Source organism: Paraburkholderia phenazinium (assembly GCF_900142845.1).
GTDB lineage: Bacteria > Pseudomonadota > Gammaproteobacteria > Burkholderiales > Burkholderiaceae > Paraburkholderia > Paraburkholderia phenazinium_A.
In genome coordinates, this window is sequence record NZ_FSRU01000001.1 from 2,693,113 (window position 1) to 2,923,798 (window position 230,686).

The following is a 230,686-nucleotide window of genomic DNA, read 5'->3' on the forward strand; positions in this document are numbered from 1 at the left end:
ACCACCACACCCGACAGTACGAACGGCGCAAAGAACAACGACTTGACGATGCGGATACCCGCCACCGCCTGGTTCAGATACAGGGCGACGGCGAGACCCATGGGCGGCGCCAGCAGAAACAGCAGCAGCCAGATCAGGTTGTTCTTCAGCGCGGTATAGAACGTCGACGTATGGAACAGCTCCACATAGTTCGCCAGACCGACGAAGCTGGGATCGGTCATGCCGTCCCAGTTGAAAAAGCTGATGCGGATCGTCGACAGGATCGGCCAGACCACATAGATCGCCACCATCACGCAGGCGGGCGCGAGAAACAGGAAGGCGGCACGCCGTTGCCGGCGCGCCGTGGGCGACGGGCCGCGGCGGCGCGGCGCGGTACCCGGCACACGCGGCGCGCCGGATTGCGCGGCGCCGCCCGGCATACCCGGCCCGGTATCGCCGCTAATGGACTGACGGCTGACGGAGTGAACCACGGCGAGTCTCCTGATCGATCCCGATCGAGCGCAGGCGGCACACCGCCACCCACGCCCGCTTTGCTTACGAACTACGCTTACTTCTTGTAGATGCGCTGACGCGTCTGCTCGAGCTGCGCGAGCACCTCATCGATCTTCGAAGGATCCGCCACGAACTGCTGCATCCCCTTCATGCCCTCGTCGGCCATCTCCTTGGTCATGTCACGATCGTAGAACTGCGCAATGCCGCCCTTCGTGTTGGCCAGAATCTGGAAGCCGATCTTCGAAATCGGATCCTCCGGTTCCGGCGACTTGCTGTTCGCCGACAGCGAGCCAAGCCCGGTCGCCAGTTGAGCGCCGATCTCCGGCGTCTCGACAAACGCCAGGAACGCGTGAGCGTCGGCCTTGTTCTTGGCCTTCGACGGAATATGCAGCGATTCGACTGGACCATCTTCGGCCGTAGGCACCTTCGGGTCGATAATCGGGAACTGGAAGTAGCCCATTTCCGGCTTCACGCTCGCCGGGAAACCGCCGGTGATGAAAGTGCCCATCAGCATCATCGCCGCCTTGCCCTGGAACAGGAACGGCTGCGCCGAATCCAGATCGTAGGAGAGCGAATTGTCGATGAAGTAGCCGGCGTCGATCAGTTGCTTCCACGTCGTGTACACCTTCTTCACGCGCGGATCGGTGTACGGCACCTCGCCCGCCATCAGCTTCTGATGAAATGCGTTGCCGTTCAGGCGCAGATCCAGATAGTCGAACCAGCCGGCCAGCGTCCATGCATCGCGGCCCGCCACGGCAATCGGCGTAATCCCGGCCGCCTTCAGCTTCTTGCAGGCGTCGAGAAACTGATCCCACGTTTTCGGCTCGTCCGCGATCCCCACCTTCTGGAACAGATCCTTGCGATAGAACATGCCCCACGAGTAGTAAACGGTCGGCGCCGCGTACTGCTTGCCCTTATACGACGAGGCTTCCTTGGTCGAGGCATAGGTGCTGTTCCAGCCGTTCTTGCTCCAGTCGCCGCTCAGGTCGTCGAACAGGCCACGCTGTGCGTAATACGCCATCCGTTCGCCGTCATGCCAGTTCACGATGTCAGGCGCGACGGTGGACAGCCAGCCCGGCAGTTGCACCTTGTAGGCCTCCTCATCGATAAACGACACGTTGACGTCGGTGCCGGGATGGGCCTTCTTGAACTCGTCGATCACCTGCTGCCAGACCGCCCGCTGACTGGCGCCCTTGAACGCGATATTCATTGTCAGCGTACCCGCCTGCGCGCTACCGGCCATTGATGCCGCCGCGGTGGCCGCAGTCAGCGCGACGGCAACCAGAACCTTGCGAAGTTTGAATGTCATGCCTGTCTCCTTGGTTTTTACGTCGTTTTAGATCATCAGCGATACACCGCAACACCTTGGGGTTGAATCTCGCGCGAGCCGACCACGAAGGCAGCGTCCGGAACATCGGCCAGCGTATGAACCTGCTCGCCATAGTTCAGCACATACGTCAGCCCGCCGCGCCGGCTGACGCGCACGCCGTCGCCGAGCGCCGTCACCGAAAGACCGGCTTCGCGAGCGATGCCGGCAAAGAGCCGCGTGGTCAGCGCGTCGTCGAACAGACTCGCAAAGTAATGAATCGCACCGCTGCGAACGTACGCCGGATGGCCGTCGGCGAAGCGTGCGCAGATCTCCAGCGCGTCCTGGTCCGACGCACCGGTTTCGATGAAATCGCGCCAATGCCGTCCGACACCGTCATCGAGGCTGGCGCTGCCGGCGAGCCTGACGGGTTCGGTCACGTTGGGCCGCAGCGACTCGACGCGCCACACGCGAGCCGGCAACACCGAAGCGAGCAGCCCCGGCGGCAAGCTGGCGGGAATCTGCAAGTCTGCGGTCTTCGAGCCGGTGCGCGGCCCGAGCACCACCTGGGCACCCGAGCGCGTGAGGCGCTCCGCGAAGTCTGCGGGCACCACCGGCAACGGCGGCACCACGATCAATCGATAGCCGTCGAGCGGCGCATCCACCGGCACCACATCGACATCGAGACCGAGTCCACGCAGCGCCGAGTAGTACTCGAACGCAAAACGCGGATAGTGGAAGTCCGCACCCTGCGGATGAATTTCAAACAGCCACTTCGCCTCGTAGTCGTACACGAGCGCGACCTTCGAGCGGATGCTGGCGTTCGCGTCCTCGGCCGCCGCCAGCACCGCGCGGATATCCTCCGCCACCTGCGCCGCCTCGCTGCCGCCGATATCCAGCCGGTTATCCGGCGTGTTCAGCCCCGCATGCATCTGCTCCTGGGCAAACGGCGCCTGGCGCCAGCGGAAGTACGACACGCAGCCTGCGCCGTGCGCGAACGCCTCCCAGCTCCACAAGCGCACCATGCCCGGCAGCGGCGCCGGATTCCAGTGCGCCCAGTTGACCGGCCCCGGCTGTTGCTCCATCACCCAGAACGGCAGCTTCGACATGCCGCGATAGACGTCGTGATTGAACGACGCGAAATCCGGATGACCGGTGCGCAGCCACTTCGCCTTCAGCTCGGGCGCGAACCATTGCTCTTCGAGCGCGCCGAGCGGATAACTGTCCCACGTCGCCACGTCGAGATCGGCGGCGACCTTGTAGTGATCGAACTCGGTAAACAACTGCATGAAGTTGTGCGCGACCGGCCGGCCCGGCGAATGCGCGCGGATGATCTCGACCTGCATGCGGTTGTAGCGCGCCACTTCATCCGAAGCGAAGCGCCGGTAGTCGAGCCGGTGCGAGGGATGCGCCTCGGTGACGGTCGCCACCGGCGCATCGATCTCATCGAAACTGCGGTACTCCATGCTCCAGAACACCGTGCCCCACGCGCGATTCAGCGCGTCGATCGTCTTGTAACGCGCCTTCAGCCACTCGCGAAAGCGCCCCACCGCCGCCGGCGAGTAGCTGACCACGGTGTTGTGGCAACCGAACTCGTTATCGGTCTGCCAGTACGCGACCGCCGGATGCTTGCCGTAGCGCTCGGCCACCGCGCTGCAGATCCGCTCCGAAGCGACGTAGTACGACGGCGACGAGAAATCGTAGTGACGGCGCGAGCCGAAGGTCCTCGGCCGCCCGTCGGCGCCCACCGGCAAGATGTCAGGATGACGGTCGATCAGCCACTTCGGCGGCGTCGCCGTCGGCGTGCACATCACCACCTGCAGGCCGGCCGCGCCGAGCACGTCGACGGCGCGGTCGAGCCAGCCCCAGTCGTATTCGCCGGGCGACGGCTCCATCCGGCTCCAGGCAAACTCAGCAATCCGCACCTGCTCGATACCGAGCGCTTTCATGCGGCGGGCGTCGTCTTCCCACATCGATTCCGGCCAGTGTTCCGGGTAATAGCAGACTCCAAGGCGCATCCGAGTGTCCTTTATGCGTAGTGTTCGACGGATTCGAGCGAAGCAACGGCAAAGCCGTCTTCGGTAAACAAATGGCAGATAGAGGCAGGCGCGCGAAAGCTGGCGCGATCGCCTTGCTTCAGGCGCGTGTCGCCGGGCGCCTTGGCGATCAGCACGGCGCCGTCGGCCTCGTCCAGATGGACGTAGCTGTGTTCGCCGAGCTGTTCGACGAGCGAAACGGTGCGCGCCAGCACGGCGGCGTCTTGAAGGGTGGCTGGCGCAGACGCGGAGACAGACGCGGCAGCGGGGTCGGGCACGCCGGCGGCAACCGCTGCATCCACCAGTTCCATATGTTCAGGCCGCACGCCGAAGGTCACCGCCTGCCCCACGCTCAAAGCCGAGCCATCGACGGCGACGCGCACGCTTTCGCCGCTGTGATCGAGCTTGACGCTCACGCCGCGTGCGTCGATCGCGGCCACCTTACCGGGCAGAAAATTCATCCGCGGCGAGCCGATGAAACCCGCCACGAAACGGCTGTTCGGCCGGTGATACAGCTCGAGCGGCGCGCCGATCTGGGCGATACTGCCGTAGCGCTCGGTGTCCTTGCCGGCGTGCAGCAGCACGATCTTGTCGGCCAGCGTCATCGCCTCGATCTGATCATGCGTCACGTAGACGACGCTCGCCTTCGCAAACTGCTTGTGCAGACGCGCGATCTCGACGCGGGTCTGGCCGCGCAAGGTGGCATCGAGATTGGACAGCGGCTCGTCGAACAGAAACACGCCCGGCTCGCGGACAATGGCACGGCCGATCGCCACGCGCTGCCGCTGCCCGCCCGACAACGCCTTGGGCCGCCGCTCGAGCAACGCTTCGAGTTGCAGGATGCGCGCAGCCTCCCGCACCTTGCGGTCGATTTCGTCTTTGGGGGTTTTCGCGAGCTTCAGGCCGAAGGCCATGTTCTCGAACACGGTCATATGCGGGAACAGCGCGTAGCTCTGGAACACCATCGCCACGCCGCGCTGCGCTGAAGGGACGTCGTTGACGATGCGCCCGCCGATCGACAGATCGCCGTCGCTCACATCTTCGAGACCCGCGATCATGCGCAACAGGGTGGACTTGCCGCATCCGGACGGCCCGAGAAACACACAAAACTCGTTCTCGCCGATCTCCAGATCGACGTTGCGAATCACTGGTGCGCCCTCGCCGTACGATTTTTGGACGCCTCTCAACGAAATGCTCGCCATCGCCTCGTCTCCGTGATTTAATCGGCTCGAAATCGGAGATTAAGCGCTTAATCTGCAGAGGCGAAAAAAATTGACCGCGTGCGATCAATGGCCTGCTGCGGCGTCTCCGATATCGTTCTGTCTATGCGGCAAATGGTGCCGCGCCTTTGGGCAGGACGCAAATTTTGAGAAACCGTCCCAAATAATGAATCCAATATGCCTACACTCAGCGAAGTCGCCCGCCGCGCCGGCTGCACACCTGCCACGGTGTCGAACGTGCTGCGCAATCGCGGGCGGGTCGGCGCGCTGACCCGGCAGCGGGTGCTAGAGGCCGTCGAAGCGCTCGGCTATCAGCCGCATCTGGCGGCGCGAGCACTGGCCGAGGGCCGCGCGCCGACGATCGCGCTGATGGTCTCGAGCATCGCCAACCCGTTCTATCCCGAGTTTGCGCTGGCCGTCGAGCGGGCGGCGCGCAGCAGCGGCCACTTTCTGATCATCTGCAATACGAACGAAGATCCGTTGGCGGGACGCGCCTATCTGGAGCAGATTGCCGGCACCTTGTCCGAGGGCGTGCTGGTGATGAACGCCAATCTCGACTTCGCCGACCTGCACAAGACCGAGGCGCGCGGCGCACCGGTCGTGCTGTGCATGTGGGAACGTCCGCATGAGCCGCCCGGCCTGCCCTGCGTGGCCGTGGACTTCCGCCTTGCCGGCCAGCTGGCTGCCCAGCATCTGCTCGAACTGGGACACCGCCGGATCGGCGCGATTGTGGCCAGCAAGGCTGCGGGCATCCACGCGGCGCGTTACGACGGCTTCGTCGATGCGCTGCGCGCGGCCGGTCTCGACGCCGCGCAAGCGCCGGTGCGCCATGCAAGGGACACCACCCAGGGCGGCTATCGCGCCACCCGCGAACTGCTGGAGACGCACCCGCAGTTGACGGCCATCTTCGCCACCAACGACCTGCCCGCGCTCGGCGCCCTGCATGCGGCCGCCGATCTGGGTTTGCAGGTGCCGCACGATCTCTCGGTAGTTGGCATTACTGATATTCAGCTTGCCCAGGAGTCGCGCCCGGCGCTGACCACCGTCGCCGTGCCGACCGTCGAAGCGGCGGAGCTCGCGGTCTCCCTGCTGCGCGAACTGATCGAGGCGTCGCCGCGCGGCATCCGGGCGGCCGCCAAAGCGCCGCGCGTGTGCATCACGTCGGCGCCGAAACTGGTCGTACGTGGCTCGACCCAGGCACCGCGTGCGGAGCGAAGCTGAGTGCCGGGCTTATTCGCTGGCCGGCCAGGGCAAATGCGGCGCGGACCAGTCGAGCTCCGTCCCGACCACCGAGCGCATTTCCGGCGACTGGATCGCCACCGTCACCGCAATACAGGGCCGGCCGCTCGCCAGCGACAGATAAGGACTACTGGCCACCGGCACGCCCGGCAGCAAGACCGCGTTTCTGAAGTACGGACGATGATCCCAGCGGGCATCGCGCGGATCCGCGACCGGCTCCAGCGACTCGCCTAGCTTGCCGCCGGCGACGCCCGGCACTTCCGGCCCGATCTGCCGCCCCCGGTCATCGAGGATGAAACAGCTGATGCACAGTTCGTGCTGCGCCAGGTCGGCAAAGGCGTCGTCCATGCCGATGCCGCTCAGCAGCGCGTCGGCGGCGCTGCGCAGGGCGAAGCGGTACGGCTCTACCTTGCTTTCGAACAGCGCATGCAGATGCGCCCGGCCCTGCGCGATCACATCGAACGAACGGTCGATCAACCGGTTGACCGAGTCCGGCGGCGCGATCTGCGCAGCCGGTCGGCCCAGCAGGAAGCCTTGTGCGAAATCGACGTTCGACTCCACGGCGAGAATCAGCTCCTCGGTCGTCTCGACGCCTTCGACGACCACCAGCATGCCCGCCTGGTGCAGCAGGGAAACGAGCTTGGGCAGGATCGATTGCTGGGTGCCCGGTATGGTGGCGCGAATCAGTTCGCCGTCGAGCTTGACGAAGTCAGGACGAATGCGGAACAGCCGGTCCAGATTCGATTGGCCCGCGCCGAAATCGTCCACGGCAATCAGAAAGCCGTGCTCGCGATAGCGCGCCGCCGCCCGTGACATCTCATCCACGCTGCCGCCATGCGACTCGAGAATCTCAAGGACGATCTTGTCCGGCTCGAGCCCGGCGAGGCGCACGATGCCGGCCAACTGATCGGCATACCCCTTCGCCACGAAGGTCGCGGGCAGGATGTTGAGGAAGATCCACGCCTCACCGGGAATCAGCCGCTGCGCGTTGGCGAGATGGACCGCGTGACTCGCCCGGTCGAGCGCGCCTTCGTCGCTCAACGGCCGCGGCGCGAACAGCACGGCGGGCGGCACGAGCGTGCCGTCGCTCTGTTCGCCGCGCAGCAGCGCCTCGAAGCCCACCTGCTTCTGATGCGACAAGCTGTAGAGCGGCTGAAAGTGCGAGGTCAGATAGTAGCCGTCCCACTGCGGCCGGACGCTTGCCGCCGGATCGTTCGGGTCGCCCGGGTTGCCGTTGCCCAATAGTTGCAGCGGGTCGAGCGGGATGGCGCGCTCGGCGCACACCCGGTTGCGGCCGGACTGCTTGGCACGCAACAGCGCCTCGTCGGCACGGTCGAGCAAAGCCATGATGCTCTCGCCGACGCGATGCTCGGCCACCCCGAAGCTCGCCGTCACGTAGCCGTCCGGACGCGCAATGCAGGCGACGGCGCCGCGCAGGCGTTCGGCCAGTTCCAACGCGGACGCGAGCCCGCCACGCCGCAACACCGCGAACTCTTCGCCGCCGATCCGGCTCACGCTGTCTTGCGCGTTCGTCTGGTCCATCAACACCTGGGCGACTTCAGAGAGCGTCTGGTCGCCAGCTGCATGGCCGAACTGATCGTTCAACGATTTGAACGAGTCGATGTCGACAAAGATCGCGCACACCTTGGTCGATTCACCGAGCGCGGCCAGACGCCGCTCGGCCTGTTCCATGAAGGCGCGGCGATTCTGCAGGCCGGTCAGCGGATCGGTGGCGGCCAGTTGCGCGAGGCGGTTCTCGAGCAGGAAATGGTCGCGCCGAAACCAGTAGAAGCCGAAGTGAAAGACTGCCGAGGTGGGCGCGCCGATCAGCACCCACAGCCACGCCACGACATTCACGTCGTGGATCTGCGGCTGGCGGAACAACAGCGGCAGACCGCTGACATAGAAGATCGCGGTACCGGCGAAGAAGTGCGTCGGCGTGAGCCAGAGCGGCGCCGAGCAGATCGGGATCACCAGCAAGGCGGGCAGCGCCCACAGCATCGGCTGCTCGAGACCGGAGATGTTCAGGGCAATCACGACAACCAGCACCAGCGTGTAAGCGACCCCGAGGCTGCCGAACACGGCCGTGCTGCGAGCCTTGCTGACCCCCGTCACCAGCAGGCCCAGAAACAGCACGCAGGCGATCCGGTAGGAGAGTGCAATGGCGGGGCCCGCTACCAGGTTGCGCGCCAGCACAAACAACAACGTGGCGAAGACCGTGAAAGCCATGGTGACCGTCGACAGCGGACGCTGCTGTTCCAGCGAACGTCGATGAAAGCGGTGACGCAAATGGGCATCGGTCATGTGTTGCGTTGAGGTGGAAAGCATATTGATAGAAATCAGGCCGGTTCCGTCACTCTGCCGATGTATAACGGCATCCCTCAGACAAATATTAATGCCTGCGATCAAACAAATTTAGATGGCCGGCATGATGGAAGTCCGCTCGCTCGCAGTGCGGGCGATGCAGCAACAACCCGAGGTGAAACCCAGGAAGCGTGATCGAGCCGAAAACAGCAGGCACGCCGATGATGCAAGCGCACAACAGTGTTACGAGGTTTTACGGGAGCAAGGGTGTCGGCAACGCGACATAACTGCAGCCTTTTATCGTTTGCGCGCCTTGATGGGTAACGTATCGGCAAAAAATGCGTGCCGCTCTTGCATCCATTCGTCCGAAGTGTGCGTAAGCCCCTATAACTTGAATCAGGACGGTGGTAGCGAAATGTTAATCTCTTCAGTAGACTGCGTATAAAGAGGCGGCGGTTACCGCATATCAGGTGGCACAGGTAAAAGTAACCGCCGGGCGCGTGCAACGCGCGCCTTACCCGCAACACTTTCAGATGTCCGTATCCCGACGCTCCGTTTAACCACGGCTTAACGACAAACGGTCATCCTTTTCGGAAATCATGGTCCCTACCGTCGACTACCTGCTGCAACGCCAGATTTCCCCTCAATGGCGCGGCTTGCTCACTGCGCTGGCGGAAGAGTTCGAAGCGCAGATCGGGCAAGGCGAATTGCGTCAGTTGATGTATCGCGTGGGTTGCCGTTTTGCGGCGGCGCATCCGCTTCCGCCCTGCGGCTCCACTGCCGACCTTGCCGAGGCGCTGAACGCACGCTGGCAGGAAGCGGATTGGGGTTACGTCGAGCTGGCGGACCAGGCGGATTACCTGCGTATCGTTCACGCCTGCGCACCGCTGCAGGCATTCGGCTCTGCCGCGCTCAACTGGACACCGGCCTTTCTCGAAGGCGTCTATCAGACGTGGCTCAGCGCGCTGGGTGCGGAAGGTCTGTCGGTAGTCCAGACAAGCGAGTTCGATGAATACGCAACGATCGAATTTCAGCTCGGCCGCCATCCAGCGTAAGCCCTGCGTGGTGGTTTTTTTACCGGCGGCGGTGGCGGGTCAACACGCCCAACGCAAGACACGATAGACATGAACACGACGGCGGCGACATGAGTCCTTCGAGCGATATTGAAACCCTCTTCGGGCATTTTGGCGGCAACGCGGGCGACTACCAGGAAATCGGCCGCGAGAACGAAGCGAGTTCGGCACGCACGCGCTGGCCGTTGCTCGTCACGCTCGATCTGACGCAGCCGTCCATCCCGGCCATTCCGACGCGCCGCGATCCTCTGGCGAAGGCCGACGAAGCCGCGCAAGCGCAGTCGCCGGCCGGCGACGCGCTCGCGGCAAACGGTCCCGCTGAAGCAGGACGCACCGGCACGCAGCAGGTCCGCAGCAAGACGCCGCTGTTTACGCGACCGCATCGGCGCACGATTCCGCCGGTCGGCAACGCCGTCAAGTCCGAGGCGCCGCGTGGCGCCGAGCGCTTTTCCGCCCTGCCGCTAGCCGTCAATGCCGAACTCGCCGCCGGCGAAGTGCAGCCGGCAGTCGCGCCTGTCATCGTCACGCCGCCGGCGGTTGCACCGCAAGCGCCGGTTCCGCCTGTCGTGGCCGCGAGCGTTCCGCCGGTTAGCCGTGTGCCGCCAGCAATCGCTGCGGCAATCGCGCCCGTCGCCGTGTCGCCGGTCGTTGCGCGCGCAACTTCCGCCGCGCCTGCCTTGCGTACCCCGGCGCCGATCGCACCCGCCACGCCAGTCGCGCAAACCTTCGCCGCAGCCGCCACGTCTGCGGTTGCCGCAAGGACTGGCGTCGCACCCACGCCCGCCCGCGCCCAGCCTGCACCGCCCGCTTTCACGTTCATGCCGCGCACCACGGCACCCGCTGCATCACCCTCACCTGCTGCCCAGCCGACGTCCATTCTCGGCAAGCTGTTCGAACCGGCAGCACCCAGCACGGCACCCGCGGCCCAAACACCTGCGACCGCAGCCGCACCGGCGGCGCTCGGTTCGTTGTTCGACCGTTTGCGTGGTGAGACCTCCACCCCGGCAACGCCGGCTCCTCATTCGTGGCTGACCAACGGCCCGCGTCGCTCATGAAAGTTATTGCGGTCGTTTCCGCGAAAGGTGGGGTCGGCAAGACCACGCTTGCGGCCAACCTCGCTTCCGTTCTCGCTACCAGTGGCCGACGCGTGATCGCGCTCGACCTCGATCCGCAAAACGCCTTGCGCCTGCACTTCGGCGTGCCGCTCGACAGCATCGACGGTTTGTCGCGCGCCACCCTGAGCGGCGATCCCTGGCAAAGCATCATGTTCGACGGTGTCGACGGCGTAACCGTGCTGCCTTACGGTGCGGTCGTCGAAGACGACCGGCGCCGCTTCGAAGCCTATATCGATCACGAGCCGCAGTGGCTCTTGCAGTCGCTTGAATCGCTGCGGCTCGACGCTTCCGACATCGTGGTGATCGATACGCCGCCAGGTTCGTCGGTCTATACGCGCACCGCGCTGTGCGCGGCGACCTTCGCGCTGAACGTGGTGCTCGCGGACGCCGCCTCTTACGCAGCGATTCCGCAAATGGAGCGGATGATCGACGCGTATGCCGCGCCGCGTCCCGACTTCGGCGGCGTGGGTTACGTGGTCAACCAGGTGGACCAGTCGCGCCAGTTGACCAAGGACGTCCTCAAGGTGCTGCGCCATCTGCTCGGCGAGAAGCTGTTCCCTGGGGTGATTCACCAGGACGAAGGGGTCAGCGAGTCGCTTGCCTGCGATACCACGCTGATCCACTACGATCCGCTCAGCCAGGCTGCCGCCGATTTCCGCGCGTGCAGCCAATGGCTGATGTCGCGGGTCGACTCGATTGCTGTTTCGCCGGGGAGTGTCGCATGAGCACACCGCAAGCACGGAGTACGGAACCTGCTGTCGAGCCCTCCCGGCTCGAGCGCTTCGTCGACGCCCGCTTCTGGAGCAGCACGCCGGTCGTGGTGTGCCTCACGCTGTTTGCGCTGGTGATCCTGTACTTCGTATTTACGGTGCCGCTGGCGTTTTACGAGCAACTGACCTTCGCCACCTGCTGCTTCATCTGCGCCCTGCTGTTTCGCCGTCTGCAGGGCCGCTATGCGACGCTCGTGATGATCATGCTGTCGGTGGTCGCTTCGGGCCGCTATATGTTCTGGCGTCTGACCGCCACGACTTACTGGGAGCATCCGCTCGACGCCGTATGGGGTTTGCTGCTGGTCTCGGCCGAGGTCTATTCGACGGTCGTGCTGATGCTCGGCTACTTCCAGACCGCCTGGCCGCTCAAGCGCGAGCCGATGCCGCTGCCGGCCGATCGCAGCGCCTGGCCGACCGTCGACGTGTTCATCCCGACGTATAACGAGCCGCTCTCGGTGGTCAAGCCGACCATCTACGCAGCGCTCGCACTCGACTACCCGGCGGACAAGCTATCCATCCACGTGCTGGACGACGGCCGCCGTCCGGAGTTCAAGGCGTTCTGCGAGGAGGTGGGCGTCCACTGGACCATCCGCACGCACAACCGCCACGCCAAGGCCGGCAACATCAATGAAGCGCTGAAGATCACCAGCGGCGAATTCCTCGCGATCTTCGACTGCGATCACATTCCGACCCGCTCGTTCCTGCAGATCGGCCTCGGCTGGTTCCTGCGCGACAAGCTGCTGTCGATGCTGCAAACGCCGCACCATTTCTTTTCGGCCGATCCGTTCGAGCGCAATCTCGGCACCTTCCGTAAAGTCCCGAACGAAGGCGAGCTGTTTTACGGCCTCGTGCAGGACGGCAACGACCTGTGGAACGCCACCTTCTTCTGCGGCTCGTGCGCGCTGCTGCGCCGCTCGATGGTCGAGGAAATCGGCGGCATCGCCGTCGAGACAGTCACCGAAGACGCGCACACCGCGTTGAAGCTGCACCGGCTCGGCTACACCACCGCCTATCTCGCGATTGCCCAGGCGGCAGGCCTCGCCACTGAAAGTCTGTCAGGTCACATCGGCCAGCGGATTCGCTGGGCGCGCGGCATGACGCAGATCTTCCGGATCGACAATCCGCTAACCGGCAAGGGCCTCAAGCTCGGCCAGCGGCTGTGCTACCTGAACGCGATGATGCACTTCTTCTACGGCGTGCCGCGTCTCGTGTTCCTGACCGCGCCGCTGTCGTTCCTGTTCTTCGGCGCGCACGTGATCGAAGCGGCGGCCAGCACGATCGCCATCTACGCGATGCCGCACATGATGCATGCGAGCATCACCAACTCGCGCATGCAGCGCCTGTTCCGCCATTCGTTCTGGGCCGAGGTCTACGAATCGGTGCTGGCCTCGTACATCACCGCCCCGACCCTGCTCGCGCTGATCAACCCGAAGCTCGGCAAATTCAACGTGACGGCCAAGGGCGGCCAGATCGAGAAGAACTATTTCGACTGGGCCATCTCGCGCCCCTACCTGTTCCTGCTGCTGCTGAACCTGGTCGGCTTCGTCACCGGTCTCGTGCATATCTATCTGAACTTTGGCGTGCGCAGCGAAGTGCAGACCACCCTCCTCAATCTGGCGTGGACCGGCTACAACATGCTGATCCTCGGCGCGAGCGTGGCCGCGGCAAGCGAGCGCCGGCAGATTCGCGCCGTGCATCGCGTGGCGATGAAAATGCCGGTGATGCTGAAATTCTCGACGGGCCGCACGCTGGCCTGCCAGACCATCGACTACTCGGAAGGCGGTGTCGGCGTGGAATTGCCCAACAGCATCCAGGTGCCGATGCACGAGCGCGTGACTGTCTCCCTGTTTCGCGGCGACGAAGAATATGCGTTCGCCGCCACGGTCGGCTTCACGGCGCCCGGGCGGGTCGGCTTGCGCTTCGACCAGATGTCGCGCGAGCAGGAGTACGAGTTCGTCAAGTCCACCTTCGCGCGTGCCGACGCCTGGATGGGCTGGGCCGAAGGACGCCAGCAGGATACGCCGCTGCGCGGACTGTCACACGTGTTGCTGGTCGGCGTGCGCGGGATTGCCGGCCTCTTCGAACATCTTTACGAAGACCTGCGCGGCTCGATGCGAAGCCGCCCAATCGACGTCAAAAAGCTGAAAACGAAAAAAGACTGACTTATGGGTAAAGGGATTGCGCGGACAACGACTCAACACTTGCAAAGCGGGCGCGGCATGACAGGATGGGCAACGCGCTTGCGTTCGCGCCGCCTCGTTCGCGGACTCGCCTGCTGGCTGGCATTGCAGACCGCCTTCGCGGCGCCGCTGGCATCGGCGGCCGGGCTCGTCGCCAGTTCGGCGCGCGTCGCCGCGCCGCCGGGTACGCCGGACGCCACCGGCGTGGGCAACGTGCCGGCGCCGAGCGCCGCCGTACCGTTCGATCCCAACGCGATCGTCCAACCTGTGCTCGCGACGCCGACCCCGGCGCTCGCCGCCTCGTCGGTGAAAGCGCTCGGCATCAAGACGCCGACCACCGCCGAACCCGGCACCCTGGTGCCGGGCGGCCGCCGCCAGACGCTGACTTTCGCCGATTTCGGCGCGCTCGATCCGCTGCAGTTGCGCGGCACCGACGGCCAGAACGGCATCGCCTTCTCGGTACGCAACGACGAAGTGGTGACCGGTGCGGTCCTGCATCTGATCTATAGCTACTCGCCCGCCCTGCTGCCGGCCATCTCGCAGCTGAAGGTGCTGGTCAACGGCGAAGTCGCGGCCACGCTACCGGTGCCGCACGAACAGGCCGGCATGCTGGTGGCGCGCGATGTCTCGATCGATCCGCGCTTCATCACCGAATTCAATCACCTGAACGTGCAGTTGATCGGCCACTACACGCAGCAATGCGAAGACCCGGCCAATTCGTCGTTATGGGCCACCGTCAGCAATGCGAGCTCGCTCGATCTGACCTACGCGTCGCTGACCAGCAAGCCGGATCTGGCCGCACTGCCGCAGCCGTTCTTCGATCGCCGCGACGTGCGGCGCCTCGAACTACCGTTCGTACTCCCATCCAAACCGGGTTCGGAAACGCTGGAAGCGGCCGGCATTGTGGCGTCGTGGTTCGGCGCGCTGGCCGGCTATCGCGGCGCGCTGTTCCCCGCCCAGCTCGACGAAGCGCCGCTGTCGGGCAATGCCGTGGTGTTTGCCACCGCGGATCAGCGGCCGGCCGGCGTGGCGATTCCCGCCATCTCCGGACCGACCATTGCGGTGGTGGACCGGCAAGCGCCGGCGCGCGGCAAACTGCTGCTGGTGCTCGGGCGTAACGAAGCCGAACTGAAGACTGCGGCGAAAGCACTCGGCGTCGGCCAGAGCGTGCTCTCCGGCGAAAGCGCGACGATCACGCAACTGAACGAGCTGGCCCCGCGCGCGCCGTACGACGCGCCGAACTGGCTGCCCACTAACCGCCCCGTGCGCTTTGGCGAACTGGCCGAGGCGCGCGATCTCACCGTCTCCGGCTACGATGCCGACGCCGTGCGCGTCAATCTGCGCGTGCCGCCCGACCTGTTCATGTGGCACACCAGCGGTGCGCCGATCGACCTGCGCTATCGCTACACCGTGCGACCGAAGCCGGACCGCTCGTCGCTGAACATCAGCATCAACGACGGCTTCGTCCAGTCGCTGCCGATTCCGGCCAAGCCCGCCTCGATGTTCGACCTCGGCCGTTATTTCAGCACCATCCTGCCGGATAAAACCGCCGATGCCCGCCGCACCGTCCACATCCCGCCGCTGCTGCTGACGCCGCGGGCGCAGTTGCGCCTGCACTTCTATTACGACATTCCGGACACCGGCGAATGCCACGGCCGCCTGCTCGAGAACGTGGTCGGCTCGATCGATCCGAATTCGACCATCGATCTGTCGTCGTTCCCGCACTACATGGCCTTGCCCGATCTGGCGGCGTTCGCCAATAGCGGCTTCCCGTTCACGCGGATGGCGGACCTCTCCGAGACCGCCGTGGTCCTGCCGAACGACGCGGATTCGAGCGACTACAGCCTGTACCTGCTCGAGATGGGCCGCATGGGCGCCTCGACCGGTTATCCCGCCACCGGCGTGACCGTGACCACCGCCGACCAGGTCGACCAGCTCGCCAACAAGGACCTGATGATTTTCGGCGCCCCCGGCCGTCAGCCGCTGTTGCAGCGCTGGGCCAAATCGATGCCGTTCTCGAGCGACGGCGACTCGCGCACGTTCGAACTGTCGGACATCGTCTTCAAGCTGGAAGACTGGTGGCACGGCGAACGCGGCGTCGAACGCGCACCGGCGCGCGCCGACCTGTCGCTCGTCAGTTCGAACGGCGCGGCGCTGTTGACCGGCTTCGAATCGCCGCTGCAGAAAGAGCGCAGCGCCGTGGCGTTCGTCAGCGCCGCCGGCCAGTCGGATGCCGACCTGAGCTCGGCCCTGCTCGACGCCGACGTGCTGCCGCAGATCCAAGGTGCGATGGCCGTGATCCATGGCCGCAGCGTCACGATTACCTCGAACGGCACCGCGTACTACATCGGCCATCTGTCGCCGCAGGAGTACCTGCGCTGGGCCCTGTCGTCGCATCCGCTCCTGCTGCTGCTGGGCGGCATCTTCGCCGCGCTGATCATCGCAGCGCTGTTTTACCGTGCGCTGCGTTCGATCGCCGCGCGCCGCCTGAGGGATTGAGATGCCGGCCAAACTAACCACGGCACCCGTTGCGCTTGCCTTGGGCCTGCTTACGTCTGTGACCTGCGTCGTGCCGGATGCCGCTGCGGCCGCTACAGCCTCCACCGCTGCGGCTGCGAGCGCGGCTCAATGCGACTGGCCCGCTTACCGGACCTTCGTGCAACGTTTCGTGCAGGCCGACGGGCGCGTGATCGACTATTCGACGCCCACCCAGCAGACCACCTCCGAAGGCCAGTCGTACGGCATGTTCTTCGCGCTGGTCGCGAACGATCGCGCCACGTTCGACCGCCTGCTCGACTGGACCCGCACCAACCTCGCCGGCAACCAGTTCGATGCGAACGATGTGCGTCTGCCTTCGTGGCAATGGGGCAAAAAACCGGATGGCTCGTATGGCGTGCTCGATCCGAATTCCGCATCGGACTCCGACCTGTGGATCGCCTACGATCTACTGCAGGCAGGACACCTCTGGAACGACAGCCATTACACGACGCTCGGCGAAGCGCTCGCCAAACAGATCGCCAGCAAGGAAGTGGTCAGCCTGTCGGGTCTCGGACCGATGCTGCTGCCCGGTCCACAGGGCTTTCAGACCGGCGACGTGACGCGCCTGAATCCCAGCTATCTGCCGCTGCCGGTGCTGCGCGCGCTGGCCAAGGCGCAGCCCGGCGGCCCGTGGAGCAAACTGGCCGACAACGCCTATCAGCTCGTCAAAACCACCGCGCCGCGCGGCTTCGTGCCCGACTGGGCCGCGTGGCGGGCCGGCCAGTTCGTGGTCGATCCGAAAACCGGCGACACCGGCAGCTACGACGCCATCCGCGCGTACCTGTGGGCCGGCATGGCCGCGCCTGGCGATCCGTTGGCCAAACCCTGGCTCGCGGCGCTCGGCGGCATGCGCCTCCAGGTGACCGAGGCGGGCTTTCCGCCCGAGAAGGTCGCGGCGACCACCGGCGTCGTGAGCGGCGAAGGGCCGCTCAGCTACTGGGGCGCGCTCGCGCCTTACTTCAAGACGCTCGGCGACGAGCGCGACCTGGGGCTTGCGCGTACGCATCTGGCGTCGCTCGACAACCCCGTCGCGGGCCACGAGCCTGTCTATTACGATCGTGTGCTGGGCTTGTTCGGCACCGGATTCATCGACGGCCGCTATCGCTTCGACGATGCCGGGCGGCTTGTGCCGAGCTGGAGAAACACATGCGATTGAGCGCCCTCGCGCTGGCGCTGAGCCTCGTTAGCGTCTCGATCGCGACGCTGCCCACCGCCGTCTTTGCCCAGGCGTCGTCCGATCCGCTCAACGTGCTGATCGACCAGGGCAAGTACTGGCAAACCCATCACCGTGGCGACCTCGCCGAGCAGGCCTGGCAGAAGGTGTTGCGCATCGATCCGAAGCAGCCCGATGCATTGTTCGGCATGGGTATGGTGCTCGCCGACCGCAAGGACGGCAGCGGCGCGCAACAGTATCTGGCGCGCCTGCGGGAAGTCGCGCCGAGCTATCCGAACATCGACGAACTCGGGCGGCGCCTCGGCGAAAGCAGCCTGCGCGACCAGACCGTCAACGACGCGCGGCGCCTGCAGCAAAGCGGCCAGAGCGCGAGCGCGGTGCAGCAGTATCAGCGTGCGCTCGAAGGCAAGCCCGCCACGCCCGAACTGCAACTTGAGTACTACCAGGCACTCGCCGCTACACCGCAGGGTTGGGACCAGGCACGGCGCGGTCTGCAGCAACTCGCGCAGCAGAATCCGGACGACCCGCGCTATGCACTCGCTTACGCCCAGCACCTGACCTATCGCGACGTGACGCGCCGCGAGGGCATTGCCCAGCTCGCGAAGCTCTCGGGCGACAGCGCAGTGGGCGCCGCCGCGCGCAAGAGCTGGCGGCAGGCGCTGCTGTGGCTCGATGCCCGAGCCTCCGACGCCCCGCTCTATCAGAGCTACCTGCAGCTCGTGCCTGACGATGCGGCGGTCAAGGCGCGCTCCGATTCGATGGTGCAGCAGGACGCCGCCGCCCGCGAACGGGCCCAGCAAAATGCTGCCGTCGATGCACGCGGCCGCACGATCGCCGACGGCTTTGCGGCGCTCGACCGCGGCGATCTCGCCACGGCACGCGCGAAGTTCTCCTCGGTACTGACCTCGAGCCCGAACGACGGCGACGCGCTTGGCGGCATGGGCATCGCCGCGCTCAAGCAGGAGCATTTCTCCGAAGCCCGCGACTACCTGGAGCGTGCCTCGCGCGGCGCCAATCCGGCGCGCTGGAAAGACGCGCTGTTGAGCGCGACTTACTGGACCTATACGAGCGACGCCATCGGCGCGCGCAGCAACGGCGAATTCGCCAAGGCCAAGTCGCTGTTCGAGCGCGCGATTGCCATCAATCCGTCCGACGTCACCGCGCAGGTGCTGCTCGGCGAGATGCTGCTGAACAACGGCGACCCGGTTGGCGCGGAACAGGCCTACCGGATGGCGCTACGCCGCCAGGCCGACAATCCCGACGCGATTCGCGGCCTGGTCGGCGCGCTGGCTGCCCAGGGACGCGGCGACGAAGCGCTGCAGTTTGCCAATCAGCTCAACGCCGAACAGCAGTCGAAAGCGGGCGGCATCGACCGCCTGCGCGGCGAAGCGCAGGCCGCCCAGGCGCGCGCCGCGGAGGCGCGCGGCGATCTGGGTGCGGCGCGCAGCCTGTTCGAAGATGCACTGCTCAGCAATCCTGACGATCCGTGGCTGCGCCTCGACCTTGCGCGCATCTATGTGCGCCAGGGCGCTGTCGGCAACGCGCGCAGCATGATGGACGGCTTGCTGGCGGCCCACCCCGATATGACCGATGCGCTCTATGCGAGCGCGTTGTTGTCGGCGGAAACCCAGGACTGGTCGGCCGGGCTCGCGCAACTGGACCGCATTCCGGCCGCCCAGCGCACCGACGCGATGGCCACCTTGCAGCACCGCCTATGGGTACATCAGCAGGCTAGCCTCGCTATCCAGATGGCGAAAAGCGGGCAGACCCAGCAGGCGTTCGCCACGCTCTCGGCCACGGAGCCGGTGGCAGCCGGCAACCCGGAACTGATCGGCGTGGTGGCGTCGGCTTACCAGCAGGCGGGCGACCCGGGCCGCGCGCTGTGGCTCGTGCGCAGCGCAATGAACGCCGCGCCCGGCAATACGGATCTGCTGCTGCAATATGCCGGCATCCTGCTCGCCAGTCATCAGGATGCCGAACTGGGCACGGTGATGCGGCAGCTTGCCGCGACGCAACTGACTCCGGAGCAGCGTACCGATTTCGGCAATCTGAATCTGGCCATCGTGGTGCGGCAGTGCGACGCCGTGCGCCAGCGCGGCGACCTCGCGAGCGCCTACGATGTGATCGCGCCGTGGCTCGCCGCGATGCCCGACAATGCCGATCTGCAGGCCGCGCTTGGGCGCCTCTATTCGTCCGCAGGCGACGACCGCAACGCGCTCGCCAGTTACCGCGTGGCGCTCACGCGCCGTCCCGACGACCTGAGCCTGATGCTCGCGGCCATCCCTGCTGCGACCGGGGCGAAGGACTTCCGTTATGCCGAATCGCTTGCCACTCAGGCGCTCAATACAGCGCCGGACGATCCCGCCGTGCTCGCCGCCGTGGGCCGCATGTACCGCGCCGAAGGCAAGCTCACGCTCGCGTCGGAGTATCTGCAGCGCTCGCTGATCGCCGCCAATACGCCGGTGACGAGCGGCGGCCCGCGCGCCGGTTCGGCCAGCAATGTGCCGCGCGGCTGGGAAGTGGCGATGCGCAGGATCGGCGCGACGCCGCTGCCCGGCACCAATCCGTTCGAGGGAAAAACCGCTATCGATGTACCAGCCGACGCCACCGGCGCTGGCGTCGCGCCCCGCATCAACGGCGGGTTCAGCGCCACCGTAACGATGCCCTCTGCCGCGCCCGCAGCGTCCCCGTACTCGCAGTCATCCTTTCCGACGCAGACCGTGCCGACCTATCCGCCGCCCCAACAGCCGTCGCCGTATGTGGCGCCCTATACGGCGCCGTACGTGCAGCCCTCTGTCGCGCCAGCCAATCCTTCCGGCATGCCGAGTTCCAGCAACGGCGCGGGCGGCTATGGTCCGGACAACTATGGATCGAGCCAGACCGGTGTCCCTGCTGCCGCGCCGTTGCAGCCGTATCCCGGCCAGGGGCAGGCGCCGGTTCAGCCGCAGCCTTATCAGCAAGCTTATCCGCAGCCTTACAACGCGCCCTATCCGCAAGCAGGGGCGCCCTACGGGGCACCAGCGCCGTATGTGTCGACGCCGTGGCCAATGTCGCCGGCTGCGCGTGAGGCGCAAGCCAATGCGTATGCGCAAGCGGCGCCGCAGCAGGGTAGCTATCCAGCACTGCCAGGTAATCAGCGCAAGACCGGCAAGAAGCAGACGACGGCCCGCAACCAGACTGCCACGCGCACGGCGAACGGCGCGGGGCAGGCGTACGCGCAGGCACCGTATGGGCAGCAACAAGGCTATGCGCAGCAGCCGTACTATGGTCAGCAACCGTATCCGCAACAGCAGGGGTACGGGCAGCAGCCTTACCCGCAGCAGCAGGCCTATGCGCCGCAGCCGTATCCTCCGCAGCAGCAGGCGTACGGGCAACCGGCATACGGTCAGCAAGCGTATGCCCAGCAGAACTACGGCAATCAAGGCTACTACCCGCCGCAACAACCGTACATTCCGCAACCGCCGGCAGGCTACGCGCAGCCCTACTACCCGCCCGTGCCCGCGACGCAAACCGCACCGGCCGGCAACAGCAACGGCAGCTATGCACCCGCGCCGGCCAACGTCGCCAACGCGCAGACGCTCGGTGTCGCGGAAGAACTGGCGCAGGTCAATCGCGAGCAGACAAGTACCGTGTCCGGCGGCATTGTGTTCCGCAATCGCGCAGGCGAAGACGGTCTGTCGCAGTTGACCGATATCGAAGCGCCGGTCCAGGGACGCATCCAGGCCGGCAACGGCCACGTCGTCGTCACGGCCACACCGGTGACGCTCGATGCGGGCACCGCGAGCAGCCAGCTCTCGACCCTCGCGCGCTTCGGCTCGGGGCTCGCGCCGTATACGCCGGGCGACACCACCGCTTCGACGCCCGTGACCAGCGCGACGAACAGGTTCGGCTCGCAAACCGCCAGTGGCGTCGGTTTGTCAGTCGGCTATGAAACCCGCAGCTTCAAGGCCGACGTAGGCACCACGCCGATCGGCTTTCCGGTCGAGAACATCGTCGGCGGCCTGGAGTATGACGGCGGCATCACCGACAAGGTGTCCTACACACTCGCCGTGGCACGGCGTGCGGTCACCGATAGCCTGCTCTCCTACGCCGGCGCCAAGGATTCGGGCCAGAATCTTCAGTGGGGCGGTGTCACGTCGAGCGGGGCGCTGGGCAGTCTCTCCTGGGACGATGGCACGAGCGGCCTGTACGTGAACGGATCGTTCCAGTATCTCGAAGGCAGCAACGTCGAGAGCAACTACGCGGGTAAAGGCGGCGGCGGCGTCTACACGCGCGTCTATAAGGACGCTGACCAGACCTTGACGATCGGCGTCAACACGACGCTGATGCGCTACGACAAAAACCTGTCCTACTTCACGTATGGCCAGGGCGGCTACTTCAGTCCGCAGCAGTATGTGATCCTGAACCTGCCTGTTGAATACATGGGCCGCAACGGAGAGTTCACCTACGATCTCAAGGGGTCGATCGGCGTGCAGCATTACCGGCTGAACTCCTCGCCGTATTTTCCGACGAGCACGAGCGCCCAGACGGCAGCGGCTGACAACATGAACAGCATCACCACGACCACGCTCGACAGCAACGCGATCTACCCAAGCCAGAGCAAGACCGGCATTGCGTACTCGTTTAGCGCGGTGGGTGAGTATCAACTGGCGCCGCAACTCGCAGTGGGCGCGACCGCTTCGCTCGGCAACGCATATCAGTATCGGGAATGGCTGGCTGCCGTTTATGTGCGGTATAGCTTTACCAAGCAGAGCGGGCTGCAGCCGTTCCCGCCGGCGCCGTTGACGTCGCCGTATGTGTCGTTGTCGAATTAGGGGGAGAGGCGGTAGAGCGTTTTGGATCGCACACGTGTGTTTTGGGCATGCGTGTGCGGAGGTGGCGGTTGAGCTTCGGCTCCTGTTTGCCGCGTCGAGCATCGGCAACGCGTTGCTCAGGCCACGAAGTTACCGCTGGTTTTTGGTCCGCTAGTCCCCGCCAGAAACGCCGTCGCATACCCCGTGGTTCGTGGCTAACTGCCTATGCAGCCACACCAGCAACCACAGGCTTGACCTTCTTCGGAGCATGCTTGCGTGCGTGCCACAGGTCATGCGCTGTCTGCAGCGCCAGCCAGAAATCCGCGTTGTTACCGTTCTCGACACCCAGCCACGCCTCCAGCCGCAAGGCCATCTCGGGCGATACGCCAATCCGCTCGTTCAGCAGACGGGAAAAAGTGGTGCGGGCGACGCCAAGCTGCGCCGCCGCCTCCGTGACACTGAGATGCAGCGAAGGCAGAATATCTTCGCGCAGGAGCGCACCAGGGTGCGCTGGATTAAACATCTTGGACATAACTCTATTATCAGATAAATGCATCAAGCGAATGGTTTCCCAACACGATCGAAGTTGGGCTTCATCAGTGGTAGTCCTGGTAGTCAACCAGGATCACGTCAATACCTTCAAACTCGAACGTCAGTCTCCAGTTTCCGCTGACCCATATCGACCAGCGACCCGTCTGGGTACCCGCCAGGGGATGGAGGTTCCATCCGAACCTCTTGATGTCGTCCGGGGTCTTCGCAATATCGAGCACCGTCAGCTGACGGTTGAGCTTCGCTGCGTGAGCTGCCTGGATACCTGCTTTTGACCCGGTCTCGTAAAACCTCTGTACACCCTTGTGCCTGAACGACTTGATCATGCCTACTTCTACCACCACGCTAAAAATTGTAGCATGTAGCACGACGTGCTACAAGATTTCCAGATCTGATGTCAGCCTATGGGACGACGGGTGTACAACAGGACTTGGGGGAAATTTTTAAGTTAGGCGGACGCAAACCGAGTGCTATCCGCCAACGGCAAACAGGGTCGGCCCACTGCTTTTCAGGTCAACCATGGCGAGGTCGCAGCCTCTGTTCCTGCCTGTCCATGTTCATGGATCGACAGGTAATTTGATCACATACTTGTTAGTAGTGCCATCTATAAATCGGACAGCAACAATACTTTACATCACACCTCCTCTAGCACCGATTCGCGCGCTGTCCGTTGAGTCAGGCATGGCAGCCTCCGCACAAACGGTACTCGTGATTTCAAGATGCATGCCGGAAAACGACTCCATACTCGCCCGTTTTAGAAACCGGAAAGCGTTATGGGGCCATTCAGCCAGGCCGACGAACATTTCGTCAAAGACGTTGTTGAGGCGCTCCTCGAACGACGAAGGATTAACTGCAACCGAAGTATTGGCAGGTCACCCGTCATTCCCCGCTGGGAAGATGACGTAAGCCCGACGCTCTTTCTCTCCTCCGCCGGGATCAAGCAGGCAACGGGACGCACCCCGTTGCGTGGGTCGGTTTATGGAAGTCTGGAAAAGAAACTCGCTGAGTTGTTAGAGTTCAACAAGCCGGATATGGCGGCTTGCCCCGAACCTGGACGCGACGAGTAGCAGATAGTCCTAAGCCCTTGTGCTCGAGCGCCGGAATGGTCATGCCCCTGATGTGATCGCCCGTCACGCGCTCCATGCCCGGATGACAGTCTCAACAACCAACCGGAGGCCGCGTGCCAACTGTTGCGCTGTTGAATTCGAACGGGACAGATTTTGCGGAACTGGCGCCTGACAAAACTAACTTGTCCACAGAAACTGTTCACAACGCTGTGGACAACCTAGCTGTACGCCTCCCAAGTCCCTGACGTAGAACGAAAATCATCGTGCGTCCCCACGCCGTGCAGCTTGCCCGACCAAAACTAACCCACAGCCGGAAAGAACCCAAGATATTCAAACGCCGCCTCACCCCCACCATCGACGCAATCGCCAAGCGCCCCCACCGACACGAGTGCATCCACCGTCGCCCGGCGGTTTGAAACAAAACGCCAGACAGGTGCCGCAGCAGACGGCGACCTCTCCTCAGCCAGTACATCGCCGGAACCCACCGCACTCACCTCCCGCAGCGCCGCCAGCAACGCCTCGCGCGACGGCGAATGCACAACGAATCCTTCATTCGCCAACGCAGCCACATCAATACCAAGCAACGCACACAGCCGCTGCTTGACTGGCACATCCGCCGCATCGGCGGCACGCGACCGCGCGATCAGATCCACGGTCGTCGCATCCACCAGTTGCCCGGCCCGCATCAGCGGCGCGAGCCCAGGGGTCCATGCCTCCGGCGGACAGCCCTTATTGGCAGGCTCCAGCTGGATAAACGGATTGATTTCGGCCGGATAGATACGGCAGACGAAAGGCCGCTCCTCGTAGATACGACAGCGCATGTCCGCTTGCAGATTCGGACACGCTCCGGCAAACGCCCCCGTCAGGATCACCACGATCCGAGTGGGCAAACTGCCGCTCATCGCCGCAAACGAACGGCGGCGTTTATGTGCCGCCTGCAGATTGTCCGCAGCGGGTTCCTCAGGCCAGGGCAAGGCCTCGCAGAGAATCTGCACCTCGTTACCACGACCAAGCCAGGCGAGTGCTTCTGCAACCGTCAACGGCAAACGCAGATCGTGGCAGCAATTGCCGCACATCGTGCAGCCAAAATCGATATCCATACTCATACTCAAGTCAGCCTTGCACCGCGCGACGCAGTGGATTGTCCAGCACCCAGCTTCGTGCCTGGCACCCCCGTCGGACACGCCCAACAGTTGTGCCGCGCACAAGCAGTCGGGATTAGTCGGTTCAAAGCGCCTGTTCTTACAGCTATGAGAACTTTTTTTACGGAGGTCGACCCACGGTCTCCTGCCGGCGGCAGGCCGGCCGCACTCTATCACGCGCCGGCATCGAGCGAGTAACGCCGGCAATGTTCGAGGTAGCCCGCCTCATGGCCGCTCACCAGCTCGACGATACTCTTCCAGAGCCACGGCGGCGCGTCGATCGTCTTGCTGCGGCTGCGCCGCAGCTCGCCGAGCCAGGCCTTGCGCTCGATATCGTCCATCTGGCGCGCATGCGCTTTGCCCACCACGAGCGCCAGGAAACGCGCCGCCTTCATCGCTTCGTCGCGCGTCAGTTGCTCGATGGTCAGCTTCATGTCTTGCGGCAGCAGTTCGCGAATCACCACCGACCGTTCGGCAAGCCGCGCCGCACGCATCCGGTCGCCGAGAAACGGCGCGAGATGACGCGCGCCCTCCACCACCCGCTGCGCGTTGTCGCGCGGCATGCGCACGCCCGCGTAGCGCGGCGCGGCCGCCTGCGCCGCTTCCTTGATGTCGATCAGGCACAGGTCGTCGCCGTCCAGCGCCGCACCGTCGACGTCGAGCAGCACTGCGTAGCGCAAGCGTCCCAGCGAGCTGCAGCCCTTCACCCAATACGCTGCATCGAGCACGGCGACCTTGGCCGCTTCGTCCTCCGAACGCAACTCGGTCGCGAGACGCGCCACCGTGCGCTTCTCGAACAGCGCGTCGATTTCCCTGCGTTCGCTTTTCGACAACGGCCAGAAGCGCTTGCCAAGCGGAATGTGCGGCTCGATATCCTCGATGCGTTCTTCGGCCAGGTGCTGCCAGGAGCGCCGCAAAGCCTCCTTCATGACGACGCGCACCGCTTCGGGCTTCTCGGCCTGAATGTCGGTGTGATCCGAGGTGTCGTCGAAGGCCCGTTCGTAGCCGTCCGCCAACGCCTCCATCATGCGAACCGTGGTGACGCCCGGCAGATCCGAGCCGCGCGCGGCGGTGGCAAGCGAAAGGCCCAACCGGATCAGATCGTGCGCTGGATTGCCGATCACCGTCTGATCCAGATCGCGAATCTGGATTTCCACGCGGCCTTGCGCATTCGCCATCGGCCCGATGTTGCCGGCATGGCAGTCGCCGCAGATCCATACCGCGGGCCCTTCCGGCAGCGTGTGACTCTCCATGCCGTCGAGCCATTCGTAAAACTTGGCGGTGTTGCCGCGCACATAAGCATGCGCCGAGCGCGCCATCCTGGCGTTGCGGCGCGCGGTCAGCAGATCCAGCCGCTCGCCCGGTTTGGGAAGTCCAGTACGACTGGCGTTTTTCTTCGGCATGGTGGAGAGGTCCAGAAGACTATCGTCTGATCGTTAGCCGACCACCATGCCACAGCCTGAAGCCACAAACAACCTGCCGCGCTCGCGCAGCTGCGCGTGTGCCTGTGGATTGGCCGTCCGGGAACGCAGATTGCTACCGGCAGGCTGTCATCGCCTCATGACCGTCCCGCTGGAGTGACCACCCTGTGCCACAAGACTCGCCTCTTCATCCGTGCAAACCCCCACCGCAACGCCTGGCGCGTTACCAGGCGGTGGTTGTGACCTACAATCATTTGCCGTCCCCGAGCGTTTGCCGTGGCTTGCCACGCACCTACCCCGCGCGTGTCTCTGCCCTGCCCGGCTTGTGCGTGACGCAAGACCGGCTGGCCCGAACGCGCTCATCGAAGTGACAACGGCGGAGCAAAACCATGCCATTCACGGCAGAAGACCATGGGTGCCCCGGCTGGAAAGGGGAAATGGCCGAACGCATCCGGGCGTTCGACTGGAGCGCGACCGAACTGGGCCCCATCGACAGATGGCAGCAAAGTCTGATTGCCGCCGTGCAATTCGTACTCGGTTCGCCCCTGCCTCTCGTGATGCTGTGGGGCAGCCAGGGGTACATGGTCTACAACGACGCCTATGCGGTGTTCGCCGGCGGCCGGCATCCCTACCTGCTGGGTAGTCCTGTCGAAATGGGCTGGCCGGAGGTTGCCTCGTTCAACCGGAACGTCATGGACACCTGTCTGGCCGGCGGCACGCTGTCGTACCGCGACAAGGAGCTCGTGCTGCTGCGCAACGGCCAGCCCGAAGACGTGTGGATGGATCTGCACTACAGCCCCGTGGCCGACGACAGCGGCGCACCGGCCGGCGTGATCGCCGTCGTCGTGGAAACGACCGGGCGCGTCCTCACGGAACGCTCGCGGCAACGCGCCGAGACCGCGCTGCGCGAAACCGACGAACGTCTGCAACTGGCGCTCAACACGGGCACCGTACTCGGCACCTGGGTGCTGGACGTCAGAGCCGACACGCTCACCGGCGACGAGCGCTTCGCCCGCACCTTCGGCGTTGCCGCCGGGCAGGCCGTGCGAGGCATCCCACGCAGCGCGACCGGCGCGGCGATTCATCCCGACGATCTCGGCGAGGCGCGTCGTCTCACGCGCGAGGCCACGCAGACCGGCAAGCCGTACCGGGCCGAATATCGCATCCGCCGTCCGGACGGCGAATACATCTGGGTGCAGGCAAACGGCCAATGCGAATTCGACGACCGCGGCGCGCCCTATCGCTTTCCGGGCGTGCTGATCGACATTCACGAACGCAAGATCGCCGAGCAGGCGCTGCGCCAACTCACGGAAACCCTCGAGCAACGCGTCACCGACGCTGTAGCGGCACGCGCGCTCGCCGAAGAGCAACTGCGCCAGGCGCAGAAGATGGAAGCGATCGGCAGCCTGACCGGCGGCGTCGCGCACGACTTCAACAACGTGCTGCAGGTGATCAACGGCAACCTGCAGATGCTCGCCGCCGATGCCGACGACCACCCCGCCACGCAGCGCAGAATCGCCGCGGCCAGCCAGGCCGTCAAACGCGGCGCACAACTCGCCGCCCACCTGCTCGCCTTCGCGCGGCGCCAGCCGCTCTCGCCCGCCGTGTTGAATCCGCGGCGGCTGCTCAGCGGCATGAGCGAGATGCTGCATCACGCACTGGGCGAAACCATCCGCGTCGAAACGGTGCTGGGCGCCGATCTCTGGAACGTCCTCGCCGATCGCAACCAGCTCGAAAACGCGTTGCTGAATCTGGCGATCAACGGCCGCGATGCCATGCGCGGCGAAGGCACGCTCACGGTTTGCGCCGAGAACCTCGTCGTCACCCGCCACGCCGATATCCCTGCTGGGGAGTACCTGGTATTTTCGATCGCCGATACCGGTGTCGGCATGCCGGCCGAAGTGCTGGAGCGAGCCGTCGAGCCGTTTTTCACCACCAAGCCCAACGGTCACGGCACGGGCCTCGGCCTGAGCATGGTGTTCGGCTTTGTCAAACAGAGCGGCGGTCATACGCTGATCGACAGTGTGGTTGGCGAGGGCACGATAGTGCGGCTTTATTTCCCGCGCAGCCACGAAGCGGAGACCAGCGAGTTCGCCGATCAGAGCGAGACGACGGTCGGCGGACGCGAGACGGTCCTCGTGGTCGAAGACGACGCGGAGGTTCGGCTGACCGCCGTCGAAATGCTGGCGCAGCTCGGCTACAAGGTGTTGACCGCAGCGGATGGCGACGCGGCGCTCGAGTTCATCGACAGCGACGTCCCCCTCGATCTGGTGTTCACCGACGTCGTCATGCCCGGCAGCGTCAAGAGCGTCGAGCTGGCGCGGCGTGCGGCATTGCGTTTGCCTGCGGTTCCGGTGCTCTTCACTTCCGGCTATACGCGCGATGAGATCTTCCATCACGGCAAGCTCGATCCCGGTGTCACGCTGCTGAGCAAGCCCTATCGTCGCGACGATCTCGCGCGCAAGGTACGTGGCGTGCTGAACGCGCATCGCGCTGCGCTGGCGGCGGCGCCGGCCAAGGTGCCCGCACGCGTGTTGCTGGTAGAGGACGACTCGCCGTCGCGCGAAGCCATGGGCGAACTGCTCGCGGCGTTCGGACTGCAATGCACTGCGGTGGCAAGCGCGGAGGAAGCGCTCGAACTGGCGCCCGCGCATCGTTACGATATCCTGCTGAGCGACGTCACCTTGCCGGGCCTGTCCGGCGACGCACTCGCGCGCGCACTGCGGCATGCGCAGCCGGATCTGCGTATTCTGCTGATGTCGGGCTATGGCGAGCAGGCGAATATCGGCGAGGCCATACCGGGCGTCCGACTGCTGCCCAAGCCGTTCGACATCGCGGCGCTGCGCCGCGAACTCGCGGACTGGGGCGGGCATATCGAACCCACCTAGCCGGCCCGGGGGCGCACTTGCGCTGCAAGATCAGAAGCGAACGACGGAGGCGACGATGAACATTCAGTGCGGCACCGCCGGATGGACCGACAAAACGCTGATCGCCTGCAAGCGTTTCTATCCGCGCGGCTGCAGCACCGCGGAAGCGCGACTGCGTTTCTATGCATCGCAGTTCCCGCTCGTCGAGGTCGACTCCGCCTACTACGCAATGCCGTCGGAGTCGAATGCCCAGCTATGGGCCGAGCGCACCCCCGACGGCTTTACGTTCAATTTCAAGTCGTTCCGGCTGTTCACGGGGCACCAGACTTCGCCTGATGTGTTGCCGAAGGACATCGTGATGGCATTGGGCAGTTCCCCTTCCACCACGCGCAAGAAAAACCTCTACTACCGCGATCTCCCCGTGGAAATCCGCGACGAGTTATGGCGGCGCTACCTCGAAGCGCTCGAGCCTTTGCGGCGCACGCAGCACCTCGGCGCCGTGCTGTTCCAGTTCGCACCGTGGATCACCCGCGCACCGGAGGATCTCGCCCATGTCGACGAATGCGCGGCGCGCATGACGGGCTATACGGTGGCCGTCGAGTTTCGCAATCAGTCCTGGCTCGACGAGCATCACGCGCCGTCGACCCTCGCGTTTCTGCGCGAGCGGCAACTGGTGCATGTGATCGTCGATGCACCGCCCGACGTGACGAACCGCGTTCATACCGTGTGGGAGGCGACGAATCCGCAACTCGCGATGGTGCGCCTGCATGGCCGCAACACCGCGTCATGGAACCCGGGCGCCGGCGCCTCGGCAGCGGACCGCTTCAACTACGACTACAGCGACGCCGAACTCGGCGAACTCGCGGGTTCGATTCGCGGCATCGCGACGCGCGCCGCGAAGACGCATGTGATCTTCAATAACTGCTTCGAGGATCAAGGACAGCGCAATGCGTTGAGCATGATGGGCATGCTGGGGGCGAGCCCCCACGCACCCGGCGACGCCCGGCCATGAGCTGCCGTTCGACGTGAACTCGTAGATCCCCGGCAATCGACTGACGCAGTAAGCGTGCGTTACATTTCTCGCAAACGTCGAAGTCAACGGGACGGGCGCGCCCCACGTTCCTGATATGCAGGCGTACATATCACTGGCGCTATCGAGAATTCACAGCCTGCCGACAACGCTCCAAAGGATATCCCACGTGTCCCGGTTTCACCGTATCGCATGCTCTCTACCGGTCTTGCTAGTTGCGGCATCGGCGTCAATTGCCTCGGCCGGGAATCTCAAGTCTGTTTCGCCCGTTTCGGGCATCAAGGTCATGACCGAACGCGAGCTCGTGAACACCCCTGTACCGATCGTGCAAAAAGGACGGCTGGTCATTTCCACCCGGTCAGGCGACTTTGAAATGCCCATTGCGGTATCGCGAGACTGGTCTCAGCCACAAGACGATGTTACCCGTGCGGTTGTCGTCATCCCTGGCTGGCCGCGCCGGGATCTTCGCTCGGGGGAACACGCTGCGGAAGTGGCGGGAGCAGCAGCGCGCGGAACGGTCATCGTCACGCCTCAATTCTTGACGGCGCGAGATGTCGCCGCGCACAACCTGACGGACAACATGCTCAGATGGGGTGAAGATGACTGGAAGGAAGGCAAGCCATCTCAGGACGCGGCAGCAATCAGCTCGTTTCAGATCGTCGATGAGATTTTCCGCCGGTTGGCGAATCGCACGATATTTCCAAACCTCACGACTATCGTGCTTGCCGGACATTCAGCCGGGGGACAATTTGTTCAGGACTACGCGGTTCTTGGCCGAGGAGAAGCGGGTCTTGGAGACGCCCCGATCCATGTCAGGTATGTTGTCGCCAATCCTGCGACATACCTTTATTTGACCGACGAGCGACCCGATTCCAACGGAGACTTCGCGCCTTTCAACGCAGCCTCGTGCCGCGCATTCAATCAATGGAATTACGGTCTGGAAGCTGGCATCCCAGCCTATCCACCGCGCCCGGATTCGATCAATGAATTGAAAGCGCGTTACCTGCGACGGGACATCATCTATCTCCTTGGGACCGCAGACAACGCCCCGGACGGAGACGGCCAGGACCGGTCATGCGCGGCCGAAGCGCAAGGTGCGACACGTTATGCCCGTGGCCGGGCCTTCGATGCCTACGTGCACATACTCGACCCGCACACGAACCAGCGCGTTTTCGATGCCCGTGGGATTGGGCATTCCAGCTACCGGATGTACTCGTCGGTCTGCGGGCTGGCCGCGTTGTTCGATAAGCCGGGTTGCGATTCGGCATCGGAATGACTGCTTGTGCAGACGGGCGTGTTGACTTTGGGTCGTTCCGGGACGGCGGCGTCAGGCAGCCGATGTTCGGCTGCGAGGTGTGAAGCGGTTCGGCGGCGATCTGCCACTGCCCACACCAAACCAGAAAACCCCAGATGGCGTTATTTAAGGGTTTTCTATAAAATAAGCCACTTCGAGGATTTCCAGTCAGCTACTTCGCCATGCGTCGAATTGGATTTTTCGTTTGTCACGGCCACGATGCGCTTGATCTTGCCGGGCCACTTTCGGCTTTTAATCAGGTGACCACAGCCGCTGGCCATACTCCATATGATCTTCATGTCATCTCGCAGCCCGGAGGGCCGGTTCCCGGCAATGCGGGCCTGCCGATCGAGACAAAGCCGATCGGCAGGCGCACGTTTGACACCGTCATATTCGTGGGCGGCGATATCGAACCGATGCAGACACCGGAGAACATCGCCGCTGCCAGGAAATTGATCTCCAGAGCCTCACGGGTGGCAAGCGTGTGTACAGGGGCGTTTTTGCTTGCGGAAACCGGCTTGCTGGACGGCCTGAGAGCAACGACGCACTGGCGGTACGCTGCGCAATTGCAGTCGCGCTTCCCTCGCACCAGGGTCGAGGGCGATAGTATCTACATAGCGGACGGTCGTATCTGGACGTCGGCTGGCATCGCCGCCGGAATAGACCTGGCGCTCGCCATGATCGAAAGAGATATGGGCGTGGACATTGCGCGCGCTGTCGCCAGGTATCTGGTCGTTCCGTATCGCCGGCCTGGAGGTCAGTCCCAATTCTCCGCTATGTCGCAAATGGAACCGGAGTCGGATCGTATTCGCATCGCTCTGAATTTTGCCAGAGAACATCTGGCTGAAGCGCTACCTGTCGAGCGACTCGCCGATGCCGCGAGACTCAGTCTGCGACAATTCGGGCGAGCGTTTCGCCGGGAAACGGGTGAAACGCCGGCTAAGGCGGTCGAGCGCTTACGGGTTGAAGCTGCGCGTCTGCGCCTGCAGGATGGCAGCGAACCGATCGAACAGATTGCTCTGGCTGTGGGATTCACCGATCCGGAGCGGATGCGGAGGGCTTTCGTCAAACTGCACGGACATCCGCCCCAATCGATCCGGCGCGAAAGCCGGCTAAGCAGTGGGCGCTGATCGATCGACGGCCGCTTGGCCCACCGCCTGGCCGGCGTCCGTCTGACCGCTCATTGACCCATAGGCGCTTCGGTACATGACGATCTATTTCGCCGGACGCTCAACCGCCGTCAGATTTTAAGGGCGCGTAATCATTCCAGATATCGCGATGCAACTTCCAGGCGCCGCCCTGCTTCAGGAAGATGAGGATCTGCTTACCGCGATATTTGAGCTTTCCACCATGATCGCGGATATCGGCATCCGAGACTTCAGTCACGATCCGATCGTTACCGTAGAACTCGTAATTGCTAAAGGATACGGTGTCAGGCTGCGATCCGGAATAACCTTTGGTGAAGTATTGGGCGATCGCGCCAGGTCCGGTAACCCGGTCGCCACCGGGCGGTAAAAGCGCACCATCTTCCGTATAGAGGCGACCTATCGCGTCATAATCACCTCGCGCGAAGGCTTCCGCCCATCGTGCGTTTTCGGCTTTGATTGCCGCTTCGGGCGGACGCTGAACGCCACTTGCAGTTGCAGGTGCCGCAAAAGCGAAAAGAGTAAGGCTGGCTGCAAGGGCAGCAGCACAAAGACGAGTCTGTCGCATTGAATGATTTCCGATCGTGGTTTGAACTGGAGCGTGCCGCACCGAATTCGGCGGGCGGGGCAGACAATGTCGGTGCGGCCTTCATCGAGGCCAACGGAGTGGCCTCGCGCACATTGCCTGCAAGCGTTTCAGCGAACGCCTGGCACTCGTGCGAGACCCTTGGATGCGCCCGGCAGTTCCTTGTCGACCATCGCAATGACTTCTGGCCGCGCATCTCTGGGATGACCGGAATGGTACGGCGGGGCAGGATCATATTCGATCACGAGTTGTGCGAATTCGGCGGCCTGTTGACCGCGCAGCTTCCCGGCAACGCGAAGCGCGAAGTCGATGCCCGCCGTAATGCCGCCGCCGCTCATGAACCGGCCGTTGTCGTCTTCTACGAAGCGATCCGGAACAGGAATGGCACCATATTCGGACAACTTATTGATGAAGGCCCAATGGCAGGCGCTTCGCTTACCCTTGAGAACGCCTGTCGCCGCGAGTACGAGTGATCCGTTGCAAACCGACGTCACATATTTGGCGCTGTCAGCCAGACGCCGGATCTGCGCCTGATACTCCGGCTGCATCGGCGCCGTCAAATCAGACCCGCCCGGAACCAGGATCAGGCCGGCCTTGTCGATATCGGCCAGTCGTTCCGTCTTGCCATACTCGACGCCATATTCGAGGGTCACGAAACCACCATTGAGGCTCGCATAGCGAATGTTCGTATTCGGTAGCTGGTGAAAGACCTCACTGGGGCCGGCAAAATCGAGAAGTGTTCCGCCGGGATATACCGCGATAACGATGTCGAGCGGATTGGCCGGGGAAAGCGTCCCCGCACTGGACGCCTGCGCGAGAGCGGGAGTGGCGCGGCCAAGCAGGGCTCCGCCTCCCAGGAGGGTGCCGAGCGTGGCGAGGCCTCCGAGCTTAAGCGCCTCGCGGCGGGAATAGCCCCCGCTGATCGGTCGCTCGCCGGAGCGATTATTTTCGCTATCGTTGGTCAAGATAAGTTCTCCTTGTGATTCGGCCCTCTCTGCACGCGCAGCCAGGTCGGGCCAGACTGAAGAACCACCACGTCGAAAAGCGTGGCGGCGGTGTGATTGGGATGTGGCTGAACCGGGACAATGTCGAGGCTTCCCGAACAGGAAGCCGAAGCCTCAAAGTTGCGAGGCACCGCCGTCGACGACAAGTTCGGTGCCAACGACGTAGGAGGATTCGTCGCTGGCGAGATACAGCGCCGCGTAAGCAATGTCCTCGGCCTGGCCCATGTAGCCCACCGGAATCGCTTGGGCGAACTCGGCCTTCCGGTCGCGAACCCACTCATCGGACATCCCCCACTTGGTGATCAGGGGCGTGTCCATCGCACCGGGCGCGATTGCGTTGAAGCGGATTTTTCGGTCGAGAAACTCGTAGGACCAACTGCGGGCCAGCGATCGTACGGCGGCCTTCGCCGCCGCTGTCAACGAGATGCCATGCTTGCCGGTCTGCGCGACGAACGATGTATTGAGAATGACAGAAGAGCCCTCGCGCAAGTCAGGCAGCACGGCCTGAAGCGTGACCACCACGCCCTTGACGTTGATGTCCATAATCTCGTGATAGAGATCTTCGTCGATGTCGTTAAGTGCGGACGGGAAAGCTCGACCCGCGTTGGCAAACACGACATCCAGACCGCCGAACTGCTCTTTCACCTCAGCGGCGATCCTCTGCATGTCCGCGGTCGAACGTACATCGCCCTTGAGAACCAGCGCGTTCTCCCCGAGCTCGGCCTTCACTCGCTCAAATGCGGCAACATCGCGACCCGTCACCGCTACCCGGGCGCCTTCTGCAATGAAGAGCCTGGCAGTCGCGAGACCGATGCCACTGGTGCCGCCCGTGATCAAAGCTGACTTGTTCTTAAGCCTCATCTTCTGTTCCTTTCTCTGCTTCGTGATTGATCAAGCCGAAAGTTCAACGCGCAGTCATGTTTGCGCGCGTGTCCCGGCCTGATTTCCTGGGCAAATTATGGAACCTGAAGCAAATGGCGCAAAGGTCTTATAACCCTCAAAAAACGTCACCCTATCTCAGGCTAATGGCCGAATTCAATTGCCTCGCAATCCGTCCGCGCCTAGAACGCGCTGGACCGTTGGCCTATCCCTGACACGTTCGTACCACGCTTGCAGGTGACGGTGCGAACTGAAGTCAATGTTCGCGTTGTATACGGACTTCATCCATGCGGCCCTACCCCAGCCCGTTAGTGCGAACAGATAGGCGTCGGCGATCGTGAACGTGTCGCCGAGGAGAAACCGCTTGCCGGCTAGCTGTTGATCAATCCACGCGTACCTGCTTTCAAGCTTTGGCCCGGCGGTATCGACCCACTTGCCCGCTGCCACGGCATAGAGCAGCGGGATAAAGCCTTTATGCACTTCAGAAGTCAGAAAATTGAGCCATTCGAGCAACCTGTAGCGTTCCATCGTGCCGTAAGCGGGTACCAATCCCAATTCAGGACGTTGATCGGCAAGATACTGCGCAATGACCGGTCCTTCATGCAGAAGCGTACCGTCGTCCAGTTGCAGGAGCGGTACGTAGCCCAGTTCGGAAAGGTCGTAATAACTGGTCTTGTCCTCCAGCAAATGCTTGCGGGCATCGACCTTGACGATTTCCACATTCAATCCGGTCTCCTGCAAGACGATGCAAATCGCTTGTGAACAACTACCGGGTGCGTGATATAGCTTCATGCATTTTTCCTTATGATCGAAAACGTATGCCGCCATTTTTATGGCGCAGAAACGAATATCTCCCAGCAAGGATAAAAAGAGAAGAAGGCAGAATTTTGTGATATAGGTACAAAAAATATACCCATGCGGAAAAGCCATGAAAAGAAGTGCGACAGGATGTTCCGTCGAAGAGGCAATGCGCTTGCTGGGTGGTCGCTGGCGTCTGCTGCTGGTGTCGTATCTGCTGGACGGGCCGAAGCGGTTTAACGATCTGCGCAGGGATGTTCCGGGAATATCGCAGCGCATGTTGACGCTTGACTTGCGAGCACTCGAACAGGTTGGTCTGGTCCAACGGACTGTGTTCGCTGAAGTGCCGGTAAGAGTCGAGTACCAGCTCACCGAGGATGGTCAGCGGCTAAGGCCTGTCGTCGAGGTGATGCGTGATTTTGGACTTTGGCTTAAGTCCCGCCCTGAGCTGGAACCTGAAAGCTCAGAGCTCGACGCTGTCGAGGACGCATAGGAATCAAGAACAGAGAAGAACGGCTTGTTCTTCACGGAAACGCTTCAACGGAGAGATGAGCGATGGCCTCGAAAAACATCCGCAGAGCAACGGCAGAGGACGTACCGGTTCTTACACAGATCCGCAACGATGCGCATGCGAAGAAAGTGGTTCATGGCGATTATGCGTGGGGCAAGGAAGGCGACGGATTTTCCGAGCGATGGGTGCGAAACAATGTCGCCGAAAAAGAAGTGTATGTCGTTGAACTGGATGGCACGCCGGTCGGAACATTTTCACTCGATCTCGACGACGAAAAGCACTGGGGACCTCAGGAACCGATCGCCGGTTATGTGCATGGGCTGTGCGTGCGGGAAGGCTTTAACGGACGTGGACTCGGCCGCTTCATGCTTGACTGGTGCGCTAACAGGGTAAGCGGCTTGAACCGGCGTTTTGTTCGACTCGACTGTGCCGTCCAGAACGCGAAGCTATGCGCCTACTACGAGTCGCTTGGCTTTATCCGCGTAGGGCTGAAGTCCGACGGCTATGTCTGGTCACTCTACGAGAAATCGGCTGACTAACCTGCTTTGGCCTCTTGCCGCGGCCATTCGTTCGACCGGGTTACCCGGCATCGCTTTAGAATTCAGAAGAATTGTCCCCTAAGCGCTTCACCCCTGACGAGGCGAGGAGAAGAGATGTCATGAACAGACGAAGCCTTCTAAAAGGAGTTGCCGCGCTGCCCGTCCTTGCCACCACCTCGACCTTCGCCGATACGCCTTCCGCCGTGTCTAAAGCGGGCCGCGTGCGGCCCAGCGATCCCGCCTGGCCGAAAGCGAATGAATGGGAGTCGCTGAGTCGAGCGGTGGGCGGAAATCTGTTGCAACCCACGACGATCTGGCAGGCCTGCGCGGAAGCGCCCCGCTCGCCCACCTGCCTCGCCCGCCTCAAGGAAGCGCGCAACCCGATCGCTCTCGGCGACGATCCCGGCGGCACCCAGGTTTCCGGCTGGCTCGACGCATGGACGCCCAACGCGAGCGCCTACGCAGTGGCGGCCCGTTCTACCGCAGACGTGGTTGCGGGCGTCAATTTCGTCCGTCAACACAATTTGCGCATGGTCGTGAAAGGCGGCGGCCACAGTTACCTTGGCGGTTCGAACGCGGTGGATTCTCTTCTGATCTGGACCCGTGCGATGAACCGTATCGAGCTGCATGACGCTTTCGTTCCATCAGGCTGCACGACACCCCCGACGCCGGCTGTGACCGTAGAAGCAGGTTGCATGTGGATCGATGTCTACACCGCCGTCACCACCCAGGTGGGACGATACGTCCAGGGCGGCGGCTGTACGAGCGTGGGCGTAGCCGGCCTCGTCCAGGGCGGCGGTTTCGGATCGTTCTCGAAGCGCTACGGACTGGCGGCCGCGAGCCTGCTCCAGGCCGAGATCGTCACCGCCGACGGCGTGGTCCGCACGGTCAACGCATCGCAGGAGCCCGATCTTTTCTGGGCGCTGAAAGGCGGAGGTGGCGGCACGTTTGGCGTGGTGACCAGGATCACCTTGCAGACCCACGACCTGCCCGAGAACTTCGGCTGGGCGCTGTTCGAGGTCAAGGCGTCATCACGCGACGCTTACCGGCGACTGGTCGAACAGCTCGTCGATTACTATGCCGAACACCTTTTCAGCCCCCAATGGGGCGAGAAGCTTGTTTTTCAAAGCGACGGAATTCGCGTGGCGATGGCGTGTCAGGGGCTGAGCAACGAACAGGCTAAATCGGCCTGGGCACCCTTCATCGCCTGGGTGCGCGCCGTGCCGGCGGACTTCACCTTCAGCGAAGCACCTCACATCGGCGCCAGCCCGGCACGCCGCTGGTGGGATATCGAGGCCAACCCGGGACTGGTGCCCGACCCGCGCCCTGAAGCCCCCAGCAACCATGGCTGGTGGCGCGGCGATGGCGATGAGGTCTCGCTATTTCTGCACGGCTACGAGTCGCAATGGCTGCCCGCCACGCTGCTCGCACCTGCCCAACGCGGTCGGCTTGCCGAGGCGCTCATGGAGGCCGCTCAATTTCAGGCCGTGGAGTTGCATCTCAACAAAGGACTCGCAGGCGCACCACCGGAGGTGAACGAACAAGCGCGTCAGTGCGCCATGAATCCGAGCGTCGCCGACGCCTTCGCCCTGATGATTACGGCTGCAGGCGGCCCGCCGCCGTTTGCGGGTCTGCCGATCGCTCCACCTGACATGGCACAGGCACATCGCAATGCCGAGGGTGTCGCCAAGGCTGCGGCTGTTCTCAAAGCGTTGTCGCCACAAAGCGGCGCCTATATTTCGGAGACCGACTTTTTTCGCGGAGATTGGCGCGAGGCGTTCTGGGGGCCTCATTATGCGCGGCTGAAAGCGATCAAAGACCGCTACGACCCGGCGGGCTTCTTTTTCGTCCATCATGGCGTCGGCAGCGAGGACTGGAGTCCCGACGGCTTCACGCCCGTGCGGTCGTAATCGTTTCCGTGTTACGCAATTGGGCTGCGAAGAATCGGACGCAGTTCGTTTCGCGCGTAGACTAGTGCCGCAGGTGCCCTTTGTCACATTGGCGCCGGATGATGGTGGCGCCTTTCGCTCAACATCTTCGAGGAGGGAATGACCATGCCGTATGTCACGACGAAAGACAGTGTCGATATTTTCTACAAAGACTGGGGCCCGAAAGATGCCCAGCCTATCGTGTTCCACCACGGCTGGCCGTTGTCTGCCGATGACTGGGATGCACAGATGCTCTTCTTCGTTCAGAAGGGTTATCGGGTCATCGCGCACGACCGGCGCGGCCATGGTCGTTCGTCGCAGGTCTCCGACGGGCACGACATGGATCACTACGCCGCGGACGCCTTCGCGGTCGTTGAAGCGCTCGATCTGCGCAATGCCGTGCATATCGGCCATTCAACAGGCGGCGGCGAGGTGGCGCGTTACGTGGCGAAGCATGGGCAACCGGCAGGACGGGTCGCCAAGGCGGTGCTGGTGAGCGCCGTGCCTCCGCTGATGCTCAAGACCGAAGCGAATCCCGAAGGTCTTCCGCTCGAGGTGTTCGATGGCTTCCGCAATGCGCTTGCCGCCAACCGCGCCCAGTTTTTCGTCGACGTGCCGAGCGGTCCTTTCTACGGTTTTAACCGTCCCGGTGCGGCCGTCCATCAGGGCGTGATCGATAACTGGTGGCGACAGGGCATGATGGGTAGCGCGCTGGCGCACTACGAAGGCATCAAGGCCTTCTCCGAGACCGACCAGACCGGCGACCTCAAGTCGATTACCGTCCCGACGCTGGTATTACACGGCGAAGACGACCAGATCGTGCCGATCGCCGATGCGGCGTTGAAGTCAATCAAACTGCTTCAGAACGGCACGCTGAAGACCTACCCTGGCTACGCGCACGGCATGTTGACGATCAATGCGGAGATCCTCAACGCGGATCTTCTCGCTTTCGTGCAGGCATAAGCACTACAACATGAGACCGGGCAGACAAAGCCCGGTCAATTTCGCTTTCAAGCCTGCATCCCAACGGCAACCCTGTTCGTCTGTCATCCGGGGGCGTTTCACCATGTCCGACCACAGCGATAGTCAGTCTGTCACGATGTCTGACCGACCCGGTAGTCAATCTGCATTGCGTCAAGTTGCAGCTTCGAGGCTTTTTCTCGGCGCAACGATGGCGATGTTTCTGTCGGGTCTCGGCGCGTCGGCGGCTGCACCACAGATCGTTCTGTTTTTGGTGAAGGAGCTCGGCGCCTCGCTGCCGTTGGCGGGGTTGTACTACTTGACCAGCCTTGCCGCGCCAGTCGCGGGGTATTGCGTCGGCCGCTATTCCGATCGCACAGGGAATCGCCTCGGTCTTTTTCGCATGTGTGCTGTGGCGGGCTTTGTAGGCTGGGCGGGGCTGGCCCTCGCTACTTCGGTCTGGATGCCCTTCATCATCGCCATTGCTTTGCTGGCCGTTTCCGGTGCTAGCGCCTCGCAAATTTTTGCGGCTGTCCACGACGAACTCATCGACAAGCCCGGCGACGCAAATGAAAGTGTCGTCGCCATCATCCGGATGGCGCTGACCGGCGGATGGATCGTCGGGCCGGTCCTGGGTGCGTGGGTGGCGGCTGCCTATGGCCTGCGCCCCATGCTTTGGATGACCTCCATCTGCATGCTTCTGCAGATCGCACCGCTCGGAACGCTGAACCCCACCGTCAAGCTCAAGCCGGCATCGGCGAGCGAGCCCGCGCATCACGCCAGCCTGCGTGCCATGCTTCCACTGCTGACGTTCACAGGACTCTTCGTGCTGGTCTACACAGGGGAGCCGGTAAAGTACGGATTCCTGCTGATCTACATGGAAGAACACCTCAAGCTAAGTCCTGCCGTACGGGGAGCGGTCATCGGGATACAGCCATTCATCGAGCTGCTCATCATGCCCTTCAGCATCGGACTGGGCCGCAAGCTTGGCAACGTATGGCTGATGTGTCTCGCGGCCGCCATGGGGGTCTTTGCCAATCTTTGCTTTGCGCTCTGGCCGTCCGCAGCGGGCATGTTCGCCGGACAGATCCTCATGGGGGGCGTTTGGGGCGTATTTATGGTGCTGGGCATCCTCGTCGCTCAACGCCTGCTTCCCAATGCGGTGGGGACGGCGTCGGCCATCTTCATGAGCTCGACGGCTCTCGCCTCGGCGTTAGGCGGCATCGCGGGAGGTTTCGGGGTTGCATTCCTGGGCCTTCCCAATGTCTTCCTGCTGCCGGCGCTCTGTGCGGGTATCGCCGTTATCGGACTGGCATGGATGGCACGCACCGAAAGCTTCAAGGTGTCTTGAGCCCGCCCTGCGAGTCATGCCTCGGCACGCTGCGGCTGGCGCGTAAGTGGGCGGCGCCGGCCTCGCTGACCCTCACTTCGGCGACGCCGCCGGGTGAATGGGTTCGCGTCAGATAGCCGCGCGCGCTGGCCTCCTCCCAGACCGGCAGGCGCGGGCAAGAGGTGCGCCAGGCTTCGATGACCTCGCTGTACGGCTGGGCGCCCGCCCCGATCCATTCTCGGCGTGACGCTGATCGAGCGCACGACACGCTCAATCGCCCTCACGGAAATCGGGCGGGACTTTCTCCCGCAGGCACGGCGGCTGCTCGGCGAACTGGCCGATGCGTTGGTGGAGATCCGCGAGACCGGCATGGCCCGGCTAGCTGTTATAACCGGTAGGCGCTTCTTCTCCACGCTCCCCTTCACCCACTTCTTCAGCCATGACTATCGCCTTCGAATCCCCCGATCAACCTGACGTGATCGCCCTCATTGCTCAGCTGGACGCTTACCAGGACACCCTGTACCCGCCAGAGAGCAGGCACGTCCTTGAGCTGGCGTCGTTGAGGCAACCCAATGTCCTGTTTGCCGTTGCGAGGGATAGCACGGGTGAGGCCATCGGCTGTGGGGCGATAGTCCTCGGTCCTGAATTTGGCGAACTCAAACGCATGTACGTCAGTCCTCGCGGCCGAGGGCAAGGCGTGGCCAGGAAACTCCTGGCTCTGCTCGAGTCTGGGGCCGTAAGCTCTGGCTGCAAGTTGCTCAAGCTCGAAACCGGACCGTACCAACATGAGGCGCTGGCTTTCTATGCGTCGGCCGGTTACGAGCGCCAGGGACCGTTCGGCGATTACACGAACGACCCGCTGAGTGTGTTCATGCAGAAACACATCGCAGCCTGAGTCCGGGTTTCGTGCGGACACACGATAACCGTCGCGCTTTGCTGGGGTGGTTGACATGGGTGGGGTTAGGCGAGGAAAGGACGTTCGACTCTGCCACCCGAATCGTTGACAATGCGCCTTGGGGATTCGTCCATCGCAGGAGTTAACGAAATGCTTGTTTATATTTTTCGTGGACCCGGTCGTGTGTTCGGCGTGACGGCAGACGCCACGGGGGCGAATCTGCCTGCAAGGTTCGCGCCCTGGGTTTCATTCAAGTCAGTGGAACTGAGCCGGGATAAACCGAACCCCGGCGTTGACCCGGGAGAGTGTCTGGACGACATCGCGAAGTACGGGTTCCACATCACCGATGCTCACGTTCGGATTACAGACCAGGTCGTTTGATGCCGTGTTGTGCATACGGACTCTCTGGATAGGGTACGCGGCAGACCGAAAGCGCTCGTCCACTCTGGTCAATATTGGTGGGTTTCAAGGGCCGGGCCGGGCCGGGCCGGTTGTTATTGGGCTCAGTTCGGCCAGTTTCGGCCGTTCGACGTCGTGGCCTGAATCGTTGACACCGTCAAGACCAAGTTGACCGGATGCGCCGTCCGCTACCTTTTCAATAGGGCCGCGTAGTAGTCGGCGATGTTGTCCTCCGTCCCCTTTGTGATCCGATTGAATACTCGTCCCCATGGCCAGAAGCTGGAACCTGAGGTGGTTCGCAGACCCGGGAATCGGCTTCCGCCAAGGGTGACCATACCCCATTCGCCACCATGATTGCGGCGATACACCTCTCCGACGTAACTTCCGTAGGCTTTCGCAAATGACATGACTTGTTCGTCCGTTGGCTTGGGACTCGTGCTGACGTAGGATGAACTCATTTGCGCCAAGGCCTTTTCGACATTTGCAATACTCGCGTCCGACCAGTCGAGTTTTATTCCAAACTGTTTCGCGGAGAAGTCGACGGCGTCTAGCGAGTAGGCTTCCGCAATTTTCTGGATTTTTGGATCAGGAGAAAAGGACTGGTCAGATGGGGTTTCTGCCAGCGCAACTCCACCACGAACGCAAGCCATCAGGGCGATCAGCACTAACAGGAAGCGCTTTACGATTGTTTTCAAGAGGATTCCCACTCCAAGACAACTCTGAGTCGCTGCAGCGAGTCAGAGTGTTGAATTTTCGCCTCGACCGATCTTATACGTCGGAGCAGCCTATAAGCTATGTGAACGGCAGCTTTCGGCAAATCTGAAGTCCCCTGTGGGTCGACCTGAGCCGCTCGCCGTCGGGCAGCGATCGGTCATCGTGAGACGTTCGACACGAGTGTGTGGATTGAACAATCAGGAAATGTCGCTCCAAAGAAGTCCGACTCATTCAAAGTGGCTTCATCAATACCCGCTATTAGTTTTGATCGATATTGATGAAGTCAGTGCTATTCACCAAGCATTGCGTGAGAAACGATGCCCCAGTTCGCGCAACCACGTCAGAAAGGTATTGATGGCGGGATCCCCAAGGCGTGCACTGTGGACGTAGCTGCAGTAGCGCCATGCCGGCAGGGCCGGCCCGTCGAACGGAAACACGAGACGCCCCTCCTCGACGTCTAGCGCTACAAGCGCGGTCGGGCCCATCGCAATACCCAAGCCATCAATGGCGGCCTGCAAGGTCAAATAAAAGTGGTCCAGTTGCTGGGAATTGCGTGCGGCAAGCCGAGGATTGCCGCACGCCGCAAGCCATTCGGCCCAAAGGCCGGGATAGGTCGCCGTGTGCAGCAGGGTGTGATGCGCCAGGTCCGAAACATGGTGTATCGGATGAGACTCCAACACCTTGGGCGAGCACACCGGCAGTCGGACTTCCGACAGAAATTCGTTGACCACGTAGCCTGCCGGCTTCTGCTCGCTGCCACGAATCGCCACATCGCATTCGTCGCGTAGCCTTTCGATCGGTTCATCCGAAGTAGTCAGTCGCACTTCCACCGCCGGATTGGTCAGCTGAAAGCTGGAAAGCTGCGGCAATAGCCATCGCAACGCGAAAGTGGTCGGCGCATTGACCCGGATGATCTGCTGTCGCGTGACCCGAAGCTGTTCATTGGTCGCCAACGCGATGCGGTCGAGCGCCGCCGATATCTCCGACAAGTAAGCGCGCCCCGGCGCGGTCAGTACGACCCTTCGGCCGCGGCGTTCAAACAGATCGTGTCCAAGCCAGGCTTCCAGTTGTCCCACCTGCCGGCTCACGGCCCCGTGCGTGACGCAAAGCTCATCGGCTGCGGCTGAAAAGCTCTCGACCCTGGCGGCAGCTTCAAACACACGCAGCGCGTTCAACGGTGGCAGACGACGTGGCATACGGTGAATCTCTATGTGAGTTTTCCTGACAATTATGATGAGTTTATATCGATTTTCGTGACTGCGGTGGCCCACTATATTGGGCCACTTGTCCGCAGATCTGCTTCTCGATCTGTTTGATTAAGTCACCAGGAAGACTACCGTATGTCGAATGTTGTTGTGGTTGGCGCGCAGTGGGGCGATGAGGGAAAAGGCCGGATTGTGGATTGGCTTGCCGAGAAAGCGGACATCGTTGTCCGCTACAACGGTGGCCACAACGCCGGCCATACGCTTGTCGTGAATGGTCAGACCTACAAACTGGCGCTGCTTCCCAGCGGGATCGTGCGCGGAAAGCTTGGTCTGATCGGCAACGGCGTCGCCCTTGACCCCGAAGCGCTGCTTGCAGAGATTGACCGCATGGCCGCGCTGGGCATCCGCGTAACGCCAGAGGTGCTGCAGATCGCCGAGACGGCCACGCTTGTTCTGCCGATCCATCGCGCGATCGATGCCGAGCAGGAACGCCTGCGCGCCAAGCCGATCGGCACTACGCTACGCGGTATCGGTCCGGCATACGAAGACAAGGTTGGGCGCCGAGGATTACGCGTCAGCGACCTTGCTGAACCGGAACTGCTCGCTCAAAAGCTCGATGGACTGCTTGAGCACCATAACGCGTGGTTTCGCGGCCTCGGTCTGGAACCTTTCCAGCGAGACCGGATGTTGAGCGACCTGCTTGCCATGGCACCAAGAATCCTGCCGTTCATGGGACGCGTCTGGGAACAGCTCGACAACGCCCATTCATCGGGCAAGCGCACGGTATTCGAAGGCTCGCAAGCCGTGATGCTTGACGTGGATTGGGGTAGCTATCCCTATGTGACGTCGTCGACCACCGTCGCCGCTGGCGCTGCCAGTGGCACCGGCATCGCCCCTTCGCGCATTGGGCAGGTACTTGGCGTCAGCAAGGTCTATGCAACGCGTGTTGGCGAAGGCCCTTTCACGTCCGAAGTGGATGGAAAACTCGGTGACGTGCTCAGGCAGCGCGGTGGCGAGTATGGAGTCAATACCGGCCGTCCGCGTCGCTGCGGTTGGCTGGACACGGTGCAACTGCGGCAGAGCAGCAAGGTCGCCGGTATCAACCTCCTGGCGCTGACGAAGCTGGATGTTCTCGACGGTTTCGATTCGGTCTACCTGTGCGTAGGCTATGAGCTTGATGGGAAGCGCATCGACTACATGCCGTCCACCAACACCGCGCAGCAACGCCTGCAGCCGGTTCTCAAGCGCTTTGATGGTTGGGACGGTTCGACCCGGGGCATCCGGTCTTATGACGACCTGCCCCGCCAGGCCGCAGCGCTGATCGAAGCGATTCAGCAGGAAGTCGGCATTCCGGTGTCAATGGTTACCACTGGCGCTGAACGTGATGACGCGATTGTCGTGCGATCTCCATTCGAGGAAACTGACGGCATAGCAGTTTGATTGACCCATGCCGGCGCCTCCGCAGCGAGCAGCCGGTGGCGCTACCGGACCGAGCGATAGGTTTCCGCGCGGTCAGCATGGGTCAGCACCAGTTGCCAGAGTTGTCCTTGCCGTGACCGGAAAAATCCCGCGCAGCAAAGCAGATAGTATTTCCACATCAGGTAAAAGCGCTTGTCGTAGCGTGACTGGAGGCGCGGCCATGCCGCGTCGAAGCGGTCCCACCATGCCATCAAGGTGCGGTCATAGTCCTGCCCAAAGTTGTGCCAGTCTTCGATGATAAAGCGGCCTTCAACCGCGTCGGAAATCTGTTTTGCAGAGGGAAGCTTCCCATTCGGAAAGATATATTTGTCGAGCCAGGGGTCAGTTCCCTGGCTGGTCGAGGCTATTCCGATGGAGTGCAGCAGGAACAGACCTTCGGGGGCCAGCAGGCGCTTCGCGGTATCGAAGTAGGTTGCATAGTTCTTCGGTCCTACATGCTCGAACATGCCGACGGAGACGATCTTGTCAAAACGCCCTCGCAGTTCGCGATAATCCTGAAGGATCAATGTGATCGGTAGTCCTTTGCAACGTTCTTTGGCCAGCGCCAGTTGCTCTTTCGAAACAGTGACGCCCGTCACTACGACACCGTATCGCTCAGCGGCGAATCTGGCGAGCCCGCCCCAGCCACAGCCTATGTCGAGTAGCGTTTCTCCAGCGCGGAGCTTCAGCTTTCGACAGATCATGTCCAGTTTGTCGAACTGTGCCTGCTCCAGATCTTTCGCGTTTTCCCAGTAGCCGCATGAATAGATCATGCGGCTGTCCAGCATGGCCTCGAATACATCATTGCCCGCATCGTAGTGACGTTCGCCCACCTGGAACGCGCGGTCTTTCGATTGCAGGTTCAAAAAGCGATGACGGAGATGCTCGAAGACAAGTCGAAGCTTCGAGATACCCACCGCGGCCGATTCGATATCGGTGCGGAGCAACCTCGTGAACAGTTCGTCGAGTTGTTGGCACTCCCACTGGCCATCCATGTAAGCCTCGCCGAAGCCAAGGGACCAACTGGAAAATACCCGCCTGTAGACTTCCTGATCGACAACCCGAATATCCCAGCTACGGTCGCCGTTGATCTCCACGTCGGCCTTCTCGAGCAGCGAGGCCAGAATGTCAGGTGCGTCGCTAGCCTGGTCCGGAAGATCGCATTGGGACTGGCGCAGAGACTGCTGTTCTTGATTCATACCGATTCCAGTTACACGAGTATTGTTTGCCGCGGACCTACCGCCATCTGGTTTTGGGGCAGCACGATAGCTGGGGCTACCGAGGTTGTGAAATTTAAAATACGCATTGACCCGATAGGTTCAGGCTGCATCGCGGATCGTGCCGTTTGCGGCATCAATGCCGACTGAAGTCGGCGTTATCTGCACGAGCCCAAAGCCGCTCGCGCCCCGAGTGCCGATACGGAGGTTTCGCAGTACGGACATTTCCCCGATCCTTTCTGTCGTTTTGTTGGAACGGATGTTCACATACTCTCTATGCCGCCGTGAAATGCTTATCGCTGATCGGCGCGATTGACAGGGGTTATCGGAGGGAGGGCATGCGCCTTACGGACGGCCTCAAGCATAAGCGAGCCTTTGAGCTTTTTGGTTAGCTCGTCAGGTCGTACCCGCGAATCAGGCGGTCTGCTTTATTCGGGTCGTCCTGCTGAGGCCGATATGTCCATAGATGCCCCGCATCCATTAGCGCGTGCACAAGGATGGGAAGAATCAGATTGCCGGTGAGGATCGCCAGGATTCCAAGAAGCGCGCCGACCACTGCGGTCTTTGCGATTGCGCGTACACCCTGGTAGAAGTGCGCCAATCCGAACGCCACCGAGCTGAGTAGCCAGGCGGCGGTCAGTCCAAGAGACAGCGAGCCTTCGAATTTTCCTGAGAAAAACTGGAGCAGATAGCCGCGATAAAGCACCTCCTCGCAGATGCCAGCAGTCAGGCTGACAGCCAGCCACCAGCATCTTTCCTCCGTCGTTACCGGAAGAAAAAAGCGGAAGCTACCGGCGACCTTCGCGTATTGCGCCCTGCGATCAGTCGTTGACCCGAGGAACACCATCTGAACGAAGAACGCGAAGATAAGGATTCCTATCAGGATGGACAGTCCCAGACGCACCGGGGTCACGCCGAGCAACCAGAACATGTCATCGACGCGTCGCTCCGTCAGCAGGATATTTCCAGGCAGGATCAGCACGACGGCAACCGCGGATGTGGTCCATGTCCAGAGAACGATCGAACGGTACGCCGATAGTCTGCCCGCAGTACTGGTAAACCGTTGCAGACTTCGCGTCCGGCGTAAGCCGTGGAAGGGCTGCAAGGCGACTAGTGCCACGGCGAAGATTTGTCGTAGGTGCGGAACGACATCAACGATGCTGATAGACATGGAATCTCGCTCCAGGGCATGCCGCCCTCTGCCAAGCCGCATGTTTATAGAAGTGCAGTGACTTTTACATACTCTTCCAGAAATTGTCTATTTTCGCCGTGCGCGGCCTGATATGTGAGCGTTTTTTGTCCGCTTGGGAATATGCGCGGTGATTCAATGGCTGCTTTGGGGCGGTTTGACCATTTCTTCGGGGTCGGCTTATGTCGTTCGCATGTTTGCTGGCCGCTGCCATTGATCATAGTCTGCGTCGGAAGGGGTGGACCGCCCCGGATTCCCGGGGCGGTTCAGCCGCCCATCTGGTGGCAAGACCATAACAAGGTCAAGCACCACCGCGACAAACACTTTCCAAAAGCAAACTTAAAGAACTGCGTCAACTCGATAGCCGCGCTCTTTGTTGCAGTGTTACACCTCTACGAAGAGCCGGGACGCAACGGCGAGCTTCTTCAACTGCCCCGGCTGCTCAACGTCGGAGACCAGCACTTTAGGGGGACCCAGATGGGGCGCTATGGAAACAGCTACAGGTACGAAGTACGGTGACGGCCAAACGGTCAATCGACACGGATGGCCGGTAGCAATGGGGCTGTCTGATACGATGCGTCAGGCGGTACTCGGTCACTTTCCGTCGGTCATGTTGGACCGCTAGATCATCGACGACCGCTGCTTTGGCAACTGTCAATTCACGAGTTCTTTCGCTCGTTCCTGTAAAAGGTCCAGACGTGTGCAGAAAGGTCTACCCGGATTTCGTGCAGTATCGCAGTCAGGCGGCACAAGTATCTGACGCTTACTTTTACGAGTCTTATGGTGACCGGATGAAGGCCTTTGAGATGCGCGCGGACAACGGCGCTGTCGTGTTTCACCAGGGCTCCCGTGGCCAGCAAGCGTTGACTTCGCTGGTCGAAATCTCTTTTAGCACTATGAGTTCAACCTCCAATTACGCTGATCGAATGTCTGGTTTTTAGAGCCTAGGAGGACCGCTCAGGGTCGTCTTATGCCTATCGGATGAATGAGGCGTCTAACTCACGCGGCTCCGCTGCGTCGCTTCAAAGATCGTTGCCGATTTGGGGTGTGGATCGTCGGCGTTTCACTAAAGATCGCCTAGAGCGCGCCGTTAAATGATGCATTCGGGTTGGCATCCTAGATGCGTCAATGGTGAACGGCCAAAATAGCAGCCGACCTTTCCAGCGTATCGATCCGATTCACTCGACCTACAAGAAAAGTCAGGGGGTAACGTGCCAGAGTGCTGCAATTGCGGAAAGATGTTCTTTATCGGTGGCCAGTCGATTGACGGCTATCGCTATTGTGGAGCGAGGTGCTCACAACGGCATTCGGTCATCGTGGCTGCTGAACGCCTGCCTGCGGCCGCGGTTCATCAATTCGTCGAGAGATGGCGGCATGGGCCATGCCCGATATGTAAACGCCAGGACGGTCCGATCGACGTACACGCTGCACACCGCGTTGTCTCACTGCTCATCGTGACGCAATGGGCCACACAGCGGCACGTTTCCTGTCGACGATGCGGTCGAAACAAGCAATTGCTTGCAATTCTCCAATCCGCTGTCTGGGGATGGTGGGGGATCCCGTGGGGTCTCGTCATCACCCCGATTCAGATTGTACGCAACGTCGTGGGCGTTGCCAGACGTGAGACGGCCACGGCTACGATGCACTTCGAGCAAGTCGTCCGTAGAGAGTTAGCGGCACAGCAGCTACAAAGCGCGCGGAGGGACGTTCAGGCCTGATGACAACCAAAACCGTCGTTGCCCACTCGTTCGAGGTATGTAGTAGTCCGCGAGGATGGCACATCTCGATACGCACAAGTGCAGCCATAAACGTTGTATGAATGGCTGGTTTTGGCAAATCCAAAGGTCTGTTGCAGGTCGACATGTGCTTGACGCGTCGGGTACCCGTCGGCACTGCTTCTACAATAGCGTCCCAGTGTCCGTTCAATTTTCATGGATGGACACGATACTTTCAAGCCCGTTGCCGCAATTCGAGACCTCCTGTCCACGCGCTTGAGACGCATTCGAGGTCCGGCGACGAAATTTCTCAGCTCGGCCAGTTTCGACCGTTCAACTTGGGTATCCAGATCGTTGTCAATCAATTGTCGCTAGATTTCCGAAGCTGATTTCCTTCTACATCCAACACAATGACTACCTCTCCCAATACCGCTTCTCAGGTGGTTCAAGAATTTTGGCGCCTCATGGCCACAAACGATTTTCACGCCGTCGAGGCGGTTCTGGCGCAGGACTTCATCCTTGAGTGGCCTCAATCGAAAGAGCGTATCCGGGGCGCCACCAATTTTGCGTTACTCAACACCGAATATCCGGCGCATGGGCCATGGGTCTTCACGATCAATCGTATCTTCGGGAGTGAAAATGAGGCTGTGTCGGATGTGTTTGTCACAGACGGCGTCCAACACGCGAGAGCAATATCGCTCTTCACGATTGCACACGGCAAGGTCACGCACATGGTCGAATTTTGGCCAGAGCCATACGAAGCTCCGTTTGATCGCGCGCGATTTGTCGAGCGAATTGAGTGAACGACGCGTGAAGCAGCAACGTCACCGCAGATTTACCACCTGAACGGCAGCTTTCGGGAAAATTGTCGGGTACGTTACGGTCCGCCGCACGATGCGGGGCCGGCGAGTTCACGCGTGCTGGACATTGGGCGGGGTTCGCAGCCAGGAGGCGACGCATGCTCGACGGCGACATATGGCGGAACTTGAACGGGTTTCGGTCATTCGGCGTGTCTGATGACACGTCGCACTCGCCACGGCAAAGCCGCTAGAATGTGAGTGCACCATACACGGGGATATAGACGATGTTCGAGTTTCTAGCGAAGCTTTTCAGCATGATTATGGGACTTTGGAACAAGCTCCCAGAGTCTGCCAAGGAAGCAATTATCAAGGCAGTGGTAGATACCTTCGAAGCAATGTTCCGCGCTTTCTTCAAAGCAAACAAGGACGGAAAAGCCAATGCTTAACTTCAAGCCGAATCTGCCTATCACTGAAAAACTCGCTATCGAAGACGGCGAGAAGAAGAGCTTCAAAGAGTTTTTAAAGTCTCAACAGGGAGCGACTGCGCTTCAGATTACGGCACTTGCACTGAAAAGCAACCTGACCACCACCATTGCGGGAATCAGCAGCGCCGCTGCGATTTTTGGGGGAAAGGAAACCGAGCAAAGCTTTGCTCAGGGCGTGAAAGAAATCGTGCAAAGTGAAGGCTTTACGGACGAACTGAGCCAGTCTATCGGAATCCCATTGCGCGACGAAACAGAAGACCAGTTCGTTGTTCGAGCCAAGGCGAAGATGACCGACTTGCTCCGAAAGAAGCTCTCGAAGTAACGAGAAAAGCCTTCAAACGAGGCCCGCTCAAGGCGGGCTTGCAGTGCTTCGTGGGAATGTCTCATATCGGTGCGCAGCGGACCGTCGCCCCTGCTATCTGAGTGACTCAAACGGGTCGACAAGGGAAGTTCGTACCGAGCTCGGGCAGGTAACTGACGGGCGCTGGCCGAACTTCCGGGCTCGGCCGTTCGGCAGAGCTATGCAGATCGCGGACAATGAAGGTAGCATCAGACCAAACAAACACCGGTGAAAAACGAAGAATTTGACGCGTTCTTGGAACGCTCTCTTGCTGAACTCCGCGACAAGCAGACGGTTCTATCTAGTTCGTTCGGCATCGGGAGCCGTGAGCGTTTCGTTGTCGATTTTTCGTCTACTCTTTTAACATTTTTCGACGGTGAAGCCCCAGCCGTCGAGGCTTCAATATTGCCGGTAGGAACGCATTCCCTCGACAAACAGCGTTTTCGTTGGTCTTGGTCGGATGAAGGTCTTCCGATGGACGTGCAGGATGCGTCCAGAAAAACGCAGTCTTTATATAACTTGACGGGCTTTGAGGTTTTCAGGCAAGCGACAATCCCATGCGATGAGACGATGGCATGGGAAATCGCAGCGATGTCATGTTCTGCCCTCGCGGCCGATGGGATTTACCGAATCCCCAATGGATCAAACCAGTATTACGTTCTGCTCCTTTCCGTCCGGCGATGTCTATTCTGAAAGGCTGCTTTCGGCAAAGCTGAAAGGTTCTTTGGATATGACCTGTGTCCACCGCATCGGGCAACAGCCAGCTTGGAGGAGACGTTCGACAGAGCCTCATAGATCGTCAACAATGCAATCTCTATCTGGACGCAACCTGTTGCTGCACGGTTCGAAGTAACCGATGGCGTCGTCGATTTGCTTGGGTGTCAATATCAGGATCAACGTATGCCCCGCTCCGAACGTCTCCTCGATCTCTTGCAAGTTTTACGGCGTTATCGACGTCCCGTGAGTGGTCACGCTTTGGCCGAGGAGCTCGGCGTGAGCATCCGCACGCTATACCGGGACATCGCCAGTCTGCAAGCGCAAGGAGCAATGATCGAGGGGGAGCCGGGCGTTGGTTATGTTATGAAGCCGGGTTTTATGCTGCCGCCAATGATGTTCCGCTCGGAGGAACTCGACGCCCTGGTTCTTGGCATGCGCTGGGTGGCTGATCGCGGCGACAAGACGCTATCGGACGGCGCGCTGAGCACGCTGGCGAAGGTGGCCGCCGTACTGCCCACTGAACTGCGTCGAGAACTGGAGGAATCGTCGCTGCTAGTCGGCGCGCCGTTGAAGAGACCTGCCCACAAGGTCTCGCCAGACCTTCTACGTGCAGCAGTTCGAGCGGAGCGAAAGCTTAATATTACTTATGAGGACGGCAATGGTACTAACTCGCAGCGTGTAGTTTGGCCGTTTGCCTTGGTGTATTTCGACCAGGCCCGGGTGCTGATGTGTTGGTGCGAGCTTCGAGCAGACTTTCGGAATTTCCGCTCGGACCGGATCTCGAACGTCGAGCAAATGCAGGAGCGCTACCCCAAAAAACGGTCAACGCTGCTTCGTGAGTGGCGCAAGGTCCATCATGTAGCTAGCCGCATGATACTGCCAGAATCTGACAGTATGGACCATTAAACTGAGCTTCCTCTCTTAATCAGGAACTCAAAATGAAGTTCGCATCTGTTCGTGTTGTTACCCAGAATCTCGAAGATCTGATTGAGTTTTACCAAGAACTTTCCGGTATCGAGGCTGCACGTCCGGCTGATGGATTTGCCGAAATGCAGTTCGAAGGGGCGGTGCTTGCGATTTCGTCTGAGCACCTGATTAAGCTTTTTAATGTCGGTGCTGCCACAGCGGCTGCGAATCAGTCGGCGATCCTGGAGTTTGAAGTGGAGGACGTTGACGCAGTGTTCGAGCGAATGAATGCATCGGGGACAGACATCGTTATGCCGACGACGTCGATGCCGTGGGGCAATCGCTCGCTGTTGCTGCGTGACCCGGATGGGAACCTCGTTAACATATTTTCTCGACCAAAGCGTTGAGGAAACCCGCCGGAACACGGTAACTTTCCTTGACTTCGGTTGCTCATCACGGCCGCCCGTAGCTTCGCTGGCCGTTCATTTGCGAACGGCCGTTTTAGGGAGACACGAACGTCCCTTCAGTCGAACTGAGCCGATCGCCAGTGAATCTGAACATTCTCGACGGCTACATTCGCTACCGTCAAACGAGTACTAGCCCGAGTGATCAAGAGTCTGCACGTTACCATCACGGCGATTTACTGCGTGCGCTGTTGGCGTCTGGCCGACCGCTGTGTACCGCCACGCTCTGCAGATGGAGAGCAGTTACGGGATCACCTGGCAGGCCGCTGAGCCCGACTATCCAGAGCGGCACACGTTGATTCGCTGCCTTACGGAACCGTAAATTGGGCTGGCAATCATTTCGGCGTGGTCAGGTCAATCGCGCAAGCCGATGCAGTTACCCCACGGATCGCGCACCTGGCACATGAGCTTTCCCTCTTCGATCTTCCCCGGCCCCCGATACAGGGTCGCGCCAGCCGCAACGAAGTGCGCGAGTGCGGCATCGAAATCATCCACAGTCCAATACACGACGCTGCCGGCCGCGCCTGACGACACCTTCTCGTCGCTGGGGACGATCTCAATGCCGACACCTTTGAACTCGAGATAAGTGAAGTCGAAATCGCTCACGTGACGCAACTCCGATCCGACGAAAGCGGACTGATACCACTGCAATCCGGCCGGCACGTCAGGGACGTGAATAAGCACTGCGCATATCGGTTGAGTCGTGTGCGGAGTCCTGTTTATTTCGGACTCGCGATGATACTCTCTGCGAACTCAAACTTGGAGCATTCGATGCGAATTCGAACCGCATATTTCAAAGTCGCCGACATGACACGCGCTGTAACGTTCTGGAAGAACCTGTTAGGACAGCCGCCCAGTCGCACGTCGGAGAAGTGGACGGAGTTCTTCGTGGGCGAGGTTCGCCTCGGTTTGCTGTTGAACGATTTCGGCGACGAACTCGTCGGCAGCGCATGCGTGCCTGTGTTCGAATTCGATGCGGCGGCGTTGCAGGATTTCCTCGCCCGTGCGAAGGCGCTTGGCGCGACGGTCGTACTGGATGGCATCAGCGACAAAACCACGAACACCATCGTAATGGCGAGCCCCGATGGTCACGAGTTCGAGTTGTGTACCTGTCACGAGTAGGTTCCGCGGCTGACGCCAAGGCGCGCGGTATCGAGCGGGGGCTAAACCGCCCCCTCCCCGAAACAACCCTTACCTTTAACCAAAAAACATAAAGTTTCGCCCCCAGCCGCCGATATTGACAGTAACACCGGACTGTCTGGTCCGGACGTCAACTCTGCCGGAGCTTTCGCCCCAACATGTTCTCCCGACTCTCGATCAAGATCCGCATCTGGGCGACGGTGGGATGCCTTGTCACGCTTCTGCTCGCCATTGGCGTGCTGGGCCAGGTCAGCACCGACTCCGGCAGGACCGCCCTGCGTGAAACCTACTCCGTGCAACTTGCCTCGGCGGTCGCGATGGGCGACAGCAAGTACAACCTTGCGATTGCCCGCGTGACGATGGACCGCGCGCTGCTGCATCCCGAATCGCCCGACCTGCCGACCCTGATCTCCAAGGTACACGGCTACCTCGGCACCTCGAAGCAGGCACTCGCCCGCTACCTCGCGCAACCCCACGACGCCGAAGAGCAACGCCTCGCCGACGTCGTGTCCGCGAACTTCGACAAGCTGCTCAACGAAGGCATCGAACCGGCCTTGCAAGCGCTGCAGCATGGCGACCCCAAGACGGCCGATACGATCACGATGACGACCATGCCGGCCCTCTCGCTCGCCTTGACCAAAAGCACCGACCAGTTGAACGCGTACCTGCTCAAACGCGGTTCCGACAACTACGACGGCTTCCAGCAGACGCTCAAAACCATGAGCATGGTGTCGGCCGCCGTGATGTTGCTCGGCGTCGCCATTGCCGCGCTGTGCGCGCTCGGCTTGCAAAAGGCGATCTCCGTGCCGCTGACCAACGCAGTGCGCGCCTGCTCGGCGATTTCGAAGGGCGATCTCACGCATCCGATCGCCGCGGACGGCCACGACGAAATGGGCCATCTGATGCGCGCGCTCTCGGCCATGCGCGACGGCCTGCTAGGCACCGTGTCGTCGGTGCGTGACGGCAGCGCCAGCATGGTGACGGCCACCCAGGAAATCGCCGCCGGCAATGCAGACCTGTCGCGCCGCACCGAATCGCAAGCGGCCGCCCTCGAGCAGACCGCCGCCAGCATGGAGCAACTGACGGCGACCGTAAAGCAGAACAACGCCAACGCGAGCCACGCCAGCCAGCTCGCCAAAGAGGCCTCGGAGATCGCCGCGAGCGGCGGTGGCGTGATGGATCGGGTGGTGGGCACGATGGCCGACATCCACGATCAGTCGGAAAAGATGTCGGCCATCATCGGCGCCATCGAAGGCATCGCCTTCCAGACCAACATCCTGGCGCTGAATGCCGCGGTCGAAGCCGCGCGCGCCGGCGAACAGGGCCGCGGTTTCGCGGTGGTCGCAAGCGAAGTACGCACGCTCGCGCAACGCTCGGCCGCAGAGGCGAAAGAGATCAAGGGCTTGATCCAGGCGGCGGCTACGCGCGTCGGCGACGGCACGGGTCTCGTCGAAACCGCCGGCACCACGATGCAGCAAATCGTGCAGTCGATCCGGCGCGTCAGCGACATCATGACCGAGGTCGCCGCCGCATCCGGCGAGCAGAGCGACGGCATCGAACAGGTCAACCGGGCAGTCGCGCAGATGGACGAGGTGACCCAGCAAAACGCGGCGCTGGTCGAGCAGACGACGGCAGCGGCGCTGTCGCTGGACGAACAGGCCAAGGCATTGCAGCTCGCGGTGTCGCGCTTCAGGCTTTGATGTCCGGGGCTTGCACGGACCGTCAGGTGCAGTCCGATACCCTGCCGCAGACCTCTTTGAGCGACGCCGCTTTCCTCGCGGCGTCCCGCCACCCCGCCTTCCCCGGCCGCGGCCTCGCCAAGGCCATGTAGAATCGCCTGAAGGACCCATCGTTTCGAGCGCGGCGGCACACTGCCCGCTCCAGGCCAGCATCAAGGTCCGCGGCCGCGTTCTCCGCCTCCCATGCAGCAACAGGGCTCTGGTTTGCCCTGCCTGGCCGCGTCCCCACACAATCCAATACCCATCCTTATCGATGCCGAATCAGACCCTGCTCCAGCTTCTCAATGCGCGCGTCCAGGCTGCCCTCGCGGCAGCCGGCTGTGCGGACGCCTCCGCCAATGTTCAGCCCGCCAGCCGTCCGGAACACGGCGACTATCAGGCCAACGGCATCATGGCCGCAGCCAAGTCGCGCAAGCTCAATCCGCGCGCGCTCGCGCAAACGGTGGTAGAGCATCTGCAGCTCGACGGCATTGCCAGCCACATCGAGATTGCCGGACCAGGCTTTATCAACATGACGGTCGCGCCGGACTACCTGGCCGGCTGGGTCAAAACCGCGCTCGACGACGAGGGCGGCCTCGCCGTCCCGCGCGTAAGCGGAGACGCCGTGCAATGCGTCGCGATCGATTACTCGTCGCCGAATCTCGCCAAGGAAATGCACGTTGGGCATCTGCGCTCAACCGTGATCGGCGATGCGTTGGCGAGAGTCCTGCGTTTCGTCGGCCACAAGGTCGTCGCGCAAAATCACGTGGGCGACTGGGGCACGCAATTCGGCATGCTGACGGCGTGCATGGACGAAGCCGGTCCCGACGACGCATCGAACCTCGCCCTCGCCGATCTCGAAGTGTTCTACCGGCATGCGAAAAAACGCTTCGACGAAGATGCGGCCTTCGCGAATCGGGCGCGGGACTACGTCGTCAGACTGCAAGGTGGCGATCCGCGCGTACTCGAGCTCTGGAGACGTTTTCTCGAGGTCTCCATGAGCCATTGCGAGGAGATCTATCGCCGGCTCAACGTGGGTCTGACGCCTGCGGACGTCTACGGCGAAAGCGCCTATAACGACGACCTGCCCGTGGTGGTGGCGGATCTGCAGGCCAAAGGGCTCGCCGTGACGAGCGACGGCGCACAGGTAGTCTTTCTCGACGAGTTCAGCAGCAAGGACGGCGTGCCGGCCGCGTACATCGTGCAGAAGCAGGATGGCGGCTACCTCTATGCCACCACCGACCTCGCCGCAATACGCTACCGCGCCACCACGCTGAAGGCCAACCGGATGCTCTACGTGGTCGACGCCCGGCAGAAGCTGCATTTCCAGCAGGCATTCTCCGTGGCGCGTCAGGCGGGTTACGTCCCGGCGGGTGTGCAACTGGAGCATGTCGGCTTCGGCGTGGTGCTCGGCGACGACGGCAAGCCGTTCAAGACCCGCAGCGGCGATACCGTCAAGCTCGCCGAACTCCTCGCGGAAGCCACCCAACGCGCCTTCAATCTCGTCACCGAGAAAAGTCCGGAGTTGCCGGAAGCGGAGCGGCAAGCGGTGGCCCAGGTCGTCGGCATCGGCGCGATCAAATACTTCGACCTCGCCAAGAACCGCAGTACCGATTACGTATTCGACTGGGCCAGCATGCTGTCCTTCGAAGGCAATACCGCGCCATACCTTCAGTATGCTTACACGCGTATCAAGAGCGTGTTGCGCCGCGCCGGCGAATGGGACGTCAATGCCAAGGTGACTCTCGTGGAACCCGCCGAGCGCCAACTCGCGCTGCAGTTGGCGCGCTTTGCCGACGCCGTGCTCGCAGTCGCGCAGGATGCCTTACCGAACACCCTATGCGCCTATCTGTACGAACTCGCGGCGGCCCTCATGCGCTTTTACGAAGCGTGTCCGGTACTTAACGCAACGGGCGAGACGCGCACGAGCCGGCTGCAGCTATGCCGGCTGACCGCCGATACGTTGCGCACCGGACTCGGACTGCTAGGTATCGAAGTTCTGGAAGCGATGTGACGGCTCAGCGCCGGATGGCAGGCGACAGGCAGAAAAAAGAAGACCGGCTCGCGCCGGCCTAAAGATTCTAGCGTTTCCGAGGGCGTGCTAGAACCTGAGAGAGTCGCCATTGTGCCTTGCCGCGATGCGTGTGTTTGATCAATAAGGGCCCGAATCTCGTCGCTTATTCACGTTTTAACAAGCGGCCTGTTCTGCACACGCTACAACAACGAGCAAAGCGGCTTGGCCGCGCAACGCGATATCCCAATCTGTGACACCGACGGCTAACGAACCGCCTCGCGCACGCGTCATCGTGCGCGGCCGTTAATGGTTTCGTAAGGACGTCCCAGGCTCACACACTGATTAGACGCAGCACTCTACGCACTCGCATCGAGCGCGACGCTTTGCGCAGCGCACACGCCTAGCGAAGACCAGGCGGCCACCTCGTCACTCGCCGCTACGCGCCGCCTGTCGGCCATGCGAGCACCCTTCTCTCCGGTCACCGCGGACAAAACCAGCGGCTTTCCTGGCACCCTCCCGCCACGCCACGTCATTCGATTTCCCTGCCGGAAAACAACAAGTTTTATTTCTATCAAACAAATTTTGACTCGGGCATTGTGGCTTGGTAGTGTTTCGCAACTAATCGTAAGGCATATCTCAAGAGGTCTGGCATGCCGCTCAAGGTAGCGGCTGCAATGACGATCCGATACCCCGCAGTACCCGTCGGTCAGTGAGTCGAAGTGGCATAGCAGTAAAGCATTTCGTAAGGAATGCATAATGTTTCTGTGTGCTTGATAAGCAGACGCGGTCGCCAGCCATCTGAAGCGAGTGAGACTGGATCTCCGACACGCGTCTAGCAAGATAAAAAACGCTGCGCAATCCGATAATAAATGTTTAGTACTCCGATACTAAACACCAGCTTCCCCATGCGGTCAGCCGTGCCTTGTGCGTGGCAAGACCCACTGCGCGATGACCGGCGTGGGAGAAGCTGCTGACGGAATCCGGCGGATTCACGCCGAGCATGGAGTGGGGAGGTCCAAAAGACCTCTCTTCGCACAACAGCGTATGGCCTTACTGACAAGTGTGAGGGGAATGATGAAACAAAGGGCATTAGCAATCGCCATTCGAAGAATAATCTGGGCTGAACTGGCACTCTCAGCCGCGATCGCCGTTCCGGCGTTCGCGCAAAGCCAGCCGGCTGCAACGGAGGCAACACCAGCAACGCCTGCCACGGCTCCAGGCGGTACCACCAGCGGCACCACGCCTCCAACGCCCGGCACCTCGGGCGTCACCGGCACCGGTACCCGCGCGGTGAAGCAGCTGCAAACCTTCCAGGTGACAGGCTCGCTGATCCGCAGTTCGGACAAGGTCGGCTTCAACCAGGTGCAGACGGTCACCCAGAAGGACATCCAGGACAGCGGCGCGACCAGCGTGGCCGACTTCCTGCGCACCACCACCGCCAACTCCGCGAATAGCTGGAGCGAAGGCCAGACCGGCAACTTCGCCGCAGGCGCCGCAGGTATCGCCTTGCGTGGTCTGAGTGAGAAATACACACTGGTCCTGATCGACGGGCAACGGGTCGCGCCGTTCGCGTTCTTCTCGAACAGCGTGGACAACTTTTTCGACCTGAACACGCTGCCGCTCAACACGATCGACCGCATCGAAATCGTCAAAACCGGTGCCGTGTCGCAGTACGGCTCGGACGCGATTGCGGGCGTGGTCAACATCATTACCAAGCACGACTTTCAAGGTCTGCAACTCGACGGCAGCTACGGCAGCTCAGTGAGCGACGGAGCCGGCAACGGCACGACGAAGTTCAGTGTGCTCGGCGGTTTCGGCGATCTGAACTCGGACCGCTTCAACGTCACCGCATCGGCCAGTTACTACGACAACGCCGGCTCCACGCTGGCGGATCGCGATACAACGGCCAATCAGGATTTCACCAACATGCCGGGCGGGCTGTCGTTGCTCGCGCCGTCGTACTGGAACACGGCGAACGGTGCGCAGGCGCTCGCGGGTTGCCCCAACGGCGGCTCGGTGCGTCCGGCCGGCACCAATTACCTTGGCGCGCTTGCAGGCGGCGGGACAGTGTGTGCCGCCAATACGGCCAACGACACCTCCATCGTGCCGGAGACGCAACGTCTGAGCGCGAAGGTTCACGCCGACTTCAAGATTAACGACACCACCACGGCGTACGCCGATCTGTGGGAGAGCCACAACCAGACCACGACCAACGACGGTCTGTGGAACAACATTGTCGGCAACCCGGAAACGCCGACACTGATCTATTCGCCGGGAACCGGTCTCAGCCCGTTCAACAATACGGTTCCGCTCACCAACCCGTACAACACGACTGGTGCGGCTACCCCGTTGACGTATGCGTTCCCGGCGGCGGTGGCCGAAAAGACGGATTCCAATTTCTGGCGCGCATCCACCGGCGTCAAGGGAACGTTCGCGTTACCGAACGGAGATTGGGATTGGGCGACCTCGATCAGCCACTCGCAAAGCACGGTCGACAATACGTACACGAACCAGCTCAATGCGAATGCGCTGACCAATATCTTCCAGAACGGCACGTTCAACTTCGCGAACCCGGCCTCGACGCCGAACGGCTTGAATGGTCTGTATCAGAGCGCCACGAACGAAGGGATTTCGAAGCTCGATACGGTCGACGCCACCTTGGCGACGCCGACCCTGTTCCACCTGCCTGCGGGCGATGTGGGTATCGGTTTCGGCGCGCAGTTCCTGCACGAGAGCGAGTTCATCAGCCCGGGCGCCGAGTATCTGACCGGCCAGGTTGCGAACGTGGATCTGGAAACTGTGAACGGCCAGCGTAACGTCGCCGCGGTCTACTACCAGATCGATGTGCCGATCATCCAGAACCTGACGTTCAGCCAGTCCGGCCGTTACGACCACTACAGCGATTTCGGCGGCGCGTTCTCGCCGCGTTTCGCCCTGCGCTATCAGCCGGTGCAGGCCATGACGATGTACGCGTCGTATAACCGCGGCTTCCGTGCACCGACCTTCGTCGAAGACAGCAAGTCGCAAACGCTGGGCATTCAGGATCTTCCGTCGGGGACCGTCACTACGATCACCTCGGGCAATCCGGATCTGCAGCCTGAACGCACGAAGAACTACAACATCGGCTTCGAACTCTCGCCGACCCGTACCACCGACGTGGGCCTCGACTGGTACAAGATCCGCATCACCAACGTGATCGGCGAAGCGCTCGCCCCGTCGCAGATCGTCACGAACCCGGCCAACGGTCAGACCCTCTACGAAGTGTTCCCGTACGAGAATCTGGGCTACCTCGATACGAACGGCTTCGAAGGCACCTTCCGCCAGTCGTTGCCGACGAAGGTCGGTACGTTCGTGTTGTCGGCCGACTGGGCTTACGTCGATGCGTTCAACCTCGGCACACCGACGGGCAAGGTCAACGGCGCAGGCAACAACTTCACGCTGACCCAACCGTTCGGCGGCAGCTTCCCGCGCTGGAAGGGCAATACGACGCTGTCATGGGCGTATCACCAGTTCAACACCGCGCTGACCTGGCAGTTCACCGGACCGTATGCCCAGACGCTCGCAACTCAGGCCGCGACCGCACCGTCGGACAAGGTCGGTTCGTACAGCCAGTTCAACCTGATGGTGACGTACACGGGCTTCAAGCACTGGACCATCTACGGTGGCATGAACAACATCTTCAATCGTGCGCCTCCGTTCGATCCGCTCTGGGCCGACAACTCGCTTGATCAGTCCGGTTACGACCAGTCGCTGTACACCTACGTTGGCCGCTTCGCCCAGATCGGCGCGACGTACAAGTTCTGAAGACGCAGCAAGGCAAGTAGCACTCCTGTTCCTCTCGAACCGCTCCGGGTCCCCTTTTCAGTCACCGGAGCGGTTTTTTTTCATGAGAGATCAGCAGGCGGAAATCAGATTTCATCCGCGAATTCGTCGAGAAAGCGCTGCAAGCGCTCATGACGCACGCGCGCCAGCCGGGCCCCTGTGTCGGTCCGGAAGCCCGATACCAGCTTGAGCAGCTTCGCGCGAAAATGATCGAGTGCATAGCGACGGTCGTCGAGCGGCCGCTCCGATGCGTGCGGATCGAGCGGGTCGTATAAGGCACTCCCCATCCGGCCCGCCACATAGAAACATCGCGCCACCCCCAGCATGCCGATCGCGTCGAGCCGATCCGCATCCTGCAACGTTTTCGCCTCCAGCGTCAGCGGCTCGATGCCGGCCGAAAAACTGTGCGCGGCCACCGCGTGCGCCACGGCGTCTATCTGCGCCTGCGGCCAATCGAGCGCGCTCAGCACACGGGCGGCTTTGTCAGCGGACAGACGCGAGGCCTGAGCACGCAACGGCGAATTTTTCTCGGTGGGAACGCAGTCGTGCAGGATCGTGGCGGCGAACAGGACCTGCGCGTCGCCGCCGTCCTCGGCCTGAATGGCCGCTGCGTTCTTCCAGACACGCTGCAAATGCGACGTGTCGTGCGAACCGTCGCCGCTCGCGTCGCCCGCGTGCGGCAACAAGGTTCGAGCCAGATCCTGAAACGGGAAAAATGCGGGTTGTGTCATAGGCGTTGCCGGTTCAATGGGCCGACGATTATCGCCTGGGCGCGCCTTCCCGCCGCGCCGAATTCAATGCGCGCCGATCAACCCGCGCAGCGCGGCATCGCGAACGTCCATCACGTCGAAGATCCCGAGCGCCCGCAGCGCCGGCAACGCGTCGACAATATCGCGCTCGGCCTCGCCACGACTTTGCTCGGAGGCGTCGCGGTCGCACCAGATCCTCGCGTTGACGAGAAACGCGCCCACGGTGCCCTTGCGCACGGTGACGCCGTCGAGGTCCCATTGATTCACATGGTCGGGTAAGAGCTCGTGTGCTTTCATGACTGTCCGTCCTGGTTGAGTGGCCGCGCGAGCGGCCGGTTGCAGAGATTCCACTCTAGATGGACGGATGCAGCGCGTCTCCGGTATAAAGGCCATTCGATCCGTCGTTTCGGCCATGACCCAACCGCTGATTTCCCCGCAACAGGCGCAGTCCGCTCACGGACCCTTCCTGATCGCTGTCGAACAGACCGGCGACGACGTGCGCGTCACGCCTTCGCACGGTCACGCGCGCGGCCAGTTGCTGGGTGCGCTGCGCGGGCTGTTGTCGGTCGGCGTCGACAACCAGCAATGGGTCGTGCCCGCCATCCACGCGGTCTGGATTCCGCCGCATCGTACGCATGCGCTTCGCTCGCACGGCGCCTATGCGGGCTGGAGCGTCTATATCGAGGAAGCGGCCTGCGCGCCGCTGCCCGCCGAACCTTGCACGGTACGGACGTCCGCCTTGCTGCGCGAGGCCGTGCGGCGTGCCGCCAGTTGGCGCAGTGCGGTCCTGGACGCGCCGCAACTGCGGGTGGCGGGGGTGATCGTCGACGAAATCCTGAGCCTGCCGCGCGAGCGTCTGGGCTTGCCGATGCCGCGCGACGCCCGCTTGCAACGCATCGCGCAGGCGCTCACCGACGATCTGGCGGACAACCGGCGCCTCGAACAATGGGCGCAATGGGCCGCGCTCTCACCGCGCACCTTGAGTCGCCGCTTCGTCGACGAGACGGGCTTCAGTTTCGCCGAGTGGCGGCAGCAGGCGCGCCTGTTGCGTGCGCTCGAAATGCTCGCTGCGGATCTGCCGGTCACGACCGTCGCGCTCGAACTCGGTTACGACAACGTGAGTGCCTTTATTGCGATGTTCAAGCGCGCGCTGGGCAGCACACCAAGCCGGTATTTTCATTCGTCGGCTGCAGACCCCGCGCCGCCGTCCGCCACCACGACGGCGACGGACGCTGACGCATAGCGTGCGCCGCTGTTGCATTCGTCGATCTGGCCGGCCACGTTATTGAACGCATGCAGATAGACGCTGGATGACTTGCCGTCGCGGCGCGCGAGTTCGGCGAGGTCGAGCACGGCGGCGTACTTCAACGCACAACGCGGCGGATGCGATAACCGCGGTAAATGCGGTAAATGCGGTGAATGCGGCGCCAGGATGGACGTGGGAAACGGCCCGTCATCCACGCCCGGGACCGGCACAGCAAACGCGTTCGTTTCGCCTGCCGTTCCGGCCGTAACGGCGACCACTGCGGCAAGCGCGACGATCAGCGTCGCGAACTTCATCCGTCTGAAGAAAGAGCGGGTACGGGTCACGTTTTCACGCGAACGGGCCGGGGTCATGCTGCCCTGCCCGCCCCTCGCTTGCGGCTCGCCTTGCATGCGGACTCCTGATGATTGGACGCCGCGGTTCATGACCAGTGAGCCGGAATCCAGATACCGCCATACCAGTGACCCGGCACCCACACCACAGGACGCGGTGCGACGTAGACCGGACGCGGCGCGACGTAGACCACACGGGGTGCGACATACACGGCGGGCGGCGGAGGCGGCGGCACATAGACCACCGGGGGCGGCGGTACATAAGCGACAGGCGGCGCCACGACGACCGCCGGCGCACGCACCACCACCGCGGTGCCGCCCGTCGTGACGGTACCGCCGGCGACCACCACACCGCCCGTTGTAACCGTACCGCCGGCGACCACCGTGCCGCTGCTCGTGACGGTGTTGCCGTGCACCCCCGTCACGCTGCTCGACGTCGTCACCACACCCGGCGCTACGCGCGTGGCGCTGCCGGAATGATCGACGGTACCGCCGTCCGGACCGGTCACCGTCCCCGAGCGATAACAGGAATTGCCCGCGCAATTAGTCGAAGCCGCATGGTTGTACGTGTTGCCGCTCGACCCGGTGACCGAGCCGGTGGACGAATACTGCCCAGGCGCATCGCGCGTCACGCTGCCGGAGGTGCTGGCGGTCTTGCCGTCGGGACCGGTCAGCGTGCCCGTGTGCGAACAGGTCCCACCGGCGCAACTGGTATCGCCGGCATGCTGGACCGAATTGCCATAGCGTCCGGTCGCGGTGCCCGAGTTCGAAAACTGCCCCGGCGCCGTACGCGTCACAGTGCCGGTATTGGTAGCCACACCGCCCCAGGGGCCGGCGACGCCGCCCGCGTGCGAGCAGCTTCCGCCGCCGCAAGAGCCGGCGTGCGCGCCGTTATACGTGCCGCGCGAAGTGTAGGCCGTGCCGCGCGAGGTCCAGGCCGAGGCCGGCGCGCAGCCGAGCACCGACACTGCCGCGCACGCCGCAAGGGCGAGCTTCTTGATGGTGAGGCGAACACGCACGGCGCTAGCGGTGGAAGCCAGCCAGGCGCTGGCGGTGGAAAGCTGAAACGAGGCGTTTTTCACGGTATGTCCTTCGCAGTTCGGGCCACATTGAGCACTCTGGCGTGGCGACGAACGGACTATAGAAGGACGGCTGCGCTGACACTATTGCAAAGATATGTCGCGCGGTTTCACCGCAAGCGGCAGCGCGCGGAGGCCCGCCACGCGGGCGTCTGAGCGCCTCACTCAGGCACCGTGACATCTCGCGACATAAAGTGCGCGAGTCGTGAAGACCAGGTACGGCGCGCCGAAACCACCCGCGCCTCCCACCTCAATGTATTTGCACGCTGCCCTCAGGCAGCGTAAAGACCGCGATGGCCGCTTCGAGCTGGGCGGTCTGTTCTTTCAGGACCTCTGCGGATGCGCTCGCCTGTTCCACCAGCGCCGCATTTTGCTGGGTCGTGCGGTCCATGCTCGCGACCGCGATGTTCACCTGCTCGATACCCGAACTTTGTTCCACCGAGGCCGCGCTGATTTCGCCCATGATGTCCGTCACGCGCCGCACCGCCTGCACGACTTCCTGCATGGTCTCGCCCGCTCGCTCGACGAACTGCGAGCCGCCTGCGATCTGCGCGGCCGACTCCTCGATCAAGGCCTTGATTTCCTTTGCCGCGGCCGCGCTGCGTTGCGCCAGATTGCGCACCTCGCCCGCCACCACCGCAAACCCGCGCCCTTCCTCGCCGGCGCGCGCCGCCTCGACCGCCGCATTGAGGGCGAGGATGTTGGTCTGAAACGCGATCCCTTCGATCACGCCAATGATGTCGCCGATCCGGAGCGACGACTGCGAGATGCCGTGCATCGTCTCGACCACCTTGCCCACCACGTCGCCGCCGCGCACCGCCGTCTCCGATGCGTTGTGCGCCAGTTGGCTGGCCTGCCTGGCGTTGTCCGCGTTCTGCTTCACGGTCGCCGTGATCTGCTCCATGCTGGCGGCCGTTTCGCCGAGCGCGGTGGCCTGCTCTTCCGTACGGCGCGACAGGTCCGCATTGCCGGAAGCAATTTCGCCGGAGACCGTGGAAAGTAACGTGGCGCCGCCGCGGATTTGCGCAATCGCCTGGGCGAGGCGCAACTGCATTCGCTGCATGGCCGCGAGCAGGCTGGTGTCGTCGCCGTTGCGGGTCGCGACCACGACGTCGAGCTCGCCGTCGGCGATGCGGGTTGCGATCTGCGCGGCATAGGCCGGCTCGCCGCCGAGCTGGCGCAGAATGCTGCGGGCGATCAGCCCGATCACAATCGACACCGCCACGCACAGAAACAGCGCCGCCACGACGTACTGCACGAGCGTCAGATAAAACGCGGCGTCGATGTCGTCGGTAAACACCCCGGTGATGATGGTCCAGTCCCATGGCTTGAAGAGCCGGACATAGTTCACCTTCGGCGCCATTTTATTGGTAACCGGTTTCATGAACTGCAGATTCATGAAGCCTTCGCCGTTACGTTCAGCCAGATCCGAGCCTTCCTGGAACACGTGATGACCCGTGGGATCCGTGAACTGGCTCATGTCCTTGCCGTCGAGCTCGCTGCGCACGCCGTGCATCAACACTTTCGCGTGGGCGTCCGTGATCACCAGATAGCCGCCCGAGCCGTCGTAGTGCATCGCCTTCAGATCGGCGAGTGCGTTGCGCTGCGCGTCGGCGAGCGGCAGGGTACCCGCCGCGGCAAGCTCGTTATAGCGATTCACCACGCCATACGCCACGCTCACCACGCTTTTCAGTTCGGCCTCGCGGCCTGCGATCATCGTCTCGCGGGCCTTGAAGGCGCCCCACAGGCCGATCGCCAGAATTCCCATGCACATGACCGCCACCGCCAGCCAGAGCCGTACCTTGAGCCGAAAGCGTTCCATCTCCGCACCTTTTCTATGTTGGTGAGCGCCTGCACGATACGTGCGTGCAGGCTTGTTATGTCCGTCAAGCGGGTTAACGGCGGGAGACGGCGGAAACTTCAGTGGGCGCCGACGGCCGCCGCGGCAGGCCGCGCGCCGCCAGGCGACTGGGGCCGGACAGCCGCAGCCGGCGCACTCGCGGGCAGCAGCTTGCCTTGCCACAATTGACGCAGCGTCATGACGACGAGCACGGCGATTGCGAGGTTCGCGAGCACGAACAGGCCGGCCGCCAACCATGCTTCCTGACCGCTCGCACCGCGTTCGACCATGCGCATGGCCATCGTCGGCAAGGCGGCGACGCCGAAGCTGAAGGCCCAGTACGACGGTGCAAAGGCCTGCTGGCGAATCCACGGCAACAGGCGCAGCAGCAACAGAGCCTGATAGATGCCGTAGCCGAGCAGCAGGTAGGCGAACAGGTCGGGCGCGCCGCTCGTCAGGCTCAGGTAGGCCACACCGCCCACGACGGGCGGGGCCAGTTGAATTCCCAAGGTGGGGCGCAGCGCCTCGGGCAAGGCTTCGTGGACGGCGGCGCGATGCAGGATCAGCGATTCGATGGCGAGCCACGACAGCACGCCGGCGCCGAAGAACAGCATGCCCAACTGGTGCCAGCCGAACGCGGCGGAAGCCGTCGCGGCCACGAAGTTGGTGGCGACGGCGGGCAGATAGACCGCCGGCGTGACCAGTTCCGGCGCGCGTCCGCCCTGCCAGAGGCGGCCTTGCAGGAACACACCCAGCGCCAGTCCGCTCGCGGCAGCAAGCCAGAACAACGCCACCGCCGCGACGTGCGAATAGTTCAGCAACGCCCCGGCGGCCAGCAAGGCGGAAACCGGTACAAGCGCGACAAACGACGATTGCACCGGGTGCTGCAGTTCGGCGCGTGCCTCGGCGCGGTGCGCGATCCACTTATGCGCGTAGGCTGCCCCAAGCACCAGCCACACGGCGAACGCGCCAAGCGTCAACAGTTGCGCGACGCTCGCCGGTACCGGCCAGATCCGGCTCGCCACGCGCCACGCATTGGCCAATGCAAACAACCCGACTGCGATGCCGAAGAAAGCGACCGGCATGGGTCCACGATGCGTATTCATCTGCTTTACTCCTGAAGATTCGAGCCAGGTGTCCGGCGGCGCCGCACAGGCCTGTCGTTCAGACGTACTTTAGGAGCGGGCGACTCGCGCGGGAATGCCGCGCCATCGCAACAAGATGCTCATTCGTCTCAGGGTGCGCTTCGATGCAGCAAAGCCGCCTGAAAGGTATGATGGAAAGCCGCCCCTTCCGGGACCTTCCGGAGCGGAGCGCGCCGCGCAGTCGCGACCAGCAGTGGCCGGCGTTGCGACAGGCGGGATGAAGGACGTGCCAGAAACCGAATCTAACCACGGAGTGAACGATATGGCTTTGCACAAGGCAGTATGGGTAGCAGTGGCACTTGCAGCATCGATCAACGCGCATGCACAGGTCGCCGGCACACAGCCTCTGAGCGTCACCGTCGAGCAGTCCCAGGCACTTCTGCAGGGCTGGAGCGTCAAGAAAAGCGTGCTGGGCAAAGCGGTCTATAACGACCAGAACGAAAAGATCGGCTCGGTGCGCGATCTGATCGTCGCCCCGGACGGCTCCGTCTCGGCGGCGATCCTGTCGGCGGGCGGTTTCCTCGGCGTCGCCACGCACGACGTCGCCGTCCCCATCGCCGCGCTCGACGTCCGCGGCGGCAATCTGTATCTGCCCGGCGCCACCAAGGACGCGCTGAAGGCGACGCCGGAGTTCCAGTACGCCAAGGTGCAAACGCCGCCCAAGCCCAAGAAGGTTCAGGCACAGTAACGCGCCGTTCGCCGTCATGAGTTGAAGGGGTTGCGGCTGACAAGCTCAGCCGCAACCGCTGCTCGCCGTAGTCATCGCGCTTCACCCTCTGGCGGTTCACCCGCCCCCACATCCCTCCTCTGCCCCATAAACCGGCGCCTATGACCGGGATGCCGCCTCGCCCATGATCCCGTCCCGGCAAGGCGCTACGGATGACTACGGTAAATACCCCCAATTGACGCTCGCTATATCCGCTCATATATTTCGAGCGCGGCGTAGGGGGACGAGCCTTGAATACGCGGCTGAACAACAGAGGTCCCGTATTTGATGTCCAAGGAAATCATCGACTCTCATCTCATCAAGGTCCTGCACACGCTGCTCACCGAATCCAGCGTATCGCGCACCGCAACCTTACTGGGACAGTCGCAACCGACGGTGAGCGTCGCCCTGCGCAAGCTGCGCGAAATGACCGGCGACCCGCTGCTGGTGCGCAGCGGCAGCCGGATGGTGCCGACCAGCCATGCGCTCACGCTGATCGACCCGGCCGCGCAGGCGCTGAGCAGCATCGCCGCCATCCTGCACCCGACCACGACCTTCGATCCGGCCACCACGAACCGGACCTTCCGCATCGGCTCGCCGGATTATCTCGACGTATTTTTTGTGCCGGCGATTGTCGACGCCTTTCATAGCGAGGCCCCGGGTGCGAAGATCGAATTCAAGCATCTGATGATGGTCGACGGCGGCTACGAGCATGGCCTCGAAAGCGGTTTCCTCGATCTGGTGATCGGCAACTGGCGCACGCCGCCGGAGCATCTGCACCTGCAGCCGCTGTGCAAGGACGAACTGGTTTGCCTGATGCGCGCCGCTCATCCGATCAAGCCTGGCCGGCTCACTCAAGCCGTCTATCAGGAGGCCGAACATCTGGCCGTCACCACCTACAACACGACCGCGTGGGGCACCATCGACGTCGAACTGGCGCGCAACGGTTTGTCGCGCACGGTAACCACCACGCTGCCCTACTTCGGCATGGCCCCCTACGTGCTGGTACGCTCGAACCTGCTGTTCACCACCACGCGTGCGCTCGCCACGCACTACACCGGTCTGTTGCCGCTGCGCATCGAGCCCGTCCCCGGCGGCGCACAACCGTTGACGTATTACCAGCTCTGGCACGACCGGACCCATCGCAGCGCCGCCGCCATGTGGCTGCGTAGACTGGTGGCGAACGTGGCAAAGAATCTGCTGGAAACCTGATCAGCCATAAAAAAACGCCGCAAGCGAAGCCTGCGGCGCAATGCGAAGCATCAGTGGCGCTGAGAGGTGACAGGCCCGTTACGCCACCGATCCGGCGCGAAGTGAGGTCGGTCAGATGGAAGATTTGTTATCGTTGGAACCTCGCGACAGACGAGCCTACGCCGGCGCCGAAGCGGCGCTCGCCGCCAGCACCTTGAGCAGTTCGGCCTTGCCTTCGGTCGCCGCCCCGACCAGCGCGAAGCCAATCGGCTGGCCATGCTCGACGTGGTGACAGACGGCGCGCGCGGCGTGAGGCGCATCTTCGGCGGTCGGCTCGATGCGCCACTCACCCTCCATATGCGGCACCACCACGACGGCAGGCGCCGCCGGCGTCTTGACGATCACCGGCATCACCGGGAACGCGACGCGCGTCGCTTCGCCGTTGAGCGTGCGCGCCAATGCACGCGCTGCGTGCATGATCGGCAGAACGTAGGGTTGCAGTTTGCCGTCGAGCGCCGCGCAATCGCCGAGCGCGTAAACATCCGGCACGCTGGTGCGGCACCAGGCATCGGTATGGATGCCCTGCGCGACTGCGATGCCGGCAGCCGACGCCAGCGCCGTGCGCGGGACCAGACCGATCGCCGAGACCACCAGGTCGGCATCGACGGCCTCGCCATCGTCCAGCGTCAGCCGATAGCCGGCCTGCAAGCGCTCGATGCTCGCAACACCGCGCCCAAGATAGAAGCGGATGCCGCGCTCGCTCAACGCGTTGGCGAACACCTCACCGGTGCGCTCGGGCAGCAAACGCGCCAGCGGCGTGCTGGCCGGGTCGATCAACGCGACGGTGTGGCCAGCCGACAGCAGGTCGTTGGCAAACTCGCAGCCGATCAACCCTGCCCCAAGAATCGCCACCGAGCCGCATCCGTTTAACGCTTCCCTGAAACGGGCGTAGTCCGCGAGATCGTTGATCGAGAGAATCTCGTCGGCACCACTGCCGTCGATCCGCAACCGCCGCGGGTCGGCACCTGTCGCAAGCACCAGCTTGCCGTAGCGCAGCGGCTCGCCTTCCACCACGATCGTATGTGCATCCGGCACGATGCGCTCGACCCGCTGATGCGTGCGGATCTCAGCGTTGAGTTGCTTCGCCATCGCCGCCGCGTCGAAGTTCGCCAACGCGTGCGCTTCCTTCTTCATTGCCAGCGCAGTGGACAGCATCGGCTTCGAATAGAAGCTGCCGTCGTCCTGACTGATCAGGACGAGCGGGACCGCCGCGTCGAGCTTGCGCAATTCGCGTGCGACCGTATAGCCGGCGAGTCCCGTGCCGACGATGACAACCGGCGCTTGCGCCTGATTGGATGCGTGTTCGCTCATACCGTTATCCGTTGCATTTCGAAGTCATGTTTGCCGGTCGCGCAATCGGGACATATCCAGTCGTCGGGGACGTCTTCCCAGCGCGTACCGGGCGCGAGGCCCGCTTCGGGCAGACCCAGCGCCTCATCATAGCGAAACCCGCAGATTACACATTCCCAGATGTTCATCGCCATTCTCCCGATCGCGGATTAACGCACATACCCCTGGCCCAGGCCAATCTCGCCCAGCGCACGCCGGTACGCTCCCGACGAGCGGTCGGCCAGAATCGGCGCCTCCGCCGTGCGGTCGATAGGCAGGTCCTCGGGACACTGCTGCTCGACAATCGCGCGATCTTCCTCGAAGACCTGGCGGTTGAATTCATAGACGTCGTCGAGCGGCAAATCCTTGTCGAAGTTTCGCACGATCGGCACGAACAGCCGGGTCAGGCGCGCCGAGACCGGACTCGCCGCGTTCAGAATCGACAGGCGTCCGCCCTCCGGGAAGTGCACTGTGAGGCGGGCAAAAAACGGCACGTCGACTTCGAAGATGCGTCGCCACAGAAAACCGTCCGGCGCGCGATGCTGCATCGACTTCGGAAAATTGCTGACCGTGCTGATGTATTCCGCATGCAGGCCACGCTCGCGCCGCTCCACCGAATACTGCGGCACAACAGGATTCTCGCGATCGGCAAAGCTGTCGTGGTGAATCCACGCAAAATGCGCGACGTCGATAAAACCCTCGGTTTGCCGGCCGGCAGAAGCGCGAATATCGATCGAGGGCGGCAGGATCTGCTGAAACGACGGATCGTCCCAGTTGGGAAACTCGGGCAACGCTTCGGTGCCGCCACCCAGCGACACCCAGATCAGCCCATAGGCCTCCTGAGTGGCGTAAGTGGTCAGATGCAGGCGCTCGGGAATCGGACCGTCGCCTTGCGACGGGATGTGTTTGCACTTGCCGTCCCCGCCGTACGCGAGGCCATGGTACGGACACACCAGATTGCCGTTCTCGACCCAGCCCTGGCTCAACGGCGCGCCGCGATGCGGACAGACGTCGCGCGCCGTCACGAGCTGGCCGTCCGGTCCGCTACCCGTGCGAAACACGACCAGCCGTTCGTCCAGCAGCGTCACACTCAGGGGCTTGTCTTGCACGTCGGCGGCGAACGCCACCGGATGCCAATAGCGGCTGAGTATCTCCCAGTCGTGGCTATCGAAAGTGCAGTTGCGCGGCTGCGTGGCCGAGCGTTGAAACGTCAATGGGGCTACTTGGGGGGAAGTCATGTTGTGTCGTCTCCAGGACCTGACGTGGATTCGTCGCAGCAGCCGTGTTATCGGGCTGCGTGGACACAACAATAGCGGGATGCGGCAGGCGAACCCATCCCCCGTCGAGCATCTAGTCTATGTGCGGATACGCATAGGATGGAGCCGGTGGCACGAAGCGCGGCCGTGGCGCGCGCTCATGCAAGCCCGTACAGATCATGCAGATCAGGCAAGCAGGTCTTCGTAGAACGCGCCGAACGGCCGGGTGGGATGGGCGATCTGGATTTCCAGAATCCACAGGCTGGCATCAGGCCGCTCGTCGAAGTCGCCGAGATTGCCGGCCTTGTAGATTGCATGCGGGAAGTCGCTCACGCGATGCCCCTTGATATCCACGTTCAGACGCCAGCCGAGCGCCTCGGCCCGTTGCGCGGCGTACCCGTACAGGTCCTTGCCGCCCGCGCCAGTACTGCGCCAATGATGCTCGACCTCGTCGAAGATCGTCTTGACCGCTGCCGCACAGGCCTTCATTTCCGCATCGTCGCCCACCACGTAGGTGGCGCCGGCATCGCCTTCATGGTGATCCCACACCACACCGAGATCCACGAAGAAAATATCGTTCTCGGCCAGTTGCGGATCGACTTCCGCACGTTCCTTGAACGTCTTCAGCGTGTTCTCGCCGAAGCGGATCAGGATGGGATGCCAGATCCGCTCCATGCCCAGTTCTTGCAGCACGGCCTTGCAGATGACATTCGCTTCCGATTCGCGCATGCCCGGGCGGATTCTCTTCGCGACTTCATCGACCACCTTCCAGGTCATCGCGCGTGCGTGCTGCATCGATGCGACGGAAAAGTCCTTGCCGACCGCCTGTTTCGCATTGCTATTCAAAGCTCACCTCTGTGCTGTTTGTCTGTTGGCCGCGTGGCCTCTTGCTCACGCGTCACGAAAGGCGCCACATGCGGCGTTATTTCGCCGCGGTACGCGACCAAGCGAGTTCGACAAACACCCGGCACAACGCCTCCATGCCTTTGGCATCGTCAGCGTCGAAGCGCGCGACGAGCGGACTGTCGACGTCCCAGACACCGATCAGCGTGCCGTCGGCAGCAACCAGCGGCACCACGATCTCCGACTGCGAGGCCGAATCGCAAGCGATATGCCCAGGAAACTCATGGACGTCGCGCACCACCTGGGTGACGCGCGTCTGCGCCGCCGTCCCGCACACGCCGCGGCCCAATGCGATGCGCACACATGCCGGCTTGCCCTGGAACGGTCCGACCACCAGTTCGGCGCCGTCGAAGAAATAGAAGCCGGCCCAGTTCAAGCCATCCAGCGAATTGAACACCAGCGACGAGAAGTTCGCCGCATTGGCGATCCGGTCGGTTTCATCGGCGAGCAGCGAACGCGCCTGAGCGACCAGTTCCTCGTATTGAGCCGGTTTGGAAAGTTGCGATGAGGCAGTGGAGACCTGAAACATGATGCAGTCCGTAGCGGATACCAGGGGAACGGAGCGGCCCTCGGCGTGGCGCCGATCAGACCGTCCGTCATGCGAACGCGTATCTTACGCCGGACAGGCCGCCGGCGTGACGGTGACACCGCTGCGGACTCAGGTATGGCTATCGCAATGGCATGAGCCGGCTGGGTCACCCGGCGCTGCCGGCGAGGTGCCGTACTCGAGCTTCGGATACCAGTTCGTGCCGCGGCCGCCCGGCGTCATGTCGAGCACCTGCCAGACCGGCATGATGTCGGGGGCGCCGCGCGGATCCTGACCGGGATCGGCCGTCTGCGGACCCATCTCGCCGCCCCAGAAATGCCGCAGCACGCCGCCCGAGCGGGTGAAGACATTGAACTCCGCGGTGTCCTCGCCATCGGGGTCCTCGTTCGCGTAGTCGCGGTTGAAACTGTTGCCGCCCGACGAATACACGCGCAGGTGGCGCCAGCCGCGCTCTTTCTTGAAGGCCAGGAGACGTTCGATCGGCGAGCGGGCGATCACAGCAAACGCCACGCGTTGCAGAATATCGGCCATCTCGCCGTCGAGGGAGCTCAGCGTCGCGGCGCACATCGGACAAGACCGTGCCGTCCGAGGGCCGAACATCCAGTTGTAGGTCACCAGCGTATCGTGGGCACCGAACATCTCCGTTAGCGTCACCGGCCCATGCTCGCCTTCGAAGCGGTAGTCCTGCGGCACCGCCCCACCCGGCGGCAACGCACGCCGCTGGGCCGCCACCCGCTCGATGTGGCGGCGCAATTCGATTTCCTCGGCCAGCAGCGCATTGCGCGCCTCGCGGTACTGGGTGCTTTCGCCGGGAAAGCGCCGCGGCGACTGGGCCAATAACGTGGCCGGCTGCAATGCCTGCGGTTGCTGCGCGATTCGATCCGTATCGGTCATCCGTGATCTCCTGACAGGTTGAACGAAAATAAGGGCCCAACGTGGCGCCCTGCGGCCTCTTACGGCTTCACGATCTAGCCGCCCCTATTCACACGACGAACGGCATGTCGAAGAATCGACACGGTCGCACGGTCAATCCAGCCTGTTTCCAGAAAATGCCCGCACGGCTGCGCCGATCGTTCCAGTAAAAGATCAAACGCCTGTTCGATCAAGAGGGGATTGTCTGCATAAAGGGAAAGATGCGACACTGCCTGAAACGCTGCGGCGCTGTACCTGAAACGCCGCCCTTCGCGGAATCGGCCTCGCCGGATCAAACGGCAGTTCGCGTCGCGCATGAGGCTCATTATCACGCTGCTCGATCTAGGGGATTACCAGCGGTCGAAACGGCATTCAGGTCATGGCGTTCAAGTTCTCGCCCGGTCTGCCGTAGATCAGATTATGTGGATTGCCGGCATAAACGAGTCAGGAACGCCTTGAATCGGCACACGCCGTTCTGACGATTTTCGCTCGCCTTCCTCACCTCCGGGGTCAAACCGTGCGCCGCTCGCTCAAGCTCACCCATCTCGTGCTATTGGCCGTCTCGTTCGTATCGCTGCACGTGATAGGTCTGCTGGTGTTCTCTTCCCCGACGGCATCCACGTTCGCCAGCTATCCGTTCCTGCTGCTGGCGCCCGCGCTGGCCTGCGCAAGTTGCTGCTGGCGGGCCGCAACCGAGGCGCGCGAATCGCGCTCGTCGTGGATTCTGCTGAGCGCCGGGATGGGACTGTGGACCTGCGGCATTGCGCTCAGCGCGTGGGAGGACATCTTCCAGCACATCCCTGAGAGCGCCGCCTGGTTCTCCGACTTCTCGTTCTTCCTCTACGGCGTGCCGGTGCTGCTCGCGATCTCGTCCGTTTCGGCGAAACAGCGGGTTCCGTTCTTCATCTGGATGGACGCGGCCCAGGCGCTGCTGACCGGCTTCCTCGCCTATGTCATCATTTTTTCCGTGGTGCCGTTTTCGGACACCCCGCTCGCGCCGATTCCGGCGACGACCCTGGTGCTGACCTACAACGCCGAGAACTTCATCCTTGCGGTGGCCGCGACCTTGCGTCTGCTGGCTCAGCCGCGCGGCGAGGAACGCCGCTTCTATGCGCGCCTCTTCGCCTTCCTGTGGATCTACGCGGTTGCGGCCTTCGTGTACAACAACTGGGCCGCCACATCGGATGGGCATGCCGCCATGGACGCCCTCGTCGATATCCCCTTCCTGTTCCTCGTTGTGGTAACCGTCGCGCCGCGCTCACGGCGCCCCAAGGTGGAACACATCGCGCACAAGCAGACGCTCGCCCTGTTCATCGAAAACGTCACGCCCATTTTCTACACGGTCGCGCTGCTGGCGCTGAGCATCTGGGTGATGCGCCAGCATTTTTATGCGGGCACGGTGGGAATCTTTACCGCCCTCGTCGTCTACGCCACCCGCTCGACCACGCTGCAGGGCCGCTACATCCGCGTACAACGCGAGCTGCACGAAGCGCGCGACCGCCTCGAGCAGATGGCGCTCACCGACGCGCTGACCAACACGGCGAACCGCCGGCGCTTCGACGAGGCGCTCGCGCTCGAATGGAATCGCGCTATCCGCAACCGGCATCCGCTGGCGCTGCTGCTGGTCGATATCGATTACTTCAAGCTGCTCAACGATCGCTACGGGCACCCGGCCGGCGACCGCTGCCTGGTCTCGATCGCCCTTGCGCTGCAATCCGCGCTGCCGCGCAGCGGCGACCTGCTGGCGCGCTATGGCGGCGAAGAATTTGCGGCGATCCTGCCCGCCACGGACGAAGCCGGCGCCTGCCTCGTGGCCGCCACCATGCAGGCAGCGGTGCAGTCGCTGAAGATCCGCAACGAAAGCTCGACCGGCCTCTATGTCACCGTCAGCGTCGGGGTGGCCGTGTTCGAGTCTCCGCAGGCCGACGCGGCGGAAATCATCGAGGCGGCCGATCAGGCGCTCTATCGCGCCAAACAGCGCGGCCGCAACCGTATCGAAGCGACCGCCCAGCGCGATTTTCTGCGCAACGGCACGCGCTAAGGCGAACGCTCGCGCATCAGGTCGATTCCACCCGGATCTCCACGTCTTCAAAGCGCTTCCACCGATAGATCGCGGCCGACAGCAGCCAACTGACAATAAACACGCCGACGATCGCGTAGCCGATCATCCCGAAGTTATCGTTCAGGCTGCCGATCGCATTCCAGAACACGCCCGACAGATGCAACTGATCGCCGATCAGCCCGAGTCCTTCGATGCCTCCCACCAGCAACGCCACCAGCACCGAGATCGTCGTGATGGTGATGTTGTAGTAGAGCTTGCGGACCGGCTTGACGAAGGCCCAGCCATAGGCGCCCAGCATCAGAATGCTGTCGGTGGAGTCGATCAGCGTCATGCCCGCCGTGAACAGCACGGGGAACACCAGGATCGACCAGATCGGCAGACCCTGCGCCGCGCTCGCGGCGGAAATCCCCAGCAGGCCGACCTCGGTCGCGGTGTCGAAGCCGAGACCGAACAGGAAGCCCAGAAAGTACATATGCCAGCTTTTCGTGATCAGGCTGAAGAGCGGCCGGAAGATGCGGGCGAGAAAACCGCGGCTCGCGAGCAGCATGTCGAAATCTTCCTCCGCGTAGGGCTCGCCGTTGCGCACGCGACGAAACGCGCGCAGCACCGAGCGCAGGATCACGAGGTTCAGCAGCGCAATCGCAAACAGGAACAGCGTGGAGACGATCGTGCCGACCACCGCGCCGATTTCCTTCAGCCCATCCATGCGGCTTTGCAGCGCTAGCGCGGTGGCCGCGATGCCCACCGAAGCCAGCACGACGATGGTGGAATGCCCGAGCGAAAACATCAGGCCGACGCTGACCGGGCGCTGGCCGGCCTGCATCAGCTTGCGGGTGACGTTGTCGATGGCCGCGATGTGATCCGCGTCCACCGCATGCCGCAGGCCGAACGAGTACGCGAGCAGGCTCGTCCCCATCAGCAGCGGGTAGTGGTGAAATGCAATGAAAGCCCAGACCCAGGCGGCCACGTTGAACGCCAGCAGAAACGCGTAAAGTCCGACGATTCTCTGCCGCAAGGGTCCGCTGCCGTCGCCGAACAGCGCTTTCATCATCTGTGTCATGGGTGCCTGCCTATCCGCCGTGGAGTTCATTCACCGCAATAATACTTTTTTCAAAAAAGATCATATCGATTGGGTTGGCCCATTCGTTCGCCCATTCTCACGTTGACCTGGTCATATGGGATGCCTCGGGTTCAGTTACGATGGGATAACGACACGACCCGCAGCGAGGACACACCATGCAACGAATCACCATCACCATCGACGACGACCTCCTCGCCGTAGTCGATACGCTGGTGGCGCAGCGCGGTTATACGAGCCGCTCGGAGGCGTTCCGCGACATCGTCCGCGAAAGCCGGGCACAGGCGCAGCAAGAGGCGGCGGACGGCCAGTGCGTAGCCACCCTGACCTATGTGTACGACCATGCCACCCGCGACCTGGCGCGCCGCATTACCCAGGCTCACCACGACCGGCACGACCTCGCGGTCGCCAGCATGCGGGTCCATCTCGATCACGAGAGCCTGCTGGAGTCGTCGGTCTTGAGGGGGCGCGCGCACGATGTCGCCGCCTTCGCAGACAGCCTCACAAGCCAGCGCGGCGTGCGCTACGCGCATCTGCATACGATTCCGGTCACCATCGAACACACCGAGCACCATCACGGCGACGACACGCCCCGGCACGAACATCTGCACGTCTGACAGGCTCGGCATGCAGATGGGGGCGCCCTGCGCGCCCCAGGTGCGATAATCGAGGGCTACCACCGCGCACCCAGGAGAGTATTTTGAGCGGCATCGACAATCCTTTACATGACCAGGAAGTCGGCGTTGCCGACGCCACCCAGGACACGACCCGTATCGACGACGTACGGATCGGCGCGGTACGCCCGCTCATTTCGCCGGCCCTGCTGCAGGACGAACTACCCGTGCCGCCGCGCGTGCAGACGCTCGTCGAGCAAAGCCGCGTCGCCATCGCCGACATCCTGCACGGCCGCGACGACCGGCTGGTGGTCGTCGTAGGCCCGTGTTCGATTCACGACCACGACCAGGCGCTCGATTACGCCCGCCGGCTCAAGCACGCCGCCGACGCGTTGCAGGAAGACCTGCTGATCGTCATGCGCGTGTACTTCGAAAAGCCGCGCACCACGGTGGGCTGGAAGGGCTATATCAACGATCCGCGGCTCGACGGCAGCTTCCGCATCAACGAGGGGCTGCGCCGGGCGCGGCAACTGCTGCTGGAAATCAGCGCCCTCGGCCTGCCCACCGCCACCGAATTCCTCGACCTGCTGAGCCCGCAATACATCGCGGATCTGGTGGCATGGGGCGCCATCGGCGCCCGGACCACGGAGAGCCCGAGCCATCGGCAGCTCGCCTCGGGCCTGAGCTGCCCGATCGGCTTCAAGAACGGCACGGACGGCGGCGTGCAGATCGCCTCGGACGCCATCGTGGCGGCGCGCGCGAGCCACGCGTTCATGGGCATGACCAAAATGGGCATGGCGGCGATCTTCGAAACGCGCGGCAACGACGATGCCCACGTGATTCTGCGCGGTGGCAAAAAAGGGCCGAACTACGACAGCGCCTCGGTCGAGGAAAGCTGTGCGGTCCTGCGCGCGGCCGGCTTGCGCGAGCAGGTGATGGTCGACTGCTCGCACGCCAATTCGGGCAAATCGCACCTGCGTCAGATCGACGTGGCCGAGGACCTGGCGCGCCAGCTCGCCGCGGGCGAAGACCGCATCATCGGCGTGATGATCGAGAGTAATCTGGAGGAAGGCCGTCAGGACCTGAAGCCGGGCGTGCCGCTGCGCTGCGGCGTGTCGATTACCGACGCGTGCTTGAGCTGGGTGCAAACCGAGCCCGTGCTGGATACGCTGGCGAGAGCCGCACGCGAACGTCGCGCGCGCTGAGCGGTCCTGGGAGTGAGCGTATGAACAAGAAGGTGACGTATCTGGTCAGCATCTTCATTGGCGCACCCACCGAGCGGCATGCAAAGATCAAGGACATCGCGTCGCAAATCTCCGCGGGCGATTACGAGTTCCTGCATCTGCATCAGATGGGCGCGTTTCTGGTGCTCAACACTGACCGCGGCGCCAAGGAACTTGCCAACGCGTTTTCAGCGGCAACCGCGCCGGACGATCGCCTGTTCATCTCCGAGATCGGCCAGGACTGGCACACGCTCGGCCTGAACAAGGCCTCGTTCTGGTTGCAGAATCATCTCGCCACGAAGACCCAAACGCCGGCTGCCAAAAAGGGCAACCCGTTCGGGGACGCCTGAAGTCCATCTGCCATTGCTGCATTCACGCCGGCGCCGGTGTGAATGCAGCGAGTCCACCCTCTCCCTCTTCGCGCTGCAACGCTACCGAGTTGCGGCGCGCCCGCGGCATACGTTTGGACGTTGCAACGTGCGCGTCACCCCGACCGTAAAAAACACTTGAGTGAAGCGATCGCTTCATGTACCGTTCGCTTCATGGAACGAAAAGACGAACTGATCGCGAAGGCCCTCGACTACTTCCTCGAGCATGGGGTGGCCGACCTGTCGCTGCGCCCCCTAGCCGCGCAGATCGGCAGCAGCTCGCGCTTGCTGATCTATCACTTCGGCACCAAAGACGAACTGATCACCACGGTGATGGATGAAGCCCGCCTGCGCATCCAGCAATCGTTCGCGGCCATGATGAGCGAAGGCGGCAAGGTCAACGGCATGAAGACCTTCTGGGAATGGGCGGTAGCGCCGCAAAACAGCCCCTATATGCGGCTGTTCTTCGAAGTGCAAATGCTGGCCATGCAAAACCCCGCCGCCTATGCGCGCTATGTGGAGCGCAATGCTTCGAGCTGGCAAAGCATGATTGAAAACGCCCTGCCGCCTACGCCGGATCGCCGCGCGGTCGCCACGTTGTGCGGCGCCGTGATGGATGGCCTGACGCTGGAATTCCTGAACAGCGGCGACCTTGGACGAACCACGGAAGCGCTGGATATTTTTGGCTCAATGTTGAAACAACACCTGGGCCGCACGGCCTGACGCGAACCGCACGCTCACACACCCGCTTATTCGAAAAAGGATCGCCAGTATGGAAAACCTTGCCAGCGCAGGACCGCGCGCTTCCGCCCGATTTCGTTTCGCCGGCATCTGGATGGGTCGCGATGGTCTGCGGGCCGGATGGGCGATCCTGTTGTACTTCGTGATCCTGGCGGCCGTGGCTTTTCTGATCGGGCATCTCGCCTATGTTCTGCATCATCCGTTTCGTCTGCATGGCGAACTGACTCCGGGCAACAGCATGCTGATTGAAGCCACCCTGTCGTGCGCGGCGCTGGTGGCGACCGTGGCGATGAGCAGGATCGAGCGGAAGTCTCTGCGGGATTACGGCTGGCGCGCCGGCCAACGGGCGGCCCACTTCGGACAAGGCGTCTTGTGCGGCGTGGCCGCGGTGTCGACGATGATGGGTCTGCTGGCGCTCACGCATGGCGTGCAGATCGAATTCTCCGGCGCCGCCAACCCGTCGTTGCTCGAATCGGGCTTGCTGTGGGCCGGCATATTCACGCTGGTCGCGCTCGCCGAGGAGCTGACGTTTCGCGGTTACGTGTTCTTCAGGCTCGCTCGCAGTACCCGCCCGCTTGCCGCCGCGATTGTCATGTCACTGGCGTTCGGCGCAGCGCATCTGACGAATCAAGGCGAGAGCCTCATCGGCATCGCTCAGGTGGTCGGGTTCGGCATGCTCGCCTGTCTCGCCATCTGGCGCACCGGTACGCTATGCTGGGTCATCGGTTTGCACGCGGCGTGGGACTGGAGCCAGTCGTTCCTGTTCGGCACCGCGGACAGCGGCCTCGCGGTCAACGGACATTGGTTGACCAGCCATGCGATCGGCCCGGTTTGGCTAAGCGGTGGATCGGTTGGACCGGAAGCCAGTGTGCTGGTTTTTCCGGTGCTGGGCTTGCTGGCGCTGCTCGTCGTGAAGACGTTGCGGCGGGTTGAGGAACCGCGATTGAATACATTTAATTCAAGCAGCCCTTCCGACATTTCCTTTCGCAATTAAAGGAAAACTGCCGCGTTACCAGCGCTGCGCTCATCCAGTTCGAGTGTGCTCAAACAAGAGCAGCAGCGCGTCGCCTACTTCGCAACCGCCCTGCGCTTTCTCGGCGAGGACACGACCTTTGCGTCTTCAACCGTTGGGTGACTGGTCGGAGGCAAACCGATGTCGGGATCAACGCCGGTAAATCCCATTTCGTGTGCGATTTGCCGCAGCCTGGCTACCGTAATCGGGAAAGCTTGTAGCGCAAAGAAATGGACAACTTCGGCGCAATCCTCATCTCGAACCCACCCACTCTTTGCCGACACGAAAACAAACTCACCGATCATGGTTACGGAAAACGACCGGTCTTCGTCTTCACGCCCGTCCCCCTGGAATCCCTCAAGCTTAACCGTCAGATCGATCTCAGCCGTCTCGCCAGGCGAACTTTTGGTGGGCATGATCGACTCGGCGGATGTCCAGGTACGGGTGGCGCCACCGTCCCCGTCGTGGGCGACAGCATCGATAAAGCGCTCCGCCGTCAATTTCTTCACGCGGAAGTCGATTAGACGAAAATCCGTTGGACTCAGTGCTCTAGCGGCTTTTCGGCTTCGTGTTTCCATTTAGAAATTTCTTTGTAGGTAGACGTTGTGACTGCGAACTCCGCACTCTCGACATGGCTATGTGTATGCGTGTGTTCGTGGTTATGAATCGTTACGCTGCGCGCACCATTCACCTCGTTCTCAATGGAAATCCGAACGAACTCATTGAGAGTCAAACCACGCCGGGCCGCTTCCATCTGAGCTTGCTTATGGAGATCCCTGGGCACGCGCACGTTGAAAACCCCGCTGCAGGGTTTGTCCGGCGCGACACCTTCTTCGGCACAGGTCGCCAGATAAAATTCGACGGCCTCTACGAAAGCTGAATTCAACGCATCAAGCGTTTCGCCTTCGTAGTTGACAAGATCATCGATGAACAAGATCTTTCCGTGAAGTATCTTGTCCTCCAGACTGAAATCAATGGATCCTGCATAACCTTTGTGCTCAAAAACTTTATCTTTCATCCTATTCTCCGGCATCCATTAAACCGAATTCGCGGAGCTTCTCCACGACGTTCCGTACGGAATAAACTTTGACGATCGACCCCGGATGCGGTTTATGGAGAAAAATCTTTCTGCCACTACCATCAAAAAATGTTCTGTACGAGCCGCCCTTCTTCGTCTTTTCCGCGAACCCGAAATCCTCCATGAGCACGACCCTCTCGTCCCATGAAAAGTCTGCCGGAAACTCGGCGACACGTTGGCGTAACTTCTCTAGCTTCGACACGAACTATAGGTGATGAGTTGGGTGGATTGCAACTAAAAGTTAGTTACAGGTGCGTTGCACACTCTAACACTGCACTTAGAGTGGCACCAGTGGGTTCACAACTTTGGCAACCTTTGGAAACCGTGGCAACGCGCGCCCCAGCTCGCATGACACCATCACGCCAACCCACCCTCCGATTCACCCCATGTCTGCAGCCAGCGCTCGCGCGATAGCGAGCAGATGTGCAAGTCGTCCGGCGCGCTGCCGGCGCCGTTCGACGGCGGGGTGTTTTCGACGGGCTGCAGCCCGAGCTTGTCGAGCGTCCTGATGCTGCGCTGGTTCCAGTGCGCCGCGCCGGCCCATACTTCGCCGACCGCCATCGCCGTGAAGCCGTAGCGGATCACCGCTTGCGCCGCTTCGACGGCGAAGCCCGCGCCCCAGCAGGAAGGGTGCAGCCAGTAGGACAGATTCCAGCTTGCCGGCACGTCGCGCTGCATGAGCGACACCTGGCCCACGCAACGCGTGCTGCCCGCGAGGTCGATTGAGAATACGCGCGCCCGGCCTTCCAGAGACAGCGCCAGCATCGACTCGAACCATGCTTGCAGCTTGCCGCGCCGCTTCAGATCGGCCAGCGGAAGCTCATAGGGAAATTGCGGTGAACCGATGGCTGCATCCAGCGCGGCGTAATCGGAGGCGCTCGCGGCTCTCAGCCAACAGCGATCGGTTGAAATGAGGATGGGGGTGTCTGCCATTGGTCCTCGGGCCGAAGCCTGGGTCAGGTTGCGGTGACGATGCGCGCTGTGCCGACACTATCGCGCAGCCCCGTTGCGCCCGCAACCATCTCCCCCTCACATCGTCATACGCCCTGCCGGAGCCGGCTCGGCGGTGACCTTGTGAGCGCCATTGATGCAACCGGCACTGCCGACACCACTGACGTTACGCTCGACCGTCACCGCCGTCTCGCGCACGCCTTGCAGGTCTATACGCGAAGCGTCGACCGAGAACGCAAACGTATTCACACCGTCGGCACTTTCGACCGACACCGTGCCGCGATGCATCTCGGCAATCGCCTTGACGATCGCCAGCCCCAGGCCGTGATTCTCGCGGCTATTGGTACGCGACTCTTCCGCGCGATAGAAGCGGTCGAACAGATGATCCAGCGTGGAAGGATCGATTGGCGGCCCCGGATTGCCGACCGCGATGCGAACCTGGTCCTCCTCGCGCGCAATCGTCACCCGGACCGTATCGTGCGGCGCACAGTGCTGGATCGCGTTCATCAACAGATTGGTGCAGGCGCGGCCGAACAGCGAGCGGTTCACCAGCGCCACCGCATCGCCGCGTGAAACCGCGCGCACGTGAGCCTCTTCGAACGGGATCTCGAGGAACTCCAGCGTGCGGGCCACTTCGGCTGCCAGCGACACTTCGACCAACCCCGTGGCGCGCTCGCCCTGGTCGGCACGCGCGAGGAACAGCATGTCGTTGATGATCGCGCGCATGCGTTCGAACTCTTCCAGATTCGATTGCAACGTATGGCGCAGATCGTCGACCGAGCGGTTGCGGGTCAGCGCCACTTCGGTCTGGCCGATCAGGATGGTCACCGGCGTGCGCAGTTCGTGGGCGACGTCGGCATTGAACGACTCGAGCCGGCCATAGGCGCCATCGAGCCGTTCCAGCGCGCCGTTGAAGGAATTGGCAAGGTCATTCAGTTCGAGCGGCAGCGAAGCCGTATTGAGGCGCTGCGAGCGATTGTTCGGGCTGACCTCGGAGGCATCTTTGGTCAGACGCCTGAGCGGCGCGAGTCCGATCCGCGTGACCGAATAGCTCAGCAGCAGCACCGCCAGGCTGCCCAACGCCGAGAGCGCGGCGAGCGCCGCGCCGAATGCCCGCATGGTGCGCACGTTAGGCTGACAGCTCGCCGCCACCTGCAGTTGCACGGCGGGCCGCACACCGCTCGCCGGGATCGACACCGTGTTGGTAAGCATGGCTTGTCCGACGTCCGGTTGCACCCGCGTATAGCCACCCGGCCAGCTATCCGTTACGCGCCCCTGGACCGGCTGGCCATAATGGAACGCCGGGTCGGTGCTGGACACCGAGTAGATCGTGGTGCCGTCGCGCGGCGACATGTCCGTCAGCTTCTCGCGCGCCATGCGCCACTTCTCGGACGTGATCGAGTGAGACACGATGATCTTCGCAATCTCCATGCGGTCGTCGAGCGACTCGCGCAAGTGGTGGTCCAGTTGCGCCCGCATCACGAGAAACAACCCCGAGCCGACCAGCGTAAAGACCGACAAGGCGACGAGTGCGAACATCATCGCCAGCCGGCGGGCAATCGAGCGGTTCATGACAATTCCGCCTCCTCACGTACTTCGAGTACATAGCCCATGCCGCGCACCGTGTGCAGCAGCTTGGTGCGGAACGGGCCGTCGAGCTTGGCGCGCAACCGCTTGATCGCGGTCTCGACCACGTTCGTGTGGCTGTCGAAGTTGACGTCCCAGACCAGCTCGGTAATCGCCGTCTTCGACAGGATGTCGCCCTGGCGGCGCGCCAGCACGCTCAGCAACTGGAATTCCTTGGCGGTCAGATCGAGGCGCACGCCGTCGCGCGTGGCACGGCGGCCGATCAGATCCACGAACAGATCGCCAACCGAGATCAGCGTGGATTCCTGCGAACGGGTGCGGCGCGCCAGGGCGTGCAGCCGCTCCACCAGTTCGAGGAATGAGAAGGGCTTGGTCAGATAATCGTCCGCGCCTTCGCGCAGACCGCGCACGCGGTCGTTGATGTGATCGCGTGCGGTCAGCATGATCACCGGCGTGGATTTGCGCATGCGCAGCGCCTTGAGCACGCTGAAGCCGTCGCGCTTGGGCAGCATCACGTCGAGGACGATCACGTCGTAGTCGAACTCCGTGGCCAGATGCATGCCTTCCTCGCCGTCGAGTGCGATGTCGACCACCCAGCCCTGCTCCGTCAAGCCCGAGCGCAGATAGTCCACCACTTTGTGTTCATCTTCAACGATGAGCAGTTTCATGTATGCCCCTTGAGTCCTTACATTATACGAAACGCCTCGTTTTTCCGTCTGCTGGCTGCACACTTCCTCTCAAGGTGAATAGGTGATATTCAGTTCGACTGATTCATGGCCTGCTGTTTGACGTCGGCCGGCGCGCTGACATCCCAGCCGCCACCCAGCGCCTTCACCAGCGAAACCGACAGGGTCATCTGCTGGCCGTGAATCTGCACGTCCTGGCGCTCGCTCGTGAGGAGCGACTGCTGTGCGGTAATCACATCCAGATAGGCAACGAGGCCGCCGGAATAACGATCGTTGGCAAGCGACAGCAAGCTCTGCGCATCGGCCACCGCCTGATGCGACTGCTTCGCCGCGCCATCCAGCACCGACAATCCGGTCACGCCGTCCTGCACCTGCTGGAACGCGGTAAGCACCGTCTGGCGATAATTCGCCTCGGCCGCCTGGTAGCCTTCGCTCGCGAACCTGACGTTCGCCGAGCGGCGCCCGCCGTCGAACACCACCTGCGAGAACGCCGCGCCGAGCGTCCACATCAGGCTAGGCGCGCTCAACAGGTCGGCGAAATTGGTGCTCTGCCAGCCGATGCTCGGCGTGAGCGTCAGGCTCGGAAAGAACGCCGCCTTGGCAACGCCGATCTGGGCGTTCGCCGCGGCCATCGCGCGTTCCGCGGAGGCCACATCGGGACGCCGCTGCAGCACATCGCTTGGCACACCCAACGGAATCGCCGGCACTTGCGTGTTGACGACCTTCGGCTCAATCGTGAATTGCGGCGCGGGTACGCCGACCAGCGCGGCGATCGCATGCTCGAACTGCGCACGCTGCACGAGCAGCAGTTGCGCCTGCACCCTGGTCGCATCCAGTTCCGACTTCTGCTGCAGCACGTCGAGTCCCGACACCGAGCCCAGGTCGTGTTCCGAGGTCACATAGTCGAGCGCTTTCTGCTGCAGCACCACCGACTGGTTCAGCACGTCGATCTCGGCATCGAGCTCGCGCAGCGAGAAGTAGTCGGTCGCCAGATCGGTGCTCAGCACGAGGCGGGCGTTGGCGAGATCGTCGGCCGACTGCTCGGCCGAGGCCTTTGCCCCTTCCACTTCGCGGCGAATCCGGCCGAACAGGTCCGTGTCGTAGTTGATCGACGGGCCGACGGTCAGGCCGTTTTGCACGGTGGTCTGATTCGGCGTGCCGTAGGCAGTGAGCGGCCGGTCCTTCGAGATCTTGAAACGCTCGCCCGTCCCGCCGAGATCGACCTCGGGTATCTGTTGCGCCGACGTATTCGCGAGCGTCGCCTTGGCCTGCTCGTAATGCGCGACCGCGGCGGCGAGCGTCTGGTTCTGCGCGAGCGCCTGGCCTTCGAGCGTGTCGAGCGTCGCGTCGCTAAAGCTCGTCCACCAGCTTGGCGTGAGCGGCGCATGCGACGGCTGCGCCACGCGCCAGTATGAATCGGTGCGCCACTCGGGCGGCGCATCGGCATGCGGCTGCTTGTAATCGGGGCCCACGGTGCAGGCCGTCAGGAGCGCGGCACCGAGGGTCGCCGCCACGATGCGGGCGCGCGGCACGGCGATGGGGCACACACGCTTCACGACGCCCCCTTGCTGTTGTCCGACGGCTGCTCGATCTGCACGCGATCGCCATCCGCAATCGAATCGCTCGGATTGATGATGACCTTGTCGTTCGCGTCGATGCCGCTTTCGATCTCGAGCGTCTGCCCCAGATCCTGCGCAATCACGACCTTGTGCAGATGCACGACGCCGTTGCTGTCGACGACCGCGATGCGCGGACCTTCCGCGCGGAACAGCAGCGCATTGCCCGGCACGATGATGTCGGAATGCGCGACAGCCGGCACGGCGACCTGAACGTAGGCGCCCGGCCGCAACGCGCCGTCCGGATTCGGCAGCCGCACTTCGATCTGCAGCGAACGGGTCGGCACGTCGATCGCACCGGAAATATGGCTGATGCTGCCGTGAAACTGCTTACCCGGCAGTTCCGCCTGGGTCACGATCACATCCTTGCCCACCGACACGTTTTGCGCGTAGGCCTGCGGCAATTGCACATACACGCGCAGCGGATCGGACTGGGCCAGCGCGAACAGCGAACGGCTCGTGCCGCTGCCCGCATCGATCAGGTCGCCGACGTCGACGTTGCGTTGCGTCACCACGCCGTCGAACGGCGCGACGATCCGCTTGAACGATTCGAGCTGGTTCAGGCGCCTCACGTTGGCTTCAGCCGCAGCGAGATTCGCCACGTCCTGCGTGTAGGTGCTCTGCCGCTCGTCCAGTTCCTGTTGCGAGACCGCATCGCGCTGACGCAGTTGCTGCCAACGTTCATACGAACTCTTCGCCAGCCCCAGGCTCGAGTTGATCTGGTCGCGCTGGGCGACGGCCTGCGCCAGTTCCTGATCGATTTCCGGCGTGTCGAGATCGGCCAGCAACTGGCCCTGCTTCACCCGTGCGCCGATATCGACATACCAGTGCAGCAGATAACCCGTGGCGCGCGCATAGATCGGCGACTCCACATAGCCGCGCAGCGTGCCCGGCAGCAGCGTGTTGCCGGTGCCGTCGCTCTGCTTGGGTGTGACGACATTCACGTACTCCCTGGCATTTTGCTGGGTCGTGTCCGCCACCGAACGGTTTTGCAGAATATCCGCCACCACGGTGCGCAACGCGCCTATGGCAAGCAGCACCAGCACGATCAGGATGGCGATCTTGGCGCGTTTCCATTCGCGGTTGCGGGGTGGCAGCGCGTGCCCGTCCTCGGTGTCCCGTGCGGGAATCGCTAGCGAAGCATGAGTTTTTTCAGTCATCTCAGTCAGCCGTCATTTAACTTTACGCGTGCTTGCCATCGCCGGCGCTAGCGCCGTCGTCGGGGCCCTGCTCGTCATGCGCGCCACCGTTGCGGCGAGCGAGACGTGTGTGGATCGCCGCAAAAACCAGCGGGACGAAAAAGAGCGTCGATATCGTTGCAAACAGCAGGCCGCCGATCACCGCCCGACCGAGCGGCGCGTTCTGCTCGGCACCCTCGCCGAGACCCAGCGCCATCGGAATCATGCCGATGATCATGGCGAAGGCGGTCATCAGCACCGGCCGGATCCGGCTGGCCCCCGCCTCGAGCGCCGCGGTGAGCGGCGGCGCACCGGTGGCGAGCCGCTGCCGCGCGAACGACACCATCAGAATACTGTTCGCGGTCGCCACCCCCATGGTCATGATCGCGCCCGTCAACGCCGGCACGCTCAGGTGCGTGCCGGTGAGGAACAGCATCCACACGATCCCCGCCAGGGCCGCCGGCAACGCGCTAACGATGATGAGCGGGTCGACCCACGACTGGAAGTTCACGACGATCAGCAGGTACACCAGCACGATCGCCATCGCAACGCCCACGCCCAGGCCGAAGAACGAGGTACGCATGGTCTGCACCTGGCCCCGCACTACGATCTGGCTGCCGCGCGGCAAGCTCGCGCGAGCCTGGTCGACCAGCTTGTTCACCTGGGTCGCCACGCTGCCCAGGTCGCGGCCCTCCACGCTTACATACAGGTCGATCACCGGCCGGATGTTGTAGTGCGTGACAACGGCGAACTGGTTCTGCGGCGACACCTGCACCAGGTTGCCGAGCAGTTGCGTCGGCCCGTTGGCCACGGCCGAAACCGGCGTGCGCAACAACTGGTCGATCGACGACACGTCATACTGCGGCGTCTGCACGGCCACGCTGTATTCCACGCCGTTCTTGTTGTTGAACCAGAAGCTCGGCGCCGTTTGCGAACTGCCCGACAGCGAGATCAGCACGTTCTGCGCCACGTTGTTGGCGTTCAGGTTCAGTTGCTGCAAACGGGTACGATCCATCTGCAGATTGATCACCGGCTCGTCGAGCTTCTGCTGGATGTGCGTGTCCACCGTGCCGGGAATCAGCCGCACCTGCTTGTACAGCTTGCGCGCCACGTCGAAGTTGCCTTGCTGGTCGTTGCCGACGATCTGCACGTCGATGGCCGCGGGCAGCCCGAAGTTCAGAATCTGCGTCACGATGTCAGCCGGCTGGAAGAAAAACTCCACGCCCGGAAAACGCTGCGGCAGGATAGCCCGCAGCTTGTCGATATAGCGCTGGGTCGGCTTGTGATCTTCGTTAAGCGCCACCTGAATTTCGCCGTCAAGTGTGCCGATCGTGCCCGAGTTGCTATACGAGAGATTAATACCGCTATACGGCAAGCCCAGGTTGTCGAGAATGGTCTCGAGCTCCTTGGCCGGCACCACCTGACGCACGACCTTTTCCACCTCGTCGGCAAGCCGCGCGGTTTCTTCGATCCGCGTGCCGGTCGGCGCGCGCATGTGCAAGCGGATATCGCCGGCGTCGACGGTCGGGAAAAAGTCTTCGCCGAGCACGAACACGAGGCCCATCGAGACCACGCAAAAACCGAGGAAGATGGCGCCGAACCTGCCGCGACGCACCAGCACGCTGCTCAGGATCACGATGTAGGCGGCACGCATGCGCTCGAAGCCGGCGTCGAAGCGGTGATAGATACGCATGAACGGATTCGGCTTGCCGCCCGTTTTCGGCTTGTGCGCATGACCCATCAGCAGCATGGCCAAGGTCGGCACCAGCGTACGCGAGAGCACGTACGAGGCGAGCATGGCGAACACCACCGCTTCGGCGAGCGGCACGAACAGGTATTTCGCCACGCCGGTCAGGAAGAACATCGGCACGAACACGATACAGATACACAGCGTCGAAACCAGCGCCGGCACCGCGATTTCACCGGCGCCTTCGAGAATCGCGTCGTGCAGATTCGTGCCCATGTGCAAATGGCGCTCGATGTTTTCGATCGTCACCGTTGCGTCGTCCACCAGAATCCCGACCGCTAGCGCGAGCCCGCCCAGCGTCATGATGTTGATGGTCTGGCCTAAGGCATGCAAAACGATCAGCGAGGTGAGAATCGACAGAGGAATCGACACCGCAATAATGCAGGTGCTGCGCCAGTTGCCGAGGAACAGCAGAATCATGGCCGCGGTCAGCGCCGCCGCGATCAACGCTTCGCGAATCACGCCCTGCACCGCCGCCTTGACGAACACCGACTGGTCGAACAGCGCAGTAATCTTCAGATCAGGCGGCAACGCGGAGCGAGCGGTCGGCAGCAGCGCCTTCAGCGCATCGACGATCGCCAGCGTGGATGAACTGCCCGTCTTGAGCACCGACATCAGCACGCCACGGTGACCGTCCTGGCGCACCACGTTGGTCTGAGGAGAGAAGCCGTCGCGAACGTGCGCCACCTCCCGCAGATACGTGGTCGCACCATTGAGCGTGCGCACCGGAATGTCGTTCAGGCCCGCCACGGTAGGCGGCGAACCGTTCATGTTGACGGTGTATTCCGTTGGACCGATCTTTGCCGTGCCGGTCGGCAGAATCAGGTTCTGCGCATTGAAGGCGTTGACCACGTCGGCCGGCGTCAGCCCCTTCGCGAGCAAGGCCCGCGTGTCGAGGTCGACCGACACCAGACGCGACTTGCCGCCGTACGGATACGGCACCGCCGCCCCTGGGATCGTCACCAGTTGCGGGCGCAGGAAGTTGAGCGCGGTGTCGTTGAGATCCTGCTCCGAGAGTTTTGGACTGGACAGCCCGAGCTGGATCACCGGAATACTGGAAGCCGAATAGCTGATCACCAGCGGCGGCGTGGCGCCCGGCGGCATCTGCTTCAACTGCGCCTGTTCGACCGCAACTGTCTGGGCGATGGCGGTCTGAATGTTCGCGTTCGGCTGCAGGAACAGCTTGATGATCGTGATACCGGCGAGCGACTGCGACTCGATATGCTCGATGTCGTTGACGGTCGTGGTCAGACTGCGCTCATTGACCGAAGTGATCCGGTTGGCCATGTCTTCTGCGGACAGACCCGTGTAGCTCCAGATGATACTGACGACCGGAATGTTGATTTCCGGCAGCACGTCGACTGGCGTCGTCAGCAGGACAAATGGCGTCGCCAGCAGGATCAGAATAGCCATCACGATGAACGTGTATGGCCGCTTTAGCGCAACGTTGACAATCCACATTGAAACGCGCCCGAAAGAATGCTGGAAAGGATGAGAAGTCGCCGAGGCCGAACGTACGCGTGACGTTCGCGCCAGATCAACGTTGACGAAGACGCACGACAACCGTTGGCTAACTCACGCAACGGATGCACAGCGCGCTGCGCAGCGCTAATGAACGCAATGCCAAACCGGGCAGCTCGCAAATGCGATCCCCGCGCCACGGTAAAGCTGCGCCTATGCTAATTGCCTGGCACCAACGTCTGCATGGCGCCAAAATGGCAAAACTGTCAGAAAGGAAAACGTAAGCTGACGTGGCCCGAAGGATGGTTCGGGCGGTCTGCCCGGCGCCCAGATTGCCGCCCGTACCGGCAAGTCGACACCGTCGTCGAGCATAGCCCGTTTGAAGCGCGCCGCGAATCGGGGGTGCTCCCACCACGCCGTCACGTGTTATTACGGCAGATTGCAGCGTGGTCGTAGAACTCCGGTCAATCGGTTGAAAACGCACCTTGTATTATTGAACGTTCAGTCATAATATTGGGGCCAACATCGGGATGTATCTGCTTCAGATGTAGTGGCTTACAGCGGCTCACCCGGGCCGATGCAATAGTGGACAGTTTGATAACTTAGCTTTAAATATAGTGGTATCTGAATGGGCAACGTGTTCGTCCCGGGATGGTGACGAAGAGTGCGTTCGCCCCCGCTTCTCATCTATTTTTTGAACGATCATTCATGAATATACCCACCAAGCCGACGGCTTCTCTCACCGTCGAACGCGGCATGCCGGCCGCACCGGCCCCGCTGGTCAGCGCATATGGCAGCTACGCGAAAGGCCTGCTGTGCTGCCTGCTCGCAACGGTCTCGTTCGGTCTGATGTTCCCCGTGATGACGAGCGCCCTGACGCACATCGATCCGTTCACGTTCACCTCGTTGCGTTACGTCGTTGCTAGCGCTGCGTTTCTGGTGCTGCTGCAGCACAAGGAGGGCACGGCGGCGCTCAGGTTGAAGGGCGAGCCGGTTCTGCTCGCGTGGGCGCTGGGTTCGATCGGCTTTGCAGGTTTTGGCGCGTTCGTCTTTCTCGGCCAGCAAATGGCGGGACGCGACGGTGCGCTGACCGCCTCGATCATGATGGCCACCCAGCCGATGCTCGGCCTGCTGGTCAATTCGGCTGCGCGGCGCGTGTTGCCGCCGCTCTATTCTTTTCTGTTCATCCTGCTGTCGTTTTGCGGAGTCACGCTCGTGGTCACCAAGGGCGACATTGCCGGCTTGCTGCACGAACCGCAGGACTATGCGGCCAATGCGCTGATCGTATTGGGCGCGTTGTGCTGGGTGATCTACACCTTCGGCGCAAGCTTCTTCAAGCAGTGGTCGCCGCTCCGGTATACGACGATGACGATCTGGCTCGGACTGACTACGATCATTGCGCTCAACGTGGTGCTCTTCGCGGTGCATGCGGTGGCCGTGCCGACGCTTGCGGAGGTGGGCGCGATCGCACCGCATCTGCTTTATATGGGTCTGGGCGCGGGCTTCATCGGCATCCTCAGCTGGAATCTCGGCAACCGGATCCTGACGCCGCTCAACGGCGTGCTCTTCATGGACGTGGTGCCGCTCACGACCTTCATCGTGTCCGCGCTGGCGGGTGTGATCGCCACGCCCATACAGATTGCAGGCGGCGGCATGACGTGTGCCGCGCTGGTTCTCAACAATCTGTATTTGCGGCGTCGGGGACGGCGGGTTGCAAGAGGGTAAGAGCGAAATAGAAAGTCCCCGGAAACGCCAACGGGTTCCCGAAGCGTGTGGTGGGGCTGCTGTGGGGCTATTCGTTGGCCCGCATGCGGCGGGTGCAGGCGCTCCTGAAGACGGCGATGGATCTCGCGACGAACGATCCGGAGCACAATAACGTTTGTGTCTGAAGACAGCGTGAACTGCTTGCTGCGGGCCTGGAACATGCGATAGTTTGCGCGTGTGGTGCACCGCCCCCTTCCCTCTATCGAGCCCAAGCCATGACCGACAAGCCCGCCTTCCCGCCGCCCGACGACACCCCCGCCGGTTTGCGCAAAGGCTTGACCCACTACGGCGACAGCGGCTTCTCGCTGTTCCTGCGCAAGGCGTTCATCAAAGGCGCGGGCTACACCGACGACGCGCTCGAACGCCCGGTAATCGGCATCGTGGACACCGGCAGCGCCTACAACCCTTGCCACGGCAACGCGCCGCAACTGATCGAAGCGGTCAAGCGCGGCGTCATGCTGGCGGGCGGCTTGCCGATGGACTTCCCCACCATCTCGATCCACGAGTCGTTCTCGCAGCCCACCAGCATGTACTTGCGCAATCTCATGTCCATCGACACCGAGGAGATGATTCGCGCGCAGCCCATGGACGCCGTCGTGCTGATCGGCGGTTGCGACAAGACCGTACCCGCGCAACTGATGGGCGCGGCCTCGGCCGGCATTCCCGCCATCCAGTTGATCACCGGCTCGATGCTGACCGGCTCGCATCGCTCGGAGCGAGTCGGCGCCTGCACCGATTGCCGCCGCTACTGGGGCCGCTTTCGCGCCGAGGAGATCGACGAGCATGAAGTCGCGGCGGTCAACAATCAACTCGTCGCCAGCGTGGGTACCTGCTCGGTGATGGGCACTGCAAGCACCATGGCCTGTCTTGCCGAAGCGCTCGGCATGACCGTGCCGGGCGGCGCATCGCCGCCGGCGGTCACCGCGGACCGCATGCGCATCGCCGAACTGACCGGCACGCATGCCGTGCGGATGGCGCATGCGCGCCTCACGGTCGATCAGGTACTCACGGCAAAGGCGTTCGAGAACGCGATGCGCGTGCTGCTGGCGATCGGCGGCTCGACCAACGGCATCGTGCATCTGAGCGCCATCGCAGGAAGGCTCGGTTTTGAAGTGGATCTGCAGGCGCTCGACCGTATGGGCCGCGAAACGCCCGTGCTGCTCGACCTGAAACCGTCCGGCCAGCATTACATGGAGGACTTCCACAAGGCGGGCGGCATGGCGACCTTGCTGCGTGAGCTGAAGCCCTTGCTGCATCTCGATGCCTTGACCGTCACCGGCCGCACGCTGGGCGAGGAAATCGAAGCGGCCGGGCCCGGCTTTACCCAGGACGTCGTGCGTCCGCTCGACCGGCCGATCTATCCGCAGGGCGGTATCGCCGTGCTGCGCGGCAACCTCGCGCCAGGCGGCGCAATCATCAAGCAATCCGCCGCCGACGCGAAACTGATGGAACACACCGGCCGCGCGGTGGTATTCGAAAACGCCGAAGAGCTCGCGCGCCGCATCGACGCCGACGATCTCGACGTGACCGCCGACGACATTCTCGTGCTGAAGAACATCGGCCCCAAAGGCGCGCCGGGGATGCCCGAGGCAGGCTACATCCCGATTCCGAAGAAGCTCGCACGAGCCGGCGTCAAGGATATGGTGCGCATCTCCGATGGCCGCATGAGCGGCACGGCGTTCGGCACGATCGTGCTGCACGTCACGCCTGAATCTGCCATTGGCGGCCCGCTCGCGCACGTGCGCAACGGCGACGCGATTCGCCTGAGCGTCGCGCAACGCGAGATCAGCCTGCTGGTGTCGGACGAAGAGTTGGCCCGGCGCGCAACCGAGCAGCCCGTCAACGTGCCGAGCGCGGAACGCGGCTATCTGAAGCTGTTTCTGCAAACCGTCACCCAGGCGGACCAAGGCGTCGATTTCGATTTTTTGCGTGCGGCCAGCCATCGCGGCACGATACCCAAGGCTTGAGTCACGCAGGGCAAACCCAAAATAATTAAGGTTTGAAGCAACCGCGGCGCCCTTCTTCATGGTTTGCGCTCACGCCGCAGCGCAGATTGTCCTGCTCCGTTCGAAACCAACTGTCTCTGTGAGAACGGCCACGCCATCGTGCAGAATGGGCGGGCATGCCCGCCGGCTGCGTGACGACGGTTGAACACGTCGTCCTGCCACCGCCCTTAACTGTCCCCGGAAACCCCGTTCCATGACTGCCAGCGCCTTCCTGTCGGCCAACGTGCTGCTCGCCTACACCGCCTACTTCATCGGCACGGCGAGCCCCGGCCCGAGCAATCTCGCCATCATGTCCCTCGCCATGGGATCGGGCCGAAAAGCCGCGTTTGCCTTCGCGCTCGGCGTGATGTCGGGTTCGTTCTCGTGGGCGCTGCTCGCCTCGCTCGGCCTGTCGGCGGTGCTCGCCACCTATTCGCAGTTGCTGGTGGCCGTCCGCGTGGTGGGTGGCCTTTACCTGCTCTGGCTGGCGTGGAAATCGGCCCGCTCGGCGCTCACGCCGCAAATGCCGCTCGCCAGCACGACACGCACGCCCGAGTCCTCGCAGCGGCTCTACGTGCGCGGCCTGCTGCTGCATCTCACCAACCCCAAGGCGATTCTGGTCTGGCTGTCGATCGTCTCGCTGGCCGTTCCGGCGAGCGGTGGCGCTTCGCACACCGCACCGGTCGTACTCGGCTGCATGGGGATCGGCGTGTTCGTGTTCAGCAGCTACGCCGTGCTGTTCTCGACCGACACCGCACGCCGCGTCTACGGCTCGATCCGGCGCTGGCTGGACGGCTCGCTGGCCGTGGTGTTCAGCGTGGCCGGCGTCAAGCTGCTGACGTCGCGCAATTAGCCAGCAACGCGCGGATTACCCGCGCGGTCTCGCCTTGCGCTACTGTGACGGGTATCGCACACGCGCAAGGCAAGCGGAAACAGCATGAGCAGTGAGGACCAGCAGGACACGCCGCCACCGTACTCGCCAGGACAGATTCGCCTCTATCTGGCGAGCGTCGCGATTCTTGTCGCGGGCCTGATCGGCGCCGCCGTCATCTACGCCACGGCGCCAGCCGAGGACCGTGCGGAACAGATCTACGGCGTCGCCAACAATCAGAGTTACATCCTCGAGCTGCAACGCATCGGCGGTACGGCCGAAGTCGTGATGGCCGAGTTTCATCAATGGTTCGACAGTCTCTGGCACGGCAAGCCGCTGGCCTATACGGTGGCGGCTTTATGCGCTGCGGCGGCAGCCGCGTGTTTTTTGGCGGCGCATACTCGGATCTTCGAGCCGGTGCACGAGCAGACTGACGATCAGGACCGTTAGCGCGGCGCACCGCGCCGTCCATGCCGATGCCACCGTGTTAGCCCTACACCTTGCAAGGCAAGCATGGCGACGACTCTCGCGCAAGTCTCCGATATCCACGTGTGCCCCGAAGGGACGCTCTATCAAGGCGTCGCGGATTCCAACGCGATGTTCGCGCAGGCAATCCAGACGCTCAATCACCTGCAGCCCGCGCCGGATCTGGTTCTGATCACCGGCGATCTGACCGAAGACGGCACCCCCGCCGAATACCGCATGCTGCGCCAGTTGCTTGCGGCGCTCGAGTTGCCGTATCGGGTGATGCCAGGCAATCACGACAATCGGCGCCATCTGCGCGAGGCGTTTCCTGAGCACACCTATCTGCCTGCCGAAGGCGCTCTGCACTTTGCCATGGACATCGGTGAGGTGCGTTTGCTGGCGCTGGATTCGACCGTGCCGGAACTGCACCATGGCGAACTGGATCGCGCGGCGCTCATATGGCTGGATCGGGAATTGACGGCTTGCCGCGGTCGTCGAGCGGTGGTCGCGATGCATCATCCGCCGTTTGCGACGGGGATTCCTTATCTGGACATCTATGGCCTGCGCAATGCGCAAGCCTTCGAGCAGGTACTGAGCGCGCACGATCACGTCGACCGCGTGATCGCCGGGCATGTGCACCGTTTGATGCACACACAGTTCGGCGGCGTGCCGGTCATCACCTGCCCTAGCACGGTCACGCAAATCGCCCTGCGCACCGCCGGCGACGCCGAACCCGCGTCGTTTCTCGAACCGCCGGCGCTGCTGCAGCACGTCTGGGCGGGCGGCCGTTGCGCCGTTTCGCACCTGACTTATATCGGGCAGTACGCGGGACCGTTTCCGTTCGCGTAGCGGCGCCGCCTCGCGCCACCCTCCCCGCTACATCACACCCTGGGTGCGCGGATCCGCCGGCACGCCGACCGCAGCCAGCGCCTCATGCAAGGTGCTGAAGATGCACGAAGCCTTGATGACCTCGGTGATGCCATGCCGGTCCATGTCCGAACGCAGATAGCGATTCACCCGCGCAAACACGACCGTGACGTTGCGCTGCGTCAGCGCCTCAAGCAGATCGGTCAGCGATCGCGCCGCCGAATAATCCAGATCCGTGATCGCGCTCGCATCGACGACGAACGTGCCCACCTTGCTCGGCGCCCGGTCGATCAACTGGCGCACGTCCTCGACGAAAAAGTGGTCGTTGGCATAGAACAGGTCGGCGCCGAACCGGTAGACGATCAAACCCGGCGCAGTCTGCGTGCCCGGCTTCGCGGGCACCGGCTGCCAGCGTCCGTCCGGCCCCGGCGACAGCATCATCGTATGCGGCCGGTAGCTGTGGCGCACGTGACGCAGCAGCGACAGCGCCACGGCAATCAGGATCCCATGCTCGACGCCCAGCACCACCACTGCAATCGCCGTGAATATGGCCAGCGTGAATTCCCCTGGGCTCTCGCGCCGGATCGCCAGCAGGCTTTGCACATTGATCAGCCCGATCGCAATCGTGAAGACGATGCCCGCCAGCACGCAGTGCGGCAGATACTGCAGATACTTGCTGAAGAACAGCAGCACCACGACCACCACGCCCGCAAACGCCACCTGGGCGATCTGACTGCGCGAACCGGCGCGGTCCGCCATCGCGGTCTGGGTCGGGCTGCCGTTGACGACGAATGCGCCGGAGAACGACGCCACCGTATTGGCGGCGGCCAGGCCGAGAATGTCGGCGTTCAGGTCGACCTCCTCGTGGTAACGCTGCGCGAACACACGCCCGGCGGCCGCGCTTTGCGCAACGATCATCACGAAGCAGGAGGCGGCCACCGGCAGCAGATCGAGGATCTGGCGCCAGCTCGCGTGCGGCAGTCGCAAGGGCGGCAGCCCTCCGGCGACAGGGCCGAGAATCGCGATGCCGTGCGTGGAAAACTGGTAGAGATCGCTAGCGGCGATGCCTCCCACCACGGCCAGCAACGGCACCGGCAGACGCGGCACAAAACGCTTGGCGCCGAGAATGCTCACCACGACAAGCAATGAAATGGCGAAGGTCGGCAGGTTGACCTGCCCGAGATGGCTCACGACCTGCTCCACCTGGCCCGTGCTGTGCGGCGAAGACACGGCAATGCCCAGCATGTCGCCCAGCATGGCGATGCCCACCTGCACCCCGACGCCGGCCAGAAAGCCGACCAGCACGGTGCGCGACAGGAAGTCGGCGAGGAATCCGAGTTTGAACACGCGGGCCACGAGCAGCAGCAGCGCGGTCAGCAAGGCGACCATGCCGGCAAGCGCGACGTATTCGCCGCTCGCGATCGGCGCCATGGTGGAGAGCTTGCTGGCGAAAATGGTTGCGGTCGCGGAGTCGGCGGCGACCACGAGATGACGCGAGGCGCCGAAGAACGCAAACGCCAGCAACGGCAGAAACACCGTGTACAGGCCGGTCACGGCCGGCATGCCGGCGATGCGTGCGTAGCCCAGTACTTGCGGAATATCCATCGACGCCAGCGTGATGCCGGCAAACACATCGCGCAGTGCGGCGGCGCGATTCAGCGGGAGGATGCCCTTCAATAGTCCAAAACGGGTGGCTAGTTTTTCTGGAGAGTCTTGCATGCAGGAATGCCGTCGCAATCAGGTGGGAATGCCGCATCCTGCCGCGAGTGGGCACTCCAATGCAAGACTCGATTGCCAACCGCACGGCAGGAACTGCAAAACCTGGGGCGTAAGGAGAGGCTGAACGGGCTCGATTGCCCTATAGCCGCACACCGCGCCGTTGGCCCGCAAGAACTAGCGTTTGAGTTGTCCGGTGAGGGGATCGACGATCCTCGCAAAGCCAAACAGAGCGGCAATCGCAAGCGGACAGGCAACCAGGAAAGTGACTAACATCTTTCACCCCGTAACAAATTATGCCCGGCAGTGTAAAGGATCGACCGTGCTTTTAAATCAGGTAAACCCCGCAAAACGCCGTCACACACGACGATAGCCGCACGGCTCCGCTCCCTGACCGACCTTACGCATCGCGAGGCTCGGCCTCCTTGAACGATAGGAGGCCTACAAAGCTTACCGGACCGAAAGCCGCCCCCTACGACGCGAGGGCGTAGGCACTACGCATGCTGCCGGCGACTCGCCCGGCGAGCCATCGACCCCATGCTCGCCCGCTCATAGAGGCGGACCGCCGAACCGCTCAAGCACCCAGGAATTCTGCCGATCGCCCCGTACACCTTATAATCGGGCATGACTCTATTCCCGCTCCAGGCCGCCCGCACTCAGGCAGCCACGCTCACGCGACCCGCCGTGCCCCGCTCCACCCCGCTTGCGTCCCCGTCCCCCTTTCAGGCGGTGGCCGCATGAAAACACCCAAACGTCTCGTTCCGCTCGTCGAAGAAGGCCTGATCGACGAAGTCATCAGCCAGTTGATGAGCGGCAAGGAAGCCACCGTCTACGTGGTGCGCAGCGGCGACTCGACCCGTTGCGCGAAGGTCTACAAGGACGCCAAACAACGCAGCTTCCGCCAGGCGGCCTCGTACCGCGAAGGGCGCAAGGTCAAGAACAGCCGTGAAGCACGCGCCCTCGAAAAAGGCAGCCGCTATGGCCGCGAAGTGCAGGAACAGCTCTGGCAAAACGCCGAGGTCGATGCGCTGTTTCGTCTGGCCAATGCCGGCGTGCGCGTGCCGCAGCCGTATATCTGCACCGACGGCGTCCTGTTGATGGAGCTCGTGACCGACGAGGACGGCAACGTCGCGCCGCGTCTGAACGATGTGGAGATGAGCGAGGCCCGCGCGGTCGAACTGCACGCCCTGCTGCTCAACCAGGTGGTGCGCATGCTGTGCGCCGGCGTGATTCACGGCGACCTGTCCGAGTACAACATCCTGCTGGCTGCCGACGGCCCGGTGATCATCGACCTGCCGCAGGCCGTGGACGCCGCCGGCAATCTCGAAGCCCCGGCGATGCTGGAACGCGACGTGGACAATCTCGCGACCTACTTCGGCCGCTTTGCGCCGCATCTGCTCAGCGCGAGCTACGGCAAGGAGATCTGGGCGCTGTTCGAAGGCGGCGAGCTCAATGTCGACGTGCAACTGACCGGACGTGTCGAACTCGACACCACGCCGGTCGATCTCGAGGCAGTGCTGCAGGAACTGGAGGACACGCGTCTCGACGAAGAAGCGCGCGTACGCCACGAACAGTCGCTGCGCGACGGCGCCTGACGCACGCGGGTTTCATCACGCTTTGGTGCGGCGGTTCGAGGCACCGCCTGCGGTCGCATGGCTTGCGTGGCCTACGCGGTACGTGCTCGCCTGAATAGCCGCGGCCGTTGCGGCGGCGCCGCCACCGAGGCCCGCATCGTCACCGTGACCGGAAACTCGCGAAAGATCTCCCACGCGGTGCCATAGCATTGATTCACCAGCCAGCGCACGGCGTTTTGCGTCAGGTCCGCGGTCGGAATATGCACCGAGGTCAGCGCGGGCGCCGCATAGGCCGCGGAATAATCGTCGTCGTAGCCGATCACCGAGACGTCGCCCGGCACCGCAACCCCCGCTTGCTGAAAGCGCGCGAGCGTACTCACCGCCATCGTATCGTTCGCGCAGAACACCGCGGTAAAGGGCCGTTCCGATTCGAGCAACGTCTGCGCCGCCGCATAGCCCCCTTCCGGCGAGAAGTCCGATTCGACCAGCGTCACGTCCTCCCGGTCGATGCCATGACGCGCCAGCTCCGCAAAAAAGCCGTCGATACGCGCCCGATTGTCCGAGGCGGTAAACGGCCCGGCAATCACCGCGATATCGCGATGCCCATGCTCGAGCAGGGTACGCGCGGCCAGTTCGCCGCCGCGCGCGTGATCCGCGCAAAACGAGGCCTCCGGCAGTTGCCCGAACATACGATTGAGGAACACCATCCGCGGATGCATCTTGTGCAGCCGGATCAGGTCCTCGTCATGCAGATCGTGACTGATCACGATCACGCCGTCGCAATCGCGGCCAATCAGAAACTCCACCGCTTCCAGGGCCTGCTCGCGCGGCGACGACTCGCCGCAACCGGTCGCCACCACCACATGACGGTGCACGGCGCGCAATTCGGTATCGGTCTGCTTGAGGATCGTGCCGTAGTACGAGCCGAAAAAAGTCGGCACGAACAGGCCGATCAGGCCGAGCGATTGCGCCGCCATCGCGCGGCCGATCGACGAAGGGCGGAAGTTCAGCGCCTCGATGGCGGCTTGCACGCGGCGCATGGCATCGGCCGATACCGGTCCTTTGCCGGAAATCGCCCGCGACGCCGTCGACATGCCGACACCCGCCAGTTCCGCCACGTCTTTCAGGGTTGCCACACAGACTCCATCAAACCAGGCCGTTCAGAGACGGGCGCCACTGGCCTCGTCGAACAACGAAATATGGGCGCTCTCGAGCGAAAAGGCACACGCGTCCCCTAACGCAACAGGCGACTTGTCCTGATCGATCGACGCGATCTGGGCGCCATGATAATCGAGCCAAATAACCCGGTGGTTGCCCATCGGCTCGACCAGCGAGACATTGCCGCGCTGCGCGAGATCCGCCCCGACCCGCACGTCCTCGGGACGCACACCGAGCACGCACGGCAGCGTGGTATCGGGCAGCGTCTTGAACGGATAGCGCGACACGTCGAGATCGAGATGCTCGCTGCGAAAGCGCATGCCCTCCTCGCGCCGCTCGAGGCGGCCCGGCAGCATATTCATCGCCGGCGAGCCGAGAAAGGTCGCGACGAACAGGTTGTCCGGCCGCGCGTAGACTTCGGCAGGCGTGCCGATCTGCTGGATCACGCCGCCGCGCATCACGGCCATGCGGGTGGCGAGCGTCATCGCCTCCACCTGGTCGTGCGTCACGTAGATCATCGTCGCGCCTAACCGTTGATGAAGCTGCTTCAGTTCGCGGCGCAACTCGGTGCGCAGTTTCGCGTCGAGGTTCGAGAGCGGCTCGTCGAACAGGAACACGTCCGCCTCGCGCACGATGGCGCGGCCGATCGCCACGCGCTGGCGCTGGCCGCCGGACAGTTGCGCCGGCTTGCGCTTGAGCAGCGGCCCAAGTTGCAGCATCTCGGAGGCACGCGTCACGCGGCGCTCGATCTCCGCCTTGGGCGTGCCGTTGATACGCAGTGCAAACGACAGGTTGCGCTCCACGCTCATGGTCGGATAGAGCGCATACGACTGGAACACCAGCGAGATGCGGCGGTCTTTCGGATCGGCCCAGGTCATATCCTGGCCGCCTATTTCGATGCTGCCGTCGGCAACGTCGATCAGCCCCGCAATGCTATGCAGCAAGGTGGATTTGCCGCAGCCGGACGGTCCGAGCAGCACCACGAATTCGCCCGCGTCGACATCGAGATCGAGCGCCTCGATGACCGTGTTCGCGCCCAGATCGATCCGCAGGTTACGAATCGACACGTTCGATACATTGGTCATGCTCTATCCCTTGACTGCGCCGGAAGCAATGCCGCGCACAAACCAGCGGCCCGAAATGAAGTAGATGGCAAGCGGCACCAGCGAGGTCAGGATGGTGGCCGCCATGTTCACGTTGTAGAGACGCTCGCCGGTGGTGGTGTTGATGATGTTGTTCAGTTGCACCGTCATCGGCAGGTTCTTGGTGCCCGCGAACACCAGGCCGAGAATGAAGTCGTTCCAGATGCCGGTGACCTGCATGATCACCGCGACCACGATGATCGGCGTGGACATGGGCAGCATCAATTGCAGGAAAATGCGCCAGAAACCGCCGCCGTCGATGCGTGCCGCCTTGAACAGCTCCAGCGGAATCGACGCGTAGTAGTTGCGAAACAGCAGCGTCATGATGGGCATGCCGAAGATCGTATGAATCACCACGATGCCCGGCAGCGAGCTGAACAGATGCACGCTCGCCAGCACACGCACCAGCGGGTAGACCATCACCTGCACCGGAATGAACGCGCCCATCAACAGGATCGCAAACAGCACCCCTGCCCCACGCGGCCGCCAGAACGACAGGGCGTAGCCGTTCACCGCGCCGATCGCGATGGACAGAATCGTGCTCGGCACCACAATGCGCACCGAGTTCCAGAAGCCGACCTGAATGCCGTTGCAGTCGAGCCCGGTGCACGCCGAGGCCCATGCATCGCGCCATGGTGCGAGCGTGAAATGCATGGGCAAGGCCAGCAGGTTGCCCATGCGTATCTCGGTCATCGGCTTGACCGAGGTCACCAGCATTACGTAAAGCGGCAGCAGGAAAAACAACGCTGCAGTGATCAGGAACGCGTACACGCCAAAACGCGCGGGGCTGAAGTGCGAGCGGCGTTTGCGGCCGGATCCGGCCGCGCGTCGCGCCACCGGGGCATCAACGGGCTTGGCAACTGAAGGGACCGTATTCATCAAACGTCCTTGCGCAAGGCGGCTCGGCTGCGCAGATAGAAGAACGGCGCGAGAATCGCCAGCACGGTGGTCAGCAAAACAATCGAGGCGGCCGAGGCAAGACCGATGTTGGCGCGGCCAAACAGATAGTCCATGATGAACTTGGCCGGCACTTCGCTCGCCGTGCCGGGGCCGCCCTGCGTCATCGCCACCACGGCGTCGTAGAGCTTGACCACCATCACGAACAGCAGCACGAATGCCGTGGACATCGAAGTCTTGAGCATCGGCACCACGATGCTCGCGTAGACCCGCCAGCGCGGAATGCCGTCGATGCGCGCGGCCTTCCAGATCTCGTCGTCGATGCCGCGCAGGCCGGCCAGCAACAAGGCCATCACGAGCCCGGACGCCTGCCAGACGGTGGCGATCACCAGCGTATAGACGACCCAGTCCTGATCGACGATCCAGTCGAAGCGCGCGTGCACAAAGCCGAGTCGATGCAACACCTCCTGCACGCCCAGCTCCGGATTGAGAATCCACTGCCAGACCAGACCGGTGGCGACGAACGACATCGCATACGGATACAGGAACACCGTGCGCAACGCGCCCTCGGCCACCACCCGCTGATCGATGAAGATCGCCAGCAGCAGGCCGATCACCATGCACGCGACGATAAAGCACGCCCCGTAGATCACGATGTTCTGCAGCGACACCATCCAGCGGTCGTTGTGGAACAGCCGTACGTATTGCGTCACGCCGGCGAAGTGGTCAGACGGAAAAGTGCGCGACCGCGTCAGCGAGACCCGTGCGGTCCACAGCATGGTGCCGAGGTACGCGAAGACCACCGTCGCCACCATCGGCAGTAACGCGATCCAGGCGGCCAGCGGCCAACGCCGTCCAAGCGGCTTCGACCGCCTGGACGGTCTTGACGAGGTGGAGGTCAGGCCGAGTGCGCGCATCGCGTGCCTAGCCCTTCAGTGCGCTGGCGAAGGCCTTTTGCGCATCGTCGGCCGACTCGTTCTTGTTCCAGAAGTTGGTGATGACGTCGGTCAACGCGCCCTGCAGGTCCGGCGAAATCAACATTTCCGGATTCGGCAACTGGCGCGACTTGTCCTTCATGATCGCAATGCCCTCCTTCGCGCAGATGTCGAGGCTGCTGGTGTCCACGTCGGGGCGGATCGGAATCGAGCCTTTCTTCGAGCTAAACGCCACCTGAGCCTCAGGCGAGGTCATGACGGTAGCGAGCAGGTTCTGCGCCTTGATGGCGTTGGCGTTATCGGTCTTCGGGAACACGAAGACATCGCCTGCCACCATGTACGGCGAGTGCGGACCGAAGCCCGGGAAGCAGCCGAAGTCCTTGCCGGCCACCTGATTGGCCGCCGAGAACTCGCCCTTCGCCCAGTCGCCCATCACCTGCATGCCGGCCTTGCCCGAAATCACCAGTGCGGTCGCGTCATTCCAGTTGCGGCCGGGCGAGCCCGCATCGACGTAGTTGTGCAGGCGCTTGAAGGTCGTCAGCACGTTCTTGAAGGCGGCCGAGTTGACCGCGTTCTGATCGTGGTCGCGATACACCTTCAGATAGAGGTCCGTGCCGCCCACATCGGCAAACACCGCGTCGAAGGTGATCTTCTCTTGCCATGCCTGGCCGCCGAGCGCGAGCGGAATGAGGCCGGCCGCTTTCAGCTTGTCGAGATCGGTGAACAGTTCATCGAAGGTCTGCGGTTCGCCTGCAATGCCGGCTTTCTTGAACGCGGCCTTCGAATAGAAGAACCAGTCCTGCATGTGGATATCGACGGGCGCGGCGTAAAAGTGCCCGTTGACCTTGATGGAGTCGAGAATCGACTGCGGGAAAATCGCGTTCCAGTTTTCCTTGGCGGCTACCGTGTCGACGTTGTTGAGCATGCCCTGATCGATCAGGTCATGAAACTGCTTCGAGGTGTTGAACTGCGCTGCAGTGGGTGGATCGCCGCCGACAATCCGGTTGATCGCCGTGGCGCGCGCCTGATCGGCGCCGGCCACCGCATTGTCGACCCACAGGCCGCCGGCCTTGTTATAGGCATCCGCGAACTGGCGGATCGCCGCGGATTCGCCGCCCGAGGTCCACCAGTGAATCACGTTGGCCTTCAACGGGTCGGCATGGGCAACCACACCATTGAGCGCGAGTGCCAGGGCAATAGCGCTCACGAGTTTCCTTCTGCTGTGCATTCCGTCTCCTCCAGGCTTTACGCCTTTGTTTCGGGTCGACATACCAACCAGCTCTGCCTGTTCACGCACGGGCACCCGTTGCGATGCCCCGGTTGCGTGACTCAGTTACGCAACCTCCGCTCCGCGAGAAACTTTGCGATCAATTCTGCACTGCGTTTGACGGTGCGTTTCTGTGTTTCGTAGTCGACGTGCACCACGCCGAAGCGCCGTTCATAACCGAACGCCCATTCGAAGTTGTCCATCAGCGACCAGACGAAATAGCCGCGAATATCGACACCCGCCTTGATCGCGCTATCCACCGCGGCAAGATGGCGCTTGAGAAAGGAAATGCGCTGCGGATCGTCGACGTGGCCTTCGACCACCTTGTCGTCCGACGCCATGCCGTTCTCGGTGATATAGATGGGCGGCAGGTTCGAGTACGTCTTGTCAAAGCCGATCAGCAGGTCGCGCAAGCCGTCCGGATGCACTTCCCAGCCCATCTGCGTGCGCTCCACGCCTTCCAGCGGGACTTCGGTAAAGCCATGTCCGCCGTCGCTTTCGACGTTGGTACGGAAATAGTAGTTGATGCCGAGGAAATCGAGCGGCGCCGCGATCGTCTTCAGGTCGCCGTCCAGCACCAGCGGTTCGGTGCCCGGCCAGAGTTCGAACAGATCTTCCGGATACGCGCCTTTGAGCAGCGGGTCGAGAATCCACGCATTGTGCTGCACCTCGAACAGATGCGCCGCGCGTTGATCTTCAGCGCTGGCGGAATTCGCCGTGCCGCGGCCGACGTTGGCGACGATGCCCTTCTGCGAAGCCGGATCGTTCGCGCGCAGCACCGGAATCGCCGAGCCGTGCGCGAGCAGCAGATGATGCATGGCCTGCGTCGCGAAGCGGCCGTTCGCGAGGCCCGGCGCGTGATGGCCGTTGCCGTAGCCCAGATAGGCCGAGCACCACGGCTCGTTGAGCGTCATCCATGCATCGACCTGGCCCGCGAGTTCGCGGCTCATCAGATCCGCATAATCGGCAAAGCGGTACACGGTGTCGCGATTGAGCCAGCCGCCGCGATCCTCGAGATGCTGCGGCAAGTCCCAGTGGTACAGCGTGACGAAGGTCTTGAGGCCCTTCTCCTTGAGGCGGGCGAGCAGCCGCTTGTAGAAGTCGAGTCCTTTCTGGTTCGGCCGGCCGGCTTCGTCCATGACGCGCGGCCAGGCAATCGAGAGACGGTACGCTTCGAAGTTGAGCGCCGTCAGCAGGTCGAAGTCGCCTTCCCAGCGATGGTAGTGATCGCAGGCCACCGCGCCGGTGTCGCCGGCGAGCACTTTGCCCGGAATCGCAGAGAAGGTGTCCCAGATCGACGGCAGACGGCCGTCCTCATGCACGGCGCCCTCGATCTGATAGGACGCGGTGGCCGCGCCGAGCAGAAACTGCTTGCGCCAGAGCGCGGAATCGGCCGCCGGCGAGAACGGGCCGCTGTTCAGGTCCTGGGATGGAGCGAATGTGTCGTATGCCACGGTTTCTCCTTTGTCGACCGGAGCGGGCGCTCTAGCGCTGACTCCGGTCCCATGCAAAGTGGTTACTGCGCGAGGTCGTTGAACCGGTCGAACCGGTTGGGCGGAAGCGGAGTGGAAGCGCTTCCACAAGACCTGCGAACGATAGCAGCGGCGAATTCCTTGCAGCAATCAGGGTTTGTCTGGATAGGGTGCGCAGGGGCGGCTGACGGGTCGGGACACGCTTGCCGCTATTCGTCTGCTGATGCAGCAGAACCGCCGGGCTTTGTGACATCACTCGACATAATTGAAGCGTGGAGTTCAAAACCTCATTCCCCCATACTCGCCTCTGCTGCCGGTGCACCTGCAAAACGCGCCTGGGACCAGCAGGTGTATCGCGCATGAATGAGATCGACGATGAATCAGCATCCTACGGTTTCGCAATCATCGGACGATACGTTTAAGCGAGTGACGACACAACCGTGTCAGGGACAGGATGAGCATGTTGAATTCAATTCGATTCGTAGCCCTTAAGAGTGCGCGTGGCGCCTCGGCAGCCGTGATAATTCTGTGCGCGTTGCTGGCCGGCTGTGCCGGCGGCGTCAGCAACGCCACCGCCTATTCGGCCCCGCCGCAAGTTCACCCGGATACCATTTACGTCTATTCGTTCGACAGCACGCCGGACCAGGTGAAGCTCGACACCGGCGGCGTGATCCAGAAAGTGACGTCGCAGTTCGACGGCGCGTCGGCCGCGCAAAAGCAGGCTCAGGAAGCGGCCGAAGTGCGCGAGCAGGTCGCCAACGGGATCGTGCAGCAGTTGCAATCCATGGGTTTGCACGCCATCCGCTCGGACGTCCCTGCCCCGGCGGATCAGAACGTTCTGCTCATACAGGGCAAGTTCGACACCATTGATTCGGGCAACCGCCGCCGTCGCATGCTGATCGGTCTCGGCGCAGGCAAGAGCGAACTCAGCACCTCGGTGCAGCTTCTGTACAAGCCTGCCGGCGGCGCGCCGCGGCTCGTGCAAAGTTTCGACGCCAGCGCGGACAGCGGCAAAATGCCCGGCATCGCGGAAACGGCTGGGGTGGGCGCAGCGGCCGGCCATCTGGCGACATCGGCGGCGGCAGGCGCCGGGTTGCATGGCGTATCGGAGACGACCCACGGCGGCGCAGCGGGCAATGCGAAGAAGCTGGCCGAGTCCATCGCAAAGCAGATCGCGCAGATCGGCAAAGCGCAGGGCTGGATGCCCGCCGAACGCACCAAGGGCTAGTCACACGGGTCGATGCGCCGGGTTCGGCAAGCGCATCGACCCTCCCACCACCACCGCATTTTTCCGCAAGGAACGCGGATTTTTGCGCGATGTTTACACCGAGGGGTCTACTCTAGTCACTGTGTTGAACAACCACAGCAACGACTACCCTCTCATGGCTCTCCCCCTGTCACTTCAAGTCTTCGACGCTGAACCGCAACGCCAGCAACCCGTCTCACGCCACAACGTCATCCCCTTCCCTTCGCCGCGCGTGCAGTTGCCGGTGACCCTCCTCGGCCTCTCTGAGGACGATGCGCGCACCCAACTCAAGACGCTGCTGCATTCGCCGCTGGGCGTCTATGTCGTCAGCACCGAGGTCGTGCGCGATCACGTGCACCTGAATCTGGACATCGCTCCCGATGACCTCGACTTCACGATGCACGCACTGATTACGACGCTTCCCTACGCCATGATCGGGCCGCTCAAGCGCCGCAACACCGGCAAGGAGACGCGTTAATCATGTATTCAGGCATCTGGTTGCCGCTCGTCACGCCCATGCGCAACGGTGAGGTGGATATCGACGCGCTCCAGCATCTGGCGGACTACTACTCGCGCACCGAGATCAGCGGCTTCGTCGCCCTGGGCACCACCGGCGAAGCCGCTTTGCTGTCGGAAACCGAGCGGGTCACCGTGTTGCAAGCCATCACCGACGTGGTCGGCGGCCGCTTGCCGGTACTGGTCGGAGTGGGCGGATCGGACACGCGTGAAGTCGTCCGCGAGCTTCGCCGCTACGAGCATTGGGATTGCGCCGGCTATCTGGTCTCGCCGCCGTCCTACATTTGCCCGGACCAGGCCGGCGTGCAATGGCACTTCGAACAGGTTGCGCTCGCAACCGACCGCTCGATCGTGCTGTACAACGTACCGCATCGCACCGGCGTAGCCATCGCGCCGGACACCGTCGCGCGCCTCACCGAGTATGACAACGTCGTGGCGATCAAGGAATGCGTGAAGGATCACTTCGACAAGCTGCGCAGCGTGCCGATCAGCCTGCTGTGCGGCACGGACGACGCGTTCGTCGACTGCATCAGCCAGGGCGGCGCCGGCGGCATTCTGGCCAGCGCCCATGTCTGCGCGGACCTGTTGATCGAAGTGCAGGCACTCGCGGAAAACCGGCTCGTCGAGCAGGCCCAGACGCTCTTCTCGAGCCTGCAACCGGTGCTGCGTCTATTGTTCTCCGCGCCCAATCCGTCTGCCATCAAGGCCATGCTGGCGTTCGATCATCCCATGACGGACGAAACGCGGATGCCGATTACGCGTGCTTCCGCTGAACTCGTGGCGCGTTTGAGCCAGGCTCGCGAGGCCCTGCAGGATTTACGTGCGGAGTTTGCCGGGGCCGGCCACTAATAACCACAAAAAAACCACAAAAAACGGGGCCCATCGCTTCAAGGTGATGGGCCCCGTTGGTTTTAGCGATGCAGAGCGACCCAGATTCGCTCCGCTTCAAACCGATCAAGCCGCAACGTACTCCACAAAAAGCTGGCACACCGCGTGCGCATCGTCGCAGGCATGCAGTTGCTCGCGGAACTGATGATCGCAGAAGCGTTCCGCCACATCCGCCAGCAGGCGCAAATGGGTCGTATTGGCCCACTTCGGTACGAGCAACGCGACGATATCGCTGACGGGCTTGCCATCCGGTGCGTCGAACGCAATCGGCGTAGCGGGCCGCACGTACAGCACCATGGCCTGGCGCAGCCCTTTGATCTGACCGTGCGGAACGGCGACACCCTGCCCGAGCCCCGTCGAGCCGAGCGCTTCGCGCGCCGCGAGTCCCGCGGTCACGGCCGCTGCCGGCAGCGCATAGCGTTGTTCGAAGAAACGACCCAGTTCGACGAACAGGGCCTCGCGGTCCGCCACCGCCAAACCGAGCAGCACGTGGTCGCGCGACATCAGTTGAGCGATCGCGCCGCCGGCGGTCTCGGCGTCGGCCTCCGCAACGGCTGTCTCATCCGCGGGGTCGGGCACGTTGACGCGCGGCGCGGACTTCGCATGCATCAAGCCGCGCCACACATCGGTGGGGGCGTCCGGCACTTCGAAGAGTTGACCGAGCTCTGCTGTGGGCGCAAGGTGCGCGACCCGCTGGATCGCGCCATTGACCGCCGTCTTCGGCATATAGAGCGACAGGCGCACGCGACCCGTTCCGGGCAGCGGCGCGACGCGGATGGTCCACGGCTGGTCGCCGCAGTCGCGTATGAGCGCCTGGCGTAACGGTGTGGCGTGTTGTGCGTCGAGCGTCACGTGCATCATCACGTTACGGCCCGCCGTGGCATGCGACCGGGGCCGAGCCGCGCTCTTGCCCGATCCGAGAAAAGCCCGCAGGCTCGTCATTGGGTGCGTCATGTCGCCCCTCGTTGCGTTAGCTTGATGTCAGGCTACACGAATTGGCGTCAAGCCCGCGTAAAAATCTTCGGCATGTGCCAACCGCTTTTCCCGTCGCGCTCACCACCTGCAAACGCGACCGGAGAAGCGGTCGAAGAGCATGCCGCCTGTCTCAGAGGCCGAGAATGCGCCGGGCTTCGAGTTCCGCCAACTCCAGCGCAGCGTCGGAGCTGCGCATGGGTCGGCCGCAGCCGCGTCCTGTGATCTGCTGCAGCGTTTTGCTGTCACGCGTAGTGGTCACACGAAGCGCGCCTTTGAACATCTGGCCCGGAGCGGGAAACACGCAGGCCTCTACGGTCATGTTTCCCTTGGTTTGTTTGAATGCCATACGATTCCCTATGATTAGTGTGCCGCGCCGTTGATCGCAAGACCTGCCGGCCGGGCTTCAAAGCGGTACTGAAGATGCTTGGGATAGTGCGGATCCAGTTCGCGCACAAGCCGGTCGATTTCCCGCCCAAGCTCGCCGCAGCCGTCAACTCCCAGCAACTGGGTGGCTTTCGCTATCCCCTCGCCGAATTTCTCGACCATGAGCGCCGCAAGTGCAGGCGTTTCCGCGCCCCGCGCGACATCGCTCTGGCGATTCTCCGCATAGCGCTGGATCTCCACGATCAAAGCCTTGATTTCGTCATTTTTCATTGCTTGCCAGCCTCTACTGTTTGCAGCCGCGCTGGAGTGCGGCCCGTACGACGCCACCGCCATTCCCGACGGTGAGAATGCGCTTTACATTTAGAACTCCAAATTCTTCATCGAGTCCATCATGACGTTTCTATTTCAGCACATGCCGTGTCAAGAAGCCGCAAAACCAGACGGGGTAGCTGCAAAGATTGTGTAATGGCGCGCCATGCCCTACTCGGCTGACTCGGCCGGCAAGTCCTCGACGCCGATCAGCCGGTAGCCGACACCGCTCTCCGTGACGATATGCTCGGGCTGCGCCGGGTCGCATTCCAGCTTCTGCCGCAGGTGCCCCATGTAAATGCGCAGGTAATGGAAGTTGTCGGCACGAGCCGGCCCCCACACTTCCTGGAAGAGCTGGTGATGCGTGAGCACCCGCCCCGGATGCCGCGCGAGTGCGGACAGCAAGCGGTATTCGATCGGGCTCAGATGAACGGTCTCGGTGCCGCGCACCACGCGTCGCTCGCCCAGATCGAGCGTGATCGTGCCGAAGCGAACCTGCGACAGCACGGAGCGGCCGCCGCGTGCCTGCCGGCGCAAATGCGCGCGGATTCGCGCCATCAGTTCCGGCAATCCGAATGGCTTGGTCAGGTAGTCGTCGGCGCCGGCGTCGAGTGCCTTTACCTTGTCTTCCTCGCGGCTGCGGCCGGACAGCACGATCACAGGCACCGTCGACCACGCACGCAATTCGCGGATCATCTCCGTGCCGTCCATATCCGGCAGGCTGAGATCGGCGACCACCAGGTCGGGCCGCCGCGTGGCGGCCTGGGCCAGTCCCTGCAAACCCGTGCTGGCTTCGAAGACCGCCATGCCCTCTGCCTCCAGGGCAAACCGGACAACACGGCGAATATTTTTCTCGTCGTCGATCAGGACAACGGTCACAGTCGGCTCGGTCATGATGCGAAGCGAAGTCGACCGTGCCAGATCATCAAGTTCAAAACCAACCTCATTTTTATGAACGACATCACTCGACACCGGCCCGCAAGCCGTAGCGTCGCAACCTCTCTTTTCAGGTTGGCTAAATGTATAGCGCGATGCGAATAAAAATGTCGTAAATCCGGCGTGATGGAACACAGGCAGACGCACTGACGCGACGCGCCAGGCCCTGGCACGCGGCCCTGCCCGGCTGAGTGCAGGCAGGCACCGCGTTGAGTGCACGGCCGGGAGTCCGGACCGTGCTGAGAGGCGATTTACTTCAGGAGCGTCATCTGCACGACCTTCACGATCACCAGCGCGACGGCCAGCAGCAGGTAGCCGCGCAGCACCCCCATCCAGACACGCTTGCTCAGCGTGAGATTCGGCGGCGGCAGTTCGTCGAGCGGCGGCATGCGCCACGTGTCACGTGCGCCCTTCGGATAGGCGTGGACGTCAACGTCCGCCGTTTCACGACGAAACCGCCGAAGCCCTGTCGTCGCAGCGTAGCCGAAGACGGCCAGCAGGGTGCCGCCCGCGAGCGTTTCCAGAATCGTTTCGCCCGTGATATCCGGGTACACCACTGAAGCGGTCAGGATGATGGACAGCATCACCAGCACCCAGACGACGGCGCCGGTAAACACGTTCAGCTTCTTCGAGTTGACCCACGGGCCGAGCACGGCCTTGTCGTTACACAGCAGCAGCAAAAACACGGTTGCGCTGGGCAGCAGAATGCCCGCGAGCGTCTGCACCGCTTCCGTCAGCAGGCCAAGCGGGCTGCCGGGAATCAGCACGATCGCCGCAGCAGCGGCAACAATGCCGAAGTACACCAGATAGAAACCCTTTGCATCCGACACATTGCGATGCAGCGAGTGACGGATCTTGAACACGTCGCCAATGGCATACGCGGTCGACAGCGATACCGCAGCCGCACCGATGATGGCGGCGTCGAACAGCGCAACAGCGAAGAGCACGGCCGAGGTGTGGCCCGCGTATTTCTCGAGGCCGGCGATCACGCCACCGGCATCCGTGAAATTGCCGAATTCAGGCTTGCCGGAGAAGAGCGCAGCGCAGAAGGCAATCATCGCCACCGCACCGATCAGCACGAACACGATGCCAATCCACAGGTCCGCTTTTTCATACTTCATGAAGCGCGGGGTGATGCGCTTGTCGACCACATAGCTCTGCTGGAAGAACAATTGCCACGGGGCGACCGTGGTGCCGACAATGCCGATGACCAGCAGCATCACATCGCTCAGCTTCGAGTTGGCAGGCCAGTTCGGGATGAAGAAATCGCGCGTCATCTGCGCGACCGGCGGATGAATCGACACCAGCACCGGCACCAGTAGCAGGCTCAGCAGACACAGCACAACCGCGAAGCGTTCGAAGCGCCTGAAGTTACCTGTACTGACGGCCGCCATGGTCAACGCCGCGGCGATGCAAACCCCGAGTATCTTGGAGACGCCGAAGAAGTCGAGCACAAACGTAATGCCGATGAACTCGGTCACGATGGTCAGCGCATTGAGGATGAACAGGTCGACGACGCTGAACGCCCCCCAGAATTTACCGAACCGTTCGAAGATGAGACGCGCGTGCCCGACGCCCGTCACTGCGCCCAGGCGCAGCACCATCTCCTGATTGACGAACAGCACGGGGACCAGCAGCAGCATCGTCCATAGCAAGGTAGTGCCGTAGTTCTGACCTGCCTGGGTGTAGGTGCCGAAGGCGCCGGCATCGTTGTCCCCCACCATCACGATGAGGCCGGGACCGAGAATGGCCAGCAGGGTTCGGAAGCGCGCCCACCAGTTGGTGCGCGGCGCGGTGTCGTGATGCGCGATGGTCCCGAGCGCACCCTTGATGTCGCCAAGATGCGCGTCGTCGAGGACGGCGCTGCGTGGCGGTGAGACGTTGGATGGAGTCGACATGTTGTTTTATTCCCCAAAGACGGGTGATTGCAAAGAAAAGGCGCACCTCTGCCATACGTAAGGGCGTGCGTCGCCGAGCGACGACGTCGCTTGCGTATGGCGGAAACAGCGCGAGAAATTACGAAAGGAGCGTCTTGAGACGCAGCCAGAACACGGCGAGTTTGCGCGGTTCGGGGGCGTGCAGCGCCAGCATGGCGTCGTAGTGGACGCGCGATTCCTGGACGTGCGGCAGTTGCGACAGGAGCAGACCGAAGTTCATGATATTTCTCCGAGCGTTTGGCTTAACGCGGTGTGCGGAAAGCCAGCCGACACGAAGGCTGGGCGCATCCTGCGCGCAGCGACGACGGTCTACTCGCTTTCCTCAGACAAAGGGAAAGGACAAGCTAAAGATGAGCGGCATAAGGGATAACTGTCACTGTCCGGCATGGGAGCTCCTTTTTTGGCAGACGTGCGCTGGCTACGCGCGTGTTTGTCCACGCGTCGATCCGCGCCTGCAAAACGAACAGGCGCAAACGGACACGGCCGCGAGTGGGTGCTCGCGACACGGTGCCATAGGGACGCACGTCATCGTGGCGGCTCTATGGCGCTAATCAAGGTGCACGGAGAGGATTACTTCGGCGCGCACCGTCTGCCTGCTGGCAAGACGGCGGCTGAGAAAGGGAGCGCGGACGTCCTGCCGGTCAGGCAGCAAACAAATTCGAAGATCGACTACTGCTGGTGTCCAAGGCATTCGCCCCGTTTGTGAAGATGCCCGAATTTTAGGTGCGACTTAAATCCGAAGTCAATCGATTCGTTAAGCAGAGCCAAGATAATTTTCGGCCATCGCAGATTCTTTCCGAATCACAAGAAAAGAAAGGTCGATGCAAGATATAGCGAGGTGTCGAACCTGCGCCGCAGAAGCGTTCCCGCATGCTTTCGCGGAGGCGATTCGGAGCGCGATATTCATGTGGTTTTTTTACTTGCCGGTTCGCGCAAGATGCGAATACAATCCGCCCGTCCCATCAAAAGGAGTCCCTCGTGGACGCAAGCTCTAGTAGTGGAAGTCCGATGCCGGCCCGTGCCGGCAGCACACACGCGAGATAGCCGCCGCAGGATCCCTCCTTCGCCGCTAACTCGCTTCAGTCGGGTTAGCGCGCTTCATCTCTGACCGGTATTGCGCCGGTCCGTCAGCAGCACGCTCCCTTGTACGACCGCCTTTCGCAAGCTCGCTTGCGAGACGCCGTCACGTCTTCACACGTCGCCTGAGTTTTTCAGGCTGGACGGGGAGCAGCTTATGTTCGTCTATTCGTTTTTCAGCGCTGCCTGCAGCGCAGGGTTCGGCGCCCCGCTCCGCCGTGTCGCGGCCAGCACCGCCAAGCGGGTTGCGCGCGCCGCGCTGCGGGCGGTCTACGCCGGCAATCCATTGACACCTACCGGCTACGCGATTCTGGCGATGACTGTTGTCGCCGTGGCGCTGGTCGCGCTGTTGTCCACCTGGTCTCTCGGTAACGAACTGGAGAGTGCGTTACGAGTGAGCTGGTGGTTCTCCTGAAACGGGGCAGATGCACGGCCCCTCTTTTGACACATTCGATCGATAAAACATCCAGGCGGCTACGCCGCGATAACTTCGCCCCACTCGCCATGAAAAAGAATCTGAAAACCAAACTGCTGCTTTCCAGCGGACCCTTCAGTCTGAGCCTGTTGCTGTCGCTCGGAATCGTGCCGCCGGCGCTTGCCCAGGCGAGCAGCGACGCCACGCCTGCCCCTGCGGCCGGACAAAGCGACGCCCAACCGGCGGCCCCGGCCACCGCCGACAGCGCCGCGGCCAAACCGGACGCGACGCCGCCCGCGCCGACCGGCTTTTGGGAGCGCTCAAACCTGCTCGGCGATATGGGCGGTCTGCGCCCCTGGCTCGGCAACTATGGTGTGAGCGTGGGTCTGCAGGAAACCAGCGAGTACCTGAACAACCTGTCGGGCGGCACGCGACGCGGTGGCGCGTACGATGGTCTGACGCAGATCGGTATCGGCGTGGATACGCAGAAGGCCTTCGGTCTGCCAGGCGGCATCTTCAACGTATCCGGTCTGCAGATTCACGGCAGCAATCTGAGCTCGCGCGGTCTTCAGACGTTGCAGGCCGCGAGCGGCATCGAGGCGAACGATGCCACGCGGCTGTGGGAGCTGTGGTATCAGCAGTCGCTGCTCGGCGGCAAGGTCGACATCAAGGTCGGCCAGCAGAGTCTCGACCAGGAATTCATGGTGAGCCAGTACGCCGCCACGTTCATGAATGCGACCTTCGGCTGGTCGGTTCTGCCGTCCGTCGATCTGCCTGCGGGCGGTCCGGCCTATCCACTGTCCTCGCTCGGTGCGCGTCTGCGGGTTACTCCTTCGGACAACTGGACAGTGCTCGCCGGCGTGTTCGACGGCAATCCCGCGGGCAATGGTGTGGGCGATCCGCAAACGCTAAACGCGCACGGCACGAACTTCAATCTGCATGACAGCGCGTTGTTCATCGGCGAAGTGCAATACGCGCTCAACCCGGCGCCGTCCGACCCGGCTGCAGCGAAGCCCACCGGCTTGCCCGGCACCTACAAGCTCGGCTTCTGGTACGACACGCAGCAGTTTCCTGATCAGGGCTTCGACACCAACGGGCTGTCGCTCGCGAACCCGGCTAGCAACGGTATTGCGCAAAGCCATCGCGGCGACTACAGCTTCTACGCCGTGGCCGATCAGATGGTCTGGCGTCCGGGCGCCGACAGCCCGCAAGCAGTGGGCGTGTTCGCCCGCATCATGGGCGCGCCCGGCGACCGCAATCTGGTGGACCTCGGCATCAATGCAGGGGTGACACTGAAAGCGCCGTTCAAGGGCCGCGACAACGACGTCGTCGGACTGGCGGTAGGTTACGCGCAGATTGGTTCGCACGCCCAGGATCTTGCGAGCGACACCGCCGCCTACACGCCGGGCTACCCGTCGCGCAGCGCCGAGACCATCCTCGAAGCGACCTATCAGTATCAGGTCACGCCGTGGTGGCAACTGCAGGCGGATTTCCAGTATGCGTTCCGGCCGGCTGGCGGCATTCCCAATCCGGAGAACCCGTCGCAACGCATCGGCAACGAAGCGATCGTGGGCCTGCGGACCAATATCACGTTCTGATGCATTGACTCGCCCGGAGACGGGCGAGTCCCTCGCTCTTTTCGCGACCTGGTTCGGCCTCTATACTCGGGACACAGAACGGCAACCCTGCCGTAGCGGAGTCCCGATGCACTCACCGAAACTCGCCTGCTCCACCGGCGGCATGGTCACCAGTCCACACGCGCTGGCAAGCGTTGCCGGTCTCGACGTATTGCGCGCCGGCGGCAATGCCATTGAAGCGGCCATCGCCATCGGCGCGGCGCTCGCCGTCACGTATCCGCATTTCACTGGTCTCGGCGGCGACGCGTTCTGGGTAATCGGCGACCGCGACGGCCTCTTGCGCACGGTATCGGGCATCGGCCAGGCGGCCGCCAGGCCACCGGCATTCGACACTGCCATCCCGCTGCGTGGAGCCGCTGCGACACTCACGAGCGCGGCGACCGTCGACACGTGGGATCAGGTCTACGCGATCAGCAAAACGTCATGGAAAGGGCAGCAGCCCTGGTCCGCGTTGTTCGACCGGGCGCTCGACTATGCGTCCAACGGTTTTCCCATCACGCCTTCGCAGCACTTCTGGCAGACCCTGCGCGCTGGCGAATTGAACGCTCTGCCCGGCTTCGCAAACACCTTTGCCCCGCAGGGCCGCATTCCGGCCGTCGCGGAACGCTTCGTCCAACCCGCGCTTGCACGCAGCCTCGAACGCATCGCCCGCTTCGGCGCCCGCGAGTTTTATGAGGGAGAACTGGCCGAGCGGATCGCACGAGGTCTGCGGGAAGCCGGTTCGCCGCTGACCCAGGCCGACCTCGCCAAAACCCGCGCACGCGACGAGCCGCCTTTACGTGTCGCCTATCGGGGCGGCGAACTGGTGAGCATGCGGCCGCCCACGCAAGGCGTCACCACCTTGCAGATCATGGGCACGCTCGAGCGCTTCGATTTCGGCTCGATCGTCGAAGGCAGCGCCGACTATTACCACCTGCTGGTCGAAGCGGTGAAATGCGCATTCATGGATCGCGACCGCTTCGTCTGCGACCCGGATTTCAAACCCGTGCCGGTCGACGACATGCTCGCGGCGGCCACCCTCGACGCGCACGCCCGCTCGATCAGCATGCACACGGCGCGTCCGTGGCCCCATCTGTTCCGCCCCGGCGACACGGTGTTCATCGGCGCCACGGATCGGCACGGCCGCAGCGCCAGCGTCCTGCAAACTGTGTATTTCGACTGGGGCAGCGGCGTGGTCGCGGGCGATACCGGCATTCTCTGGCACAACCGCGGCGCGTCGTTCAGTATCGACCCGGCGCATCACAACGCGTTACAACCAGGCAAGCGGCCGTTCCACACGCTCAACCCGGGCATGTATCTGAAAGACGGCCGCCCGCATCTGCTGTTCGGCACGCAGGGCGCGGACGGTCAGCCGCAAACGCTCGCAGCGATTCTCACGCGCCTGATCGACTATGGCATGGACCCGCTCAGCGCTCTCGCCCGTCCGCGCTTTCTGCTCGGCAAGACCTTTTCGGATACGCGCGATGCGCTCAAGCTCGAAGAGGACGCCGGCCCCGACGTGTTCGCCGCGCTGGCGGCGCGCGGTCATGACGTGAGCGCGATCCCGGCGCAGAGTCCGCTCGCGGGTCACCCCGGCGCGCTACGGATCGACGCCGACGGCTCCGCATGCGGCGCGCACGATCCGCGTAGCGATGGCCGGGCGATGGGTGTGGACGAACCAGCGCCTTGAACACAAGGTTGCGCGCGCATCCTTCCTACGCCTCGTTGGGTTGGCTCGCCTGCGCAACCTGCGCAACATGGGTAATGCCAAGCAACTGCCCGAGGCTTTTCTCCCCGGGCATGCGCGACGTTTCTATACGCTCTTCCAGTTCGCGCAGATGCGAGGTCATGCGAGCAACGGCCCCCGCGGCATCGCCCGCCTCGATGCAATCGACGATCGCCGCATGTTCGTCGTGCTCGCACGGCGCGTTGCCCGGCGCCTCGTACACCCCGACGATCAGCGAGGTGCGCGAGATCAGTTCGGTCAGATAGTTTTGCAGGATCGAATTGCCCGCGAGCGCGCCGATGCGCAAATGAAAGCAACTCGTTAGCCGCGCCCACGAGGGCTGGTCGAAGCGATGCATCGCCTTGTGTTCTTCAGCAAGCTGCTCACGCAAGGCGCGGATATCGTGCGCACTCGCGCGCTGCACGGCAAACTGCACGAGTGCGCTCTCCAGGGCGCGACGCGCTTCGAAAATCTCCCGCGTCTCTTCGGGGGTCGGCGCCGCGATCACCGCGCCTTTGTTCGGCCGCAGCACGACGATGCCGTCGTACGCGAGCTTCTCAAGGACCCGGCGCACCACCGCGCGGCCCACGCCGAACAACTGGCAGAGCTCCGGTTCGGGCAGCTTCGTGCCGGGCGTCAGACGATGGTCCAGCACCCCGTCGAAGATCGATTGATAGATGCGGGCATCCACGTCCGCTTCGTCCTTGGCGTTTTTTCTGGCCGTCGCCGCGCCCGATTTCACGGTCATGGTGTGCCCTGGGAAGTGTCCGCGTTGCGCTCGATTTCATCCATGTGTTGCGCGATGGCGCCAGGTGTCGTCATCCAGATGTCGCCCTTGCGGCATGCCGCTTCAATATGCTGCAGCGCGCGGCGCAAATGGCGCAGCCGGTAAGGCTGCCCCACCAGATAAGGATGCAGCGCAATGCCCATTACCAGCGCCTGCGGCGCGGCGCCGCGATTCGCCTGCTCGAGCATTTCGTCGAACTGATCGACGATCATGTCGGCGAACGCATAGGCGTCCATTTGCCGGCCCACCAGCATCGGCAGGTCGTTGAGTTCCTGCGGATAAGGGATGGCCCATAGCGGCCCATTACGGGTCGCCATCCGCACGGGGCGGTCGTCGTGACACCAGTTCAGCGTGTAGCGATAACCGGTCTGCGCGAGCAGATCCGGCGTCAGGTGCGACTCGGAGATCCACGGCGAAAGCCAGCCTGCAGGCAGCACGCCGCTTTCCGCCGCGATCCGTTCCCGGCAATGCAGCAGCAGTTCGCGCTCGCCCTGTTCGTCGAGCTCGCTCTGCCGGTGCGCATTCGTGTGGCCATGGCCGATCAGCTCGTCGCCGCGCGCCACGCAGGCCGCGATCAGCTCGGGGCAATGATCGTAGAGCGCCGTGTTGATCAGCGTGCCCGCCGGCATGGCGAGATCGTCGAACAGTTCGAGGCAACGCCACGCGCCCACCCGGTTGCCGTATTCGCGCCAACTGTAATTGAGCACGTCCGGCTGCGGCGAGACCGGACCGAGCGCCGCGCCGAGCCCTTCGCCAAACGCAAAGTGTTCGATATTGAAGCCGAGGTACACCGCGAGACCGGTATCGCCAGGCCAGCGGAAACCATCCGTATCCGTAATGGGCCGGTAAGCGAAGCGCCCGTGCGTGGCGATCGGCGCGCGGGCACGGTGTAACGCTTCGGGCATGTTCCGTGAGTCTGTCATTGAAGCCAGCCGTGAGTGACGGTTAGCGCTCCGCATGAACCGGTTTGGCGTCGTCATGCCCCGTGACGGACCGAAGACGCACCGCGATTGCGCAAGAACGCGGCTCAAATCGCTAACGATCCGAGCCTGCGATCGTTTGCAATATGTGAGCCAACTTGCAGACGTTAGGTGTAGCAACCTGTCGGCGATTGCCGGCCCCGATTCATCGCGCATGGCATATGTCTTGCATTTGACGGGCTTCGCACACGCTCCGCCTGTGCCGCTCACGAGGACCTCTTCTTCATGATCCAGCCTGCTTCAACCGTGCTCCACACGGAGGCCGCCGATATCGAGCTGGTCCAAGTCTCGAAGCAATATGGCGACGCGCTTGCCGTGAATGCGATCGACCTGCGCATTCCGGGCGGCCAGTATTGCTGTCTGCTCGGACCGTCCGGTTGCGGCAAGACGTCGACGCTGCGCATGATCGCGGGCCATGAATCGGTCTCCGAAGGCGACGTCCTGATCGGCGGGCGCAACGTTACGCGCGAAGAACCGGCGGCACGCGGCACGGCGATGGTGTTTCAGAGCTACGCGCTGTTTCCTCATCTGAGCGCGCTCGATAACGTGGCCTTCAGCCTGAAGATGCGCGGGGTGGCGAAAGACGCCCGCCGCAAGCGCGCCGGCGAACTGCTTGAACTCGTCGCCATGTCCGCTTATGCCGAACGCAAGCCCGCGCAGTTGTCGGGCGGCCAGCAGCAGCGTGTGGCACTGGCGCGTGCCCTCCTGAACCAGCCGCGCTGTCTGCTGCTCGACGAACCGCTCTCCGCACTGGACCCGTTCCTGCGCGTGCAGATGCGCGCCGAACTGAAGCGCTGGCAAAAGGAACTCGGCATCACCTTCGTGCATGTTACGCACTCCCAGGAAGAGGCGATGGCGCTGGCCGATCTCGTCGTCGTCATGAGCCACGGCCATATCGAGCAAAGCGGCACGCCTCATGAGGTCTTCAACCGCCCACGCACCGAATTCGTGGCGCGCTTTCTCGGCGGCCACAACGTCTTCAGCACCAACGGACGCCTCTTCACGGTGCGCGCGGATCATCTGCGCGTGGTGCCGCACGGCGTCACGCCCGTGCAAACCCTCGTGGGCGAAGGCGGTCTCACGCGGATCGGCGGCGTGCCGTGCACCGTGCGCGAAGCCGAGTACCAGGGCACCCATTTGCGTATGACGCTCGTGCCGCTCGACGGTTCGCCCGAACTCGTCTCGCTGGTCAGCGACGGCGACTACGACCCCGCGCGGCTCGGTCCCGAAGCCCGCGTCGTCGTGTGGTGGAACGAGCGGGACGCTCATCCGCTGGCGGCCTAGGCCGCGCTTAACCGGTTTTCTTGCGTATCACCCTACCCAAAGAACGTCACCTGAGGAGATTGCGATGAGTGAGCAGAACGAGAGCCCGGCAGCAGCCGAACCCGAGCTGACGGACAAAGGCCTGAAGCGCCGCACGCTCATCAAGGGCGCGGTTGCGGCGGCGGGCATTGCCGGCTTCCCGTACGTGCATGCGCAGGAGAAAATCGTGCTGCGCTATCTGGGGACCGCGGTCAACCAGAGCGACGACATCGCGAAGAAGTTCAAGGAAGACACCGGCATCGAGATTCAGTACATTCCGGTCACGACCGATGACGTCGCCAAGCGCATCATCACGCAGCCCAACTCGTTCGATATCGTCGACACCGAATATTTCTCGCTCAAGAAGCTGATTCCCGCCGGCACGCTGGCCGGTATGGATGCCAAAAAAATCAAGCTGGCCGACAAGATCACGCCGGTGCTGACCAAGGGCGAAGTGAACGGCAAGAAGATCGGCGATCAGGGTACCGCGCCGAAGAAAGTGATGTTCCTGACGGGTCCGCGCTCCACGGAATTTTCCGCCACTCCGACCGAGTGGATGACGCTGATCCCCACCACCTATAACGCCGACACGCTCGGCATTCGTCCGGACCTGATCAAGCGCCCCATCAATAGCTGGGCCGAGTTGCTGAATCCCGAGTTCAAGGGCAAGGCCGCCCTGCTCAACATTCCCGCAATCGGCATCATGGATTCGGCCATGGCCATTGAAGCCATGGGGCACGTCAAGTACGGCGACAAGGGCAACATGACCAAGGCGGAGATCGATCAGACCATCAAGATCCTGATCGAGGCCAAGCGCTCCGGCCAGTTCCGCGCCTTCTGGAAGGACTTCAACGAGAGCGTCAACCTGATGGCTTCGGGAGAAGTGGTGATCCAGTCGATGTGGTCGCCGGCCGTCACGAAGGTGCGCACCATGGGCATCGCCTGCAAGTTTCAGCCGCTCAAGGAAGGGTATCGCTCATGGGCCTCGGGCTTCGCTTTCCCGCGCTCGCTGCAGGGCCGCAAGCTCGACGCCGGGTATGAGTTCGTCAACTGGTTCCAGGACGGCTGGGCCGGCGCCTACCTGATGCGCCAGGGCTACTATTCGGGCGTGCTCGAGACCGCGAAGACGCACATGCAACCCTATGAATGGGACTACTGGATCGAAGGCAAGCCGGCCGCGCAGGACATCCATGCGCCGGACGGCCAGTTGCTGGAGAAGGCCGGCACCGTGCGCGACGGCGGCTCGTACAACGAACGGATGGGCGCGATTGCCTGCTGGAACGCGGTGATGGACGAGAACATCTACATGGTCCAGAAGTGGAACGAGTTCATCGCGGCATAGTTCGCATACCTGCATGAATCAGGCGGTGCTTGCCGGCGCATGGCGCACCGGCAAGCACCGCTTTCCAGACGACGGATATCCCGCCATGGCATCGATCGAGCTTTCCAATCGCGCGCAGGCTGCACCGGTACGGCAGCGGCGTGCGCCGGCGTGGCTGCAGGCAACCCCGCTTACGCTCACCTTCCTGCTGTTTTTCATCGTGCCGCTCGTCATCACGCTGATCGTCAGCTTCTGGGATTACAACGAGTATCAGATCATCCCCGCCTTCACGCTGAAAAACTACAAGGCGATTTTCGACGGCTGCTCGTCGATGACGGACATGTGCGTCACCTTCAAGACCTACCTGTCCACGCTCAAGTTCTGCGCGATCGTCTGGGCGGTCACGCTCGTGCTCGGCTTTTCGATTGCCTACTTCCTCGCTTTCCACGTACGCACGACGGCGATGCAGACCGTCCTGTTCCTGATCTGCACGATCCCCTTCTGGACCTCGAACGTGATCCGCATGATCTCGTGGATCCCGCTGCTCGGCCGCAACGGCCTCGTCAACCAGGCGCTGCTCGGCGCGCATGTGATCGACCAGCCGCTCGAATGGCTGCTGTATTCGAACTTCTCGGTGGTGCTCGCCTTCGTGCACCTCTACACGTTCTTCATGATCGTGCCGATCTTCAACGCGATGATGCGCATCGACCGGTCGCTGCTCGAAGCCGCGCGCGATGCCGGCGCAAGCGGCTGGCAGGTGATCCGCGACGTGGTGCTGCCGCTCTCCAAAACCGGTATCGTAATCGGCTCGATCTTCGTGATCACCATCGTGATGGGCGATTTCCTGACGGTCGGCGTGATGGGCGGCCAGCAGATCGCCTCGGTCGGCAAGATCATCCAGGTTCAGACGGGCTACCTGCAGTTCCCGGCCGCCGCGGCCAACGCGATCATCCTGCTCGCCGTGGTGTTGATGATTGTGTGGGGTTTGACGCGGGTAGTCGACATCCGCAAGGAGCTGTGACATGCAGGCCATCCGCCGCAAGCATCGCGAACGCCGGCCCGCCAGTTTCTACTGGCTGGCCCTCCTGTTCGGGCTGTTCGTGCTGTTCCTGTACGGCCCCGTGATCACCATCTTCATCCTGTCGTTTCAGGGACCGGAAGGCGGCCTCACCTTCCCGATGCGCGGCGTCTCCCTGCACTGGTTCGCGGTACTGCGTCAGGGCGTGGGCGATATCGACATCTGGGGGGCGTTCGCGCGTTCCGTGCGCCTCGCGCTGGCCGTGACGGTGTTGACCGTGCTGTTCTCGGTGGCGGCGGGCCTTGCGTTTCGCAAGCGCTTTCGCGGCGACACCGCCGTATTTTATGTGTCGGTGGCGAGTCTGATCATGCCTTCGATCATCGTGTCGCTCGGCATCGGCCTCACCTTCCGTCTGCTCGATAGCGGCGTCAAATATCTGGCCACTGCGTGGGGCAATCAGTCGTTCGCGGACAACTATTCCACTTCGATGGGGCTGTTCACCTCGGCGCTCGGCGCGCACCTGACGTGGACCCTGCCGTTCGGACTGCTGGTGATGTTCGCGGTGTTCAACCGCTTCAATCCCGCCTACGAAGAAGCGGGACGCGATCTGGGCGCGACGCCGTGGCAAAACTTCCGGCATATCGTGTTGCCGATCATCGGGCCTTCCGTGATCGGCGTGGCGATGTTCGGCTTCACGCTCTCGTGGGACGAGATCGCCCGCACATCACAGGCTATCGGCGATCAGAACACCTTGCCGCTCGAACTGCAGGGGCTCACCACCTCCGTCACGACGCCGGTGATTTACGCGCTCGGCACGATGACCACCGTGTTGTCGCTGACCGTGATGGTGAGCTGTCTGCTCGCCGTGCGCTGGCTGACCCGCAGGCGGCTTGCCGCGGCCATGCGCTAGTGCCAGCGTCTGCCTCCCTAGCCCAGCTTGGCCTGCAACTCAGCCGCCCCACCCCGGCGATACAGCACCAGCGTGGCGAAGAAGCCGCATAAGGCCGCGAAGATCAGCCAGTAAGCCGGTGCCGCTTTATCGCCGGTTATCTCGATCAGGAAGGTCGAGACAGCGGGCGTAAAACCGCCGAACAAGGCCGTGGCGAGACTATAGGCGAGCGAGAAACCGGCGACCCGCACCTCCACCGGCATCACCTCCGTGAGGGCCGCAACCATCGCACCGTTATAGACGCCGAAGAAGAACGAAAAATACAGCAGCACGGTCAGCATGCGCAGGAAGCTAGGCGCATGCGCGAGCCATTCCAGCGCAGGATAGGTGGTGACGATGGCGAGTGCCGAAATGAACAACAGCAAGGGCCGGCGGCCGATGCGATCCGAAACCGCGCCGCCGAGCGGCAGCCAGATAAAGTTCGACACCCCCACCAGCAGCGTGACGACCAGCGCATCCGCGGTGCTTAGATGCAGCACCGCGCGGCCGAAGGTCGGTGTATAGACGGTGATCAGGTAGAAAGTGGTGGTTGTCATCGCAACCATCATCATGCCGGCGACCACCGTCTGCCAGTTGGTCAGCATCGAGCGGAACACTTCGGAGGTGGCCGGATGATGGCGGCGCGTCTGGAACTCCGCGGTTTCCTGCAGCGAGCGGCGCAGCACATAGAGAAACGGTACGATCATGCAACCGATCAGGAACGGCAAACGCCAGCCCCAGGCGCCGATTTGCGGCGGCGTGAGCAACAGGTTCAGCGCGTAGCCGAGCGCGGCCGCCACCACGATAGCCACCTGCTGGCTAGCCGACTGCCAGGCGGTGTAAAAGCCCTTCTTGCCCGGCGTGGCCATTTCCGCCAGATACACCGACACGCCGCCGAGTTCGGCCCCCGCCGAAAACCCCTGCAAGAGACGCCCGATCAACACCAGCGCCGGCGCCAGCAAGCCGATCGACGCATAGCCCGGCACGCAGGCAATCAGGATCGTGCCGCTCGCCATGATGGCCAGCGTGACGATCAGGCCGCGGCGCCGCCCCACCTTGTCGATATACGCGCCGAGGATGATGGCGCCCAACGGCCGCATCAGAAAACCGGCGCCGAACACGGCAAAGGTCTGCATCAGCGAGGCGAACTCGCTGGCGGCCGGGAAAAACGTCCTGGCGATGTACGTGGCGTAGAAGCCGAACAGGAAGAAGTCGAACTGTTCGAGGAAGTTGCCGCTCGTCACGCGCAGGACGGCGCCGAACTTCGAGAGATGCGGTGCGGCACCGCCAGGCGGCTGGGTCGGTTGATCGGATTGCATGTCGTCTCCTGGATCGTTTAAATACCGCTTTTTTTCATTATGGCTGATGCATCGCCCTTAGTCTCACATATTAGTCCTCGACGAGCAGACCGCCAGCGCGCCGCTTTTCGACTGACCATTTGAGCGAGGCCTTTGGCGGCCAGCACACGCAGGATGCGGCGCTACAACGCGAGCTTGTAGCCGACATGGCTCGCGACGAAGCCGAGCTTCTCGTAGAAACGATGCGCGTCGGCGCGGCTCCTGTCGGTGGTGAGCTGGACGAGATTGCAGCCGCGCGAGCGGCACGTCGCGATGGCCCATTCGAACATCTTCTGGCCCAGCCCGGAGTCGCGGCGGTGGGCGGCAATCCGCACCGCTTCGATCTGGCCGCGCCACGCACCCATCCGGGCAATCCCTGGGATGAACGACAGTTGCAGCGTGCCGATGACCTCGGCGCCGTCCACGACCACCACCAGTTGCTGATTGGCGTCGGCCTCGATGGCGCGAAACGCCGCGACGTAGCGCTCGTCGAGCGGCAAACCGGTGATTTCGCGCTGGCTGCCGAGTTCGTCGTCGGCCAGCATCGCGACGATGGCAGGGATGTCGGCAAGCAGCGCCGACCGGAAGACGATCTGTTCCATGTGAAAATCCAGGATGATTTGGAGTGGAAGAGCCTTGATGCGCCGCAACGCAGCGCAGGCGTCCTGCAGCGAATTATCCATCCTGGAGAGGAAAAGCGTATTGCGGGCCGACACCGGGCGGTGTCGGCGGCAACCTGCTCAGCCGGAGTTGCGCTGAACCTTCCATTCAGCGACCGAGCCGCTGCCGGCCAAAGACGGAATGCGCACCAGGCACTCCTGATAGACCGCCTCGGTCCGCTCCACGAATGTCTGCAGCGAAAACTGCGCCACGCTTCGCGCGCGCGCCGCCATGCCTGCCAACGTAATCTCGAGCCGGTTGCCGAGCAGGCGCGCCAGCAGTTGCGCGAGGTGTTCGTGTTCGTGCGGCGCGACAATCCAGCCGTTCACGCCGGCCTCGACGTTCTCCGGCAGGCCACCCGAATCCGACACGATCACCGGCTTGCCCATCGCCATCATCTCGCGGCAGGCAAACGACAGCGTTTCGCGCTGCGACAGCACAAAGCCCACATCCAGCGCCGCCACCAGCGGCCGCACGTCGCTGAGCACGCCGGTAAAGATCACATGATCCGTCATCCCCAATGCGTCGACCCGCGCGCATTGCAGGGCGTCGGGCAAGCGCCCCGCCACCACAATGCGGATCCGCTCGCGTTGTGCAGCGGGCAGCAAGGCCACGGCCGCCACCATGTTCAGCCAGCCCTTGTTGCAGTCCGTGCCGGCAATGCTGCCCAGCACCAGCGCGTCGCGCGGCACCGCCTCGCGCCAGCGGCTGCGCAGCCTTGCGACTACTTCAGACCTGACCGGCGCAAACCGGCCCAGGTCGACACCATGATGCACGACCCACACCACCTTGGTGTCATAGACGGTTTTAGCGAGGCGGCGCCGCGTGTAGTCGGATACGCAGATCACCGAATCGGTGCCGAGCTTGCCCTTCAACCAGGTGCTCAGGCCGCTGACCGGCAAATCGTTGTGCTTCGTGAAGACGATGCGCGGCCGGGTTCGCTTCAGGCCTAGCGTCGCCAGCATGACAATGCGGTGATCCGCCGAGCCGTTCACATGAACGATGTCGAAACGCTCGCGGGCGATCAGTTGCCGCAAGCGCCAGCCCGATCCGGTCATCGCGCCCAGCCGGTTGCGAAACTCGAGCGCGATCACCTCGACACCCGCCAGCAACTGCGCGCTCGCATAAAGGCGGCTCGACTTCGGCGCCGCTACCGTCACGCGATGACGGCCCGCGAGCGCGGCGGCGAGGCTCAGAATATAGGTGGTATGGCCGCCCCCATCGCCCGCGTGGAAGTTCGTGTAGAGGATTTTCATGACCACGCTTCGTCCCGGAAGTGTCTCGCCCGTTTGAACCAGTAGTACGCCCGCCCCCACAGCGGATCCTGATAGCGGTGCAGCTTTTGCGCGAGCCATTCGGCGTCCTTGCCGTTGTCGACGAGGCGATGGATACGGTGAGGGTCGCTGCCCGGCACGTTGCGCCGCAGGTTGCGGGTCGTGTAGAGGTACTCGAATCCGGCGGCTTTGGCAGCGTCGAGATAGTCGGCGTCGAAATAGCCCTCGGGCCAGCACAGATGGCGCGAGCCCGCACCCAGACGGGCCACCAGGATCGCCTTTGACTTCTCGATGTCCACACCGATGTTCTGGCGCTTGTGGACCGGGTCGGCGCACAACTGGTCCCAGCGGAGGTGGCTGTGCGTATGGCTATGGAATTCGAACGTGCCCGCCGCGCGCATCAAGTCGACCTCGCTCCAGCGCACCGTGACCTCGTCCGCACGACCGTCGTGAACGAGACGCTCGCATGCCTGATGCGAACGCGGCGCTTCAAGGCGCTGCGCCCCGATGGCGCGATACGGACCGTCATGCACGCGGCCGGTCACGAGAAACATGACCGCATTGAGTCCGTAACGTAAAAGAATGGGATGCGCGTGGACGTAATTGTCCAGATAGCCATCGTCGAAGGTCAGCAAAACCGATTTGCGCGGCATAGGCGCGCCATGCAAAAAGCGCGCAAATTCATCGGCGGTGAGCGTGACATAACCGTTCTTCGCCAGCCAGCCGATCTGCGACTCGAAGTTCTCCGGCGAGATAGTCAGCGAGCCGCCCGACGATGACACGTGGTGATACGTCAGCACCGGTATCGAATTCGCAAACGATTCAGTCGTCTGTAGCATTTACTATGCAGGCCAAAAGGTGTTTTAGCGCCGGCTCATTTAAAGCGCCGATTACTTTTAAACGGAGGGATGATGTCTCTCGGCGACAGACGGCTTGAGGCGCACTACTCGCCTCGCCGATGCCCGGGTGATGAAATGTGAATTAATATTAGAGTGAACAAACTCTGCAATCTATCGTTCGTTTGTGGAGAATTGTGTCGCATTGTCGGAGGCGCCCATCAATCTCGACAAAGGACTCATGCGCGCGACACGGAGACGTATCGCGCGGAACGCAAGGGCTCGCGTTGAAACGACGCGCGGTCCGCTGGACCGCGGTACTTGAATGGATAGCGGGCATGCAACCGCAACGATGCGCGGCGATGCGTGATGATGCGATCTGGTGCGGCTCGCCTTAAAACCGGATGGCGAGCCGCTTCAACTGGGCGACCACTTCGGCCACACTGCCGATGACGACCTTGTTGCGAAAGGCGCGCGTCACGACGATGCTCGTCATGGCGTCGTAATACCAGACGCCGACTTTGCGCCCCCCGAGTTCGACGATCCCACCGACGCTGTCAACCGGCCCATCTTCTACTGACACGACCAATCTGATCGAGGGTCCATGGCGCATACGCTGCCATTCACTTCGCGGCCGGAGTCGTGACCGGGCCGGCTGCGGCTGCCACGAGGGGATCGCTCTTCATCTGCCGCACGGCGTCTGCCGCGGACGGAGCCAGCTTCTGCTCCACCAGCGCCGCTTCGAAAGCATCGCGCTGGGCCTGTTTGGCCTGCTCATAGTCGGCATCCAGTTCGGCGATGCGCCGGTCATACCAGCTCTGTACACAAGCCTTGTCGGTACAGTTGTGCTGGCGCCAGAGCCATTGCTCGATGCGCGCGGACTCCACCGAGCGCGGATCGAGACTGGCATCCCGGGCGCGCTGGTAAGCGGTATTGAGGCGATCGTCGAGGCTGGACAGTTGCGGATCCTGGCAGACGATCTTCTCCGATGCCGACGACTTGCTCGTGCAATGGAAGCTCGCCGCCGACGCGTTACCGGCAAGCGTCGCGCACGCCGCCAGAACGCAGAACGACAAGCTCGCCGATGGTTTGGCAAGCAACCGGGCAACGAAAGGAACAGCAGTTTTCGATTTGGACATGACTAACCCTGTACGAAGAAGTAAGCGGATAGCGGCGCGTGATGAGCGTTCTCATCGAAGATCCGCACACACAACGGGATGAGGTTCGCACGTGGGCAGAATAGTCCGCTTGAGCGGGTTCTAGCCGTGAAAGAAAGGCCGTAGCGACAGAGTGCTTACCAAAGATTTCCGCGCCCGCGCAATTGGGCCGGCTCGCTTACGCAGCATTACCCCGGCACCCAACCGCGAATTGGCGGCATAGGATGTCCTCACACTGCTTCTTACTCGTCGCAGTGGGTTTAACATCTGTTTGAGTCCGCCTTATGACCGTGGGGCGGACTTTTTTTGCATTGTGCGGCGCGAATACGCGCCAGCTTCGCATCGCGAGACAGGATTTCCGCTCTCACTGCCGCGAGGCGCTGCGACTCGGGTCTACTGAAAGGTCAGGCGCCTGGTGGCACGCCCTGGTGGCGAGCCTGCATGGCGACCGGGCCATTCAGGAGAACACAGCATGTCGACGCCCATCGGCGGGTCAAACACGCCTTCCCACCCGCAGGTGCCGGATCCGAACGAGAGCGGCAGTTCAACCAGCGGCGCGCCGAGCGTCCCGGCCCAACCGGGCGTGCCAGCCACGACCGCGAGCAGTCACTCACTGCTGGGAGCGCTGGCGCAACGCGCGACGCGCACCGGCGCGAAGGCTGCGCAGATCGCCAAAGGCGGCCTCGGAAAAGCCGAACCGGTGATGTCGCCCGCCGCGTCGGGCGGCTATGAGCTCTGGGCCGGCAACAACGCGACCTCCGCCGTCAACGGGCTCGTCAGCAATTTCCACGGCACAAGCGAAGTCACGAGCAACGTGTCTCAGGCGACCAACGGCGTGGGCATGCTGCCTGCCGGGCTCGACGTCGCGACGACCGCCGTCAGCTTCGGCAATAAGCTGTTCAAGGTGGCCGAGACCAGCAAGCAGTTGAAAAGCGAAGTGCCGGGCACGCTTGCGGGCAACGACGCGCTGAGCGCACACAAGCAAGCCAAAGGCAATCTCGCGCGCGCCACGCCGGGCGCGATTCGCGACGTCGGCATTGGCGCGCTGGGGGTCGGCGGGCGTATCTATGCGGCGGGACATCAGGGTCATTCGATGTACGGCGGCAAGTCCAGCGCGGTGACGGCCGACGGCGTGCTGGCAATCGCCTCGGGCGCCGCATATACGATTGCCGGGGTGCAGCAAAGCAGGAAAGTGGACCGTGCGGTGGACCGCGTGCAGGCGGTGCGCTCGGCGGTCCGTCAGCCGGCCAGCGGGCGAACCGAATCGCATAGCGAGGCCATGCGGCAGCTCGATGATGCATTCGCGGACGACAAAATCAGTTCGCATACCTATTGGATCCTGCGCCAGCACGACGACGCCGATGTCGAACGGTTTCACAGCCAATTCGCCGCGCTCGGCATCATCGGGCGGCAGCGCTTCAACGAAGTGCTGCAGTTTCCCGGCGAGAAAAACCTCTTCCAGGTCTTCAACCTGGGGCGCAATCGCAATCTGGACACGGCGAGCATGCGCCGTGCGGCCCGCGAAGAAGTAATCGATGCGTTCCTTCGCTCGGACATCCAGCCGGGCCAGCATGCCGAGTTATTCGATGAACTGAAGTCCGTCCGAAACGAGGCGCTGGGTGCCAAAACGGCCCCGAAGGTCGCGGTGCTTAAGGACTCGCTGCGCGACGCGGAAATCGACCCGGGCCAGTTCAATTCGAACACGCTAAAGGCCATTGCCGCATCCGGCGAAGAGCAGGCGTTCGTCGCGCGTTACAAGACGCTGCCGCAGGACGAGCGCGCGCGTTTGCAATCGACGCTGCACTTCGGCACCTGGCGCTTCTGGAAAAAAGACGCGACGTTGCCGACCACGAAGCTTCAGCGTTCGGACATTCGGGCGGCGCTCGTCAAGCAGTTCGCCAACGGCGCGAGCCTCGATCGACTCGAAGCGATGAAGGTCCGCTACAACCAGAAAGTGCTGCCGCTCCAGAGCGGACGCACCCATCCTCAGAACCCACCGGCCGATCTGCTGCGCACGCATATCCTCGCGTATCAGGACACTACCCTCGATTCTCTCAAGGAGGAAAAGCGCCACGCGAACATTCAGGTGGCCTACGGTGCGGTCAACGCGGCGGCAGGCATCGCCGAACTCGCGGTGAATCCGCTTGCAGGCGCGGGCATCAGCGCGACGCGCGCGGTACTCAGCCCCGCCTATCTCGCGTACGCGGGGCGGCGTGGGCTCGTCAGCGAGATCAACCGCAGAAATGCCCGGCCCATCAATGCGGCCATGCAGGAAGAGGCCTTGCTGTATGCGTTGCCGTCGCTGCACCAGCGGATCGCTACGGGTGGCGCGGACCTCGGCCGGCTACGCGATCGCCAGCAATTCCTCCACGATGAACTGAAGCTAAGCATCGCGGATATCAACAAGGTCGAGACCCTCAAACTTTCCGGTAAGGGCGACGAGGTGCGCGCCTTCCTTGCGCAGAAAAATCCCGAGGCCAACGCGCTGGTTGCACTTCGTGTCGTGGCCGAGGAAGCCGCGGGCTACGGGTACCATCAGCAAATAGAGGATGCCAAAAGGTTCATCGGCGAGGCGGCAAGCACGAGCGGCATCATCGCGCTCAACGCGGTCCGGCAGGACAGCCGGGATCCGGACAAGACCTTCGAGACGCTCAAGACTCACTTCATCGACAATGCGTCGTTCCAGCCGGCAAGCGGCATCGATGCGCTGGCGCATGCACTTTCGACCGCGCCAACCGCAGTCAACTACGGCTTCGATACCGCGCGCTACGTCGGACAACCGGCGCAGGACGTGGCGAGCGATCTGCGGCAGCGCTTCGCGCAGGACAACCCTTCGTTTGCGACGCGGCTCTTCGTCGGGGATCTGTTCAGTAGCGGCCGCGAGGCCACCGCCGCGCGCAACATGTTGCGCGATTTCCGTTTCAGCGAAACGGAAATCGGACAGTTACAGGAGATGGGGAAAAAGGACGCGGGCACATGGCTCGAAGGCCATCTGTTCGGCGAAAATCTGCGGCGGCGTTTTTCGACGCAACTGCTCAACCAGCAGGGGCACGAGCAGGCGGCGGCAGTCGCCGAACGGATGCCTGAGCATCAGGCGAGCGCCGAAGAGCCGCTGACGTGGCGGCGCAATCTCGAGGCTGCGCACGTCAACGTGATCGACAACCCCAGCACACCGGGTCTCGACTCGATGCTGCACGCGCTCGGCCAGCAGTTCTCGGGCAAGACCGATTCTGCTTCAAGCGCGATGAACCGCAAGGTGGTGGAAGCAAGGCGCCGCGTGACCGCGGCGGTGACGGATGCGGATCCCGGCAGCCACGTCGACGTGACGCAGCATCGCGACACCATTGTGCAGATCGCGGCGCAGGTGTTCGGTAAGCCCGGGGCCACCGTCACGTTCGTCCAGGCGTCGGGAGAGGAACGGGCGGAGCGCATCGGCGCAGGACATGACGATCCTGATGCGCCGGTCGCCGGCGTGCTGTGCTACGACGCGCAGACGCGGCGCTCGTTCACCTTGCACGGCGGCGACGTGGGCAAACTGCCCACACCGGCGCCGAATCTCACGCTGCCGGGAATCCAGCGCAGTCCGCTCATCGAGCAAAGCGTGCTCAATGCCTTGGGGATGGCGCCGCAAACACCTACGGCGCCATCCTCTCCCTCAACGCCAAGCGCTAACGAATAAATGCCCCGCTTACCGGGCCGGAATCACCAGATGCTGGCCCACGAGGATCAGGTTCGGATTCGGCAGGTTGTTACGTTGCTGGATGTCGCGGTAGCGCGAGCCGCTGCCGAGTTGCGATGAGGCAATCAGGTTCAGCGTATCGCCCTGGCGCACGACGTAGCTGCGCTCGCCCGATGCCGCCGCCGTCGTCTCCACCTGGTCGCTGATGAAATACTTGCGCAGCAGGTCGAGGTAGGCCGGGCTTTGCTTCACACGGCCAATCGCGCTGTTCAGATAGATCAACAGATTCTGGTCCGCTGCACGGACGCCGATCTTGTACGAGATATCGGAGCCATCGAGTTTCGTGACGGCAAACTTGAGGTCGGTGCCCTTGATCGATTCCACCGCGAACGGATAATCGTAGATGAAGCAATCGACTACGTGATCGTCGACACTCTTGTTGATGAACTGCGGGTCCGAATCGTTAACTTCCACGAGCTTGCTGTTCGGAAACTGGCGGGTCACAAACGCGCGCACGTCCGGATCGCCCTGCAGGATGCCGATGGTTTTGCCGTTCAGATCCGCCGCCGAGCGGATGGAAGAACCATGCTGAACGATCAGCGCGTAGCCGAAGTCGTCCAGATACGGATTCGTGTAGACCACGCCGTTGGGCGTGTTGTCCGGGAAGGTCAGGCCGTCCATCGCGATGTCGGTGACCGGCGCGCCATTGGACGACACCAGCAACTGACGCGGCACGTCCTGATAGGCGTCCACCTCATGATGCGTGTCGATCCTGATCACGCCACCCTTGTTGAATTCGGGCTGGGCAAACAGCAACTTGGCGAACTCGTAATTGAAACCGTGCGGAATGCCGTTGGTCTCGCCGTAGATCGGCTCGGACGGGTTCTCCACGGAAATGCGCACCGTGCGATTCTGCAGGATCGATTGCAGCGTATCGCGGCTCGGTGTCGCCGCGTTGGAGGTGTCCGTCTGCGGCGCCGCCGTGGGCGGTGCCTGCATCGCCTGCATGGGCTGCGAGCTATTGCCGGTGTCGACGGCCGCCACTTGCGACGTGTTGTGCTGACCGAAATAGCCCTGCTTATAAGCGAAGATTGCGCCCGCGACAACGGCCACGGTGGCTACCAAACCCACGAGTTTTTTGAATCCTGAGGTAAATGCCATTTGCTGGCTCCTTATTTTTTCTTGAGGTAATTCGCATAGCTGACCGTCGAGGCATCGTCGGTCGTCAACTTCGGTTGATCGGCTTCGACGATGCCGAGATTGCGGCGGCTCAGCTCTTCGAGCAGCTTCATGCCGTTCTCCGTGTTCACGGCCTTGCGCAGATCCGCGCTGTCGATGAACTTCTTGGAATCCAGCATGAACGATTCGATCTCGCCGACCTTCTGCCCATAGTCTTCCGCCATGTAGGTGAAGGTATCGTTTTGCAATCCTTCGATATCCTCAGAACCGGAAAACGCCGACTTGAACATGCGCCACGCGTTGTGGGTCGAGTTCGCCACGTTGTACTTGGTGGTTTCGAGGTTGATCTTGAAGTCGGTGTTGCTGATGATGGTTTCCAGCGTTTCGCTGGCATGGGTCATCTTTTCGTACCAGCTTTGCGTGACCGTATAGAGCGGCTGCAACTCCTTGTAGGCCGTGTTCAGTTCCTGGAGCTTCATGGCGCGGCTTTCGATTTCGGTTTGCGAGCCGTGATGCGACTGCAGGTATTGCGCCTCCTGCAGATAGGTGTCGGCCTCGCGCTTGTAGCCGTCCATGGTGTTCTTGATCAGTTCCACCTGGCCGCGCGCCTTGGTGCGGTACTCGTCCGCTTCGCGCAGGCGCGTGCGAGCGAGTTTCTGCGTCTCGCGCAACACGCCGGCGGGGTCGTACTTGATGACCGAGTAGGTCAATGCGCGCATCAGCAGCTTGTACCGCAGCCACAGCAGCCGGCGCAAAGAGCCGTCGATGACGAGGGCATACACGAGGCCCACGGCAATGGCGCCGAACACGATTGCCAGCACCGTGTTCTCCATCAGGTTGGCCACGTACGGCATGATCTTGTACGCGCCCCAGCCGAGGCCGCCGAGAATGCCGGCGCCCACCACCATGCCGGTGGTGCCTTCCTTGGTGTCCCAGAAGGACTTCAGCCGCCGGGTGGTCTCGGTCTTGATGAGATCATTGGCCATGTGCAGCGCCTCCGAGATGTTGCTGCAGCTTGGCGGCGAGGTCGGTGTAGCGCTTGTTGAGCGTCGACGAAACCGAGCCGAAGTCGATCTTCGCCTTGGCCAGATCGCCCGCCTTCGCAATCGACTGCGCGCCGATCTCTTCCTTGCGGGCGCTCAGATTGGACAGCTTTGCCTGCAGGTCGCTGATCTGCTGGCTCAACTGCTTCTCCTGATCGCCGAGCGCGCGAATCTCGCCCTCGGCCTGGGCGACGAAGGTCTGTTCGAACGCCGTGGTTTCATGTTCCAGCACCGACGCATACGACTTGACCGCGCCCAGCAAGGCGTCGGTCGGCGTGTTGGTCGCCGCCTGAGCGGCCTGGAAGCGCTGCTTCTCGTCGCCGATGACGCTCTTCATGCTCTCGGCCATCTTGAGGAAAGCGGCGACGGGCGCGAAGGCCTGGTTGCTCTGGATCTGCTGATCGATGTGGTCCTCGACCGCCGGCACGTCGAGCCCCGTACCCGACTGTTCGATGACCGCAGCGGCCTGCGGCGCCTCGGAGACCGAGGCGTGCGGCGGCGGATCCGACGCCGGGACCTCGCCCGCTGCATCGACTGGCTCTTTGGTTTTTCCGGACTCGTCCTCAAAAACAAATGCTTTGATCCTGTCTTTTATACTCATGAATGGTCTCACTAAGTAATGGCCGCTCAACATGGCGCGGGCTTGGCAGGCTGTGGCCTGTTATCGTCCGGCGCTGACTTACGCTCTTCACTTGCCTCGCATCATGTCCGTGCAGGTGACGCCACGATCCCTCGGCTTTGAGTGGATAAGCCGATACGCCGGACATGCCCGGACACGAGCTCAGGAATCCTTGGCAAGATTGTTCAACTCTGTTTCGAGTGCTTCGACGGCCCAGTCGTGACAGGTCCTGGCGCGCGTCGTATCGGGATCGCAGGTCCACGACTTCACCGCTTCCACGCTGCAGGGTCGTCGGGTATGGCGGGTGATGAGCCTCGCGGCTTCGCTCTGAGATCCAGCCAATGCGCATAGTTCGCGCATACGCGTTCGGTTATCGATCGATTCGATTGATCTCGGCGTGTTCATGTACATCAATATAACACCGGGCACTGCTTGAAACGTAGTGCTAACTGCTCAGCAATGGTTAAATCCAACGCACGGATTCCATTAGCGGCGTACGCTCCTCAACCGCTAAAACGCATAATTTTTCATTTTAATTTCGCGTTTCTTTTGTTTAGCTTACCGAATATACGTTACGCATAATCAGTCATTCTGAATATTGGTTTTACCGGCTTTCGGTCAGGCGAAACACCTGCTCCAAAGGCTGCCATGCGGTTTTCTCCGCATGCGGCAACGGCTGCTGGAAATACGCCATCAGCGTCTCCCACTCTTTGACGCGTGGATGCGTCTGCGGGCCGATAACGAGTTGCTCCGGCGTGAAGCCCTCGTCCGCGTCGATCAGCATGACTAGCCGGTTCTCACGCCGCCAGATCGTCATGTCATGGATGCCCGAGGCCCGCAGATGAGCGAGCACTTCGGGCCAGACCTCGCGGTGGTAGCGGTCGTACTCCTCCATCACGGCGGGATCGTCGCGAAGATCGAGGGCGAGGCAATAACGCATGGAACACTCCATAACAAATAAAGTAGCAATTGAGCAGGCGGTCGACGCGGGCGTTCACGCGCTCACCGGCGTGTCGATCTCGATCTGCAGACGCTGCTGCGCACGAATCGCGTCCCAGTCCCAATCGATGCCGATGCCCGGCGACGCCGGCGGTGTCGCGTAACCCTGCTCCACCACAATCGACGCACCGGTCAGCGAGTCCAGTTGCGGAATGTACTCGAGCCAGCTCGAGTTGGGTACCGCCGCGCACAGACTCACATGCAACTCCATCAGGAAGTGCGGACAGATTTCGATGTTCATCGCCTCCGCGGAATGCGCAATCTTCAGCCATGGCGTAATGCCGCCCACGCGGGCGACGTCCGCCTGAACGATCGAGCAGGCATCCGCTTTCACATATTCGGCGAACTGCGCCGGATGGTACAGCGATTCGCCCACTGCAACCGGCACCGTCGTCGCCGCACACAGACGCCGGTGCGCGTCGATGCTCTCGGCCGGCATCGGCTCCTCCAGCCATGCGAGGCGTAGCGGCTCGAAGGCATGCGCGCGTCGCAGCGCCTCGGCCAGCGTGAATCCCTGGTTGGCGTCGACCATCAGTTCGAAGCCGTCGCCCACGGCAGCGCGCACGGCCGCGAGACGCGCGGCGTCCTCCGAGACATGCGGGCGCCCTACTTTCAGTTTCGCCCCGCGAAAGCCTTCGGCTTGCGCTTGCAGCGTCTGCTCGACGAGTTCGCTCTGCGACAGATGCAGCCAACCGCCCTCCGTCGTGTAAGTGCGTACGCGTGGTTTTGCGCCGCCGGCCGCGACCCACAGCGGCAGCCCGGCCACGCGCGTGTTGCGGTCCCATAGCGCCGTATCGACGGCGGCCAGCGCGAGACTGGTGATGGCGCCGACGGCTGTCGCATGCGTATGGAAGAACAGATCGCGCCAGATCGCTTCGTACTCAGCCGGGTTGCGGCCAATCAGCCGCGGCACCAGATGATCGTGCAGCAACGCGACGATCGATGAACCGCCCGTGCCGATCGTGTAGGTGTAGCCTGTGCCGCTGCTGCCGTCGCTACAACGGATCGTCAGCAAAATGGTTTCCTGCACAACGAACGACTGAATGGCGTCCGTGCGCCGCACTTTCGGCTGAAGGTCGACTTGCCGGATTTCGACGTTTTCGATCGTGGTCATGTGAGTTCTATCCTTTGACGCCGCCAAGCGTGAGGCCTGCAATCAGGTGCTTCTGAACAATGAAAGTCAGCACGATGGCGGGAATGATGATGATGACCGCCATCGCGCACATGCCGGCCCAGTCCACTGTGAACTGAGCGGTAAAGTCCATCAGGCCGACCGGCAAAGTTTTAGTGTCGGGACTGCGGCACAACTGGGACGCCAGCGCGAATTCGTTCCAGCTCGTCAGGAAGGCGAAGATCGCCGCCGACGCCACGCCCGAGCGGGCCAGCGGCAGCTCGATATGCCAGAACGCCTGCCAGCGGGTGCAGCCGTCAATCTGCGCGGCCTCGGCGAGTTCCGCAGGTACCTCGCGGAAGAAACCGTCGATCAGCCATACCGTGAACGGCACGTTCATCGCAAGGTAGACGACGATCACACCGATGCGCGTGTCGAGCAGACCGGTCCACGCCCACAACATGAAGATCGGCAAAGACAGTGCGATGCCGGGAATCGCGCGGGTCAGCATCAGCACGACGAACAGCGTCTTCTTGTGACGGAATTCGAAACGGGCAAACGCATAACCGCCCAGCACGCCCACCACGATGGCGGCGAAGGTGCTCGCCAGCGAGATCACCACCGAATTCACGAAGTACTGGCGAATCGGTAACGACTGCATCGCGCCGAAGCCGAACATGTTGCGGAAGTTGTCGAGCGTATAGCTGCCGGCATCGGAGAGCGGCTGGTTCGACAGGATCGCCACGTTCGAGCGGAACGCGTTCAGCACGACCCACAGGCCAGGCAGACAGATCGCCGCCATGACGATAAAGACTCCGAACCATAGCGCAGCTCGCCGCAGCGGTGCCTTGAAGGACGAAAAACCGGGAGTGTGTTCGAGCGTCGTACTCATGATGTCAGGCCGGCCCCATATGTTTGCGCGCCGCATTGAGCTTGCGGAAGAAGTACAGCGTGAACAGCACGGAAACCAGCACCGACACATAGCCGATCGCGTTCGCGTAGCCCATATGCGAATCGTCGTAAGCGATGCGGCCCACCATTGTCCACAGCAATTCGGTGCGCCCGCCGGGACCGCCGTTCGTCATGATGCGCACAATGTCGTAGGCGCGGCCGACGTCCAGCGAGCGGATCGTCATGGCGATGTAGATGAACGGCATCAGGTACGGCAGCGTCACGTAGCGGAAGGTTTGCAGCGGCGTGCAGCCGTCCACCTTGGAGGCTTCGATCGGATCCTTCGGCAACGCCATCAATCCCGCCAGCAGAATCACCGCGAACACCGGCGTCGAGTTCCAGACTTCGGCCACGATCAGCGAAGCGAGCGCCGAGTTCGCATTGACCAGAAACGGAATCGTGCTCTGCAAGCCGAAGAGCGTCTGCAGCAGATGGTTGACCACGCCCGTGCTGTCGTTGAGCATGAACTTGAACTGGAAGCCCACCAGCACCGGCGAGAACATCATCGGGAACATCATGATGGTGCGCAGGATTCGCTGGCCTTTAGTGACCTCATTCAGCAGCAATGCGATGCCGAGACCCAGCACCAGTTCCAGATTCAAGGCAATCGTCAGGAACAGCACGGTGCGGCCGAAGGCGGCCCAGAAGTCCTCGTTGGCGAACGCGCGCATGTAGTTGCGCAGGCCGATGAAATGCCAGATCGTGTCGGGCTCGATCAGCCGGTACGACGTAAAGCTCGTGTAGAGCGAGAACAGCAGCGGCAGCACGACGACGATCGCCACCGAGAAGAACGCAGGCAGCAACAGCTTGAACGGCAAACCGACGCCCTCGTGCGAGACCGGCACGAGAGCAGGTACAGCGGACGAATCCTGGAGGTTGGATCGCATGGTGTCGTAGAGCGAAAATAGGATCGGCCCGCGCGGCGTGCGTCGCGTGGGCCGGAGCATGTCGCTAGTCGGAGGCGTCCTGCATGATGTCGGAGACCTTTTTCGCCGCATCGTCGAGCGCCTGCTGGGACGACTTGTCGCCGATCAGCGCCTTCTGCAACTCGGGCCACAGCGCGTTGGAGATCTCGTCCCATTGCTGGATGCGCGGCGGCGTGAAGGCGTCCTGGCGCGCCGCCGTGCTGAACACGTTGATGGCGTTCGCCATATAGGCATCGTGCTTTTCCTGGAACTCCTTCACAACCGCCTGCTGCGCATCGATCCGCGAAGGAATCGTGCCGAGGCGCGCCTCCACCATCTGCGAATCGAGACTGGTCAGGAATTCGATGAAGCTCGCGGCGACCTCCGGCCGATCGCAGGTCTTCGTAATCGAGAAGCTATGCGAGCCCGACCAGCCCGGCCGCTTGTTGCCGGCACCGAGCGGCGCCGGCACTACGCCGACATTGCCGGCCAGTTTGGAAGTCTTGGGATCGTTGTAGAACGAAGCGAAGCCAGGCCAGTCGAGATCCAGCGCCACCTTGCCGGCTGCGAAGTTATTGCCCAGATCGTCCCAGACGTAACTCGGCACGCCCTTGGGCACCGCGCCCGCCTTGTAGAGGTCCACGAACCAGTTAAGCGTCTTGACGCCGATCGGCGAGTTGAACGCCGGGCGGTTTTTCGCATCCAGCAACTGGCCGCCATTGGCGATCAGCAGCGAATAGAAGGTCCCCGTGATGGCTTCGTCCTTGCCGGGAAACTGCGTGCCGTAGAAGTTCGGCGCCTTGGTGAAGAACTTGGCCTGCTGGGTGAACTCCGCATAGTTCGTGGGCGGCGCGAGTGTCTTGCCGAACTGCTTGCTATAGGCGGCCTGGTTGGCCGGATCGTCGTAGGCGGTCTTGTCGTAGTAGAGCGCTTCGATATCCACTGAACGCGGAATCTGCACCAGATGCCCGTTGATTTCCGACGCCTTCAGCAGGCTCGGCGAGAACGCGGCCAGATAGCTCGCTGGAAAGAGTCCCTTCAGATCGCGGAAAATCGGGTACTGGGCCGAAAAATTCGTGTGATTGGACGACACGCAATAGTCGATGTGACCCGAGGCGATGTCCTGCTTCAACTCGCGATCCAGTTCGAAGTGGCTCTTGCGCGACACGATCTCGACTTTCGCGCCGGTCTGCTTTTCCCACAGCGGAATGCGCGTATAGAGCGCTTCGTACTGCACACCGCCGATCAGCTTGACCCGCAGCGTATAGCCTTTGTATTCGTCGTCGGCGTGGGCGAGACCCGACGCGACGAGGCCCGCGAGCGCGAGCATCGAAGCGGCGAGCCGCAACATGGTTGGCAGGGCTTGCATGGTTGGATAGCGCATTACTGTCTCCTCTTGTATGGGTTCCGCCGTGCAGCCGCACGGCATACCGGCGGTTCATGCGTCATGCGAGCCCCGCGGCGGGACGGCTCGCAGGCCTGTTCAGCGCAGACGTCGCCCGCTTGCGCGATCGAACACCAGCACCTTGTTCAGATCGGCACGCAATGCGACGGGGTTGCCGGCGCGCAGATCGGTGCGGCCATTCAGCATCACGCAACAGGGTTGGCCGACGAGCGTGCCGAACAGTTCGGTTGCCGCACCGGTCGGCTCGACCACATCGAGCGCGAACGGCACGCCGTCCTCGCCGGCAAGCGCCAGATGTTCGGGACGCACGCCGTACACCACCTCTTGCCCGTGCACGGCATTGACGGCCGGCACCGGCAGCGCCACTTCGCCGACGCGCACCTGCGCGCCACCGCCGCGCTGCTCGTACACGCCATTGAAGACATTCATGGCCGGCGAGCCGATGAAACCCGCCACGAAGAGATTGTCCGGATCGTCGTAGAGTGCGAGCGGCGTGCCGATCTGCTCGATCACGCCGCCGTTGAGCACGACGATGCGGTCGGCCATCGTCATCGCCTCGATCTGGTCGTGCGTCACGTAGACCGTGGTGGCGCGCAGACGCTGATGCAGCGCCTTGATCTCCGCGCGCATCTGCACGCGCAGCCGCGCGTCGAGATTCGACAGCGGCTCGTCGAACAGGAACACCTTTGGGTCGCGCACGATAGCGCGGCCCATCGCCACACGCTGCCGCTGACCGCCCGACAGATGCCGGGGATGCCTGCCGAGCAGGTCCTGCAGACCGAGCAAAGTGGCCGCCTTTTGCGCACGCAACGCAATCTCCGCGGCGTCGTGATTACGCAGCTTGAGCGCGAAGGTGAGGTTCTCGAGCACGGTCATATGCGGATAGAGCGCGTAGTTCTGGAACACCATTGCGACGTCGCGCTCGCGCGGCGGCAGCGCATTGACGATCTGACCGTCGATCAGGATGCGCCCGTGCGTGACGCCCTCGAGCCCGGCCAACGCACGCAGCAAGGTGGACTTGCCGCAGCCGCTCGGGCCGACCAGCACCAGAAACTCGCCGTCCGGCACCGCCAGGTCGATCTGCTTGAGGACCTGAACGGCGCCGAACGACTTGCGCACCTGCTCGAATGCAACGGCTGCCATCCACCCTCTCCTCCGCGTTATTCCGCCGCCGGCGGCCTGCTGTTCAGCGTGCCCTGGCGCCTTCGTCCAGCGCTGCTTAAAATTTTAGGTATGAAAACACATTTCATTGATAAAATTTACTAGGTGTTTTCCCCGCCTATGGAATGGGGCATTGGAACGCGCTTTCGGCCTTGGGGGCCCTACAATCGGATTGGGTATCATGTGCGCCGGGTCGATCGGGCAACCGTCGGCTTTACGGGAGGAAATTTGAACGACAACGCGACGCGCTACTCGGCGCCGGCACTGGAAAAGGGCCTCGACATCATCGAACGGCTGGCGGATCACCCGGAGGGCTTATCGCTCGCGGAGCTTGCCAAGGAGTTGGGGCGCACTACGGCGGAGATCTTCCGCATGGTGGTCACGTTGGAAACGCGCGGCTATCTGTTGGCCGCGGGCGACCGCTATGTGCTTTCGCTGCTGCTGTTTCAGTTGGCGCATCGGCATCAGCCGGTGCGTTCATTGGTGTCGACAGCGCTGCCGTTGATGACGCAACTTGCCAAGCAGGCTGGGCAGTCGTTTCATCTTTGCGTGTATCAGAAGGGGCGCGTGTTGATCGTGGCGGGTGTGGAGAGTCCTGAGCGGTGGGGATTTGCGTTGAAGGTGGGGACGTTGATTGGGATGACCGATACGGCTTCGGGGCAGGTGTTGCTTGCGTTTCAGGAGGAACCGCAGCGGGCCGAGATGCTTGAGCTTCATGTGCCTGTGGAGGGTGAGCAGGTGGTGGATAGCGAGCAACTGGCGAAGGATCTGGCGCAGATCCGCAGGCATGGTAATGCGCGTATGTCGAGCCGGCAGGTTAAGGGAGTCAAGAATCTGGCTTATCCAGTGTTTGGGCGGGATGGGCATGCTATTGCGGCGCTGACTACGCCTTATATCGAGCGGATCGATAATGCGCCGGTGCCTTCCATGAGCGAAGTGGGCGAGATGATGAAGCGCGCGGCGCAGACGTTGACTTCGTTGATGGGGTTTAATGTTTATTGGGAGGGGGCTAGTTAATGTGGGTGTTTGTTTGCCTACGGCGTTGGTCTTGGCTGTGCTCTTGCAGCGTTGGCCTTTCCTTGTATTCTTAGTGGTCTATTAGCGATGCCCCTGTGCGGGGCGGCACTTACTTTCTTTGCCGCCGCAAAGAAAGTAAGCAAAGAAAGCGGGCTGCAACCGCTAGCGTTTAGTGAGCCATCTCGGTCCGCCACCGGAAACGGCCCAAGACGAGACCTGCCATCGCATTTCCACCGCTCGTGACACAGCACTCATCCACCCCACTCCGCACTACGTGCGTCGCGGACAGGTTCACCTAGGAATGCCACCTCGATTTCACCGCCAACGGGGAAAAACATTGCCAAACTGCGGCACTCATCATAGATGATATGGTTTCCTAACGAAGTAAAGTAGTGACATTAATTAGCGTTTGCAGAACGTGTTACGCCCAACGGCGGGGCGCGTAGCGCAACGCTGGAGCGGATGACTGCTTTGTCACTAACGTGGGTGGCGCGAGGGCGGGTCTCGTCTTGGGCCGTTTCCGGTGGCAGACCGAGATGGCTCACTAAACGCTAGCGGTTGCAGCCCGCTTTCTTTGCTTACTTTCTTTGCGGCGGCAAAGAAAGTAAGTGCCGCCCCGCACAGGGGCATCGCTAATAGACCACTAAGAAAGCAAGGAAAGGCCAACACCATAAAAAAAAACAACCAAAAGTGAAAGCCACAGAAAACCTACTTATCAAACCCATTCCCCCGCGCCAGCAACAACCGCATCCCACTATCAAGATGCGCCCGAGCACTCTCCTTATCCCCAACCCGCATCTGCTCATAAGTCCGTTGCGCCACATCATGTGGCACCGCCTTAAGCGCCCGCCCGCTACTCATCGCCTTAACCTGAACCTCCGCAGCGCGCTCCAGATAATAGAGATCATCCCACGCCTCAGCGATGCTAGCCCCCGCCACCATCACCCCATGATTCTTCAAGAACAGAACATCGGCATCCCCCAGCGCCGCCGCAATACGATCCCCTTCCGACTCGTCGAGAGCCAACCCACCGTAATCCTCATCAACCGCAGTACGCCCATAAAACTTCAACGCCGTCTGCCCAAGCCACAACAACGGCGGCCCCTCCAGCAAACAAAGCGCCGTAGCATTCGGCATATGCGTGTGAAACGCCGCCTGCACCCGCGGCATCGCGCGATGCAAGCGCGCATGGATATAAAACGCCGTCGCCTCCGGCTTGCCTTCGCCGTCCACCACGTGTCCCTCAAAATCGCAAACCAGCAGCCGCGACGCCGTGATCTCGGCGAATGCATAACCATAAGGATTCACGAAGAACAAGTCGTCATGTCCCGGAACTACCGCCGAGAAATGATTGCAGACCCCCTCCTCGAAACCGTACTGCGCCGCCAACTGGAAACAGGCCGCCAGTTCGATGCGGGCCTGCATGACCGCGTCGGAATCGAGCCGCAGGCTGCGCGACGGTGCCGTTGATCCGACCGATAACAACGTATGCGCCATGATGTCTTCCCCTGAGAATTACCAGCCGAGCTCGGCGAACAGCGCCGGCACCCGATCGAGTGTCGCTAGCGTAGCATCGGGCGTGTAGTTCGGCAGCACGCCACGCCCCGTCCCGCGATCAATCCACACGCAACGAAATCCCATATCGCGCGCAGCCGCGTGGTCGAGATGCGGGCTCGCACAAATGTGGACCACGTCGTCCTTCGTCACGCCCAGTTGTTCGTGCGCGTAGTCGAACAGGCGCCGCGCCGGCTTGTATGCCCCCGCCTGCTGCGCGGTGATCACCCGGTCGATCTGGCCTCCCAGTTGCGCGACGTTGCCGGCAATGATGTCGTCGTCGGTATTCGACACGATGCACAGCCGATAGCCCCGCTCCTTGAGTTGCCGCAGCGTCCCGACGACTTCGGGAAACGGCGGCATCGCCGAGATGCGGCTGGTCAGCACCCCGGCGTCGCCCTCGTCGCTGCGCAAACCCAACTCTTCGAGCGCGAGCCGCAGTCCGTCGCCGGCAACCCGGCGGAACGAGCGGTGCGGCCCCGTCTGCTCCAGCGCATGTTCGTGCCGGTCGTAAATCTCGAGCAGTTTCGCCGGCTCGACCTCGTTGCCTGGCTTCGTGCGCAGGATGTCACCGACCGCCGCCAGCAGTCCCTCGTCCCATTGGATCAGCGTGCCGTAGCAGTCGAAAGTGAGCCAGACCGGCCGGCGGGTGTTCTCAAGTGACATGGATCGCTCCTGGAAATCGCGGATTGAAGGTTTCGAATGCGGACAGGTTAAGCGCCTCACCCTATATTTGAAAATTAAATTAAAATCTATGTGTCAGTTGAATTTCAAATAACGAAGCGAGCCGGCCATGCTTGATCTGGAACTATTGAATACGCTGATTTGCGTCGTCGACGAGGGCAGCTTCACGCGCGCCGGCGAACGCGTGCACCGCACCCAGTCGACGGTCAGCCAGCAGGTGCGCAAACTGGAAGCGCTGGTCGGCCGGCCCCTCTTGCTGCGCGACCGCACCGGCAATCAGGTGAGCGCGACCGAGCACGGCGAGTTGCTCGCGCAATACGCCCGTCGGCTGCTGGCACTCGCGCAGGAAGCCCAGGACGCGCTGGCGAGCGACGTGGAACTGACGCCGGTTCGCATCGGCGTGCCCGAGGATTTCGACGCCCGGCGCATGTCGGCCATGCTGTCGGGCTTTGTGAAGGCCAAACCCGGCGTGCGCCTCGAGACCATCGCCGGCATGAGCACCGACCTGCAGCGCAAGCTGGCTGCGGGCGAGATCGAGCTTGCGCTGGTCAAGCGCGAACCGGGCAGCGGCGAGTGTCTCGCGTCCTGGCCGGAATCGTTGGTGTGGGTCCAGGGCGCGGATGTCGAAGCGTCTGAGGAGCCCGTGGACCAACCCATCCCGCTCGCGCTGTTTCCCCAAGGCTGCGTCTACCGGCAGCGCGCCATCCGCAGCCTCGACAAGGCCCAGCGGCGCTGGCGCATCGCGTTCGGCAGCCACAGTCTCACGGGCATTCAGGCGGCCGTTTCGTCGGGACTGGGGATTTCGGTCCTGCCCACAACCGCGGTGCTTCCCGAGCATCGCCTGTGCCCCGGTTTGCCCGACTTGCCGCCCACGGAGCTGGCGCTCGTCACCTCCGGCGGGGTGCTCAATGCGCTGCAGCAAGCGTTGGTGGAATTCTTGCGGGCCGAAGTCAAGGCGTAATCGCCGTGGACCGTCCCGGATTCACCACGGACTCGCCCCAGCTACGCCGCTACGCCAAACCCCGCGCCCACCGCCGCCGGACCGCCCCGCCCGGCCCGAACACGCGCGGCTCCGACCGGAAAGTCCGGTTTGTGCGATCATTGCGGTATTTTTGAGAATTCGGGGCCCCACAACCCGTCCAGTGCCAGATCGGTTTGCGCCAATCGGGTGGACGTGATCGGCCCTTGTTAGCACACGATCGCGTCCGAAGCGGGCGCGAAACGATCTATTGAACACAGTCGCAGACCCTGTCCGCGGCGCAACACAGTTATTGAGGAGCATTGCCAGCATGGGAGTGCCAATTTCGCAGGCCTGGACGGTCGCCACCTATGTCCTGAAGCAGAAGCTGATGCGGCGTAGCCGCTATCCGCTCGTTCTCATGCTCGAGCCGCTCATGCGCTGCAATCTGGCGTGCGCGGGCTGCGGCAAGATCCAGTACCCGGCTCACGTCCTGAAGTCGCAACTCACGCCCGAGCAATGCTTCAAGGCGGTCGAGGAGTGCGGAACGCCGATGGTCGCGATTCCGGGCGGCGAGCCGCTGCTGCATCCGCAGATGCCTGAGATCGTCGCCGGTCTGGTGGCGCGCAAGAAGTACGTGTACATGTGCACGAATGCGTTGCTGCTCGCCAAGAACCTGCACCTCTTCAAACCGAGCAAGTATCTGTCGTTCTCGGTGCACGTCGACGGCCAGCGCGAGCATCACGATTTCGCGGTGTGCCGTGAAGGCGGCTACGACATCGCCATGGAAGGTGTGCGCGCCGCTGTTGCGGCCGGTTTCCGCGTCACCACCAACACCACCTTGTTCGACGGCGCCGACCCGAACAGCGTGCGCCTGCACTTCGACGAGATGATGGAAGCGGGCGTCGAAAGCATGATGGTCTCGCCCGGCTACACGTACGACAAGGCGCCGGACCAGAAGCACTTTCTCGGCCGTGCACGTTCGAAGAAGCTGTTCCGCGCGATCCTGTCGAACCGGAAGAAGAGCTGGCGCTTCAACGCGTCGCCCATCTTCATGGAATTCCTGATGGGCAAGAAGCAACTCACCTGCACGCCGTGGGGCATGCCCACCTACAGCATCTTCGGTTGGCAAAAGCCGTGCTACCTGCTGCAGGACGGCTATGCAGACAGCTTCGACGAACTGATGGAAAGCGTGAAGTGGTCCGAGTACGGCACCGAAAGCGGCAATCCGAAGTGCGCCAACTGTATGGTGCACTCGGGCTACGAAGCGAGCGGCGTGAACTACACCTTTGGTTCGTTCAAGGGTATGTTCCAGACCGTCAAGGCCATGCTGTTCGACAGCTATAAGGACCAGGGCGCCACCGACCTGCTCGCCGGCTGGAAGAAGACCTCGCACGAAGTGCCGATGGTGTTCGTCCCCACGCCGCCGCGTGCGGATGCGGCCAAGGGCCAGCAAGCGGCCGAGGCCGTAGCAGCCGCGCCGGTCGCACCGGCGGCTGACGTGGTCAACCCGGATCAGATGGAAACCGCCGCGGGCACGGTGCACGAGCAGCTCGAAGGCTGGACGCCGCAACTGACCACCGAAGCCGAAGTGCGCGAAGCGATGGAAAAGGCCTTCGATTATCGTGGCGACGTCACGATCACCCGCAAGGACGGCTCGAGCGTGGCAGGCTATCTGTACGACCGTCAATACGGCGCGGCCTTCAAGGACTGCTTCGTGCGGATCATCCCCACCGGCAAGCAGACGAAGGACGTGATTCCGTACGCGGACATCGGCGCCATCGCCTTCACCGGCAAGGATACGGCCGCGGGCAAGACCTTCGAAAACTGGGTCAAGCGATACTGGGAAAAGAAGGCTGCCGGCGAGCAGAACATCCAGATCGAACCGGAATATCTCGGCGATTAATCCCGGCGCCTGGTCTTGACGGCCAGGCGTCGCGCAATGCCGGCTGGGGCTCGCAAGGAGCCCCGGAACCCCTCCCGGGGTCGACCGTGCGAATTCGAAATAAACGCCATTGCTCCCGCGTCAGACTGCAAGTGCTGATTGATCAGCACTTACTCACAAGTCGATATACGGAGCAAAGAGATGGCCAAAGTTCTATGTGTTCTTTATCCCGATCCCGTCACCGGCTATCCGCCGAAATACGCGCGCAATGAGATTCCCGTCATCACGGCCTATCCGAATGGACAGACCGTGCCCTCGCCGAAGGGACCGCTCGGCTTCAAGCCGGGCGAACTGGTCGGCTGCGTCTCGGGAGAACTGGGTCTGCGCCGCTACCTGGAAAGCCATGGTCACGAACTGGTCGTGACGAGCGACAAGGACGGCGCCGATTCGACCTTCGACCGCCACCTCCCCGACGCCGACGTGGTGATTTCCCAGCCGTTCTGGCCGGCCTATCTCACCGCCGAACGCATTGCTAAAGCGAAGAAACTCAAGCTCGCTCTCACGGCCGGCATCGGCTCGGACCACGTCGACCTCAAGGCGGCCGCCGCACACGGTATCACCGTCGCCGAGGAAACCTTTTCTAACAGCATCAGCGTGGCCGAGCATGTCGTGATGATGGTGCTCTCGTTGGTGCGCAACTACCTGCCCTCGCATCAATATGCCGTGAACGGCGGCTGGAACATCGCCGATTGCGTCAGCCGCAGCTACGATCTCGAAGGCATGCACTTCGGCACCATCGCCGCCGGCCGGATCGGTCTCGCGGTGCTGCGCCGGCTCAAGCCGTTCGACGTTCATCTGCACTACTACGATCCGCATCGTCTCTCGGCGGAAATCGAACGCGAACTGAACCTGACCTATCATCCGACGCCGGAATCGCTGGTGAAGGTGTGCGACGTCATCAACCTGCAAAGCCCGCTCTATCCGGCGACTGAGCACATGTTCGACGACAGGATGTTCGAACTCGTCAAGCACGGCACGTACCTCATCAATACCGCGCGCGGCAAGCTGTGCGACCGGGATGCCGTGGTGCGCGCGCTCGAGTCGGGAAAACTCGCGGGCTATGCGGGCGACGTCTGGTATCCGCAACCCGCACCGGTCGATCATCCGTGGCGGCGCATGCCGAACCAGGGGATGACGCCGCATATTTCGGGCAGCTCGTTGGCGGGGCAAGCGCGCTATGCGGCCGGCACGCTAGAAATCCTCGAATGCTTCTTTGAGGGCAGGCCGATCCGTCCAGAGTACCTGATCGTCGACGGCGGCAACCTCGCCGGCACCGGCGCAGGTTCGTACAAGCTGGGCTGATCCCTGTAGAAGCGCGGCGACACAATCGCCGCGTTTCTGCCGTGGTTGGACTAGCGCCGCGTCTGCTGCTGTTGGGCGCGCCAGCGCGCGGGCGTCGTACCGCTCACGCCGCGAAACGCCGTGGTGAAATGCGCCTGAGCCTGAAAGCCGACGGCAAGCGCGACCTGCACGATCGGCATGTCCCTCTCCAGCAGAGTCTTGGCTCGCTCGATGCGCCGGTTCAACAGGAATGCATGTGGTGTCGTGCCGGTGGCGAGCCGGAACTGCGCGGCGAAATGCATGCGGCTCAGGCCAGCCTGTTGGGCGATGTCCTGCAAAGTAATCGGTTCTGCCAGGTAAGCTTCCATGTAGTCGAGCGTGCTGCGCAAACGCGCTGACGATAATCCCCCGCCAACCGGCATGTCCGTCTTGCTTTCGCGTCCGTACCGCGAGAGCACGTGCCCCAGGATCGCGTAGACCTGCCCTTCGACGTAAGCCACGTCGATGCGTCCCTCTTCGCCGTGCGCGGCGGCCAGTGGTTGCGCCAACGGACCCAGCACCGGATCGACGCGAAACGCGGGATCGTCGAAGAGCGGCGCGGCGACGCTGTGGCGCTCTTCGCCACATTCCAGCTCGATCAGATCGCTCGGAAAGAAGATGTGGATCGACTCGTTGGCACCACGAAAACCGCACTGGATCCGCTCGCCGGGCGCGGTGAGTTGCAGACCGCCTACCCCACCCGTGCCTCGGCCGGACAGCTTGCCGTTCTTGTAGCAATCGACCGTCGCTTTGCCGAGCAAAATGCTGACGGTGAAGTAGCGGTCAAATACGGGCGCAACGAGTTCCCGGTGTTCGACACGGCTGTCGGTCCAGTGACCGATCACCACCTGAGAGCCGCCTGTGCCGCTTTCGCGCCGCGGAATCTCCCGCCAGATACGCTCGTTCGCAGGCAGTCCTTGCAACTGGACCGGTGTGCTCCAGGATACGGCACCTGTTGAAACGCTCTGTGACATGTCTCTCTCACCGATCGATTGCGGTGGTCTCGATACAGAATCGCAAACATCATACACCGCTAGTTATCTACGGATATAACGCTAACGCGTGCGAACCCTGGCGCTTTAACTGTACTCCTCTCGAAACCCGACGACTGTACAGTTCCCCGTGCCCATCGTGCCGCTAAGATTGCGCCTCGACAGAAAGCGCGTTGCGATCCGCCATACCTTGTTTTTCGCTTCGTTATATCTGACGGTATATCCCGATCTGCGCAGACAGAGCGGCTGTCACTTTCCCCACACGCATGCAAGACCACTACGACGTCATCACCATGAGAAAAACCCTATTGGCTGCAGCCGTTTCGCTTTGCTGGGCCGCAAGCAGTCACGCACAAAGCAGCGTCACGCTGTACGGTATCGTCGATACCGCGGTGATCTACGCGAACAACCAGACCACTGGCAAAGCAGGCGCGCCTGGGCACAGCGGCGTCGAAATGGACAGCGGCGGCATCAGCGGCACCCGCTGGGGGGTGCGAGGCTCGGAGGATCTGGGCGGCGGCCTTTCAGCCGTGTTCATGCTGGAGGACGGTTTTTCGAGTGCCACCGGCAAACTCAGCAACTCGGGCGATCTGTTCGGACGCCAGGCATTCGTCGGCCTGAGCTCAAAGATGTATGGCACGATCACGGCGGGTCGACAGTACAGCTTCATGTCGCAGTATCTGTCCGCGCTGAGCGCCGAAGGTCTGGGCTGGGCCGGCAACCTGGCAGACCATCCGTTCGACAACGACGACATGATCCGGCATCAGAGTATCCAGAACTCTGTGCGATACGAAAGCCCAACCTATCGCGGCCTGACGGTGGGGACGATGTACGGCTTCTCGAACGAGGCGGGCGAATTCTCGAACGACCGTGCCTATAGCATGGGGGCGAAGTACGAGAACGGGCCGGTCTCGCTGGTCGCCAGTTATCTGCAGATCAACCGCTCGGTCGGTACCGCCAACGTCAACCCGAACGGCGCGGTCACCAACGGCGATAGCGACGCGGTCATCACCGGCGGCAGCCAGCAGATCTGGGGCCTGGGCGGCAAATATGCGTTTGGCCCTGCGTCGATCGGGCTAGTCTGGACGCATTCGTCGACCAACGACGTCACCAGCGTCTATCAGGGCGGCAATCTCGCCCAGCTCGTGGGCAGCCTGCTGCGCTTTAACAACTTCGAGATCAACGGTCAGTATTTCGTGACCCGTGCCCTGAGTCTCGCCGCATCGTATACGTACACCGACGGGCGTTTCGATTCGTCGTCCGGCAGTCTCTCGCCCAAGTGGCATGAGGCCATCGTGCAGGCGGACTACCAGTTCAGCCACCGCACGGACGTTTATCTGGAGAGCCTGTATCAGACGGTCAGCGGCGGCGGGAACAATCCGGCGTTCAACGCGTCTATGTTCAACGTCACGCCTTCGGCCAATAATCGGCAGTTGCTGTTCGTCGCCGGATTCCGTCATCGCTTCTGAAGCAACGCACACGTTCTAGCGATGTAACCGGCCAACGTGCTCACGCGTTGGCCGCGCGTGACCCGCAGCGGAAATTAAAAGAAAATTAATCCGCCGTTTTCAGAGTTTCACCCTCCGCAGCTTGCAAAATCCCCCCAGCTTTAAACACCGGAACGTTAACGTTCGGCTTATCGTTTCGTTCCAAAACTTTGACTGTCATAAGCTCACGTACCTCACTAATATCGTCTCCAAGGATGCTGTTCGACGCGCTTTTTCCTCCAGTCAGCAGCACCCGGATAACACCCGGTTAATCCGTTTCCGACACGATCGAACCAGACCGATGTCAATTCCTGTTTATATAGGAATACGAATTTTATAACGGTTTATTTTCAGACTTGAAACTTGGAAGGTAATGAACATGACTGACCTGTCGCGACGCAAAGTGTTGGTGGGTGCAGCCGCTTCGGCTGCGGCGCTCGGGGTGGCCGCCACGGCCAAGGCCGCTTCGTTCGGCAATCCGGACCGGCCGCCCGAAGGCATAATCAACGCCCTGAGCCCGACGAGCCGGAATGACCCGGGCCCTCAGAACCCCGCCATTGCCAATCAGTTCCCGTCGTTCCAGAACCCGCCGGCAACCGACATCAACGGCATGCCGCTGTTCTGGGCGTCGTTCAACAACGCGCACAAGCGCTATCAGAACGGCGGCTGGGCTCGCGAAGTAACGCAGGACGACTTCGCAATCTCGGAAGATATCTCGGGCGTCAACATGCGCCTGGGCACCAACGGCACCCGCGAAATGCACTGGCACCAGCAGGCCGAGTGGGCCATCATGCTGGACGGCAAGTGCCGCATTACCATCCTCGACGAGCAAGGCCGCCCGCAGGTTGCCGACGTCAAAACCGGCGACCTCTGGTATTTCCCGCCGGGCCTGCCGCACTCGCTGCAAGGTCTCGGACCGACAGGCGCCGAATTCCTGCTCGCCTTCGACAACGGCCATGCATCGGAATTCAACACGCTTCTGCTGACGGACTGGATCGCCCACACGCCGCCGGATGTCCTGGCCGCCAACTTCAACGTGCCGGCCGACGCCTTCAAGAACATTCCGGTCGACAACCTGTGGATTTTCCAGGGTACCGATCCCGGTCCGCTGGAAGCCGCGCAACGTTCCGTGGCGTCACCGCTCGGCCTGCCTGAACATCCGTTCATTTTCTCGCTGGGCGATATGGCGCCGACGAAGGAGACCAAGGGTGGGTCGGTGCGGATCGCCGACAGTCGCAACTTCAAGGCATCGGCAAACGTCGCGGCCGCCCTGGTGACGGTCAAGCCGGGTGGCATGCGCGAGCTGCACTGGCACCCGAACGCGGACGAATGGCAGTACTACATCAAGGGCGAGGCCCGGATGACCGTGTTCGATACAGGTCCGAAGGCGGCAACCGCAGACTTCCGCGCGGGCGATATCGGCTACGTCAAGAAGAGTCTCGGTCACTACGTGCAGAACACGGGCGACACCGATCTCGTGTTCCTCGAAATCTTCAAGGCGGACCACTTTGCCGAGGTGTCGCTGTCCGACTGGCTGACGCACACGCCGAAGCAGATGATCATGGATCATCTGCACGTGACTGAGGAGATGATTGCCCGGTTCCCGAACAACCGTCCCGACGTCATGCCGATCTAAATGCTGATCTGAATCGCACTGCGGTTCTTCTGCTCAGCCGCCGCCCGGGCATCAAGGTATAGATCCCGGGCGCACCAAGGTTCGGCCGCACAAGGGCGAACCTTGGTGTCCAATCAGGCAGTAAGTAGAACGATTCAAAGAGAAAACATCATGGGCTCAATAAGTATCTGGCACTGGTTGATTGTCGCGCTGATCGTGTCGCTGGTCTTCGGCACCAAAAAATTGCGCACGGTGGGCGGCGATCTCGGCTCGGCGATTCGCGGCTTCAAGGACGCAGTGAATACGGAAACGGCCGGCGGGAACCCCGAGCCGGCCGTCACGCCTCAACCGAAGGCTGCAACGCAGGAAATCAGTGGCTGACCGTGCGCACTCCACTAGCGTGCGTCTTGCCCTCTTCGAGCAAGAACGTTTTGAAGGCTTGAGCGGCAGGCACCAGTTGCTTGTCCGCCCGATGCACGACATGCCATTTCTGAATCACCGGAAAGCCCGTGACATCGAGTACCGCGAGCATCCCGGCCTGCAATTCCAGCGTGACCGTATGTGCGGACAGAAAACTGATGCCCATGCCGGACATCACCGCTTGCTTGATGGCCTCGGTATTGCGGATTTCCAGCGGATCGTCCAAAGCCAGCCGGCCGTCGAAGCACTGCTGCATGGCATTCCATGTGTCCGAACCCTTCTCCCGCACGATGAACCGTTCGCTTCCGAGTTCGGCAACGTCAATACTCGTCCTGCCGACCAGTGGATGCAGCGGCGAGGCGACGAGAACAAACGCGTGCGGCGCGAACGCTGTACTGGTAAATCTCGGCTCCACCGGCGCGCCCACCATGATGGCGAGATCAAGCCGGTTTTCTTCCAGACGAACCAGCAGCTCGTCGTGATTTTCTACCGTCAGATCCAGGTCGACCGCAGCATTCCGGTTCGAAAACCCAGCCAGCAACCGCGGCAGGAAATAGCCCCCGGCATTGATGACACCGACACTCAGGCTGCCTCCCGCAAGGCTTTTCATCTTCGCCAAGGTTTCCTCGGCTTCGCGGAAGCAGTGGATGATGGCGCGACTATGGTGGAGCATCTCCTGCCCCGCGGGCGTGAGGTAGATCTTCTTCCCAAGCTGCTCGAACAGCGCAATGCCCGCGTGCTCTTCGAGATGCTTGATCTGCGTCGAGACCGCAGGTGGCGACAGGTTCAACTCGTTCGCCGCCCGGGAAAAACTCAGGCGACGCGCGACGGTTTCAAAGGTCTTGAGTTGACGCAAAGTGGCATTCTTCACAGTGATCTGCAAAAGGTTGAGGGTTTTACCGGACATCCGGCGAGGCGGACCAACGCCTGCCAACAGCGCAAACGAAGGCGCGCAAGTCGAATCGAGCGCACCGCCGCTGCTGGCCGCGCGTCCACGAGCCACGGTCGCGTTGAAGCGGTTTCAGAATAAACCGCACCCGGCGTCCGGCGATATGACTTGAACATTGCAAAATTTTCATCTTGCGTGCGACGGCTCCGTAGCGCCCCGCGGGTTACATCTGTAACGGAGCCGGCCGTTCGTGCAATAGACCCGCAACCGTCGGAGACCACACTCCTCATCTACTCCACCTGCCGGTCGCCCATGCGCGCCTGAGTCAAACACGCTCATGGCTGGCGACTCAAACTATGCGCATTCTTTTCGTGTCTCCACGACACCCTGAGGCCAGTTGGCTGTACAAGGCGCTGCACGAAAGCACTCACAGCCTGTGCCGTTCGCACGATCTGGCCCACGGTGTGTGGCAAGCCACGCGAGAGCCGTTCGACGCGGCGATCCTGATGGCGCACGACCCGGACCTGTACCCTGAGCTCACCGCCACGCTGCCGCAGTTCTCCGCGATTGCGGGGGGCGCCATCCTGATCGCGATTCTGGCGACCGCTACGGCTCAGGAGCGCACCGCAGCGCTACGTGCGGGCGCCGACGCCTGCTTTGCCCGGCCGCTTTCGTTTATTGAAATGCATGAACGCCTGCAGGCGCTGCGTCGAGCCACGCTGGCACGCCGCGTTACCGGACAACCGGCCGCCGCGCAGCTCCAGCTTGATTCGCTGACACGGGAACTGGTGAGCGGGGAGCAGCGTTTGTCCCTGACCAAGACCGAGTATCTGCTTGTCGAGTGCCTGATGCGCGATCCGAACGTGCCCGTCGCCCATGAGCAACTCATTCGCTATGCGTGGCCAGGGCGAGACGTCATCAATTGCACAAGCGTGACTCCGCTGATCTGGCGGCTGAGATCGAAACTGAAGACGCACCTGCCGACGGTTCACATCAATACGGTAAATTGCTATGGCTACCAGCTGAGTCTTTTGCCGCCCTGAACGCCGGGTCGTTTGCCCGCGTTTTCTCAACAGGCTACGGAGTTGGGCAGCTTAAACAACATTTCATTCTAATGCTAAGCATACCGTACTGATTGTCCAGTAACCTCGATGACTGGAGCCACGCGCTGAACGTCTGGCGCTCCGATCATCTCATCTGGACTCAATCATGAAACTGTTATCGAAAACCGCGGTGGTTACCCTCTTCGCCCTTGGCAGTGCTTCCGCTTTTGCCGCCAAAGGCCTCACGCCACAACAGTGCAACGACTATCCCTTCACGCCATTGAAGGCCGAGGTCACGCATGCGCAACTGATGCAGGAGCTGGCTGAACTGGAAGCGGTAGGCTACGACCCGTCCGAAAACGACGAAGACTATCCATCCGATCTCGAACTCGCTGAAAAGAAACTGCAAGCCGAGTACCACGCCGACTGCGTGCCCGCCGGCGCGCAGAATTCGCTCGGAGCGGGCGCGGACACGACACAAGGCACGCCGGCCAGCTAAGGCTGAGGCCGCGCCAGGATTCGATGCAACGCGAGCGCCAGTTCTCCCGAGCGCAACGGCTTGCGCAGCAACGCGGCAGCCCCGGCGTTGCGCGCGTCCCTTTCGAGAGCCGGATTGCCATAGCCGCTACAGAGGATCACCGGCAACGAGCCGCGAATCGCGCGGATATGGCTTGCGAGTTCCAGGCCCGTCAGCTCCGGCATCGTCTGGTCGGTGATGACGGCGTCGAAGCGGTCGGGATCGTCTCTGAAGGCCCGCAACGCTGCGGCGCTCGATCGAAAGCCCACCGGCTCGTAACCGAGTTCGGCCAGCACCTCTTCGGCGAGCGTCACCAGCGCATCTTCGTCGTCGACGACCAGCACAACCTGACCGTCCCCGCGAGGCAATGCTTCGGAGACGGCTTCGTCGGCCGGCAGCGGCGCTTCAGTGACCGGAAGGTAGATATCGAAGCGAGTACCCTGCCCGACCCTGCTGCGGACGTCGATGCCACCGCCATACTCTCGCACGATCCCGTCGACGAGCGACAGACCGAGGCCGGTCCCCTCGCCCGTGCTCCGGGTCGTAAAGAACGGGTTGAAGATGCGCTCCAGCACCTCGGGGGCAATCCCGGTTCCCGTATCCGCGACGCTCAGCCTGACGAAGTCGCCTGGTCCGATCCGGCCTTCCGATAACGTCGTCGCGGCCGGAACATGCTCGTTTTCGAGCGCCACAGTCAGCGTGCCACCCGAGGGCATCGCCAGAACCGCGTTGCTGCAGAGATTCATGACGACCTGGTGCAGGTGTGTCGCATCGCCGGCCACATAGGTGTCGTTCGCATCGAGCTTGACGTCGAGTTCAATGCTGGCCGGCAACCGCCCCTTCAGCAACTCGACGGTCTCCGACACGACCGGCGACACGCGCACCGGCACACGCGCCCCCATACCGCTGCGGCTGAAAGTCAGGATGCGCTCGACCAGCGTGCGTGCCCGGTTACCGGCATGGAGAACCTGCTCCACATAGCGACGCTCATCGCTCGTTGCAGCTAGTGAATGGAAGGCACGTTCGCCATAGCCTAGAATGGCCCCGAGAATATTGTTGAAGTCGTGGGCGATCCCGCCGGCGAAGGTACCAAGCGCTTCGAGCTTCTGCGATTGCCTCAGTTGTCCTTCAAGCTGACGGCGTGCCTCTTCGGCCTCGCGACGCGACGTGATGTCTTCCACCGTCGCAACCAGCATCTCCCCGGCGTGCCGCGCGTAATTCGACGCGTGTTGATGATGCGCCGAGACTCTCGCCATGCTCATGTCCGCCCAGACGACATGGCCGTCGCGGTGCGTGTAGCGCATCTGGAAACGGATCGTGTCGGGTGTGCCGGAGAGCAGTCTGAGCACATGTTCGCGCGTCGCAGGCACGTCTTCGCGATACGTAACGTCGAAGGCGCCAAGCTGTTCAAGCTCGTGCGACGAGTAGCCGATCATCCGCTGAAAAGCCGGATTGGTCGCCGCGTAGTCGCCATCCGTCGTGAGGACGGCGATACCGAGCGGCGCATTCTCGAACACCGCCCGCCAGCGCCGCTCGCTCGAACGAAGCCGCTCGTTGACTTCGCCGAGCCGGCGCATCTGCCTGATCAGTGCAAACGCAAGCAAGGCGACGAACGCGGAGATCGAACCGGTCCGTACGAGCGCGTTGATCGAACTGGTGCGCCAGTCTGCGAGCGCAACCGATTCGTCGCGCGAAACCATCACTAACAGCGGGAAGCCGGGCACCTGGCGTAGCGCCGAGCGCACCCGCGCGACCTTGTTGCCCTGCGGTGCGGCCGCAAACTCGACGATCGGCGTGCCGCCCTCGCGCAGAAGACGAATGGCCGCGCCGGGCCCCAGGTCAATGCGCCTGAAGAAATCGCGGAAGTAGTCTTCTTCGACCAGTGCCCGCGCCACCCCTGCAAATCTTCCTTCGGAGTCCTGCAGGCGAATCGCCACCGCGAAGGTCGGCTTGCCGTCCGTGAGGCTCTGCAACGGTTCGCTCACCACCACCGCCTCCCCTGTGGCCCGCTTCAAATCCTGGAAGTACTGGCGATTGCCGATACTCGGACTCGAGCTGCCCGCAGGGGTCGACGTGGCGATGCGGGCGCCGTTCTCGTCGGCAATGGTCACCTCGCGAATCTGCGGCAGTCCGTCTATCTGATGCCGCAGGAAGGCCTCTTTCTCGGCGGGCGTCGCCAGCCGGTTGCGCGGATCGCGCTCCCAGACCGACGTACGCCGCAGAATCAGTTCCACCCCCTGCAACGAGCGCGCCGTCTGTTCGGCGATGGCACTGGCCAGGCTGGACATTTCCCGGTCGTTGTCCGCAAGCGTCAGGCGACGGGCGCGCCAGCTATCCCAGCCCGATGCCACGCAAACCAGCAACACAATCACGCTAGCGCCGATGGCAATGACCCAGGGCAGATAGGGTGCGCCTGCAGCGCCTTGTTCGTTACGCATCGACCAGGGTTCTCGCGATAGAGTGCGCCGTCGCCGCGCGGCATCGAATTGCACCGGGCGAGGCTACACGGGTCGTCAGCACCAGCTTATAGCGCGACGGAACTCAATTTTTCCACGGCCGCAGCAAAGGTGTAGCCCGCGCCTCGCTCGGTTTTGATAAATTGCGGCGTCGACGGATTTTCCTCGATCTTTCGACGCAGGCGCAGGATCTGCACATCAATGGAGCGGTCGAACACGTCGTCGTATAAACGGCTCGCCTCCAGTAACTGCTCGCGTGACAGAATGCGCCCCGGTGCGGCCAGAAAAGCGCTCAACAGCGAGAACTCGCCGTTCGTGAGATCGATCCGTACGCCGGCGGGCGAGATCAGCTTTCGCGTGCCGATATTCAACTCCCAACCGGCAAAGCGATAGGCGCGGACGTCGAGCTGACGTCCGGTCAACACCTGGGTCGCGGCCGAGCGGCGCAACACGGTGCGGATGCGCGCCAGCAACTCGCGCGGGCTGAAGGGCTTGGTGACGTAGTCGTCGGCGCCCAGTTCGAGCGCCATGACGCGGTCGGCCTCGTCGAGCCTGCCTGATACCACGATGATGGGAAGCGACGACTGGTCGCGTATGCGCCGGGCAATCTGCATGCCGTCCTCGCCGGGCATCCGCAGGTCGAGGATGATCAGATCGATCGCATGCTCCGTCAGCGCCGCGGTCATCTCCTTGCCGTTCGACGCAGCCGTGACTCGCAGATCGTTGTCGCGAAGATACTCTTCGATGAGGGTCCGGATGGCGGGGTCGTCATCCACCACGAGAACATGCGGAGGATTGTCGTTGCTCATGCCTGGTGCTCCTGTGGCGTCCGGAACACGCGGTCTGACGCCACCTGCCTGAGGGGATAGGGTTCATGCGCGCGGCTGATTTCCGGCGTGCGCGAAGCATCGCCAGAAGCGCCGTCGCAAGGTTTGGGGGCTTTGCGTGTGTGCGCAACCAATGGGATCGATTATAGCGTCCACGCCTTGAGCGGACGCTGCAAGAGACTGTTTCAGCCAGGCAGTGGACTATGCGGCGGCGACAGCCATAAAAAAGCCGGTCTTGCGCGTTCCCTGTTGACAGGGTGCGCAAGACCGGCTCGGTTTGAGGCTTAAGCCGTGAGGTTCAAGCCTCGCGTTCAAGGCGAAGCCTGCGCCCCGGCATGACCGGGGCGTCAGACGAAGCGCTTAGAACTTGTGCGTCATACCGACAATGGCTGCCAACTGGTGGTTGTTCGACGAGTAGGACGAGGTGCTGAAGTCGGCCACTGCCTTCTTGCCCGTCGAATCGACACCCGAAGCGGTTTCGAAGAAACCGATGGCGTAGAGCGACGTACGCTTGGACAGCTGATAGATCGTGCCCAGGTTGAACTGGTTGTAGCTCGCGCTGCCGACGTCATCCGCGCCGCTGTTATGCGTGTAGATGTAAGCGCCGGCCAGCGTCAGTGCCGGCGTCAGTGCGTACTTGACGTTCAGTTCGCCTGAATTGAACGTAGCGGTGCCGCCGTTGTACTTGGTGCCGTAGCTGCCCACAGCGTTGACCGTGCCGAGATTCTGGAACTGCGTGTTCGAGTACAGCACGGCGAGCGTTGCCGCACCCAGCGCGTACGAACCGCCGGCCGTGATGATCTGTTGCGAACCGGCCGAAGCGTAGCCGCCGTAAATACGGCTTGCCATGTTGTTGGTGCCGCCCGTAGCCGACGTCGGCGACGACGAATTGCCCTGGTCGCCGAACGTTGCGTAGTACGGATCCTTGGTGAACATGTAGCTCGCGCCGAGCTTGACCGGGCCGTTCACGTACGACACGGCTGCGTCGGTGACTTCGTTCCTCGAGAAGTCGCCGGCCTGGCCGCCGAGGCTGTACAGCACGCCGACCGTCAGACCACGGTAGCTCGGGCTCGTGTACTTGATCGCGTTCTGAACGCGGTTCGACGTATCGACGTTGTCGACGTCGCCGGCACGCGTGCCGTAACCGAGACCGGAGGCGGCCCAGTCCGCGCCCGATGCAAAGTTGGACGTCGCATCATTGCTGGCCGAATATTGACGACCGAGAGTCACCGTACCGTACGTGGCGCTCTGCAGGCCGACATACGCGCGACGACCGAACTCCAGGCCGCCCTGACTCAACGCGCCCGTGCCGAGCGTAAAGCCGTTTTCCAGGTCGAAAATGGCTTTCAGGCCACCGCCGAGATCTTCGCTGCCCAGCAGGCCCCAACGCGACGACGTGGCGCTCGACAGGCCATAGAGCTTTTCGCCCTTGACGTTGTTGTTGAACAGGAAGCCGCCGTCGGCAATGCCGTACAGCGTGACGCTTTGAGCGTGAGCAGCACCCGCAAAGGCGCCCAGCACCAGGATGGCCGCCGTAGTCTTTTGGATTTTCATCTTTACCTGATTGAATATTTGATTTATTTAATACTACTTAATATATATGTGAAATCAGCCTCGTTATTTATCCATTCAATGACGGACAGATAAAACTCAAACCTTGAAATCACATACCCCAAACCTTCAGTAGCGCAACATCGGTTGAGACGGCGGGCGCCGTGGATGATGAAATGACCAGATTCCCCAAACCGCTATTCGCCCGCTCAATCGACGGGTCACAGTGTATCGACCCACCAATACTTTTCTAAATTACCCGTTGGAATATGCAAATTGCAAACTCCTGACGCGCACCAAATCAGGGCGCATAAGCACAGAAATCGGGCAAAAAGCACGAAAAGCCATGCAAACGCGTCACGGTCGTTAGCTTAAATGGTATTTATGACCGGATTGCGTCGAAAACTATGTGGATAATTTGCAACAATTCCCGGAAGACGGCGTGGCCGCTCCGGGAATGGGCGTTCGGTTAACGCGGGGATGGATGCAGCGGACGCGCGTACCGTCAGACCGGCACGTCGCCTTCGATGGTGGTGCGGTACAGCTTGCGGCGCAGGTGGTCGGGCGTGCCGGCGGCGAGGTGCATCAGCGAACGGTTGTCCCAGAACACCATGTCGTGTTCTGCCCACACATGCCGGTACAGATGCTCAGGGCGCACGCTGTGCGCGAAAATTTCCTCGAGCAACTGCTTGCTCTCGTCTTCGGGCAGCCCGATCACGCGGGTCGTGAAATGCTCGCTGACGAAAAGTGCCTTACGGCCCGTTTCCGGATGCGTGCGCACGATGGGCTGCACAACCGGCTTCACCTGGGCAATCTGCTCGGCGGACAGATTCGGCCGCCAGGGGCTGCGTTTTTGCAGTTCGGCGTACTTCGCGAGATACGTGTGCTCCGCGAAGCGCCCTTCTACGGCCTCGCGCAAATGGGCCGGCAACGTGTCCCACGCGAGGTGCATGTTGGCGAACAGCGTATCGCCGCCTTCGGCCGGCAACTCCTGCGCATGCAGCAGCGAGCCGAGGCTCGGCTTCTCCTTGTACGAGAGGTCCGAATGCCAGAAGTGACCGGCGTCGCCCAGACCGATCGGCTTGCCGTTCTCGACGATGTTCGATACGACCAGCACTTCCGGATATCCCGGCAACTGGAACTGGTGCAGCACGTGGATCTGCAGCGGCCCGAAGCGGCGGCTAAAGGCGATCTGTTGATCGGGCGTGATGCGCTGGTCGCGAAACACCAGTACGTGGTGATCGAGGTGAGCGCGGTGAATGCGCGCGAAGTCCTCGGCGGCGAGCGGTTGATTCAGGTCGAGACCCAGCACTTCGGCGCCCACCGGGCCGTCGAAAGCACGAATTTCAACGCGTTGCGGGGCAGCCGGGCCGGCATGCGCGGCCGGGGTGGAAACAGCGGAGTCGGAAGTAATGGTCACTCAAAGCTCTTCGTCTGGTCGGAGCGAAAACGCCGATGATGGCGCGACACGGCCAATCTACCGGCCCGCACGCGCGAGGGCAACGAAGCAAATTCGATACACTTATCCGCTGCAATGATAAACCCGATGCTGGACCGGATGCGGCGCAAGCCGTGCCGCTGCAGACCGCCGAACACTTTCAGGTATATTACAGACCGCGCCTGAAACGCCCATATGTGCGCGGTTTTACGCCCCAATCGGGCCGCGCGGGCGCCCGGAGTGCGCGCCAGACTTGCCTTGTCGGCAGGCACAGCCGATACTTGCTAGTTGCGCGAAATCCCTTCACCCCTCGATTTAACGGCTTTTCTCATGAGCACAATCCTTGAAAGTCTTCCGTCCGGCCAGAAAGTTGGCATCGCCTTCTCCGGCGGACTCGACACGAGTGCCGCTCTGCACTGGATGCGGATCAAAGGCGCCGTCCCGTACGCCTACACGGCTAACCTCGGCCAGCCCGACGAAGACGACTACGATTCGATTCCGCGTCGTGCGATCCAGTACGGCGCAGAAGGCGCGCGACTCATAGACTGCCGGGCTCAACTGGTCGCCGAGGGCATCGCCGCCCTGCAAGCGGGCGCGTTCCACATCTCCACCGCCGGCGTCACCTACTTCAATACGACGCCGATCGGCCGCGCCGTCACCGGCACGATGCTGGTCGCCGCCATGAAGGAAGACGGCGTCAACATCTGGGGCGACGGCAGCACGTACAAGGGCAATGACATCGAGCGTTTCTATCGCTACGGCCTGCTCGTCAATCCGGATCTGAAGATCTACAAGCCGTGGCTCGACCAGGCGTTCATCGACGAGCTGGGCGGCCGCGCGGAAATGTCGGAGTTCATGCGCCAGTCGGGCTTCGAGTACAAGATGTCGGCGGAGAAAGCGTATTCCACCGACTCGAACCTGCTCGGCGCCACGCACGAAGCGAAAGATCTCGAGAGCCTCGAAAGCGGCATCAAGATCGTGAACCCCATCATGGGCGTCGCATTCTGGCGCGACGACGTGCAGATCGCGAAGGAAGAAGTCACGATCCGCTTCGAGGAAGGCCAGCCGGTCGCGTTGAATGGCGTCCAGTTCACGGATGCCGTGGAACTGCTGCTGGAAGCGAACCGCATTGGCGGCCGTCATGGTCTCGGCATGAGCGACCAGATCGAGAACCGCATCATCGAGGCGAAGAGCCGCGGGATCTACGAAGCGCCTGGACTCGCGCTGCTGTACATCGCGTACGAGCGCCTCGTGACGGGCATCCACAACGAAGACACCATCGAGCAGTACCGCGAAAACGGCAAGCGCCTCGGCCGCCTGCTGTATCAGGGCCGCTGGTTCGATCCGCAGGCCATCATGCTGCGTGAAACGGCACAGCGCTGGGTGGCGCGCGCCATCACCGGCGAAGTCACTATCGAACTGCGCCGCGGCAACGACTACTCGATCCTGAGCACGAAGTCGCCGAACCTCACGTACCAGCCGGAGCGGCTTTCAATGGAAAAGGTCGAGTCGACCTTCTCGCCGCGCGACCGGATCGGCCAGTTGACGATGCGCAATCTTGACATCACCGATACGCGCGCCAAACTGCTGATCTATTCGGAAGTCGGTTTGCTCGCGCCAGGCGAAGCGCTGGCGCTGCCGCAGTTGAAGGACGATAGCAAGTAAGCAAGCCGCAGTCCCTCGCGACCGGATGAAGGCGGTTCTTCATCCGGTCGGTGGCCGAGCGCCACGTCCATCACCGCCGTCCTCCCCTCCTGCTTCACCTCCGCTTGAATCCCGCATCTGCGTCGCTCACGCGGCACGCTCCGCACATCTGCTGCAATCCATATCACGATTGATCGTTTTGGCGGCGCAATGCCCGTTGCTACCATGGTCAGTTGGCTCGTGACATGCACAGACACTGATGACGAACGCTCGCAACACCTCGCAAGACCGGCCCACCTCACGCGCTCGCCGCCGCTTGCTGGGCGGCTTCGCCGCGGGCAGTCTGGTGGCGTCCCAGCGTGCCGGCGCTGCCAACGCCCTGCTCAAGCCGCTCGAGATCGCGCCGTGGAGCCGCGCGCCAGGCGCGCCGATACTCGAGCATCCCTACGGACTGCCGTCGCCGCATGAGGCCGATGTGGTGCGGCGCAGCGCCCGCGCGTGGCCACTGCCGGGTACGGCCTCGTCGATGACGCCGCTCGCCGATCTGTTCGGCACAATCACGCCGAACGGCCTCGTCTACGAACGTCATCACGGCGGGGTGCCGGACATCGATCCCGATCAGCACCGTCTGGTGCTTCACGGTCTGGTCCGGCAGCCGAAGCTGTTCACCATGGACGACCTGCTGCGTCTGCCCTCCGAATCGCGCATTCACTTCATCGAATGCTCCGGGAATACTGGTGGCGAATGGAATGGGCCGAGCGGGCAACCGGTTCAGTTGACGCACGGCTTGCTGTCGTGTTGCGAATGGACCGGCGTGCGGCTGTCCACGCTGCTCGAAGAGGTCGGCGGCTTGTCGGCCTCCTCCGACGGACGAACCGACGGATGGATGCTCGCGGAAGGCGCCGATGCCGCGGCCATGACGCGCAGCCTGCCGCTCGAGCGCATCCTCGAGCGGGCGCTGGTGGTCTACGCGCAAAACGGCGAACGTCTGCGCCCGGAGAACGGCTATCCGCTGCGCCTGATCGTGCCGGGCTTCGAAGGCAACACTCACGTCAAATGGCTACGCCGTCTGAAGTTCGTCGACGCGCCCTTGCAGACTCGTGAGGAGACCTCAAAATACACCAGCCTGCTGGCGAACGGCACGGCCAGACAGTTTGCATTCGAGATGGACGCCAAGTCGGTGATCACGCAACCTTCGCCCGGCCATCGTCTGACCACCCAGGGCTATTACCCGATCAGCGGCTTCGCGTGGTCCGGCCGAGGCTCGATTCGCAAGGTCGAGGTATCGAGCGACGGCGGGGCAAGCTGGCAACTGGCGCGTCTGGATGGACCGGTGCGCGATCGCGCGTTGACGCGTTTTCAGGCGGACTGGCACTGGCAAGGCGCGCCCGCGGCGATCCTGTCGCGCGCCACGGATTCGACCGGTTACGTGCAGCCGACACGCGAGGCGCTGGTCGCCGCACGTGGGCTGAATTCGCAGTATCACTACAACGCCATTCAGCAATGGCGCGTCGAAGCGAGCGGCGAGGTGCGCAATGCCTAGTTTATTCGGGCGCAGAGGTGCGGCGGGTGTCGCGGGCGTTGCCGTTGCCGCTGTTGCTGTCGTCACAGCCTTGCTTGCGCCGAATGCACAGGCGGCGTACGGCATCGGTACGCCCTTGTCCGAGCAGGACGTCGCCGCGTGGAATATCGACGTAGCGCCGGACGGCCGCGGCCTGCCCGCAGGTAGCGGCGACGTGCTCACCGGCGCGCATATCTTCGCGGCCCAGTGTGCCGCTTGCCATGGCGCGCAAGGACAAGGCCTGATCGGCGATGCGCTGGTCGGTGGACAAGGCACGCTCGCTACGGCGAAACCGAAGCGCACAATCGGCAGTTACTGGCCGTACGCGACGACGTTGTTCGACTACATCCACCGCGCCATGCCGTATAACGCACCCGAGTCGCTCTCGGCGGACGAGGTGTACGCCGTGTGCGCTTTCCTGCTGAATCAGAACGGTATCGTGCCGCCGGATACGCGCCTCGATGCGGTGTCGCTGCCGCGCGTGAAAATGCCCAATCGCGATGGCTTCGTGGTCGATCCACGGCCCGACAAGCTCTGATATCAGCGGTTGAAGATGACCTTCGCTGTCTCAACGTCGAGCGGCGACGAGGTGTGTTCGTGGACGACCTTCCACCCGCCCCCGCGCTGCCTGAGCGTCATGGTCAGCCGGTTATCCAGCGAGCGCAGCGCCACGCCGTCCGCCGTCAGCGCCTGGTATGTCACGAAGGCGTGAACGACGGCAAGGTCCTGCGCGACAATCGTTTGCGGATCGCTGAAATCCACAACCACGCGCTCGGTACCCAACGAGCCGAACCAGCGGGCCACCATGTCCCGCCATGACGCAATGCCGTTGTACGACCACGCCCCCCACATGTCGAAGACCCGCACGTCCTCGTCGTACAGCGCGATGAAAGCGTCGAGGTCTTTTGCGAGTACCGCCGCCTTGTAGTCGTCCAGGACCTGCAGGATCGGGTTGTCGGGTTGGTCCACTGTGTTTCTCCTGAAGCGGATGGCGATGGCGGCCGGAACCCCTCTAGAACGGCACATCCGAGGCGCCTGACCGGTTGTGTTTCAACACTATGACGATTGACGAGTCGCAGGATCGACATCCGATACGGGGAAATTCGCAGGTATCCACGCGGATGGCGCCCTTGAATGCCCTTGAATAAAGGCCGGCAACTGTACGTTGTCGTACCGCATTCTTGCGCGCGTGCGCGTAGCGTGCAAAGAAGACTATGCGGCCGCACGCGCGTTCGCCCCAAAAGCAAGTGTGGTTTTCGTCCGATAAGACAGGTGGCGCCATGGCAGACAGAATCATCTCGAGCAGTACGCATGACGCTCATATGACCGTCGAGAATCACATTGCCGACGGTTGGGTAGCAAGCGTGTGCATTGTTCCGAAAGGCGCGGCAAAGAGCAACGAACTCATCAAGCTCGATACGCTATTCGAACGCGAAGAGGTTGCATGGAAAACAGTCGAGACGTTTGCACGTGCCGAGCTCAGCAATCTGACATAGCAGACGCCCGTGTAGCCTGCCGCCAGGAGCGTGCCCTTCATGAATACGCTTACCGACGATCCGGTCAAGCAACCGCCCCGGCCAAAACTGCTGCAAGTGATGGGCCCCGGCCTCATCACCGGCGCATCGGACGACGATCCCAGCGGGATCGCCACGTATTCGCAGGTCGGCGCGCAATTTGGCTATGGCCTCGCCTGGACACTCCTGTTCAGCTATCCGTTGATGGCCGCGATCCAGGAGATCAGCGCCCGCATTGGGCGCGTCACCGGCAGTGGTATTGCGGGCAATCTGCGTGAGCACTATCCGCGCTGGTTGTCGACCAGCATAGTCGGGTTACTGCTGCTCGCGAACATCATCAATCTGGGGGCGGACCTGGGCGCCATGGGTGCGGCGCTCAAGCTGCTGATCTCAGGTCCCGCCCTACTCTATGTGTGCGGTTTCGGGTTGCTCTCAGTGGTCCTGGAGGTGTTCATCCGCTATGCACGCTATGTGTCGGTTCTGAAATGGCTGTGCCTGTCGCTGTTCAGCTACGTGATCTGCGCATTCGTCGTGCAAGTGCCGTGGGCTCAGGTCGGCTGGGCCGTGCTGTTACCGACGCTGTCCATCAAGGCGGATTACCTCGTCGCCATCGTCGCTGTCATGGGCACGACAATCAGCCCTTACCTGTTCTTCTGGCAGGCCGAGCAGGAAGTCGAGGACGAAATGGAACGGCCAGGTGCGCATCCGTTGACCCACGCACCGTGGGAAGCGCCCGCGGAGTTCACACGGATCCGCATCGATACTTACCTCGGCATGGCGCTCTCGAATGTGATCGCGTTCTTCATCGTCGTGACGACCGCAACCACGCTGCACGCGCACGGGCTGACCGATATTCAGACTTCGGCTCAGGCCGCGGAAGCGCTGCGCGGCATCGCGGGCCCGTTCACGTTCCTTGTGTTCGCGGCCGGCATCATAGGCACCGGCTTGTTGACCGTGCCCGTGCTAGCCGGATCGGGGGCGTACGCGGTGGGCGAGCTGTTCGCATGGCGGGTGGGCCTCGCACGTCTGCCGTCGCAGGCGAAGCCGTTCTACGCCGTGATCGCCGCGGCAACGCTGATCGGCGTGGGCCTGAACTTCACGTCGATCGATCCGGTCAAGGCGTTGTATTGGAGCGCGGTTCTCAACGGTGTCGTCGCGGTCCCGGTGATGATCGTCATGATGCATCTCTCGATGCGCACCCGCATCATGACCGGTTTCACGCTGCCGCCGACACTGCGCGTCCTCGGCTGGGTTGCCACCGGTGTGATGGCGGCAACGGTCGTAGCGATGGCTGTCAGCTGGTTCACGTAAAACGGCCGTTCTCATGACGGATGGCGAATGGCGAATGGCCGATCACCGACGCCACCCATGTGCCTACTTCACCGGTATCGCTGCGGGCCGCACAACCGGCGCATCCTGCGCCGTCGCCCAGTCGCCGCGGCGGACGTGGTGGATGATCAGCGGAATGCCTGCGAACACCACAATGCCGAAGACAACCAGTCCCGTGTAAAGCAAAGGTGAGCCGACCGGCAACTGGTCCGGCGGGAAGAACGACACGACGAAGCTGAACAGCACGCCGACAAAGCCGATTCCGGCAGTCAGCCACATGCCGGCCAGACCGCCCGGCACCGTGAAGGGGCGCGGCAAAGCCGCTGCGGAGTAGCGCAAGCGGATCGCCGCCGCATACATGAACATGTAGGCGATCAGGTAAAGCGCGATCGTCATGGCGGAGATCAGAAAGAACGCCACCGATACATCCTGGATCACAAAGTAGAAGCACGAAATGACGGTCACGATCAAACCTTGCACCAGCAGGATATGCGTGGGCATACCCTTGCGATTCTTCGCCTGAAGCAGCGGCGGCAACTCACCCTCATGCGCGGTTTCGAGCAGGCCGCGCGACGGACTGCCGAGCCAGGCCAGCACGCCACTGATTGCCCCGACGCCAACCAGCAGCGACAGCGCCGACACCGCCCAGCCCATATGCCAGATATCCACCAGCACCGCACCGAACGCGTCGAATACGCCGGATTGCAGCGAAATCTTTTCGTAGGGCAAGATCGCAGCGATCGGCAGTGCGCCGAGTGCGAAGATCAGCACCGAAATCAGCGCGCCCAGTCCGATGGCCGCCGGAAACCCCCGGCTCGGGCTGCGCATGTCGATCACATGAACCGCTTGCACTTCGACACCGGCAAACAGCAGCACGATCCCGGCCAGAAACGAGATCGTGCCGAAACCATGAATCGCCGGCCAGAAGCGGGCATGGCCATCCTGGGACAGCGCGGCATCGTTCAGGTGTTGCCAGCCGAGCGGATGGCCGCTGCTGATCCAGTAGCCAAGCAGCACGAGCAGCACCATGCCCGGCACGATGGTGCCGATCACGAAGGTCCAGTTGGCGATCTTCGCGAAGACTTCGACGCCTTGCAGCACGACCCACGTCGCAAGCCAGTACGCGACGATGCAGAAGATCCCCACATAGACGCCGTTCTTCGCCAGTTCCGGACGGCCGATCGTGTAGGCGAGCGCCGCCGCGCCGAAGGTCAAGGCAACCGGAAACCAGACGACGTTCTGAATCCACTGCAACCAGATCGCGAGAAAACCCCAGCGTGTGCCGAACGCTTCCGCGACCCACGTGTAGATACCGCCGCGCCGGTCGGCAAAAGCCCCGCCCAGTTCAGCCGAAATCAGCGATGCGGGGATCAGATAGAAAACGACGGTAAACGCGAGATAGACGAACATCGTCATCTCTTCCTTCGCGAGCAATGGAAGGCCGCGCAGGCTTGTGACGACGGCGGCGGCGGTCATCAGACCGATTGAGGTGACGCTCAGATATTTGCCGCGCGTTGCGACATTCGCGGTGTTGGCGGGCGGTAAGCCCGCCGCGGTAGTAACACGGTCATTCATTTCGTGCGCTCCTGTAGAGAGGCGTCATCAATCGTGGTGGAAGGTCGGGCCGGCGGTCGAATGCGGCACCGGATTCTTCGTCAGATGTGCGATGGCATGCCTGATGTCCTCGAGCAGCATCGCCGCCATGTCGCGCGTCACACCGCGCCGGATCAACACGCGCTGCACGATGGTGTCCTCGCGGCCCGCCGGCAGTTCGTACGAGGCAATCTGCCAACCGCGCATGCGCACCCGGTCGGACAGGTCGAATAACGTGAAGCCCGCTGCCTGCGGATGCCTCAGCTTGTAGCAAACAGCGGGCAATGCGCCACGCCCGTCGTAGATCATCTCCAGCGCATCGATCTTTGCCAGACCGTCGGCCAGCGCCTGCGCGGTATCTGCGCACTCCTGCTGGATGTGTCGATAGCCTTCACGGCCCAAACGCAGCAGCATGTAGTACTGCGCAATGATCTGGCCGGCCGGTCGCGAGAAATTCAGCGCAAAGGTCGGCATGTCGCCGCCCAGATAATCGACGCGGAAAATCAGTTTGTCCGGCAAGTCCTGCGTGCTGCGCCACACTACCCAACCCACGCCAAGCGGTGCGAGCCCGTATTTGTGGCCCGACGCATTGATCGATTTGACGCGCGGCACGCTGAAGTCCCATTCGAGTTCCGGCTGGATAAACGGTGCGACGAAGCCGCCGCTGGCCGCATCGACGTGAATCGGAATATCGAGTCCAACATCGGCCTGCAAGGCGTCCAGCGCACCCGCCAGCGCCTTCACCGGTTCGTAGACGCAGGTGAACGTGATGCCGAGTGTCGCCACGACGCCGATCGTGTTCTCGTCGCAATACCGCGCCAGATCTTCCGGTCGCAATCCGGTGGCGTCGCCGCTGAGCGGCACCTGACGCATCTCGACATCGAAGTAGCGCGCGAACTTCGCCCAGCACACCTGCACCGGACCGCAGACGAAGTTCGGCTTATCGGTCGGCTTGCCTTGCGCCTCCCTGCGCTTTTTCCACTGCCACTTGAGGGCAAGACCGCCGAGCATGCAGGCCTCGCTCGAGCCTGTCGTCGAGCATCCAGTGGTCTTCCATGACTTCGGGGCATGCCATAGATCCGCGAGCATGTGCACGCAACGCATTTCGATCTCCGCGGTTTGCGGATACTCGTCCTTGTCGATCATGTTCTTGTCGATCGACAGATCCATCAGGCTGCGCACTTCGTCGTCGGCATAGGTGGTGCAGAACGTCGCAACGTTCTGCCGCGAGTTGCCGTCCATCAGCAGTTCGTCGCGCACCAGATCGAATACGGCGCGGCGATCCGACGAGGCCTCCGGAATCCGGTACTTCGGCAGCGAAGAACCCGATATGGTCGCGGCGTATTCGTCGGCAACGGCATCGGGCGTCGATGGCGGGGACTTGAGAAAGGTCATGGTGCGAGACTCCTGGAGTGAAATGGGTGCGGCGACGAGTGCCGTGCCTGGCGCGGCGGCGATTCAAGCGGCAAGTGCGGTGAATGCGGCAGGTGCGGCGAGTGCGGCGGTTTCGCGAGCGAACACCGGAGCGAGTGAAATGGCGGCGTTGAACAGACGGGAGAACTTCTGTGACCACGGTGCACGAAGGGCCGGACGAAGTCGGTACGGTGGCGTACCGCACTGCGACATTTCAGACAATCTGTTGATTGCATTACACCGCCATTGAGCGCATGGTGGTGTCATTCACTGCGCTGTTTTCCGATCGGCTGTCACGCCGTCGATATCCGGGCTGAGCTCAGCGGAACCCACCGCTCAACAAGGAGCCCATCATCATGATCATCCCCACCATGACCTACCACGGACACGAGTTGCGTGCCTACGCTCACCAGCAATTCCCGCCGTTCGACGATCCCTATGCCCCGGGTGCGCGGCGTTTTGCTTCAGTGGTGCGCATCGACACGATCCCCTCGAACGAAGCCGACGCACGGCGCTACGCAACGGTCTTCGACGCGGTGAGCCCTGCCAGTTTCGACGATGCGATCAACCTTGCGATGCAGTTCGGCAAGGACATTGTCGACGGCAAGGTGCAGGCTACGGCGCTGTGATCCCATCCCATCTCTTCGCGGGACAGGGCGCACCGTCCCCATGAATATTTCAAGGCAGATATGTATAAACGCATTCTGGTAGCGATCGACGGCAGCGAGACGTCTGAACATGCCTTCGACACCGCGCTGCAACTCGCACACGATAACGACGCGCAGTTGCAGCCCCTTTACGTCGTCGACAACCCGTTGATGGCATACGACGCGTCCGGCTACGACCCGACCATCCTGCGCGACGCCTTCGTTGAGGAAGGCCAGCGGCTGCTGGCGGATGCGCTCGCGCGGATGAAGCACGAGAACGTGGCAGGCGTACCGCGGCTGGTCGACGTAGCGCCGGTAGGCGAAGATATTTCGGAGCGGATCCGCATCTCGGCCAACGAGTTCAATGCGGATCTGCTGGTACTCGGCACACACGGGCGACGCGGCTTCAAGCGCCTGTTTCTGGGCAGCGTGGCCGAGCGCGTGGTACGCAGCGCCAGCCTGCCGGTGTTGCTGGTGCCGAGCCGGCAAGCGCAAACCACACTCGCGGATGCGGCCATACCGGGTCACACCGAACTCGCCGCAGCGACCCAGGAGTTGCCGCGCTAACGGCGGCCCGTGAGCACTTAGCCACTCCGCTGCACCGCCACTGCGCCGGTGCAGCGAAAGCCTATGCCGGTTGCCCGGACCGGCCCCCCCTTCCCCCACACCCCTCAAGTTCTCGCGTTTTCCGCCGTAGACCGTAAAGGTGCTGCCAAAACCGTGACTCGGCTCGGGGTCATACCGAAGGGTCACCGTGAGTATTCCAATTCGTGCCACTCCGTTCCATTCTTCACGGAAACCATGATTTCCTCACTTCGAACCCGCATCCTGATCATTTCCTCTGCGACCGTCATCGGCGCGCTCGCGCTCTCGGGAGCGGCTGCTTATACCACCGTGCGCGCCAACACGATGGAGACCATCGCCCAGAACCTGAGCGCCATCGCCAGCGCCAATACGCTCGCTATCGACAAGTGGGTGGCGGCCAAGGCGCTGGCCGTCAAGGTGACTGCCGACGAGGTCGAGCACGGCGATCCGCAGGGCCTCGTCAAGCATATGAGCAACGCGGACGGCTTTCCGGTCACCACCGTCGGCTGGACCGACAAGACCTATTTCTCGACCAGCAGCACCACGCCCAAGGACTACGATCCCACCGCGCGGCCCTGGTACAAGGCGGCCATCGCGGCCGGCACGCTGCTGGTCACGAAGCCGTATGGCGACGTGGCGACGGGTGTGCCCTACGTCTCTTTCTCGGCGCCGATGATCCGCAACGGCGCGGCCACCGGTGCGCTGAGCGGCGCCGTGCCGCTCGACGGCGTGCGCGACGTGGTCGCCACCGTGCATCCGACGCCCTCGAGCCTCGCCTTCGTCGTGACGCGCGACGGCCAGGTGATCGCGCATCCGGATGCCAAGCTGATCCTCAAGCCGGCAACCGACATCTCCACCGCCCTCACGCCGGACGCGCTGGCCTCGCTCGCGCAAGCCGGCGCACCGATGGAGGTCAATCTGGGCGGGGTGGCGAAGCTGCTCAAGGCGCAGCCCGTGCTGGGCACCGACTGGTACATGGTGATCGCACTCGACAAGGCGGAGGCAACGGCGGGTCTCGCCAACGTCCTGCGCGCGCTCGGGGCGGCGATGGTCCTGCTGACGCTGGCCGCGGTGGGCATCGCCGCGTTCTTCACGTCGCATTCGTTCCGCAGCCTCTCGCGGGTGCGCGATGCAATGGACACGATCGGCTCGGGTAGCGGCGATCTCACGCATCGCCTGCCGGTGGTCGGCGGCGACGAGGTGGCGCAGATTTCGGCCTCCTTCAACGCCTTTGTCGACAAGATCGGCACCGTGCTGCTGGAAGTCCGCGCGGGCGTCGAAAACATGACGACCGCGACCAGCGAAATCGAAATGGGCAACCGCGATCTGTCGCAGCGCACGGAAACCTCCGCCAGCAATCTGCAGAACACCTCGGCCGCGCTCACGCAGTTGACCGCCAGCGTCAAGCAATCGGCCGAAGCCGCGATGGAAGCCACGCGGCTCGCGACCACGGCGAGCCAGGCGGCGGCGCGCGGCGGCGAAGTCGTGACGAGCGCGGTCGGCACGATGGACGAGATCGCCCGGTCCTCGGCGCGCATTACCGAAATCATCGGCGTGATCGACAGCATCGCGTTCCAGACCAACATCCTGGCGCTGAACGCGGCCGTCGAAGCGGCGCGTGCCGGCGAGAACGGTCGTGGATTCGCCGTGGTGGCCGGTGAAGTGCGCACGCTGGCGCAGCGCTGCGCGACCGCGGCGCGCGAGATCAAGGATCTGATCCAAGCCTCGGAAGCCAGCGTCGGCACCGGCGCGCAGCGCGTCCAGGCAGCCGGCGCGGCGATGCAGGAAATCGTCGCCGGGATCGATCGCGTGAATCGCGTCATCGGCGAAATCGACGGTGCGATGAGCGAGCAGAGCGCGGGCATCAGCCAGATCGACCGCAGCGTCGCCGAGATGGATCAGGCGACGCAGCAAAACGCCGCCCTCGTGGAGCAATCGACGGCGGCCTCCGCGACGCTGAACGAGCAGGCGCATGGGCTGTCGCGCATCGTGGGGCTGTTCAAGCTGCGTCACGGAGATGCCCTCGCGTAACGTGCGATGGCTGCGAGTTTGAGGGGCCGCGCGAAGCACACGAGCGCGGACTCAAGATTTCACTGCGCAACGTTCATCGAACCGGCGATTGCACACTCACGGTGTGATCTGAACCTACCGGACAGGCATTCTTCGTCAAGCCTCAAACGTGCACACTTTGGTTGCCGCCGATCTTTCGGCAATCATTGATGAGGATAGCAATGCCGCACCCCCTTCTACCCCGAGACGAATCCTACGCACGAGGCCTTGCGCTGTTCGAACGCTTGCATGGCGAACACAGCGGCAAGCAGTTGGCCCAGTCGCGCGAGCAACTGTGTCCCGACTTTCTGACGATGACCATGCAATGGGCGTTCGCCGGCGTACTCGACCGCCCAGGGCTCGACCTCGCGACGCGAGAGCTGGTCGTCATCGGGTCTTGCGTCACGCTCGGTTATGCGCTTCCGCAGTTGCGTGCCCACATTGAGGCCGCGCTTGTCGCGGGGGCATCGCGTGAGCAGATTCTCGAAACCATCCTGCAGACGATGTTTTACGCCGGGGGCGCGGCCGTGAACAATGCGTTGGGCGTTGCCGCAGAGGTCTTCGGCGTGGCGGAAGAAAGCGCTTAGGCCGCTTGACCCAGGTTCGCTGCGGCGAAGTGGTCAAGCGCAAATTCGACGAATACGCGCAGTTTCGCGGGTGCGTCAGGATCGCGTGCGTAGAGCAAATAAAAATCTCTACCACGCGTTGCATATCCGGCGAGCAATCGATTCAACCGCCCCGTCATCATGTCCGTCTTCACAAGACCGAAGGGTTGCAGTATCACACCGAGACGCTCTTCAAGCGCATTGAGATGCTTGCCCACCATGCTTGGCGATAAATTCAATCGCTCAGCCGCAGCCACCAGACTACCTGCAGTCACAATCTCGACGAATACGGTCATGCTTTCCAGACGGTCGTTAGCTATCCCAACTTGACGAGATTGAGCACCGGCAACGGGCCGCCTGGGATCTGGACCAACTGCCCCCCGCCGACGAGCGAACCCAGGTCGATGCCGAAGAAGCCGAGCCGCCCGATCAGTTCGCTCACCGCCGATTTCGCAGGCGCGTCGTCGCCCGCGAAGAACAACACGCGATGCCCGCCGTCGGCCTGGGGATCTTCGGAGATGAGATGCGCGGGTAGATGATTGAACGCCTTCACGACGCGTGCGCCCGGCACGAGGTCCGCGAATACTTCGCTCGAGGTCCGGCCATGAAGCTCGGCGGGTTCGAAGCGCGGCGCTTCGATCGGGTTGTTGGCGTCGATCACGATGCGTCCGCCGAAGTCCGGCAGGCCGTCCAGGGCGGACGGCAGCCGCGACCAGTTCACTGCGACGAGGACGATGTCCTGCGCGGCCGCCTGGTCGCGCGTTCCCGGGGTGATCGAGGGGCCGAGTTCGCGCGCGAGGTCCGCGAGCGAATCCGGGCCCCGGCTGTTCGAGATGATGGCTTGAAGGCCTTTGCGGGCCAGCGCTTTCGCGAATGCGGACCCAATGGCGCCTGCTCCGATGATTCCGATGGTGCTCATGACGATGCTCCTGGTGAAGGGTGATGACTCTGGTGATAAAGGCTGGTGACGTTCACGCCCCAAGGCGGGATGAGCGAATCTTGCCGCCTTAATTGCTCGATGATTAGCGGGTAATTGCTTGAATTATTTTCAAGCATTGCTTTAATATCCCAGCATGGAAACCTTGGCCAACCTCGAGTCGTTCGTGCGTAGCGCCGAAACGGGCAGCTTCTCCGCGGCCGCGCGGCGTCTTGCGCTGACGCCCGCAGCGGTCAGCCGGAACGTTGCGCTGCTGGAACGCAATCTCGGCGTGCGGCTGTTCCAGCGCTCGACGCGCAAGCTCACGCTGACCGAGGCGGGGACGCGTTTTCTGGTGGAAATTGGCGGCAATCTGGACGCGCTGCAGGCCGCGATCGCGTCCGTCTCAACCGATCGCAGCGAGCCGGCCGGCGTGCTGAAAGTCAGCATGCCGCCGACCTTCGGCATCACGTACGTCATGCCGCTGCTGCCGGCGTTCCTCGCGCGCTATCCGATGGTTCGTCCGGATTGGTACTTCGAGAACCGGCAGGTGGACCTGATCGCAGAGGGATACGATGCGGCGCTGGGTGGTGGATTCGATCTCGCCCCGGGCGTCGTGTCGCGCGCGTTGACGCCGGCGCATCTCGTGGCCGTGGCGTCCCCGGCCTACATGGCCGGCCGCGCGCCACCGGCCGATCCTGGAGCGCTTGCGCAACTCGACGGCATCGCGATGCGCTCGAGCCGCACCGGCCGCATAAGCCAGCGGACGATGCGCGACACAGCGGGCGAGGAGATGCCCGCGCGGCTCAACGAAACCATCATGGTCAACGACCCGGGAGCGATGCGTGAAGCGGCCATTCTCGGACTGGGCGTCGCGCTGCTGTCCGTGTCGGACGTGCTGCCGTCGATCGAACGCGGGGAACTCGTACGGTTGCTACCGCGCTGGTACGCGGACGCCGGGGCGATCTCGATCTACTACGCGACGCGCGCGTTGCTGCCGGCGAAGACACGCGTGTTTGTGGACTTCGTTGTCGAAGCGTTCGAGCGGGAGCGGCTGGCCGAGAGGTTTGCAGGAAGTGTCGAATGAGTGGAAGGTCAACAGGTTGATGCGGTTCGACCCGCACCAACATGGCGACCGCAGCGCCGTGCGCATCAGACGTTGCCCGAACGCCGGTCTCACGGTTCGCGCAAGTCGGCCACTACAGCATCGAAGACGCGCCGCATGAAATTGCCAGGCTGATCGTGCCATCCCTAACGGCTCACTGACGCCGGATAGCGGACGTTGCGGGCGCTCATCCATTGCGCTCTTGGCGTCCTTGTAGCAACCAGCGGCGCGCGCCATCACCGCCGGAGGAGGCAAAAATTTCCGGACCGACAACGTCGGGACTGCTATGGTTGTTCGGCATATAGTCTTTCGCCTGGGTTATACCCGGAAACGTTATCCTGGGCCCTTCAGGACGTGCTAAAAAGAGTCGATATCCCGGATGCGCGATTGAAAGTCCCGTCTGGCGATTGGAGAATCCCACGCGGACCGTCGCACGGAATCCCGAGGTGAAAGTATGGAAAAAAAAGTGCTCGTCGCGGTAGCCGCCGCGCTGGTGTCTTCTGTGGGTGCGCTGCATCCCGAGTCCGCCCTTGCCGCTGATGCGGCAACCTCGGCCTACGAAGACTCGAATATCGACGCCTCTCTCGATCCCGGCGAAGAACGCGTCTCCGCCAACACCGACAATCAGACGCACCTGAAAGACCTGCGCTACGCGTATTTCATCGGCTATAACGCGCGCGCCAGGGAAGATTCGAAATCCTATGCAACCTTGGGTGACGAGGTAAAGCATCCGCAGAAGCAGCTTGCCGCGCCGGCCGTGCCCGCGTCGCCGAAGCCGGTTGCCGAGCGGATTGCGCCGTCAAGGCGGGTCGTAGCGCAGGCCGCGCCGCTGAGGCAGGTAGCCGCGCCGGTCGCACCGGCGAAGCCGTTGCCCGCGCCGCTCGCGTCGCCGAAGCGGGTGGCTGCTGCGCGAGCCATGCCACCCAGGCAGGTCGTTGCCCAGGCCGCGCCTGTGCCGCTGAAGCGCATTCCCGCGCAAATCGCGCCCGCGCCGCAAAAGCATGTTTACGCGCAGATCGAGTCTGTGCCGCCGCGACGGATCGCTGCGCCGATCGCGTCATTGAAGCAGGTGTCAGTGCATGTCACGCCACCTAAGCGGGCTGAAGTGCAACCTGCAGCTCTGAAGCAGGCCTCGACGCGGGCTACGCCGCTGAAGCTGCCGGGCACCGAGTCCGAGCCGCCCATACTGATTCCGACGCAAGCCGTGACGGCATTGCCGGACGAAAAATCGGACCATGACGACGACACGCAGGTGACGCAGAGCCGCGATTCGCAGAACGCTCAGCGGGCGGTGCCGGCCTACAACCAGGCGTCAACAGAGTCCCAGGCGTCAGGAGGATACGCCGGACGGGAATACGCACCGCCGCCCCCACCGCCTCGAGCCGTTCAGGCTAACCAGTACGCGCCTGCGCAGTATCCGCCCCCTCAGTACCAGGCGGCTTACGCGCAGTCCGCCTACGTACCTCGGCCGCCCGCTCAAGCGGCGGCACAGCAGGTCGTCATCGTGAACCGCCCGCCTGCCTACCCGGCCTATAACCAGAACCAGATGTACACGCCGCCTGAACTGCGGCGGCCGTACCCCGCCGGTTACGGCAATTCGGCGCAACCGGCCGGGTATCAGGGATGGGAATAGGCGCCCTCACTCGCATGCGCCGCCGGGCGCACTGACTCACGTATACAACGGGCCGCTACAAGCGGCCCGTTTCCATGATGGAAGCAGCATGCGTGCATTAAACAGTACCTTGCATAAAACGGTACAGGCTGCTAAAGTGCCGCCATGACATTCGGTAGGGCCTTATTGCGGCTAGATACCATGCATAACACAGTACCTGGCAACGTGTCGAATATGTTCTGAAATGCGATGAAAACCCAACTCAAGAAAGGCACGCTCGACATGTGCGTCCTGGCTGTGCTGGCCCGCGGGGACAGCTATGCCTACGAGCTGGTGTCGACGCTGGCCGAAACCATGGAAATCAGCGAAGGCACCATTTACCCACTGATGCGGCGGCTGCAGGCCGAAGCGTGGGTGTCGACCTACCTTGTGGAGTCGACCTCAGGGCCGCCGCGCAAGTACTACTCGCTCACGGGCACCGGTCGTCGCAGTCTGCTGGAAATGGAAGACGAATGGCGCAGTTTCGTTGACGAAGTCAACGGCGTGCTGGCACAACAAGGCAAACAACAGGACACAGGGGAAAACCGATGAAGCAGGACGGATTCATTGAAGCGTTGCGGCGGGAACTCAGCAGTCTGCCCAAGGCCGCGATCGACGAGATCGTTGCGGATTACCGCGAATATATCGGCGATGCGCTGGCTGCCGGCCGTCACGAGGAAGAAGTGATCGCCGCGCTCGGCGACCCCGCCAAGCTCGCGCGCGAACTCACGGCTCAGGCCAACTACCGGCAGTGGGAAGCGCAGCGCTCGGTCGGCAACCTGATGCGCGTGGTCGCGTCGGTCGCCCGGCTCGGGTTGCTGCAACTGCTGTTGCTTGGACCGTTCCTGCTGTATCTGCTGATGCTGACGGTGGGATATGTCGTCTCCGGCGCGCTGGCCGTGGCGGGACTGGTCGCGATGCTCGTGCTCGGTAGTCATCATTTCTTCGGTACCGATTTCAACCTGAATCTCGGCAAAGAGACGCAAACCAAATCCACCGATCAGGTCGGCGATTTACACACCGACTTCGCCGGACTGCAGGTACTCGACAAGCGCTTCGTCTTGCGTCTGAACAACGGTGCCCGGGTCGATCTCGTCACCACGGCCGGGCCGATCGAACTTAAGCGCGACGCGCAAGGCCAACTCGAGACGGAGATACCCGATGACGCCGCGCGCAAATTGCTGACGCAAAACGCCGACGGTAGCTTCAGCATCGACCGCGACGCGGTGAACGCACTCGATTTCCGCGACACGGTGGACGGCCGGCTCTCGCTGGCGCGCAGCGGCGAGGATAAGCAGGCGCTGAGCTGGAACATCGTCGACACGGACGGCAGTCATGCGAGCTTCGACCAGGACGCAAACGGCGATACGCACCACCTGAGCGTGAACGACAACAGCGACGGCAGCCAGGTATCGATCGGCGACGGCGGGATCGCGGTCGACGACAGCCAGGATCATATCCACATCTCCGGGCTCGGCGGCAAAACGCTCGAATCCATCGCGCTACGCTACGCCGTTATCGCATTGCCGATCGGCTTGCTCGGCCTGCTGCTCTGCATCTGGCTCACGTGCATCACCTGGCGTGCGCTGACGCGTTTCACGCAGCGCCAGATCGACGCGCTGTCGACGAGTTTCGGCCACACGCCGGCACGGTAACGTTTTAACGCCCTGGAAACGCTGGTCGCGAAGACCCGCGTTTCCCCTTCCCCCTACTCGGCCACGCACTGCCCCGTCTCGAGCCGGCTCAAAAACGCTTCAAACCCCTCGACAGGAAGCGGACGGCAGAAATAGTAGCCCTGATACGCGTGACATCCCGCAGCCGCGAGGAAATCCCGCTGAGCCTCGGTCTCCACGCCCTCGGCAATCACGCCCAGCCCCAGGCTCTGCGCAAGCGCCACAATAGCTCTGGCAATCACCGCGTCATTCGGATCGACCAGGACATCGCGCACGAACGACCGGTCGATTTTCAACTGATCCAGCGGCAGACGCTTCAGATAGGATAGCGAAGAATATCCAATTCCAAAGTCGTCCAGCGAGAACACCACGCCACGCGCCTTAAGCGCCCCCATCTTGCGGATGATGTCCTCCGCGTTGTCCACCAGCACGCTTTCGGTCAACTCCAGCTTCAACCGGTCGGGTCTCGCGCGGGTTCGAGCAATGATGCTCAACACCTTGTCCACGAAATCCGGTTCGCGGAACTGCTGGACGCTAACATTGACCGCGATCGTGAGGTGCGCCGTCTCGGACCGCGTGGCCCATTGCGCCAGTTGCGCGCAGGCCGCCTCCATGACCCAGCTTCCCAGTGCAAGGATCAGTCCGGTTTCTTCGGCTAGCGGGATGAAATCGGCAGGCGGCACGATCCCGCGCGTGGGATGCTGCCAGCGCACCAGGGCTTCGGCGCCCGTGATGCAGGTGCCGTCGACCTGCGCCTGGTAGTGAAGCAGGAACTGGTTTTCCTCGATGGCATCGCGCAGGCCCGCCTCCAGCGCAGCGCGTTCCACCACCACGGTCTGCATGTCGGGGTCGAAGAAACACACGGCGTTGCGGCCTTTCTCCTTGGACTTGTACATCGCGAGATCGGCCTGCTTGAGGAGTTCGTCGATCGACGCCTGATGTCCCCTGAACACAGTCGCACCGACGCTCGCCGTACTGCGGTATTCAATCTCGCCAAGTTGATACGGACTCCCCAGCACCGCGAGGATTTTCTCGCCGAGCGCTTCGGTCTGGCTGGCCGCCTCTTCCCAGTTTTCGTGCAGGCTCCCTAGCACCACCACGAACTCGTCGCCGCCCACGCGAGCCACGGTATCGCTCTCGAGCACGCTGGCAGCCAGACGTTGCGCCACTTGCTGCAGCAGCAGGTCGCCTTTGTCGTGGCCCAAGGTATCGTTCAAGGTCTTGAAGTGATCCAGGTCGATGAACAGCAAGGCGCCGCACGTTTCGCTGCGGGCACTGGCCGTGATCGCCTGCTTCAGGCGGTCCAGCAGCAAAGTGCGGTTGGGCAGGTGAGTCAGCGCATCGAAGAAGGCCAGTTCCTTGATTCTCTCCTCGGCGATCTTGCGCTCGGTGATGTCGTGATGCGTGCCCACAAAATGACTGACGACCCCATCCTCGCCCATCACCGCGGAGATCGCGAGCCACTTGGGGTAGACGTCGCCATTCTTGCGGCGGTCCCAGATCTCGCCCTGCCAGCCGCCGTCGCGCTGGATCGTCTCCCACATCTCACGGAAGAAGGCGGCGTCGTGGCGGCCGGACTGAAGCACGCGCGGCGTCAGACCCACGATCTCCTCGGGCGCGTAGCCCGTGCATTCGGTGAACGCCGAGTTGACGCGCAGGATCTTGGCGCTGGCGTCGGTGATCATCATCGGTTCCTGCGAGTCGAATGCGACTGCGGCAATCCGCAGCTCGGCCTCGACCTGCTTGCGCTCGGTGATGTCGCGTCCGCTCGTGCGAAAGCCGATGAAATCGCCCTTGGCATCGCTGATCGGCACCCACGAAACGGACAGCCAGATCAGCGATCCATCCTTGCGAATGCAACGAAATTCGAGGTCGTCGCCGCGAAAACCCTGCTGCCCTTTCCGAAACTCCGGCGCCACGCGCGGCAGATCTTCCGGATGGATCAGCGCGCCCGCGAAATCGGGCATGGCCATGCACTCCTCGACCGTATAGCCGATGTACTCCTCCACCGATGGGTTGATCCAGCGCGGCTTGCCGTCTTGCCCCCACCAGACCTCCCAGTTAACCGTGCAGTCGGCAATCGCGCGAAATTTCTCCTCGTTCTCGCGCAATTCTTTGGTCATCGCCGAGGCGAGCCGCATCGCGCGGCCGCGTCCGGTCATGATGAGCCAGGTGAGGAACGCCAGCAGCAGGCTAAGGCCCGTGCCGATGCTGGCGATCAACCACGCCGCGTTACGGCCGAAGCGCGCCTTGAAGTCGTCCTGGGCACTCATCGACAGGGTCCAGTCATGACCGTCGACGACCAGATATTCGTTGGCCGAAATATCCACGGGCACATGCCGCCCGGCCGCTTCAGGTGTCCGGTGCAGCAGCGCGGCGGGCGACGGTTCGACGCCATCGTAGATCGCGATGGACAGACCAGGCGGCTGCTCGCCATACAGACTGGCGATCACATCGTGCATGCGAAACGAGGCGTAGACCCAACCGACCAGGTGCGCGCGGCGCTGGGCGACGCTGTCCTGCGGTTGCCCTCGTGCGTAGATCGGCAGGTACATGATGAAACCGGGGTGAGCGCTGGCGTCGGGATCCACCGCCAGGCGGACCTTCCCGGAAATGGCGGCCATGCCGGAGTCGCGCGCCTGCTCCATGGCGCTTCGCCGCACCGGGTCGGTCCAGGCATCGAAGCCGGGCGCCGCGCGATTCAGACCAATGCGCGGCTCGCGCTGGATGACCGGCGCGTAGTCTTCGCGCGAACCCTCAGGCTGAATCGCATAGCCGGACAGCCCCTGGCGCCGCATGGCGGCGACATGCTCGTCCTTTTGCGCGGCCGGCACCCACTCGACGAGGCCAATGGTCTGAATGCCCGAGAAGGCGGCGTCGAGATCGAGCGTGCCGACGTAGTCGCGAAAGTGCTCGCGGTCCACCTCGCCGGTGGCGGCGAACATGCTCTGCACGCCGCGTAGCAGGAGCTCATAGGTGCCCATCCGCTGCTCGATCCTGCTGACCGCGTCGCCCAGCGAGTAGTCGAACTGGGTGAGCAGTTCATGGCGGGCCGCTTGCCGCTCATGGTCCCACAGTATCCACGTAACACTCAGTGAAGCGGACAGGACCAGCAGCGGAAGGAGAACCAGGCGCGCCCAGCTCACGGTGGCGTCGGGAAATTGACCATCGACTCGGCGAGGTCGGGTTTGAAATATTTCTCGAAGATCCGCCGTACGGTACCGTCGGCACGCATTTCGTTGACCAGGGCGCGCCACTTGTCGCGCTCCGCGGGCGACAGCGCCTTCTTCGACATGATGAGGCCGTGCGGAACGGCGGGGTCGTTGAACTCCACGATCGCGGTCACGTCGCGGATTTGCTTTTCGTCGATGGCGGGGTAATCGAAGGGCTCGATGATCATCCCCTGGATGTGCCGGAGCAGCAGCGCCTGATACAGCGGATCCAGACCGCTCGCCTGGGTGACGCGGTTTTCGGCCGCCAGGTCGTCGACCAGCCGGTTGGCCGACTCGCTATAGCGGAAGCTGCGGATCACGCCGAGCTGGAACTGGTCGTTGTGCTCGAAATCGGCCAAGCGCTGAATGCCCGCATCCTTGCGTACCAGCAGATAATATTTATTGCTGAAGTACCACGCAAAATCGGCGTACTGATTGCGCTCGTCGTTGGCGATGCCGGAGAGGCTGAAGTCGAGTGCGCCGGATTCGATCAGCTTCCAGATCCGCGCGCGCGACATGAGGCTAACCCGGATCTGGCAACCGCTGCGGCGGATCAACTCGTCGGCGAAGTCTTTGTCGATGCCCGAATCGGTGTCGACCGAATACAGCAGACCGTGATCGTGCAACGCCAGCGTAAATGAACGCGAACAGGTGGGACCGGCCGCCATAGCGCTGCCCAGACAGCTTAACGTCAGTAGCAGACCCCCGAGGCTACGTCGAATCACAGCGTCTCCATCGTGCGAAGGTGACTAGGATACAGCCTTTAATATTGTCAAAAGTGCCGCTGACTACGCATTTCCCTGCCCTGCCCCTCTCACGGGTGCGAATAGGATACCGAGTTTCCGGCTTTTTTTTGGGCGGGTTTTTCGATGTTTTTTTCAGCTTGTCAGCTTACACCTGTGATCGAAGCCGTCGCAACCTTCAATCGGCATGTACTCCATACGCACTATCGGCAGCGCGGCGCCGTTCTTAAGTGCGTTTGAATTTTTCCGTGCTGCAAGTCCTGGCCGATCCAGAGAGGGATGTCGCTTCCATGTACGCTTCGGCTTGTCGGTTGGCAGACTAACCCATCGTTAAAGGAAAAGTAATGGTCGAGCTGGATGATATGCGCCTGTTCCGCGCCCTGGGGGTGTCGCCCTCGCTCGCGGCAGCCGCCCGACGCCTGAATCTCACCCCGCCCGCAGTGACGATCCGGCTGCAAAGACTGGAGGAACGCCTGGGTGTCCGCCTGGCCATCCGGGAAGCGCGCGGCTTTTCGCTCACCGATGAAGGCCGCCGCTTCCTCGACGAGGCGAAGGAACTGCTCGAACGGATAGAGGCCATCCCGGCGAGCGTATCGGGCAAAACAGACCATGTGAGCGGCAATCTGCGGGTCGTCGCGCCACTGGGCTTCGGTCGCGCGTATGTGTCGTCGATCGTCGGCGAGCTGCGCCAGTCCCATCCCAGGCTCGCCATCTCATTGCATTTATCCGAGAGCCCGCTGACCGCCGCCGCGGGGGCCGATGTTGTCGTCAGCATCGGCAATCTCAGGGCGTCGTCATGGATCGGACACTTCCTCGCGCCCAACGACCGTTTGCTCTGCGCCAGTCCCGCGTTCGCGCGCCGCCTGCGGCAGGTCAAGCATCCCTCCGAGCTTGCCCAGTTCGAATGCCTGTGCCTGCGGGAAAACGACGAAGACCTGCCACGCTGGCGGTTTACGCCGCGCGACAGTGGTGCGAAGCACGCACAAAAGCCGGTCACCGTACGGATCTCCGGCGCGCTTTCCACCAACGACGGTACCGTCATCAGGGACTGGGCGATCGACGGGCTCGGCATCGCCGAGCGCTCCGAGTGGGATGTGTCCCATTTGATCGCGGAAGGCAAACTCGTCCGGGTCTTGCCCACGTGGAGCCTGGCGCCTGCACCGGTCATGGCCTTGCTGCCGACGCGCCAGGGGATGTCGGTCCGGCAGCGGGTGTTCCTCGAGGCGGCCAAACGCGCACTGAATCCCGCTCCCTGGCGCGCCTGACGCGAGCGAAGCAAGCGCGCTCATGCGTGTGGCCTTCAGCGCTTCACGATGGCCCGGCGAATACCTATCGTCATCCTAATGAAATACTAACGAAGCCCCAGGGCCAGCTCCACAAACTGCATGGCCCGGGCGTTGGCGTCACGATAGCGATGCGCGATGTACAGCGTGGTAATGGTGTCGGTCTCGTCCAGATGCCGGAACACGACGCCCGGCACCGCAATGGTCTGCAGCGTTGAGGGCACGAGGGCAATGCCGAGCCCCGTGGCGGTCAGCCCAATCAGCGTGGAAGCCTGCTGCGCCTCCTGCACGACCTGCGGTTCGAAGCCGCGCTTCGCACACAACGCAACCGTCTGTTCGTACACGGCCACCCCTGCCTGGCGCGGATACGCAATGAACGGCTCGTCGCGCAGATCCGCCAGCTTGATGGAGGCCACCTCGGCGAGCCGATGCCCCGCGTGCATCGCCAGCAGCAGAGGTTCTTCCAGCAACGGCGTGAACACGACATCGGTGGGGAGCGCGCTTTCCGGCAGCCGCAGCAAACCGACGTCGATCTCCCGCTGCTCGATGGCCTCGATCTGCAGGGACGACGACAGTTCCAGCAGCGCGATGTTGACCTTCGGCCGTTGCGTCCGGTACGCATGAATCAGCCGCGGGAAAAACGGCGACAGCGTCGACGCATTGGTAAACCCGACACGCAGCCGCCCAACCTCGCCGCTGACGGTATCCCACACGCTCTCCTTCGCATGTTCGACGCGCGCCAGAATCGCCCGCGCGTCGTCGAGCAGCGCGAACCCGGCCTCGGTCAGCGCCACGCTGCGGCGCGTGCGGTGAAAGAGCCGTGCGCCGAGATCCGCCTCCAGCGCCTGGATCGCGAGGCTCAGCGGGGCCTGGGTGATGCCCAGCCGCTCGGCGCTGCGCCGGAAGTGCAATTCCTGGGCAAGGACGACGAAATACTCAAGATGCCGGATGTTCACTGATTTACTCTGCAAATCAATAAGTTGATTTCAGAGAATAGATCAAAACTGTTCCAGCGACGATACTGTATTCCACCAACACAACGATGGAGACAGCATGAACGGTGCGGAACTGGTCGAACGCCTGCGCGAGCGGCACAAGATCATTGCGCTGGGCATCCGGGCCTCGCGCACGACGGACATCGTGCGCTGGGCCAAGGCGGCCGGCTACGACACGATCTGGATCGACATGGAGCACAGTTCGCTGCCCGTCGATACCGTCGCCCAGCTCGCCTCGTGCGCCGTCGACCTCGGCCTGATGCCGTGGGTGCGCGTGCCCGAGCGCGATTACGGCACGATCAACCGGGTACTCGACGGCGGCGCGCTCGGCATCATCGTGCCGCGTGTCGAAACGGCTCAGCAGGCGCGCGATGCGGTGATCGCCACGCGCTTTCCGCCGCTTGGACAGCGTTCGCAACTCGCGACGCTACCGTATGTGAACTTTGAAAAGCTCGCACCGCGCGAGATGAACCGGCGCCTCAACGAAGCGACCGTGCTCAAGGTGCTGATCGAAAGCCGCGCCGGCGTCGAGGCAGCCGACGCGATTGCCGCGGTCGAAGGCGTGGACGTGCTGGCGCTCGGTTGCAACGATTTGTCAGCCGATCTGGGGCACACCGGCGAATCGGCCCATCCCGAGGTGGTCGCCGCCTGCCGCCAGGTGATCGCGGCAGCGCAGCGGCACGGCAAGGTCGCGATCGTCGGCGGCATGCCCGAGTGCGAGGCGCTGAACGAGCTGCGCCGCGAAGGCGCGGCCCCGTTCATCTTCGGCGGCATCGACAGCGATGTTTTCCTTGCGGCGCTGCGCGAACGCGCGGACCAGGCCCGCGCTCTTTAAACTCCCCTACTTTCAGACCATGGCAGAGACTCCCCTGATCTCCACCCCGATGCGCGACTTTGAAACGCTGTCGCGCCCGTCGTTCACGATGCCGCCGCTCGCCTGCGATGCGCACATGCACGTATTCGGTCCGCTGGACAAATATCGACACGTCGAACATCCGCACTACACGCTGCCCGACGGCAAGCTCGCGTACTACCTGCAGTTGATGGGCCGCTTGCAGCTCAAGCGCTTCGTGATCGTGCAGCCGAGTTTCTACGGCACCGACAACCGCTGCATGATCGATGCACTGCATGTGGCCGGATCGATCGCACGCGGCGTGGTGATGATCGACGAAGGCACGAATGCCGCGACGCTCGACAGTTACCACGCGTCCGGCGTTCGCGCGGTGCGGCTGGACCTGTTTGCGCGCTCCGGCTTGCCGACTGCGGAGATCCAGCAATACATCACGCGCATGGCGCGCCTTTGCGCGAGTCTGGGCTGGCATGTGCAGTTCTATGCGCCGGGCTGGGTGGTGCGCAACCTGATCCCGTTTCTCGCTGACGTGCAGACCGACTTCGTGATCGACCACATGGGTTATATGCTCGAAGAAGATGGCCTGACGCCCGCCGATTTCGAACGCCTGCTGAGTTTGCTGAAAGACGGCCAGTGCTGGCTGAAGCTGAGCGCGCCGTACCGGATCGCCAAACATCGTGGCTATGAAGCTGTGGCGCCGATGGCCGAAGCCATCGTTCAAGCGGCGCCGCACAAGGTAATCTGGGGCTCCGACTGGCCGCACATTCCGGATTCGACGCGCGACACCGGCGAGTTGCTGAACCTGCTCGGCGCATGGACCGACGATCCGGCGGTGCGGAAGATGATTCTCTCCGACAATCCCGCACGCCTGTTCGATTACTGAGGCAGTCAAACCTATCATGCCCTACCAACCCAACGCAGCGTTTGCCGGTCTCTTTCGCGCGTTCACGTCGGACCCGCAGAGCATCGGCGCGCACCTGACCGGGCAGATGACGCGGCAGGACGCCGACGCGCCGCTGCTCGTCTCGACCGGCAGCGATATCGTGCTGTTTCCCGGCGCAGGCCGTGCGCCGGCTATTGAGAGCTTTCGCAAATCGACGCGCGGCTTCATCGAACTGACGGCGGTGTCGCATCTGCCGCTGGCCGTCGCCTACCTGGCGCGCATGCGCGAACTGTCGCCAGAGGACGATAGCTGGCAAAGCGATGCGGCGCGCCTGCGGGGTCACGCGCAGGAAACCCGCGCGGCGAATTCGCTCGCGTTGTGGCGCGATCATGTCGCCGTCGCCAGCTTCGCGGGCCACGAGCAGAAGATCGCCGATCTGGTCGACTACACCTGCGGCGTCACGATCGACCTGCTCGAGCGGATCGGGAAGGATCACTCGCTGCTGAACTTCGCACGCCTGAACGACGAGTACTTCGCCGCGCCGCCCACGGACGCCTTTCCTGTGTCGATGAACGATGTGATGTTCGCCACCTTCGGGCTCGCCTTTCTCGACATCGTCTATCGCATCGGCAACTGGTTGCGCGCGCAAGCACTCGACTGGAGTCGCCTGATGGTGCTGGTCAGCGGACGATCGGGCCGGCCGACGGCCGGCGCCACGTGGGCGACCAACAACATGTGCTATCTGGTGTGGTGCGCGTCGAACCGCACGCTTCTGCCGGAGCGCGTGTTCGTCGCGCCGCATGCGCCGTCGTTCTCGGTCGCCGAACTGCCCGACGCGGCGGGACTCGCGGAACTCGAACGCAGCTACAGGGCGTTGTGGCTGAACACGCGCGCGAGTATCGACGTCGCACGCGCTCTCTTTCCCGAGCAGCGTCCGTACCGCTTCGATCCCGCGCCCGCCGACGGCATGCCGCCGATCAGATCGGTCGACGATCGCGAAGCCACCACGGCGCGGCTGCGACGCATCATGGAAGACCCGAACCAACTCCTGTCGAATTGCGTCGCTGATTACATCGTCGATCAGTTGCACAGCAACGGCAACCAGCCGCAACAGGTGGAGATACCGGGCTTTACGAACGTGAGGTATCCGCACGCGGAACGGTCCTAGAGACGATCAAAGGCGAAAGCCGACACGACCCGCGCGGCAGGGCATCCGCGCGGACCATAAGAAAACGCCCTTGATGAAGGAGACAAGCTTCATGAACCTACTTGCACGAGAGCCTGCTGCAGGTCCACCGGTCAGCAACGTGCTGAGCATTACGCTGGTGTGCTTTGCGGTCTCGATGATCGACGGCTTCGACACGCTGATGCTGTCGTTCGTCGCGCCGTTGCTCGCGAAGTCGCTGCAGATCGATCACGCTACCCTGGGCCGCGTCTTCGGTGCGGGATTTATCGGCACGGTGCTGGGGTCGCTGATCGTCGGGCCGCTGGCCGACCGCTTCGGGCGGCGGCCAATGCTCCTGCTGGCGCTCGGTGTGACCGGCGTGTTCACACTCGGCTGTGCATTTGCCACATCGGCGACGATGCTGGCCGCGCTGCGCTTTATCGGCGGTCTCGGGATGGGCGGCGCCATTCCGCCGGTTGCCGCCATCACCGCGGAAAGCAGTTCGCCGCAACGGCGCTCATCCCTGGTCATCCTGATGTTCATCGGCTTTCCGCTTGGCGCGGTGGTCGGCGGCGCGATTACCGCGGCCTTGATGGTGCGCTTCGGCTGGCCATTCGTCTTCCTGATGGGCGGCGCCTTCGCCCTGCTCGTGCTGATCCCCGTGCTGCTCGTGATCCCGACGCACGCGCTCAGCCGCGACGAACGGGCCGCCGCGCGGCAGCAAGCGGCGGCACGCGGTCTGCACGTAGTGAGCGGCGTGTTCGCCGGCGGCCGGCTCCCGGCAACCCTGGCGCTGTGGTTCGGCGTGTTGTCGAGCATGATCCTCTCGGGCTTTCTCGTCAGCTTCATGCCTACCATGCTCAACATGAACGGCGTCGAACCGGGTCGCGCGGCGCTCGGCTCTGTCGTGCTCAACTTCGGCGCGATCGGCGGCGCGCTGGTGCTGTCGGCGATGGTCGGCAAACGCGGCCCCTTCGTGCCAGTGTCGCTGTCGTTCATTGGCGGCGCGCTGTTGACGGCGGCGCTCGGCCACCTCATCGGCGCGGGGAACCTCGCGCTGGCGATGCTGTTCGCGGTGGGCGCGTTTCTGGTCGGCGGGCAGTTGACGTTTCCGGCTATCGCCAGCCATCTCTTTCCCGCCGACGTGCGAGCGGCCGGCATCGGCTGGGCGCTCGCCATCGGCCGGCTCGGTTCGATCATCGGGCCGGTGGTCGGCGGCATCCTGCTGTCGCAGCATCTGGCATTCGACACGCTGTTCATGCTCGCGGCGCTGCTGGCGGTGGCCGCTGCGCTCGGCATCGCGCTCGCCAATCTGCTGCGTCCACGCGAAGAGAATGGGCCGCTCCCGCCGGCCCGGTCTTTTGCAATCCCAGGTTCTGAGTTAGGAGAAGCCGGTAATGGCAAACATTGAATCGGGCGGCGGCCTGCTGACGCAGCTGCAGCAATTGCCCACAAGCGGTGCGCGGGCGGCGGAAGTCTTTACGACCGACGAGGGTCTCTTTCTCGGCGTGCCGCAACTGGCCCGCGACGTAGCGGGCGAGCCGCCCTATATGAACGGTGGCGACAGCGACATTGAAGCGCCCATCTACCGCTGGCTGGACGGCCGCTTCGTCGAGCATGAAGCGCTGCCCTTACCCGGCGGCGAAGATCTGGAATACTTTGAAATCGACGGCCGGCGTTTTCTCGCGGCCGCCGGCATTCGAACCGGCAAAGGACCGTACGACCTCGACACCCACGCGGTTGTCTACGAACGCATCGCCCACGCATGGGTGCCGCTACAAGACTTCCCGGCATTCGCAGCGAAGCAGTGGGTCGCCTTCTCGTTCGACTCGCGACACTTTCTCGCGCTGGCGCAAGGCGTGGTGGTGGATGGCATGGTTCCCCGCCATCCACGCGACTCGCGCCTGTTCGAATGGAACGGCGAACGCTTCGAACCGTTTCAGACCCTCGACGGACAATGGGGCTACAACTTCGCGTTTGTCAGTTTCGAAGGCGAGCGCTATCTCGCGTATGCCGATCATGTGAGCGGTTCGTCGGTGCTGCGCTGGAACGGCGAGACCTTCGCGCCGCTGCAAAGCTTCGACGAAAACGGTGGACGTGCCTTCCGCTTTTTCGAAGCGAATGGCGCGCTATGGATGCTGCACGCCAATCTGCTCAAGCACACCACGCTTTATCGATTCGACGGCGCCCAGTTCGTCGCCACGCAAACCCTGGGCGGCGCGGGTGGACGCGAGCTCTGTCTGATCGACGGCAAGCAGGGACGCTATCTGGTGCGCGTGTGCTTTATCACCGGCACGCCTAAAGCACCGGTTGTCGAGACGCAGTCGGAGATTTTCAGGTGGCGGGACGATCGCTTCGAGCGCGTCGGCCCGTTCGCCACCTCGGGCGCCACCGACGCCGCCACCTTCACCGTCGACGCGCAGCGCTACCTGGTCGTCAGCAATGCCTTGAGCGCCGGTGTGCGCTTCCGTACTGACTCGACGCTTTATCGCTTCGACGGCTAGCGGCCAAACACGGCCCGTACGACGGCCACGCAGCTATCGCATTGACGCCCGGCGGCCCGCCGGGCATTCCCCAACGGGAACCGATATCCCTTTAGCCAGGGAGGGCACCGTTTTGCCTGAAAAATAATGACTGGAGACTAGCAATGAAAAAGTTTGCCTTGAGTACCACTGCCCTGCTTGCGCTGGCGAGCCCGTTAGCCCACGCGCAAAGCAGCATAACGCTGTACGGCATTATCGATGCGGGTGTCACCTATTTCAGCAACCTGAACGGCCATTCCGCCTTCGTTGCCAACGACGGATCGATCCAGTCGAACCGTTGGGGCCTACGCGGCATGGAGGATATCGGTGGGGGCTCGCGCGTCATCTTCGACCTGGAAAACGGCTTCAATCTTTACTCCGGGAGCATGGTGCAATCGGGCGTGCTGTTCAGCCGCCAGGCGTGGCTGGGCATCGCCAACGACCGATTCGGCCGGCTCACGCTCGGCAAGCAGTACGACTTCTTCTGGGACGACCTCACGCAGTTCGCGATGGGCTCAGTCGCCGGCCAATACTCCTGGCACCCCGGCGATTTCGATCACCTGGCCGGCACTTTGCACATCAACAACGCCGTCAAGTACACCTCAGCGAACTACGCGGGGTTTCAGGCCGGCGCACTGTACGCGTTTCCTTCGCAATCCGTATCGGCAGGAACAGGACGGGTGATTGCGTTCGGGATGCACTATTCGAACGGGCCGCTGGATCTCGGCGCCGCGTACACCGATACGCACGACCTCGGTCTGAACGGACCCAGCCAGGCGGGCACCACGTTCTTCCCCAATCTCCCTGCCACGCCGGTACTGGCGAACGACGTCAGCAGCGTCGGGGTGGGCGGCGACTATCACTTCGGCATCAGTACGACGCGGCTGCTGTTCACCGATACGCATTTCCGCATCGCCAACGACAACGGCTCGATGCCGACGTATGAAGTGAACGAAATCCTCCAGGTCACACCGGCGACCACGGTAATGGGCGGCTACTGGTACAGCAAGCTCGAAGCGCAGAAGTGGCAGAACGCGACGCTGCTGCTCGATTACGCCCTGTCCAAGCGCACCGATGTCTACACGAGCGCGACCTATCTGCGCGCCTCGGGCGGCGCCGCACCGGTTTTCCTCGGCGGCGGGGCAGCGCCGGTGTTTGCCAACGGGATCTATGTCGGCACCGGCCAGTCTTCCACGGCGGTACGGGTCGGCATCCGCACGTTGTTCTAGTCCCGGCACGCTACATATGTGAGCGCAGCGCGTCGGACGCCGCGGGCGGTTGCCCAACACAACCCGCTCGCGGCCTTAAACAGTACTACTGACTTGCGCCCTGACCGATCCCCGCCTTCTTCTGCGCATTCTGCAGGTCTTGCGGATAGTTCGGATCGTTCTGCGCCGGGTGATAACCGGCATCTTCCAGCTTCTTCAACTCGGCGTTTTTCTTTGCCCGAGCCTGCTTGCGAGCGGCCTTCCGCTGGGCCTTGGTCGTCTTTGCCGCCGGAGCGGAGGCCGCCGGCGCGGCGTCGGCGGTACTGCCGCTCGCGCTGCTTTGCGCGAGTGCGGGAGTGATCGATCCGATGACGAGCGCGGCCGATGCAAACAACACAGCTATTTTCTTGGAAGGTGAGAAGGTCATAGGTTTATCTCCAGACGAATGCCAGGATTCGGGAGCACCGCCCATCAACGCGGCGCAGACAGCGAGGGCTGACGTGTCGGCTCATGGATCGATGCTTCGTTTGATTCCCAATGAAGACACAACATGGGAACCATGAATGTAGCTGAAGAAGCGGCATTCTGTCATTGAGGAGGCTACGCTGCCGCTATCGCGTCATCATCCGCGCCCCTGCACACTCGCGATGCGCCATTCGCCACGTCGCCTCAGTCTCCGGGTCGCCCAAGGGCAGGCTTCACGCTGCGGTGAGTTCGATAAGCGTCCGGCCAGTTGCCTGCCCGAACCGGCGTGCCATGAGCGAAGCCTCCTCGGACTGGGCTTCGTAAAGCACGAGCACCGAGTTCATCCCGACGGGTCCAACGCGAACTGTTCTGTTGACCGGCACGTACGACTTCTAAGGCAAGTCGCCTGACACCGGTCAATGAACTACTCACCGGTGTCAGGCATTTCTTCGTGAAAGAAATGATCGTAGAGCTCACGGCAAGTGACTATTTCCGCCGCTGCCTGTACGTCCCCCTCTCGTTGAAGACGCACGAAGCTTCGTCGCGATTCGAGAAGATAAAGCCGGGCGAGATAAGTTGAACCAAAAGATGTCAAGGCAGCACCCAGGTTTCGACATGCCACAGCGGCGCCATGTTCGTCGCCTATCTTGCGAGCCAGCGCCATCGACTTCTGAAAGTATCGCTCCACACCCTCCACATCCCCGAGAGCCCTCGACACAAATCCGAGCTCGTCATAGAGCATGGATTTCAGATCGTCATCAATCCCCGCAGCGGGCAGTTCATTGTATGCCGCCGAGCGCAGAAAATTTTCACGCGCGCATTCCAGCAACCGGTTTTGCTCGTCCGTATCGCTCGCTTCGTCAGCGCTCCGATAGAATCTCTTGACGCAAATACAGCCAAGATAAAAAAAGGCCGCCGCACAGGTTGGCACATCAACTTCGCCCTCCTGATCGAGCACTCTCATCAAACATGCTTCAGCTTCCTCCAGTTTGCCCGTCCACGTTTCGTCGGGCGGAGCACCCCCGTAGTAGAGTTTGGCCAGGCTAACCAGTGCCTGCGCTTGCAGGCGCGGCCGGTCGATTGCGAAGGCCACATCAGCGGCCTCGCGCAATGTTCTCTCAAGGTAGGCGACGCCATTTCTCGCAAGCATGTCTTCAGCGCTGAGAACCGCATGGACATAGCGAAACCTTGCCTGAACGGCCTCCGGTGACCGCTGCGATGCGGGGTCTTGCATGGTGGAACGCATCCATTGCTCGCAAAAGCTGAAGTAGTGAGCCCTTGCCCTCTGCGATTCACTCGCTCCCTCGGACGCTGCAATTGCCAACTCCAGCCACACGGCCTGGCTAAGCGGCGGCAAGCTGGAGCCTTTTGCGAGCTGCGCCTCAATGGCAGTGCGTGCTCGTAAGAACATCCCCAACCATTCGTTGGAAGTTGGTGCGTACTGCGACTGGATTTTTATGGCGAAGAGAAGTGCGACTGCCGATTCCAAGTCCTTTAAATCGAGTGCATAGTCGAATGCGGCGACGAGATTGGATATTTCAAGCGCAAACGCGTGAACCGCCGCGGCGCGACCGACGTCGGCCCTGGACTGCAGCCAGTCGCCCAATTCGACAGCCGCCTTCACATAAGCGCCGACAGCGGCCATCCCCGTCTCGTCAAATGCCGAACGTGCAAATTCTCCGAAGTGCTCTTCAAACCAGCGGACCAAAATTGCTCGGCCAAAGGGATGAATGGCATAGGCTTCGCTTCCCCAGGACTGCAGCAGATAATCGCTCTCCGCGCGCTGAAGCAGATCGCCCCAATGCCGCTGCGAGTTAGCGTGCGCGTCAACTTCGAGACTATCCAGTCCACATTTCAGGTTGCGGAGTGTGACCAGTTGGAAGAATCCTTGAAACAGCGCGATGAGAGCGAGATCTCTTCGCTCGCCGGCTTGATATCGCCTGTCGATGGAAGCGCACAGTGCTTCATAGACACTGTTCGGCTGCCTGGCGTCGAAAATGCCGTTCACCACGAAGCCTTGCAGCAACGCATCCAACGCTTGCTGGAAGGACTGCGTTGTCCCTGTGGCATTGATACGCGCGCGATCGATGATCCATCGGATAACACCGGGCAAGCCTCGTGACGTCGCAACGAGAAGTGAGAGCAAGCGGTCGTCGTCAACGCACTCCCGGGAAAGACACTCGCCCGCCAGGGCCCGCGAGGCGTCTGGACTCAGACGTCGCAGGGAGAACGCTACTGTCGATTTCTCGGGAAGGAGCGACCGGACTGGACTTCTCGATACCCAGACAATCCTGAGCCCCGCATGGAGCAGCGAGCGAATAAGATCGCCGAGCTTGCCGCCACCTGAGCTTCCGGGCCTATCACCGGAAACTTTGGATGACGCCACCTCGACACTGCAATCCACGATCAGCAACGTTGATTTCAGGAGCTGCCTGCTCGTCGCGGTAGTGATGGAGAACGAATCATCCACCGCGATAGGCAGTGCCCTGCAAATGCTATCGCACAGCGTGTCCTGCGCGGCTAACGCGCCGACAAACTCCCGATAGATGACCTTTTCGAAGGGCGCGACCGCTCCGTGTCCGCCAGGATGATGCGTGAGTGAACACCAACGCGCAAACTCTTGAGCAAGCACGGACTTTCCCGCGTACGGCGGCCCGACGAGCATGACCGCCTGATACTTCACGAGGGCTCGGTCAATCGCAAGCAAAGCATAGTCCTGGCCGATCACGCCACCTTCCGGAGCAGGTGGGATGCCGTCCGAAAACATGTTCCGATGCTTCCCGGACCGCGCGCGCCGTCGACCGACCGTCGATTCATTCGTCCGGAATTGCACCGTCTTGCTTTGAACAAGGACAGGCAACTGCCAGCATTCGGAGGCCGGCTGCTGGCCGTGTGCGAACGCTAGATCACGTCTTGCGTCGGAGAAAATATCGGCAAGCTCGCCACCTTGGCTTATACCGTCGTACAACTGGACGACAAACTGCGCTGCGGTTTCGACGCCAACGTTGTAACGCATGGCGATGACGCTATCCACACCGTTGGCGGCAACTTCGTAGGCAACGGGCATCGCCGCATCCGCAGCCATGGGCAAACCGTCAATGCCCCGCGCCGACAACGCTCCACTGGATTGCGTATAGGCGGAACGGCACGCGTTCATGATCAGCAGCTTGACGGAGCCGGCGTTCAACGCCATTCCCAGCTTGTCGCCGGGGACAAGACTCCGGCCTTGCAGTTCGGGTTCAAACAAGGCATATCCACGAAAGCCGCTGCTGCCCTCGAGATGCTCCCATGTTCCATGTCCGTCAAAATGAACGATCTGGTAAGGTCGACCCGCATCGGCCGCCTCTTTCAGTACTACGCATAATCTTCGGAACGTAGGGGGACGCAGCAGGTCAAGCGTGATTCCCAGGTGGTTTCGCTGTTCAAGGGCGGCAAGTACCGGACGAGCGACGGCCCTATATTCGACGTCACTGTCGTCGAACGGACGACAGATAACGAACAGCACACGATACGGGCGCGATTCATCTAATTCTACGGGCCGCCTCGCGCCATGACGCATTAAGGTCGGCCGGCCCAGTTTCGTCGACATATGGCTCTGCGCAATGCGGAACACGAATGAGCTGACAGCGAGCGATACAGACGCCGCGTTGCGTTCTGGACGCAGCAGTTCCCATGGAAACAACCTTGTCCGCGGATCCGCCTCCTCGATCTCGACTCGCAATCCGCGAAGCGCCTGTGAGACTTCGGCCCAAAGTCGACGGGTTTCCTCGCCGCCATCAAAGACCTGCCGAAACAGATTCACCCCGATATCGGCCATGCGGTCCAACGCCACGTTCGCGAGTCGCGGAACATGGCCGTCTCGTCCCGTGAGAAAGTCCTCAAAATACCAGCGATGAAGCCTCCAGTCGTCTTCGGTCCAGACTGGTGCGAGGTCGGCAGACGCGGTCTTTGAACCGTTGGCGTGGAGGTAGGTGATCGCCACCCTCATCACGCCGCGGCTGTCGAAACCGCACTCCTTGATCTCAAGGACGCTCATGAGCGACGGTGGCCTTTTTCCGGCTCACCGGAGGTTCGACGCGTTGTACACCGAATGCCAGGTAATTGTGGTTGATAAGCGTCTTGCCGTCAGCCTTACTGACGATCGCTGCCTGTTCTGGAAGATAAACCCATGCGCTCCAGTCGAAAGCCTGCTCAACAGACTGAGGTACCTGCACGGCCAAATAAGAGCCCAACGCCAGGCGCGCTCCAAAAGGCGGTGTTTCGAAGTCGAGGCCCATGCGAAACTCCTGGACCTTTCTGTTCCGCCGGGTTCGTTTGAGAAACGCACCTGTCGTTGCGGCCACGATTTCCGTGAATGGAATGATGGCCGGGTTAATTGCGGCACCGACGAGCTTTAGTCCATGTCGAAAAGTGCCTGAATTCAGAACTTGCAGGAATTCCTCGTCAAGTTCGTTCTTGACGTTGACCGTCTGACAACGAAGCCCGATACCGATGTCACCCACCTTGAGCCCCGAAAAAAGGGGATCGCCCGCTACGCCAGCGGATTGACCGTCGAGTACGTTGTAGGATCGGCTAAACCGTAGCTCGCGCTCTTTGAGGCGCTGGTCGAACACCCCGCAGTCGAGCAGAATCTGATGTCTGCCGTTGCCCGGATATTTAGCCACCCGCAATTGCTGCAAGGTAATGTGCACATGAGCGCCGACAAGCGAGCGGTCGGCTACGATGTTGGAGGCATCCACGATGGCCACTGACTGCGTTGTCCCGGCGGACAATCTGGGAATATAGCCGAACACATGAGCCGTGTACTGCCACGGCGGCGCGTCGCCGCCGAGTATCTGGGGCAGTTGGAATCCGAAGTCCGTCGCGGCTATCGCGAGGCTACCCTGTCCATCCAACTCCTTCCGAAGCCATGCAATCGCTTCGTGGTCGCCAATCTCCTCCAGGACAGCAAGGAGTTCATCGGCGGGCAAGTCCCCCATCACGGGGTCGTTGGCATCGGTGTACTCATTCAGTGTCATCCTGCTTCCCCTTTGAAAGGCGAGGCTCACCTACCCGGATCCGAAATCCGTCCAATACAGTGTAGGGTATGGATAACAGCGCGCCATAGGGGAAAAGACGCGAGGCGGGATAACCGCCATTCGCGCTGCCCCAACCGACAGACTGGCGCGCTCTACCAGAATCAAACTACCGCTGAGCGGACCACACGAACCGGCGTCGACTTGTAGGACGGCGTGCCGCTTTCCTTGTCAATGTAGTCAAGCGGCACCAGAACGTTTGCTTCCGGGTAGTAAGCGCCCACCGAACCTGGCGCGATGTCGTAGGCGATCGCCGTGATCTTCTCCAGGCGAAGTTGGCGGCCAGGCACGGCCGTCTCGATGTCGACCAGATCCCCATGTTCAAGCCCGCATGCGGCAAGATCGGCCTCGTTCATAAACAGCACGTCACGCCGGCCGAACACCCCCCGGTAACGATCGTCCAGGGCGTAGATGGTCGTGTTGTACTGGTCGTGGCTGCGCAGCGTCACGAGGCGCAGGACGTCGTCGCCATCCACGTCCGCGTCTTCCTTCACACCGTGGTACACCGAGAACATCGCCTTGCCGGTCGGCGTCGGGAAAACGCGCCCGGTCGGCGGCAGCGGCATGCGGAAGCCACCCGGCACGCGGATGCGTGCGTTGTAGCGCTCGAAGCCCGGAATCGTCTCTTCGATCAGGTCGCGGATCTTGTCGTAGTCGGCGACCAGCTCCATCCAGTTCACCTTGCTGTCCGGGAGCGTCGCGGCGGCGATGCCGGCCACAATTGCGGGCTCCGAGCGCAGGAACTCGGAGGCGGGCGTGAGCTTGCCGGCCGACGCATGGACCATCGACATCGAATCCTCAACGGTGATCGACTGGCCCATGCCGTTCTGCATGTCGAGTTCGGTGCGACCGATCACCGGCAGAATGTAGGTTTCCTTCGCGACCAGCAAGTGCGAGCGGTTGAGCTTGGTGCCGAGATGCACACTCAGATCGAGCGCCTTCATCGCCGGGAAGCACTGATCCGAATCCGGCAGCGCGACCGCGAAGTTGCCCCCGAGGCACAGCAGCGCCTTCGACTTGCCCGCAATCATCGCCTGCATGGCCGCGACTGCGTCGTGGCCATGCTCCGCGGGTGGCTTGAAGCCGAGTACTTCCTCGATCTTCGCGAGGAATGCCGCGGACGGTTTCTCGGTGATGCCGACCGTACGGTTGCCTTGCACGTTCGAGTGGCCACGCAGCGGGCAGATACCGCCGCCTTCTCTGCCCATGTTGCCGCGCATCAGCAGCAGGTCGCAGATCAGGCGCACGTTCGCGGTGCCCTTGTTATGCTGCGTGACGCCCATTCCGTAAGTGATGATCGTCGACTTCGCTTTCGCGTACGCGTCCGCGACGTTAGCGAGTTCATCGCGGGTCAGGCCGCTTTCCGCTTCGATGTCTTGCCACGAAGTGGCCTCGATGTCCGCCACGAGCGCATCAATGCCTTCCGTGTACGTCGCGATGAACTCGCGGTCGAGTACGTCGCCGCGCTCGGCGTCGAGCGCGAGCAGTGCCTTGATCACGCCCTTGAGCGCGGCCGCGTCGCCGCCAGCTTTCACCTGATGATAGGTTGACGCGATGCGAGTGGAACCGAACGTCGCCATCTGTAGCATCGACTGCGGATCCTGGAAGCGTTCTAGCGCGCGCTCGCGGAGCGGATTGAACACGATGATCGGGACGCCGCGACGCGAAGCTTCCCAGAGCGTGCCCATCATTCGCGGGTGGTTGGTGCCCGGGTTGTGGCCGATCGAGATGATCAGGTCGGTCTTCTCGAAGTCGTCGAGCGACACGGTGCCCTTGCCGATGCCGATCGATTGCGGCAAGCCGACGCTGGTCGGTTCGTGGCACATGTTCGAGCAATCCGGGAAATTGTTCGTGCCATATTCCCTGGCGAACAGCTGATAGAGATACGCGGCCTCGTTCGAGGCCCGGCCGGACGTATAGAACTCGACCTGGTCGGGCGACAGCCCGCGCAGGATTTCGCCGATCCGGCCGAACGCCGCCTCCCATTCGACGGCCCGGAAGGTGTCCGTTGCACGGTCGTAGACGAGCGGATGCGTGAGCCGGCCCATATCCTCCAGTTCGAAATCCGACCGTTCCAGCAGCGACGACACCGTGTTGGACGCGAAGAACTCTGGGCGTACCCGCTTGGTCGTGGCTTCCCAGGTGACCGCTTTGGCACCGTTTTCGCAGAACTGGAACGTCGACTTGTGCTCCTTGTCGGGCCATGCGCAGCCAGGACAGTCGAAGCCATCAGGCTGATTGGTCCGAAGCAACGTGAGGGGAGCCTTGATGGTCTCCATCTGCAGCCGGATGGCTTGCGATGTCGCTTTGAGCGCCCCCCAACCACCCGCTGGGTCGTCGTACTCCCGAATACCGGGCACTTCGCGTCGATTCGTCATCTGCGGCTCCATGAACTGCCCCAGAGACCCGGAGACTGTCCTGCCTGGGGTTACGCCGCGTCGCGGCGTACGGTTAGGATAAGGCTCAGTCTACATGGGCGTTCCCGATCTCGTCGAGCAACACCATGCCATACGGACGCCGCCGGACGCACTCGGTCAACTGGCCGCCGCGCAGCTCAGGCTACGGGGCCGATAGGGTTCGGTGCTTTCAACACCCCTACGGTCGTTGTATGCCCTGTGCGTTCACTTTCAGCCGGTACAGAGACGTCGACGCCACGATAAACATCTCGTCACGGTTCTTGCCGCCGAACGTCAGGTTCGCCACCTTCTCCGGCACCGGGATCAGCGCGAGCCGGGTGCCGTCGGGGTGGAAGACCTGTATGCCGATCGCGCTGCTGGTGAAGACCCAGCCGCGGCTGTCAAGGCGAAATCCATCCGGCAAGCCCTCCCCATCGGCAATGGTCGCGAAGATCCGGGCGTTGCTCAAAGACCGGCCGCCTACGACGTCGAACACCCGTATGTTGTGGAAGCCCTCGTCTCCATACGGGATCGTTGACGTATCCGACACGTAAAGCAGTGACTCGTCCGGCGAAAATGCCAGGCCGTTCGGGCAGATCAGAAGATCGGTCATGACATCCAGCGTCTTGTCGCGCGGGTCGAATCGAAACACATGGCAGCCGCGCATTTCCTGAGCGGACTGATGCCCCTCGTAATCCGACAAGATGCCGTACGGCGGATCGCTGAACCAGATCGTCCCATCGCTTTTCACCACCACGTCGTTGGGCGAATTCAGGCGCCGGCCATGATAGCGGTCCACGACGATCTCATCGACCGGCCGGCTGAGATTCGGGCCGAATCGCGTGCGAATCACCGCACGCTGCCCGTGAGAACAGTGCAGCAGGCTGCCGTCCGCTTCACGATAATGACCGTTCGTGAATTCCACGCGATCGCGCCAGACGCTCACGCCCTCTTCGGGATGCCAGCGCATCATCCGGTTGTTGGGAATGTCGCTCCATAGCACGGAGTTGTCCTCGTGCATCCAGACCGCGCCTTCGCTCCATATGCAGCCGCTCGCCAGCTGCTCCAGCTTCGCATCGCCCGCCAGCAATTCCCGGGCGCGCTCGTCATAGACCTCTATAGCCGAATGATTCATTTCGCTTTCCTAACGTGTTCGCCGTTTTTCCGTCAATGCCACCACCATCACGATGATGATGCCCGTCAACAAGGTTCGCAAACCCGCACTCGCTCCGGCACTGTTCAGCAAGGCGACCAGCAGAAACATGAACAACGCCCCGCCCCAGATGCCGCCGATAGACGCCCGGCCACCGGCAACCGAGGTACCGCCAATCACGACCACCGCTACCGTCAGCAGCAAATATTCATTGCCTTGATCCAGCGAATTCCCGCCGGAGTAGGAAGCTATCAGGCATCCGGTCAAGCCGGCCAGGGCGCCGCTGATTGCATACGTCAGCAGGACATGGAAGCCCGTTTTCACGCCGGCCAGGCGCGCCGCATTGCGATTCTGACCGATTGCACAAAGCGCCCTGCCGTATATCGTGCGGGTGAGCAGTAGCCAGACCAGCAAGGTCAGCACCATCGCGAAGAGCGCAAATACCGGCACAGCACCGATGCGCGCCACCAGCATCTCCGCCAACAAGGCGGGAGGCGGCGTACGCATGCCGCGTCCGTAAGCGATGGCGCAGGACAAGACGATCAGGGCACTCGACATCGTGGCGATAATCGGCGGAATCCGCAGCAGGCGGATCAGCAGAAAGTTCACGATCCCCACCACCATTCCGGATGCGAGCGCGACCAGAATGCCCACCGCAATGAGACTGTTCGAGCTTTCCATTGCACTCATCGACAAGGCGCCCGATAGCGCGATCACCGACGGTATCGACAGGTCGATATTGCCGGGCCCGCTCGTAATCACCAGCATCTGCCCCAACGAAACCAGGACGGTGAAGGTCGAGAAGCTGAGTGCCGTCGTCAGCAGGGAACCCATGCCGGGGCCCCCTTTGCCTGCGTTGAACAAGGCCGTGGCGACAAGCGCGAGAATCGCCGCGAGCCAGGTACTTAGCCAGTAGGTATTGCGTAGCCGACCCCACGCGGAAACACGGACGTCGCTCATGCTGGTTTCCCCGAATAGTTGATCACGGTCCGCAAGCTCAGCGCCACGACGAGAATCACGCCTTGCATGGCGACTTGCCAGTCCGAAGACACCTGGTAGAAGTTCAGAAACGACGTCGCCAGCGTCATGGTCAAGGCGCCGAACACGCTTCCCAGCGCGTACACCTTCCCGCCGACGAACTCACCGCCGCCCAGGATGACGCTCGCAATGGAAATCAGGGTATAGCTGGTGGCCTGATTGGCGTCGGCCGACGTGGTCTGTCCCAGCAACAGCAAGCCGGAGACGATGCCGAATAGCCCTGCCAACGCGTAGACGGCGGCGTGAATGCCGAGGCTCGAGCGGCCGCTTCGCTGGATCACTTTGGGGTTGCCGCCAAAGCCGCGCACGACAATACCGAAGACGGTGACATTAAAGATCACATATGCGATCAGCGCCGCGAGCAGGGCAAACAGGACAGGCAACGGCACGAATGGGGGTTGCCACGCCATCAGATCGACGAGGTATTGAGGCGCCTGACCACCTGGACTCGGCACCAGCAACAGTGCGAAGCCCAGCCAGATAAACGACAAACCCAGCGTAACGACAATCGACGACAACTGCCGTACCTGAATCAGGACACCGCAAAACACGTACACGCCAACCGCCAGAACATATAGCAGGACTGCGAGCCAGGGCGAGGCGGGCAGGATGACCGCGCCGATCGCGGCGCACATCGAAATGAACGGCCCAATGGACAGATCCAGGTCGCCTACCGACACCATCATCATCTGCGCGAGGGTTGCGAACACGATCGGGACAGAGGCGCCCAATAGCAGTGTCAGTCCCATATACGACAGCGCCAGCGGCTGATTTCGATAGATCAGCCCCAGCAGGACCGCAAAGGTGAGCGCAGACAGCAAACGGGAGGTATTGGCGCGGAGATTTCTCATGCCAGCTCCTCGAAGGACATGCGGAACAGCTCGCCTTCACTCAAATCCGCATTCGCGATTTCGCCCACAATTTTGCCTTCGTTCATGACATAGATGCGGTCGCAGTGATAGAGCTCCTCGAACTCGGTGGTGTACCAAAGGAACGTGCGCCCCTGATGGGCTTGCGATCGAATGATGTTATAGATTTCAAACTTGGTGCCGACATCCACGCCGCGCGTCGGATCGTCCATGAGGATGACCGGCGCATCCGCTCCCAAGGCACGCGCAAACAATACCTTCTGCTGGTTGCCGCCGGAAAGCGAATCGATGGGGAGATTCATGTCGGGCGTTTTCACCTTCAACTTTTCCATCCACTGCCTGATCAGGCGGCCTTCCTCCTTAAAGGAAATCAGCCCTGCCCGCCCGCATTTTCCCAGCCAGGACAAGCTCATGTTTTTGGCAATCGACCACAAACCGAATACGCCGTCGCTCTGACGATCGCCGGCGACAAAGGCCGTGCCGGCACGCCGTTCATTGCCGAGCCGATCCGCGCGCCCCTTGTGCAACGCATGAACCAGCTTGAGCAGGCGGGTTTGGCCGTGCCCGGCCAGCCCCGCCAGTCCGATGATTTCGCCCTCGAACGCCTTGAGCGGCAAACTTTCCGCAGACAGGCGCGCCTGTATCTGCAGTTCGCCGGCTTGAAATTGCCGGGCGGTCGTCGCTTTGTCGCCCTGGTTCGTGTGACCGTGGCCCATTGCGTCGACTACGCGCTCCACGTCGGTTTGTGCCGTAGGACTTTCGTAGACGACAGCGCCTTCGCGCATCACGACGACGCGGTCGCTGTAATTCATGACCTCTGCCATCTTGTGCGAAATCAGAATGCAGATGCCGCCGCCGCGCACAAACTCCCGCAAGTAACCCAGCAGTTGCTTCGCCGAGTGTTCGTCCAGCGAAGAAGTGGGCTCATCGAGAATGACCAGCTTCAGGGGGTGGTCGCCGGGCGTAAACGCCATGGCGATCTCCACCATCTGACGTTTCGTGATCGGGATGTCCTCGATGATCTGGCGTGGGGCAAGGCCATGCCCCGGGAATATCCGGTCCAGCGCATCCAGCAACTGCGCGCCGGCCTGTTTGCGCCATCCCAGCCCGTTGCCGTGCGAAGTCCGCAGACGCATGTTCTCGGCAAGGCTGAGATTGGGACAGAGCGACAACTCCTGGAAGACGCAGCGGATGCCGTGCCGGATGGCTTCGTGGGTATTCCAGTGATGCTCCAGCTCGTTCCCACCCACGAACAGCGCGCCGTGGTCGTTTTTGAATACCCCCGAGAGGATATTCATCAACGTCGATTTACCGGCGCCGTTGTGTCCGACGATACCCACGCACTCCCCCGGATAAAACGCCAGGCTGACATCGACCAGCGCCCGCACGGCACCAAAGGTCTTGCCGATCGTCGCGGTTCTGACAAATGCTGCATCTGCACTCAATGCCATAACACTCCCCACTCACCCCGACTCAACCCAGATGGGATATCACACCCGCGTTGCCGGTACGCATGCGTTAGTTTGCGGCATGGCTCTTGACGTAGTCCATCACCTGCTGCTTGGTGAATGTCTGGTCATAGACACCACCCTTCGGGGTACTTGCCATTGACTGAACCAGATCGTTCTGGGTAATGACGGAAATCGGCAGATTGATTTCCTTCGGCAGCTTCGCACCGGCCAGCACCTGCTGCGCGTACCAGAACGCAAAGGTCGCGGCACCCGGCACGATGGAAGCGGACTCCGTCTCGTAGCCGTTCTTGTCGTGCTCGTTCTTCCACAACTCCAGTTCGTCATAGCGGTTGCCCATGAACACCACGGGCAATTTTCGGCCAGCGTCGATAAAGGCCCGCGCCGTACCCGCACCGTCGCCCCCCTGCGTGGTCACCGCCACCACATCCGACAGGGTAGGCAGGAGCCCGGCGACGGCCTTCTGCGCGACCGTCTGCGTGTAATCGCCGTTGACCGAGCCGACGACCTTGAACTCCGGATATTGCTTGAGCCCCTCTTCGACACCGCTGTGGATCTGGTTGTCGACCACGAAGCCTGCCAGGCCTCGCACTTCAAGCAGGTTGCCCTTCAGGTTTCGTTTGTGAAAGTAGTCGATCTGCATCTGGCCCATGCGCTTGAAGTCAATACTGATCTTGTACGCACAGGGTTCCGTGACGGTGCCGTCGAACGACACCACCACGATGCCGGCGCTGCAGGCCTGTTTGATCGCCCCATTGACTGCCGTGGGCGAAGCCGCGTCGACGACGATCGCGGTATAGCCCTGCAGGATCATGTTCTGAATCTGCTGCGACTGCTCGGTCGCCTGATTCTGCACCGTCGTGAAACTCGGCGCCGCGGCGACGACCTTGCTGGCCACCGCCTGTTTCGTGACCTTGTCCCAATCCTGCAGCATCTGCTGGCGCCACGAATTGCTCGCGAACGAGTTGGATAAAGCGATCTTTGCATTCGTCGTGGGCTTTTCCTGAGCATGGGCATTGACGCCCGCCAACAGGATGGCGCCCAGACAAAGCAGATTCCGTGCGCAGCGTGCCGTTTTTTCTTTCATCATTCGTCTCCAGAATAGTGTGCACCAGTGGCTGCGGCCAACTGTCGTTAGCCGCGGCCGACAAAAGGCATATGACTCGCCATCACCGTCATGAACAGAACGTTTGCATCTAGCGGAAGGCTATCCATGTACAGGATCGCCTTGACCACGTTGTCGATCGACATGCGCGGCTCGACCCTGGTCGAACCGTCGGCCTGCAGCGTCCCTTTCGCCATCAGTTCGCTCATATCGGTTGCCGCATTGCCGATATCGATCTGGCCGCACGCAATGTCATAAGGCCGGCCGTCCAGCGCAGAAGCCTTGGTCAAGCCGGTGATGGCGTGTTTGGTTGCCGTGTAAGGCGCGGCCTTGGGACGCGGCGCATGGGCGGAGATCGAACCGTTGTTGATGATGCGCCCGCCACGTGGCTGCTGCTTCTTCATCAAATGGAACGCGCCTTGCGTACACAGGAATGCGCCGGTCAGGTTGACATTGACCGCCTGCACCCATTGTTCGTAACTGATGTCTTCCAGCGACGCTTGCGGCGTGAAGGTGCCGGCGTTATTGAACAGCAGATCCAGACGGCCCAATTTTTCTTCGAGCTGTCCGAACAGATGCTTGACGGCATCCGGGTCGGTAACATCGCAGGCCATCGCGTGCGCGCGTGTCGCGTTCGAGCCGGACATGTCGGCCGTTTCAGCCAACGCCTGCTCCTTTCGTCCTGCGAGCGCGACGGTGTAGCCGTGACTCAGCAGGCCCAAGGCAACGTGACGGCCGATTCCCGACCCCGCGCCCGTGATCAGCGCAACTTTCCCATCCATCGTCGTTCCTCCAGATCAGTCGCCGCAGCGCGGCATCAGTTCGACCAGCCGCCATCGATAACGTGAATCGCGCCGGTGGTGAACGACGATTCGTCCGAAGCCAGGTAGGTCACCAGCGCCGCGATTTCTTCGGCACGCCCCACCCGCCCGATAGGTTGACGCGCGATGAAAGCGGCCCGTACCTGAGCTTCGTCCTGCTTCGACGAGACCGCTTGCGCGGCGATCCGTTGATGCAGCGAAGGCGATTCCACGGTGCCGGGACAGATCGCATTGCAGCGGATGCCCTGGCCGACAAAATCCGCTGCGACCGCTTTGGTCAAGCCGATGACCGCCGCTTTCGATGCGCCATAGACGAACCGGTTCGGCACGCCTTTCACGCTCGATGCGGCCGACGCCATGTTGATGATCGAGCCGCCCTTTCCCGCCTCGATCATGTGCGGCAGAAACGCGCGAATGGTCCGATACATCGATTTCACGTTCAGATCGAAGCTGAAGTCCCAGTCGTCCTCCGAGCACTTCAGGATGCTGCCGTCGTGCACGAAACCAGCGCAGTTGAACAGCGCATCGAGCGCTCCGGTTTCGCGCGCGAAAGCCTCCACGTCTGCCGTATTGCGCACGTCAAGCCGCGCCGTACGCAGCGAGCCGGTTCCCTGCGCCAAGGTCTGCAGTTCGGCGAGCGCGGCCTCGTCGACGTCAGTCGCCCATACGCTTGCGCCTTCGGCCGCCAGCATCAGCGCACTAGCCCGCCCGATGCCCTTGCCGGCGGCTGTCACCAGCATGTTCTTTCCCGCCACGCGTTTGCCCATCTTGTCGCTCCGTCCTTATGTTGAAGTCGCAGTCCGCCGCCGGTTGAACACCGGCCAGTGTCAATCGTTCAGGATGACAATCTAATGAATTGCATCGTTGAGGTCCGTCAGATCGCGGCCGCGCGTCTCTGTCGACAGCGCGACGCCGATCAAGGTCAGCGTCGCCAGGACAGCCGTATAGACGCCCATGACCCAGAACGCGCCGCCCGCCAGTCCCACCAGATAGATGCCGAGCACCGGCGCGAGACCGCCCGACAACACCGCGCCAATCTCACGCGCGAGCGCGACGCCGGAGTATCGGCAGCGGTTGCCGAACAGTTCGGCGAAGTGGGCGCATTGGGCGCCGAGCATGCTGTTCGCACCGATCGCCAGACCGCCGAACATCGCAACAGCAATCCATAGCGGATTGCCCGTACTGACCATCCACCACGATGGAAGCGACCACAGCAGCATGAAGATCGCGCCGGCGCGATAGACCGTAATGCGGCCGATACGATCCGACAACGCGCCGAACATCGGCGTTGTAATCGCGCTCGCGAGCGTCGCGATCAACGCACCTGTGGTACCGATTGTGGCGAGATCGGACGAGCGCACGCCCATCCGCGTCGCCACCGTGCCGCCCAGAAATGCAATCACGATGGTCGTATAGATCGTCGAGCCGCCCTGCTCGGCAAAGCGCATGAGCACCGCAGCCAGGACGGGCCGGCGCGCCGTCGTCATGACGGTTTTCATCGGAGAACGAACGACTTCGCGTGCCCCTTCGAGATTCAGGAACACCGGGCTTTCGCGCAGGCGCAGCCGGATCCACACCGCTACGCCGATCAGCACCACGCTGGCGAGAAACGGCAGGCGCCATGCCCATGCAAGGATTTCGTCGTTGCCGAGGGTGTGCTGCATCACGCTAAAGGTTGCCGTCGCGAGGCCGAATCCGGCAAAGATGCCGACGAACGGCAGTGCGGCAAAGAAGCCGCGCCGCGGAACCGGCGACACTTCCGCCATCAGCGTCGAAGCGCCCGCCTGTTCGGCGCCGGCGCCGAAACCTTGCACGAGACGCAGCGCGACCAGAACGACCGCGCCGACAGGACCGCTCGGCAGCAAACCGACCAGCATCGTGGAGACGCCCATGATGGCGATGGTCAGCAGAAGAACAAACTTGCGCCCTTTTCTGTCGCCAAGCGAACCGAAGAACAGACCGCCGAACGGCCGGGCGAGAAAGCCCGCGCCATACGTGCCGAAACTCGCGAGCAGGCCCGCGTTCGCACCGAGCGTTGGGAAAAAGATGTGCCTGAAAACAAGGGCCGTCGCCAGACCGAAGATCGCGAAGTCGTAATACTCGAGCGCGCTGCCGACGCCACCGGTGAGAATGGCGCGCCGCAGTTGCTCCGGCGAGACCGGTGCCTGGCTAGCCGCCTGATCCGCTCCTGCATCGTCTAGCGAGATGCTCTGGATCGGCTCTGCCGCATAGCCGGATCCATATGCCTTCATACCCATTTGCGTCTCCTGTGCAAACGTATGTGCATCTGGAATTCTGTCGTTCTTTTATTCGTTCGATGTGCTGGACACTGGCGTTTGGTTAAGCTATGGTTACCGGTAACCAACGAGGCCCACTCTAACATGAGGAGATAGCATGCACAAGGCTGAGGTACTGGTAGTTACCCGGTATCCGGACGCAGATATGGCGGCGCTGGCGCAGCATTACACGCTGCACGTGCTTGCCGACGCGGAAGACCCGGATGCGTTGCTCGCGGAGATCGCACCCCGTATCCGGGCACTCGCGACGAATGGCGAAGCCGGCGCCAGCGCGAAGCTGATTGACGCACTGCCGCACCTGGAAATCATCGTGTCATACGGTGTGGGGGTGGATGCAATCGACCTGGAACGCGCCGCGCAGCGCAACATACGTGTCACGTACACGCCGGACGTCCTGACCGACGACGTCGCCGACCTGGGGATCGCCCTGCTGCTTTCGGTGGCCCGAGACATTCCGCAGAACGATGCGATTGTGCGTGCGGGTGAATGGGGACACGTGCAGATTCCGCTTGCCACCCGCGTGTTCGGCAAGCGGCTGGGAATTCTTGGACTCGGACGCGTCGGCCGTGCGGTCGCCAAACGGGCAGCGGGGTTCGATATGGCGATTTCGTACCATGATCGCAACCGCTTCGACGACAGCCCTTATACGTTTCATGAAACTGCGGTCGAGCTAGCGCGTCATAGCGATTTCCTCATCATCTGCGCGGCTGCGGACCGAAGCAATCGCGCGTCGATTGGCCACGAGGTACTGGACGCGCTTGGACCGGATAGCTTCCTCATCAATATCGCGCGGGGCAGTATCATCGACGAGCCGGTTTTGTTGAACTATCTAACGGAGCGGCGCATCCGCGGTGCGGCACTCGACGTATTCTGGAGCGAACCCGCCATCGATCCGCGCTTTTTTGCGTTGCACAACGTCGTGCTGCAGCCGCACCGGGCCAGCGGGACGGTAGAAACCCGCGCGGCAATGGCGCATCTGGTACGGAACAATCTGGCGGCGTTCTTCGTCGGCGAGCCGCTCATCACCGAATACACGGCCCACAAGACGCGCACCTGACGCCGACGACTCACGCTCATCCCTGATAATTACCTGGAAGGCCTGACGATCCCTTCCCCGCGCCCACATCTCTACGGACAACATCATGTCTCACGATAACGCCCCCCACGATAACCCGAAGAGCGACGCAGACACGCCCGAACGACGCCTGCGCAGCCGTCGCTGGTTCGACGATCCCTCGGATCCCGGCATGACCGCGCTGTATCTCGAGCGTTATATGAACTACGGCATTACCCGCGAAGAGCTGCAATCGGGCAAGCCGATCATCGGCATTGCACAGACCGGCTCCGATCTCGCGCCGTGCAACCGCCACCACCTGCAGCTCGCGCAGCGCGTACGCGACGGCATTCGCGACGCGGGCGGCATTCCGCTTGAATTTCCGGTGCATCCGATCCAGGAAACCGGCAAGCGGCCCACCGCCGCGCTCGATCGCAATCTCGCGTATCTGGGTTTGGTGGAGATCCTCCACGGCTACCCGATCGATGGCGTGGTGCTCACCACAGGTTGCGACAAGACCACGCCCGCGTGTCTGATGGCGGCCGCCACCGTCAACATTCCGTCAATCGTGCTGTCCGGCGGACCGATGCTCGACGGCTGGTGGAAAGGCAAGCTCGCGGGTTCCGGCACGGTGATCTGGGATGCCCGCAAGCGCCTGTCGGCCGGTGAAATCGGCTACGAGCAGTTTATTGAGGAGGTGTCGTCTTCGGCGCCATCCGCCGGCCACTGCAACACCATGGGCACGGCGCTGTCGATGAATTCGCTCGCCGAAGCGCTCGGCATGTCTCTGCCTAACTGCGCGGCGATTCCGGCGCCTCATCGTGAACGCGGCTGGATCGCGTATCACACCGGCAAGCGTATCGTCGACATGGTCGCGGAGAATCTGCGCCCATCCGACATCATGACAAAGGGCGCATTCGAAAACGCGGTCGTGGCAGCGGCGGCGCTCGGCGCCTCGTCGAACTGTCCGATTCACATGATCGCGATTGCACGTCATATGGGTGTCGAGCACACGCTCGACGACTGGCAGCGTCTCGGCCCTGACGTACCGCTGCTGGTGGACTGCCAGCCTGCGGGGCGCTTCCTCGGCGAAGCCTTCCATCGGGCGGGCGGCGTGCCTGCCGTGATGCGCGAACTGTTTGCCGCCGGCAAGCTGGACGGCAGTGTGCGCACCGTCACAGGCCGTACGCTGGAGGAGGATCTTGCGGCGGTGCCGGAACCGGACCGCGAGGTGATTCGCGCCTACGACAAGCCCCTCAGGGAGGCGGCCGGCTATGTGGTGCTGTCGGGCAACCTGTTCGACAGCGCGGTGATGAAGATCAGCGTGATCGATCAGGCGTTCCGCAAACGCTTCCTCTCGGACCCCGAACATCCCGACGTGTTCGAAGGCAAGGCGATCGTGTTCGAAGGGCCCGAGGACTATCACGCGCGGATCGAAGATCCGGAACTCGGTGTCGACGATCATTCCGTCCTGGTGATTCGCAACTGCGGACCGGTTGGGTATCCGGGCGGCGCGGAGGTCGTCAATATGCAACCGCCCGCGGCCTTGATCAAACGGGGCATCGACACGCTGCCGACCCTGGGCGATGGCCGTCAGAGCGGCACATCCGCGAGTCCGTCGATCCTGAACGTGTCGCCGGAAGCCGCGGTAGGCGGTAACCTGGCACTGCTGAGAACCGGTGACCGCCTGCGCATCGATCTCAACTCGCGCAAGGTCGACGTCCTGATTCCGGACGAAGAAATGGCGCAGCGCCGGGCCGCCTACACGCTGCCCAAGCTGGAGCACAAGACGCCGTGGGAAGAGATCTACCGCAGCATGGTCGGGCAGCAAGGCACGGGGGCGTGCCTCGAACCCGCGACGCTATATCTGAACATCATCGAAACCCGGGGAGAGTCGCGACACAATCATTGATGCCGCCGGGGGCGCCTCAAGCGCTCTCGCGCTGCACGACCTCGTAGTGGATCTTGACGAGCTTCGGCGTTTCGCGCCGCTCGCGCGCCGGCGCTTCCTTCTCGCGGCGTGATTTGCTCGGTATCTCGCCGTGGTCGATCTCGTCGACCGCGGTGAGCAGCGACTCACCGGCCGCATGACCAATGCCGTAAGGATCGACGGCGATCGTGGTGATGGTCGGGTAGCAGTGCCGCGACACCTCGAAATCGCCGAACCCCGCCACCGCGATATCGCGAGGCACCACGAGGCCACGCCGATGGCAGGCCATGATCACGCCGAACGCGTGAATGTCGCTCGCGCACATCACCGCGTCGGTATCCGGCCAGCGTTCGAGCAACTGGCCGAGCGCCGCTGCACCATGGCCCATTGCAAGGCCGTGAGCCATGTTGGTGGTCCATTCGGTTTGCGTGATGTCGCGCGCCTCATGGCGGGCCTCCGCACGCACGGCGTTCAGGTACCCACGGCGCCGCGCGATACCGCGCAGGTCCAGTTTTGACGCACTACTGACGAAACCAATGCGCTTATAACCGCGTGCGTAGAGATAATGCACCATGCTGCTCGCGGCTTCGGCGTTCGAGAAGCCGACAACGCGGTCGATCGGATGGCGTGGCAACTCCCACGTCTCGATCACCGGAATCCGCGCGCGCGTCAGAAGCGAGTGGGCCTCCTCGGTGTGGTGGCCGCCCGCCAGCACGATGCCGCGCGGCTGATAGCGCAGCAGCGTCTTGATCAGCGCCTCCTCGCGCTCCAGCATGTAGTCGGTGTTACCCAGCAGCAACTGCAGATTGCGCGATTCAACGACGTCGTTGATGCCACGCACCATGTCGGAGAAGTTGGAACTGGAAAGCGACGGCACCAGCACGACGACAAAATTCGACCGCCCTGACGATAGCGCACCGGCGCTCGCGTCGGCGACATAGCCGGTTTCCGCGACCACCCGCAGTACGCGCTCCCGCGTCTCGGCCCCGACGTGCTGCCCCGTGAGAACCCGTGAGACCGTCATTTTCGACACGCCTGCAAGGCGCGCGACGTCGGCCATCCGAATCGGCCCAGACGACGATAGCGGAAGCTGGGATTTACTGTCTGTACTCATACCGGCGTGAATAGAATTCGATCGGTAGATGGTACAGGAACGTTGTCCGGAATTGCGTATGAACTGATCGCGGATGCAGTGCCCGCTTTGCGAAAGCGATCATACGGCACGGGAAGCTGCATTCAGCGCGGCGGCTTCGGGTTCGGTCAGATAGGGGCCGCGGAAGCGCTTGTCGACGCGCTCCCACATCGGGCCCAGAACAACCAGGCCAATCGAGATATGTTGCCCCTTTTGCGAAGTCACGACTCGTCCCCTTTGCCGTCCTGCAGACGTCGCCGATCCTCAAGTTCTTGCCGCGAACGCTGCAATGCATCGGCAATCAGTTGCTCGTCGGGCAGCACCGTCTGGTACTCTGCCGCCAGGACCTTATTGGCCAAATTGTCGAGGGCGTAATGTGCCTCGGCCGCCCCCTTCTCGGTGCACAGAATAAGGCCCACGGGAGGATTCTCGCCAGGCAGCATCCCATGTTCCCTGGCGTAATTGAGGTAGAGATGCATTTGCCCGGCATCGGCATAGCTGAAACGCCCAGCCTTCAGATCGATAATGATCAAACAACGAAGACGGCGGTGGAAGAAGACGAGATCCACACGAAACCATGTGTCATCGATGCGCAATCGACGCTGACGTCCAACGAATGCGAATTCATCGCCCAGTTCCAGGAGAAAGTCCGCCAGGCGCGGGATCAGCGCGTCTTCAAGATCACTCTCTGAATACTCGTCCTTGAGGGCTAAAAACTCGAGGACGAAGGGATCCTTGATCGCCGCCTCCGGCGTCACCGGGTCAAGAGGTTCCGCGGATTCAGCTGTCTTTAGCATTGCGGCCTTGTTCTGCTTCGCGAGGTCCAAGGTTTGCAAGTGACGCGCTTGCTTCGATGATTTTTCAGACGCCGTCTGAAAAATCTCCTCCGGAGGCCAAGTGAGGTAAAAACGTCGCATCTGACTAAGATTGACGGCCCCAAAGCCCCGGCCAAACCGGCCACTCAGGTCGACGGCCAAGCGCTTGATCAGCGTGTCTCCATACTCGGCCCGCCCCTCACCGGCCTGCTCAAACTCGATGATGCGCCGGCCCACAAGCCAGTATGCGGCAGTCGTGACCGCATTGACGTGGCGCACAGCGGCTTGGCTCGATGACGGAGTGCATCATGGAAATACTCACCTCGTCATTAACTGTTCACCGTCGGGTACCCCGCCAATGCAACCTCGGTTTGCGGCGTTTCACCCACATTTCCAGTAGAAATTCTGCGAGGCAAAACCGGTGTGCACGCGCGTCCGCTCCGCGCTAGGCGCTGCGATACGGCCTACTTTGATATTACGGTTTCCCTCGCGATCCGGATCGCTGTATCGAAGCTGCTATCCGTGGCAACGTGTCTGTTATCGACGCTCACGAGCCAATTTTCACCGCTGCAGCACCAGCGAATTCGCCTCTCTTCAAGGAGTAGAGCGAACCACCGCCAAATGGAAGCATCTTCGGCGTTAGCGGCCAAGGCCGCCACCGCTCGGACATGCCCTATCTCGCTCAGATTGCTCACCTGTCACCTCTTTATACGTTGACCTTCCCTCGCACTACACTTGAGACAGTGTTGCCTCGAACTCCGGCACCACCGTGAACAGATCGCCCACCAGACCGTAATCGGCGACGCTGAAAATCGGCGCTTCCGGGTCCTTGTTGATTGCCACGATCACCTTCGAGTCCTTCATGCCGGCCAGATGCTGGATTGCACCCGAGATGCCCACCGCGACGTACAGTTGCGGCGCGACGATCTTGCCGGTCTGGCCCACCTGGTAGTCGTTCGGCACGAAGCCTGCGTCGACTGCGGCGCGTGAAGCACCGAGGGCCGCGCCGAGCTTGTCCGCCAGCGGCTCAAGCACCTTGGCGTAATTCTCGCCGCTGCCCAGACCCCGACCACCAGAGACGATGATCGACGCCGAGGTCAGTTCCGGACGGTCCAGCTTCGTCACTTCACGGCTAACGAACTGCGACAGGCCGCTGTCGGCTGCGGCGGCGATCTTCTCGACCGCTGCGCTGCCGCCTTCTGCCGCCACCGGGTCGAAGCCGGTGGTACGCACCGTGATGACCTTGATCGGGTCGCCCGATTGCACCGTCGCGATCGCGTTGCCTGCGTAGATCGGGCGCTCGAACGTGTCGGCGCTATCCACGGCGGTGATATCGCTGATCTGCGCGACATCGAGCTTCGCGGCGATACGCGGCGCAATGTTCTTGCCGTAGGCGGTAGCCGGCGCCAGGATATGCGAGTAGTCCTTCGCAATGTTCAATACCGTGGCTTCGACGTTTTCCGCGAGGCCCGCTTCGAGTTGCGGCGCATCGGCCAGCAACACCTTGGCGACGCCTGCAACCTTCGCTGCCGCATCCGCCGCGCCTTGCGCGTTGTGACCCGCGATCAGCACGTGGACGTCGCCGCCAATCTTCGCGGCTGCCGCAACCGTATTGAGCGTCGCCGCTTTCAGCGACGCGTTGTCGTGTTCCGCAATTACCAGAATCGTCATTTCGTCCGTCTCCTGCGTTGTCCTTAGAGCACCTTGGCTTCGGTCTTCAGCTTCTCGACCAGCGTCTTCACGTCAGCAACCTTCACACCGGCGCTGCGCTTGGGCGGCTCGACGACCTTCAGCGTTTTCAGACGCGGCGTCACATCAACGCCGAGGTCTTCCGGCTTGAGCGTTTCCAGCGGCTTTTTCTTGGCCTTCATGATGTTCGGCAGCGTCACATAGCGCGGCTCGTTCAGGCGCAGATCGGTGGTGATCACGGCCGGCAGCGTCAGCGCCAGCGTTTCCGCCCCGCCGTCCACTTCGCGCGACACCGTTGCCTTGCCGTCGGCCACGACCACCTTCGAGGCGAACGTCGCTTGCGGCAGATTCGCCAGCGCAGCCAGCATCTGACCGGTCTGGTTCGAATCGTCGTCGATGGCCTGCTTGCCGAGAATCACCAGCGAAGGCTGTTCCTTGTCGACCAGCGCCTTGAGCAGCTTGGCCACGGCCAGCGGCTGCAGGTCTTCGTTCGACTCGATCAGGATCGCGCGGTCCGCGCCGATCGCCAGCGCCGTACGCAGCGTTTCCTGCGCCTGCGCGACACCCGCCGACACGGCGATCACTTCCGTCGCCACACCCGCTTCCCGCAGACGCACCGCTTCTTCCACGGCGATCTCGTCGAACGGATTCATCGACATCTTTACATTCGCAATGTCGACACCCGTGCCGTCCGACTTCACCCGGACTTTCACGTTGTAATCGACCACTCTCTTGACTGGCACAACAATTTTCATGGTTCCCTCTTCGGTCAGCTTGCACGCTAGTGTGCTTGCTTCACTCAGCGGCTGGAATTAGGCATTTTGGAACGCCCCATTTCAGACCCTCGAATGACAACCCGTCGTGCGTGAATCCAGCCCGACCCAGCCCGTTAACCCCAGCCTAATCGCCTCTTCCGCAATCAGTAATTGAGCGGCGCCTTTCGCTGATGCACGCTATCACTCATCAAAGCACGGCAATCCATCAGCCCTGCTTGGCGCGACGGCTATCCGTTTTCATTCAACTCATCAAATCTCGTCACCATGTCAGTCAACTGGCCGGAAACAATCTTCGAGCACTTCAAAGCCGCTGACGTGCGGCAAGTGGCATACGTGCCTGATGCGGGGCACAAACGTCTCATCGAACTCTGCGAAGCAGACGCGGACATTCACGCGGTTTCCCTGACCACCGAAGAAGAAGGTGTGGCCATGATGGGCGGCGCGTGGGTCGGCGGCCAGCGCGGCGTATTGCTGCTGCAGTCGAGCGGCGTGGGCAACTGCATCAACATGCTCTCGCTGCAACATGAATGCCGCATGCCCATCGTGATGCTGGTCACGATGCGCGGAGAATGGGGTGAATTCAATCCCTGGCAAGTCGCCATGGGCAAATCCACCCAGGAAGCCCTTGAATCGGCGGGCGTCTACGTCTACCGCGCGGACGATCCCGCCGAAGTCCCCGAGACCGTGCGCGCCGCGTTGAATTTTGGCTACAACACCTCCCGGATGATTGCGGTCCTGATTGGACAGCGCGTTATCGGCACCAAAAACTTTAACAAGTGAGTACGAACATGACACAGCAGACGACGCCCCTGAATCGTCGACTGACGGTGAAGCGGATTCTCCGCGATCGGCAGCAGGACGTTCTGGCAGTGACCAGCCTTGGCAATCCAACCTTCGACGTGGCGGCCGCCGGCGACACGGCTCAAAACTTCTATCTGTGGGGCGCAATGGGGGGAGCCGTCAGCTTCGGCCTCGGCATTGCGCTTGCACAGCCCGAGAAACGCGTCATCATATTCGTTGGCGATGGCGAAATGATGATGGGACTGGGATCGCTCGCAACGGTCGGTGTCGATAAGCCGGCCAATCTCTCAATCGTCGTGATCGACAACGAGCACTACGCGGAAACCGGCATGCAGCTAGCCCATGCTGGACGCGGTGTAGACATCACGGCAATCGCACGCGCGGCCGGCTTCGAAACGGCAACGACAATCTACACCGAGGGCGAACTCGAGGAGTATGTCGACGTCATTCTCAAGGCCACCGGTCCCGTGCTCGCCACGGTAAAGGTCAGAACGGATCCCGAACCCACCTCCCTGCCGCCCCGTGACGGACCCTATCTGCGAAGCCGCTTCCGCGAAGCGTTGCTCGGCGCGAGAGCTCACGCGAGCCAGTAAGCGGCCACGTGGAAAGTCCCTGCATCAAGGCGGTGGCGCGGCAGACAGCCTCCCACCGCTTTACTGCATCGCGAGCCGTTTCACGCCCCTGTACAATCCGGATCAATGTGACTTCGCACTGATCCTTCTATGCCCGCCAAGGCCGATTCCGATATGTTGGTGGAGGTCTTTAGACAACTGGACCGGCAGCCCGAGATGCTCGAGCGCGTCTTCGACTGCTTTCCGGACGTGCTCTACTACATCAAGGACGCGCAGGCGCGCTATCTGTCCGTCAATCAGACGCTCATTGCCCGAAGCGGGCTGGCGCGCGACGAGGTGATCGGCAAGACAGCCGACCAGTTATTTCCGGTGACCGGCGCCAGCACCAACGCGCAAGACCTGAGCATTATCGAAACCCAGTCTCCCATCGTCGACAGGCTGCGTCTCTACTCCTCCGGATTGGGTCATCGATACTGGTGCCTGAGCTCCAAGTTCCCGGTGCTCAACGAAGACGGACAAGCCATTGGACTCATCGGCGTATCGCGCGATTTACCCCGCCCTGATGAACGTCACCACGGCTACCGCCGCCTGCTCGAATATCTGGATTATCTGGAACAGAACCTGGGACAGAATATCCTGGTCACCGAAGCGGCGCAGCAAGTCTCCATCTCTGTCGACACGCTGGAACGTCTGACCCGTGAGGTATTTCATCTGACGCCCAAGCAACTGCTGATGAAATTGCGGATCGATCATGCGTGCAAGCTGCTGGAGACGACTGACCACAGCATCACGGAAATCGCGACCGAGTGCGGCTACGCAGACCACAGCGCATTTACGCGTCAGTTCAAATCTGCCACGCACCTCACGCCCCGGCAGTATCGAAACGCACGCGGGCGTGGCCTGCATCCTCACTGATAAATCGCGCGCCGGACGCTAGTAGACGCCTTCCTCGATCACCAGTTGACCCGTCGCGAGCCGCGCCGGCGATAGCGGCGAGAGATCCAGCGTTTTGAATTCGCCGAAGTGCAACAGTTCGGCCACCGCGCGGCCAACGCCTGGACTGTGCATCATCCCATGGCCGCTGAAACCCGCCGCGACGAACGAGTTTTCCGGACCCGACTGACCGACGATGCCGTTCTGGTCGAGAACGTTGTATTCGTAGTAGCCGGCCCAGGCATGTTCCACACGCAGCGCTTCAAACGCAGGGATCCGCTCTGCCAGCGCCGGCCAGATGATCTCGTCAAATTCGGAAAACTGCACGTCGAGTGGCAGGTGATCCAGATCCTGTTCAGCCGAGGGCGAGACGATGCAGAGGAAATGATTCTGCTCCCTGCGCAGGTACACGCCGGACGTATCGATCAGGATCGGCATATCCGTGATCGCTGTCGGGCATGACACGACGAACGCCGAACGCCGTCTCGGCCGAACCGGCAGATCGACACCGATGCTTTGCGCAAGAGGCGCGCACCACGCGCCGCCGGCATTCACGAACGCGTCCCCGGCGATTTCCCGTCCGTCCGTCAACTCGACATGGGTCACCCGGTTTCCTCGTGTCCGGTAGCGCGCCGCTTCACCGGTGACGAAATGAACGCCCGCTTCACGAGCACGGTTTCTGAACCACTGCATGAGGCTGTACCCGTCAAACCAGCCCTCGCCTGCCAAACCTTCGACACCATAGGCCAGATCGCCGACGTTCATCCACGGGTAGCGGCGCTGCAACGTCTCGGGTGAATGCTCCTGCAGTTCCACCCCGAGCGATCGGGCAAGAGCGCTCCGGCGCCGCAGCACGCTCTCTTGCTGCGCGTTGCCCACGAACAGGTAGCCGCAGTCCACCAGATCGACGCCGGCGCCGTACCGTACCTTCTCTCGCTCGCAGGAGGAAAAGAATTCATAGCCGAACTGCGATAGCTGAATGCAGATGGGCGTTGAAAACTGTTGCCGGATCGAGCTCGCCGATAGCGACGACGATGCAATCTGATAGGTCGGATCCTTTTCGATCACCCAGATCTCGCGACCCTCCATCTTCTGCAGGCTTAGAAAATACGCGATTGAACAGCCAATCGCTCCCCCGCCCGTGATGACAATTCTTTCGCTCATGTTCTACCTTCGAAGATTCGTAGGCTCGCGAGAGCCAAAGCAATATGGATAACTGAAAGTCAAACCGCCACCGTCGCGAGGTTTTGACATGCGGTGCGAATCCGGCTGAGCGCTTCGTTCAGGTCATCGAGTGACGCGGCGTAAGAGAGTCTGAAGTACGGCGACAGCAGAAAACCGGAGCCTGACACCACCGCTACGTTTGCCTCCTCCAGCAGGTACATGACGAAGTCCTGGTCGCTCTGCAGAAGCGCGCCGTTCGGCGTGCGACTGCCAATCGCGCCACGGCAGCCGACGAACGCATAAAACGCGCCCTCGGGCTGATTGCCATGCAGGCCTGGTATATCGCTCAACGCGTTGACGACGAGCTTCCGGCGTTCGTCGAAAGCCCGTCGCGATGTCTCGACGAAAGTCTGATCACCATTGAGCGCCTCGATCGCAGCATACTGCGACACCGATGACGCACTCGTCACAATCTGGCCTTGCACCAGATTCATGGCGCGGATGAGCGCCACAGGTCCAGCGGAATAGCCGATCCGCCAGCCTGTCATTGAGTACATCTTGGAGACGCCGTTGATGATGAGCGTCCGCTCCTGCAACTCCGGCGCGACGTTCAGGATGTTGACGAACGGACTGCCGGTGTAGATAAGCTTTTCGTATATATCGTCCGACAGTACCCAGACATGGGGATGTCGACGCAATACTTCCGCGATGTGGCCGAGTTCGTCGGCCGAGTAAACCGCGCCTGTCGGATTCGACGGCGAATTCAGCATCAGCCACTTGGTGCGGGACGTAATCGATGCCTCCAGCTGAGCCGCCGTCAGTTTGAACCCTGCTGCCTCATCGCACGCCACGACGATCGTCGTCCCGTTCGCCATTTTGACGATCTCCGGATAGGACACCCAGCACGGCGCCGGCACGATGACTTCATCACCTGGATTAAGGGTCGCGAAAAAGGCCGCGAAAATCGCCTGCTTCGCACCCACAGCCACGCTGACACCGTCCACGGGGTAAGCGACGCCATTGTCACGCTGAAGTTTCGCGACGATCGCTTCGCGCAACTCGCGGATGCCCGCGGCCTCCGTGTAACGCGTCTTGCCTTCGCGCATGGCACGAATCGCGGCCGCCTGAATATTCTCGGGCGTATGGAAGTCGGGTTCGCCTTGCGACAGAGAAATAACATTCTTCCCCGCCCGGCGCAGTTCTGCCGCTTTTGCTGCCATTGCCATCGTCTGCGCAGGAGCGATCTGGCCAATGCGGTCTGCAATGAAGCCCATTGTGTTTGTTCCGTTCGTTTCAAAGGCCTACCGTACGAACCGGGGCTGCCTCTGCGGCGCCCCGGAACACACATGCTTAGAGGCGTTCCGCCACGGCCTTCATTTGCAGGAACTGCAGAAGGTAATCGGGGCCGCCCGTCTTGGTATCGGTACCTGTGAGGTTGAAGCCGCCGAACGGCTGAACACCAACCAGCGCGCCCGTGCATTTACGATTGAAGTACAGATTGCCCACGTGGAAGTCGCGGCGTGCCCGTTCGATGCGGCTGCGATCGTTCGAGAACAGCGCACCCGTCAGCCCGTAGACCGTGTCGTTAACAACCGCCAGGCCCTCCTCGAAGTCCTTGACGCGGATCGCCGCGACGAACGGGCCGAACACTTCCTCCTGTGCGATGCGCGCGCGCGGCGACACGTCGCCGAAGATGGTCGGTTCAATCAGATAACCGACCGCATTTTCCACGGCCTTGCCGCCGGTCAGCAGCTTGCCCTCGGCGTGACCGATATCGATGTACGACAGCACCTTCCTGTACTGCAGTTCGTTGCAGACCGGACCGAAACCAGGATTGTCCTTTGCTTCGCTGACAACCAGTTCTTTAGCCTTCGCAACGACCTTCTCGAGCAATGCGTCGTAGACCGAATCCACCACGACCAGACGCGAGCAGGCGGAACATTTCTGGCCGGAATAACCGAAAGCGGCCTGAATGACACCGGCTGCCGCGTCATCGAGATTGGCCGTCTCGTCGACCAGAATGGCGTCCTTGCCACCCAGCTCGAGGAAAACCCGCTTGAACCATTTTTGGCCTTCGGCCAGCTTCGCGGCGGACTCGTTGATCTGGGCGCCGGTCGCGAGCGAGCCCGTGAAGTTGATAAAGCGTGTCTTCGGGTGGGCGACCAGATATGAACCGATTTCCCGTCCGGTACCCGGCAGATAATTCACCACGCCGGGCGGCAGGCCCGCTTCTGCGAAGATGTCGAAGATCTTCGCCAACGAAACCACCGTGTCTTCCGCCGGCTTGCAAACAACCGTGTTACCCACCACGATCGCGCCCACCGTCATGCCAGTCATCAACGCCATCGGGAAATTCCACGGCGAAATCGTCACGCCGACACCTAGCGGAATGTAGAAGCTCTCGTTCTCTTCACCCGCGTAGTCAATCAGCGAACCCAGGCCGCCCACGTGCCTGATAGCCTGACGCGCGTAGTACTCGGTGAAGTCGATCATTTCCGCAACTTCGGCGCTTGCTTCGACATAGTTCTTGCCGATCTCATAGACGAGCCACGCCTCGAGCTCGCGCTTGCGCTTGCGCATGATGGCTGCGGCCTTCAACATGACACGGGACCGATCCTCCTGGCTCCAACGCTTCCACGATTCGAACGCCACCCACGCAGCTTCGAGCGCGGCGTCCGCGTGCTGCGTCGTCGCCTTGGCGGTGTAGCCGACGATCTCCTCCGGATTCGACGGATTCGTCGAGACGAGCTTCGCTTCGGTTTGCACACGCTCGCCGTTGATCAACAGCGGATAGGTCTGACCAAACTCGGAACGCACCTTTTTCAGGGCTCGCTGCATATCGGCTTTGGCACTTTCAGTGTCGAACAAATCGAACGGCTCGTTCTTGAACGGTGCAATCAGCATCGCTTTCTCCAGATTGAATGGTTTGGGCTGCTCTGCCGCCCTGCTGAGCGCGGCACGCTACCGTGAACCGATTGTCCGGCGCGAAAACTTTGCGGTCTTGATCAGGCTCCATTGATTCGTGCGGAATTCTGCATAGTTATGAAAATCGCGTTGGCGCCACCCACCGTCAATGTCACTTAAACACAGAGACACGAGTAAAAACAGCGGGAAATAGAGCAAATACTGATTTGCGGATTTCTGCTATTTGCTACACTGGATCAACGGGGCATCACTTCATTCGGAGCACGTATCATGGCCATGCATTTCGACCTCGTTGATCTTCGTCTCATCACCTGTATCGCCGAGACAGATAGCTTGACGCGTGGCGCCGAGCGGTTTCATATGTCCGTACCCGCAGCAAGCACCCGGATCAAGAATCTGGAAGAAAGCATGGGGGCGAAACTGCTGTACCGGACGAGCCAGGGGGTTACCCTCACCCCACCGGGCCAGGCATTCCTTCACCACGCCCGGGTTGTCCTGTCGCAACTCGAGCAGTTGCGCGGCGACATGCAGGAGTACGCACGCGGGATCAAAGGTCATGTGCGGATCTTCGCGAACACCACGGCCACCACGGAATTCCTTCCTAACGACCTGCGTGACTTCCTCGCCGAACACCCTGACGTGAACGTCGAGCTTCGCGAACGGCTGAGTCATGACGTGGTGCGCGCGGTGAGTGAAGGCACCGCGGACGTCGGCATCGTGGCAGGCAATGTCCGGCCCGAATCGCTGGAAGTCATGCCGTATCGTTCTGACCGGCTCATCCTGGCGGTATCGGAATCACACCCGTTGGCCGGGGAAACGTCCATTCCATTTGAGGAAGCAACGGAGTTCGACTTCGTCGGGATGCCCGAGGCGAGCGCGATTCACACCTTTCTGAACCGCGTCGCGCACGATATGCACAAGAAACTTCAGGTGCGAATTGAAGTGGGCAACTTCGAGGCGCTATGCCGAATGATCGAGGCTAACGTTGGGATAGGCGTGCTGCCTCGTTCGTCAGCGATACGCTACGTCAAAACCATGAAGATCCGGCTGGTCGAAATCGAGGATGCCTGGGCGACGCGCAACCTGCTGATCTGCGTGCGCAGCCTCGATCTGCTACCGTCATTTGCGCGGGAGCTCGTCGACCTCCTCACGCAGAAATGCAAGGGCGATTGCGAGTCCCTGCCGGCGTAAGCGGTGGCAGTTAGTCTGCGTTTAAAGCCCTCTTCTCCACACACAAATTGTAGTCGGCAGGCCGGTGCGTCAATCTAGCGTGAACGACGCTACCCGACGCCCTCATGACTACCGAACTCAATTATCTGCGCACGTGGATCGGCCGCACCCAGGCCGAACAGGAACTCGTCTCCCCTCGTCTTGCGCAACAACTCGCCGCCACGCTGGACTATGAGGACGTGCCGCGTGCCGGCTCTCCGTTGCCTCCCCTTTGGCACTGGGCGCTCTTTCCTCACATCGTTTCGCAACCGCAGGTTGGCATGGACGGGCATCCGAAACGCGGCGGATTCCTACCGCCCGTGCCTTTGCCCCGCCGTATGTGGGCGGGCAGCCGGGTCCGGTTCGAGCGGCCGCTCGTGGTCGGCAGCCTGGTCACCCGAACCTCGCAGATTGCCGACGTCGCCGCCAAGGAAGGACGCAGCGGAAAACTCGTGTTTGTGCGTCTGCGTCATGAACTGGAAGACGCGGAAGGTCCGCTGCTTTCCGAGGAGCAAGACGTTGTTTATCGCGAGTCCGCGACGACGGCGTATAGCGCGGCGAACGGTCCGACGGCACCCGTGGAGTCCACATGGAAGCGGGATATCGTGCCGGACCCGGTCCTCCTGTTTCGCTACTCCGCCGATACCTTCAACGGGCATCGTATTCACTACGACCGGACCTACGCTCAGGAACAGGAAGGCTATCCCGCGCTGGTCGTACATGGACCGCTGACTGCGACCTTGCTGGTCGATCTCGTCCGACGCAGCCTTCCGGGCGAGTCGATCGCTTCGTTCTCGTTCAAGGCGGTCAACCCGCTCTTTGACGATGCCCCCTTTCATCTATACGCCGCGCGCGCAGCCGGATCGAACGAGGTGAAGCTTTGGGCGGCCAATCCGGAAGGCGTGTTGTGCGTCGAGGCAGCGGCAACGCTAACGGCGCGCGCGTGCTTTCCAACAATGAAACCGAAGGAGTAGAGACAAGTGTTGGCTAACGTTGACCCCTATCAGGACATTCGCGAAGCGGTTCGCGATCTGTGTTCCAACTTCCCTGCCGAGTATTTCCGCAAGGTCGACGAGGAGCGCGCCTATCCCGAGACCTTTGTGCAAGCCCTGACCGACGCCGGTTGGCTGGCCGCCCTGATTCCGC

General features: G+C 62.3%; 200 protein-coding genes and 3 pseudogenes (2 of these 203 running past the window's edge). 95 read left to right on the forward strand and 108 right to left on the reverse strand.

All coding sequences use genetic code 11. From position 1 onward, the window contains the following. The 4 genes from BUS12_RS11740 to BUS12_RS11755 form a co-directional block, all read right to left on the reverse strand. A protein-coding gene (locus BUS12_RS11740) for a carbohydrate ABC transporter permease (RefSeq protein ID WP_074295851.1) crosses the window boundary here: on the reverse strand, window positions 1-470 show its 5' portion. It extends 505 nt beyond the left edge of the window; only the first 470 of its 975 coding nucleotides appear in the window; its start codon is at window positions 468-470; its stop codon lies off the left edge, out of view. A 77-nt stretch (window positions 471-547) separates the two neighbouring features. Beyond that, window positions 548-1,801 (reverse strand): ABC transporter substrate-binding protein, encoded by a 1,254-nt coding sequence (locus tag BUS12_RS11745; RefSeq protein ID WP_074295852.1) that lies wholly within the window; start codon window positions 1,799-1,801, stop codon window positions 548-550. A 35-nt stretch (window positions 1,802-1,836) separates the two neighbouring features. Continuing rightward, window positions 1,837-3,816 carry a beta-galactosidase gene (locus BUS12_RS11750; RefSeq protein WP_074295853.1) on the reverse strand — a complete coding sequence of 660 codons (1,980 nt, stop codon included), beginning with the start codon at window positions 3,814-3,816 and terminating at the stop codon, window positions 1,837-1,839. Window positions 3,817-3,827: 11 nt separating this feature from the next. Then, complete coding sequence (locus BUS12_RS11755) at window positions 3,828-5,036, reverse strand: ABC transporter ATP-binding protein (protein ID WP_074295854.1); 1,209 nt, start codon at window positions 5,034-5,036, stop codon at window positions 3,828-3,830. Window positions 5,037-5,231: 195 nt separating this feature from the next. On the opposite strand from BUS12_RS11755, the gene BUS12_RS11760 reads away from it, so the two are divergent. Then, window positions 5,232-6,275: a LacI family DNA-binding transcriptional regulator gene (locus BUS12_RS11760; protein ID WP_074295855.1), complete on the forward strand. Its 1,044-nt coding sequence runs from the start codon at window positions 5,232-5,234 to the stop codon at window positions 6,273-6,275. Between the two features lie 9 nt (window positions 6,276-6,284). Here the strand turns inward: BUS12_RS11760 and BUS12_RS11765 are convergent, their stop codons facing one another. After that, a complete protein-coding gene (locus BUS12_RS11765) occupies window positions 6,285-8,621 on the reverse strand; it encodes a bifunctional diguanylate cyclase/phosphodiesterase (protein WP_074295856.1) in 2,337 nt (778 codons plus the stop codon). Window positions 8,622-9,196: 575 nt separating this feature from the next. Here BUS12_RS11765 and bcsD point away from each other — a divergent pair. From bcsD to BUS12_RS11800, 7 genes are all read left to right on the forward strand, one after another. After that, window positions 9,197-9,652 carry a cellulose biosynthesis protein BcsD gene (gene bcsD / locus BUS12_RS11770; protein WP_074295857.1) on the forward strand — a complete coding sequence of 152 codons (456 nt, stop codon included), beginning with the start codon at window positions 9,197-9,199 and terminating at the stop codon, window positions 9,650-9,652. Between the two features lie 89 nt (window positions 9,653-9,741). Continuing rightward, window positions 9,742-10,725, forward strand: coding sequence for a cellulose biosynthesis protein BcsP (gene bcsP, locus BUS12_RS11775; RefSeq protein WP_074295858.1), 984 nt, complete (start codon window positions 9,742-9,744; stop codon window positions 10,723-10,725). Continuing rightward, on the forward strand, window positions 10,722-11,510 hold the full coding sequence (bcsQ, locus tag BUS12_RS11780) for a cellulose biosynthesis protein BcsQ (RefSeq protein WP_074295859.1): 789 nt from the start codon (window positions 10,722-10,724) through the stop codon (window positions 11,508-11,510). Before bcsP ends, bcsQ begins: the two co-directional genes overlap by 4 nt. Then, window positions 11,507-13,717, forward strand: a complete 2,211-nt coding sequence (gene bcsA / locus BUS12_RS11785) for a UDP-forming cellulose synthase catalytic subunit (RefSeq protein WP_074295860.1) — start codon at window positions 11,507-11,509, stop codon at window positions 13,715-13,717. The genes bcsQ and bcsA overlap by 4 nt, the downstream gene beginning before the upstream one ends. A gap of 3 nt (window positions 13,718-13,720) precedes the next feature. After that, window positions 13,721-16,234 (forward strand): cellulose biosynthesis cyclic di-GMP-binding regulatory protein BcsB, encoded by a 2,514-nt coding sequence (bcsB, locus tag BUS12_RS11790; RefSeq protein WP_074295861.1) that lies wholly within the window; start codon window positions 13,721-13,723, stop codon window positions 16,232-16,234. Window position 16,235: 1 nt separating this feature from the next. Beyond that, window positions 16,236-17,429: a cellulose synthase complex periplasmic endoglucanase BcsZ gene (bcsZ, locus tag BUS12_RS11795; RefSeq protein ID WP_074295862.1), complete on the forward strand. Its 1,194-nt coding sequence runs from the start codon at window positions 16,236-16,238 to the stop codon at window positions 17,427-17,429. Then, window positions 17,420-22,261 (forward strand): cellulose biosynthesis protein BcsC, encoded by a 4,842-nt coding sequence (locus BUS12_RS11800; RefSeq protein ID WP_074295863.1) that lies wholly within the window; start codon window positions 17,420-17,422, stop codon window positions 22,259-22,261. The genes bcsZ and BUS12_RS11800 overlap by 10 nt, the downstream gene beginning before the upstream one ends. 202 nt (window positions 22,262-22,463) lie before the next feature. Here BUS12_RS11800 and BUS12_RS11805 read toward each other — a convergent pair whose 3' ends face one another. Both BUS12_RS11805 and BUS12_RS11810 read right to left on the reverse strand, forming a co-directional pair. Further along, window positions 22,464-22,772, reverse strand: coding sequence for a HigA family addiction module antitoxin (locus BUS12_RS11805; protein WP_074295864.1), 309 nt, complete (start codon window positions 22,770-22,772; stop codon window positions 22,464-22,466). 64 nt (window positions 22,773-22,836) lie between these two features. Further along, window positions 22,837-23,115 carry a type II toxin-antitoxin system RelE/ParE family toxin gene (locus BUS12_RS11810; RefSeq protein ID WP_074297395.1) on the reverse strand — a complete coding sequence of 93 codons (279 nt, stop codon included), beginning with the start codon at window positions 23,113-23,115 and terminating at the stop codon, window positions 22,837-22,839. A gap of 447 nt (window positions 23,116-23,562) precedes the next feature. On the opposite strand from BUS12_RS11810, the gene BUS12_RS11815 reads away from it, so the two are divergent. Then, a complete protein-coding gene (locus BUS12_RS11815; RefSeq protein ID WP_074295865.1) occupies window positions 23,563-23,856 on the forward strand; it encodes a hypothetical protein in 294 nt (97 codons plus the stop codon). A 299-nt stretch (window positions 23,857-24,155) separates the two neighbouring features. Here BUS12_RS11815 and BUS12_RS11820 read toward each other — a convergent pair whose 3' ends face one another. Both BUS12_RS11820 and BUS12_RS11825 read right to left on the reverse strand, forming a co-directional pair. Continuing rightward, on the reverse strand, window positions 24,156-24,956 hold the full coding sequence (locus tag BUS12_RS11820; protein WP_074295866.1) for a YkgJ family cysteine cluster protein: 801 nt from the start codon (window positions 24,954-24,956) through the stop codon (window positions 24,156-24,158). Between the two features lie 215 nt (window positions 24,957-25,171). Continuing rightward, window positions 25,172-26,401 (reverse strand): DUF2252 domain-containing protein, encoded by a 1,230-nt coding sequence (locus BUS12_RS11825; protein WP_074295867.1) that lies wholly within the window; start codon window positions 26,399-26,401, stop codon window positions 25,172-25,174. Window positions 26,402-26,808: 407 nt separating this feature from the next. On the opposite strand from BUS12_RS11825, the gene BUS12_RS11830 reads away from it, so the two are divergent. The 4 genes from BUS12_RS11830 to BUS12_RS11845 all read left to right on the forward strand — a co-directional run bounded on the left by BUS12_RS11830 (window position 26,809) and on the right by BUS12_RS11845 (window position 32,740). Continuing rightward, entirely contained in the window at window positions 26,809-29,307 is a 2,499-nt protein-coding gene (locus tag BUS12_RS11830) for a hybrid sensor histidine kinase/response regulator (RefSeq protein WP_074295868.1), read from the forward strand. 55 nt (window positions 29,308-29,362) lie between these two features. Then, the gene (locus BUS12_RS11835) at window positions 29,363-30,298 is read left to right on the forward strand and encodes a DUF72 domain-containing protein (RefSeq protein ID WP_074295869.1); all 936 of its coding nucleotides are present in this window, start codon (window positions 29,363-29,365) and stop codon (window positions 30,296-30,298) included. Window positions 30,299-30,485: 187 nt separating this feature from the next. Next, window positions 30,486-31,592, forward strand: coding sequence for an alpha/beta hydrolase (locus BUS12_RS11840; protein ID WP_143788307.1), 1,107 nt, complete (start codon window positions 30,486-30,488; stop codon window positions 31,590-31,592). 200 nt (window positions 31,593-31,792) lie between these two features. Next, window positions 31,793-32,740, forward strand: coding sequence for a GlxA family transcriptional regulator (locus BUS12_RS11845; RefSeq protein ID WP_074295870.1), 948 nt, complete (start codon window positions 31,793-31,795; stop codon window positions 32,738-32,740). Between the two features lie 100 nt (window positions 32,741-32,840). Here BUS12_RS11845 and BUS12_RS11850 read toward each other — a convergent pair whose 3' ends face one another. From BUS12_RS11850 to BUS12_RS11865, 4 genes are all read right to left on the reverse strand, one after another. Continuing rightward, a complete protein-coding gene (locus BUS12_RS11850) occupies window positions 32,841-33,323 on the reverse strand; it encodes a YybH family protein (RefSeq protein WP_074295871.1) in 483 nt (160 codons plus the stop codon). Window positions 33,324-33,451: 128 nt separating this feature from the next. Then, window positions 33,452-34,306 (reverse strand): DJ-1/PfpI family protein, encoded by an 855-nt coding sequence (locus BUS12_RS11855; protein ID WP_074295872.1) that lies wholly within the window; start codon window positions 34,304-34,306, stop codon window positions 33,452-33,454. 153 nt (window positions 34,307-34,459) lie between these two features. After that, window positions 34,460-35,206 carry an SDR family oxidoreductase gene (locus BUS12_RS11860; RefSeq protein ID WP_074295873.1) on the reverse strand — a complete coding sequence of 249 codons (747 nt, stop codon included), beginning with the start codon at window positions 35,204-35,206 and terminating at the stop codon, window positions 34,460-34,462. Window positions 35,207-35,380: 174 nt separating this feature from the next. After that, window positions 35,381-36,016 carry a glutathione S-transferase C-terminal domain-containing protein gene (locus BUS12_RS11865; RefSeq protein ID WP_074295874.1) on the reverse strand — a complete coding sequence of 212 codons (636 nt, stop codon included), beginning with the start codon at window positions 36,014-36,016 and terminating at the stop codon, window positions 35,381-35,383. Window positions 36,017-36,152: 136 nt separating this feature from the next. Here BUS12_RS11865 and BUS12_RS11870 point away from each other — a divergent pair, with 136 nt between their 5' ends. The 8 genes and pseudogenes from BUS12_RS11870 to BUS12_RS11910 all read left to right on the forward strand — a co-directional run bounded on the left by BUS12_RS11870 (window position 36,153) and on the right by BUS12_RS11910 (window position 42,566). Beyond that, window positions 36,153-36,515: a winged helix-turn-helix transcriptional regulator gene (locus BUS12_RS11870; protein WP_074295875.1), complete on the forward strand. Its 363-nt coding sequence runs from the start codon at window positions 36,153-36,155 to the stop codon at window positions 36,513-36,515. Between the two features lie 62 nt (window positions 36,516-36,577). Next, window positions 36,578-37,072, forward strand: a complete 495-nt coding sequence (locus tag BUS12_RS11875; RefSeq protein ID WP_074295876.1) for a GNAT family N-acetyltransferase — start codon at window positions 36,578-36,580, stop codon at window positions 37,070-37,072. A gap of 119 nt (window positions 37,073-37,191) precedes the next feature. Beyond that, window positions 37,192-38,982: an FAD-dependent oxidoreductase gene (locus BUS12_RS11880; RefSeq protein WP_074295877.1), complete on the forward strand. Its 1,791-nt coding sequence runs from the start codon at window positions 37,192-37,194 to the stop codon at window positions 38,980-38,982. A gap of 144 nt (window positions 38,983-39,126) precedes the next feature. Beyond that, complete coding sequence (locus BUS12_RS11885) at window positions 39,127-39,963, forward strand: alpha/beta fold hydrolase (RefSeq protein WP_074297398.1); 837 nt, start codon at window positions 39,127-39,129, stop codon at window positions 39,961-39,963. Window positions 39,964-40,066: 103 nt separating this feature from the next. Next, on the forward strand, window positions 40,067-41,311 hold the full coding sequence (locus BUS12_RS11890; protein WP_074295878.1) for an MFS transporter: 1,245 nt from the start codon (window positions 40,067-40,069) through the stop codon (window positions 41,309-41,311). Between the two features lie 213 nt (window positions 41,312-41,524). Continuing rightward, window positions 41,525-41,668 (forward strand): annotated as a pseudogene (locus BUS12_RS38140) (LysR family transcriptional regulator); the annotation flags it as partial. 61 nt (window positions 41,669-41,729) lie between these two features. Next, entirely contained in the window at window positions 41,730-42,185 is a 456-nt protein-coding gene (locus BUS12_RS11905) for a GNAT family N-acetyltransferase (protein ID WP_074295880.1), read from the forward strand. Between the two features lie 150 nt (window positions 42,186-42,335). Continuing rightward, window positions 42,336-42,566 carry a hypothetical protein gene (locus BUS12_RS11910; RefSeq protein ID WP_074295881.1) on the forward strand — a complete coding sequence of 77 codons (231 nt, stop codon included), beginning with the start codon at window positions 42,336-42,338 and terminating at the stop codon, window positions 42,564-42,566. 206 nt (window positions 42,567-42,772) lie between these two features. Here BUS12_RS11910 and BUS12_RS11915 read toward each other — a convergent pair whose 3' ends face one another. Together BUS12_RS11915 and gcvA are read right to left on the reverse strand one after the other, a co-directional pair. Further along, window positions 42,773-43,279 carry a hypothetical protein gene (locus tag BUS12_RS11915; protein ID WP_074295882.1) on the reverse strand — a complete coding sequence of 169 codons (507 nt, stop codon included), beginning with the start codon at window positions 43,277-43,279 and terminating at the stop codon, window positions 42,773-42,775. A 312-nt stretch (window positions 43,280-43,591) separates the two neighbouring features. Further along, window positions 43,592-44,494: a transcriptional regulator GcvA gene (gcvA, locus tag BUS12_RS11920; RefSeq protein ID WP_074295883.1), complete on the reverse strand. Its 903-nt coding sequence runs from the start codon at window positions 44,492-44,494 to the stop codon at window positions 43,592-43,594. A gap of 144 nt (window positions 44,495-44,638) precedes the next feature. On the opposite strand from gcvA, the gene BUS12_RS11925 reads away from it, so the two are divergent. Next, window positions 44,639-45,943 carry an adenylosuccinate synthase gene (locus BUS12_RS11925; RefSeq protein WP_074295884.1) on the forward strand — a complete coding sequence of 435 codons (1,305 nt, stop codon included), beginning with the start codon at window positions 44,639-44,641 and terminating at the stop codon, window positions 45,941-45,943. Window positions 45,944-45,984: 41 nt separating this feature from the next. Here BUS12_RS11925 and cfa read toward each other — a convergent pair whose 3' ends face one another. Both cfa and BUS12_RS11935 read right to left on the reverse strand, forming a co-directional pair. Further along, window positions 45,985-47,160: a cyclopropane fatty acyl phospholipid synthase gene (cfa, locus tag BUS12_RS11930; protein ID WP_074295885.1), complete on the reverse strand. Its 1,176-nt coding sequence runs from the start codon at window positions 47,158-47,160 to the stop codon at window positions 45,985-45,987. 406 nt (window positions 47,161-47,566) lie between these two features. Next, window positions 47,567-48,349, reverse strand: a complete 783-nt coding sequence (locus tag BUS12_RS11935) for a CPBP family intramembrane glutamic endopeptidase (protein WP_074295886.1) — start codon at window positions 48,347-48,349, stop codon at window positions 47,567-47,569. 2,143 nt (window positions 48,350-50,492) lie between these two features. Between BUS12_RS11935 and BUS12_RS11950 the strand changes: the two genes are divergently transcribed. From BUS12_RS11950 to BUS12_RS11970, 6 genes are all read left to right on the forward strand, one after another. Next, complete coding sequence (locus BUS12_RS11950; protein WP_074295889.1) at window positions 50,493-50,885, forward strand: nuclear transport factor 2 family protein; 393 nt, start codon at window positions 50,493-50,495, stop codon at window positions 50,883-50,885. Window positions 50,886-51,166: 281 nt separating this feature from the next. Continuing rightward, window positions 51,167-51,328, forward strand: a complete 162-nt coding sequence (locus BUS12_RS38775; RefSeq protein ID WP_171991629.1) for a hypothetical protein — start codon at window positions 51,167-51,169, stop codon at window positions 51,326-51,328. After that, entirely contained in the window at window positions 51,321-51,689 is a 369-nt protein-coding gene (locus BUS12_RS11955) for a hypothetical protein (protein ID WP_074295890.1), read from the forward strand. Before BUS12_RS38775 ends, BUS12_RS11955 begins: the two co-directional genes overlap by 8 nt. 246 nt (window positions 51,690-51,935) lie before the next feature. Continuing rightward, on the forward strand, window positions 51,936-52,400 hold the full coding sequence (locus BUS12_RS11960) for a DUF6882 domain-containing protein (RefSeq protein ID WP_074295891.1): 465 nt from the start codon (window positions 51,936-51,938) through the stop codon (window positions 52,398-52,400). Between the two features lie 207 nt (window positions 52,401-52,607). Continuing rightward, a complete protein-coding gene (locus tag BUS12_RS11965) occupies window positions 52,608-53,330 on the forward strand; it encodes a helix-turn-helix transcriptional regulator (protein ID WP_074295892.1) in 723 nt (240 codons plus the stop codon). A 32-nt stretch (window positions 53,331-53,362) separates the two neighbouring features. Continuing rightward, complete coding sequence (locus BUS12_RS11970) at window positions 53,363-53,737, forward strand: VOC family protein (RefSeq protein WP_074295893.1); 375 nt, start codon at window positions 53,363-53,365, stop codon at window positions 53,735-53,737. A gap of 411 nt (window positions 53,738-54,148) precedes the next feature. Here the strand turns inward: BUS12_RS11970 and BUS12_RS11975 are convergent, their stop codons facing one another. Further along, window positions 54,149-54,478, reverse strand: a complete 330-nt coding sequence (locus BUS12_RS11975; RefSeq protein ID WP_253190055.1) for a VOC family protein — start codon at window positions 54,476-54,478, stop codon at window positions 54,149-54,151. Window positions 54,479-54,565: 87 nt separating this feature from the next. On the opposite strand from BUS12_RS11975, the gene BUS12_RS11980 reads away from it, so the two are divergent. The 4 genes from BUS12_RS11980 (at window position 54,566) to BUS12_RS11995 (ending at window position 62,470) form a co-directional block, all read left to right on the forward strand. Then, a complete protein-coding gene (locus tag BUS12_RS11980; RefSeq protein WP_074295895.1) occupies window positions 54,566-54,916 on the forward strand; it encodes a VOC family protein in 351 nt (116 codons plus the stop codon). Window positions 54,917-55,092: 176 nt separating this feature from the next. Next, on the forward strand, window positions 55,093-56,634 hold the full coding sequence (locus BUS12_RS11985) for a methyl-accepting chemotaxis protein (RefSeq protein WP_074295896.1): 1,542 nt from the start codon (window positions 55,093-55,095) through the stop codon (window positions 56,632-56,634). A 292-nt stretch (window positions 56,635-56,926) separates the two neighbouring features. Continuing rightward, on the forward strand, window positions 56,927-58,666 hold the full coding sequence (argS, locus tag BUS12_RS11990; RefSeq protein ID WP_074295897.1) for an arginine--tRNA ligase: 1,740 nt from the start codon (window positions 56,927-56,929) through the stop codon (window positions 58,664-58,666). Window positions 58,667-59,740: 1,074 nt separating this feature from the next. Continuing rightward, window positions 59,741-62,470: a TonB-dependent receptor gene (locus tag BUS12_RS11995; RefSeq protein WP_074297403.1), complete on the forward strand. Its 2,730-nt coding sequence runs from the start codon at window positions 59,741-59,743 to the stop codon at window positions 62,468-62,470. 104 nt (window positions 62,471-62,574) lie between these two features. Here BUS12_RS11995 and BUS12_RS12000 read toward each other — a convergent pair whose 3' ends face one another. Both BUS12_RS12000 and BUS12_RS12005 read right to left on the reverse strand, forming a co-directional pair. Beyond that, window positions 62,575-63,219: an HD domain-containing protein gene (locus BUS12_RS12000; RefSeq protein ID WP_074295898.1), complete on the reverse strand. Its 645-nt coding sequence runs from the start codon at window positions 63,217-63,219 to the stop codon at window positions 62,575-62,577. Window positions 63,220-63,282: 63 nt separating this feature from the next. After that, window positions 63,283-63,534 carry a hypothetical protein gene (locus tag BUS12_RS12005; protein WP_074295899.1) on the reverse strand — a complete coding sequence of 84 codons (252 nt, stop codon included), beginning with the start codon at window positions 63,532-63,534 and terminating at the stop codon, window positions 63,283-63,285. A gap of 115 nt (window positions 63,535-63,649) precedes the next feature. Between BUS12_RS12005 and BUS12_RS12010 the strand changes: the two genes are divergently transcribed. Continuing rightward, the gene (locus tag BUS12_RS12010) at window positions 63,650-64,480 is read left to right on the forward strand and encodes an AraC family transcriptional regulator (protein ID WP_074295900.1); all 831 of its coding nucleotides are present in this window, start codon (window positions 63,650-63,652) and stop codon (window positions 64,478-64,480) included. On the opposite strand, the gene BUS12_RS12015 is transcribed toward BUS12_RS12010, so the two are convergent. The 4 genes from BUS12_RS12015 to tehA form a co-directional block, all read right to left on the reverse strand. After that, window positions 64,414-64,854, reverse strand: a complete 441-nt coding sequence (locus BUS12_RS12015) for a hypothetical protein (protein WP_143788308.1) — start codon at window positions 64,852-64,854, stop codon at window positions 64,414-64,416. The two genes, BUS12_RS12010 and BUS12_RS12015, sit on opposite strands and share 67 nt — an antisense overlap. Before the next feature lie 68 nt (window positions 64,855-64,922). Continuing rightward, on the reverse strand, window positions 64,923-65,915 hold the full coding sequence (locus BUS12_RS12020; protein ID WP_074295902.1) for a PXPV repeat protein: 993 nt from the start codon (window positions 65,913-65,915) through the stop codon (window positions 64,923-64,925). A gap of 247 nt (window positions 65,916-66,162) precedes the next feature. Further along, window positions 66,163-67,734, reverse strand: coding sequence for a methyl-accepting chemotaxis protein (locus BUS12_RS12025; protein WP_074295903.1), 1,572 nt, complete (start codon window positions 67,732-67,734; stop codon window positions 66,163-66,165). 98 nt (window positions 67,735-67,832) lie between these two features. Further along, entirely contained in the window at window positions 67,833-68,858 is a 1,026-nt protein-coding gene (gene tehA / locus BUS12_RS12030) for a dicarboxylate transporter/tellurite-resistance protein TehA (RefSeq protein WP_074295904.1), read from the reverse strand. Between the two features lie 301 nt (window positions 68,859-69,159). Here tehA and BUS12_RS12035 point away from each other — a divergent pair, with 301 nt between their 5' ends. Both BUS12_RS12035 and BUS12_RS12040 read left to right on the forward strand, forming a co-directional pair. Then, window positions 69,160-69,585, forward strand: a complete 426-nt coding sequence (locus BUS12_RS12035) for a PRC-barrel domain-containing protein (RefSeq protein ID WP_074295905.1) — start codon at window positions 69,160-69,162, stop codon at window positions 69,583-69,585. Window positions 69,586-69,891: 306 nt separating this feature from the next. Beyond that, entirely contained in the window at window positions 69,892-70,815 is a 924-nt protein-coding gene (locus tag BUS12_RS12040; RefSeq protein ID WP_074295906.1) for a LysR family transcriptional regulator, read from the forward strand. 156 nt (window positions 70,816-70,971) lie between these two features. Here BUS12_RS12040 and BUS12_RS12045 read toward each other — a convergent pair whose 3' ends face one another. The 6 genes from BUS12_RS12045 to BUS12_RS12070 form a co-directional block, all read right to left on the reverse strand. Next, complete coding sequence (locus BUS12_RS12045; RefSeq protein ID WP_074295907.1) at window positions 70,972-72,165, reverse strand: NAD(P)/FAD-dependent oxidoreductase; 1,194 nt, start codon at window positions 72,163-72,165, stop codon at window positions 70,972-70,974. Next, complete coding sequence (locus BUS12_RS12050; protein ID WP_074297405.1) at window positions 72,162-72,332, reverse strand: rubredoxin; 171 nt, start codon at window positions 72,330-72,332, stop codon at window positions 72,162-72,164. Before BUS12_RS12050 ends, BUS12_RS12045 begins: the two co-directional genes overlap by 4 nt. A gap of 21 nt (window positions 72,333-72,353) precedes the next feature. Next, the gene (locus tag BUS12_RS12055; RefSeq protein WP_074295908.1) at window positions 72,354-73,421 is read right to left on the reverse strand and encodes an aromatic ring-hydroxylating dioxygenase subunit alpha; all 1,068 of its coding nucleotides are present in this window, start codon (window positions 73,419-73,421) and stop codon (window positions 72,354-72,356) included. A 204-nt stretch (window positions 73,422-73,625) separates the two neighbouring features. Next, on the reverse strand, window positions 73,626-74,285 hold the full coding sequence (locus tag BUS12_RS12060) for a M24 family metallopeptidase (RefSeq protein WP_074295909.1): 660 nt from the start codon (window positions 74,283-74,285) through the stop codon (window positions 73,626-73,628). Between the two features lie 76 nt (window positions 74,286-74,361). Beyond that, on the reverse strand, window positions 74,362-74,871 hold the full coding sequence (locus BUS12_RS12065; protein WP_074295910.1) for a GAF domain-containing protein: 510 nt from the start codon (window positions 74,869-74,871) through the stop codon (window positions 74,362-74,364). A gap of 129 nt (window positions 74,872-75,000) precedes the next feature. Further along, window positions 75,001-75,783, reverse strand: coding sequence for a DUF899 family protein (locus BUS12_RS12070; protein WP_074295911.1), 783 nt, complete (start codon window positions 75,781-75,783; stop codon window positions 75,001-75,003). 535 nt (window positions 75,784-76,318) lie between these two features. Between BUS12_RS12070 and BUS12_RS12075 the strand changes: the two genes are divergently transcribed. After that, complete coding sequence (locus BUS12_RS12075) at window positions 76,319-77,842, forward strand: GGDEF domain-containing protein (protein ID WP_074295912.1); 1,524 nt, start codon at window positions 76,319-76,321, stop codon at window positions 77,840-77,842. 16 nt (window positions 77,843-77,858) lie between these two features. Here BUS12_RS12075 and BUS12_RS12080 read toward each other — a convergent pair whose 3' ends face one another. After that, window positions 77,859-78,923, reverse strand: a complete 1,065-nt coding sequence (locus tag BUS12_RS12080; protein WP_074295913.1) for a HoxN/HupN/NixA family nickel/cobalt transporter — start codon at window positions 78,921-78,923, stop codon at window positions 77,859-77,861. A 176-nt stretch (window positions 78,924-79,099) separates the two neighbouring features. Between BUS12_RS12080 and nikR the strand changes: the two genes are divergently transcribed. The 5 genes from nikR to BUS12_RS12105 all read left to right on the forward strand — a co-directional run bounded on the left by nikR (window position 79,100) and on the right by BUS12_RS12105 (window position 82,881). Further along, window positions 79,100-79,558, forward strand: coding sequence for a nickel-responsive transcriptional regulator NikR (gene nikR / locus BUS12_RS12085; protein WP_074295914.1), 459 nt, complete (start codon window positions 79,100-79,102; stop codon window positions 79,556-79,558). Window positions 79,559-79,641: 83 nt separating this feature from the next. Beyond that, entirely contained in the window at window positions 79,642-80,760 is a 1,119-nt protein-coding gene (locus BUS12_RS12090) for a 3-deoxy-7-phosphoheptulonate synthase (protein ID WP_074295915.1), read from the forward strand. Window positions 80,761-80,780: 20 nt separating this feature from the next. Next, window positions 80,781-81,128 carry a hypothetical protein gene (locus BUS12_RS12095; protein WP_074295916.1) on the forward strand — a complete coding sequence of 116 codons (348 nt, stop codon included), beginning with the start codon at window positions 80,781-80,783 and terminating at the stop codon, window positions 81,126-81,128. Window positions 81,129-81,248: 120 nt separating this feature from the next. Then, window positions 81,249-81,869: a TetR/AcrR family transcriptional regulator gene (locus tag BUS12_RS12100; protein WP_171991630.1), complete on the forward strand. Its 621-nt coding sequence runs from the start codon at window positions 81,249-81,251 to the stop codon at window positions 81,867-81,869. Between the two features lie 49 nt (window positions 81,870-81,918). Beyond that, on the forward strand, window positions 81,919-82,881 hold the full coding sequence (locus BUS12_RS12105; RefSeq protein ID WP_074295918.1) for a CPBP family intramembrane glutamic endopeptidase: 963 nt from the start codon (window positions 81,919-81,921) through the stop codon (window positions 82,879-82,881). Between the two features lie 74 nt (window positions 82,882-82,955). On the opposite strand, the gene BUS12_RS12110 is transcribed toward BUS12_RS12105, so the two are convergent. The 9 genes from BUS12_RS12110 to BUS12_RS12150 form a co-directional block, all read right to left on the reverse strand. Beyond that, window positions 82,956-83,408, reverse strand: coding sequence for a hypothetical protein (locus tag BUS12_RS12110; RefSeq protein WP_074295919.1), 453 nt, complete (start codon window positions 83,406-83,408; stop codon window positions 82,956-82,958). A gap of 32 nt (window positions 83,409-83,440) precedes the next feature. Continuing rightward, window positions 83,441-83,917, reverse strand: a complete 477-nt coding sequence (locus tag BUS12_RS12115; protein ID WP_074295920.1) for a type II toxin-antitoxin system HicB family antitoxin — start codon at window positions 83,915-83,917, stop codon at window positions 83,441-83,443. Between the two features lies 1 nt (window position 83,918). Continuing rightward, complete coding sequence (locus BUS12_RS39780; RefSeq protein ID WP_074295921.1) at window positions 83,919-84,179, reverse strand: type II toxin-antitoxin system HicA family toxin; 261 nt, start codon at window positions 84,177-84,179, stop codon at window positions 83,919-83,921. A 155-nt stretch (window positions 84,180-84,334) separates the two neighbouring features. Further along, window positions 84,335-84,910, reverse strand: a complete 576-nt coding sequence (locus BUS12_RS12125) for a GNAT family N-acetyltransferase (protein ID WP_074295922.1) — start codon at window positions 84,908-84,910, stop codon at window positions 84,335-84,337. Between the two features lie 96 nt (window positions 84,911-85,006). Further along, window positions 85,007-86,500 carry a heavy metal sensor histidine kinase gene (locus tag BUS12_RS12130; RefSeq protein ID WP_083640352.1) on the reverse strand — a complete coding sequence of 498 codons (1,494 nt, stop codon included), beginning with the start codon at window positions 86,498-86,500 and terminating at the stop codon, window positions 85,007-85,009. Beyond that, window positions 86,497-87,183 carry a heavy metal response regulator transcription factor gene (locus tag BUS12_RS12135; RefSeq protein ID WP_074295923.1) on the reverse strand — a complete coding sequence of 229 codons (687 nt, stop codon included), beginning with the start codon at window positions 87,181-87,183 and terminating at the stop codon, window positions 86,497-86,499. Before BUS12_RS12135 ends, BUS12_RS12130 begins: the two co-directional genes overlap by 4 nt. Window positions 87,184-87,272: 89 nt before the next feature. Further along, window positions 87,273-88,748: an efflux transporter outer membrane subunit gene (locus BUS12_RS12140; protein ID WP_253190138.1), complete on the reverse strand. Its 1,476-nt coding sequence runs from the start codon at window positions 88,746-88,748 to the stop codon at window positions 87,273-87,275. A gap of 5 nt (window positions 88,749-88,753) precedes the next feature. Continuing rightward, window positions 88,754-89,977, reverse strand: coding sequence for an efflux RND transporter periplasmic adaptor subunit (locus BUS12_RS12145; protein WP_074295924.1), 1,224 nt, complete (start codon window positions 89,975-89,977; stop codon window positions 88,754-88,756). 22 nt (window positions 89,978-89,999) lie between these two features. Further along, on the reverse strand, window positions 90,000-93,203 hold the full coding sequence (locus tag BUS12_RS12150; RefSeq protein WP_074295925.1) for an efflux RND transporter permease subunit: 3,204 nt from the start codon (window positions 93,201-93,203) through the stop codon (window positions 90,000-90,002). 708 nt (window positions 93,204-93,911) lie between these two features. Between BUS12_RS12150 and BUS12_RS12155 the strand changes: the two genes are divergently transcribed. From BUS12_RS12155 to BUS12_RS12175, 5 genes are all read left to right on the forward strand, one after another. After that, a complete protein-coding gene (locus BUS12_RS12155) occupies window positions 93,912-94,928 on the forward strand; it encodes a DMT family transporter (protein ID WP_253190056.1) in 1,017 nt (338 codons plus the stop codon). Between the two features lie 254 nt (window positions 94,929-95,182). Continuing rightward, window positions 95,183-96,934 carry an IlvD/Edd family dehydratase gene (locus tag BUS12_RS12160; RefSeq protein WP_074295926.1) on the forward strand — a complete coding sequence of 584 codons (1,752 nt, stop codon included), beginning with the start codon at window positions 95,183-95,185 and terminating at the stop codon, window positions 96,932-96,934. A gap of 232 nt (window positions 96,935-97,166) precedes the next feature. Next, window positions 97,167-97,805 (forward strand): LysE family translocator, encoded by a 639-nt coding sequence (locus BUS12_RS12165; protein ID WP_074295927.1) that lies wholly within the window; start codon window positions 97,167-97,169, stop codon window positions 97,803-97,805. Window positions 97,806-97,889: 84 nt separating this feature from the next. Then, window positions 97,890-98,273 (forward strand): hypothetical protein, encoded by a 384-nt coding sequence (locus BUS12_RS12170; RefSeq protein WP_074295928.1) that lies wholly within the window; start codon window positions 97,890-97,892, stop codon window positions 98,271-98,273. 63 nt (window positions 98,274-98,336) lie between these two features. Continuing rightward, window positions 98,337-99,137 (forward strand): phosphodiesterase, encoded by an 801-nt coding sequence (locus BUS12_RS12175; protein WP_074295929.1) that lies wholly within the window; start codon window positions 98,337-98,339, stop codon window positions 99,135-99,137. 27 nt (window positions 99,138-99,164) lie between these two features. Here the strand turns inward: BUS12_RS12175 and BUS12_RS12180 are convergent, their stop codons facing one another. Beyond that, window positions 99,165-100,874, reverse strand: coding sequence for a SulP family inorganic anion transporter (locus BUS12_RS12180; protein WP_074295930.1), 1,710 nt, complete (start codon window positions 100,872-100,874; stop codon window positions 99,165-99,167). A gap of 734 nt (window positions 100,875-101,608) precedes the next feature. On the opposite strand from BUS12_RS12180, the gene BUS12_RS12185 reads away from it, so the two are divergent. Next, window positions 101,609-102,466, forward strand: coding sequence for a PA4780 family RIO1-like protein kinase (locus BUS12_RS12185; protein WP_074295931.1), 858 nt, complete (start codon window positions 101,609-101,611; stop codon window positions 102,464-102,466). A 71-nt stretch (window positions 102,467-102,537) separates the two neighbouring features. Here BUS12_RS12185 and BUS12_RS12190 read toward each other — a convergent pair whose 3' ends face one another. The 6 genes from BUS12_RS12190 to BUS12_RS12215 form a co-directional block, all read right to left on the reverse strand. Next, window positions 102,538-103,581, reverse strand: a complete 1,044-nt coding sequence (locus tag BUS12_RS12190) for a LacI family DNA-binding transcriptional regulator (protein WP_074295932.1) — start codon at window positions 103,579-103,581, stop codon at window positions 102,538-102,540. A gap of 24 nt (window positions 103,582-103,605) precedes the next feature. Next, window positions 103,606-104,688: an ABC transporter ATP-binding protein gene (locus BUS12_RS12195; RefSeq protein WP_074295933.1), complete on the reverse strand. Its 1,083-nt coding sequence runs from the start codon at window positions 104,686-104,688 to the stop codon at window positions 103,606-103,608. Window positions 104,689-104,691: 3 nt separating this feature from the next. Beyond that, window positions 104,692-105,624 carry a carbohydrate ABC transporter permease gene (locus BUS12_RS12200; RefSeq protein WP_074295934.1) on the reverse strand — a complete coding sequence of 311 codons (933 nt, stop codon included), beginning with the start codon at window positions 105,622-105,624 and terminating at the stop codon, window positions 104,692-104,694. Further along, window positions 105,624-106,559: a carbohydrate ABC transporter permease gene (locus BUS12_RS12205; RefSeq protein ID WP_074295935.1), complete on the reverse strand. Its 936-nt coding sequence runs from the start codon at window positions 106,557-106,559 to the stop codon at window positions 105,624-105,626. The genes BUS12_RS12200 and BUS12_RS12205 overlap by 1 nt, the downstream gene beginning before the upstream one ends. A gap of 7 nt (window positions 106,560-106,566) precedes the next feature. Then, the gene (locus BUS12_RS12210; protein WP_074295936.1) at window positions 106,567-107,805 is read right to left on the reverse strand and encodes an ABC transporter substrate-binding protein; all 1,239 of its coding nucleotides are present in this window, start codon (window positions 107,803-107,805) and stop codon (window positions 106,567-106,569) included. Window positions 107,806-107,906: 101 nt separating this feature from the next. Next, window positions 107,907-109,298 carry a GH1 family beta-glucosidase gene (locus BUS12_RS12215; protein ID WP_074295937.1) on the reverse strand — a complete coding sequence of 464 codons (1,392 nt, stop codon included), beginning with the start codon at window positions 109,296-109,298 and terminating at the stop codon, window positions 107,907-107,909. 478 nt (window positions 109,299-109,776) lie between these two features. Between BUS12_RS12215 and BUS12_RS12220 the strand changes: the two genes are divergently transcribed. The 3 genes from BUS12_RS12220 to BUS12_RS12230 all read left to right on the forward strand — a co-directional run bounded on the left by BUS12_RS12220 (window position 109,777) and on the right by BUS12_RS12230 (window position 111,927). Next, a complete protein-coding gene (locus BUS12_RS12220) occupies window positions 109,777-110,544 on the forward strand; it encodes a DUF4410 domain-containing protein (protein ID WP_074295938.1) in 768 nt (255 codons plus the stop codon). A gap of 154 nt (window positions 110,545-110,698) precedes the next feature. Further along, entirely contained in the window at window positions 110,699-111,040 is a 342-nt protein-coding gene (locus BUS12_RS12225; RefSeq protein WP_074295939.1) for a hypothetical protein, read from the forward strand. 2 nt (window positions 111,041-111,042) lie between these two features. Then, a complete protein-coding gene (locus BUS12_RS12230) occupies window positions 111,043-111,927 on the forward strand; it encodes a 4-hydroxy-tetrahydrodipicolinate synthase family protein (RefSeq protein ID WP_074295940.1) in 885 nt (294 codons plus the stop codon). Between the two features lie 105 nt (window positions 111,928-112,032). Here BUS12_RS12230 and BUS12_RS37805 read toward each other — a convergent pair whose 3' ends face one another. The 6 genes from BUS12_RS37805 to BUS12_RS38780 form a co-directional block, all read right to left on the reverse strand. After that, window positions 112,033-112,920: a PTS sugar transporter subunit IIA gene (locus BUS12_RS37805; protein ID WP_083640353.1), complete on the reverse strand. Its 888-nt coding sequence runs from the start codon at window positions 112,918-112,920 to the stop codon at window positions 112,033-112,035. Between the two features lie 151 nt (window positions 112,921-113,071). Then, window positions 113,072-113,287, reverse strand: a complete 216-nt coding sequence (locus BUS12_RS12240) for a hypothetical protein (protein ID WP_074295941.1) — start codon at window positions 113,285-113,287, stop codon at window positions 113,072-113,074. Between the two features lie 14 nt (window positions 113,288-113,301). Next, window positions 113,302-113,595, reverse strand: a complete 294-nt coding sequence (locus BUS12_RS12245; protein WP_074295942.1) for a hypothetical protein — start codon at window positions 113,593-113,595, stop codon at window positions 113,302-113,304. 210 nt (window positions 113,596-113,805) lie between these two features. Then, window positions 113,806-114,528, reverse strand: a complete 723-nt coding sequence (locus BUS12_RS12250; RefSeq protein WP_074295943.1) for a response regulator — start codon at window positions 114,526-114,528, stop codon at window positions 113,806-113,808. 293 nt (window positions 114,529-114,821) lie between these two features. Next, a complete protein-coding gene (locus BUS12_RS12255; protein ID WP_074295944.1) occupies window positions 114,822-116,468 on the reverse strand; it encodes an Nramp family divalent metal transporter in 1,647 nt (548 codons plus the stop codon). A gap of 118 nt (window positions 116,469-116,586) precedes the next feature. Further along, window positions 116,587-116,727, reverse strand: a complete 141-nt coding sequence (locus BUS12_RS38780) for a hypothetical protein (RefSeq protein WP_171991631.1) — start codon at window positions 116,725-116,727, stop codon at window positions 116,587-116,589. 1,014 nt (window positions 116,728-117,741) lie between these two features. Here BUS12_RS38780 and BUS12_RS12260 point away from each other — a divergent pair. The 3 genes from BUS12_RS12260 (at window position 117,742) to BUS12_RS12270 (ending at window position 121,305) form a co-directional block, all read left to right on the forward strand. After that, window positions 117,742-117,999 carry a hypothetical protein gene (locus tag BUS12_RS12260; protein WP_074295945.1) on the forward strand — a complete coding sequence of 86 codons (258 nt, stop codon included), beginning with the start codon at window positions 117,742-117,744 and terminating at the stop codon, window positions 117,997-117,999. 89 nt (window positions 118,000-118,088) lie between these two features. Continuing rightward, window positions 118,089-119,597 carry a carbohydrate porin gene (locus tag BUS12_RS12265; RefSeq protein WP_074295946.1) on the forward strand — a complete coding sequence of 503 codons (1,509 nt, stop codon included), beginning with the start codon at window positions 118,089-118,091 and terminating at the stop codon, window positions 119,595-119,597. Window positions 119,598-119,703: 106 nt separating this feature from the next. Then, window positions 119,704-121,305, forward strand: coding sequence for a gamma-glutamyltransferase family protein (locus tag BUS12_RS12270; RefSeq protein ID WP_074295947.1), 1,602 nt, complete (start codon window positions 119,704-119,706; stop codon window positions 121,303-121,305). Window positions 121,306-121,330: 25 nt separating this feature from the next. Here the strand turns inward: BUS12_RS12270 and BUS12_RS12275 are convergent, their stop codons facing one another. Next, entirely contained in the window at window positions 121,331-122,089 is a 759-nt protein-coding gene (locus tag BUS12_RS12275; RefSeq protein ID WP_074295948.1) for a GntR family transcriptional regulator, read from the reverse strand. Then, a complete protein-coding gene (locus tag BUS12_RS12280; protein WP_074295949.1) occupies window positions 122,086-123,051 on the reverse strand; it encodes a polysaccharide deacetylase family protein in 966 nt (321 codons plus the stop codon). The genes BUS12_RS12275 and BUS12_RS12280 overlap by 4 nt, the downstream gene beginning before the upstream one ends. A gap of 282 nt (window positions 123,052-123,333) precedes the next feature. Here BUS12_RS12280 and BUS12_RS12285 point away from each other — a divergent pair, with 282 nt between their 5' ends. The 4 genes from BUS12_RS12285 to BUS12_RS12300 all read left to right on the forward strand — a co-directional run bounded on the left by BUS12_RS12285 (window position 123,334) and on the right by BUS12_RS12300 (window position 127,659). Beyond that, window positions 123,334-124,392, forward strand: coding sequence for an ABC transporter ATP-binding protein (locus BUS12_RS12285; RefSeq protein WP_074295950.1), 1,059 nt, complete (start codon window positions 123,334-123,336; stop codon window positions 124,390-124,392). A gap of 64 nt (window positions 124,393-124,456) precedes the next feature. Continuing rightward, complete coding sequence (locus BUS12_RS12290) at window positions 124,457-125,752, forward strand: ABC transporter substrate-binding protein (RefSeq protein WP_074295951.1); 1,296 nt, start codon at window positions 124,457-124,459, stop codon at window positions 125,750-125,752. 85 nt (window positions 125,753-125,837) lie between these two features. Continuing rightward, window positions 125,838-126,752, forward strand: coding sequence for an ABC transporter permease (locus BUS12_RS12295; protein WP_074297416.1), 915 nt, complete (start codon window positions 125,838-125,840; stop codon window positions 126,750-126,752). Window position 126,753: 1 nt separating this feature from the next. Continuing rightward, entirely contained in the window at window positions 126,754-127,659 is a 906-nt protein-coding gene (locus BUS12_RS12300; RefSeq protein WP_074295952.1) for an ABC transporter permease, read from the forward strand. Window positions 127,660-127,676: 17 nt separating this feature from the next. Here BUS12_RS12300 and BUS12_RS12305 read toward each other — a convergent pair whose 3' ends face one another. The 6 genes from BUS12_RS12305 to BUS12_RS12330 all read right to left on the reverse strand — a co-directional run bounded on the left by BUS12_RS12305 (window position 127,677) and on the right by BUS12_RS12330 (window position 132,923). Beyond that, the gene (locus tag BUS12_RS12305) at window positions 127,677-128,996 is read right to left on the reverse strand and encodes an MFS transporter (protein ID WP_074295953.1); all 1,320 of its coding nucleotides are present in this window, start codon (window positions 128,994-128,996) and stop codon (window positions 127,677-127,679) included. A gap of 161 nt (window positions 128,997-129,157) precedes the next feature. After that, entirely contained in the window at window positions 129,158-129,616 is a 459-nt protein-coding gene (locus BUS12_RS12310) for a GNAT family N-acetyltransferase (protein WP_074297418.1), read from the reverse strand. 138 nt (window positions 129,617-129,754) lie between these two features. Then, window positions 129,755-130,930 (reverse strand): glycosyltransferase, encoded by a 1,176-nt coding sequence (locus BUS12_RS12315; protein ID WP_074295954.1) that lies wholly within the window; start codon window positions 130,928-130,930, stop codon window positions 129,755-129,757. Beyond that, window positions 130,927-131,787 carry a polysaccharide deacetylase family protein gene (locus tag BUS12_RS12320; protein WP_074295955.1) on the reverse strand — a complete coding sequence of 287 codons (861 nt, stop codon included), beginning with the start codon at window positions 131,785-131,787 and terminating at the stop codon, window positions 130,927-130,929. Before BUS12_RS12320 ends, BUS12_RS12315 begins: the two co-directional genes overlap by 4 nt. A gap of 391 nt (window positions 131,788-132,178) precedes the next feature. Next, window positions 132,179-132,367, reverse strand: a complete 189-nt coding sequence (locus BUS12_RS12325) for a hypothetical protein (RefSeq protein WP_143788309.1) — start codon at window positions 132,365-132,367, stop codon at window positions 132,179-132,181. A 40-nt stretch (window positions 132,368-132,407) separates the two neighbouring features. Continuing rightward, on the reverse strand, window positions 132,408-132,923 hold the full coding sequence (locus BUS12_RS12330; RefSeq protein ID WP_143788310.1) for a lysozyme inhibitor LprI family protein: 516 nt from the start codon (window positions 132,921-132,923) through the stop codon (window positions 132,408-132,410). A gap of 490 nt (window positions 132,924-133,413) precedes the next feature. Between BUS12_RS12330 and BUS12_RS12335 the strand changes: the two genes are divergently transcribed. Beyond that, entirely contained in the window at window positions 133,414-136,620 is a 3,207-nt protein-coding gene (locus BUS12_RS12335) for a hypothetical protein (RefSeq protein ID WP_074295958.1), read from the forward strand. 9 nt (window positions 136,621-136,629) lie between these two features. Here the strand turns inward: BUS12_RS12335 and BUS12_RS12340 are convergent, their stop codons facing one another. The 9 genes from BUS12_RS12340 to BUS12_RS12385 all read right to left on the reverse strand — a co-directional run bounded on the left by BUS12_RS12340 (window position 136,630) and on the right by BUS12_RS12385 (window position 145,975). Beyond that, on the reverse strand, window positions 136,630-137,781 hold the full coding sequence (locus BUS12_RS12340) for a transporter substrate-binding and LysM peptidoglycan-binding domain-containing protein (RefSeq protein ID WP_074295959.1): 1,152 nt from the start codon (window positions 137,779-137,781) through the stop codon (window positions 136,630-136,632). 11 nt (window positions 137,782-137,792) lie between these two features. Further along, on the reverse strand, window positions 137,793-138,785 hold the full coding sequence (locus tag BUS12_RS12345; protein ID WP_074295960.1) for a hypothetical protein: 993 nt from the start codon (window positions 138,783-138,785) through the stop codon (window positions 137,793-137,795). Further along, window positions 138,775-139,443 carry a hypothetical protein gene (locus tag BUS12_RS12350; protein WP_074295961.1) on the reverse strand — a complete coding sequence of 223 codons (669 nt, stop codon included), beginning with the start codon at window positions 139,441-139,443 and terminating at the stop codon, window positions 138,775-138,777. The genes BUS12_RS12345 and BUS12_RS12350 overlap by 11 nt, the downstream gene beginning before the upstream one ends. Window positions 139,444-140,065: 622 nt before the next feature. Then, complete coding sequence (locus tag BUS12_RS12360) at window positions 140,066-140,401, reverse strand: L-rhamnose mutarotase (protein ID WP_074295962.1); 336 nt, start codon at window positions 140,399-140,401, stop codon at window positions 140,066-140,068. Between the two features lie 54 nt (window positions 140,402-140,455). Beyond that, window positions 140,456-141,574 carry a mandelate racemase/muconate lactonizing enzyme family protein gene (locus BUS12_RS12365; protein ID WP_074295963.1) on the reverse strand — a complete coding sequence of 373 codons (1,119 nt, stop codon included), beginning with the start codon at window positions 141,572-141,574 and terminating at the stop codon, window positions 140,456-140,458. 7 nt (window positions 141,575-141,581) lie between these two features. Then, on the reverse strand, window positions 141,582-142,463 hold the full coding sequence (locus BUS12_RS12370; protein WP_074295964.1) for a carbohydrate ABC transporter permease: 882 nt from the start codon (window positions 142,461-142,463) through the stop codon (window positions 141,582-141,584). A 4-nt stretch (window positions 142,464-142,467) separates the two neighbouring features. After that, entirely contained in the window at window positions 142,468-143,409 is a 942-nt protein-coding gene (locus tag BUS12_RS12375) for a carbohydrate ABC transporter permease (protein WP_083640464.1), read from the reverse strand. Window positions 143,410-143,473: 64 nt separating this feature from the next. Then, window positions 143,474-144,811, reverse strand: coding sequence for an ABC transporter substrate-binding protein (locus tag BUS12_RS12380; RefSeq protein ID WP_216352707.1), 1,338 nt, complete (start codon window positions 144,809-144,811; stop codon window positions 143,474-143,476). A gap of 99 nt (window positions 144,812-144,910) precedes the next feature. After that, entirely contained in the window at window positions 144,911-145,975 is a 1,065-nt protein-coding gene (locus BUS12_RS12385; protein WP_074295965.1) for an ABC transporter ATP-binding protein, read from the reverse strand. A 246-nt stretch (window positions 145,976-146,221) separates the two neighbouring features. Between BUS12_RS12385 and BUS12_RS12390 the strand changes: the two genes are divergently transcribed. Beyond that, the gene (locus tag BUS12_RS12390) at window positions 146,222-147,010 is read left to right on the forward strand and encodes an IclR family transcriptional regulator (protein ID WP_074295966.1); all 789 of its coding nucleotides are present in this window, start codon (window positions 146,222-146,224) and stop codon (window positions 147,008-147,010) included. Window positions 147,011-147,718: 708 nt separating this feature from the next. Here BUS12_RS12390 and BUS12_RS12395 read toward each other — a convergent pair. Both BUS12_RS12395 and BUS12_RS12400 read right to left on the reverse strand, forming a co-directional pair. Next, the gene (locus BUS12_RS12395) at window positions 147,719-148,507 is read right to left on the reverse strand and encodes an aldolase (RefSeq protein WP_074295967.1); all 789 of its coding nucleotides are present in this window, start codon (window positions 148,505-148,507) and stop codon (window positions 147,719-147,721) included. Window positions 148,508-148,525: 18 nt separating this feature from the next. After that, a complete protein-coding gene (locus BUS12_RS12400; protein ID WP_074295968.1) occupies window positions 148,526-149,230 on the reverse strand; it encodes a haloacid dehalogenase type II in 705 nt (234 codons plus the stop codon). Window positions 149,231-149,357: 127 nt separating this feature from the next. On the opposite strand from BUS12_RS12400, the gene BUS12_RS12405 reads away from it, so the two are divergent. From BUS12_RS12405 to BUS12_RS12415, 3 genes are all read left to right on the forward strand, one after another. Next, window positions 149,358-150,209: a LysR substrate-binding domain-containing protein gene (locus BUS12_RS12405; RefSeq protein ID WP_074295969.1), complete on the forward strand. Its 852-nt coding sequence runs from the start codon at window positions 149,358-149,360 to the stop codon at window positions 150,207-150,209. 328 nt (window positions 150,210-150,537) lie between these two features. Then, on the forward strand, window positions 150,538-152,112 hold the full coding sequence (hpnH, locus tag BUS12_RS12410; RefSeq protein ID WP_216352708.1) for an adenosyl-hopene transferase HpnH: 1,575 nt from the start codon (window positions 150,538-150,540) through the stop codon (window positions 152,110-152,112). A 180-nt stretch (window positions 152,113-152,292) separates the two neighbouring features. After that, window positions 152,293-153,453, forward strand: coding sequence for an NAD-dependent formate dehydrogenase (locus tag BUS12_RS12415; protein WP_074295970.1), 1,161 nt, complete (start codon window positions 152,293-152,295; stop codon window positions 153,451-153,453). Window positions 153,454-153,503: 50 nt separating this feature from the next. Here the strand turns inward: BUS12_RS12415 and BUS12_RS12420 are convergent, their stop codons facing one another. Beyond that, window positions 153,504-154,445 carry a helix-turn-helix domain-containing protein gene (locus BUS12_RS12420; protein ID WP_083640355.1) on the reverse strand — a complete coding sequence of 314 codons (942 nt, stop codon included), beginning with the start codon at window positions 154,443-154,445 and terminating at the stop codon, window positions 153,504-153,506. A 311-nt stretch (window positions 154,446-154,756) separates the two neighbouring features. Here BUS12_RS12420 and BUS12_RS12425 point away from each other — a divergent pair, with 311 nt between their 5' ends. The 3 genes from BUS12_RS12425 to tatA all read left to right on the forward strand — a co-directional run bounded on the left by BUS12_RS12425 (window position 154,757) and on the right by tatA (window position 157,946). Further along, the gene (locus BUS12_RS12425; protein ID WP_074297426.1) at window positions 154,757-155,932 is read left to right on the forward strand and encodes a porin; all 1,176 of its coding nucleotides are present in this window, start codon (window positions 154,757-154,759) and stop codon (window positions 155,930-155,932) included. Between the two features lie 397 nt (window positions 155,933-156,329). Beyond that, window positions 156,330-157,586, forward strand: coding sequence for an oxalate decarboxylase family bicupin (locus BUS12_RS12430; protein ID WP_074297429.1), 1,257 nt, complete (start codon window positions 156,330-156,332; stop codon window positions 157,584-157,586). A 150-nt stretch (window positions 157,587-157,736) separates the two neighbouring features. Continuing rightward, window positions 157,737-157,946 carry a Sec-independent protein translocase subunit TatA gene (gene tatA / locus BUS12_RS39330; protein ID WP_074295972.1) on the forward strand — a complete coding sequence of 70 codons (210 nt, stop codon included), beginning with the start codon at window positions 157,737-157,739 and terminating at the stop codon, window positions 157,944-157,946. Here tatA and BUS12_RS12440 read toward each other — a convergent pair. Next, the gene (locus BUS12_RS12440; protein ID WP_074297431.1) at window positions 157,936-158,862 is read right to left on the reverse strand and encodes a LysR substrate-binding domain-containing protein; all 927 of its coding nucleotides are present in this window, start codon (window positions 158,860-158,862) and stop codon (window positions 157,936-157,938) included. The two genes, tatA and BUS12_RS12440, sit on opposite strands and share 11 nt — an antisense overlap. A gap of 368 nt (window positions 158,863-159,230) precedes the next feature. On the opposite strand from BUS12_RS12440, the gene BUS12_RS12445 reads away from it, so the two are divergent. Both BUS12_RS12445 and BUS12_RS12450 read left to right on the forward strand, forming a co-directional pair. Then, window positions 159,231-159,917, forward strand: a complete 687-nt coding sequence (locus BUS12_RS12445; RefSeq protein ID WP_074295973.1) for a response regulator transcription factor — start codon at window positions 159,231-159,233, stop codon at window positions 159,915-159,917. A 166-nt stretch (window positions 159,918-160,083) separates the two neighbouring features. Further along, window positions 160,084-160,416 (forward strand): DUF4148 domain-containing protein, encoded by a 333-nt coding sequence (locus BUS12_RS12450; protein WP_074295974.1) that lies wholly within the window; start codon window positions 160,084-160,086, stop codon window positions 160,414-160,416. On the opposite strand, the gene BUS12_RS12455 is transcribed toward BUS12_RS12450, so the two are convergent. From BUS12_RS12455 to BUS12_RS12470, 4 genes are all read right to left on the reverse strand, one after another. Next, entirely contained in the window at window positions 160,413-162,872 is a 2,460-nt protein-coding gene (locus tag BUS12_RS12455; protein ID WP_074295975.1) for an ATP-binding protein, read from the reverse strand. The genes BUS12_RS12450 and BUS12_RS12455 overlap by 4 nt on opposite strands. An 86-nt stretch (window positions 162,873-162,958) precedes the next feature. After that, window positions 162,959-163,699 carry a response regulator gene (locus BUS12_RS12460; RefSeq protein ID WP_074295976.1) on the reverse strand — a complete coding sequence of 247 codons (741 nt, stop codon included), beginning with the start codon at window positions 163,697-163,699 and terminating at the stop codon, window positions 162,959-162,961. A 378-nt stretch (window positions 163,700-164,077) separates the two neighbouring features. Further along, window positions 164,078-165,271 carry a porin gene (locus BUS12_RS12465; protein WP_367117606.1) on the reverse strand — a complete coding sequence of 398 codons (1,194 nt, stop codon included), beginning with the start codon at window positions 165,269-165,271 and terminating at the stop codon, window positions 164,078-164,080. A 502-nt stretch (window positions 165,272-165,773) separates the two neighbouring features. Next, window positions 165,774-166,613: a TauD/TfdA dioxygenase family protein gene (locus BUS12_RS12470; protein WP_074297435.1), complete on the reverse strand. Its 840-nt coding sequence runs from the start codon at window positions 166,611-166,613 to the stop codon at window positions 165,774-165,776. Between the two features lie 423 nt (window positions 166,614-167,036). Between BUS12_RS12470 and argG the strand changes: the two genes are divergently transcribed. The 3 genes from argG (at window position 167,037) to BUS12_RS12490 (ending at window position 170,449) form a co-directional block, all read left to right on the forward strand. Beyond that, window positions 167,037-168,371: an argininosuccinate synthase gene (argG, locus tag BUS12_RS12480; RefSeq protein ID WP_074295978.1), complete on the forward strand. Its 1,335-nt coding sequence runs from the start codon at window positions 167,037-167,039 to the stop codon at window positions 168,369-168,371. Window positions 168,372-168,609: 238 nt separating this feature from the next. Next, window positions 168,610-169,893 carry a sulfite dehydrogenase gene (gene soxC / locus BUS12_RS12485; protein WP_074295979.1) on the forward strand — a complete coding sequence of 428 codons (1,284 nt, stop codon included), beginning with the start codon at window positions 168,610-168,612 and terminating at the stop codon, window positions 169,891-169,893. Then, entirely contained in the window at window positions 169,886-170,449 is a 564-nt protein-coding gene (locus BUS12_RS12490; protein ID WP_074295980.1) for a c-type cytochrome, read from the forward strand. The genes soxC and BUS12_RS12490 overlap by 8 nt, the downstream gene beginning before the upstream one ends. Window positions 170,450-170,451: 2 nt before the next feature. Here BUS12_RS12490 and BUS12_RS12495 read toward each other — a convergent pair whose 3' ends face one another. After that, window positions 170,452-170,880 carry a YybH family protein gene (locus tag BUS12_RS12495; protein WP_074295981.1) on the reverse strand — a complete coding sequence of 143 codons (429 nt, stop codon included), beginning with the start codon at window positions 170,878-170,880 and terminating at the stop codon, window positions 170,452-170,454. Window positions 170,881-171,191: 311 nt separating this feature from the next. Between BUS12_RS12495 and BUS12_RS38150 the strand changes: the two genes are divergently transcribed. Both BUS12_RS38150 and BUS12_RS12500 read left to right on the forward strand, forming a co-directional pair. Next, complete coding sequence (locus BUS12_RS38150; RefSeq protein ID WP_143788312.1) at window positions 171,192-171,407, forward strand: hypothetical protein; 216 nt, start codon at window positions 171,192-171,194, stop codon at window positions 171,405-171,407. Window positions 171,408-171,446: 39 nt separating this feature from the next. After that, window positions 171,447-172,736 carry an NRAMP family divalent metal transporter gene (locus BUS12_RS12500; RefSeq protein WP_074295982.1) on the forward strand — a complete coding sequence of 430 codons (1,290 nt, stop codon included), beginning with the start codon at window positions 171,447-171,449 and terminating at the stop codon, window positions 172,734-172,736. Window positions 172,737-172,799: 63 nt separating this feature from the next. On the opposite strand, the gene BUS12_RS12505 is transcribed toward BUS12_RS12500, so the two are convergent. Together BUS12_RS12505 and BUS12_RS12510 are read right to left on the reverse strand one after the other, a co-directional pair. Further along, entirely contained in the window at window positions 172,800-174,329 is a 1,530-nt protein-coding gene (locus tag BUS12_RS12505) for an amino acid permease (RefSeq protein WP_074295983.1), read from the reverse strand. Window positions 174,330-174,356: 27 nt separating this feature from the next. Then, complete coding sequence (locus BUS12_RS12510) at window positions 174,357-175,742, reverse strand: glutamate decarboxylase (RefSeq protein ID WP_074295984.1); 1,386 nt, start codon at window positions 175,740-175,742, stop codon at window positions 174,357-174,359. Between the two features lie 374 nt (window positions 175,743-176,116). Here BUS12_RS12510 and BUS12_RS12515 point away from each other — a divergent pair, with 374 nt between their 5' ends. The 4 genes from BUS12_RS12515 to BUS12_RS12530 all read left to right on the forward strand — a co-directional run bounded on the left by BUS12_RS12515 (window position 176,117) and on the right by BUS12_RS12530 (window position 179,628). Then, window positions 176,117-176,389, forward strand: a complete 273-nt coding sequence (locus BUS12_RS12515) for a hypothetical protein (protein WP_074295985.1) — start codon at window positions 176,117-176,119, stop codon at window positions 176,387-176,389. Window positions 176,390-176,449: 60 nt separating this feature from the next. Beyond that, window positions 176,450-176,974 carry a universal stress protein gene (locus BUS12_RS12520; protein ID WP_074295986.1) on the forward strand — a complete coding sequence of 175 codons (525 nt, stop codon included), beginning with the start codon at window positions 176,450-176,452 and terminating at the stop codon, window positions 176,972-176,974. A gap of 234 nt (window positions 176,975-177,208) precedes the next feature. Then, window positions 177,209-179,023, forward strand: a complete 1,815-nt coding sequence (locus BUS12_RS12525; RefSeq protein ID WP_074295987.1) for a methyl-accepting chemotaxis protein — start codon at window positions 177,209-177,211, stop codon at window positions 179,021-179,023. Between the two features lie 200 nt (window positions 179,024-179,223). After that, window positions 179,224-179,628 carry a carboxymuconolactone decarboxylase family protein gene (locus BUS12_RS12530; RefSeq protein ID WP_074295988.1) on the forward strand — a complete coding sequence of 135 codons (405 nt, stop codon included), beginning with the start codon at window positions 179,224-179,226 and terminating at the stop codon, window positions 179,626-179,628. On the opposite strand, the gene BUS12_RS39915 is transcribed toward BUS12_RS12530, so the two are convergent. Together BUS12_RS39915 and BUS12_RS12540 are read right to left on the reverse strand one after the other, a co-directional pair. Continuing rightward, window positions 179,625-179,942 (reverse strand): LysR family transcriptional regulator, encoded by a 318-nt coding sequence (locus BUS12_RS39915; protein ID WP_074295989.1) that lies wholly within the window; start codon window positions 179,940-179,942, stop codon window positions 179,625-179,627. The two genes, BUS12_RS12530 and BUS12_RS39915, sit on opposite strands and share 4 nt — an antisense overlap. A 20-nt stretch (window positions 179,943-179,962) precedes the next feature. Then, a complete protein-coding gene (locus BUS12_RS12540) occupies window positions 179,963-180,565 on the reverse strand; it encodes an NADPH-dependent F420 reductase (RefSeq protein WP_074295990.1) in 603 nt (200 codons plus the stop codon). Window positions 180,566-180,719: 154 nt separating this feature from the next. On the opposite strand from BUS12_RS12540, the gene BUS12_RS12545 reads away from it, so the two are divergent. The 4 genes from BUS12_RS12545 to BUS12_RS12560 all read left to right on the forward strand — a co-directional run bounded on the left by BUS12_RS12545 (window position 180,720) and on the right by BUS12_RS12560 (window position 184,973). Beyond that, the gene (locus tag BUS12_RS12545) at window positions 180,720-181,649 is read left to right on the forward strand and encodes a LysR family transcriptional regulator (RefSeq protein ID WP_074295991.1); all 930 of its coding nucleotides are present in this window, start codon (window positions 180,720-180,722) and stop codon (window positions 181,647-181,649) included. A 472-nt stretch (window positions 181,650-182,121) separates the two neighbouring features. Next, the gene (locus BUS12_RS12550) at window positions 182,122-183,300 is read left to right on the forward strand and encodes a hypothetical protein (protein WP_074295992.1); all 1,179 of its coding nucleotides are present in this window, start codon (window positions 182,122-182,124) and stop codon (window positions 183,298-183,300) included. Between the two features lie 228 nt (window positions 183,301-183,528). After that, on the forward strand, window positions 183,529-183,870 hold the full coding sequence (locus BUS12_RS12555) for a PadR family transcriptional regulator (RefSeq protein WP_074295993.1): 342 nt from the start codon (window positions 183,529-183,531) through the stop codon (window positions 183,868-183,870). After that, on the forward strand, window positions 183,867-184,973 hold the full coding sequence (locus tag BUS12_RS12560; RefSeq protein ID WP_074295994.1) for a DUF1700 domain-containing protein: 1,107 nt from the start codon (window positions 183,867-183,869) through the stop codon (window positions 184,971-184,973). Before BUS12_RS12555 ends, BUS12_RS12560 begins: the two co-directional genes overlap by 4 nt. Before the next feature lie 53 nt (window positions 184,974-185,026). On the opposite strand, the gene BUS12_RS12565 is transcribed toward BUS12_RS12560, so the two are convergent. After that, the gene (locus BUS12_RS12565) at window positions 185,027-188,137 is read right to left on the reverse strand and encodes a bifunctional diguanylate cyclase/phosphodiesterase (protein ID WP_074295995.1); all 3,111 of its coding nucleotides are present in this window, start codon (window positions 188,135-188,137) and stop codon (window positions 185,027-185,029) included. Then, on the reverse strand, window positions 188,134-188,928 hold the full coding sequence (locus BUS12_RS12570; RefSeq protein ID WP_074295996.1) for a substrate-binding periplasmic protein: 795 nt from the start codon (window positions 188,926-188,928) through the stop codon (window positions 188,134-188,136). The genes BUS12_RS12565 and BUS12_RS12570 overlap by 4 nt, the downstream gene beginning before the upstream one ends. Window positions 188,929-189,290: 362 nt before the next feature. On the opposite strand from BUS12_RS12570, the gene BUS12_RS12575 reads away from it, so the two are divergent. Next, window positions 189,291-190,211: a LysR family transcriptional regulator gene (locus BUS12_RS12575; protein WP_074295997.1), complete on the forward strand. Its 921-nt coding sequence runs from the start codon at window positions 189,291-189,293 to the stop codon at window positions 190,209-190,211. Window positions 190,212-190,297: 86 nt separating this feature from the next. Here BUS12_RS12575 and BUS12_RS12580 read toward each other — a convergent pair whose 3' ends face one another. After that, a complete protein-coding gene (locus BUS12_RS12580; protein WP_074295998.1) occupies window positions 190,298-191,185 on the reverse strand; it encodes a LysR substrate-binding domain-containing protein in 888 nt (295 codons plus the stop codon). A 97-nt stretch (window positions 191,186-191,282) separates the two neighbouring features. On the opposite strand from BUS12_RS12580, the gene BUS12_RS12585 reads away from it, so the two are divergent. From BUS12_RS12585 to BUS12_RS12610, 6 genes are all read left to right on the forward strand, one after another. Then, the gene (locus BUS12_RS12585) at window positions 191,283-192,059 is read left to right on the forward strand and encodes an HpcH/HpaI aldolase family protein (RefSeq protein ID WP_074295999.1); all 777 of its coding nucleotides are present in this window, start codon (window positions 191,283-191,285) and stop codon (window positions 192,057-192,059) included. Window positions 192,060-192,078: 19 nt separating this feature from the next. Beyond that, window positions 192,079-192,957 (forward strand): amidohydrolase family protein, encoded by an 879-nt coding sequence (locus BUS12_RS12590; protein WP_074296000.1) that lies wholly within the window; start codon window positions 192,079-192,081, stop codon window positions 192,955-192,957. A gap of 16 nt (window positions 192,958-192,973) precedes the next feature. Then, window positions 192,974-194,125, forward strand: coding sequence for a DUF5624 domain-containing protein (locus tag BUS12_RS12595; RefSeq protein ID WP_074296001.1), 1,152 nt, complete (start codon window positions 192,974-192,976; stop codon window positions 194,123-194,125). A 91-nt stretch (window positions 194,126-194,216) separates the two neighbouring features. Then, entirely contained in the window at window positions 194,217-195,533 is a 1,317-nt protein-coding gene (locus BUS12_RS12600) for an MFS transporter (RefSeq protein WP_074296002.1), read from the forward strand. Next, window positions 195,520-196,626 (forward strand): hypothetical protein, encoded by a 1,107-nt coding sequence (locus BUS12_RS12605; RefSeq protein WP_074296003.1) that lies wholly within the window; start codon window positions 195,520-195,522, stop codon window positions 196,624-196,626. Before BUS12_RS12600 ends, BUS12_RS12605 begins: the two co-directional genes overlap by 14 nt. 143 nt (window positions 196,627-196,769) lie before the next feature. Further along, window positions 196,770-197,873, forward strand: coding sequence for a porin (locus BUS12_RS12610; RefSeq protein ID WP_074296004.1), 1,104 nt, complete (start codon window positions 196,770-196,772; stop codon window positions 197,871-197,873). Between the two features lie 85 nt (window positions 197,874-197,958). On the opposite strand, the gene BUS12_RS12615 is transcribed toward BUS12_RS12610, so the two are convergent. The 13 genes and pseudogenes from BUS12_RS12615 to BUS12_RS12670 form a co-directional block, all read right to left on the reverse strand. Further along, window positions 197,959-198,279 (reverse strand): hypothetical protein, encoded by a 321-nt coding sequence (locus BUS12_RS12615; protein ID WP_074296005.1) that lies wholly within the window; start codon window positions 198,277-198,279, stop codon window positions 197,959-197,961. A 462-nt stretch (window positions 198,280-198,741) separates the two neighbouring features. After that, window positions 198,742-202,353: a CHAT domain-containing protein gene (locus tag BUS12_RS12620; protein ID WP_074296006.1), complete on the reverse strand. Its 3,612-nt coding sequence runs from the start codon at window positions 202,351-202,353 to the stop codon at window positions 198,742-198,744. Then, on the reverse strand, window positions 202,340-203,335 hold the full coding sequence (locus tag BUS12_RS12625) for a hypothetical protein (protein ID WP_074296007.1): 996 nt from the start codon (window positions 203,333-203,335) through the stop codon (window positions 202,340-202,342). The genes BUS12_RS12620 and BUS12_RS12625 overlap by 14 nt, the downstream gene beginning before the upstream one ends. Window positions 203,336-203,496: 161 nt before the next feature. Next, window positions 203,497-205,770, reverse strand: a complete 2,274-nt coding sequence (locus BUS12_RS12630; protein ID WP_074296008.1) for an FdhF/YdeP family oxidoreductase — start codon at window positions 205,768-205,770, stop codon at window positions 203,497-203,499. 88 nt (window positions 205,771-205,858) lie between these two features. Continuing rightward, window positions 205,859-205,939 (reverse strand): annotated as a pseudogene (locus BUS12_RS39785) (AAA family ATPase); the annotation flags it as partial. A gap of 48 nt (window positions 205,940-205,987) precedes the next feature. Next, a complete protein-coding gene (locus tag BUS12_RS12635) occupies window positions 205,988-206,923 on the reverse strand; it encodes an SMP-30/gluconolactonase/LRE family protein (RefSeq protein WP_074296009.1) in 936 nt (311 codons plus the stop codon). A gap of 9 nt (window positions 206,924-206,932) precedes the next feature. Continuing rightward, the gene (locus BUS12_RS12640) at window positions 206,933-207,901 is read right to left on the reverse strand and encodes an ABC transporter permease (RefSeq protein WP_074296010.1); all 969 of its coding nucleotides are present in this window, start codon (window positions 207,899-207,901) and stop codon (window positions 206,933-206,935) included. After that, entirely contained in the window at window positions 207,898-208,830 is a 933-nt protein-coding gene (locus BUS12_RS12645) for an ABC transporter permease (RefSeq protein WP_074296011.1), read from the reverse strand. Before BUS12_RS12645 ends, BUS12_RS12640 begins: the two co-directional genes overlap by 4 nt. After that, entirely contained in the window at window positions 208,827-210,299 is a 1,473-nt protein-coding gene (locus BUS12_RS12650; protein ID WP_074296012.1) for a sugar ABC transporter ATP-binding protein, read from the reverse strand. The genes BUS12_RS12645 and BUS12_RS12650 overlap by 4 nt, the downstream gene beginning before the upstream one ends. A gap of 67 nt (window positions 210,300-210,366) precedes the next feature. After that, complete coding sequence (locus BUS12_RS12655) at window positions 210,367-211,407, reverse strand: substrate-binding domain-containing protein (RefSeq protein WP_253190057.1); 1,041 nt, start codon at window positions 211,405-211,407, stop codon at window positions 210,367-210,369. A 44-nt stretch (window positions 211,408-211,451) separates the two neighbouring features. After that, entirely contained in the window at window positions 211,452-212,204 is a 753-nt protein-coding gene (locus tag BUS12_RS12660) for an SDR family oxidoreductase (protein WP_074296014.1), read from the reverse strand. A 35-nt stretch (window positions 212,205-212,239) separates the two neighbouring features. Next, window positions 212,240-213,010 carry an SDR family oxidoreductase gene (locus tag BUS12_RS12665; RefSeq protein WP_074296015.1) on the reverse strand — a complete coding sequence of 257 codons (771 nt, stop codon included), beginning with the start codon at window positions 213,008-213,010 and terminating at the stop codon, window positions 212,240-212,242. 81 nt (window positions 213,011-213,091) lie between these two features. Beyond that, a complete protein-coding gene (locus BUS12_RS12670; protein ID WP_253190058.1) occupies window positions 213,092-214,501 on the reverse strand; it encodes an MFS transporter in 1,410 nt (469 codons plus the stop codon). Window positions 214,502-214,637: 136 nt separating this feature from the next. Here BUS12_RS12670 and BUS12_RS12675 point away from each other — a divergent pair, with 136 nt between their 5' ends. Both BUS12_RS12675 and BUS12_RS12680 read left to right on the forward strand, forming a co-directional pair. Next, a complete protein-coding gene (locus BUS12_RS12675; RefSeq protein WP_074296016.1) occupies window positions 214,638-215,597 on the forward strand; it encodes a 2-hydroxyacid dehydrogenase in 960 nt (319 codons plus the stop codon). Window positions 215,598-215,682: 85 nt separating this feature from the next. Beyond that, window positions 215,683-217,506, forward strand: a complete 1,824-nt coding sequence (locus tag BUS12_RS12680; RefSeq protein WP_074296017.1) for an IlvD/Edd family dehydratase — start codon at window positions 215,683-215,685, stop codon at window positions 217,504-217,506. A 16-nt stretch (window positions 217,507-217,522) separates the two neighbouring features. Here BUS12_RS12680 and BUS12_RS12685 read toward each other — a convergent pair whose 3' ends face one another. The 6 genes and pseudogenes from BUS12_RS12685 to BUS12_RS12705 all read right to left on the reverse strand — a co-directional run bounded on the left by BUS12_RS12685 (window position 217,523) and on the right by BUS12_RS12705 (window position 221,915). Further along, window positions 217,523-218,584 (reverse strand): LacI family DNA-binding transcriptional regulator, encoded by a 1,062-nt coding sequence (locus BUS12_RS12685; RefSeq protein ID WP_083640361.1) that lies wholly within the window; start codon window positions 218,582-218,584, stop codon window positions 217,523-217,525. A gap of 153 nt (window positions 218,585-218,737) precedes the next feature. After that, window positions 218,738-218,881: a hypothetical protein gene (locus BUS12_RS38790; RefSeq protein ID WP_171991632.1), complete on the reverse strand. Its 144-nt coding sequence runs from the start codon at window positions 218,879-218,881 to the stop codon at window positions 218,738-218,740. After that, a complete protein-coding gene (locus BUS12_RS39920; RefSeq protein WP_437123873.1) occupies window positions 218,878-219,453 on the reverse strand; it encodes a PDDEXK nuclease domain-containing protein in 576 nt (191 codons plus the stop codon). The genes BUS12_RS38790 and BUS12_RS39920 overlap by 4 nt, the downstream gene beginning before the upstream one ends. Window positions 219,454-219,525: 72 nt before the next feature. Continuing rightward, a pseudogene (locus BUS12_RS39925) lies at window positions 219,526-219,753 on the reverse strand (DUF1016 N-terminal domain-containing protein); the annotation flags it as partial. Between the two features lie 447 nt (window positions 219,754-220,200). After that, window positions 220,201-221,142, reverse strand: coding sequence for an electron transfer flavoprotein subunit alpha/FixB family protein (locus BUS12_RS12700; RefSeq protein ID WP_074296020.1), 942 nt, complete (start codon window positions 221,140-221,142; stop codon window positions 220,201-220,203). Between the two features lie 23 nt (window positions 221,143-221,165). Continuing rightward, entirely contained in the window at window positions 221,166-221,915 is a 750-nt protein-coding gene (locus tag BUS12_RS12705; protein ID WP_074296021.1) for an electron transfer flavoprotein subunit beta/FixA family protein, read from the reverse strand. Between the two features lie 285 nt (window positions 221,916-222,200). On the opposite strand from BUS12_RS12705, the gene BUS12_RS12710 reads away from it, so the two are divergent. The 3 genes from BUS12_RS12710 to BUS12_RS12720 all read left to right on the forward strand — a co-directional run bounded on the left by BUS12_RS12710 (window position 222,201) and on the right by BUS12_RS12720 (window position 224,224). Then, window positions 222,201-222,716 (forward strand): thiamine pyrophosphate-binding protein, encoded by a 516-nt coding sequence (locus BUS12_RS12710; RefSeq protein ID WP_074296022.1) that lies wholly within the window; start codon window positions 222,201-222,203, stop codon window positions 222,714-222,716. An 8-nt stretch (window positions 222,717-222,724) separates the two neighbouring features. Further along, window positions 222,725-223,330, forward strand: a complete 606-nt coding sequence (locus BUS12_RS12715; RefSeq protein ID WP_074296023.1) for a thiamine pyrophosphate-dependent enzyme — start codon at window positions 222,725-222,727, stop codon at window positions 223,328-223,330. 129 nt (window positions 223,331-223,459) lie between these two features. Beyond that, window positions 223,460-224,224, forward strand: a complete 765-nt coding sequence (locus BUS12_RS12720; RefSeq protein ID WP_074296024.1) for a helix-turn-helix domain-containing protein — start codon at window positions 223,460-223,462, stop codon at window positions 224,222-224,224. Window positions 224,225-224,242: 18 nt separating this feature from the next. Here the strand turns inward: BUS12_RS12720 and BUS12_RS12725 are convergent, their stop codons facing one another. From BUS12_RS12725 to pruA, 3 genes are all read right to left on the reverse strand, one after another. Continuing rightward, window positions 224,243-225,406 (reverse strand): NAD(P)/FAD-dependent oxidoreductase, encoded by a 1,164-nt coding sequence (locus BUS12_RS12725; protein ID WP_074296025.1) that lies wholly within the window; start codon window positions 225,404-225,406, stop codon window positions 224,243-224,245. Window positions 225,407-225,465: 59 nt separating this feature from the next. Next, window positions 225,466-226,680, reverse strand: a complete 1,215-nt coding sequence (locus BUS12_RS12730; protein ID WP_074296026.1) for a pyridoxal phosphate-dependent aminotransferase — start codon at window positions 226,678-226,680, stop codon at window positions 225,466-225,468. A gap of 76 nt (window positions 226,681-226,756) precedes the next feature. Further along, a complete protein-coding gene (gene pruA / locus BUS12_RS12735) occupies window positions 226,757-228,310 on the reverse strand; it encodes an L-glutamate gamma-semialdehyde dehydrogenase (RefSeq protein WP_074296027.1) in 1,554 nt (517 codons plus the stop codon). Window positions 228,311-228,601: 291 nt separating this feature from the next. Between pruA and BUS12_RS12740 the strand changes: the two genes are divergently transcribed. The 3 genes from BUS12_RS12740 to BUS12_RS12750 form a co-directional block, all read left to right on the forward strand. After that, window positions 228,602-229,522 carry a LysR substrate-binding domain-containing protein gene (locus tag BUS12_RS12740; protein WP_074296028.1) on the forward strand — a complete coding sequence of 307 codons (921 nt, stop codon included), beginning with the start codon at window positions 228,602-228,604 and terminating at the stop codon, window positions 229,520-229,522. A gap of 104 nt (window positions 229,523-229,626) precedes the next feature. Beyond that, entirely contained in the window at window positions 229,627-230,514 is an 888-nt protein-coding gene (locus BUS12_RS12745; RefSeq protein WP_074296029.1) for an HTD2 family dehydratase, read from the forward strand. A 6-nt stretch (window positions 230,515-230,520) separates the two neighbouring features. After that, a protein-coding gene (locus BUS12_RS12750; RefSeq protein WP_074296030.1) for an acyl-CoA dehydrogenase family protein crosses the window boundary here: on the forward strand, window positions 230,521-230,686 show its 5' portion. 995 nt of this gene lie beyond the right edge of the window; only the first 166 of its 1,161 coding nucleotides appear in the window; it begins with the start codon at window positions 230,521-230,523; its stop codon lies beyond the right edge, outside the window.

Coding starts and splice junctions, on each gene's coding strand:
- BUS12_RS12185 (WP_074295931.1), top strand. CDS start 101,609: ATGAAAACACCCAAACGTCTCGTTCCGCTCGTCGAAGAAGGCCTGATC.
- BUS12_RS11800 (WP_074295863.1), top strand. CDS start 17,420: ATGCGATTGAGCGCCCTCGCGCTGGCGCTGAGCCTCGTTAGCGTCTCG.
- BUS12_RS12115 (WP_074295920.1), bottom strand. CDS start 83,917: ATGAAAGATAAAGTTTTTGAGCACAAAGGTTATGCAGGATCCATTGAT.
- BUS12_RS12275 (WP_074295948.1), bottom strand. CDS start 122,089: ATGACCGTGAAATCGGGCGCGGCGACGGCCAGAAAAAACGCCAAGGAC.
- BUS12_RS11810 (WP_074297395.1), bottom strand. CDS start 23,115: ATGATCAAGTCGTTCAGGCACAAGGGTGTACAGAGGTTTTACGAGACC.
- bcsD (WP_074295857.1), top strand. CDS start 9,197: ATGGTCCCTACCGTCGACTACCTGCTGCAACGCCAGATTTCCCCTCAA.
- BUS12_RS11890 (WP_074295878.1), top strand. CDS start 40,067: ATGTCCGACCACAGCGATAGTCAGTCTGTCACGATGTCTGACCGACCC.
- cfa (WP_074295885.1), bottom strand. CDS start 47,160: ATGAATCAAGAACAGCAGTCTCTGCGCCAGTCCCAATGCGATCTTCCG.
- BUS12_RS12195 (WP_074295933.1), bottom strand. CDS start 104,688: ATGACCAATGTATCGAACGTGTCGATTCGTAACCTGCGGATCGATCTG.
- BUS12_RS11765 (WP_074295856.1), bottom strand. CDS start 8,621: ATGCTTTCCACCTCAACGCAACACATGACCGATGCCCATTTGCGTCAC.
- BUS12_RS11860 (WP_074295873.1), bottom strand. CDS start 35,206: ATGAGGCTTAAGAACAAGTCAGCTTTGATCACGGGCGGCACCAGTGGC.
- BUS12_RS12460 (WP_074295976.1), bottom strand. CDS start 163,699: ATGAGCAACGACAATCCTCCGCATGTTCTCGTGGTGGATGACGACCCC.
- BUS12_RS12065 (WP_074295910.1), bottom strand. CDS start 74,871: ATGTTTCAGGTCTCCACTGCCTCATCGCAACTTTCCAAACCGGCTCAA.
- BUS12_RS12515 (WP_074295985.1), top strand. CDS start 176,117: ATGATCATCCCCACCATGACCTACCACGGACACGAGTTGCGTGCCTAC.
- BUS12_RS11885 (WP_074297398.1), top strand. CDS start 39,127: ATGCCGTATGTCACGACGAAAGACAGTGTCGATATTTTCTACAAAGAC.
- BUS12_RS12280 (WP_074295949.1), bottom strand. CDS start 123,051: ATGACAGACTCACGGAACATGCCCGAAGCGTTACACCGTGCCCGCGCG.
- BUS12_RS12700 (WP_074296020.1), bottom strand. CDS start 221,142: ATGACGATTCTGGTAATTGCGGAACACGACAACGCGTCGCTGAAAGCG.
- BUS12_RS12685 (WP_083640361.1), bottom strand. CDS start 218,584: ATGGCCGACGTCGCGCGCCTTGCAGGCGTGTCGAAAATGACGGTCTCA.
- BUS12_RS12205 (WP_074295935.1), bottom strand. CDS start 106,559: ATGCGCGCACTCGGCCTGACCTCCACCTCGTCAAGACCGTCCAGGCGG.
- BUS12_RS12055 (WP_074295908.1), bottom strand. CDS start 73,421: ATGACTTCCCCCCAAGTAGCCCCATTGACGTTTCAACGCTCGGCCACG.
- BUS12_RS12320 (WP_074295955.1), bottom strand. CDS start 131,787: ATGCTACAGACGACTGAATCGTTTGCGAATTCGATACCGGTGCTGACG.
- BUS12_RS11755 (WP_074295854.1), bottom strand. CDS start 5,036: ATGGCGAGCATTTCGTTGAGAGGCGTCCAAAAATCGTACGGCGAGGGC.
- soxC (WP_074295979.1), top strand. CDS start 168,610: ATGACGAACGCTCGCAACACCTCGCAAGACCGGCCCACCTCACGCGCT.
- BUS12_RS12295 (WP_074297416.1), top strand. CDS start 125,838: ATGGCATCGATCGAGCTTTCCAATCGCGCGCAGGCTGCACCGGTACGG.
- BUS12_RS11815 (WP_074295865.1), top strand. CDS start 23,563: ATGGGGCCATTCAGCCAGGCCGACGAACATTTCGTCAAAGACGTTGTT.
- BUS12_RS12010 (WP_074295900.1), top strand. CDS start 63,650: ATGACCCAACCGCTGATTTCCCCGCAACAGGCGCAGTCCGCTCACGGA.
- BUS12_RS12255 (WP_074295944.1), bottom strand. CDS start 116,468: ATGTCGACTCCATCCAACGTCTCACCGCCACGCAGCGCCGTCCTCGAC.
- hpnH (WP_216352708.1), top strand. CDS start 150,538: ATGGGAGTGCCAATTTCGCAGGCCTGGACGGTCGCCACCTATGTCCTG.
- BUS12_RS12330 (WP_143788310.1), bottom strand. CDS start 132,923: ATGTCCAAATCGAAAACTGCTGTTCCTTTCGTTGCCCGGTTGCTTGCC.
- BUS12_RS11905 (WP_074295880.1), top strand. CDS start 41,730: ATGACTATCGCCTTCGAATCCCCCGATCAACCTGACGTGATCGCCCTC.
- BUS12_RS12525 (WP_074295987.1), top strand. CDS start 177,209: ATGATTTCCTCACTTCGAACCCGCATCCTGATCATTTCCTCTGCGACC.
- BUS12_RS12155 (WP_253190056.1), top strand. CDS start 93,912: ATGAATATACCCACCAAGCCGACGGCTTCTCTCACCGTCGAACGCGGC.
- BUS12_RS12445 (WP_074295973.1), top strand. CDS start 159,231: ATGCGCATTCTTTTCGTGTCTCCACGACACCCTGAGGCCAGTTGGCTG.
- BUS12_RS12335 (WP_074295958.1), top strand. CDS start 133,414: ATGTCGACGCCCATCGGCGGGTCAAACACGCCTTCCCACCCGCAGGTG.
- pruA (WP_074296027.1), bottom strand. CDS start 228,310: ATGCTGATTGCACCGTTCAAGAACGAGCCGTTCGATTTGTTCGACACT.
- BUS12_RS12610 (WP_074296004.1), top strand. CDS start 196,770: ATGAAAAAGTTTGCCTTGAGTACCACTGCCCTGCTTGCGCTGGCGAGC.
- BUS12_RS12615 (WP_074296005.1), bottom strand. CDS start 198,279: ATGACCTTCTCACCTTCCAAGAAAATAGCTGTGTTGTTTGCATCGGCC.
- BUS12_RS12605 (WP_074296003.1), top strand. CDS start 195,520: ATGGCAAACATTGAATCGGGCGGCGGCCTGCTGACGCAGCTGCAGCAA.
- tehA (WP_074295904.1), bottom strand. CDS start 68,858: ATGAATACGCATCGTGGACCCATGCCGGTCGCTTTCTTCGGCATCGCA.
- BUS12_RS39920 (WP_437123873.1), bottom strand. CDS start 219,453: ATGCTAAAGACAGCTGAATCCGCGGAACCTCTTGACCCGGTGACGCCG.
- BUS12_RS11830 (WP_074295868.1), top strand. CDS start 26,809: ATGCCATTCACGGCAGAAGACCATGGGTGCCCCGGCTGGAAAGGGGAA.
- BUS12_RS12035 (WP_074295905.1), top strand. CDS start 69,160: ATGGCTTTGCACAAGGCAGTATGGGTAGCAGTGGCACTTGCAGCATCG.
- BUS12_RS12490 (WP_074295980.1), top strand. CDS start 169,886: ATGCCTAGTTTATTCGGGCGCAGAGGTGCGGCGGGTGTCGCGGGCGTT.
- BUS12_RS12285 (WP_074295950.1), top strand. CDS start 123,334: ATGATCCAGCCTGCTTCAACCGTGCTCCACACGGAGGCCGCCGATATC.
- tatA (WP_074295972.1), top strand. CDS start 157,737: ATGGGCTCAATAAGTATCTGGCACTGGTTGATTGTCGCGCTGATCGTG.
- BUS12_RS12365 (WP_074295963.1), bottom strand. CDS start 141,574: ATGACCACGATCGAAAACGTCGAAATCCGGCAAGTCGACCTTCAGCCG.
- BUS12_RS12170 (WP_074295928.1), top strand. CDS start 97,890: ATGAGCAGTGAGGACCAGCAGGACACGCCGCCACCGTACTCGCCAGGA.
- BUS12_RS11805 (WP_074295864.1), bottom strand. CDS start 22,772: ATGTCCAAGATGTTTAATCCAGCGCACCCTGGTGCGCTCCTGCGCGAA.
- BUS12_RS12045 (WP_074295907.1), bottom strand. CDS start 72,165: ATGAGCGAACACGCATCCAATCAGGCGCAAGCGCCGGTTGTCATCGTC.
- BUS12_RS11965 (WP_074295892.1), top strand. CDS start 52,608: ATGCCCCGCTCCGAACGTCTCCTCGATCTCTTGCAAGTTTTACGGCGT.
- BUS12_RS12720 (WP_074296024.1), top strand. CDS start 223,460: ATGCCCGCCAAGGCCGATTCCGATATGTTGGTGGAGGTCTTTAGACAA.
- BUS12_RS39915 (WP_074295989.1), bottom strand. CDS start 179,942: ATGACCGTATTCGTCGAGATTGTGACTGCAGGTAGTCTGGTGGCTGCG.
- BUS12_RS12210 (WP_074295936.1), bottom strand. CDS start 107,805: ATGCACAGCAGAAGGAAACTCGTGAGCGCTATTGCCCTGGCACTCGCG.
- BUS12_RS11845 (WP_074295870.1), top strand. CDS start 31,793: ATGCGTCGAATTGGATTTTTCGTTTGTCACGGCCACGATGCGCTTGAT.
- BUS12_RS12450 (WP_074295974.1), top strand. CDS start 160,084: ATGAAACTGTTATCGAAAACCGCGGTGGTTACCCTCTTCGCCCTTGGC.
- BUS12_RS12630 (WP_074296008.1), bottom strand. CDS start 205,770: ATGACGAATCGACGCGAAGTGCCCGGTATTCGGGAGTACGACGACCCA.
- BUS12_RS12260 (WP_074295945.1), top strand. CDS start 117,742: ATGTTCGTCTATTCGTTTTTCAGCGCTGCCTGCAGCGCAGGGTTCGGC.
- BUS12_RS12645 (WP_074296011.1), bottom strand. CDS start 208,830: ATGAGAAATCTCCGCGCCAATACCTCCCGTTTGCTGTCTGCGCTCACC.
- BUS12_RS12265 (WP_074295946.1), top strand. CDS start 118,089: ATGAAAAAGAATCTGAAAACCAAACTGCTGCTTTCCAGCGGACCCTTC.
- BUS12_RS12670 (WP_253190058.1), bottom strand. CDS start 214,501: ATGGGTATGAAGGCATATGGATCCGGCTATGCGGCAGAGCCGATCCAG.
- bcsZ (WP_074295862.1), top strand. CDS start 16,236: ATGCCGGCCAAACTAACCACGGCACCCGTTGCGCTTGCCTTGGGCCTG.
- BUS12_RS12725 (WP_074296025.1), bottom strand. CDS start 225,406: ATGAGCGAAAGAATTGTCATCACGGGCGGGGGAGCGATTGGCTGTTCA.
- BUS12_RS12710 (WP_074296022.1), top strand. CDS start 222,201: ATGTCAGTCAACTGGCCGGAAACAATCTTCGAGCACTTCAAAGCCGCT.
- nikR (WP_074295914.1), top strand. CDS start 79,100: ATGCAACGAATCACCATCACCATCGACGACGACCTCCTCGCCGTAGTC.
- BUS12_RS12675 (WP_074296016.1), top strand. CDS start 214,638: ATGCACAAGGCTGAGGTACTGGTAGTTACCCGGTATCCGGACGCAGAT.
- BUS12_RS12380 (WP_216352707.1), bottom strand. CDS start 144,811: ATGCGCTATCCAACCATGCAAGCCCTGCCAACCATGTTGCGGCTCGCC.
- BUS12_RS12105 (WP_074295918.1), top strand. CDS start 81,919: ATGGAAAACCTTGCCAGCGCAGGACCGCGCGCTTCCGCCCGATTTCGT.
- BUS12_RS11950 (WP_074295889.1), top strand. CDS start 50,493: ATGACTACCTCTCCCAATACCGCTTCTCAGGTGGTTCAAGAATTTTGG.
- BUS12_RS12590 (WP_074296000.1), top strand. CDS start 192,079: ATGGCAGAGACTCCCCTGATCTCCACCCCGATGCGCGACTTTGAAACG.
- BUS12_RS11925 (WP_074295884.1), top strand. CDS start 44,639: ATGTCGAATGTTGTTGTGGTTGGCGCGCAGTGGGGCGATGAGGGAAAA.
- bcsP (WP_074295858.1), top strand. CDS start 9,742: ATGAGTCCTTCGAGCGATATTGAAACCCTCTTCGGGCATTTTGGCGGC.
- BUS12_RS12180 (WP_074295930.1), bottom strand. CDS start 100,874: ATGCAAGACTCTCCAGAAAAACTAGCCACCCGTTTTGGACTATTGAAG.
- BUS12_RS12245 (WP_074295942.1), bottom strand. CDS start 113,595: ATGAAAAATGACGAAATCAAGGCTTTGATCGTGGAGATCCAGCGCTAT.
- BUS12_RS12070 (WP_074295911.1), bottom strand. CDS start 75,783: ATGACCGATACGGATCGAATCGCGCAGCAACCGCAGGCATTGCAGCCG.
- BUS12_RS12655 (WP_253190057.1), bottom strand. CDS start 211,407: ATGATGAAAGAAAAAACGGCACGCTGCGCACGGAATCTGCTTTGTCTG.
- BUS12_RS12370 (WP_074295964.1), bottom strand. CDS start 142,463: ATGAGTACGACGCTCGAACACACTCCCGGTTTTTCGTCCTTCAAGGCA.
- BUS12_RS12310 (WP_074297418.1), bottom strand. CDS start 129,616: ATGGAACAGATCGTCTTCCGGTCGGCGCTGCTTGCCGACATCCCTGCC.
- BUS12_RS12545 (WP_074295991.1), top strand. CDS start 180,720: ATGGAAACCTTGGCCAACCTCGAGTCGTTCGTGCGTAGCGCCGAAACG.
- BUS12_RS12300 (WP_074295952.1), top strand. CDS start 126,754: ATGCAGGCCATCCGCCGCAAGCATCGCGAACGCCGGCCCGCCAGTTTC.
- BUS12_RS11935 (WP_074295886.1), bottom strand. CDS start 48,349: ATGTCTATCAGCATCGTTGATGTCGTTCCGCACCTACGACAAATCTTC.
- BUS12_RS12665 (WP_074296015.1), bottom strand. CDS start 213,010: ATGGGCAAACGCGTGGCGGGAAAGAACATGCTGGTGACAGCCGCCGGC.
- BUS12_RS12530 (WP_074295988.1), top strand. CDS start 179,224: ATGCCGCACCCCCTTCTACCCCGAGACGAATCCTACGCACGAGGCCTT.
- argS (WP_074295897.1), top strand. CDS start 56,927: ATGCCGAATCAGACCCTGCTCCAGCTTCTCAATGCGCGCGTCCAGGCT.
- BUS12_RS12270 (WP_074295947.1), top strand. CDS start 119,704: ATGCACTCACCGAAACTCGCCTGCTCCACCGGCGGCATGGTCACCAGT.
- BUS12_RS11835 (WP_074295869.1), top strand. CDS start 29,363: ATGAACATTCAGTGCGGCACCGCCGGATGGACCGACAAAACGCTGATC.
- BUS12_RS38780 (WP_171991631.1), bottom strand. CDS start 116,727: ATGAACTTCGGTCTGCTCCTGTCGCAACTGCCGCACGTCCAGGAATCG.
- BUS12_RS12360 (WP_074295962.1), bottom strand. CDS start 140,401: ATGCGTTATTGCCTCGCCCTCGATCTTCGCGACGATCCCGCCGTGATG.
- BUS12_RS12560 (WP_074295994.1), top strand. CDS start 183,867: ATGAAGCAGGACGGATTCATTGAAGCGTTGCGGCGGGAACTCAGCAGT.
- BUS12_RS12635 (WP_074296009.1), bottom strand. CDS start 206,923: ATGAATCATTCGGCTATAGAGGTCTATGACGAGCGCGCCCGGGAATTG.
- BUS12_RS12400 (WP_074295968.1), bottom strand. CDS start 149,230: ATGTCACTTGAGAACACCCGCCGGCCGGTCTGGCTCACTTTCGACTGC.
- BUS12_RS11985 (WP_074295896.1), top strand. CDS start 55,093: ATGTTCTCCCGACTCTCGATCAAGATCCGCATCTGGGCGACGGTGGGA.
- BUS12_RS12025 (WP_074295903.1), bottom strand. CDS start 67,734: ATGGAACGCTTTCGGCTCAAGGTACGGCTCTGGCTGGCGGTGGCGGTC.
- BUS12_RS11865 (WP_074295874.1), bottom strand. CDS start 36,016: ATGAAGCTATATCACGCACCCGGTAGTTGTTCACAAGCGATTTGCATC.
- BUS12_RS12150 (WP_074295925.1), bottom strand. CDS start 93,203: ATGTGGATTGTCAACGTTGCGCTAAAGCGGCCATACACGTTCATCGTG.
- BUS12_RS12345 (WP_074295960.1), bottom strand. CDS start 138,785: ATGGCCAATGATCTCATCAAGACCGAGACCACCCGGCGGCTGAAGTCC.
- BUS12_RS12540 (WP_074295990.1), bottom strand. CDS start 180,565: ATGAGCACCATCGGAATCATCGGAGCAGGCGCCATTGGGTCCGCATTC.
- BUS12_RS12625 (WP_074296007.1), bottom strand. CDS start 203,335: ATGACACTGAATGAGTACACCGATGCCAACGACCCCGTGATGGGGGAC.
- BUS12_RS11760 (WP_074295855.1), top strand. CDS start 5,232: ATGCCTACACTCAGCGAAGTCGCCCGCCGCGCCGGCTGCACACCTGCC.
- BUS12_RS11970 (WP_074295893.1), top strand. CDS start 53,363: ATGAAGTTCGCATCTGTTCGTGTTGTTACCCAGAATCTCGAAGATCTG.
- BUS12_RS11875 (WP_074295876.1), top strand. CDS start 36,578: ATGGCCTCGAAAAACATCCGCAGAGCAACGGCAGAGGACGTACCGGTT.
- argG (WP_074295978.1), top strand. CDS start 167,037: ATGAGCACAATCCTTGAAAGTCTTCCGTCCGGCCAGAAAGTTGGCATC.
- BUS12_RS12505 (WP_074295983.1), bottom strand. CDS start 174,329: ATGAATGACCGTGTTACTACCGCGGCGGGCTTACCGCCCGCCAACACC.
- BUS12_RS12745 (WP_074296029.1), top strand. CDS start 229,627: ATGACTACCGAACTCAATTATCTGCGCACGTGGATCGGCCGCACCCAG.
- BUS12_RS11750 (WP_074295853.1), bottom strand. CDS start 3,816: ATGCGCCTTGGAGTCTGCTATTACCCGGAACACTGGCCGGAATCGATG.
- BUS12_RS12715 (WP_074296023.1), top strand. CDS start 222,725: ATGACACAGCAGACGACGCCCCTGAATCGTCGACTGACGGTGAAGCGG.
- BUS12_RS12135 (WP_074295923.1), bottom strand. CDS start 87,183: ATGAAACTGCTCATCGTTGAAGATGAACACAAAGTGGTGGACTATCTG.
- BUS12_RS12425 (WP_074297426.1), top strand. CDS start 154,757: ATGAGAAAAACCCTATTGGCTGCAGCCGTTTCGCTTTGCTGGGCCGCA.
- BUS12_RS12600 (WP_074296002.1), top strand. CDS start 194,217: ATGAACCTACTTGCACGAGAGCCTGCTGCAGGTCCACCGGTCAGCAAC.
- BUS12_RS12395 (WP_074295967.1), bottom strand. CDS start 148,507: ATGGCGCATACGTTGTTATCGGTCGGATCAACGGCACCGTCGCGCAGC.
- BUS12_RS11910 (WP_074295881.1), top strand. CDS start 42,336: ATGCTTGTTTATATTTTTCGTGGACCCGGTCGTGTGTTCGGCGTGACG.
- BUS12_RS38775 (WP_171991629.1), top strand. CDS start 51,167: ATGTTCGAGTTTCTAGCGAAGCTTTTCAGCATGATTATGGGACTTTGG.
- BUS12_RS11820 (WP_074295866.1), bottom strand. CDS start 24,956: ATGGATATCGATTTTGGCTGCACGATGTGCGGCAATTGCTGCCACGAT.
- bcsB (WP_074295861.1), top strand. CDS start 13,721: ATGGGTAAAGGGATTGCGCGGACAACGACTCAACACTTGCAAAGCGGG.
- BUS12_RS12595 (WP_074296001.1), top strand. CDS start 192,974: ATGCCCTACCAACCCAACGCAGCGTTTGCCGGTCTCTTTCGCGCGTTC.
- BUS12_RS12350 (WP_074295961.1), bottom strand. CDS start 139,443: ATGAGTATAAAAGACAGGATCAAAGCATTTGTTTTTGAGGACGAGTCC.
- BUS12_RS12575 (WP_074295997.1), top strand. CDS start 189,291: ATGGTCGAGCTGGATGATATGCGCCTGTTCCGCGCCCTGGGGGTGTCG.
- BUS12_RS12420 (WP_083640355.1), bottom strand. CDS start 154,445: ATGTCACAGAGCGTTTCAACAGGTGCCGTATCCTGGAGCACACCGGTC.
- BUS12_RS12230 (WP_074295940.1), top strand. CDS start 111,043: ATGTATTCAGGCATCTGGTTGCCGCTCGTCACGCCCATGCGCAACGGT.
- BUS12_RS12510 (WP_074295984.1), bottom strand. CDS start 175,742: ATGACCTTTCTCAAGTCCCCGCCATCGACGCCCGATGCCGTTGCCGAC.
- BUS12_RS12220 (WP_074295938.1), top strand. CDS start 109,777: ATGTTGAATTCAATTCGATTCGTAGCCCTTAAGAGTGCGCGTGGCGCC.
- BUS12_RS12340 (WP_074295959.1), bottom strand. CDS start 137,781: ATGGCATTTACCTCAGGATTCAAAAAACTCGTGGGTTTGGTAGCCACC.
- BUS12_RS12040 (WP_074295906.1), top strand. CDS start 69,892: ATGTCCAAGGAAATCATCGACTCTCATCTCATCAAGGTCCTGCACACG.
- BUS12_RS12145 (WP_074295924.1), bottom strand. CDS start 89,977: ATGACTGAAAAAACTCATGCTTCGCTAGCGATTCCCGCACGGGACACC.
- BUS12_RS12555 (WP_074295993.1), top strand. CDS start 183,529: ATGAAAACCCAACTCAAGAAAGGCACGCTCGACATGTGCGTCCTGGCT.
- BUS12_RS12660 (WP_074296014.1), bottom strand. CDS start 212,204: ATGGATGGGAAAGTTGCGCTGATCACGGGCGCGGGGTCGGGAATCGGC.
- BUS12_RS12620 (WP_074296006.1), bottom strand. CDS start 202,353: ATGAGCGTCCTTGAGATCAAGGAGTGCGGTTTCGACAGCCGCGGCGTG.
- BUS12_RS12005 (WP_074295899.1), bottom strand. CDS start 63,534: ATGAAAGCACACGAGCTCTTACCCGACCATGTGAATCAATGGGACCTC.
- BUS12_RS12175 (WP_074295929.1), top strand. CDS start 98,337: ATGGCGACGACTCTCGCGCAAGTCTCCGATATCCACGTGTGCCCCGAA.
- BUS12_RS12680 (WP_074296017.1), top strand. CDS start 215,683: ATGTCTCACGATAACGCCCCCCACGATAACCCGAAGAGCGACGCAGAC.
- BUS12_RS12405 (WP_074295969.1), top strand. CDS start 149,358: ATGCTTGATCTGGAACTATTGAATACGCTGATTTGCGTCGTCGACGAG.
- bcsA (WP_074295860.1), top strand. CDS start 11,507: ATGAGCACACCGCAAGCACGGAGTACGGAACCTGCTGTCGAGCCCTCC.
- BUS12_RS12160 (WP_074295926.1), top strand. CDS start 95,183: ATGACCGACAAGCCCGCCTTCCCGCCGCCCGACGACACCCCCGCCGGT.
- BUS12_RS11850 (WP_074295871.1), bottom strand. CDS start 33,323: ATGCGACAGACTCGTCTTTGTGCTGCTGCCCTTGCAGCCAGCCTTACT.
- BUS12_RS12095 (WP_074295916.1), top strand. CDS start 80,781: ATGAACAAGAAGGTGACGTATCTGGTCAGCATCTTCATTGGCGCACCC.
- BUS12_RS11980 (WP_074295895.1), top strand. CDS start 54,566: ATGCGAATTCGAACCGCATATTTCAAAGTCGCCGACATGACACGCGCT.
- BUS12_RS37805 (WP_083640353.1), bottom strand. CDS start 112,920: ATGACGCACCCAATGACGAGCCTGCGGGCTTTTCTCGGATCGGGCAAG.
- BUS12_RS12375 (WP_083640464.1), bottom strand. CDS start 143,409: ATGCGATCCAACCTCCAGGATTCGTCCGCTGTACCTGCTCTCGTGCCG.
- BUS12_RS11880 (WP_074295877.1), top strand. CDS start 37,192: ATGAACAGACGAAGCCTTCTAAAAGGAGTTGCCGCGCTGCCCGTCCTT.
- BUS12_RS12520 (WP_074295986.1), top strand. CDS start 176,450: ATGTATAAACGCATTCTGGTAGCGATCGACGGCAGCGAGACGTCTGAA.
- BUS12_RS12130 (WP_083640352.1), bottom strand. CDS start 86,500: ATGAACCGCTCGATTGCCCGCCGGCTGGCGATGATGTTCGCACTCGTC.
- BUS12_RS12585 (WP_074295999.1), top strand. CDS start 191,283: ATGAACGGTGCGGAACTGGTCGAACGCCTGCGCGAGCGGCACAAGATC.
- BUS12_RS12705 (WP_074296021.1), bottom strand. CDS start 221,915: ATGAAAATTGTTGTGCCAGTCAAGAGAGTGGTCGATTACAACGTGAAA.
- BUS12_RS12315 (WP_074295954.1), bottom strand. CDS start 130,930: ATGAAAATCCTCTACACGAACTTCCACGCGGGCGATGGGGGCGGCCAT.
- BUS12_RS12200 (WP_074295934.1), bottom strand. CDS start 105,624: ATGAATACGGTCCCTTCAGTTGCCAAGCCCGTTGATGCCCCGGTGGCG.
- BUS12_RS12225 (WP_074295939.1), top strand. CDS start 110,699: ATGGCTCTCCCCCTGTCACTTCAAGTCTTCGACGCTGAACCGCAACGC.
- BUS12_RS12050 (WP_074297405.1), bottom strand. CDS start 72,332: ATGAACATCTGGGAATGTGTAATCTGCGGGTTTCGCTATGATGAGGCG.
- BUS12_RS12015 (WP_143788308.1), bottom strand. CDS start 64,854: ATGACCCCGGCCCGTTCGCGTGAAAACGTGACCCGTACCCGCTCTTTC.
- BUS12_RS12740 (WP_074296028.1), top strand. CDS start 228,602: ATGGCCATGCATTTCGACCTCGTTGATCTTCGTCTCATCACCTGTATC.
- BUS12_RS12465 (WP_367117606.1), bottom strand. CDS start 165,271: ATGAAAATCCAAAAGACTACGGCGGCCATCCTGGTGCTGGGCGCCTTT.
- BUS12_RS12730 (WP_074296026.1), bottom strand. CDS start 226,680: ATGGGCTTCATTGCAGACCGCATTGGCCAGATCGCTCCTGCGCAGACG.
- BUS12_RS11995 (WP_074297403.1), top strand. CDS start 59,741: ATGAAACAAAGGGCATTAGCAATCGCCATTCGAAGAATAATCTGGGCT.
- BUS12_RS12305 (WP_074295953.1), bottom strand. CDS start 128,996: ATGCAATCCGATCAACCGACCCAGCCGCCTGGCGGTGCCGCACCGCAT.
- BUS12_RS38150 (WP_143788312.1), top strand. CDS start 171,192: ATGGCAGACAGAATCATCTCGAGCAGTACGCATGACGCTCATATGACC.
- BUS12_RS12165 (WP_074295927.1), top strand. CDS start 97,167: ATGACTGCCAGCGCCTTCCTGTCGGCCAACGTGCTGCTCGCCTACACC.
- gcvA (WP_074295883.1), bottom strand. CDS start 44,494: ATGCCACGTCGTCTGCCACCGTTGAACGCGCTGCGTGTGTTTGAAGCT.
- BUS12_RS12000 (WP_074295898.1), bottom strand. CDS start 63,219: ATGACACAACCCGCATTTTTCCCGTTTCAGGATCTGGCTCGAACCTTG.
- BUS12_RS12640 (WP_074296010.1), bottom strand. CDS start 207,901: ATGAGCGACGTCCGTGTTTCCGCGTGGGGTCGGCTACGCAATACCTAC.
- BUS12_RS12455 (WP_074295975.1), bottom strand. CDS start 162,872: ATGCGTAACGAACAAGGCGCTGCAGGCGCACCCTATCTGCCCTGGGTC.
- BUS12_RS12650 (WP_074296012.1), bottom strand. CDS start 210,299: ATGGCATTGAGTGCAGATGCAGCATTTGTCAGAACCGCGACGATCGGC.
- BUS12_RS12290 (WP_074295951.1), top strand. CDS start 124,457: ATGAGTGAGCAGAACGAGAGCCCGGCAGCAGCCGAACCCGAGCTGACG.
- BUS12_RS12415 (WP_074295970.1), top strand. CDS start 152,293: ATGGCCAAAGTTCTATGTGTTCTTTATCCCGATCCCGTCACCGGCTAT.
- BUS12_RS12125 (WP_074295922.1), bottom strand. CDS start 84,910: ATGGCAGACACCCCCATCCTCATTTCAACCGATCGCTGTTGGCTGAGA.
- bcsQ (WP_074295859.1), top strand. CDS start 10,722: ATGAAAGTTATTGCGGTCGTTTCCGCGAAAGGTGGGGTCGGCAAGACC.
- BUS12_RS12080 (WP_074295913.1), bottom strand. CDS start 78,923: ATGACACAGATGATGAAAGCGCTGTTCGGCGACGGCAGCGGACCCTTG.
- BUS12_RS12240 (WP_074295941.1), bottom strand. CDS start 113,287: ATGGCATTCAAACAAACCAAGGGAAACATGACCGTAGAGGCCTGCGTG.
- BUS12_RS12250 (WP_074295943.1), bottom strand. CDS start 114,528: ATGACCGAGCCGACTGTGACCGTTGTCCTGATCGACGACGAGAAAAAT.
- BUS12_RS12550 (WP_074295992.1), top strand. CDS start 182,122: ATGGAAAAAAAAGTGCTCGTCGCGGTAGCCGCCGCGCTGGTGTCTTCT.
- BUS12_RS11825 (WP_074295867.1), bottom strand. CDS start 26,401: ATGCCGAAGAAAAACGCCAGTCGTACTGGACTTCCCAAACCGGGCGAG.
- BUS12_RS12385 (WP_074295965.1), bottom strand. CDS start 145,975: ATGGCAGCCGTTGCATTCGAGCAGGTGCGCAAGTCGTTCGGCGCCGTT.
- BUS12_RS11870 (WP_074295875.1), top strand. CDS start 36,153: ATGAAAAGAAGTGCGACAGGATGTTCCGTCGAAGAGGCAATGCGCTTG.
- BUS12_RS12430 (WP_074297429.1), top strand. CDS start 156,330: ATGACTGACCTGTCGCGACGCAAAGTGTTGGTGGGTGCAGCCGCTTCG.
- BUS12_RS12500 (WP_074295982.1), top strand. CDS start 171,447: ATGAATACGCTTACCGACGATCCGGTCAAGCAACCGCCCCGGCCAAAA.
- BUS12_RS11745 (WP_074295852.1), bottom strand. CDS start 1,801: ATGACATTCAAACTTCGCAAGGTTCTGGTTGCCGTCGCGCTGACTGCG.
- BUS12_RS11955 (WP_074295890.1), top strand. CDS start 51,321: ATGCTTAACTTCAAGCCGAATCTGCCTATCACTGAAAAACTCGCTATC.